The following is a 229603-nucleotide window of genomic DNA, read 5'->3' on the forward strand; positions in this document are numbered from 1 at the left end:
GGCCCTATCGGCACCATCGGTGGCGCTGCCGCCGGCGCGCTGGTCGGCAATGAACTGACCAAGGGTGGCCGCGGTCACCGCTACTAAGCCCTCTTTCAGAGGCTGAATAAAGAGCTGCTCATGGCAGCTCTTTTTGTTTTTGGGCGGCCAAAGACACTCACGCAAAAACTCACTCGCCAGCCGGCTTGCGCACACGCCTAGAATGATTGATGTGAACGCATCCAGCCCTGAACTCCCCCCCACCCCTTCCGAAACCATTGCACAGGCCACGGCCGCGGAGTCTCCGCGTCGGCCTATTCGCGACCTGCCCGATGAGTTGATCAGCCAGATCGCCGCCGGCGAGGTGGTGGAGCGCCCCGCATCCGTGGTGCGCGAGCTGGTCGATAACGCGCTGGACTCCGGTGCCAGCCAGATCACCCTGCGCCTTCTGGCCGGTGGTGTGCGCCTGATCGCGGTGGAAGACGATGGCTGCGGCATTCCGCGTGACGAACTGCCCGTGGCCCTGCGCCGCCATGCCACCAGCAAGATTACCGATCTGCACGACCTGGAAACCGTGGCCACCATGGGTTTCCGGGGTGAGGCGCTGGCCGCCATTGCCTCGGTATCTGAAACCTCTATCTTCTCGCGCCCGGCCGGGCAAGACACCGCCTATCTGCTGGACGCCCGCAGTGGCGAGTTGCGCCCTGCCGCCCGCAATCAGGGCACCACGGTCGAGGTCAAGGAGCTGTTCTTCTCGACCCCGGCCCGCCGTAAATTCCTCAAGACCGATGCGACCGAGCTCGCGCATTGCGTTGAGTCTGTGCGCCGCCACGCGCTGGCCCGCCCCGATGTGGGCTTTGCCATCTGGCATGAAGGCAAGCTGGTCGAGCAATGGCGCGCCGCGACCGGCACGCCCGAAGAAGCCATCGCCAGCCGGCTGGCCGACGTACTGAACGAAAAATTTGTCGCCAACTCCGTCATCGTCGATCACTGGTCCGGCCCCGTCCATGTCACCGGCCGCGCAGGCGTTCCCGATGCTTCGCGCTCCAAGCCCGACCATCAGTTCTGCTACGTCAATGGCCGCTTTGTGCGCGACAAGGTATTGACGCACGCTGCGCGCGCTGCTTACGAAGACATTCTTCACGGCAACAAACAGCCCATTTACGCGCTCTACATCGAAATCGACCCATCGCGCGTGGATGTCAACGTGCATCCCACCAAGATCGAAGTGCGCTTTCGCGAAAGCCGCGAAGTGCATCAGGCCGTGCGCCACGCTATTGAAAACGCACTGGCCGCGCCCCGCGCGGCTGCCGTGGTGGAAGCGGCTGCGCAAGAAGCCGCACGCCAACCCGGTCTGAGCGATGAATCTGCAGCCACGGCTACCAAGCCCGCAACTGCTGCCGCTCCCGCCTGGCCGCAAACACGCATGAGTTTTGGCGAGCCCGTGGTCGGCAACCCGGTCAGCGATCTCGCCAAGCTCTGGGAGCCCATGCGCGAGCAGACGCCAGTGGTTGAGACTGAAGCGCCTGCAGCACCAGCAGCCCCCGTCAAGCAAGCCGTGCCAGCAACAGAAGCCGAAGCGGTGACCGCGCCAGTCATGCCAACGCAAGCCCCTGTGTCGGAATCACCTGCTGCGCCGGTCGCTATACCTGTCACTTCGGCCAAGCCTTTTGCCGCGCCCGTGCCAGCCCCTATTCCTGTGCCTGCCCCCGTAGAGCAAGACAATGGCATCAAGCTGCGCCCATCGGGCCAGTCCAGCTACTTTCAGCAAAAAGCGGCTGTAGCGCAGGTGCAAGAAGCGCCAGCAGCTATTGAATCGATAGTTAAAGTGGCGGCACAACCCGCACCAGCGGCTGCACCTGTTGCCGCCACACCAGCCATCACCGCATCATCAGCCAGCTCAGACACCGCCCCCGTCTGGCCGCTGGGCCGTGCCGTGGCGCAGTTGCATGGCGTCTATATCCTGGCTGAAAACAGTCAGGGCATGATCATCGTAGACATGCATGCCGCCCACGAGCGCATCGTCTATGAGCAGCTCAAGAACGCGGTGAATACGGAAAATGGCGAAGAGAACATTCCCAGCCAGCCCCTGCTGATTCCGGCCACCTTCGCCGCCACGCGCGAAGAAGTTGCCACCGCCGAAGCCCATGCCGACACCTTGCTGGCGCTGGGCATGGAGGTCTCGCCCTTCTCGCCCAAGACCTTGGCCGTGCGCGCCGTACCAGCCACGCTGGCGCAGGGCGATGCGGTGGAGCTGGCCCGCAGCGTTCTGGCCGAACTGGCCCAGCATGACGCCACTACCGTGGTGCAGCGCGCGCGCAATGAAATTCTGGCCACCATGGCCTGCCATGGTGCCGTGCGCGCCAACCGCAAGCTGACGCTCGACGAGATGAATGCACTGCTGCGCCAGATGGAGGTCACCGAGCGCTCTGACCAGTGCAACCACGGCCGCCCCACCTGGCGCCAGCTGACCATGAAAGAGCTGGATGCGCTGTTTCTGCGTGGCCGCTAAAGCGGCGACAAGCAGAACAGCAAGCGCAGGGGGAAAACGCGAATCTTTCCCCCCCCTGCGCTATGAAATCCAAAGCTGCTTGCGCCTGATATTCATAGACTTCAGGTAATTTTTTGTCTTAACGCCATTCATTAAAGGCGCAGGCAGCTCTTGAATCAATAGCAACTGCTTGATTCATTGCTGCTGGCAATCTAGCAATCTGGCCAGCGCCATCAGCAGCGCCGCCAAACCGTCAAAGCCGCAACAGGGGCAGCGTCCCCCTGAACGCGCACGGACCTGCACCCACAAACATAGCCCAGCCGCAGCGCCTGCTGCATGGCTGCGGCATGCCGCGCCGATTCGTCCCGATGCGCCGCATGAAAGCAGAAATTGCACCAATTTGGTGCTACCACAAATGCGAAGCAGTGAAGATTTCACTCGCGCGATTTGCCCAATCAAAGCTGATGCCACGCGTTCTTCGCACTTTTTGCGACACGCTGATGAAAAATCCTTCACCTGAAACCCAAGCGCTAAATATCTGAAAAATAAGCATAAATGCTTTGTCCATGTTCTTTTTTGGGGCATCAATGCACCAGAATTGCGCCGACATGCACCGAAACTATGCATGGATGCATAACTTTTCGGCATAATCTTGTTTTCGCGAGTTTCAGCGTATATCCCGATCAGTCAGAAAGTTCTCTATGAAGTACGAGTCCGTAGGCCAATTCCTGGAAGAAGTTGCACAACGTAACCCCGGTCAACCCGAGTTCCTGCAAGCCGTCACCGAAGTGATGGAAAGCCTGTGGCCCTTCATCGAGAAGAACTCCAAGTACGCTGAACACGCTCTGCTGGAGCGTCTGGTCGAGCCCGAGCGCATCATCCAGTTCCGCGTGAGCTGGACTGACGACAAGGGTCAGGTGCAAGTGAACCGCGGCTTCCGTATTCAGCACAGCATGGCCATCGGTCCTTTCAAGGGCGGTCTGCGCTTCCACCCTTCCGTCAACCAGTCCGTGCTGAAGTTCCTGGCTTTCGAGCAGACCTTCAAGAACGCGCTGACCACACTGCCCATGGGCGGCGGCAAGGGCGGCTCGGACTTCGACCCCAAGGGCAAGAGCCCTGCCGAAGTCATGCGCTTCTGCCAGGCCTTCGTGACCGAGCTGTACCGCCACGTTGGTCCCGACACCGATGTGCCGGCTGGTGACATCGGCGTAGGTGGCCGCGAAGTGGGCTACATGGCCGGCATGTACAAAAAGCTGTCAAACACGGCATCTTCCGTGTTCACCGGCAAGGGCCTGGCCTTCGGCGGCTCGCTGATCCGTCCTGAAGCCACGGGCTACGGCACCGTGTACTTTGCCCGCGAAATGCTGGCCACTCGCGGTCTGTCGTTCGAAGGCAAGACGGTGTCCGTGTCCGGTTCGGGCAACGTGGCACAGTACGCCGTGGAAAAGGCCATGGAGCTGGGCGCCAAGGTTGTCACCGTGTCTGATTCCTCGGGCACCGTGTACGACGCAGCCGGTTTCACCACCGAAAAGCTGGCCATCCTGATGGATGTGAAGAACCACAAGTACGGCCGCGTCAGCGACTACGCCAAGCTGGTTTCCGGCGTTGAATTCATGGCTGGCAAGTGCCCATGGTCCATCAAGGTGGACGTGGCCCTGCCTTGCGCTACTCAGAACGAGCTGACCGAAGCCGATGCCAAGACCCTGATCGCCAACGGCGTGCTGTGCGTGGCTGAAGGTGCAAACATGCCTTCCACCAACGAAGCCGCCCGCGCCTTCGAAACGGCTGGCGTGCTGTACGCACCCGGCAAGGCATCCAACGCCGGTGGCGTGGCCACATCCGGTCTGGAAATGTCGCAAAACTCGGCTCGCCTGTCCTGGCCTGCTGAAGAAGTGGACGCCCGTCTGCTGCAAATCATGCAAAGCATCCACGCTGCCTGCGTGAAGCACGGCAAGCGCGAAGACGGCACCGTGAGCTACATCGACGGCGCCAACATCGCCGGCTTTGTGAAGGTGGCTGACGCCATGCTGGCACAAGGCGTGATCTAAGCTTTACCGCTTGATCTGCTCGCAAAAAGGCCCTTCGGGGCCTTTTTTCATGGTTACTACAGGTATCTATCTATGGCGTATGAAGTCTCGCAAAAACAGCTCACTCCGCGTCAGTATCCAGCCGCAGCTCTGCACACATAAAGGGCTTCCCCTAGGATTGCCCCTCTTCCTGCATTCGGCCTCGCGCCTTCTGCCCTCTGACAACGCCCGGTACAGCCGGGCGCTTTGCATTTGTTATTGCCCGTGACTGCTTTATCCTGCTGGCGTCTGGCTTGTGCCAGCACCGCCGCTTTGACCGCGCTGATTTCCGCAGCTTCCGCCCATGCCCAGCAAGCGCCCAATGGCACGCTGCAAATCTATGGCCGTATCAACTCTTCAATAGAAAGCTCGCGGACCGAAGGCCAGGCCGCCGTGCAGAGCCTGCGCAGCAACGAATCCTTCTGGGGTCTGCGCGGGCAGGAAGATCTGGGCGGCGGCATGCAGGCCGGGTTCATTCTGGAGCACGGCTTTGAGCTGGACACTGGCACGAACAGCGGTAGCAACTACTTCAATCGCAAGAACGAGGTGAATCTGAGCGGCAGCTTCGGCATGCTGCGCATGGGCCATATGTTCAGCGAGGCCTACTACGCCACAGCCGATGTGGTGAGCATGCACAACTTTGACACCGGCATCTCATCCGATGCGCTGTATGCGTGGGTCTCCAATGGCAGCAACCATGTGTCCTGGCGCCTGCCTGAATATCAGGGCCTGACCGTGGAACTGGGCACCAGCCTGCATGAAAAGCAGGCCGAGCCCAGCAAAAACGCATGGGACCTGGCTGCCAATTACGCGCTGGGCGACTTGTCGCTGGGCATGGGCTACAACCGCTGGGGCGTGGCCGAACAAGCCACCCTGCGCGCCACCTACACCATGGGCGCGTGGACGCTGGCCGGCTTGATCCAGAACAGCCATGGATGGGATCAGGCTCACTATAAGGTTGATAGCAGCCAGCGCACACGCAATATGGGTCGCGTGGCTATTCAGTATGAAGACGGCCCCAGCGAATATCACCTGAACGCAGGCTATGCCAGCAAGGTGGGCGGCGAGGCAGGTACGCAGGCCATGCAGTGGACGCTGGCATACAACTACAACTTCAATCCCCGCACCAAGCTCTACGCGCTCTACACCCGCATCAACAACCACGAGCGCGCCAGCTATCTGACGGGCGAGGCGGGTGTGGGCGCCCGTTCTGTGGCCATGGGCATACGGCACTACTTCTAAAAAATCGCTCCCATCAAAAAGCGCGGTGCATCAGCGGGCAAGCCCTCATGCACCGCTTGCGCGCAGCGGGTACAAAAGTTTCTTTGACTTTTCACCCCAAGGACTGCCATGCGCCACTTGCTCAAACCCGCTGCCCTGCTTTGCACCAGCGCCCTGTTTCTCATCAGCGGCAGTGCCATGGCGCAGGCCAGTGGCCTGTCGCGCACCATGGTGGGCAAGGCCGATGTCTCGGTACCGGGCCGCGAGGCGGTAGTGGCCAAGGTTGAGGTGGCACCGGGTGCACGCGCCGGTCGCCACACCCATCCCGGCGATGAAATCAGCTACATCAGCGAAGGCGAAGTGGACTTGCTCATCGACGGCCAGCCGCCCCGCACCCTCAAGGCCGGTGAATCGTTTGTGGTGCCCGCCGGCGTGGTGCATGACGCGCACAACGCCAGCAGCGGCACGGTAAAACTGATTGGCGTGTATGTGGTGGAAAAGGGCAAGCCACTGGCCACGCCTGCGCCTTGATCGTTTAAGAAAAACCGCTGCTTACCCACAAAAAGTGCCGTAAAAAACCGCAGTTCATCGCTGCGGTTTTTGTCTTTGTACGATCAACGCATCATGAAGAAGCACCTCATTACCGTCCTGCTGCTGTGCGCAGCCACCAGCGCCGCTCTGGCCGAAAAGCCCACACCTGCAGCCATGCAGGAGATTGAGCATTTGATCAGTCACCTTAAAAACTCAGGCTGTGAATTTCAGCGCAATGGCAGCTGGTATGACAGCGCCAAGGCGGCAGACCACCTGCGCGGCAAATACGACTACCTGCTCAAAAAGGGCTGGCTGGTCACGTCTGAAGACTTCATCACCCGCGCCGCCAGCGAAAGCAGCATGAGCCATAAGCCCTACCAGGTGCGCTGCGCAGGCAAGGAGGCAGAGCCCAGCGCGGCCTGGCTGAAGGCCGAGCTGATGCGCTATCGCACCAAATAAAAGCCGTTAGACAGCTCGACGGCGATCAGCTGCCGCGCTTCACCGCCGCATCGCACCAGCGCTGCGCCACCTTGGGCGATGTGCTGCACACCGCATCATGCGTGACGGTGGTCACGGCTCGCTCCAGCAGCTGAATATCGGCTTCATGCTGGCGGGCCACATGTGGATCTTCAAAAAAGATGGCGCGGTGGCAGCGCTTTTCCAGCACCAGGTCGGCAATCTGCGCATCGCCGCCCAGCGGGCCGCTGTTGTAGCGGTCCACCCAGGGCTTGTCGGCGGGCCAGCCCTTGCTCCAGGCCATCTCATTGAGCTTCTGGCCCGTGGTACCCGTGCCCACGCGGCGGCGATAGCGGCTTAGCAAGTCAAAGTTGCGCTCCGCAAAGTCCATCATCGTGGGCTTCATGGCGTCGTGGGCGATCAGCGCCAGCGTCTGGTTTTCATAGTCATAAAAACGGTCTGCATTGCGGTCACGCGCAAAACCGGCGTGAATGCGCTCCATCTCAATCCAGTCGCGCGTGGATGCCACGGTAGACAGAAACGGCTTGCCGTGAATCACGCACTGGCGCTTCATGGCCAGCGCTTCCGGGAAGATGGAAGAAGGGTCTACCGGGTCCATCAGGTAGATGGCGCCATCCAGCGTGCGCTCGTCACCCTCCATACCCACCACTTCGGCGACCAGCTTCATCAGCCCGCCTTCGCGGCCATAGGGGTAACGCACCAGACCTTTGTAGCCCTGCAGCATGCTGGCGGCCGTGATGGCATCGTAGGTACGACCCACGGTATGAAAGCCGAGCTTGAGCTCGCGAATCCCAGCCTCGCAGGCGCGCAGCAAGGAAAACAGCGCGGCATCCTCGGTCTGGTGATGAAGTTTGTTGGCCGCAAGGCCCAGGCAGATCGACATATTGAACTAATCCTCAAACAGGCTTCAAGCGCTCACAGATACTGCACAACCAGCTATCGATTTGTGCGTTGAAACACCCCTCAAGAATATCGCCAATTCATGTCCTGCAAATGAATCGGGCAGGTTGAGACAGCCATACTTGCGCAGCACTTGACAGCCGCCCTCTCTGCACCTCACTCGACCATGCCTTTGCTCTCACGCTTCTGGAATCTGCACCGCACCTTGATCGCGCTGGGGCTGATCGCGCTTGCTGGTCTTGCCACCTGGGGCTTGAACGAACTGGACACCCGGCAGCGCCTGTGGATTTTTCAGCCCAGTGACCGCAGCTGGTCCGGTGCCAGCACCGCAGGCATGCAGGAGCAGTGGATTGACTTTCACAGCCGCGACGGCAGCGCCGCAAAACTGCATGCCCTATGGATGCCATCCAGCAACGCCAAGGCCCCGCTGCTGCTGTTTCTGCACGGTGCGCGCTGGAATGTGACGGGTTCATCACCCCGCATCAGGCGGCTACATGACATGGGTTTTTCAGTACTGGCCGTGGACTACCGGGGCTTTGGCCAGAGCAGCAAGGCTCTGCCCTCTGAAGCATCAGCCGCCGAAGACGCCCGCGCTGCATGGCGCTGGCTGGGTCAGAAGGCGGCGGGCAAGCCGCGCTATATCTTTGGTCACTCTCTGGGTGGCGCTATAGCAATCGACCTGGCCAGCGCCGTGAATGATGAACAGGGTGTGATCGTCGAATCCACCTTCACCAGCATCCCCGATGTGTTTGACTCCATGCGCTGGGGCTGGCTGCCGGTGGACTGGCTGATTACGCAGCGCTTTGACTCCGTGGGCAAGGTGGCCCGCATTGGCTCGCCGCTGCTGGTTGTGCATGGCTCGGCAGACCCGCTGATTCCCGCCCAGCTGGGCCAGCAGCTGTTTGACGCGGCCCAGCAGCCCAAGCGCTTTTTGCTGGTGGATGGCGCCACGCACCACAACACCCAGAGCAAGGCGCTCAAGCAATACCGGGCAGCCCTGCAGGAGCTGTTCGGGATTGGAACGAGATAGGCGGAGGCCGTCCCAGCAAAGCCCAAACCCGGACCCATAAGATGTTTAAGCTATTTAAAAACCAATTTTTATTATTTTTCTTTTTATAGAGATTTTTTCAGAATGCATGGACTGGCGCACGCGCCGCACTTTTGTGATCTACAGCCATGCATTCCCGTCGTTCTTTTCTGCAGCAGTCGCTGCTTGCCGCCAGCGCCGCGAGCTTCTCTTTGAACTCCTTGGCCAAGGCTGCTGAAGCGGCTTCCGTACCCCAGGCCAGCCGCATTCTGGTGGGCTTTGGCGCAGGTGGCGGCATTGATTTGCTAGCGCGCGTGCTGGCCGAAAACATCGCCTCACAACTGGGCAAGAGCCACTATGTGGTGGTGGACAACAAGCCGGGTGCCAACGGGCAGATTGCAGCGCAGATTCTGCTCAATGCGCCCAGCGACGGCGGCACTTATCTAATCGCTCCGCTGATCACTCCGGTACTCTCACAGATCGTCTACAAAAAGCCCGGCTACGACCCGGCCCGCGACTTTTCCCCGGTCAGCCTGCTTGCGCATTTCCAGTTCGGTCTGGCCGTTCCGGCCAAGCACCCGGCGCGCAATATTCAGGAATATGTGGCCTGGCTCAAGGCCCATCCACAGCAAGCCAATTTCGGCAGCCCAGCCGTGGGCAGCCTGCCCCATTTCTTCGGCCTGCTGCTGGGCGAAGCCGCCGGGGTCAACATCGTGCATGTGCCCTACAAAGGCGGCCCGGCCATGATGACCGACCTGATCAGCGGCCAGCTGGCTTCAGCGATTCAAACCACCAGCGAACTTGGCCCCTTGCATAAGGAAGGCAAGGTGCGCATTCTGGGTACCTTCGGCAACCAGCGCAGCCGCGAATTGCCAGAAGTGCCGACCTTTGCCGAGGCCGGTTACCCCAAAGCCACGGGCAGCGGCTGGTACAGCCTGTGGGCGCGCAAGGGCACACCGGCAGAGGCGGTTCAAACCGTCAACCATGCCGTCAACCAGGCCCTGCTCGACCCCAAGCTGCAGCCCAAATGGGCCGAGCTTTCTCTGCAACCCGACCCGCGCACGCCGCAGGCGCTGGAGCAACTGCGTGTGGCCGAGATCGCCAAGTGGCGCCCCGTCATCACGGCCTCGGGTTTCTCCATCGAATAATCACTGCAACTGACTCATGACCGCTCCGAATATTGTTTTCATCCTGGCCGACGACCTGGGCTGGGCCGACCTTGGCGTCTATGGCGCAACCGACTTCAAGACGCCGCACCTGGACCGCCTTGCCGCGCAAGGCGTGCGCTTCAACCAAGCCTATGCCAACTCCGCTGTCTGCTCGGCCACCCGCATCGCACTGATTACCGGGCGCTACCAATACCGTCTGCGTGCTGGTCTTGAAGAACCGCTAGCGCGCTCAGGCGGCCAGCTGGGCCTGCCGCCTGAGCACCCCACGCTGCCCTCACTACTCAAAAATGCCGGCTACGACACCGCACTCATAGGCAAGTGGCATCTGGGCCAGCCCCCTGCTTATGGGCCGCAGCGCAGCGGTTACGACTATTTCTTTGGCAACCACCACGGCGCCATCGACTACTTCACACACAAGCCTGGTGTGGGCGAACAATTCGGCCGCGATCTCTGGCAGGGCAGCGAGCCTGTGGAGCGCTCGGGCTACTACACCTACATCCTCGGCGACGAAGCCACGCGCTATGTGCAAGAGCGCAAGAACAGCGACAAGCCTTTTTTCCTCTCGCTGCATTTCACGGCACCGCACTGGCCCTGGGAGGGGCCGGATGACGAGCATGTCGCACACAGCATCAAGAACCTGTTTCACTACGACGGCGGCAGCCTGAAGAAGTACGGCGAAATCGTCGAAGCGCTGGACAAGGCCGTGGGCCAGGTGCTGCAGGCGCTAGACGACAGCGGTCAGGCCGACAACACCATCGTCATCTTCACCAGCGACAACGGTGGCGAGCGCTTTTCCAAGACCTGGCCATTCACGGGCCAGAAGACCGAGCTTCTGGAAGGTGGCATCCGCGTGCCCACGCTGCTGCGCTGGAGCGCTCGCATTCAGCCCCAGGTGCAGGAACAGATCACCGCCACTTTTGACTGGCTGCCCACGCTGCTGGCTGCAGCCGGAGCCCGGCAAGACCCCGACTTTCCCAGCGATGGCCAGAACATCCTGCCTGTTTTGGAAGGCGATGCGCCGGGCGAAGAACGCACTCTGTTCTGGCGCTACAAATCCCAAGCCCAGCGCGCCGTGCGGCAGGGCCCCTGGAAATATCTCAAGATCAATGACAACGAGTTTTTGTTCAACGTCGAAGAGGATGCCCGCGAGCGCGCCAACCTCAAGGACCATCAGCCCGAAATCTTCACCTGCCTGCGCAGGCAGTGGGAAGAGTGGAATGAGCAGTTGCTGCCGATTACTGCCGAAAGCTACAGCCACGGCCTGTCGCCGGACATTCAGGCCGACCGTTATGTACCCGCCAGCCTGAAACAGGGCTAAGCCCTGCCACCATGAGGAAGCACCTAGGGTGCGTTATCCTTTGCAGCCTGCAAACGCAAATGGTCCGTGTCTCACGGGCCATTTGTTTTTGGCTCTCAGCCCTGTAATGATTTCTGCGCCATGACTGCTTCTCATCCCCTGCCCTGTATCGCCATCGCCGGCCCCACCGCCTCAGGCAAAACTGCTGCGGCACTGGCGCTGTCTGAACTGCTGGCGCAGCGCGGGCAGAAGACGGAAATCATCAGCGTGGACTCGGCCCTGGTCTACAAAAGCATGGACATTGGCACGGCCAAACCGACAGCCGCAGAACTGGCTGCCGTGCCGCATCACCTCATCGACATCATCGACCCGCTGCAGTCCTATAGCGCCGCAGAGTTTGTGCGCGACACGCAAAAGCTGGTTGATGAAATCCGCAGCCGCAACGCCATACCGCTGCTGGTGGGCGGCACCATGCTTTATTTCAAGGCGCTGATGGATGGGCTGGACGACATGCCCGCCGCAGACCCCGAAGTGCGCACCATGCTGGATGCGCAAGCCGCCGAGCTAGGCTGGCCTGCCATGCATGCCAAGCTGGCCGAAGCCGACCCCGTGACCGCTGCACGTCTTGCCCCCGGCGACAGCCAGCGCATTCAGCGTGCGCTGGAGGTATGGCATGTTTCTGGCAAACCGCTGTCGAGCTTTCACACTACCAAAAACAAAGCAGGCCCCGCAGAGCAGATGGGTCTTGCAGCCCTTTTCTCCTTGGAACCCGAAGACCGTAAATGGCTGCATCAACGCATTGCACAGCGCTTTGATCTGATGCTGCAGCAAGGCTTTCTGGATGAGGTGCGCCAACTGCGCGCACGCGGTGATCTGCATCTGGATCTGCCATCGATGCGCTGCGTGGGCTACCGTCAGGCCTGGGAAGAACTGGACTGGCAAGACCAGCACAATCTGCCCGAAATCAACCGCCATCTGCTGCGCGAAAAAGGCATTGCTGCCACCCGCCAGCTGGCCAAGCGCCAGATTACGTGGCTTCGCTCCATGCCCCAGCGCCGCGCCATTGCCTGCGATGCACCAGATGCCCAGCAGCAACTGCTAGATGCCGCCATGGCCGTTATTGACGAAGCGCAGCAAGCCGCTCGCTGAGCGCGGTCAACACCCAGCCTGCGCTGGTTAAGATGCCTTCATGGCAGCCAACGCATCAAACCCGACCTCATCCCAGCCACTGCTGCAAGTTCAAGACCTGGCCAAACGCTATGGTCAGGCGCAAGCCCAGAGCACTGTTTTTGAGCAGGTCAGCTGCGAGGTTAAGGCCGGTGAGTTTGTCGCCATCGTCGGTAACTCGGGCGTAGGCAAGTCCACCTTCCTCAACTGCCTTGCCGGTCTTGACAGCTGGCAGCAAGGCCAGGTGCTGCATCAGGGCACAGACCTTTCCACCCTGAACGAAACAGAGCGTGCCATCTGGCGCCGGGCACATCTGGGCTTTGTGTTTCAAGCCTTCCATGTGCTGCCGCATCTGGATGTGGCGCAGAACATCGCCCTGCCACTGATGCTGCTGGGCCGCATGAATACGCAAGGTGGGCAACGCGTGCAGCAGGTGCTCGAAGCCGTAGGGCTGGATGGACTGGGCCAGCGCCTGCCGCAGCAGCTCAGTGGCGGCCAGTTGCAGCGTGTGGCCATTGCCCGCGCACTCGTGCATTCGCCGCAGCTGCTGCTGGCCGATGAGCCCACGGGCAACCTGGACCCATCCACCGCACAGCAGGTCATGGACTTGCTGCTGCAGCAAACTCGCGACAACGGCACGGCACTCATCCTTGTCACCCATTCCGCCGATGCGGCAAAACGCGCAGATCGCGTGCTGCGGCTAACGGCCAGCGGCATGCAGGCAGAGCCCGCGCAGTGATGTCACGCTCCCCCATTTTTCTGCTGCTGACCAGCTTCTCCTGGCAGGAGCTGCGCCAGCACCCCTGGCGCACTGCCACGGCGCTGCTCGCCATCATGCTGGGCGTGGCGCTGGGCTTTGCCGTGCATGTCATCAACCAGTCGGCGCTTGATGAGTTCTCGCGTGCGGTGCGCAGCGTCAACGGCCAGCCTGATCTGCAATTGCACGCCATGCAAGGTGGCCTGCCGCTGGCGCTGTACCCGCAAGTCGCCAAGACCCAAGGCATTGCGAATGCCGTGCCCTGGCTGGAGACCACCGTGTTGCTGCCCGCGAACCATCCCGGCAGCGCCAGTCATGCCACCGGCGACACCAGTGCCAACAGCACAAAAAGCGCAATACAAGGTGCGACTCAAGGCACTGCGCTGCGCGTGCTGGGCAGCGATGCGCTCAAGCTGGCCCCCGTCGCCCCCGCGCTGATGCCGAAATTGTTTGAAGGCGGCAACCGGCTCGATCTGTTTGCGCCCGATGCGGTGTTTCTCAACGCCGCCGCCTTGCAGGCTTTGCATCTCAGCCCCGAACAAGCCATCAACGCCCCCTTGCAATGGCTGCTCAATGGCCAGCCCCAGCAACTGCGCATTGCAGGCACGGTGGCGGCCTCAGGCGCTCCGCTTGTCGTCATGGACATTGCCGCACTGCAGCAAAAACTGCAGCGCTTTGACAGCATTGACCGCATCGATCTTTTGCTGGCCGACAGCACCGATCGCAGCCAGATCACGGCCGCTTTACACGCCCTACCCGCATGGCAGAGCCAGGTGCTGATTCAGCAACCCAGCGACGACCAGCAGCGCGTGGGCGAGATGTCGCGCGCCTACCGAGTCAATCTGACGGTGCTGGCGCTGGTAGCCTTGTTCACCGGGGCATTTCTGGTGTTCTCAGTACTGGCGCTCAGCGTGGCGCAACGTGCACCGCAGTTTGCGCTGCTGGCCGTGCTGGGTGCCACACCCCGCCAGCGTATGGCTCTGGTGCTGCTTGAGGCCCTGGCGCTGGGCGTTCTGGGCAGTCTGGCCGGTATTGCACTGGGCAGTGCACTGGCTTGGCTGGCGCTGCAAGTACTGGGCGGCGACCTGGGAGGCGGCTTTTTTTCCGGCGTGCAGCCCGCACTGCACTGGAGCCCTGTCGCGGCTCTGGTATTTGGCCTGCTGGGCGTTGCCGCCACGCTGGCTGGCGCATGGTGGCCTGCACGCGCCGCCATGGATTTACCGCCCGCAGCCACGCTTAAAGGCTTGGGCAGCACGCATGAGAAAACGCCGCACCTGTGGCCTGCACTGCTACTTCTTTCAGCCAGCGTGGCGCTGGCCTTTATGCCGCCTGTGGCTGGCATTCCGCTGGCCGCCTATATCGCGGTGGGCTTGCTGCTGCTGGGCGGCATGGCGGCGCTACCGTGGCTGCTGGGTGCGGTGCTGGGACTGGTGCCCGCCAGACTGTCACGCCAGCCGCTGGCCATGCTGGCGCTTGAACGCGCGCGCCGCATGCGCCACGCAACCACGGTGGCCGTGGGCGGCGTGGTGGCCAGCCTGAGTCTGGCGGTAGCGCTGACAGTGATGGTCACCAGCTTTCGCGGCAGCATGATGGAGTGGCTGGATGCCGTGCTGCCCGCCCCTCTGTATGTACGCGCCGCCGGTGGCTCAAGCCGTGTCGATGCCGCCCTGCTGCCCGCCGACGCCGCACAGCGCATCAGCCAGTTGCCAGGGGTTGAGCGCGCTCAAGCCATGCGCAGCAGCCAGTTGGTGCTCAGCCCGGAGCGCCCCGCCATCAGCCTGTTGATTCGCCCGCTTAAAGGTGATCAGGCCATGCAACTGCCATGGGTAGACGGGCCGCTAACCTCAACGCGCAGTGGCATCCCCGTACATATCAGCGAAGCCGTGGCCCAGTTGTATGACTTGAAGCCCGGCGATGAATGGCCGCTGCTTTCAAAGGCTTTCAGCCTTCAAACGCTTGATCATCAAGCGCAAGCAGCTACGTTTTACATAGCATCCATTTGGCGCGACTATGTGCGCCAGTTTGGCGCTGTGGCACTGGACTGGCAGGACTATCTGGCTCTTGCTGGTGATGGCGGCAATGCAGCCCAGATCAGCGAAGTTGCCATCTGGCCCCGGCATGAAGGCGCGCTCACACCAGCCGGTTTGCAAGCTGATTTACAAGCCGCCATAGAGCAAGCCATCACCACGCCGGGCCAGCCTGCTCCGGCGCTGGAGTTTGTCAGCAGTACCTCCTTGCGCGAGCGGTCGCTGCGCATTTTTGATCGCAGCTTTGCCGTCACCTACTGGCTACAGGCCGTAGCCATTGGCATTGGCCTGTTCGGCATTGCCGCCAGCTTCAGCGCCCAGGTGCTGGCGCGGCGTAAAGAGTTCGGGCTGCTGGCCCACCTTGGCCTCACCCGCCGCAATGTGCTCAGCGTGGTCGCGGCAGAAGGTCTGGCCTGGACCACGCTGGGCGCCATTGCTGGCACGCTGCTGGGGCTGGGTGTGGCAGTGATTCTGGTGCACGTGGTCAACCCGCAAAGCTTTCACTGGACGATGGAGCTGCGCCTGCCCGCACTGCGCCTGCTGAGCCTTGCTGCGGCGGTGATACTCGCCGGTGTCATCACCGCCTGGCTGGCCGGGCGAAAGGCTGCCAGCGCAGATGCCGTTCTCGCCGTGAAAGAAGACTGGTAAGGACTAAACACCTGGTGGCTATACCTGCGATTGCAGCAGCGTTTTTCATACAACTGCAAACAATGGCAGCGCACAATAAATGCTCTGACTCAGCTCTGGGGAGTTCGTATGCAAGTCCAGTCCTATCTGTTTTTTGATGGCCGCTGCGAAGAGGCTCTGGAGTTCTATCAGGCCGCTCTCGGCGCAGAAGTTACGGCGCTGATGCGCTACAAAGACGCTCCGCCCCAGCCCGAACCAGCTGCCCAGCAAGGCTGTGGTCCAGGTCAGATGGACCCGGAAAAAATCATGCACGCCAATATGCAGATTGGCGAGACGCAGATCATGGCCTCGGACGGCATGAATGGCGGCAAGCCTGATTTCAAAGGCTTTGCCCTCTCTATCACCGCCCCGAACGAAAATGAGGCTCACCGCATCTTTGCAGCCATCGGCGAAGGAGGTCAGGTACAGATGCCGCTGGGCGAGACCTTTTTTGCCCGCAGCTTTGGCATGGTCACGGACCGCTTTGGTGTCAGCTGGATGGTGATTGTTCCGCTGCTTGATATTGGCTGACACAGAGCAAGTCGATAAGGACACCGCTGCGACCTGAGCGGTAACAATGGGGCATGCGCCAACTGCCCCTGATTCCACCTCATTTCTCACCAGCCGACGCAGTCATCTCACGCCGGATGTATCTGCATGCACTGGCTGCAGCAGGTCTGTGCTTGAGCAGTTGGACGCTTGCGCCTTCAGCCATGGCCCTGCCCATTAAATCGCTGCAATTTCCGCGTGATTTTGGCAGCCATCCAGACCTGCAAACTGAGTGGTGGTACATCACCGGACAGTTGCAGGCGGGCGGCAAGCCATGGGGCTTTCAGCTGACCTTTTTTCGCTCGCGCATTGCTGCGGCACAAGGCCTGCAATCACCGCTGGCGGCCAAACAACTGATCTTTGCCCACGCCGCACTATGCGATGTGCAGGGCCAGAAATTGCACCACGACCAGCGCATGGCGCGCGCGGGCCTGGGGCTGGCCGATGCCAGTGAAAGCGACACCCATGTCTACATCAACGACTGGTATCTGAAACGCCAGTCTGTACGCGGGCAAGATGCGGCGCAGGCCAGCCACTACAGCGCCAAGCTTGCCGCCAAAGACTTCACCCTTGATCTTGAATTTGATAGCACGCAGCGCTTGCTGTTACAGGGCTCTAACGGTCTTTCACGTAAAGGCCCACAAGAAGAACAGGCTAGCTACTACTACAGCCAGCCCCAGCTCAAAGTCGGCGGATCCATCACCGTGGGCGGACAACTGCTGCCAGTGGAAACCAGCTCCCACAACCGCGCATGGTTAGACCATGAATGCAGCGCCGCCATCATGGATAAAGAGGCGCAGGGTTGGGACTGGATTGGTATGAACCTGGATGACGGAAGCGCCCTGACGGCCTTTCATCTACGGCGCCCGGATGGCTCCGCACTCTGGGCTGGCGGCTCTTTTCGCCAAGCCGGGCAAAGTGCGCAAATCTTTAGTGCCAATCAAGTGCAGTTTGAGCCGCTGCGCTACTGGCTCAGCCCTCACAGCAAGGCGCGCTACCCGGTTGCATGGCGAGTGCAGACGCCCGCCGGGCGCTTTGAAGTGCATGCACTGGTAGATGACCAAGAACTGGACAGCCGCGCCAGCACTGGCGCGATTTACTGGGAAGGTTTGTGTGAGCTGCGCCGCATTGGCGCCGACGGCCGCAGCAGTGCAGTGGGGCGGGGATATCTGGAGATGACGGGGTATGTGGCGGCGATGAAGCTATAGCGTCAACACGCCAACCGTCACGCGCCAAGTCAGAGACAGAAAGCAAGGACCGCGCCGCAGCGAGGCTATCGCCCCTCTCCCGAAGAGAGAGAGGGGGGGGGAAAGCGGCCAAGCTGCTCCGTGGTGCCTCATCTCTTTTTTTCCAGAAAAGCAATCAGCTCGCCCATGATGCCCTTGCGGAACATCAGCACGCACAACACAAAGATCAGGCCGGTGACGATGGTAACAGACTCACCCAGTGTGCCGAACCATTCCACACCGGTGGTGTGAGCGAGAAAAGTGCCAAAGTCGCCAATCTTGTTTTCCAGCGCCACGACCACAGCAGAGCCCAGCAAAGGGCCGGAGAGCGTGCCCAAGCCGCCCATCAGCGTCATCAAAATCACGTGACCCGAGGTGGTCCAGTGAACATCGGACAAGGTGGCAAAGCCCAGGACCAGCGTCTTGAGTGAGCCTGCAAGACCTGTGAGCGCAGCAGAGATCACAAAGGCCAGCAGCTTGAAGCGGTTCACGTCATAGCCCAGCGAGATCGCGCGTGGCTCGTTTTCCTTGATGGCCTTGAGCACCTGACCAAAAGGCGAGTGAATAGTACGCACGATGAGCAGGAAAGCGAGCGTCACCACCACCAGTGCCACGTAGTACATCGTCAGATCGCTGCTCAAATCAATCATGCCGAACAGCTTGCCGCGTGGCACGCCTTGCAGGCCGTCTTCACCGCCGGTGAACTTGGCTTGCAGCGCGACAAAGAACAGCATCTGTGCCAGCGCCAGCGTAATCATCGAGAAGTAGATGCCCTGGCGACGAATGGCCAGCCAGCCAAAGATCAGGCCCAGCAGTCCACCGACCACGGTGCCCAGCAGCATACCAATTTCTGGCGTAAAGCCCCAGGCCTTGATGCTGTAGCCCGCCACATAGGCCGCGCCACCCAGAAAGGCCGCATGGCCAAAGGACAGCAGACCCGTATAGCCCAGCAGCAGGTTGAAGGCAGAAGCAAACAGTGCAAAGCACATGAGCTTCATCACAAATACAGGATAGGCACCCAGAAAAGGAGCAGCAATCAGGCCCAGCAACAGCAGGCCGTAGCCCACAGGGGCAATGCGTTGAACAAGCGTCTTGGATTTCATGTCGTGCCCCTCTTATTTTTCTTTACCGAACAGGCCAGCGGGGCGAATCAGCAAAACAATGACCATGATGAAAAACACGACGGTGGACGATGCTTCAGGCCAGAACACTTTGGTCAGCCCTTCGATGACACCCAGCCCCAGCCCCGTCAGGATGGAGCCCATGATGGAACCCATGCCGCCAATCACCACCACGGCAAACACGACGATGATGAGGTTCTGCCCCATCAGCGGTGTGACCTGATAGACCGGCGCAGCCAGCACACCAGCGAAGGCAGCCAGAGCGGCACCAAAGGCATAGGTCAGCGTGATCATGACGGGCACGTTGATGCCAAAGGCTTCAACCAGGCGCGGGTTCTCGGTACCAGCACGCAGATAGGCACCGATACGCGTCTTCTCGATCACAAACCAGGTGGCCACGCAGACCACAATGGAGGCCACAACCACCCATGCGCGATAGTTAGGCAAAATCATGAAGCCCAGATTGGTCGCGCCTTCCAGCAGCTCGGGTGTGTCATAACCCAGACCCGAGACACCGTAGATGGAGCGAAACACGCCCTCGATCAGCAGCGACAGCCCCAGCGTGAGCAGCAGGCCGTAGAGGTGATCGAGCTTGTAGATCCAGCGCAGTAAAAAGCGCTCTATCAGCACACCCAGAATACCCACCAACACGGGCGACAGAATCAGCATCACCCAGTAGTTGATGCCAAAGTAGCTCATGGCCATCCAGGTGCACATGGCACCCAGCATGAACAGTGCGCCATGCGCAAAGTTGATGACATTGAGCAGGCCGAAAATCACGGCCAGACCCAGACTCAGAATTGCGTAGAACGAACCGTTGACCAGCCCCAGAAGGAGCTGGCTCATCAGGCCGGGCAATGAAACGCCGAAGATTTCCATGAGAGATACGCTGGTGGGTATTAGGTGTGCATCAGTCCAAGGTCGCGATTACTTCCAGAGCGCGCACTTGGTCTCGGCCTTGGTGGTCCAGACCGTGTCAGCAGGCAGCTTGGTCAGGACCTTGAGGTAGTCCCAGGGCTTGGTGGATTCGCTGGGTTTCTTGGCTTCGACCAGGTACATGTCGTGCGCAAACGTGCCATCCGGACGGATCACGCCCTTGCCGTAGAAGTCGTTGATGGGCGTGCTCTTCAGGTAGGCCATCACCTTGTCGGCATTGGTGGTCTTGACGGCTTCGACGGCCTTCAGATAGTTCATGACAGCCGAGTAGTCAGCAGCCTGCACATCGGTGGGCATGCGCTTGGTCTTGGCAAAGAACTTGTTGGCGAATTTGCGCGATTCGTCATTCATGTCCCAGTACCAGCTGGTGGTATGCAGCAGGCCTTCTGTGTTCTTCAGACCCAGGCTGTGAATGTCGGTCAGAAAGACCAGCAGACCGGCGGTCTTCATGGTCTTGTTGATACCGAACTCTTTGGCCGCCTTGATGGCGTTGATGGTGTCGCCACCCGCATTGGCCAGACCCAGAATATGGGCCTTGGAGCTTTGCGCCTGCAGCAGGAAAGACGAGAAGTCAGATGCGTTAAGGGGGTGTCTGACCGAGCCCAGAACCTTGCCACCCTTGGCTTGAATGACCTTGGTCGTGTCGCTCTCCAGCGCCTGACCGAAGGCGTAATCAGCCGTCAAAAAGAACCAGTCCTTGCCACCGCGATCGACCACCGCGCCACCCGTGCCCTTGGCCAGCGCCACGGTGTCATAGGCGTAGTGCACGGTGTAGGGGTTGCACTGCTCGTTGGTCAGCGCGGAAGAACCCGCACCGCTGTTGAAGTGCACGCGCTTTTTCTCATTCGCCACTTGCGAGACAGCCAGCGCTGTGCCGGAGTTGGTGCCGCTGAAGACCAGCGAAATGTTCTGCGTATCAATCCACTCGCGCATCTTGGATGCAGCGATGTCGGCCTTGTTCTGGTGATCTGCGCTCATCAGCTCGATGGGCTGACCCAGCGCCTTGCCACCAAAGTCGTCAATCGCCATTTGCATGGCCAGCGCGCCGTTCTTGCCTTCCACGTCGGCGTACAGGCTGGACATATCGGTCACAAAACCGATCTTCACTTTTTCCTGCGCTTGAACCAGAGGGCTGGTCAAACCTGCAACAGCCAGCATGCACGAGAGAACGCTCAGTTTTGCTTTCATCTTGATCTCCAGGGTTAGGTCTTTGTTATGAAAAGAAAAGAGAAATGCAGTGCTTCACACGCCCAGCAGCTCATTGAGCACAGACATCTTTGCGTCCAGCTCATCAGCGCCAAAACGCAGGGCCACATGGCCGTGCTCGACCACATAGAAACGGTCAGCCAGCGGCGCGGCAAAACGGAAGTTCTGCTCCACCATCACCACGGTGTAGCCCTTCTCGCGCAGCGTTTTAATCATGCGAGCCAGGGTCTGAACGATGACGGGAGCCAGACCTTCAGAAATTTCATCCAGCAGCAGCAAACGTGCGCCCGTGCGCAGAATGCGCGCCACTGCCAGCATCTGCTGCTCACCACCCGACAGGCGCGTGCCCTGGCTGTTGCGACGCTCGTAGAGGTTGGGGAACATCTGGTAGATCTCGTCCACGCTCATGCCGGGCTGGCCGGTTTTGAGCGGCGGCGGCAGCATCAGGTTTTCTTCGCAGGACAGGCTGGAGAAAATACCGCGCTCTTCGGGGCAGTAGCCCACGCCCAGATGCGCAATCTTGTGCGTAGGCCACTGAATGGTCTCCACCCCATTGATCTTGATCGAGCCCTTGCGCGATCCTGTCAGGCCCATGATGGCCCGCAGCGTGGAAGTGCGGCCCGCACCATTGCGCCCCAGCAGTGTCACCACCTCGCCAGGGTTGACCACCAGGTCCATGCCATGCAGCACATGGGACTCGCCATACCAGGCGTTCAAACCCGAAATTTCCAGCGCCGGAGTACTTGTCTTATTCATTCGTATCACTCAAAACAGGCACAAAACCATCAACGAAGCAGCCACCGCTCTCAGGGGAAGCCGCAAAGCGGCACCAGGGGGAGCCATCAGTGCGCCCCCTGCAACTGCCCGTCCGTGGTCCCCATATAGGCTTCCATCACCTGCGGATTTTTCGAAACTTCTTCGTAGGGCCCTTCAGCCAGCACGGCGCCGCGTTGCAGCACGGTGATGCGATCGGCAATCGTCGCAATCACTTTCATGTTGTGTTCCACCATCAAGATGGTGCGACCAGCCGAGACTTTTTTGATGAGCTGCGTGACGCGGTCCACGTCTTCGTGGCCCATGCCCTGCGTGGGCTCGTCCAGCAGCATCAGCTCGGGGTCCATGGCCAGCGTGGTGGCGATCTCCAGCGCACGTTTGCGGCCATAGGGCAGGTTCACAGTCAGCTCATCGGCCAGGTCCTGCAGGCCGACTTCGGTCAACAGTTCCATGGCGCGGTCGTTGAGCTGGTTCAGCGTTTTCTCACTGGTCCAGAACTGGTAGGCCGTACCCAGTTTGCGCTGCAGGCCGATGCGCACGTTCTCCAGCAAAGTGCTGTGCGGGAATACGGCTGATATCTGGAAGGAGCGAATCACACCGCGCCGCGCAATCTGCGCCGGGGCTTCGCGGGTAATGTCAACGCCGTTGAATCGAATGCTTCCGGAAGTGGGCTCCAGAAACTTGGTGAGCAAGTTGAAGCAAGTGGTCTTGCCCGCACCGTTAGGCCCGATCAGCGCATGAATTGAGCCACGCTGCACGGCCAGATCCACCTTGCTGACGGCGGTAAAGCCTTTGAACTCTTTAGTGAGTTGCTTGGTTTCGAGAATTAGGTCGCTCATGCGCTGGCCGTCAGTCCTGAGTGCTACAAAACAAAAGACAGGCGCACTTTGCAATGCGCCCTCTGCTTGCTTGGCATCTTGGGCTGCCCGGCAGCGCTGCCGCAGCGGGAAACTCCTAGGAGAGTGGCTGACAGCTACTTATGCTTACCCTAGGTACACAGTAAACAAATAGCCACAAAAGGAGTAACTGCAAACTTCACTTCTAAAGATCAAGATTCAAAAGCACCTGGCAGAAAATTGCTTGCGCAGAGGCTGTGCGTCCACCTCAGTACTCGCCAACCGCAGGATGGCCATCGTTATCGCGCTATCAATATTCATTAAAGCGGCATGTCAATCAAATGCCGAAAGCTGCTTTGACTGCAGCAAAGCTGCCGTAAACCCTGAGCCCGTAAATTCCCGCTAAGGTAACTTGGTTACTAGCCCAAGCGCCGTAAATATGCTTGATGTTTGTCGCCCACGAAAACCCATGGCGACAAATGACGAGAAGAATCGCTATTCATTTCAAAGCTGCTTGCGCTTTTTAATCATGAGTTTCAGCTTGTTTTATTCATGAGACTATTACTTAACAAGCGGTAGGTGCTATCAAAAAAATCGAATCAACAACGCTTGCATGCATTGCTGAAAAAGCATGGAATAAAACTACCCGCTGGACTGTTTACCGCAGGTCAACCACAAGGAGAGTTTTCATGCTTCGCATCGCATCCCTGACGATTCTTTCTGCCGCCCTGCTGGCGGGCTGCGCCACTGGCACGGCCACCATGGCAAAGTCTCCGGCGACCACCATGAACGGCATGCTGGTCGGCCCGACGCAAATGACGCTTTATGTCTTTGACAAAGACGCTGCCGGCAAAAGCATGTGCAACGGCGGCTGCGCCAGCAACTGGCCGCCGCTGATGGCCCCCGCCAATGCCGCCCCCATTGGCGACTGGAGCGTGGTGATGCGCGACGACGGCAGCAAGCAATGGGCTTATAAAGGCCGCCCGCTCTACCACTGGGCCAAGGACACCAAACCCGGTGACATGACCGGTGACGGTCTCCTCAACAACAGCTGGCATGTTGCCAAGCCCTGAGTCATTTGAGCGTATTGAGTGAATATCGACTCAGCCCTCGTCCACATTCCCCGCCTACGCCGCTACGCCCGTGCGCTGGCGGGTGATGCCGCGCTGGCTGATGATCTGGTTCAAGACACGCTGGAGCGGGCCTGCCAGAAATGGGCGCTATGGCGCCCTCCCGCTGCAGCCACAGCTGAAGAAGCGCAAAAAGCTTTACTCAGCTGGCTGCTGACGGTGATGCACAACCTCTACGCCAATCAGTGGCAGCAGGCGGCGCGGCATCGCACCGTAGAACTCGATGACGCGCAAGACCCCAGCCACGACCCCATGCCCAAGCTGGCATTACAGCTCGATCTGGAGCGGGCACTGGGCCTGCTCTCCCCTCAGGCGCGCGAGGTGCTGCTGCTGATTGGCATGGAGCAATTCAGCTATGGCGAAGCGGCGCAAATGCTGGGCGTGCCAGTGGGTACTGTGATGTCACGGCTGTCACGCGCACGCGAGCAACTGCGCCGCCTGATGGACGGTGAACGGCCTGCAAGCACCGTGCTGAGGGCTGTGAAATGAAGGAAAGCGAGATGAGCACCCAGCGACCTGATGAAACCACGCTGCACGCCTGGGTCGATGGAGAGCTGCAGCCCGAAAGTGCCGCAGCCGTTGCGCAATGGCTGGCCGATCATCCCGATGAAGCTGCGCGCATGGCTGCCATTCAGGCCCAGACTGCAAGCCTGCAAGCTCTGCACGCGAAAGTGCTGGATGAGCCAGTTCCGCCTGAGCTCACCCGGACACTGCGTCAACCGCCAACACAATGGCGCTGGCCACATGCACTGGCTGCTGGTCTGATGCTGAGTCTGGGTATCAGCGCGGGATTTGGTCTTGGCTATGGCGCAAGTCAGCAAAAAATGGCAATCGCACAAACCGGCACAATGACGCAGTTGCCAGGCTTTGTGCGCGAGGCTGCTGCGGCCCATGCAGTCTATGTGCCAGAAAAGCGCCACCCGGTAGAGGTCGCAGCGCAGCAGCAGGCGCATCTGGTGCAGTGGCTGTCCAAACGGCTTGGCGTGTCCCTCAAGACACCTGTGCTGAAAGCACAAGGTTTTCAGCTCATGGGAGGAAGGTTGCTACCGGGCGAGACAGGTCAGGCACGAGCCCAGTTCATGTATGAAGATGCGGCCGGCGAGCGCCTCACGCTCTATGTCTCGGTATTGGATCAGCAAGCAACAAAAACATCGGCTCCTGCCGCTTTTCAGTGGTCGCGTGATGGCACAGCGCATGGCTTTTACTGGATTGATGGCCTGCAGGGCTACGCCCTCAGTGCCGACTTGCCGCGCGAGCGTTTGCAGGTTCTGGCCGATGCGATCTACCGCCAGCTTGAATGATATCTGCGCTGCGCGAATACGCCAGTAAGGTATCAGCAGCGCTTATTGCAAGCTACCGCTGCCGCCTTCGCCACCCGCGGCTTCAGGCAAGGCCAGTGGCAGAACACCAATACCCTCTTCCATCAATTCAATGGCTTCTTTAGGGCTGGTCTGGCCGCGAATGGCACGCTCTTCGGTTTCACCATAGTGAATGCGGCGCGCTTCTTCGGCGAACTTCTTACCTACGTCTTCGGTGCTTTCAGCCACCTTGCGCGACCACTGCATCCACGCGGCCTGCATGGACTGAAGATGTGCCCGGGCTTCAGCACTGATCTCTGGCGTGACGGCTGAAGCTGCGGGTGCTGCTACCGTCGTCGGCTTGGATATTTGAGGTGTCTTGGGTGGCTGGGCACCCAGATTCAGGCGAGGGGCGCTCAAGCGCTTGGTCACATCGCTGTCGCCGCACATGGGGCATTGCACCAGTTGGCGTTGCAGCTGATTCTGAAAATCATCTTCCGATGCGAACCAGCCTTCAAAGACATGGCCTGCAGGGCAGTGAAGATCAAGCACTTTCATGGCCGCATTCAACCCTTGCGATGGACAAGATAGCGATACACGAAGCCGGGAAATGCCAGCGTCAGAAACAGTGTCGCAGTCACTGCATAAAACTCCCAGCCTTGTGGTGATATCTGCCCGGCGCGGCGCTCAAGCAGCAGGCCGAGGCCACCGACCAGCAAATAGAGAATCACCATTTCAAGCAGGCGAATCCACAAGGACTTGCGACCTGCAACGACGGGGCCGACGATGCCCAGACGCTGGTTGATAAAAGGCAAATTGGCTGCCACAAGGGCAGCCAAGATGATGAGCCAGATAGAGGCGGTAATAGACACTAAGCCATTCCTAGAAAAAGCGATGAGGGCCTCAAGCCCTCATCACATTCGTCTTATCAGGAAGCCAGGGCACGCACAACGGCGTCAGCGCACAAGGCCATCAGACCACCAGGCAAGATGCCCAGCAGCAGAACCAGCGCACCGTTGATGGTCAACACAACGCGCACATCCAGAGGAGCGGACACGCTGGTAGCTGTGATTGGAGCATCAAAGTACATGACCTTGACGACGCGCAGGTAATAGAAGGCGCCGATCAGCGACATCACTACAGCGAACACGGCCAGACCGATGTACAGGCTGCTGCCCGAAGCAATCAGTGCTTGCAGCACGGACAGCTTGGCATAGAAGCCCACCAGCGGAGGAATACCGGCCATGGAGAACAGGCAGATCGCCATCACGCCAGCGTACAGTGGGCTGCGTTGGTTCAGGCCAGCCAGGTCCGCGATCTCTTCGCTTTCAAAGCCTTCGCGGGCCAGCAGCAAGATCACACCGAACGATGCCAGAGCCGTCAGCACATAGGTCACCACGTAGAACATGGCGGAGCTATAGGCGTTTTCGACGGTCGCAGGATCAACCTTGCCATCCACCACACCCGACATCAGGCCCAGCATGACAAAGCCCATCTGGGAAATCGTCGAGTAAGCCAGCATGCGCTTGAGGCTGGTCTGCTGCAGACCGGCCAGGTTACCCACCAGCAGCGAGCAGACAGCCAGAACCATCAGCATCTGTTGCCAGTCAACTGCCAGGGGCAGCAGGCCATCCACCAGGAGGCGGATAGTCATGGCAAACGCAGCCAGCTTGGGAGCGCCACCGATCAAAGCGGTGATAGCTGTAGGAGCACCCTGGTAAACGTCAGGCACCCACATGTGGAAGGGAACTACACCCAGCTTGAAGGCCAGACCGGCAACCACGAACACCAGACCGAAAACCAGCACTTGGTGCTTGATTTCACCGGAGTAGATGGCCTTGAAGACTTGGCCGATATCCAGCGAACCGGTAGCACCGTAGAGCATGGACATGCCGTACAGCAGGAAGCCCGAAGCCATGGCACCCAGCACGAAGTACTTCATGGCCGCTTCAACAGCAGCAGTATTGTCACGGCGCAGAGCCACCAGCGCGTAGCTGGACAGGGTCAGCAGTTCCAGGCCCAGATACAGGACCAGGAAGTTGTTACCGCTGATCATGATGAACATGCCCAGCAGCGACAGCATGGACAGGGTGAAGAACTCACCGCCGCGCAGCATGTCACGCTCGGCCGCGTAGGGGCGGCCGTAGACCATGGTGATCATCATGGCAATCGTGGCAAAGCACTTGAGCCAGTTGCCCATGGCGTCAGAGACAACCATATTGCCCCAGCCGTAGAAGGTATTGCCACTAGAGGCATACATGCCTTGCATCACCGCTACAACAAGCAGGGTGAGCATGGTCAGAACATAGGTGCCTGTGCGGCGGGCGCTTGTCACGCCCAAGTCCACCAAGGCAATGACGCAGGCCATGACCAGGAGAACAATCTCCGGGTAAATAGCCAGCCAGCTGATGTTGTCAATCATCTCGTGTCTCTCGTTTCAGTCTGGTCAGTTGAGCTTGCTCACAGCCACATGCTTGATGAGCTCTGCCACAGACACATCCATCACATCGGTGAAGGGCTTGGGATACAGGCCCATGACCATCACGGCTGCAGCCAGAATACCCAGAACCAGGAATTCACGGCAGTTGATGTCCTTGAGTTCCTTCACGTGGTCATTGGCCACAGGACCCAGGTACACGCGCTTGTACATCCACAGGGTGTAGGCAGCGCCAAAGATCAGGGCTGTTGCAGCGCCCATGCCAATCCAGAAGTTGTATTGCACAGCGCCCAGGATCACCATCCACTCGCCCACGAAGCCGGCCGTTGCAGGCAGACCGCAGTTGGCCATGGAAAACAGCAGTGCAAAGGCAGCAAACTTGGGCATGGTGTTGACCACGCCGCCGTAAGCAGCAATTTCACGCGAGTGAACGCGGTCGTACAGCACGCCAATGCACAGGAACATGGCGCCGGACACGAAACCGTGAGCAATCATCTGCACCAGACCACCGGAGATACCGAGGTTGTTGAACATGAAGAAGCCCAGAGTCACGAAGCCCATGTGTGCTACGGACGAATAAGCCACCAGCTTCTTCATGTCCTTTTGCACCAGAGCCACCACACCCACGTAGATCACGGCAATCAGCGACAGTGTGATCATCAGGCCCGACCACTCGTGTGCCGCATCAGGAGCGATGGGCAGCGAGAAGCGCAGGAAGCCGTAGGCACCCAGCTTCAGCATGATGGCAGCCAGCACGGCGGAGCCGCCTGTAGGCGCTTCCACGTGAACGTCTGGCAACCATGTGTGGAACGGAAACATGGGCACCTTCACCGCAAACGCGGCGAAGAAGGCAAAGAAAATCAGCGTCTGTGCGGTGCCGGACAGCGGCAGCTTGTGCCAGTCCAGGATCTCGAAGCTGCCACCCGACTGGGTGTACAGATAGATCAGCGCCACCAGCGTGAGCAGCGAGCCCATCAAGGTGTACAGGAAGAACTTGAAGGCGGCGTAGATACGGTTCGGACCGCCCCAGATACCGATGATCAGATACATCGGAATCAGGGTGGCTTCGAAGAACACGTAGAACAGCATGCCGTCCAGTGCCGAGAACACGCCGATCATCAGACCCGACAGGATCAGGAACGCGCCCATGTACTGGTTCACACGCTCTGTGATGTTTGCCCAGGAGGCAATCACCACAACGACGGAGATGAAGGCAGTCAGTGGCACGAACCACATGGAGATGCCATCCACGCCCAGGTGGTAGTGGATGTTGAAGCGCTCAATCCAGAGCGCGTTCTCCACAAACTGCATGTTGGCAGTAGTGGTGTCAAAACCGGTGACCAAAGGAATGGTCACCGCAAAGCCGATCAGCGCGCCGATCAGAGCCAGCCAGCGCACTGCATTGGCCTGCCCTTCCTTGCTGAAGGCCAGCAGAAGAGCACCGAATGCAATCGGTACCCAGATAGAAAGACTCAACAAACCCATTTTTGTTCTTCCCCTACTACTTGTTGAGCCACACGAAGTACGTCATGAGGGCAACGATACCCAGCAGCATGACCAACGCGTAGTGATAGACATAGCCTGTTTGCAGGCCACGCATCCACTGACCAAACTTGGCCATGAGCTTCCAGGAGCCGTTCACCATCGCGCCATCAATGATGGCCTGGTCGCCAACCTTCCAGAAGACGCTACCCAAGACACGGGCACCACGGGCAAAGATGTTTTCATACACCCAGTCCACGCCATACTTGCCTTCCAGAACCTGGTACAGACCAATCTTCTTGGAAGCAGCCATGATGGCGGTGGGGATCTCAGGCTTGACCATGTAGAACACATAGGACACCACCACACCAGCCAGAGCCAGCCAGAACGGTGCAGCCGTGAAGCCGTGCAGTGCCATGGGCACCCAGCCGTGAATCTTCTCGGCCAGTTCAGCCATGGCACCATGCTTGGAGCCATCAACGTAGATCACGCCCTTGAAGAAGTCGCCAAACAGCATGGGCATCAATGCAATCGCACCGATCACCACCGAAGGAATGGCCAGCAGCATCAGAGGACCGGTCACAACCAGAGGCGACTCATGCGGCTTGGCATCGTGGCCATGGCCGTGGTGGTCGTCATGTGCGTGGTGGTCATCATGGTGCGCATCGGGGTTCTGGTCGTAACGCTCTTTACCGTGGAACACGATGAAATACAGGCGGAACGAGTAGAAGGCCGTGATGAACACACCAGCCAGCACTGCAAAGTTGGCAAAGCCAGCAGCAGGCAGGGTGGAGGCGTGCACCGCTTCAATGATGGCGTCCTTGGAGTAGAAGCCCGAGAAGAACGGTGTACCGATCAGCGCAAGGTTACCCAGCAGGAAGGTGATCCAGGTGATAGGCATGTACTTGCGCACGCCACCCATCCAGCGGATGTCCTGGTTGTGGTGCATACCCATAATGACGGAACCCGCTCCGAGGAACAGCAAAGCCTTGAAGAAGGCGTGAGTCATCAGGTGGAACACGGACACAGAGTAAGCCGACACGCCCAAAGCGATGGTCATGTAACCCAGCTGAGACAGCGTGGAGTACGCAATCACGCGCTTGATGTCGTTCTGGATGATGCCCAGGATACCCATGAACAGCGCCGTAATCGAACCGATCACGAGGATGAAGTTCAGGGCCGTATCCGACAACTCAAACAGAGGAGACATGCGGGACACCATGAAGATACCCGCCGTCACCATGGTCGCCGCGTGAATCAGCGCGGAGATAGGTGTGGGGCCTTCCATGGAGTCTGGCAGCCATGCATGCAGAGGGAACTGGGCCGACTTGCCCATCGCTCCCACAAACAGGCAGATGGCAGTCACGGTCACCAGCATCCAGCCCGTACCAGGCAGCTGAGTGTTCTGAATCTCGGGCAGCTTGGCAAAGATTTCAGAGTAGTTCAGCGTACCGGTGTAGGCAGCGATCAGACCAATACCCAAGATGAAGCCGAAGTCACCCACACGGTTGACCAAGAAGGCCTTCATGTTGGCGAAGATGGCTGTGGACTTCTTGTAGTAGAAACCGATCAGCAGGTAAGACACCAGACCCACGGCTTCCCAGCCGAAGAACAGCTGCAGCAGGTTGTTGCTCATGACGAGCATCAACATGGAGAAGGTGAACAGGGAGATATAGGAGAAGAAGCGGTTGTAGCCTTCGTCTTCTTCCATGTAGCCCATGGTGTAGATGTGCACCATCAGCGACACAAAGGTCACCACGCACATCATCATGGCGGTGATGGAATCGATCAGGAAACCGATTTCCATCTTCAGGCCGCCGACAACCATCCACGTATAGATGGACTCGTTGAACGTGGCGCCGTCAAAAACGACTGCCTTGAACGTGAGTGCCGACAGAATGAAGGCGGCGAGCACGCCCAGAATCGTCAGGGAACTGCTGCCGGTGCGACCAATCTTGTTGCCGCCGAAAGCCGTGCCCCAGATACCCGAAAGTAGGGAGCCGACCAGCGGTGCCAGAGGCACCGCAAGCAGCAGGGATGCAGAAAGGGTTTGACTCATTTCTAGAGAACCTTGCAAGTAACGGCGAACTCAACCCTTGAGGGTGTTGAGGTCTTCCGCGTTGATGCTGCTCTTGTTACGGAACAACAGCACCAAGATCGCCAGACCGATTGCCGATTCAGCAGCGGCCACGGTCAGGATGAAAAACACGAACACCTGCCCGTGCATGTCGCCCAGATAACTGGAAAACGCGACAAAGTTCGTGTTCACGGCCAGGAGCATCAGCTCGATGGCCATGAGCAAGACGATCAGGTTCTTGCGGTTCAGGAAGATGCCAACCACCGCGATTGCAAACAGCATTGCACCCAGCGTCAGGAAGTGGCCCAAAGTCAGCGTCATGCTTTTGTCTCCACAGCAGTCGCCGCAGCTTCGGCGTCAGGTTTTTGTGCAGGCTTGGTTGTCTCCACCTTAACCAGCTTGATACGGTCAGAAGCGCGCACACGAATTTGATCCGCTGGGTTCATTGCCTTGCTGTCCTTGCGCTTGCGCAGGGTCAGAGCAATGGCGGCAATCATGGCCACCAACAAGATCACCGCTGCGATTTCCACGGGGTACAGATACTCCGTGTACAGCAGCTTGCCCAGCTCATGGGTGTTCGAGTAAGGAACGATCTGACCCGCAGCATTGACCATGGTCGCGCCTGCAGCCTTCACGTCCTCCACATCACCGAAACCACCCATCAGCACCATGCCCATTTCAACGGCAATCAGCACACCAAACGGGGCCGCATACCAGAAATGCTTCCAGAAACCGCGGCGTATGTCGTCGATACGGATATCGAGCATCATCACCACGAACAGGAACAGCACCATCACAGCGCCCAGATAGACCAGCACCAGAGCGATGCCGAGGAATTCAGCCTTCAGCAGCAGCCAGATAGCAGCTGCTTGCGAGAAAGCCAGAATCAGATTGAGCACGGCATGCACAGGGTTGCGAGCCGTGACGACCCGGAAGGCTGCAAAAAGCAGCACTGCCGAGAACAGATAGAAAAAACCAGTTTTGGCGTCCATGGATCGAATCTCTTCAAGTGATCAAGGAGCCGCTTCAGCGGTACTTGGCATCTGCTGCCTTGTTGGCAGCAATCTCGGCTTCATAACGGTCACCCACTGCCAGGAGCATGTCCTTGGTGAAGTAGAGGTCACCGCGTTTTTCGCCGTGGTATTCGAAGATGTGCGTCTCGACGATGGAATCCACCGGGCAGCTTTCTTCGCAGAAGCCGCAGAAGATGCACTTGGTCAAATCGATGTCGTAGCGCGTGGTGCGGCGTGATCCGTCGTCACGCACATCGGACTCGATAGTGATAGCCATGGCAGGGCACACGGCTTCGCAAAGCTTGCAGGCAATGCAGCGCTCTTCACCGTTGTCATAACGGCGCAGAGCGTGCAGACCACGAAAGCGTGGCGACTGAGGGGTTTTTTCCTCAGGGAACTGCACCGTAATCTTGCGACGGAAGGTGTAGCGGCCAGTAAGGGCCATGCCCTTGACCAGTTCCCAGAGCATGAAGCTCTTGAGGAAATCCTTAAAGGAGAAAGGAGTTGCAGCGACTGCAGCAGACATACGTACTCCGCTTATTTCCAGATGTTCCAGGGCGAGTACAGCCAAGCACCCACGACCACCAGCCACACCAGGGTGACGGGAATAAAGATCTTCCAGCCCAGACGCATGATCTGGTCATAACGGAAGCGAGGGAAGGTAGCGCGAATCCAGATGAAACACGACACCACGAGGAAGGTCTTGATAGCCAGCCAGATCCAACCAGGGATGAATCCCAGGAAGTCAACCGGAGGCAACCAGCCACCCAGGAACATGATGACGGCCAGAATGGAAACCAGCCACATGCTGGCGTATTCAGCCAGGAAGAAGACTGCGAAGCCCATGCCCGAGTACTCGACCATGTGACCGGCCACAATTTCCGCTTCACCTTCCACCACGTCAAACGGGTGACGGTTGGTTTCAGCAACCACCGAGATCAGGTAGACCACGAAGATTGGCAGCAGAGGCAACCAATTCCACGACAGAACGCTCACACCCATTGATGCGAACTGACCCTTGCCCTGGCTCATCACGATATCTGTCAGGTTCATGCTGCCGGTGACCATGATGACCACCAGGAAACAGAAGCCCAACGCGATTTCGTAGCTCACCATCTGAGCCGAAGCACGCAGCGCGCCAAGGAAGGCGTACTTGGAGTTCGAAGCCCAGCCCGCAATGATCACGCCATAAACTTCGATCGAAGTAATGGCCATCATCAGCAGCAGACCCGCATTCACGTTGGCCAGAGCCACTTCGGGAGCGAAAGGAATCACAACCCATGCAGCCAGAGCCGGCATGATGGCCATGACAGGGCCAACATAGAACAGACCCTTGGCAGCTGCCGTAGGCTGAATCAGTTCCTTGGTCAGCAGCTTCAAGCCGTCAGCCAGAGGCTGCAGCAGACCAAATGGACCCACGCGATTAGGGCCAAAACGAATCTGCATGAAACCCAGCAGCTTGCGTTCCCACAGTGTGAGGTAAGCCACAGCGCCCATCAGCGGAGCCACGATGGCTACGATGCCCAGCAGGATCCAGATGACAGGCCAGGCCATGTCGGTCCAGAAGGGGGCTGCGGACAATCCGAGGCCCCAAGCTTTCAATGCGTCGATCATGCGGCGCCTCCCTCACGAACTTGACGGGCATCTGCCGTCAATTGCAGCGACGTAGCGCGGCGCACAATGCTGTCGAGCTGGTAAATGCTTGCGACCACGGGAGCAGTCACATTGCCAGTAGACACTGCACTCACCGCCTTAGCGGCATTGCTCAGCACGCTGGCGGGCACTTGCGTGGCACCAGCAGTAGCAGCGGCCAGCACGTCTTGCGACGTTTCGTAGTCCACGCCCTTCACGCCCATCAAGTTGGACAGTACGCGCAGGACCTTCCATGCGGGACGGGTTTCAGCCAGAGGCTTGACCACAGCGTGGAAGCTTTGCAGACGGCCTTCGGCGTTCACAAAGCTGCCCGATGTTTCGGTGAACGGAGCAATGGGCAGCAATACATCGCTGAATTCCATGTTCGCCTTGAACGGGCTCAGTGTCACAACCATCTGGGCCTTGTTCAGACCCGCAACGGCAGCCTTGCCAGCAGCGCTGTCGAACTCGGGTTCGACGTTCAGCAAGATGGCAGCCTTGACATTGCCAGAAATCATCTGGGCAGCGTTCATGCCACCAGCAGCCGGCACAGCCTTGACCCATTGAGCGCCAACGGTGTTGGCCGCTTCAGTCAGGTAACCCGCAGTCGCACCAGTTTGCTCAGCAATCCAGTTAGCCAGAGCCAGCAGCGTGGAAGCTTGAGCGTGGTGAGCTGCGGCATTACCCAGCAGCACAGCCTTTTGCTCGCCCGCCAGCAGCGCAGCAGCAATTGCCTTGGCTTCGTCATGAGCCTGACCTGCAACAGGTGCAGTTACACCCTTAGCCTCAGCCACAGCGGCAGCCACATCAGCCAGCGCCTGAGCCCAGTCACCTGCAGCAACCACCGACGCGGCGACAGGCAGAGCCCAGTCGTACACGCGATCATTGATAGAGAAGACCTTGCAGCCCTTCTTGGCCGCCTGACGAATGCGCTGAGCAAATAGCGGGTGATCCTTGCGCAGGTTCGAACCTACGACCAGAGCCGACTGCAGATTGCTCAGAGTAGCAATAGGCATACCCAGCCACTGCACGCCTTGGGCGGCGGTGAACTCAGCATTGCGCAGGCGGTAGTCGATGTTCTCGCTGCCCACACCGCGCACCAGCTTGCCAGCCAGATACAGCTCTTCCACAGTACTGTGGGGACTGACCAGAGCACCAATGGCGCTGGCGCCATGGTCGTTCTTGATCTGCTGCAGGCCGTTGGCCACGTATTCCAGAGCGGTCTGCCAGTCAACTTCCTTCCACACGCCGCCCTGCTTGAGCATGGGCTTGGTGAGGCGTTCGTCGCTGTTCAATGCTTCATAGGAGAAACGGTCACGGTCGGCAATCCAGCATTCGTTGATCTCTTCGTTTTCGAAGGGCACAACGCGCATGACCTTGTGGTTCTTGACCTGAACAATCAGGTTGGAACCGGTGGAGTCGTGCGGAGCCACCGACTTGCGGCGCGACAGTTCCCAGGTTCGGGCGCTGTAACGGAAAGGCTTGCTGGTCAACGCGCCCACTGGGCAGATGTCGATCATGTTGCCCGACAGCTCGGAGTCCACTGTATCGCCCACGACGGTGGTGATTTCAGCGTGCTCACCGCGATTGACCATGCCCAGTTCCATGATGCCGGCCACTTCCTGGCCAAAGCGCACGCAACGGGTGCAGTGAATGCAGCGGCTCATTTCCTGCATGGAAATCAGCGGACCCACATCCTTCACGGGCACAACGCGCTTTTCTTCTTCGTAACGAGAAGAGCTGCTGCCATAGCCCACTGCCAAGTCCTGGAGCTGGCATTCACCGCCCTGGTCACAGATAGGGCAATCCAGTGGGTGATTGATGAGCAAGAACTCCATCACCGACTGTTGAGCCTTGATGGCCTTTTCGCTCTTGGTGCGCACGATCATGCCTTGCGTCACGGGCGTGGCGCAGGCAGGCATGGGCTTGGGAGCCTTTTCAACATCCACAAGGCACATGCGGCAGTTAGCCGCAATGGAGAGCTTCTTGTGGTAGCAGAAGTGAGGAATATAGGCACCAGCCTTTTCAGCTGCATGCATGACCATGCTGCCTTCCAGAACCTCTACCTTTTTTCCGTCCAGTTCAATTTCAACCATATGCTTGTCTCGCGATCAGTCCGCTTATGCGGCCTGCTTAGAAGCGTTCTGGATCTTCGCTTCAAACTCGTGGCGGAAGTGCTTGATCATGGCGCGCACCGGCATCGCTGCCGCATCGCCCAACGCACAGATTGTGCGTCCCATGATGTTTACGGATACCGAGTCCAACAGCTCGATATCTTCCGGACGGCCTTCGCCGTGCTGAATACGGTTCACCACGCGCCACAGCCAGCCTGTGCCTTCACGGCAAGGCGTGCATTGGCCGCAGGACTCGTGGGAATAGAAGTACGACAGGCGCAGCAGGCTTTCAACCATATCGCGCGAGTCATCCATCACGATCACAGCGCCCGAACCCAGCATGGAGCCGGCCTTGGAGATGGAGTCATAGTCCATCGTGCATTGCATCATGATGTCTGCAGGCAGCACAGGCGACGAAGATCCTCCAGGGATCACGGCCTTGAGCTTGCGGCCGGTGCGCACACCGCCAGCCAGCTCCAGCAACTTGCTGAAAGGCGTGCCCATGGGCACTTCGTAGTTGCCGGGCAGGTTCACATCACCGCTGACCGAATAGATCTTGGTGCCGCCGTTATTGGGCTTGCCGCATTCCAGGTACGCCTGGCCACCATTGCGAATAATCCATGGGACTGCCGCAAAGGTTTCGGTGTTGTTGATGGTTGTAGGCTTGCCGTACAGACCAAAGCTGGCGGGGAATGGTGGCTTGAAGCGGGGTTGGCCCTTCTTGCCTTCCAGCGACTCCAGCAACGCGGTTTCTTCGCCGCAGATGTAAGCGCCAAAACCATGGTGCGCGTGCAGCTCGAAGCTGAAGTTGCTGCCCATGATGTTGTCACCCAAGAAGCCAGCAGCGCGGGCTTCTTCCAGTGCGGCTTCGAAGCGCTCATAGACTTCGAAGATTTCACCGTGGATGTAGTTGTAACCAATGCTGATGCCCATTGCGTAGGCCGCAATGATCATGCCTTCGATCACGATATGAGGGTTGTGCATGAGGATCTCGCGATCCTTGCAGGTACCGGGCTCACCCTCGTCAGAGTTGCACACCAGGTGCTTCTGACCGGGGAACTGGCGGGGCATGAAGCTCCACTTCAAGCCCGTAGGGAAGCCAGCGCCGCCACGGCCGCGCAGACCGGATTCCTTGACGGTAGCAATGACCTGATCTTGCGTCAGACCTTCGCCGCCATCCTTACCCAGCAGCTTGCGCAGAGCCTGGTAACCGCCACGGCCTTCATAGTCCTTGATGGACCAGTTCTTGCCATTCAGATCAGCGCAGATTTGCGGGTTGATGTGACGGTTGTGAAAGCAGGTTTCTTCACCTGTCGCGGCGAACTTGGCCAAAACGTTTTGTGCTGCGGAGCTCATTACTTGCCCTCCGCGGCACGCAGGCCGTCAACCAGCTCGTCGAGCTTGTCATTGGTCATGAAGCTGCACATGTGGCGGTCGTTGACCAGCAACACGGGGGAGTCAGCGCAAGCGCCTTGGCACTCGGACTGCTGCAGTGTGAACATGCCGTCAGCGGTGGTCTCCCCCATCTTGATGCCCAGCTTGCCCTCCAGGTGGTGCAAGGCCTTGTAGCCGTCACGCAGCTGGCATGGCAGGTTGGTACACACGTTCAACTTGTACTTGCCAACGGGGTGCTGGTTGTACATGTTGTAGAACGTAGTGACTTCGTGCACAGCAATGGCGGGCATGCCGAGGTAATCGGCAATGACGGCTTCGCTTTCTGCACTGACCCAGCCCTGCTCTTGCTGCACGATGCTCAGACAGGCCATGACAGCCGACTGTTTTTGCTCAGCCGGGTACTTGGCCACCTCACGCGCAAAGCGTTCTTTGGTCGCTTCGGTAATCATCGGTCAACGTCTCCAAACACGATGTCCAGGGTACTGAGCACCATCACGGCGTCAGCCAGCATGTGGCCACGGCTCATTTCATCGAGAGCAGCCATGTGCGCAAATCCTGGTGGACGAATCTTCAGGCGATAGGGCTTGTTAGCGCCATCGCTGATCAGGTAAATGCCGAACTCACCCTTGGGGTGCTCGACAGAGGCATAGGCCTCGCCCTCGGGAACCTTGAAGCCTTCGGTAAAGAGCTTGAAATGGTGAATCAGCTCTTCCATGTTGGACTTCATGGCTTCGCGGCTTGCGGGTGCAACCTTGTGGTTGTCCGTAATCACGGGGCCAGGATTGACACGCAGCCAGTCCACGCATTGCTTGATGATCTTGTTCGATTCGCGCATTTCAGCCATGCGAACCAGATAACGGTCATAGCAATCGCCCGTTGCGCCCACGGGCACATCGAAGTCCATCTTGTCGTAGACCTCGTAGGGCTGCGTCTTGCGCATATCCCAAGGCAGGCCAGAGGCACGCAACATGGGGCCAGTCAGACCCAAATTAATAGCACGCTCCGCAGTCAACACGCCGATTCCGACGTTACGCTGCTTCCAGATACGGTTATCGGTCAGCAGGGTTTCGTATTCGTCGGCGCACTTGGGGAAGCGCTGGGTAAAGGCATCGATGAAGTCCAGCAACGAACCCTTGCGGTCTTCGTTCATGGCTTCCATGGAGCGCACATTGCGCACCTTGCTGGCCTTGTACTGAGGCATGCTGTCCGGCAGATCGCGGTACACGCCACCAGGACGGAAGTAAGCCGCGTGCATACGTGCACCCGAAACGGCTTCATACATGTCCATCAGCGCCTCGCGTTCGCGGAAGCTGTAGATCAGGATGGTGGAGCTGCCAGCATCGTTACCCGAGGAGCCCAGCCACATCAGGTGATTCATGATGCGGGTGATTTCCGAGAACATCACGCGGATGTACTGGGCACGGATAGGCACTTCAATGCCCATCAGCTTTTCAATGGCCAGGCAGTAGGCATGCTCGTTGCTCATCATCGAGCAGTAATCCAGGCGGTCCATATAGGGCAGCGACTGGATGTACGTCTTGCTTTCGGCCAGCTTTTCGGTCGCACGGTGGAGCAGACCGATATGAGGGTCGGCGCGCTGCACCACCTCACCGTCGAGCTCCAGCACCAGACGCAGCACACCGTGCGCTGCCGGGTGCTGCGGACCAAAGTTCAGGGAGTAGTTCTTGATTTCAGCCATGGTCTTCCGTCAAAAGGCGCTAGCGCGCCCTTTAGTGCAGGCCTCCGCCATAGTTTTCTTCACGAATGATGCGCGGAGTGATTTCGCGCGGCTCAATCGTGACGGGCTGGTACACCACACGTTTTTGCTCGGCGTCGTAGCGCATTTCCACATAGCCGGACACGGGGAAGTCCTTGCGAAATGGGTGACCGATGAAACCATAATCGGTCAGGATACGACGCAGGTCTTCGTGACCTTCGAACACGATACCGAACAAGTCAAACGCTTCGCGCTCGAACCAGTTGGCCGCATTCCAGATGTCGTTGATCGATGCGACAACAGGGAAGTCATCGTCAGCGCAGAACACGCGCACACGCAGGCGCTGGTTCAACGTCAGAGACATCAGGTGGGACACCACGGCAAAACGCGGACCGTCCTTGCCGACTTCCGCATACGTGGAATAGTCCACACCACACAAATCCATCAGCATCTCGAACTTGCAGTCAGGCGCATTGCGCAGAACTTGCATCACTTCCAGATACTTGTCAGCGGAAACTTCCACCGTCACTTCGCCATAAGCCAAAGTGACGGAGCGAACCTTGTCACCCAAAGCCGCAGTAACCACGTCCCGAAGCTTTTCGGGGTGAATTGCAATTGCAGTCATCTCAGCCCTTTAAACGCGAGCGATGGTATGAGTACGACGGATCTTCTGCTGCAGCTGGATGATGCCGTAGATCAGCGCTTCCGCTGTCGGGGGGCAACCAGGTACATAGACGTCCACCGGTACGATGCGATCGCAACCGCGCACCACGGAATAGCTGTAGTGATAGTAACCACCACCATTGGCACAGGAGCCCATGGAGATGACCCAGCGGGGCTCGGACATCTGGTCATACACCTTACGCATCGCCGGGGCCATCTTGTTGCACAGCGTACCGGCAACAATCATCAGGTCCGAGTGGCGGGGGCTGGCACGAAAGACTTCGGAGCCGAAGCGACCAATGTCATAGCGCGCAGCAGCTGCATGCATCATCTCCACCGCACAGCAGGCAAGGCCAAATGTCATGGGCCAGATCGACCCCGTCTTGGCCCAGTTCACCACCGTGTCATAACTGGTGGTGACGAAGCCTTCCTTCATCACGCCTTCGATCATCGTGTTTCCTCAGTGAAGCTACTCATTCCCAATCCAGGGCGCCTTTTTTCCACTCGTAAGCAAAGCCCACGACCAGAATGGCCAAGAAGATCAGAACAGCAACAAAACCCACGCCGCCAACATCTTTGAGTGCGACAGCCCAGGGCAGCAGAAATGCAATTTCCAGGTCGAACAAAATGAACAAGATGGCGACCAGGTAGTAGCGCACATCAAATTTCATCCGAGCGTCTTCAAACGCTTCGAAACCGCATTCGTAAGGGGAGTTTTTGGCATCGTCCGGACGATTTGGACCCAGCACGTAGCCGAGCACCAAGGGCACGACGCCCACGGCAATGCCAATGAGAATAAACAGGAGAACGGGAAGGTACTGATCGATATTCATCGAGTGGGCCTTGTTTTTTTAAAACATGCCTCACCGATCACTGCCTGATCAGCAGGGCAGGTTTTTAGTTATGTGTTGGTGCCGTCGGCGAGACTCGAACTCGCACAGCTTTCGCCACTACCCCCTCAAGATAGCGTGTCTACCAATTCCACCACGACGGCATCGTCTCAAAGTCTGGCAACTACATGAACCTTCGTTGCAAAGATTCTTACCCCCAGACAATCTCTAGATTCTAGCCTGAAAAACCCCGCATTCCGGAGTTCTTCAAGCTTTTATCTAATTTATTTCGTAGGAATCTGGGCTGCGCCTTCAGCACCTGCTGCAGGCGTTGCGGCTGGCACAGATGCATCAGCACCGGTTGCAGCTGCAGGAGCCGACGAAGCGGGGGCCGGAGCGATCACAGGAGCGCCTTCCAGCACGCTGCCAGTGCTAGCGGGACGGATGTTGCTCATATAGGCCAGAGCCAGAGTCGCCACGAAAAACACGGTGGCCAGAGCCGCAGTGGAACGCGACAGGAAGTTTGCACTGCCGGATGCACCGAACAAGCTGCCCGATGAGCCGCTACCAAAGGAAGCACCCATATCAGCACCCTTGCCGTGTTGCATAAGGATCAGGCCGATCATGCCCAGTGCGGCCAGCATCTGGACCGCGAGAATGACGCTGGAAAAGACGTTCATATCAAAACCTAGTTATCTAAATCATTGCACGCCACACCGGCGGTATGGCGCTAACGAAGAAACGAATTATTGCGCTGCCGCAATAATGGTGAGGAAATCAGGGGCCTTCAGCGCAGCTCCGCCGATCAAACCGCCATCGATATCGGCTTGCGCCAGCAATTGCTCAGCGTTTGCAGCATTCATGCTGCCACCGTAAAGCAAGGGAACGCGAGAGGCCTTGTCGCTGGCCGCAGCCAGCTGCGCACGCAGCACGGCATGCACTTGCTGGGCCTGCTCGGGCGATGCAGTCTTGCCGGTGCCAATCGCCCAGACGGGTTCATAGGCCACAACCAGCTCGCTCACGCAGGGACCCACTTGATGAATCACGGCTGCCAGCTGGCGCTTGACCACGGCTTCGGTCTGACCAGCTTCACGCTCAGCCAGAGTTTCACCCACGCAAACGATGGGAGTGATGCCCTTGGACAATGCAGCCTGTGCCTTTGCAGCCACGATGACATCGGTTTCGCCATGGTACTGGCGACGCTCGGAGTGACCGACCAGCGCATAGCGCACGCCGAACTCTTTGAGCATGGTGGCCGAAACCTCGCCGGTAAAGGCACCCTGCTCGTGCTGAGAGACATCCTGCGCTCCCACACCGATAGCAGAACCCGCAAGCTCCGCCTGAACTTGAGCAAGATATAGCGCTGGTGCTGCCACCGCAACACCGGCCTTGTTATCGGCGGGCAAGCCTTGCTTGATGGCCTGCAGCAAAGCAGCATTGGCAGCCAGGCTGCCGTTCATCTTCCAGTTGCCAACAATGAGTTTTTGCTTCATGTTTCCCAAGTCAAAACGATTTTTCCGGTGTGCTGGCTGGACTCCATCAGCGCATGAGCCTGCGCCGCGCCAGCAGCATCGAATTCACGATAAATGGCTGGGCGCACCTTGCCGGACTCCAGCAGAGGCCAGACATTGCGCTTGAGCGCCTCGGCAATTGCCGCCTTGAAGGCCACAGACCGAGCACGCAGCGTTGAGCCAGTAATAGTCAGTCGCTTTCGCAGCACCAGGCCTGCATCCAGCTCGGCCTTGACGCCACCTTGCACCGCAATGATGACCAGACGCCCATCAGGCGCCAGACATTGCACTTCACGCGCTACGTAGCTGCCGGCGACCATGTCCAGAATGACATTGACACCCTCACCTGCCGTGATGCGCTGCACTTCAGCCGCAAAATCCTGAGTCTTGTAGTTGATGGCGTGATCCGCCCCGAGCTTGATACAGTCATCACATTTGGCATCGCTGCCAGCTGTGACGATCACTTGCGCACCTCTGGCCTTGGCCAGCTGAATCGCCGTGACACCAATACCGCTGCTGCCGCCCTGCACCAGCAAGGTCTCACCGGGCTGCAAAGCCCCCCGGTCAAACACATTGCTCCAGACCGTAAAAAAAGTCTCGGGCAAGGCTGCCGCCTGTACATCACTGAGGCCAGCCGGCACTGGCAGGCATTGGGCCGCTGGTGCAACGCAAAACTGCGCATAACCACCACCCGCCACCAGCGCACAGACACGATCGCCGAGCTTGAAGCCCGCTTTCGCCATGGCCGACTCATCGCCCGCAACGATCACACCTGCGACCTCCAGCCCTGGAAGATCCGAAGCCCCCGGAGGCGGCGCGTAATGACCTTTGCGCTGCAGCACGTCTGGGCGATTGATACCGCTCGCGGCAACGCGAATCAGCACCTCACCCTCGCCCGCCACAGGCATGGGACGCACACCCATGCGCAGCACGTCAGGCGCGCCATAGCTGGTGATTTCCACCGCTCGCATTGTGTTCATTTCCATATTCAGGCTTTTCTTTATCAATGAAATCAGGCTTTAGCGCTTATTAGATAAGCGCTAGCAGCTATCAAATCGGGACTAATTCACCATCAACAAAACAGGAGCCCACCTCGCGATGGACTCCTGCTCAGCGATTACTGCTGCTGTTGCTGCTGCTGGTCGTCACCGAAAGCACGGTTTTCACGTGGCTCACGGTTGTCGCGGGAATCGCGGTTCTGACGAGGAGCACGGTCGCGGTACTCGCGCTGTTCGCGGGGTTCACGCTCGGGCATGCCAGCAGGACGCTCAATCAGAGCCTTCATGGACAGCTTGACGCGACCCTTGTCGTCGGTTTCCAGAACCTTAACCTTGACCACTTGGCCTTCTTGCAGGTAGTCGGTGACCTTTTCCACGCGCTCGTGGGCGATCTGGCTGATGTGCAGCAGACCGTCCTTGCCGGGCAGCAGGTTGATCAGAGCACCGAATTCCAGCAGCTTGACGATCGGGCCTTCGTAGATCTTGCCGATTTCGACTTCGGCAGTGATCTGCTCTATGCGCAGCTTGGCAGCTTCAGCCTTGGCGCCGTCAGTGGCAGCGATGGTGATGGTGCCGTCTTCCGAGATGTTGATCTGGGTGCCGGTTTCTTCGGTCAGCGCACGGATAGTGGCGCCGCCCTTGCCGATCACGTCACGGATCTTCTCGGGGTTGATCTTCATGGTGAACAGCTTGGGAGCGAAGTCAGAAACTTCGGTCTTGGCTTCACCCATGGCTTCCTGCATCTTGCCCAGGATGTGCATGCGCGCTTCCTTGGCCTGAGCCAGAGCAACCTGCATGATTTCCTTGGTAATACCCTGGATCTTGATGTCCATTTGCAGAGCAGTAATACCGTTGGTAGTACCGGCCACCTTGAAGTCCATGTCACCCAGGTGATCTTCGTCGCCCAGGATGTCGGTCAGCACGGCAAACTTGTTGTCTTCCTTGATCAGGCCCATGGCGATACCCGCCACGTGCGCCTTCATGGGAACGCCAGCGTCCATCATGGACAGGCAGCCGCCGCAGACCGAAGCCATGGACGAAGAACCATTGGATTCCGTGATTTCCGACACCACGCGAATGGTGTAGGGGAACTCTTCCTTGGAAGGCAGGCAAGCAGCCAGAGCGCGCTTGGCCAGACGGCCGTGACCGATTTCGCGGCGCTTGGTCGAACCCATGCGACCCACTTCGCCGGTGGCAAAGGGAGGCATGTTGTAGTGGAACAGGAAGGTGTCTTCGAATTCGCCAGCCAGCGCATCAATGCGCTGTGCATCACGCTCGGTACCCAGTGTGGAAATCACCAGAGCCTGGGTTTCACCACGGGTGAACAGAGCAGAACCGTGAGTGCGGGGCAGCACGGAGTTGCGAATTTCGATGGGGCGCACAGTGCGGGTGTCGCGGCCGTCGATGCGGGGCTCACCAGCCAGAATCTGCGAACGCACGATGCCGGCTTCGATGTCAAACAGCATGCTTTCGACCTTGACGCCGTCAAATGCCACGCCTTGCTCGGTCAGGCCAGCCTTGACGTCGGCATAAGCCAGACGGCAAGCGTGGGTACGCACTTGCTTGTTGCGCTCTTGGTAAGCAGCGCGCAGCTTGGCTTCACCCAGTTCAGTCACCTTGGCGATCAGAGCTTCGTCCTTGGCAGGAGCAGTCCAGTCCCAAGCGGGCTTGCCACCTTCACGCACTAGGTCGTGAATGGCGTTGATAGCGATCTGGCTTTGCTCGTGACCATAGACTACGGCACCCAGCATCACCTCTTCAGGCAGTTGCAGGGCTTCGGACTCGACCATCAGCACGGCAGATTCGGTACCGGCAACGACCAGATCCATCTGCGAATCCTTGCGCTGGGTCTGACCGGGGTTCAGCACGTATTCGCCGTTGATGTAACCCACGCGGGCAGCACCAATAGGGCCGTTGAAAGGCAGGCCCGACACCGACAGAGCAGCGGACACAGCGATCATCGCGGCGATGTCAGCATCGACTTCAGGGTTCAACGAGATAGTGTGGATGACCACATGCACGTCGTTGTAGAAGCCTTCAGGGAACAGAGGGCGAATTGGACGGTCGATCAGGCGCGAAGTCAGAGTCTCCAGCTCCGAAGGCTTGGCTTCGCGCTTGAAGAAGCTACCGGGGATCTTGCCGGCGGCGTATGTCTTCTCAATGTAGTCAACGGTCAGAGGGAAAAAATCCTGACCCGACTTGGCAATCTTGGAACCCACGACAGTGGCCAGAACCACGGTGTCGTCGATGTTCACCAGCACAGCGCCGGAAGCTTGACGGGCGATTTCGCCGGTTTCCATGGTGACCGTGTGCTGGCCCCACTGGAAAGTCTTGGTGACTTTATTGAACATGGTCATAGTGACTCCTTTATGTATAGCTGGATGCGCACATCCCGCTTAAATTTTGAGTGCAAACAGAACACGATGCCATTCCAGTACTGCGCTAGGCGCTATCAATAATGCAGCATCCAATGCAGTACTGGAATGACACAGCTTCGCTCTGTTTTGCGAACTCCGAAGTAAAAAACGCCTGAGCTAGGAATCTAACTCAGGCGTTTCGATCATTTACCGTGCTTACTTACGCAGGCCCAGCTTGGCGATCAGAGCTGTGTAACGCTCAGCGTCCTTGGACTTCAGGTAGTCCAGCAGCTTACGACGACGGCTCACCATGCGCAGCAGACCGCGACGACCGTGGTGGTCCTTGGCGTTTGCCTTGAAGTGAGGAGTCAGTTCGTTGATGCGAGCGGTCAGCAGAGCCACTTGCACTTCGGGGCTACCAGTGTCGTTTTCGGAACGAGCGTTAGCCTTGACAACTTCGGCCTTGATAGAGGCAGCGATCATTTTGTTTTCCTTAGGATTTGGCACTCAGCAAGGAGCACCTTGGTTACTTGCGCCAGGGCTGGAAAGGCCTCAGCGTGCGTTCTGCACCATGCAAAAACGGTCGATTATATCAACAGCCTTTTACCCATCTCAAGCGCCTACCCACACCGTTGTATTTGGAGCGGCGAGATCAAGTCAACCCCTGACAAATCGTACGGAGCACAAGTCGCACAATGCAAGCGCTTCAAACCCGAAAGGAAGATGCCATGCACCTGTCGCATTCAAAGCTCACCCTTGCCGCCACTGCTTTCTTGTTGACTGCTGGGCTTGCGCTGCAAGCCCCCTACTCGCACGCATCGAGCAAGTCCAAAACTGAAAAACGTCAAAGCAGCCGCGTCAAAATTGAGAACATCCGCAGCGGATCACAAGAAACAACCGCTGAACGCGATCGCAGGCTGTACCGCGAGTGCCAAGGCAGGCCCAATGCGGGAGCTTGTGCTGGATATACAAGACGTTAGTTATTTGAAACTATTGGATGACTGAGGAAATTCCAGCCAGACGGTACATTTCCCAGCGATCAACGGCACACCTTTGATCACGGAGTCTAGTTAGCATACTCATATGCTACTTACCAGACCTGAGCCTAGACGAGGCCATACGCGCCTAAAGCGCCGCCATGCCAAAGGATTCACCTTGATTGAGGTCTTGGTGGCCATTGTCGTTTTTTCGTTCGGACTTCTTGGAATGGTAGGAATGCAGGCATTCGCCTTGCAAGCCAATCGAGAGGCGCGTCTTCAAAGTCAAGCAACCTCGCTTGCAAGGGAGCTGGCCGAGATGATGCGCGGTAATATGCAGATAGCAGCCAAAACCACATCCGCAGAAAATCCTTATTTAGGCACCTTCAGTGCCGGCAGCCTGAACCTGAGTAGTCCTTCCTATTGCTTGAATGTGAGCAATGCCAGCACCGGCTGCACATCCACAACACAAATCGCATCTGCACAGATGTCTGACTGGCTAGCAAGAGTTGACACAACGCTTCCGGGTGCACGAGTTTCAGTCTGCCTAGATGGGTCGCCCTTCACCAGTGACGGGCTCGCACAATGGTCATGCTCAGCAACAGGCGCAGACGAGATCATTTACATCAAGATCGGTTGGACACAAGCGAGCACCAACAAAACACTCACGGGTGCCAATGCGTTTGAACAAACGACAGACAGCACTTCACACCCCGGATTAACGTTCCCGGTCACCAGCGGAAATAGCACTAGTGGAAACACTCCATGAAGAAAATGCTTTTCAAAAATTCTCTGCGCATTCGAAAGCAGCAATCTGGTTTGACCTTGGTCGAACTCATGGTTGCAATGGTTTTAGCTTTGTTGATCACCATGGCCGCAGCGGGTGCACTGGTTATCGCAAGGCAAGGATTTAGCAATGTGGATGCCGCCGCTCAACTGCGCGATAACGGCCGCTTTATTCAAGACATGTTGCAGCGCATTGGAGTCCAAACTGGCTACAAAAGCCTTCAATATGCGGCCACCAAAAGGACTGTTAGCACCGATGGAATTTCGGATACTCCTGCACCGAATGTATTCGGATTAAACAACGCATCCCGAACCACAACCAATACATGGGATGAAGGCACAGCACGCTCCTCAGGTGCAGTAGGTTATGGAAGCGATATTTTGATCCTACGTTATCAAGCCAGCGCATCAACGGTGAACTCTACAGCTTCCGATGGAACGATTATTGACTGCATGGGTATAAGCCCTACAGGAATACCTAGTGCGCGCGATGATCGCGTTGTCAGTATTCTTCATATCGGCACAGGTGCCAGCGGCGAGCCATCCTTAATGTGCTCCCGATCAAGCACAGGAATGGCACCTTATGACTCACAACCGATTATTCAAGGCGTCGAAAATCTTCAATTCCTCTATGGCGTTGACGGCATCGGCCCTGGAAATACAGTCGTTCCGATACCGACAAACACAGCTGACTCCGTACCCGAGCGCTATCTGCGCGCAGACCAGTTAACGGTGAGTGGAAATGTTGCAGCCACCAATGCCAATTGGCAAAGAGTTAGAAGCATACGCGTAGGATTAATTCTGCGAGGAGCTACTGGTAGCGCCATCGACAAAAGCAGCCAGACCTTCTACCCTCTGGGCTCCAGCAAAGCCTCATCGACTGGAGCTGAAGGCAGCGCATTTGCCAGCAGTGCCGATCCTGGCACCACATTCACCCCGGCAGCTGATAGCCGACTCCGTCAAGCTGTCACCTTTACGATCCACTTGCGCAATTATCAAGAGGACCTCTGAACATGTCTTCACAACCAAATCAGCTTCATCTAAAGAAAAATAATTACCAACGCGGTGTTTCCCTTATTGTTGTATTGCTAATATTAGTAATAGTTTCAATCTTGGGTGTTAGTGGAGTTCAAATATCGATGATGGCAGAGAAAAGCGCACGTAATGATCGAGATTATCAAATTGCTTGGCAAGCGAGTGAGGCTGCTCTGGTGGATGCGGAATTCGACATAGAGGGACTTCCCGCAAGCGCAACCAACAAAAGAAATTCGATATTTAAATTAGGCCAAACTGACATTTCTAAATTCATTACTGGTTGCGGAACAAGCTCTCCCTCGACGGGTTTATGTGCACTGAATGAAACCGGAAAACCCGCATGGCTCACTGTGGACTTCACCAACAGTGAAAACAATGTATCCACCATTGCATTTGGCACTTTTACGGGGCGGACCTTTCCTGCTGGCGGCGCAGGCATTCAACCATCAAAGCCACCTCGTTACGTTATCGAGGCTATCCCCGATCCAGACAATGCGCGAACCACCAAGCCCACAGATATCAAATACATCTATCGCGTGACAGCTATGGGTTTTGGCCCCAACCCAGAAACACAAACCGTGGTGCAAATGCTGTACCGCAATTGAGATTAACATGCAATTACGCAAAACCTCAAACGCTGGGCACCAGCAAACCATCGCAGAAAAAAGCTGGAAATCTTTGCTTCCCAGCTCTATTCGCTCCTGGCTCGCATGGGGGATACCACCCATCGCAGCTATTACGTCTTTAATTGCCTATGGAACAGGAACTCCACCTAATATTCCTGCCATTACTTTGGCAGCAGAGCCTTTGTACGCGGCGGTTACAGTGGATAAACCAACAATGGCGCTGGCGCTCTCTGTTGAATTTCCTACAGTGGGGGCGCAATATGTCCCCCGAGACTCCAGTGATGCAGTGAACACATACAGCAATGTAGATGAATATCTTGGATATTATGATGCAGAAAGCTGCTACACCTACAACGACGCACCCACAGAAACAGTCGTTTCACCAAAAACGCTAACTGATTACAAACGATTTGACAGATCGGGGCCTGCGACATCTCGACAATGCGCCAACGCCTTCAGTGGAAATTTTTTAAATTGGTCTAGCAGCTCTGCCATTGATATGCTTCGCTTGGCATTATCTGGCGGAGATAGATATATAGACACACCCAACCTGACCATTTTGCAGAGAGCAGTGCTCCCCAACGGAGACCCGGTCTGCATGTGGAATAGTGGCAATTTTCCGTCAAAGCAGCTTTCACGAAACGGCGGAGATTTCTTGGGAGCCGTCCCCACTGCCATGAGAACAGCCGCTGGCAACAACAATATTTTTGTTGCCAATACGCTTAATCGGATTTACTTCGGCACGGCATCAGGCGGCAGCTGCACAAACACCAGCTCCTACACACTGAGTTCTGCAGGCTCACAATTAGGGCCTAGAGAAAACTCTTTCACTGATCTACCCACTGATGCGGTTCTCTGTTCCGCAGAAGGCTCCACAAACCAATGCAGCTTTACGGGAGTAAAAGAAGTTTGGTTTGGCATTAAGGCAAACGGTAAAAATTACTGGAACAAAGGCCCAGCCTCGAATGGAGCCCCATGCTATTACACGAATTTGGGAGACCCATTATCAGGGGCATCTAAAAGCTGCTACGTACGCCCATACTCTGGATCTTGGAAACCAACTACCACCACCGCTCTAAACAGCGATGGATTTTTCTACTCGAGGGTGCAAGTCTGCAATTCGAGCAACGGCACACTGCAGGACTCCAGAGACTACAAACTGTGCCAACAATACCCAAATGGAAATTACAAACCAACCGGTGTAATTCAAAAATACAGCGATCAATTACGTCTATCTGCATTTGGTTACTTAATGGACCAAACTGCAAGCTATGACAATAATAACACCGGTCGTTACGGCGGCGTTTTGCGCGCCCCCATGAAGTATGTGGGCAACAAAACATATAACGAGAATGGGCAAGACAACACCCCTGCTGGCGGCAACAGCAAAGCTGAATGGAACTCTAATACCGGCGTATTTGTTGATAATCCAGAAAATCACGCCATGCAAACCAGCGGCGTGATCAATTACCTCAACAAATTTGGGCGCACAGGCCCCACCCCAGGAAGATACAAAAAATACGATCCTGTTGGTGAGCTTTATTATCAGAGCCTGAGATATCTCCAAGGTCTAGGCCCTACCGCTGATGCCGTTAATAATATTGATGACACCATGCGCGATGGTTTCCCTGTTTACACGACCTGGGATGAAGATCCGTATGGCGGCACTCGAAGTGACGCCTCTGATTACTCTTGCCTTAAAAGCAATATTGTCGTCATCGGCGATGTCAACACCCATGATGGAAATTGGCGAAATATCCCAACCACAGACAATAAAGCCAATAACGTCCCGAACTTTAGAACATGGCACAGCCTTGTTCAAAACTTCGAAAAAAATAGTGCGACCAACTATGTGGATGGCCAAGGGGCTACAAGGACTAGCGGAAATCCTAACGGTTCCAATAACAGTGTTCCGTCATCTTCTCAGACGAGTCAAATCATGGGCTATGCATACTGGGCGCATACCCATGATATCCGTGGCAACGATTGGACACAGAATGTAGGAAGTAAAAAACGGCCAGGATTGCGCGTTAAAACCTATGTGTTCGACGTTAATGAAAACGGGACGATGAACAATGAGTCCACTCGTCGGAATGCCAATCAGTTTTTCATGGCCGCCAAGTACGGCGGCTTTGAAAGCGACCCTTCCAATCAGGGATCACGTCCCTACAACACTTGGGGAAACCCATTCAAGAAGCAGGATTCAACTAATGACAACAATGTTTGGCAGAAAACGGCGACGCCTGGCGAAGCCTCCAGCTACTACCTGCAAAGTAATGCTCGCGCGGTATTGAATGCATTTGACGAAATTTTCAGCCGTGCCTCAACTTCTGCACGAAGCATTGCTGGGGTCGCAACACCTTCCAGCGTAGTCTCAAGTGCCAATGGAGCCATCACCTATTCCGCCAAATTCGACACCAGCAACTGGAGCGGAGATGTGGTTGCGGAGCCGGTAACCGTGAACAGCAGTAATCAAGTTTCTATTTCAACCCCTTTATGGAGTGCATCCAATCAACTGGGCATAATGACTTCACCTGCGGTCAATCGCAATATTGTGGTGGGAGCCGGAGGAGGTAACACCAACCCCACAGCGAACAACTTCACTTGGGGCGAAATCAGCGAGCAGTTGCGAACTGACTTAGGAAAACTCACTACGACCTCCACAGGGGATGGTCGTGGACAAGAGCGATTGAACTTCATCAGAGGAGATCGCTCACTTGAAGGAAAACCATTTCGAGTCAGAAGTACCTTGCTAGGCGATATTGTCAACTCCAATGTGGTGTATTCAGGAGTTCCTTCAGCCGCATACAGTGGAGTAGGTTATGCGGCCTTCCGCACTGCATATAGTTCGCGCACGCCGAGTGTTTTTGCGGGTGCCAATGACGGCATGCTTCATGCATTCAATGCCAATAATGGGAACGAGCTATTTGGATATATTCCAAGCTGGCTGGGGGCCAAACTAGCCGCTCTGACAAGCCCAAGCTACGTCAACAACCATCAGAACTACGTCGATGCACCTCTCGCTATCAGCGAGGCGCAAGTTGCCAACAATAATGTGGCGGCGGACTGGAAGACGGTACTCGTAGGCGGTACAGGCGGCGGAGGATCGGGCGTTTTTGCACTGGATGTCACATCCCCCAGCAGCTTTGCCGCATCCAATGTCATGTGGGAATTCACACGCGCCGACGATGCGGATCTCGGACAAGTGATTGGCCAACCTCAGATACTCAAATTTAAGACCAGCGGCACTGATTCACCTGCAACTTACCGCTGGTTTGCTGTAGTGGGTAGTGGCGTCAACAATTACAGCCCAGAGTCTGCCAACGGCCCATTCAGTACGACTGGAGATCCAGCTGTTTTTCTATTGGCGTTGGACAAACCTGCAGGTGCATCATGGGCTCTTGGAAGCAATTACTTCAAAATTTCACTAACTGCCGATTCCACACTAAAAGCAACATCACCCACCGGAGTCGCTAATTTCACACCTCTGTACGGATCCAACGGCGAAGTCACTGATATCTACGCCGGTGATCTTCATGGAAATTTATGGAAATTGCGTTTTTCCGATAAACCGACTAGCTCTTGGAATTTGACTGGCCTCTCTTACATTAAAAGAGGAAATGGCTCATCAGCCGTAGCGGCTCCTTTGTACATCGCTCGCGATGGCAGCACTACACCAAAAATTCAATCGATTACCGCAGCACCGACTCTCTTCACCGGCCCACTTGTCGGAGGAGTTGAGACTTTTTATGTAGCGTTTGGAACAGGTAAATATTTGGAGTCTGCGGACAACATAGCAACGACGACCAATAGTTTTTATGTTATTTACGACAATAACTCCACCGCACTCGACACATCCAACGCAGCTGACGGTGCCATTGCAGGCAGAGGCCGACTTGCAGCGGGCAGTGTCAATACCGAAACCAAAGTAATCACTGTTCCAGCATTCAAGTGGGGAAGAGCATCTTCGGCAAACGATACAACGAAGAGATCAGGCTGGTATTTCGATCTTCCATCCGGTGGAGAAAAATTGGTAAGCAGTATTGCCGACTTAGGAATACTCAACGCCTCCTTCAACACCGTCATCCCAGGCTCATCTGGAGCGACTGCAGGCAGCTGCACCAATAACCAAGGCAGTGGTAACTCTTACCTTTTAAATATCAGCAATGGTTTAACCCAGTACAAACAATCTACTGTAGGCATCCTTGGTCCTTCTGTATTCTTCACCAATGAAGATGAAACGACAGTGAGCAAGAGCGACAGCACAGGAAGAAGAATCAGAGTACTTACTAAGCGCGGCCTGAGCATCGGACAATCCGGCGCAAATGCCAGCGGCCAATCGACCACGATTACGCAAAATATCGGACGTTTGAGCTGGCGCCAGATTAATAGCTATCAAGATATGAAAAATAAATAATCATGAAAAAAAATAATCAAAGTGGTTTTACTCTGATCGAGTTGATGATTGTTGTAGCAGTCATCGGCATATTGTCTGCTATTGCTTATCCTTCCTATACAGAATCGGTATTAAAGGGAAAACGTGCGCAGGCGCGAGCGGCTATTGCCGAGCTGTTGCAGCAGCAAGAGCGCTACATGACACAGCGAAACTGCTATCTCGGCTTTTCGACCAATACCAGTACAGGTGCGGCGACGCCTACGGCTCCCTCTCCGTCTACCGCTTGCGGAGGCGTAACCGCAAGCAGTGCTCCTTTTAAAACATTTTCCGGAGAGAGTTTAGCGGGAGCCAGTTATTTCCTAACGGCTACCACATGTCCAGGGACTGGTTCAAGCACTCTGTCCATTGCTAGCTGTGTGAAAGTTGTTGCCACTCCCGTGAAATCGGACCCTAAAGTGGCGAATCTGGAAATGACTAGCAGTGGATTGAAAACCTGTACAGGCACAACGACCAACAAGAGCTTGTGCTGGCCATGATCATTCATCGAAAAATCAATCCACGCGGGTTCACACTGATTGAGCTCATGGTGGTTATTGCGATTGTGGGCGTACTGCTTACATTGGCAGCACCCAGCTTTGTCAGCTTTCAACGAAATTCTGAGCTGACTTCACTGGCAAACAAAATGCTGGGGTCCATCAATTCTGCACGCAGTGAAGCAATGAAATCCGGGAGAAATGCATTCGTTGTTCCGAATGATTCAAGCAATTGGTCTACAGGCTGGTTTGTCTATGTCGACATGAATGCAGATAATTCCTATGAAGAAGGAACGGATCTCTTCATTCAAACACAGCCTGCTCTTGTCAGTTACATCGCTATGACTGGCAACAATAATGCGGCAGCATCAAGTCCCTATATCAGCTTCGATAGCGCTGGCTACGCCCGCACTGTCGGCGGTAATGGCCTCACTAATTTGGCCTTGTCCATCAAGCGCAACGACGTCAGCACTGCTGATACACCAGAGCAAAGTCGTTTAGTTATCGTGGCACGCACAGGCCGAACACGGGCGTGCAAACCCTCAGCCGACTCCAGCTGCACCACTAGCGCCAGCAATTAAATACGATTCAATGCACCAATGGGTTGACGCTACCATCAGTAGAAATGAACAATTTTTCCACTTATATGAACAAAGCGCTTGAGCAGGCAGCTCAGGCGCTTTTTCTTTCCTCTCCCAATCCGCGCGTTGGCTGCGTGATCATTGATCGTGAAGGCCAGATCATCGGCCAAGGCTTTACCCAGCAGGCTGGCGGCCCGCATGCCGAAGTCATGGCACTGCGCGATGCCTCAGCCAAAGGCAATGATGTGCAAAGCGCCACGGCCTATGTGACGCTGGAGCCCTGCTCTCACCACGGCCGCACCGGCCCTTGCTGCGACGCGCTGCTGGCAGCTGGCATTGGCAAGGTGGTTGGTGCACTGACCGACCCCAACCCACAGGTTGCGGGACGAGGCTTTGATCGTCTGCGCACAGCAGGGGTGGAGGTTGAAGTCGGCCCCGGCGCAGCCGAGTCGCGTGAACTCAATATCGGTTTTTTCAGCCGCATGATTCGTGGCACGCCCTGGGTGCGTATGAAGGCTGCCAGCTCGCTAGATGGCGTGACGGCTTTGCACAACGGGAATAGTCAATGGATTACTTCGCCAGAGGCACGTGCGGACGGCCATGCCTGGCGCGCGCGCGCCTGCACGATCTTGACGGGCATTGGCACGTTGCTGGCAGATAACCCGCATCTGAATGTGCGCGATGTACCCACGCCGCGCCAGCCGCGTATTGCCGTGGTAGACAGCAAGCTCGACATTCCGCTGGATGCTCATGTTTTAAAAGCGCCTAGCGGATGCCTTATCTACACCTGCAGTACAAATCAATCCAAGGTTGAGCAACTGCAAGCGCTAGGCGCTATCGTTGTTGATATGCCCAATGCCTACGACAAAGTCGATCTGGCCGCCATGCTGCGCGATCTGGCACAGCGCGGCACCAATGAGCTGCATGTGGAGGCTGGCTTCAAGCTCAACGGCTCATTGATTCGCGAAGGGCTGGTGGATGAGTTTCTCTTCTATCAGGCACCCAAGTTGCTGGGCACAGGCGCCATGGGCATTGCCAGTTTCGGCCCCCTGAATGAACTGAGCGAGGGCCTGCAACTGGAGTTTCATGATGTGGCGCGACTGGGGCCAGACCTGCGCATCGTGGCCAGAGTTCAAGGCCGCGACAAGTTCTAGCGGAGCCGGCGTCTTACATGCGAAAAAAGCCATCATCGGTTACAAGATAACAATGCTGGCGATCGTCCCCCTCCACTCCATACCTTTGCTCTTTAAACGCTTGGTGCTGCCTGCATGCGCCGCAGCCGTACTACTTTTGACGGGCTGCGCCACCCAGCTCCCCAAAGATGTAGAGCGCCCCGTCAGCACGGCACTGAGCCAGCCTCAAAACACCGGTCTGGGCGCATTCATTAACCAGAATCGCCCAGCCACCGCCAAGGACGACGCTTCAGCCTTTGCCTTGATCTCCGGCCCGCAGCAAGCCTTCAGCAGTCGCATGGCACTGGTGGAGAACGCGCAGAAAACGCTTGACCTGCAGTACTACGCGATTCATGCCGATCAAAGCACAGGGAGCCTGCTGCGAGCCATCGTTCATGCGGCACAGCGCGGCGTGCGGGTTAGGGTGTTGCTCGACGACTTCCACAGCACAGGACCGGATGCTCAGGTGATGCGCCTGGCCTTTGTACCCAACGTGGATATGCGCATGTTCAACCCGCTGGCGGGCTCTCGAGCCTCCACCATCGGCCGCGCCTGGACGCTGCTGACCGACTTTCAGCGCGCGCAGCAGCGCATGCACAACAAGATGTTTGTGGCCGACAACGCCCTGGCGGTCATTGGTGGCCGCAATCTGGGAGATGCCTACTTCGACGCTTCCAACGACGGCAACTTTGTCGATCTGGATGTACTGACCGGCGGCCCCGTGGTCAAGGATCTGTCGCGCAGCTTTGACCGTTACTGGAATAATGTGCGCGCCTACCCGGTTCAATCACTGGTCAGCGAGGCTGAGTTGCTGCAACTCAAGGAACAGTTTGATCGCGAAGATGCCACAACCGAGGCCGAAGCCACCAAGCACATACGACCCTCCATCGACCTCGAGGCAGAATCTCTGAACCTGAGCAGTATTCCCTGGATCTGGGCCCGCGCCTTGGTGCTGGCTGATAGCCCGACCAAGATTCCAGTCGAAGGCAATGAGAGAGCCAGCGGAGCCGAAACCTTTGCCGAAGCATTGCTCAAGGCAGACGATTCCAGCACTCCCCCCATTTCCGCCACCCCCGCACTCCAAGCGGACTCGGTCGTCGATGGCCTGCTGGCTCTGATTCGCTCGGCCAAGCAGGATTTGCTGGTGGTCTCGCCTTACTTTGTCCCCGGGGACGAAATCATGAGCGCGTTTCGCACCGCGCGCCAGCAGGGGGTGCGCATTCGCATCCTGACGAATTCACTAGCCTCCAATGATGCGCCGCTGGCGCACGCCGGTTACGCCCGCCACCGCAAGGAATTGCTGGAGCTGGGAGTGATTCTTTACGAGATGCGCAGTGAAGCCGCCAATGTGCGCTCGGCACTGCGGGCTGGCGGCACAGGATCGGGGGGCAGCACAGGCACCTCTCGCGCCATGCTCCACACCAAGCTGCTGGTGATCGACGGGCACCTGGCTGCCGTGGGCTCGATGAATCTGGATATGCGCTCCCGACTCCAGAACACCGAGATTGCCGTGCTCATCGCCAGCCGCCGTTTCAGCCAATTGGCCAGCGACAGCATTGACGAAAGCCTGCCTGAGAACAGCTGGCGCGTAGAGATTGACCCCAGCGGCAAGCTGATCTGGCGTGCGCCGCAAGACAGCGGCCTGAGCGACGCGCATTCAGAGCCCGATGCCAGCCTCGGCCTGCGCCTTATGCTGCAGCTGATTGGGCCTCTGGCTCCAGACAGTCTGCTGTAGCCGCAGCCTGCGGCCAGCGCCATTCCTGCTGCAAGTCACGCTGGGGCAAGGCCTGCACCCAGTCGTTGATGGTGCTTTGATCGGTTTGCGTGCGTACTTCCTGAAAGGCGATTTCAGCCTCAGGAAAGCGTCTGCGCATCAGGTTAAGCCATTGCTTGAGTCGGCCAGCCCGCTGGCGCGGCTCCAAGTCTTCGCAGACCATCTGCCAAAAACGCTGCACTTGCGGCACCACTACCGGCCAGTCAATGCCCGCCTCTGTGGTGTTGGTACCCTGCGCCAATGCCTTGCGGATGGCCAGAGCCAGCCCCGGGTCAGCCACAATGCCGCGCCCCAGCATCAGATCGTCGCAACCCGAAACTTCGCGGCAACGCAGGGCTTCTTCCACCGTCCAGATCTCGCCATTGGCCACCACATTCACACCCACAGCTTCGCGGATGCGCGGAATTTCTTCCCAGAAGGCAGGCGGGCGATAACCATCAAGCTTGGTACGCGCGTGCACCACGATTTCGCAGGCACCGCCGCTTTCCATGGCCTGCGCGCATTCGGTCATCAGCGTCCGGTCGTTAAAGCCCAGCCGCATCTTGGCCGACACAGGCAGGTGCGCGGGAACAGCCTTGCGCACTGCCTCCACCACACGAGCGATCTGCGCCGGGTCTTGTAGCAGCGATGCACCACCACCATGGCGGTTGACAACCTTGGCCGGGCAGCCAAAGTTCAGATCAATCCCTTCAGGCCCCAGCCGCGCCAGATTCGCAGCGTTCTCGGCCATGCTGGATGGGTCAGAGCCCAGCAACTGGGCGCGCACCGGCACGCCGGCCAGCGTTTTGCTGCCGTTGCGCAGCTCGGGCATGATGCCCAGATACACCTTATCGGGCAGCAGCGTGCCAGTGATGCGAATGAACTCGGACACGCAGCGGTCAGCGCCGCCCACCCGGGTCAGCACATCACGCAGAACAAAATCCAGCAGCCCTTCCATGGGCGCAAGCAGCAGTCTCATTTCAGACTCAAATCAAATTGACCTGTAGCGCTTATCCAGAATGCGCTTACAGCTATTAATTCAGAAGCAATCTCTATGGGTTGCAGGCGTAATCCAAGTGATTCACTGCGCATTGAAGCAGATTCACACCAGTGTCATCGTCAGCACATGCAATAGCGCATCGCCATTTGTATTGCGCCAGACAGCACCCACCATGATTTTGCAAAAAACCGCCAAGGCCCAAGAGGAACTTCAGCCCGGGACGCGCCAGCTGCCACAGCGTGCACGCTCTCTGCTGTTGATGGCCGGCGGCAAAAGCATGGAGGAACTCCAAGCCTTGCTGGGCAGCGATCATGCCGCACTGGCCCGGCAGTTGGTGGCACAGGGCTATCTGGAGCTGATCGCCACTGGCGAGAGCAAGAGCAGCAGCCCCGCTTTAGCGCCAGCCATCAATATGGCAGGCACGCGTATGTATTTGTTTGACCTGTGCGAGCGATTGTTTGCCAACCGTCACGAAACCCTTGCTCAGGCATTACGCACGCAACTGCGTGAAGCACGGGACCTGAGCAGCTTGCGCAGCGCCAGCCTGAACTTTCTGGTGGCCGTGCAAGAGTATGCAGGGGAGGAGCGAGCCCAGTCGCTGCGCGAGCGACTGGCTGCTTTGCTGGCCTGCCACGATGCGAGTGGCGAGGCCGTCAACGAGACACAAAAAAGCTCAGCGACCGAGCCTTCTCTGGCTTAACGCAGCGCTTTATTACGCTTAGATTGCGACCAGACGCCAGAGCGAGGTGACTTCCGCAGCACGTGCAGCGTGCAGCGGGTCTTCGCTATCTTGCACCTTGCCGTGACTGGGGCGAATGTCTTCGCGGCCCAGCACCTTGAGGCCTGCAGCCTCAATCCAGCCCAGCAGCTCTTCGCGCTTGCGCAGCTTCAGGTGCTCAGCCAGATCAGACAGGATGAGCCAGCCTTCGCCACCGGGTTGCAGATGCGCAGCCAGACCTTGAACAAAGCCACGCAGCATGCGGCTGTCTTCGTCGTAGATGGCCTGATCGAGCAGCGATGCGGCCTTGCCAGGCAACCATGGTGGGTTGCAGACAATCAGGCCGGCACGGCCTTCGGGAAACAGGTCAGCACGTTGCAGCTTCACCTTGGCTGCATGACCAAGACGCTGCAGGTTCTCGGTGGCACAGCTCAAAGCACGCTCGCTCATGTCGGTCGCCACAATGGATTTGACGCCGCGCTTGATCAGCTGGGCTGAGAGCACGCCAGTGCCCACGCCAATATCCCAGGCCTGCTGCATGCCAGCGGCTGGAATAGGCGCACGTGCCACCAGCTCAAGGTACTCGCCGCGCACGGGCGAGAACACACCGTAATGGGCATGAATGCGCTCGCCATCCAGCGCAGCAAGCTCCACGCCTTTTTTCCGCCACTCATGAGCGCCAACGACGCCAAGCAAGTCACGCAGCGGCACCAGCACCGATTGCGCAGCGCCTTGCTTGGGGGCTGTGCCCCACGCTTCGGTACAGGCAACGCTCCAGTCAGGAGCGCGGCGCAGTGCGCAATGCCATTGCTCATCCAGCTCAATCAGAATGCTGGCCAGTACGCGTGCGCGCTGAGCCTGAGTCTGGCGATACAGATGAAAGGCGTGGGGAAATGTGATTTCAGCAGCGGCAGCAGCCTTGCGGCGTGTCACCTTTTTTTCAAGCCTGCGGCCCAGCGCCACCAAGAGCTGGCGGGCGTTCTGAAAGTCACCACGCCACAGCAGCGAGGCACCTTCGCTGATATGGCGAAACGCCGTATCAGCGGGCATGGTGTCATCGGCCAGCTCAATGCGCTTGGGCTGCGGCAGGCTGCTTTCAGTGCGCCACAGGGCAGAGCGGGGCTTGCCCTTCTCTTGCCACTCAAGCGGTTGATAGGCGGAGACTGAGGCCGCGACGTTGTTGTTATTGATGGTCTTCACGGCCTGTCTTTCAATGGGCTAATGGCTTGTTTAGCCGTTCAGAGGGCGCTTAACGCGCACTTCTTCAATCTTGATGCTGCCAACCACTGCCGTCTTGGCAGTGGACATCTCACGCTTGAAACCGGCCATTTCGTGGAAACGCAGGGCACGTTCATTGCGCAGAGGAATCCAGGCTGTCACGTTGGTACAGCCTTCTTCCAGCAAACCATCACGGGCAGCATCCCACAGAGCCACGCCAACGCCTTGGCTCCAGTGAGTGGGAGATGCATAGATGGCCCAAATCTCACCAGTAGTCTGGCGAGACTTTTCATCACGGGATCGGTCAAAGCCGACAAAGCCGACGATCTTGTCGCCTTCAATGGCGACCTGGACCTGCGGCTCACAGAATTCAATAGCTTCGCGCCAGTAAGCCTGGCGCTTTTCAACCGAGGACATGGCCTTCAGTTGATCATCGGGAACCAGACCTCGATAAGCCTCCAGTGCGGAAGCAGTATGGATCTGGGCAATCGCTTTTGCATCGCGAAGAGTAGCGGGACGGACCTGGATACTGGACATGGAAAAACCGGGGCAGAAACATGTAAGAATAGAAGGGCGCAATTGTCTACAAATTTAGAGTTTTGGCACGCGGCATGGTTGTTAGCCATTCGGTTGACTGCGGCTGTTCGCATTTCCTTGCCCTGTAGCAATCTATGTGCTATGCGCTCATCAAAGCAGAGCAGCAAGCCCGCATTCCTCAAGGGTTTGAGTCACATTTAATGACAAATAGTCAGGACTCAAATCACCCTTGACAGCAGTAAATCTGGCAATGCCTTCAAAACAGCATCAAAGCCAGCGCCGCATGAAGCGCATCATGCGATCAAACTTTTCACCAAACGGCGGGTAAAGCATTGACGTGGCAGCCCAGCGCGACTGCACGAAAACCGCCTTCTGGTGCACAAAACGCAGAAAGCCTTGCTCGGAGTGATAAGCACCCCAGCCACTCTCGCCGACCCCACCAAACGGCAGGTTGTCATGCGCCACATGCAACAAAGTGTCGTTCACACAGACACCTCCGCTGACCGTACGCAGCAGCACCGCATCGCGCTCTGCCTCATCGTTGCCAAACCAGTACAGCGCCAGCGGGCGCGGGCTGGCATTGATGGCGTTGATCACGTCTTCAATGCGCTCATACGAGATCACCGGCAGGATGGGGCCAAAAATCTCTTCCTGCATCAGCTGCATTTCGCCCGTGGCACCAAACACCAGTGCGGGAGCGAACTGGCGCTCAACCGCCTCACCCCACAAGGTGGCATCGCCATCTACCGCAGGCGCTGCAGCCTCATGCATCCAGTGCACCTGCGCGCCAAGGCTCTGGGCCTGGCGCAGCATCTGCTTGAGCCGTGCCAGATGGCGCTTGCTGATGATGGCCGTGTAATCGGGGTTGCCTGAAATCCGCGGATACAGCTGCTGCACAGCAGCCTTGTAGGCCTCCGCAAAAGCCTGCTCCTGCCCACGCGGCAGCAGCACATAGTCGGGGGCGATACAGGTCTGCCCGGCGTTGACCAGCTTGCCATAGGCCACCTTGAGCGCCACGGCCTGCAAATCGCAGTCCTGCGCAATGATGCAAGGGGACTTACCACCCAGCTCCAGCGTCGTCGGTGTCAGGTGCACAGCAGCCGCCTGTGCCACGCGCCGCCCCACGGCGGTCGAGCCCGTAAACAGCAGATGATCGAACTGCAGGCCCGAGAACTGCGTGGCCACACCCACATCGCCCTCAATCACGCTGAACTCATCAGGTGCAAAGAATTGAGCGACCAGCTCGGCCATCTTCGCTGAAGTATTCGGTGTCAGTTCACTGGGCTTGAGCATGACGCGGTTACCCGCCGCCAATGCGGTGATGACTGGTGCCAGAGACAGCTGCACCGGGTAGTTCCACGGCGAGATGATGCCCACCACACCCAGCGGCTGGCGTTCTATCCAGGCTTTGCCCGGCTGCAGCATCAGCGGTGTGCGCACGCGCTGGCGTTTGCTCCATTTCGGAAGGTACTTGAGCGTGTGCTTGAGCATATTGCGTACCAGCATCAAATCCAGCATTTCCGTCCAGCGCTCAGAGCGCACGCCAAAATCCTGCTCCACGGCCGCGCACAGCGCCGGTCCGTTTTCATCCAGCATCTTCTGCAGGCGCAGCAAACGCTCGCGCCGCACCAGCAAAGGTGCATCGACCTGCGCGCGGCTGGCTTGGTATTGCAAGTCAAAAATGCGATGCAAGTCCATTTAGTTCATGCCCGTCTGAATATCTCAAAATTACAGCCCCGACGATAACGCGGGTCTACGTAAACACAGCGTAAAAAAAGAGCCTGATGCAACATTGCACAGGCTCTTTTGTTTTGACCTCGGCATCAGCCCTCGGCCTTTGTCGCCTCACTCACAGCAAAGTATGAAGGCTGCAAGCAGGCTTGTCATTACGACTCATGTACCTCGCGCGGCTGCACATCGGTCACATCGCCCGCGCCAGGCAGAACGCCGCGGCGCGAGCGACCTTCACGCACATCATCTTTAGCCTGGGCATTGCCCGACGATTGCGCCATCCACTCGGCCCCCGAGCGGTACACCGTCTGCCAGCCAGCAAACGGACTCATGGCTCCCATGCTCATGGGCACGATGGGCTGACCCGTGAACCTGGCCCACAGGGCGCGCGCGCCCCATACCAGAGCAATCAGGCAGGCCACGGCCAGTAGGCACAGGAAGAACACCAGACCCACCAGCATCAGCACGATGCGGACGGCCCAGCGGGTTGCGGTAGTGGCGAAATCGTTCAAAGCAATACCTTTCTATGGGCTCGGCCCTCAGGACACGCCTGAGGACTCGAACCTGAATACCCCGGGCTCAATCACCGGGTCTACTGTCACTGCAATCGTACTCTTGGGCGGGAACTTTCCTTCGAGTAACAACTTGGACAGCGGGTTTTCAATACGCTGCTGAATCGCACGCTTGAGCGGACGGGCACCGAACACGGGATCGAAACCGACCTTGGCCAGCTCGGCCAGAGCCTGCTCGGACACCTGAATGCTCAGCTCCATCTTCTGCAGACGGCTTTCCAGCAACTTCAGCTGTATCTTGGCAATCGCCTCGATGTTCTTGGCATCCAGTGCATGGAAGACCACAGTTTCATCAATGCGGTTCAGGAATTCGGGTCGGAAATGGTTTTTAAGTTCCCCCCAGACCGCTTCCTTCACATCATCCGCATCCTCGCCCACCATGGCTTGGATCAAATGTGAACCAATGTTGCTGGTCATCACGATCACGGTGTTCTTGAAGTCCACCGTGCGACCCTGACCATCGGTCAGGCGACCATCGTCCAGCACCTGCAGCAGCACGTTGAAGACATCGGGGTGGGCTTTTTCCACCTCGTCCAGCAGCAGCACGCTATAGGGCTTGCGGCGCACGGCTTCGGTCAAATAACCACCCTCCTCATAGCCGACATAGCCTGGGGGCGCACCAATCAATCGTGCCACAGAGTGCTTTTCCATGAACTCACTCATGTCAACCCGCACCAGGTGATCTTCGCTGTCGAACAAGAAGCCTGCCAGCGCCTTGCACAGCTCGGTCTTACCCACGCCCGTAGGGCCCAGGAACAGGAAAGAGCCTGTAGGACGATTCGGATCGGACAGACCCGAGCGCGAGCGGCGAATGGCGTTGGAGACTGCGGCAATAGCCTCTTCTTGGCCCACGACGCGTTCGTGCAGCTTGGTTTCCATCTGCAGCAGTTTGTCTTTTTCGCCCTGCATCATCTTGGCAACGGGGATACCCGTGGCACGGCTGACCACCTCGGCAATTTCCTCAGCACCGACCTGGGTGCGCAGCAGCTTGTGGGCAGGCGCACCATCTCGGCCTTGTTCCTTGGCCTGGGCTTCGTGCAACTGCTTCTCGAGCGCAGGAAGCTTGCCGTATTGCAGCTCGGCCACCTTGTTGAAGTCACCCTTACGCTTGAACTCTTCAATCTGAATGCGCAGTTGGTCAATCTCCTTGCGGATTTGCTCCGAACCCTGTGCGCTGGCTTTCTCAGCCTTCCAGATTTCTTCCAGATCGGCGTATTCGCGCTCCAGGCTTTCGAGTTCTTCCTCGATCAGCGACAGACGCTTTTGCGAGGCTTCGTCCTTCTCGCGCTTCATGGCTTCGCGCTCGATCTTGAGCTGAATCATGCGGCGCTCAAGCTTGTCCATCACCTCGGGCTTGGAGTCCATCTCGATCTTGATCTTGGCCGCCGCCTCGTCGATCAAGTCAATGGCCTTGTCGGGCAGAAAGCGATCGGTAATATAGCGGTGGCTCAGCTCTGCTGCAGCAACGATAGCAGGGTCGGTAATATCGACGTTGTGGTGCGCCTCATACTTCACCTGCAAACCGCGCAAGATAGCGATGGTGTCTTCCACCGATGGCTCGCCCACAATCACCTTCTGGAAGCGACGCTCCAGCGCAGCATCTTTCTCGATGTACTTGCGGTATTCGTCAAGCGTAGTAGCGCCCACGCAGTGCAGCTCGCCACGCGCCAGCGCGGGCTTGAGCATATTGCCTGCGTCCATGGCACCATCGGCCTTGCCGGCACCGACCATGGTGTGAATTTCGTCAATGAACAGGATGACGCGGCCTTCTTCCTGAGCCAGCTCTTTGAGCACGGATTTCAGGCGCTCTTCAAAGTCACCGCGGTACTTGGCTCCGGCCAGCAGGCCCGCCATATCGAGCGACAGGACGCGCTTGTTCTGCAGGCTCTCTGGCACTTCACCAGCCACAATGCGCTGGGCCAGGCCTTCGACAATCGCGGTCTTACCCACGCCGGGCTCGCCAATCAGCACGGGGTTGTTCTTGCTGCGGCGCTGCAGCACCTGAATGGCGCGGCGAATTTCGTCGTCGCGACCAATCACGGGATCAAGCTTGCCGCTGCGGGCACGCTCGGTCAGGTCCATCGTGTACTTCTTCAGCGCTTCGCGCTGGCCTTCGGATTCTGCACTGTCCACGTTCTGCCCTCCTCGTACGGCGTTGATGGCGGCTTCCAGGCTGGATTTGCTCACACCGCTTTGTTTGAGCAAGGCCCCGGCACGTGTGGCCGAACCTTTGCTGTCAGCCAGCGCCAGCAAGAACAGCTCGCTGGCGATGAACTGGTCACCGCGATTGAGTGCTTCCTTCTCTGCGGCCTGCAGCAATCGGGCCAGCTCCGTGCCCACTTGCACATCGCCCTGCTGCTGCACACGCGGCAGGTCGGCCATGGCCTCCTCGGCCAGGTTTTTGAGTTGCTGCACATTGCCGCCGGCACGCTGCAAAAGAGCGCGCGGGCCGTCGTCCTGGCGCAGCATGGCGACCAGAAGGTGCAAGGGGTCGATGGTGGATTGGTCAGCACCGAGCGCCAGAGACTGCGCATCGGCCAAGGCTTCTTGGAATTTGGTCGTCAGTTTGTCAATTCGCATGGTGTGTCGCTCTCGCTCCATATCAATGTCATTGCAATTTATCTGATAGCCGTGCGGGTATTTTCAAGACCACGGCCAACAACAAAGCTGCCAAACGGCTTCAAGTGTGGCCTTGTTTGAGAAAGATCAAATCGGCGCATCCGCACGCAGGCCACGCCTGAGCATGGCGTGCCCAGCCGGACTACTGTGTAGGATAAAACCCACAATCCATTAAACACCTGCACACCCGATCAGGCAACCATCAACCAGGGGAATATCAACGCAAAACCATCAAAAAGCATAGCCACCAGAGATTCATAGATATACGTTTCAGGCAGTTTTTATTCCATGCCATCAATGAAAATACATGTCTCCAAGCAAGCGTCTGGAGGCGACCGCCTCGGAGCGATACCGCCTCTCGGAAGATCACTCGCTCAGTAGGCCCAGCGCTGCAGCGCCTGCTCATCGCTGACACGCGCATCCACCCAGCGGGCCCCCTGCTCGGTTTGCTCTTTTTTCCAGAAGGGGGCTTCGGACTTGAGGTAGTCCATGATGTATTCGCAGGCTTCGAACGATTTGCCACGGTGGGCACTGGTCACCGCCACCAGCACGATCTGCTCCATTGGCTGCAGCAGACCGATGCGGTGAATGACACACGCGCCAAAGATGCCGAAGCGCTCTACCGCCTTGTCGATGATCGCTTCTATGCTTTTTTCGGTCATGCCGGGGTAATGCTCCAGCTCCATGCTGGAGACAGAATCACCTTCATTGCGATCGCGCACCGTGCCGACGAAGCTGCAGACGGCCCCTACACGCGCATCACCCGCACGCAGGGCGGCAATTTCGGCGCTCAGGTCAAAGTCTTGGGTCTGGATGGATACACGTGCAGCAGTCATACCTGCATTGTCGCAGGCCAGCATGGTCATGCGCGGCGCATTAGCATTGAGGCATGCCCGCGCAAACCATCAATTTACCGGAGTACACGCTGTACCCGTCGCCTCGTAACGAGCACCGGATGATCTTTGAATTTCAGATCTTCGTGCCCTATGCCTATGAGCTGATTCACCTGCCCGACTACAACTTCAAGGGCAAGGCGACCTTGTTCGCCGCGCACCGCAAGGCGGACAAAAAATCGGGCCAGCTCATTACCTGCGAGCTGGCAGACGATCTGGCGCGCTTTGAGCGCCTGTTTGAGCCTAGCTAAAGAGGCAGACTCGCATGGACGACACCAGCCAGATTCAGCCGCCGCCCAGCTTTGCGGATCTGTTTCGCACCCGCAGCGGCAAGCTGTCCACCTCGATTGGCGAGGTGGTGCAACGCTATGAACTGTGCGAAGACCTGGCCTGCCACCTGACAGAGCAGGCGCAGACGCTCTACCACTCGGGCAATTCGTCTGAAGAGCAGGTGCTGCTGGGCATGCATGCCGGTCTGGCGGCTGATGGCTCTGTGGTCAGCTCCGCAGAGGCGAGCTGGATTGTGCAGCGTATGGCCGAGCTGCTGGAGTGGCGTGCGCCGCAGCTGCCAGCCCCCATTTCAGAATAAAAACAGGCTCCAGCCCAATAGATAAAAGCGCAAGCAGCTATCAAAAGAAAAGCCGTGCAAGCAATGCTGCACGGCTTTTTGCTTTGCAGGTTCGGGCGAACTTATTCAGCCTTGGCCCAGTCCGCATAGCGGTTCAGAATGCGCTGCACTTGGCCGTGCGTCCATTCGCCGCCTTTGGCGGCTGTAATGCCCAGGGCATTGAGTTCAGCAGCCATGGCGCGGTGGGTCAGGCCTTTTTCTTGCAGCTGCGCAAACAGCGCTTCGTGCTGCCTGGCAAAGGCATCGGCTGCCGATTTGCGCTTTTCTACTGTGGCCCGGATATTGGCCGCGCCCGCTGTGCCCAGCTTGACGCCGCGCTCGCGCGCATCGGCCAGCGCACGGCGGGTGCGCGAGCTGATGTCGGGGTTGATCTCGGTAGAAGGCAAATCGGCAGTGTCGGTCATGGCATTACAGGTGGGATATAGGTCAGAGTCTGACCCAGGAACCATAGCAGGAACAGCACCAGCGGGGTGTGAACCAGCAATTGCACAAAGTTAAAGCCAATCAGATCGCGCGCCCTCAGTCCCAGCACGCCCAGCAGCGGCAACATGTAGAAGGGGTTGATCAGGTTGGGCAGCGCTTCGGCAGCGTTATAGATCTGCACGGCCCAGCCCAGGTGATATTGCAGGTCGTTAGCCACTTGCATGACGTAAGGCGCTTCCACAATCCACTTGCCACCGCCCGAGGGCAGGAAGAAGCCCAGCACGGCGGAGTAGGTGCCCATCAGCAGCGCATAGGTGTCATGCGTGGCGAAGTTGGTGAAGAAGGTGGAGATGTAGTGCGCAATGCTGGCACCGTCTGCGCCCTTGACCTCCGTCATGATGGCAGCAATCGCACCATACAGCGGGAACTGGATCAGCACGCCGGTGGTCGTTGGCACAGCACGCGCCACGGCATCCAGAAAGCTGCGGGGGCGCCAGTGCAGCAGCGCACCCACCATCAAGAAGATCAGGTTGTAGGTGTTCAGACCCGAAATCGCCTGAATGAAGGGCTTGCTGGAGAACTCCTCCACCATCCAGCCCACCGTCAACAGCACCAGCATGATGATGAGGATGGGGCTGTGCTCAAGCCATTCACCGGGGCGCGTAGGCTTGGGCAGATCATGCGCAACGGCCTGACCCAGATCGACCTGGCAGTCAGCCGCATCACGCGCTGTGCCTTCACCGGGAGCTGTCATATAGGCCACCACGATGGACACAATCATCAGTGCCGCCAGCATCACGCCGGACTGCCACAGAAAGATGGTCTGGGTGAAAGGAATCACGCCGGTAATCGCCAGAATGCCGGGCGGCAGGCTGGCCGGGTTGGCCTGCAACTGCGCCGCCGAAGACGAAATGCCCAGCGCCCACACAGCACCCAGACCCAGATAAACGGCTGCGCCCGCAGCGCGGTAGTCCATCTTGATGTCTGTACGGCGTGCCAGCGCCTTGACCAGCAGGCCGCCGAACACCAGGCTCAGGCCCCAGTTCAAAAGCGATGCGGTCAGCGCCACAAAGGCCACCCAGGCCACGGCACCGCGGCCGGTCTTGGGCACGCGGGCCAGCGCCTCTATCAGCTTGGAAGCAGGCTTGGAGCTGGCCACCACATAGCCTCCAATCACCACAAAGGCCATTTGCATGGTGAAGGGGATCAGGCTCCAGAAGCCTTTACCAAAGGCCTTGCTGGTTTCCTGCACAGGCGCGCCGATGGCAAATGCCGCCAGCACCACGATAAAAATGCCGACTACGGCAAAGACCCAGGAATCCGGAAACCACTTCTCCGCCCAGCTGGCGCAGCGCATAGCAAAGCGCGCAGAGCGGGTCTCCTCCATATTGACGTGAGTTGTCATGAGTGTGTGCTTTCTACTTTTTGCAAGAAAGCGCGGATTCTGCAAAATGAATCTCACCAGACTCACAAAAACACCCCAAGGAAAACCCTAGTACGCAATCACACCCCCTCGCGTAAACACCTAGAAGTCATCCCATGCAAAAAAGCCTGTGCAAAGTGCTTGCACAGGCCTTTTCAGCAGATTTTGGATGCGATCAGTGCCACATCAGCCCCAGATCAACCGCCGGTCACTGGCGGAAAGAACGCCACTTCATCGCCGTTTTGAATGGCAGCATCCAGCGCGCACATGTCCTGATTCAGGGCCATGCGCACAGCCTTCCCTGTGGCCAGCGCGCTGGCGGCGGCATCGCTGCGGCTCATCAGCTCTTCACGCAGGGCGCCCACGGTTTCGGCTGCGGTCTGCAGGCTTTCGCTGCCAATACCCAGCGCTTCGCGGATGGAGGCGAAATAACGAATGGTGATGGTCTTCATAAAAGGCTCCTTCAAGCCATCAGCTCTGCAAACGGGATAAAGCGCACGGTGTCGCCTTCGGCAATCGTGGTGCTGGCGGGGTTGTCCACCACGCCATCGCCCCAGGCCGTCGATGTCAGCACGCCCGAGCTTTGATTCTTGAACAGCTCCAGCCCGCCGCGCTCGTTGTAGCGCACCCGCAAAAACTCGCGGCGCTTGTCGCCCTTGGGCCAGACAAAGTCGGCACGCGCATCAATCGCACGCGGCAGCACGTGCTGCACGCCTTGCAGGCGCAGCAGGAAGGGACGTACCAGCACCTGAAAGGTCACAAAGCTGGATACAGGGTTGCCTGGCAAGCCGATGAAATGTGCAAAGCCGGCCTCCTGACGATTCACGCGCCCATAGGCAAAAGGCTTGCCGGGCTTGATGCTGATCTGCCAGAGATCGAGCTGACCCAGCTGCTGCACGGCAGGCTTGATATGGTCTTCCTCGCCCACGGACACGCCGCCGCTGGTGACGATCACATCGTGATCCACGGCGGCCTTGGCCAGCGCAGCCACCGTCGCCTCGCGGTCATCGGGGACGATGCCCAGATCCGTCACCTCGCAGCCCATGCGCAGCAGCAAAGCGCGCAAGAAAAAGCGGTTGCTGTTGTAGATGCTGCCGGGCTTCATATCCTGCGGCGCCACCGTGCCGGGCATGACCAGCTCATCACCCGTGGAAAACATCGCTACGCGCGGCTTGCGGGCCACGGGCAAACTGGCAAAACCCATGCTGGCCGCCAGACCCAGATGCGCAGGCGTGAGGCGCACACCGGCCTCAATCACCGTAGCGCCCTGGCGAATGTCCTCGCCCGAGCGGCGAATCCACTGCCCGGCCTTGGGCAGAGTCTTGATGCGCACGCGGCCGTCCTCCAGCACTTCGCAGTCTTCCTGCATGACGATGGCATCTGCCCCAGCAGGCACGGGCGCGCCCGTAAAGATCCGGGCGACTGAGCCCACCACCAGCGCATCGGGCGCAACACCCGCGGGAATGCGCTGCGACACGGGAAGCTCCGCACCACCACTGACACACTCCGCCGAGCGCACGGCATAACCATCCATGGCGGAGTTGTCTTGCGGCGGCACCTGCAGCGGCGAAACAGCAGCCTGCAGCAGCACGCGGCCATCGGCCTCAAACGTGTCAACTGACTCTGCGCCTGCCAGCCGCTGGGCATGGGTCAGCAGCTCTTGCAGGGCGTCGTCCAGAGGCTTGAGTGGTGTACGTGGGGCTTGCATTGCGGTGTCTTTCTTAGTTCTTGTATTCGAGAGTGTCGGCATGGGTCAGCAGCCATTGCAAAACGGCTTGCGGCTGGCTCAGGTCCAGCACGGGCTGGGCTGGATAGCCGGGCAATTGGCCAGGGGCATCTGTGGCAACGGCCAGCACCATGGCGTCATGCGGGAACAAGGGCTCGATGGTCTTGCCCTTGTCAAGCCGGTCTTGCTGCTGTCGCCAGACTTCTATTTTGGGCACATCGCCATGCTTGAAGCCTTCGATCAGCACCCAGTCCACCGATGGGTCCAGCTGCGCCAGCATGTCGTGCACGCTGACCTCCGTGGGCTGAGCATATTCGCGCATCAGCGCCATGCGCTGGTCAGATGCCAGCAGCACCTCATAGGCACCGGCCTTGCGGTGGCGCCAGCTGTCTTTGCCTTCTTGGTCCACATCAAAGTGGTGGTGGGCATGTTTGATGACCGAGACCTTGAGCCCGCGCGCCTTCATCAGCGCCACCAGCGCCTCGACCAGCGTGGTTTTGCCTGCGCCCGAATATCCGGCAAAGCCTATGACCTTCATCTTTATTTCAATATGTTTTTGATAGCTGCCAGCGCTTTCTAGATAAGCGCTAGAGGCCAATTTCATCCAAAGAAAAAAGCACCTGTCGCCAAGCTCTAGGTGCTTTTGAACTTTAACGCCGCAAGGCTTTACTTGCAGTTTTCAGTGATAAAGGCCTTGACCTGGTTCACATCAGAGGCCATCACCACCACGCGCTTTGGCAGGTCTTCAATGCCGTTGAACTTGGCGGGGCGGTCGGGCAGACGACCCAGCGCTTCTTCAATAGTCGCCGCGAACTTGATGGGCAGAGCCGTTTCCAGCACCAGCATGGGCTCTGTGCCCAGATGCTCGCGCGCCACCTTCACACCGTCAGCAGTGTGGGTGTCGATCATCTGACCAAAGCGGTTGAACGTGTCCTTGATGGTGGCCAGACGGTCAGCGTGCGTGCTCTTGCCGCTCACAAAACCGTACTTGCCTGCGGCGTCCTTGAAGGCGGGGTCTGCGCTCAGGTCAAACTGGCCGTCCTTGGCCACACCTTGGTCAAACAGCTGCTTGGTACGCTCGCCATCGCGGCCAACCAGGTCGAACACAAAGCGCTCGAAGTTGCTGGCCTTGCTGATGTCCATAGAGGGGCTGGATGTCTCGTAGGTGTTGGCCGCGCCGCGCACCACGTACACGCCGGTACGGAAGAATTCGTCCAGCACATCGTTTTCGTTGGTCGCAACCACCAGCTTGGCAACTGGCAGACCCATCTGGCGTGCCACATGGCCAGCGCAGATATTGCCGAAGTTCCCCGACGGCACGGTGAAGCTGACCTTCTGGTCGTTGGACTGGGTGGCTTGCAGATAACCCGCAAAGTAGTACACCACCTGGGCCAGCAGACGCGCCCAGTTGATCGAATTGACGGTGCCAATCTTGTACTGCGCCTTGAAGGCATGATCGTTGGAGACGGCCTTGACGATGTCCTGGCAGTCATCAAACACGCCTTCAATGGCGATGTTGTGGATGTTTTCGTCCTGCAGACTGAACATTTGCGCCTGCTGGAAGGGGCTCATGCGGCCGTGAGGGCTGGTCATGAAAACGCGCACACCCTTTTTGCCGCGCATGGCGTATTCAGCCGCGCTGCCGGTGTCGCCGCTGGTCGCGCCCAGAATATTCAGCTCTTCGCCGCGGCGGGTCAGTTCGTACTCGAACAGATTGCCCAGCAGCTGCATGGCCATGTCCTTGAAGGCCAGCGTGGGGCCGTTGGACAGGGCTTCGATGTGCAGCACGCCATCAAGCTGGCGCACTGGAACGATCGCATCGGTGCCAAAGACTTCCTTGGTGTACGTCTTGGCGCACAGCGCGCGCAGGTCGTCGGCAGGAATGTCATCGATGTACAGCGACAGAATCTCGAACGCCAGACCCGCATAACCCTTGGTGGCCAGCGTTTCGCGCAGCTGGGTCAGCTTGGCATCGGTGATCTGGGGGTACTCCACTGGCAGGTACAGGCCACCATCGGGTGCCAGACCTGCTAGCAAAATATCGCAAAAACGCTTGCGGTCAGCATGGCCGCGGGTGGACAGATACAGCATCTCAAACTCGCCAAAAACTAAAATTCAAAACGGGCAGCCAAATGGGCAGAACTTACGCCGCCAAGCTCATCATTATCGGTCAGCAGGCTGGCATTCACTAGGCGTAAATACAGAGACCGGGCAACGCGGTTTCACCTGAGCGGCTAACTCAACCCAGAGCTTAGCCAATCAGGGCTGGAAATAGCGCTCGGCATCAGGCTTGAGATAGGGCTTCAGTTTCTTGAACGAAATATCCACCCCGCTACCCAGACACGCGCCCATCGCATGGCCAATGCCCGAGATCACAAAACTCATCTTGTCCGGCTTGTTCAGCATCAGCGCCATGTATTCAGACAAAAAATCGTCGCATTCCCTGTCGTCATGTGGCTCTGCCTGGCTCATCAGGCTTTTTTGAATGAAGCCAGACATCTGCGGACTGAACTCCAGCCTGTACTCCCCATATTTCGCGCCCTTGAACAGGCGTGTGAAGTCCATATAACCGCCGCGCAGCAAGTCCAGCACATAGGGGTCGTAATGGTTGTTGGGGTGAGCGCCGCCACAGCCGTTGGAGCCCGACTCCACCACGCTCATCAAGGCGCTCGATAGATAAGTGACCTTGATTTCTTCATTGTTGTAATTACCCAGAGAGCCAGCTTCCGGGCCGCTGCTCAGGTAGATCGAGCCGACGCAGCCCAGCGCCTCCAGGTTCATGCCCCAGTGGCGCTGCTCCAGCAAGACATTGGTCTGGCTCAGAATTTTGGCATCGGGGTGGCGGGTAAGGCGTGGATACCAGAGCTTGGTGCGCGCATCTCGCACCGGGCGCCAGGCCAGCGATGGTTTGATCACCACCTCCCTGCCCTGCTCCAGCTTTTGCTCGGCCATTTTCAGATAGTCATAGGGCGTGCTTTGAGCAGAGAGCGCCACGCCTTGCGAAACGCTGCTGCCGTAGCCCTGAACAATCGCATTGGTCACAGCCCCTACGCCCTGAGGCGCTATCTTTTCAGGATCGTACTTCGCAATACGTTTAAGGCTTAGCGGCAGTTTTTTACCTTGAAAACCATCGACCCACTCCCCCACCAAAGCATCGCCCTGAGGCTTCAGTCGCCATTGCATGCTGCGCTGTTGGGCATCGGCAAACACAGGCCAATCACTTTGAGCGCGACGCCATTCGTCGTTGACAGGCAGCGCTTCTGCCAGAGCGCCCAGCGTACCTTTGAGCGGGATATCAACGCCATTGCGCACATAGAAGTAACGCCCTTCGCGCTCACCGCCTGCCTTGGGCTGACCCAGCTCCATCACCACATCAGCCCCACCCAGCCTGCCGCGATAGATATCCACAGGGGCGGCCTGCGCGCCAGCCGCTGCAAAAACAAAAAAGGCCAGCGCCACAGGGCGCCAGCCTTTGAGAAGACCTGCAGTGCGCTCATCGCACTGAACAGGGAGCAATCCGGGTTGGGTGCAATCAGACATGCCAATCTCCGAAACCATCATGTTGAAAACGGCCATTGCCCCAGGTCACTGACACCAGGCAAGGGCCGCCCCGCAACGATGATGCCGTCCCCCATCAAGCGCAGCGAGAGAGGGAAGCGGCAAAACCGCTCAGGGGAGAGCTTAGTTCAGCTCTTCCTTGCGGATGCGGGTGATAGGCGCCAGCACCGTGTGCAGACCCTGGATTTCATCCAGCGCCTTGTTCATGTCGCCTTCACGGGTGTCGTGCGTCAGGATGATCAGATCAGTCTGGGTCGAGCCTTCGCCCCCCACTTCATCGGCTTCGCGCTGCAGCACAGCATCGATGCTGATGCCGGCATTGGCCAGGATGCCAGTGATCTTGGCCAGCACGCCAGCTTCATCAGACACACGGATGCGCAGGTAATAGCTAGTCACCACTTCACTCATGGGCAGCACAGGCAGTTCCTTGCCCGCTGCGGCGAGTGTGTGTGACTGGAATGCCAGCGCAGGCACGCTGTGGGCGGCGTCAGCGCCTTGCAGGCGGGCGATGTCCACCAGGTCGGCAACCACGGCCGAAGCGGTAGGCTCGGAGCCAGCGCCCTTGCCGTAGTAAAGCGTGGTGCCGACGGCATCGCCGTTCACCACCACGGCGTTCATGGCACCTTCCACATTGGCGATCAGGCGCTTGGCAGGCACCAGCGAGGGGTGCACGCGCAGCTCGATACCCTTGTCGGTGCGCTTGGTGATGCCCAGCAGCTTGATGCGATAGCCCAGTTGCTCGGCGTACTTGATATCGGCACCAGCCAGCTTGGTGATGCCTTCCACATAGGCCTTGTCAAACTGCACGGGAATGCCGAAGGCAATCGCGCTCATCAGCGTGGCCTTGTGGGCGGCGTCCACGCCTTCGATGTCGAAGGTAGGATCGGCTTCAGCGTAGCCCAGACGCTGGGCTTCCTTCAGCACCACGTCAAAGTCCAGACCCTTGTCGCGCATTTCGGACAGAATAAAGTTGGTCGTGCCGTTGATGATGCCAGCCACCCACTGGATGGAGTTGGCCGTCAGGCCTTCGCGCAGCGCCTTGATGATGGGAATACCGCCGGCCACAGCCGCTTCATAGGCCACGATCACGCCCTTGTCGGCCGCAGCCTTGAAGATTTCTGTGCCGTGCACGGCCAGCAGCGCCTTGTTGGCGGTGACCACATGCTTGCCAGCGGCAATCGCTTCCAGCACCAGTGCCTTGGCAATGCCGTAGCCGCCAATAAGCTCGACGACGACGTCGATGTCGGGGTTGGCGATGACTTCACGGGCATCGGCTACAACCTTGACCTTGTCACCCACCACGCTCTTGGCGCGTTCGGTATCCAAGTCGGCCACCATCGTAATTTCAATGCCACGACCCGCGCGACGGCGAATCTCGTCTTGGTTGCGTTCCAGCACATTGAAAGTACCGCTACCGACGGTGCCAATGCCCAACAGGCCTACTTGGATGGGTTTCATAAGTTTTAAGGTCAAAAAAGCGCCGAAGCGCTTGAATAGCAAGCGCCGCCAGCTATCAAAAAAGAAAGGGTTATGCGGCTTTGTCAGCCTTGACGGACTTCACAGCCTTATCAGCGGCCACAGCCTTGGGCTTGTCTGTGCCATGGCGCTTGCGGTACTTATCCAGGAAGAGCGCCAGACGGTTGATGGCTTCGCGCAAGTCCGCCTCATGCGGCAGAAAGACGATGCGGAAGTGGTCAGGGTTGGGCCAGTTAAAGCCCGTGCCCTGCACCAGCATGACCTTGGTTTCCTGCAGTACTTCCAGAAAGAACTCCTGGTCGTCCTTGATAGGGTACACCGCCGGGTCAAGGCGCGGGAACATATACAGAGCGCCTTGCGGCTTGACGCAGGACACACCGGGAATGGCGTTAATCAGCTCCCAGGCCAAGTCGCGCTGCACACGCAGACGTCCACCTTCCTGCACCAGCGAGTCAATGCTCTGATGGCCACCCAGCGCCGTCTGCACGGCCCATTGGCCGGGCACGTTGGCGCACAGGCGCATGTTGGAGAGCATGTTGAGGCCCTCGATGTAATCCTTGGCGGGCTTTTTGTCGCCCGAAATCACCATCCAGCCCGCACGGTAGCCGCAGGAGCGGTAAGCCTTGGACAGGGAGTTGAAGGTCAGCGTCAACACATCGATGGACAGGCTGGCCAGAGGCGTGTGCTTGACATCGTCATACAACACCTTGTCATAGACCTCGTCGGCAAAGATGACCAGACCATGCTCACGTGCCAGCTCCACGATTTCGAGCAGCAGTTCCTTGGAATACAGCGCGCCCGTGGGGTTGTTGGGGTTGATGACGACAATGCCCTTGGTGCGCGGTGTGACCTTGGCGCGGATGTCGGCCATATTGGGCATCCAGCCGTTTTCCTCGTCGCACATATAGTGCACGGGCGTACCGCCCGACAGGCTGGTCGCAGCCGTCCACAGTGGGTAATCAGGCGCAGGCAGCAGCATTTCGTCGCCAGTGTCCAGCAAGGCATTGGTAGCCAAGCTGATAAGCTCGGATGCGCCATTGCCCAGGTAGATGTCGTCCAGCGTCACGCCCTTGATGCCCTGGTGCTGCGTCTCATGCATCACGGCCTTGCGGGCAGCAAAAATACCTTTGCTGTCAGAGTAGCCAGCCGAGTTGGGCAGATTGCGGATCATGTCCTGCTGCACTTCCTCAGGGGCGTCAAAGCCAAACACGGCCAGATTTCCGATGTTGAGCTTGATGATCTTCTGGCCGTCGTCCTCCATCTTCTTCGCCGCGTCCATGATCGGCCCGCGGATGTCGTAACAGACGTTTGCTAATTTGGCGGATTTTTGAACGGTTTTCATGCGAATCAATGCAAAAGGATTTCAGGCACTCCATGGTGTCATAAACCCCATGGTGAAACCTATAATTTAAACACAGTTCAGCACTGCAGCAATGTCCCACCCGCGCTGTATGGAGACCGCAGCCATCGCCCCCATCACTCGCTCTGATTGCGCACACTATCGACCATGAAATTCCAGGCAGACAAATCCGATGCACAAACCATCACCGGCTACGGCCCGGGCTGGATCGCTGTTGACAGGCAAAACCACGAAACCAGCCTGCTGGTCGGCGCACGCGGTCTGCTCACCAGCTGGAGCTGCTTGCGCTTTGAAGACCTGACGGCAGCGCATTTCGAAGAACTGGCTCAGCTGGATGCGGAAGTGATTCTTTTTGGCAGCGGCAGCAAGAACCGCTTTCCGCCCGTGGCCTGGCTCAAACCCTTGATGATCAAGCGCATAGGGCTGGAAACCATGGACACCGCATCAGCCTGCCGCACCTATAACGTTTTGGCCAGCGAGGGACGCAATGTGGTCGCGGCCCTGCTACTGGCATAGCCTTCTAATCCAGCATTGAGAAAAATACGTATTTCAGGGTAAAATCGCAGGTTGCGGCTGGGGGTAATTCGCAACAAAAATAACAATATCGACGAACACCCTCGGCATTTCAACGAACACACCCGAGAGATATAAGCGCATGGCGATCGTTGTCAACAAACCCCTTCCAGAATTCGAAGCCAACGCCACCGGCGGCATCAAGGTGTCCAACACCTCGCACAATGGCCAGGTTCTGATTCTGTATTTCTACCCTAAAGACAACACGCCCGGTTGTACCACGGAAGCAATGCAGTTCCGCGACAAGTACAAGGATTTTGTCAAGGCGGGAGCGACTGTGTTTGGCGTTTCGCGCGACAACATGAATTCGCACAACGACTTCAAGGAAAAGCTGGAACTGCCGTTCGAGCTGATCGCTGATACCGAAGAAAAGATGTGCCACATGTTCGGCGTGGTCAAAAACAAGATCATGTACGGCAAGAAGGTCAAGGGCATTGAGCGCTCGACCTTCCTGATTGGTGCCGATGGCCTGCTGGCTCAAGAATGGCGCGGCCTCAAGGTTCCTGGTCACGTGGACGAAGTGCTCAAGGCCGTCAAGAGCCTAAAGGCTCAAGACAAGAAAGTGGCCTGAGCCACCTCTTCCCTACTAAGACACCGCCTTCGCCAGAGACCTGAAACCCTGCCCGCGTCAACACGCAAAGCATTTCAAAGTCTTTAAACAAGGCAAAACAGGAAATACTGCTTCCAGCCCCGCATAGCCTATGCATAATGGGCCAATGCCTCAGCGCTACACAGTATTACCTGTTCACCCCAACAAAGCCGCCTCGGTTTCCAGGCGGCTTTGTGCTTTTTGAATCTTGTTGAGAAACGGTTCGTCCACTATGCCCCTGCCCCCCGCCCCCGGCCACCGCGCCGCAAAGCTCCCCGCAGAAGCCTTTTTGTCCAACCGCAAAACTGCCAAGCAGACTGCAGCACTTGACGAAGATCTGAATCCCTCCAGCGCGGCGACCAACGTCGCCAGCGCTGCGCCTTCGGCCAGCAAGCCCCGACGCAACACCAGCAAGGTCACAGCCGCAGCCACTCCTGCTGCAGTTCAGGTCAAAGCAACACCTGCACCCACAGCAACTACAACACCCGCCAAGCCAGCACCCAAGTCCGTGCGCCGTGCCCGCAATAAGCGCACCGGCCCGACCACGCTGTTTGTGCTGGACACCAATGTTCTGCTGCACGACCCAAGCAGCCTGTTCCGCTTCGAAGAACACGATATCTTCCTGCCCATGGTGGTACTGGAAGAACTGGACAACCACAAAAAGGGCATGACCGAAGTAGCGCGCAATGGCCGTCAGGTCAGCCGCACTTTGGACTCTCTGGTTGCCTCCCAGCCCGACGATGGCCTGGAAAAAGGCCTGCCGTTGAACGCTACAGGCCAGCGCACTGCCACTGGCACGCTCTACTTCCAGACCAACCCTCTGGATACCACCCTGCCTGACAGCCTACCCCAGAGCAAGGCTGACAACCAGATTCTGGGCGTGGTCGCCGCTCTGCGTGAGCAGCACAAGGACCGCGAAGTAGTGCTGGTGTCCAAGGACATCAATATGCGCGTCAAGGCGCGCGCACTGGGTCTGGCTGCCGAGGATTACCAGAACGACAAGGTACTGGAGGACGGCGACCTGCTGTACTCCGGCGCTCTGGCCCTGCCCCACGACTTCTGGACCAAGGCTGGCAAGAACGTGGAGAGCTGGCAGGAAGGCGCCATCACCTATTACCGCGTCAGCGGTGCCATCGTGGACTCGCTGATGATCAATCAGTTCGTCTATTACGAGGCACCTGGCGAGCCAAGCCTGTACATGCGCGTGACCGAAATCCGCGACAAAACAGCCGTCATGAAGACGCTGCGCGACTTTGGCAACCCCAAGAATGCTGTATGGGGCGTATCCACGCGCAACCGCGAGCAGAATTTCGCCATGAACCTGCTGGTCAACCCCGAGGTGGACTTTGTCACCCTCACGGGCACCGCAGGCACCGGCAAGACCTTGCTGGCACTGGCCGCCGGTCTGGCTCAAGTGTTGGACGAGCGCCGCTATACAGAAATCATCATGACCCGCGCCACCGTGAGTGTGGGCGAGGATATCGGCTTCCTGCCCGGCACCGAAGAAGAGAAGATGGGTCCGTGGATGGGCGCTCTGGACGACAACCTGGAGTTTCTGGCCAAGGGCGATGGAGGCAATGCTGGCGAATGGGGCCGCGCTGCGACGAATGAGCTGATCCGCAGCCGCATCAAAATCAAGAGCATGAACTTCATGCGTGGCCGCACCTTCCTGAACAAGTACGTCATCATCGATGAGGCCCAGAACCTGACCCCCAAGCAGATGAAAACCTTGATCACGCGTGCCGGCCCCGGCACCAAGATCATCTGCATGGGCAATCTGGCCCAAATCGACACGCCGTACCTGACAGAAGGCAGCTCTGGCCTGACCTATGTGGTGGACCGCTTCAAGGGCTGGCCACACAGCGGTCACATCACACTGGCACGAGGCGAGCGCTCGCGCCTGGCCGACTTCGCCAGCGAGGTTCTGTAAGTGGTGAGCTGGATTTCTGCGCTCAAGCTCGTGCCCTGGGGAGAGGTCATCAAGGCCACGCCTCAGGTCGTGAAGGCGGCGCAATCCCTACTCAAGAAAAAAGAGGCGCAAGCCGAAGCCTATGAGCACAGTGCCAGCGCGCAGCAAGAGGCGCAGCATCTGTCGCCACCCACCTCAGCGGGCGAGCAAGCCCTGCTGCTGATTCAGCAGCAGGAGTTGCGCATTGCCCAGCTGGAGCAATCCCAGCGCCAATCGCTGGAGATCATCGAAAAGCTGGCCCAGCAAAATGCACAGGTCGTCACCACCGTAGGTGCCCTGCGCACGGGCGCTCAGCGTCTGGCATGGGCCTGTGGCGTGCTGGGTCTGTGCGTGCTTGGACTGGGAATTTACCTGTTCAGCCACTGAGATATCGCAGCCAAAAATAAAGCCCGCAGGCATCACGCTTGCGGGCTTTTCTATTGGGTGCTTTCAATTCAATAGCTTCTAGCGCTTGATATTCATAGAATTCAGATCAATTAAAGCCTGAAACCCTTATTTATCAGGCGCTAGCAGCTATTCTTTTAATACTCATCACCGCCGCCATAACCCATGGCCAGATTCTCAAAGCGGGTCTGGTTCTTCTGGAAGAAGACCTTCACCGTTCCCGTAGGTCCATTACGCTGCTTGCCAATGATGATCTCGGCCACGTTCGGCTCTTTGCTTTCCTTGTTGTAGTAATCGTCGCGATAAATGAACATGATGATGTCGGCATCCTGCTCAATAGCGCCGGATTCACGCAAGTCAGACATCATCGGGCGCTTGTCGGTGCGCTGCTCCACCGATCGATTGAGCTGAGACAGCGCAATCACCGGACATTGCAACTCCTTGGCCAGCATCTTCAAGCCGCGCGAGATTTCACCCAGCTCGGTCGCACGGTTATCCCCGCCGCTGCCGCCAGAGCCCGTCATCAGCTGCAAGTAGTCGACCACAATCAAACCCAGCTTGCCGCATTGGCGCGCCAGACGGCGGGCGTTGGCACGCAACTCAGAAGGCGTCAGACCCGGTGTTTCATCAATGTGCAGGGACACAGTGCGCAGCTTCTCGATCGCTTCCGTCAGGCGTGGCCATTCATCGTCGCTGAGCTTGCCGGTACGCAGGTTGCCCTGATTGACCCGGGCAATGGAGCCAACGATACGAACCGCCAGCTGGGCGGCCCCCATTTCCATGGAAAAGATGGCAACCGGCAGACCTTCATTGAGCGCCACATGCTCGGCAATATTCACGGCAAACGAGGTCTTTCCCATGGAAGGACGCGCCGCCAACACCACCATGTCACCAGCCTGCAGACCACTAGTCATGCGATCCAGATCGACAAAACCGGTAGGCACGCCGGTCACGTCCATGGGGTTGTCAGCCATCTCCTGAACACGGTCCAGCAGATCAACCACCAGCGTATCGAGCGACTGAAAGCCCTGCTTGTTGCGAGCGCCCTCTTCGCCGATGGCCATGATCTTCTGCTCGGCCTCGTCGAGCACGCGCTCCACTGTCTTACCCAGCGGGTTGAAAGCGTTGGTCGCAATCTCATCGCTGGCCGTGACCAGTTTGCGCAGAATGGCCCGATCGCGCACGATTTCCGCATAGCGACGGATATTGCTGGCACTGGGTACATATTGCGCCAGCTGGTTCAGATACATCAGGCCGCCAATTTCCTCGGCCTTGCCTATGCTCTGCAGTTGTTCATAAACCGTAATCACGTCAGCCGGCTTGCTGGCATTGACCAGCTTGCCAATCGCATCATAAATCAGCTTGTGCTCGTGTCGATAGAAGTCGCTCTCACTGAGCAAGTCCCCCACGCGCTCCCAGGCATTGTTATCCAGTAGCAAACCGCCAAGCACCGACGATTCCGACTCCATGGAGTGCGGCGGCACGCGCAGCTGCGCCACTTGCTGATCAGCAGGCGGGACAGGCGCGAATGCATCATCGTGCAGATCAAGCGGGGGCATTACAGACGACATGAGACTCCTTGGGTCAAGCCCTCCATCGTAGCCGGAGGCAGCAAAAGCGTCAGCGCGGATGGCTATAAAAACACTGTTCCATCCAGGATCACCAAAAAACAAAAAACCGCCCGAAGGCGGTTTCTTGCCAATTCAGACCGGAGTCTGGATTAGGAGTGGTCGCCGTACACGGAGACAGACACTTCTGCAGACACGTCGGTGTGCAGAGCCACCACAACAGTGGCGTCGCCAACTGTCTTGATGGGGCCATTAGGCATGCGCACTTGCGACTTGTTCACTGCGAAACCGGCCTTGGTCAGTTCTTCAGCGATGTCGGCGTTAGTGATAGAGCCGAACAGACGACCGTCAACGCCGGCCTTCTGAGTGATCTTCACGGAAGAGCCGTTCAGCTTCTCGCTCAGTTCTTGAGCAGCAGCCAGCTTTGCAGCAGCAGCCTTTTCCAGCTCAGCGCGCTTGGCTTCGAATTCGGCCTTGGCAGCAGCTGTCGCACGACGAGCAGCGCCCGTAGGGATCAGGAAGTTGCGAGCGTAGCCATCCTTAACCTTGACGATATCGCCCAGGTTGCCCAGATTAACAATCTTTTCGAGCAGAATAATTTGCATTGTCGTACTCCTTAGATCTTGTGCTGGTCAGAGTAAGGCAACATAGCCAGGAAGCGAGCACGCTTGATGGCTGTGTTCAGCTGACGCTGGTAAATTGCGCGCGTGCCGGTCAGGCGTGCGGGAACAATCTTGCCGTTTTCAGCGATGAAGTCACGCAGGGTGTCCACATCCTTGTAATCGATTTCTTCGACGTTGGCGACGGTGAAGCGGCAGAAGCGCTTGCGCTTGAACAGCAGCGACTGGGTGTTGCGCTTAGGACGCTTGTCCTTGTTGAATTTCTTGAACGTGGCCATTTCTGGACCTCTTGAAAATTAGTTTTGTTGGATATCCTGAATGTGCAAAACCAGCATCTTGCTGTTGCGCGGCGTTGCCAGAAAACCTTGAAAGGTCCATTGACTACCGGGAGCTTGGCGGGCCAGCTTTTCAGCCAGGGCACCAAAGGCAACAGCTTTGACAGATGCAGTGACGTTGCGTGCGTTACCTAGCTCTTGCTGCTGCGAACTGTGTTCAATTCGCAAGTCCAGTGCAGGTAATCCGGCGGGCGTGTAGCGCAAAGCAGCTTGCTCTGCGAGGGCACCCGTCAACACAACGCGGTTTTCCACTCCTTCAGTGTCTGATGCTATTAAGCGTGCTCAGCCTGGTTGGCCTTGCGAGCTTCTTCGCGCTCAACGCTCTTCATCATGGCGGAAGCGGCTGTGTCAGCCTTCTTCTTTTGCACAGTCAGGTGGCGCAGCACAGCATCATTGAACTTGAAGGCGTGCTCCAGTTCAGCCATCACGGCTTGATCAGCTTCGATGTTCAAGCACAGGTAGTGGGCCTTAGCGAGCTTGTTGATCATGTAAGCCAGTTGACGACGGCCCCAGTCTTCTTCGCGGTGCACCTTACCGCCACCAGCGGTAATCATGCCCTTGTAGCGCTCCAGCATTGCAGGAACTTGTTCGCTTTGATCCGGGTGGATCAACAAAATGATTTCGTAGTGACGCATAACCACTCCTTTTGGGTAAACGCCGCCCACTGCGTCTGTAGTGGTGCGGCAAGGCAAAACGTTAGATTCTAGCCTAGTGCCTGAGTATCTGTACACTCTGGGGCGCATAAACCTTCAGATGGCTTGGGGCTATGCAGACAAAAGCCTTGCCAACACAATCACTTAGTCCCTGAAGCCCCGCCCGACATTGCTGACGCGCTGCAGCCATGGCGCTTGCTGACCAACTTTGGCAGAGCAGGTCTTGAAATAGATCGGCACGCGCGCATCTAGCCTGCAGATTGTCTTAAGTTTTGAGAAACCTTCACACCTATGACCGAGAACAACAACCCTAATCCATTCAATGACGCCAGCCCCGAAGAGCTGGAAGCAGCCATGGCCGCCAATGCATCGGACGAGCTGGGTCGCCTGAAGGCTGAACTGGAAGAACTCAAAGCCAAGAGCAGTGATCTGGCAGACCAGTATCTGCGCGCCAAGGCGGAAGCCGAGAATGTGCGCCGCCGCGCCGAAGACGAAGTCTCCAAGGCCCGCAAGTTCGGCATCGAAAGCTTTGCCGAGAGCATGTTGCCCGTGATCGACAGCCTGGATGCCGCTCTGGCCATCCAGAACGCCACACCCGAGCAACTGCGCGAAGGCTCTGACGCCACGCTGCGCCAGCTGACTTCAGCCCTTGAGCGCAACAAGGTTCTGGCCATCAACCCCGCTGCTGGTGAGAAGTTTGACCCTCATTACCACCAGGCTATCAGCATGGTTCCTGCAGATCAGCCATCGAACACGGTGGTCAGCGTGCTGCAAAAAGGCTATGTGATTGCAGACCGCGTGCTGCGTCCTGCCTTGGTGACTGTGGCCCAAGGCTGATTCGGCACCCAAGACTGTCACGGCGAAATTTTGTGGTGCAGGACTCTTGAAGCCTGCCGCAGCGCCCACAAGTGATAAATCAAGCAAACATTAACAAATTACGGAGAAAAACATGGGAAAAATCATCGGTATTGACTTGGGCACCACCAACAGCTGCGTCGCGATCCTCGACGGGAACAACACCCGCGTGATCGAAAACAGCGAAGGTGCGCGCACAACGCCTTCCATCGTTGCTTACCAAGAAGACGGCGAAATTCTGGTGGGTGCCTCCGCCAAGCGCCAGGCCGTCACCAACCCCAAGAACACCATCTACGCTGCCAAGCGCCTGATCGGTCGCAAGTTTGACGAAGCCGAAGTCCAAAAGGACATCGGCCTGATGCCCTTCCAGATCATCAAAGCTGACAACGGCGACGCATGGGTCCAAGTGCGCGACCAGAAGCTGGCTCCTCCTCAAATCAGCGCCGAAGTGCTGCGCAAAATGAAGAAGACCGCCGAGGACTTCCTGGGCGAGCCCGTGACCGAGGCCGTGATTACCGTGCCTGCGTACTTCAATGACGCACAGCGCCAGGCCACCAAGGATGCTGGCCGCATCGCCGGTCTGGAAGTCAAGCGCATCATCAACGAACCGACTGCTGCTGCTCTGGCCTTCGGCCTGGACAAGCACGACAAGGCTGACCGCAAGGTTGCCGTGTATGACTTGGGTGGCGGTACATTCGACGTGTCCATCATCGAAATCGCTGATGTGGACGGCGAAAAGCAGTTCGAAGTGCTGTCGACCAACGGCGACACCTTCCTGGGCGGCGAAGACTTTGACCAGCGCATCATTGGCTACATCATCGACGAGTTCAAAAAGGACCAGGCCGTTGATCTGTCCAAGGACGTTCTGGCTCTGCAACGCCTGAAGGAAGCTGCTGAAAAGGCCAAGATCGAGCTGTCGAACTCCGCACAGACCGACATCAACCTGCCCTACATCACGGCTGATGCCACAGGCCCCAAGCATCTGAACATCAAGCTGACCCGCGCCAAGCTGGAATCGCTGGTGGAGGACCTGATCGAGCGCACCATCGCTCCTTGCCGCACGGCCATCAAGGATGCAGGCATCTCCGTGTCCGACATCGACGACATCATCCTGGTCGGCGGTATGAGCCGCATGCCCAAGGTGCAGGAAAAGGTCAAGGAATTCTTCGGCAAGGAACCCCGCAAGGACGTGAACCCTGACGAAGCCGTGGCCGTGGGCGCTGCTGTGCAAGGTCAGGTGCTGGGTGGCGAGCGTTCCGACGTGCTGCTGCTGGACGTAACTCCTCTGTCTCTGGGTATCGAAACCCTGGGCGGTGTCATGACCAAGATGATCACCAAGAACACGACCATCCCGACGAAGTTCGCACAGACCTTCTCGACGGCCGAGGATAACCAGCCTGCCGTGACCATCAAGGTGTTCCAGGGCGAGCGTGAGATTGCCAGCGCCAACAAGATGCTGGGCGAATTCAACCTGGAAGGCATTCCACCAGCATCGCGTGGCACGCCCCAGATTGAAGTGACCTTCGACATCGACGCCAACGGGATCCTGAACGTGTCGGCCAAGGACAAGGCTTCCGGCAAGGAAAACAAGATCACCATCAAGGCGAACTCGGGCCTGTCGGAAGAAGAAATCCAGAACATGGTCAAGGATGCGGAACTGAACGCAGCCGACGACAAGAAGAAGCTGGAACTGGTGACCGCCAAGAACCAGGGCGAAGCCGCTGTTCACAGCGTCAAGAAGAGCCTGACCGAGCATGGCGACAAGCTCGACGACGCTGAAAAGTCTGCCATTGAGGCCGCTTCCAAGGATCTGGAAGAAGCGCTGAAGGGCGAAGACAAGGACGCTATCGAAGCCAAGACCACGGCACTCATGGCTGCCGCTCAGAAGCTGGGCGAGAAGATGTACGCTGAAGCTCAGGCCGCTGCCGGCACTGAAACAGCGGGTGCATCGGCCAGCGCCAGCGCCTCGGCAGCAGCCGCTGACGACAATGTCGTCGACGCCGAAGTCAAGGAAGTCAAGAAGGACTAAGCGCAAGCAGGTCCTGGCCTCAGACCATTGACCGCTTGCCGCCGCGCTGGCTCTGAAAAGAGCTAGCGCGGCGTTCTTGTTCTATCCGACCGGAACCCCCACATGTCCAAACGTGACTACTACGAAGTTCTGTGCGTTGTCAAAAGCGCCACGGACGACGAAATCAAAAAATCCTATCGCAAGCTGGCGATGAAGTTCCACCCTGACCGCAATCAGGGTGAAAAGGCCAAGGAAGCTGAAGAAAAGTTCAAGGAGGTCAAAGAGGCCTACGAAATGCTTTCCGACAGCCAAAAGCGCGCCGCCTATGACCAGTACGGTCACGCTGGCGTGGACCCCAACCGCGGCATGGGCAGCGGTGAAGGCTTTGGCGGCGGCTTTGCCGAAGCCTTTGGCGACATCTTTGGTGACATGTTCAACGGCGGCGGCGGTGGCCGTGGTGGTCGCGGTGGCCGTCAGGTCTATCGCGGCAACGACCTCAGCTATTCCATGGAAGTCACCCTGGAAGAAGCGGCCAAGGGCAAGGATGCCCAGATCCGCATCCCCAGCTGGGACAGCTGCGATACCTGCCACGGCAACGGCGCCAAGCCCGGCACCAGCACCAAGACCTGCACCACCTGTAACGGCATGGGCACGGTTCAGATGCGCCAGGGCTTCTTCAGCGTGCAGCAATCCTGCCCGCACTGCCGCGGCACGGGCAAGATCATCCCCGAGCCCTGCACATCCTGCGGCGGCCAAGGCAAGGTCAAGCGCCAGAAGACGCTGGAAGTCAAGATCCCTGCGGGTATCGACGACGGCATGCGCATTCGCTCGGCAGGCAACGGCGAGCCCGGCACGAATGGCGGCCCGGCAGGTGACCTGTATATCGAGATTCGCGTCAAAGACCACGACATCTTCGAGCGCGACGGTGACGACCTGCACTGCAATGTGCCCGTGAGCTTCATCACCGCTGCCCTGGGCGGCGAGATTGAAGTGCCGACACTGCAAGGCAAGGCGGCCATCGACATTCCTGAAGGCACTCAGGCCGGCAAGCAGTTCCGTCTGCGCGGCAAGGGTATCAAGGGCATTCGCTCCAGCTACCCCGGCGACCTGTACTGCCACATCGTGGTAGAAACACCCGTCAAGCTCACAGAGCACCAGCGCAAGTTGCTCAAGGAGCTGGACGAGTCCTTGAAAAAGGGCGGCTCCAAGCACTCGCCCAGCGGCGAAAGCTGGACAGATCGCCTGAAAAGCTTCTTCAGCTAAGCACTGAAGCCACAAAAAAGCCCACCGGCCTTCGTCGGTGGGCTTTTTTCATGGCGCTTGAGAGCTGCGCCGCCTGAAAGCGCCTTAGCTCTGCGGCTTCCAGTTACGCACCTCACGCTGCACACGCACCTTGTCTGCCGGAGTCAGCTCCTGCTCCAGCGTTTCCACACGGCTTTGCACAGAAGCATCTTTGGCCTGCGCCAGCAGCAGCCAGTAATAAGCCTTGCTCACATCTTTGCGGACGCCTTGCCCACTGATGTACATGGCAGCCAGATTAGTCTGCGCCAGCGTATAGCCTTGCTTGGCTGCCTGCTCGAACCAGCGCGCGGCCGTCGATGCATCCTTGCTCACGCCCTGCCCGTTGGCATACAAAAACCCAAGTGACGACTGCGCTGCGGCATTACCTTGCGCGGCTGACTTTTCCAGCCACTGCGCGGCGCGCGGCAGGTCTTGCGGCACCAGAGCGCCCACGGCATAAATCATGCCGGCGTTGTACTGCGCGTCCGCATGGCCTTTGCCTGCAGCCTGCTCAAACCAGCGCAGCGCAGCCACGCCATCTTCCTTGGTGCCCCGACCGCTGGCCAGCATCACACCCAGACTGTATTGACCGGCAGCGTCACCACTTTGCGCCGAGCGCTCAAACCATCGCACGGCCTGCGCCTCATCCTTGGTCACGCCACGGCCTTCGGCGTACATCAGGCCCAGATTGTTCTGGGCAATGCCATCGCCCAGATCAGAAGCCTTGCGATACCAGTACACGGCCTGCGCTTCGTCCTGCGTCACACCCCGGCCATTGGCATACAGCACACCCAGATCGGACTGGGCAGGGGCGTAGCCCTGATCGGCCGACTTGCGATACCACTGCACGGCCAGCGGCAGATCCTGCTTCACGCCCTTGGCAAAACGATAGCGCGAACCCAGTTCGTACTGGGCCTTGGCATCGCCTGACTCGGCTTCGGCACGCAAAGTAGTCAGTTCTCTGGCGTTTTCACCCCGATTGCTAGAACCAGGGGTCGGCACCCAGTGCTCAAGCCCCATGGGGGCAGCCGCTGCAGCGCCGGCAGCAACAGCACCCACTGCGGCAGCCCGGCCAGCCTTGCCTGATTTTTTGCCGCCTGCCTTGCCGCTTGAATGGGCTGCAGACTTGCTAGCCACGTTTTTACCCGGCTTGGCTGCTGCTGCACTCTTGCCACCCTTGGCAGGCGCTGGGGCACTGGATTTGCTGCTTGCCTTGCTTGGCGTCTTACCCTTGGCCATGGCCGGTACAGCAGCGACACCCGCAAAAGCCAGAGCGACGGCCACCAGGCAGGCCTGACTCCAGCCAGCGGCTTTGCGGGACACAGAAGTACGTAACGACGAGCTTAAAGCAGCGGCAGGAAATTCGGGATGCTCGCCCTCGGGCATCGGATTGCGTGGAACTCTCATGACTCTCATTTTTGCAGCAAATAGCCAGGCATTGAACCGGTTTGCTGACTATTCGCCGCAGTGCTCCGGCAAACATAGTGCAGCTTGACAGTTATCACTGAATTTATACAAAAAATAGCCTCTATCCCTTATTCATAAAGCGTTAGCAGCTATCAAAACCAAAGTCATTTCATGCAACCGATGACGCCCGCCGCATCCACCACCATCCAGCCATCGCAAACCAGCAATTGAGGCATCGCCATAATTTACCCATCGCGAAACAAGACATCTCGGCTAAAGATGGATAAAGCGGAATTTATCGGTAAAAATGCTGAAAACTTCTCGAAACGAGAAGACTAAAGTTAGCCCACATGAAGAATTCAGAGCGCAGTTTTGCGCGCCGCATCGATCTCACCTCGCTTCAACTGTTCGTCGCCGTGTGCGAACTGGGAAGCATTGGCCGCGCTGCCGAGCGCGAATTCATTGCCGCCTCCGCCGTCAGCAAGCGCCTGTCCGACCTGGAAGCCACGGTAGACACCGCTCTGCTCTACCGCCACAGCCGCGGCGTGACGCTGACCCCTGCCGGTGAAAGCCTGTTGCACCATGCCCGCAACGTACTGTACGGGCTGGAGCGCATGCAGGGCGAGCTGAGCGAGTACGCCGACGGCGTGCGCGGCCATGTGCGCATGCACGCCAATATGTCGGCCATCGTGCAGTTTCTGCCCGAGGACCTGGGCGCTTTTTCCCGCGAGCACAGCCAGATCAAGATCGACCTGCAGGAGCACCTGAGCCCCGATGTGCTGAGCGCCGTGGCCGAGGGCACGGCCGACATTGGCATTTGCACGCTGGGCACTGGCAAGAGCAGCGAAAGCAACCGCGCCACCATTCAGATCACGCAGGGCAATGTGCCGCTGCAATACCGCACCTATAAAGAAGACCGCCTGGTCGTCGTCGTACCAGAGCGCCATGCGCTGGCGGACCGCGAGAGCGTGGCCTTCACCGAAGTGCTGGAATGGGACATTGTCAGCCTGCACGCAGGCTCTTCCATCAGCCTGGCCATGCGCGCTGCGGCGGCGCAGGCCGGTCACCCGCTGCACCAGCGCATTCAGGTCACAAGCCTGGACGCCATGTGCCGCATGATCGACAACGGCCTGGGCATTGGCCTGCTGCCTGACCGCGCCTTTGAACTGATGCACGGCGTGGGCCACCTGCGCGCCGTACAGCTGACCGACGAATGGGCGCACCGCGAGCTGTGCGTCGTCGCCCGCGACTTTGAAGCGCTGCCTGTGACAACCCGCCTGCTGGTCGATCACCTCTGTCCTGCCAGTGCCAAGGCTTGAAGTCCGCTTCCGGCCTGACCAGAATAAACCACCCAACAAACTCAACTCACGAGAGCAAAGCACCATGGGACGCACCCTCTACGACAAGATTTTTGACGAGCACGTCATTCACACCGAAGAAGACGGCACCTCCATCCTCTATATCGACCGTCATCTGGTGCACGAAGTCACCAGCCCGCAGGCTTTTGAAGGCCTGCGCGAAGCCGGTCGCAAGCTGTGGCGCGTCAGCTCCGTGGTGGCCACTGCCGACCACAACACTCCCACCGACGGCTGGGAGCATGGCTATGACGGCATTGCCGACCCCATCAGCAAAGAGCAAATCGTCACCCTGAACAGCAATATTGCCGAGTTCGGCTCCGCAGCCTTCTTCCCCTTCATGGACAAGGGTCAGGGCATTGTTCACGTGATGGGCCCAGAGCAAGGCGCCACCCTGCCAGGCATGACCGTGGTCTGCGGCGATAGCCACACCTCCACCCACGGCGCTTTCGGCGCACTGGCTCACGGCATCGGCACATCCGAAGTCGAGCACGTGATGGCCACCCAAACGCTGCTGGCCAAGAAGGCCAAGAACATGCTGGTGCAGGTCAACGGCAAGGTGGCACCCGGCGTCACCGCCAAAGACATCGTGCTGGCCATCATCGGCAAGATCGGCACCGCCGGTGGCACGGGCTACACCATTGAATTTGCGGGTGAAGCCATTCGCGACCTGTCCATCGAAGGCCGCATGACCGTGTGCAACATGGCCATCGAAGGCGGCGCACGCGCAGGCCTGGTCGCTGTGGACGACAAGACCATCGCCTACGTCAAGGGCCGCCCTCTGGCCCCCGTGGGCGCCGAATGGGATGCCGCAGTGACTTACTGGAAGACGCTGCACTCCGACGCCGATGCCAAGTTCGACAGCGTGGTCGATCTGAACGCTGCCGACATCGTGCCGCAAGTGACCTGGGGCACCAGCCCTGAAATGGTGCTGGGCGTGGATGCATCCGTGCCCGATCCTGACAAGGAAAAAGACGCCAACAAGCGTGGCGCCATCGAGCGCGCGCTGACCTATATGGCGCTGGAGCCCGGCAAGCCACTGAACGACATTTTCGTGGACAAGGTGTTCATTGGCTCCTGCACCAACAGCCGCATCGAAGACATGCGCGAAGCCGCTGCCATAGTGAAGAAGCTGGGCCAGAAGGTCGCCAAAAACATCAAGCAGGCACTGGTCGTACCCGGCTCTGGCCTGGTCAAAGAACAGGCTGAGCGCGAAGGTCTGGATGTGATCTTCAAGGCCGCAGGCTTTGAATGGCGCGAACCCGGCTGTTCCATGTGCCTTGCCATGAATGCTGACCGCCTGGAGCCCGGCGAGCGCTGCGCATCGACCAGCAACCGCAACTTTGAAGGCCGTCAAGGCGCCGGTGGCCGCACCCACCTGGTCAGCCCCGCCATGGCTGCAGCTGCTGCTATTCACGGCCACTTCGTGGACATCCGCAAGTTCGCTTAAGTCGCCAAGCTTCAAGATTCTGGAATCACGCCATGCAAAAATTCACCGTGCACAAGGGCCTCGTTGCCCCCATGGACCGCGAGAACGTTGACACCGACGCCATCATTCCCAAGCAGTTTCTGAAGTCGATCAAGAAGACCGGCTTCGGCCCCAATCTGTTTGACGAGTGGCGCTATCTGGACCAGCCCGGCCAACCCGGCCAGCCCGAGTCCTCGCGCAAGCCCAACCCCGACTTTGTGCTGAACCAGCCGCGCTACAAAGGTGCCAGCGTGCTGATCGCCCGCCAGAACTTCGGCTGCGGCTCCAGCCGTGAGCACGCACCATGGGCACTGGACCAGTACGGCTTCCGCGCCATTCTGGCCCCCAGCTTTGCCGACATCTTCTTCAACAACAGCTTCAAAAACGGCCTGCTGCCCATCGTGCTGCCCGAGTCCGTGATCGAGCAACTGTTCAATGAAGTGGCGGCCTTCCCCGGCTACGAGCTGACCATTGATCTGGAGCGCCAGGTCATCGTTCGCCCACAAGGCGAAGAAATTCCCTTCGACGTCATCGCCTTCCGCAAATACTGCTTGTTGAGCGGGTTTGACGACATCGGCCTGACCATGCGCCATGCCGACAAGATCAAGACTTTTGAAGCCGAGCGCCTGGCGCAAAAGCCCTGGCTGGCTCACACCCTGATCCAGAAGTAAGCCCCTGAGCCGCTTTGCGGTTTCCCCAAGGGGACGACGGCCTCTGCCGCGAGGCGGCTCATGCTTGTCGTCCCTCACTTGGGTGTGCTTTGGTTCAGGCAATGTCCACACTGGCTTGACCGGCCTCACTCAGTTGAGGGATGTTGAAGAGTTCAGCTTGGCGTACAACTATCAATAAATGAGCTGCTAGCGCCTTTTATCCATGGATTTCAAAGCAAATTCAATATGAAAGCCTTGAATATCAAACACAAGCAGCTATCAAAATTAATCAAAGGAACATCATGAAGATTGCAGTTTTGCCCGGTGATGGCATTGGCCCAGAAATCATTGCCGAAGCCGTCAAGGTGCTCGAGGTCCTGAATCTGGGTCTGGAGATGGAAACCGCTCCTGTAGGCGGCGCTGGCTACGAAGCCGCTGGCCATCCCCTGCCACCCGCCACGCTGAAGCTGGCGCAAGAGGCCGATGCCATTTTGTTCGGTGCCGTTGGCGACTGGAAGTACGACACGCTGGACCGCCCTCTGCGCCCCGAGCAAGCCATTCTGGGCCTGCGCAAGGCACTGGGCCTGTTCGCCAACTTCCGCCCCGCCATCTGCTACAAGGAACTGACCCACGCCTCCAGCCTCAAGCCCGAGCTGGTTGCAGGTCTGGACATCCTCATCATCCGCGAACTGACCGGCGACATCTACTTCGGCGCACCTCGCGGCCGCCGTGTATCGCCCGATGGTCACTTCCCCGGCTCCGAAGAAGCCTTCGACACCATGCGCTACTCGCGCCCCGAGATCGAACGCATTGCCCACGTGGCCTTCCAGGCCGCCCAGAAGCGCGACAAGCGTGTAACCAGCGTGGACAAGTCCAATGTGCTGGAAACATTCCAGCTGTGGAAGGACGTTGTTACTGAAGTCGCCAAGCAGTACCCCGATGTGGCGCTGGACCACATGTACGTGGACAACGCCGCCATGCAACTGGTCAAGGAACCCAAGCGCTTTGACGTGGTGGTCACCGGCAATATGTTCGGCGACATCCTTTCCGACGAGGCATCCATGCTGACCGGCTCCATCGGCATGCTGCCTTCGGCCAGCCTGAACGACAAAAAGCAAGGCCTGTACGAACCCAGCCACGGCTCGGCTCCAGACATTGCTGGCAAGGGCATCGCCAACCCTCTGGCCACCATCCTGAGCGCCGCCATGATGCTGCGCTTTAGCCTGGGCATGGAAGAGGCCGCCCAGAAGATCGAAACTGCTGTGCAAAAGGTACTGGCCGACGGCCTGCGCACCGCCGACATCTACAGCGAAGGCACAACCAAGGTATCGACCAGCCAGATGGGCGATGCGGTGGTCAAGGCGCTGCAAGCCTGATGCGTCAAGGCCTGAGCCCAGTTGGCTCAGGCACCAGCATTCAAGCCGGATGGAAGTGCATCCATCCGGCTGCTTCATAGTAAGTCGCTCAGACCCGCATCCATGCCGGCCAGGTAATACTCGGACTTTCCTGCAAGAGCTGCACCGAGCAGAACGCAGGCCTAGCGCGATATTCAGCGCATAACGCCTTGAAAAATCATTCAACAACCAACAAAACGTCAAAAATTTATTCATTTTTTTGACGAAATGACCAAATAATTCATTGATTCTGACACTCTGAGGTTTCCACTCATTGGCTAGAATCACGACTGTCATGTTTGCCACACGCCCTTTCATCACTGAAACCACAACATCTGCTGCTCAAGCCGGTGTGGACGCGTGCGCAATCACCATTAAGACGATTACAGGCTGACCCAGCCCGGTTCGTCGTGCGCCCCTTCCGGCCAGACGAGCCGGACGAAGCAGTCAAAAGCTACTGTTTTCAATACTGAAAGGGCGTTTCAAATGAGCAAGCAACTAGTGGGTTTGGTGGGCTGGCGCGGCATGGTCGGCTCCGTGCTGATGGATCGTATGCAGGCCGAAGGCGACTTCGCGCTGATCGAGCCCGTGTTCTTCTCCACCTCCAATGCCGGCGGCAAGGCTCCGGCGATGGCTACGGTCCACACCCAGCTCAAGGATGCCAACGACATCGCCGAGCTGTCCAAGTGCGACATCATCATCACCTGCCAGGGCGGCGACTACACCAAGGAAGTATTCCCCCAGATCCGCGCCGCCGGCTGGAACGGCCACTGGATTGACGCGGCGTCTTCGCTGCGCATGGAAGACAACGCCGTCATCGTGCTGGACCCCGTCAACGACGAGCTGATCAAGGCCAAGCTGGCTGCGGGCGGCAAGAACTGGATTGGCGGCAACTGCACCAACTCCATCTTGCTGATGGGTCTGGGCGGTCTGTTCAAGGCGGGTCTGGTGGAATGGGTTTCCTCCATGACCTACCAGGCCGCATCGGGTGGCGGTGCCAACCACATGCGCGAACTGCTCAAGGGCATGGGCGTGGTCCACGCTGCCGTGGCCACAGAGCTGGCAACGCCCGCTTCCGCCATTCTGGAAATCGACCGCAAGGTGGCCATCACCATCCGTGAAGAGGTATCCACCGAATTCTTCGGTGCACCTCTGGCTGGCGGCCTGATCCCCTGGATCGATGTGCAACTGCCTAACGGCCAGTCCAAGGAAGAGTGGAAGGGCCAGGCCGAGGTCAACAAGATTCTGGGCACCGAAGCCACCATCCCCGTGGATGGCCTGTGCGTACGCATTGGTGCCATGCGCTGCCACTCGCTGGCTTTGACATTGAAGCTCAAGAAAGATCTGCCTCTTGAAGAGATCGAAGCGCTGATCAAGGGCGGCAACCCCTGGGTCAAGTTCGTGGCCAACGATCGCGCAGAGACCGTCAAGGAATTGACGCCTGCCGCTACTACCGGTGGTCTGGAAGTCGCAGTGGGCCGCGTGCGCAAGCTGAACATGGGTCCCGAGTACCTGTCGGCTTTCGTAATTGGCGACCAGTTGCTGTGGGGCGCTGCCGAGCCTCTGCGCCGCATGCTGCGCATCTTGCTGGCTGATTAATCTCAGCCTCGATCAAGCCGCAGCGCGGCTTGATCCCGTGAAAAGCGCCATGTCATCCTGATGATGTCTGGCGCTTTTTTTTGTCCAAGCCTTGGGTTAGCTCAGGCTTTTCGGCTTATTCCGCCGAGCAAGGACTGTGAATGAACCTATATTAATTTGCATCTCGTTGCCAATCGACAACAATTGCGCGCCTTGCCATGCATGCTTTTGCTCACAATGCAATAGCGTCGTTGACAATGGAAGCAGTGTCCCCATGTCAATGAGCCGCTCATTGACTGCTGGATTTTTCAATTTACATGTGCACCGCAGCCACAAACCCGGCTAAGAACAAAAAGGGCTGTTGGCTGCACAAATCAAGTTTGATGCCATATGCAACGCTGGAAACTCTCTGCGCTCGCCGCAGCCACCCTCGCTCTGTCTAGCCTTTCGGCCACCGATGCATGGGCATTGGCACTGGGTCGTATCACGGTCCAGTCGGCTCTGGGAGAGCCTTTGCGTGCGGAGGTCGAGATTCCTCAGCTCAGCGCAGCGGAAGCCGACAGCCTGCAAGCTGCGGTGGCATCGCCTGCTGCTTTCCGCGCGCAGGGCATGGAGTACTCGGGTACTGCCAACACTGTTCGCGTCAAGGTGCAAAAACGCTCCAATGGCTCAACTGTGCTGCAACTGAGCAGCTTCCAGCCGGTCAACGATCCCTTTGTGGACCTGGTGATTGATGCCAACTGGGCCTCTGGCAAGCTGCAGCGCAATTACACCTTGCTGCTGGACCCCCCCACGTCGCGCCGCCCCGCACCTGCACCGACAACGGTGGCCCAGGCAGCTCCTGCTGAGATGCCAGCCCGCCCTGCGGTGGTAGCTCGCCGCACATCAGCCCCTGTGGCAGCAGCAGGCCGAGATCTGCGCAATGACCGCGATCTGGACAGCACATCGGCCAAGCCTCAACGCAAGACCGGTACCGCTGCCGCAACGCCTTCCAGCACCAAGGGTGAGGTTCGCGTAAAGGCCGGCGACACCGCTGGCCGCATTGCTGCCGCATACAAGCCTGCCGGCGTTTCTCTGGATCAGATGCTGGTCGCCATGCTGCGCAGCAACCCACAAGCATTCATCAACGGCAACATCAACCGCATGCGCAGTGGTGCCGTGGTTCAGTTGCCCGACGAAGCAACGACTCAGTCCACTTCCGTCAAGGAAGCGCGCCAGATCATGGCGGCCCAGTCGCAGGACTTCAACCAATTTCGCCGCCAACTGGCTGGCGTAGCCCCTGTGGCCACGGTCGAGGCCGCATCGCGCAGCGCATCCGGTCAGGTTCAGGCGCATGTCGAGGATGCCAAGCCCAGCACTGCTGCTCCAGACAAGCTGACCCTGTCCAAGGGCACAGTCAAGGGCACTGCCGCAGACGAACAACTGGCACAGCAAAAGCAGACTGCAGATCAGACAGCTCGCGCTGATGAGCTCAAACGCAATATGGCCGAACTGAGCCAGATTGCTGCCGCCACCAAGCCCGCTGGCAGCCCTGCAGCCACAGCGGGTGCAGCAGCGCCACAAGCCCCGGGCCTGAGCGTGCCCTCCGCAACTACAGCAACCACCAATACGGCAGCAACTGCAGCGCCCCCTGCTGCAGCTACGGCCCCAGCAGAGGCCGCAGCGCCTGAAGCAACCAAGCCCGCCGATGCCGCCAACGCGCCAGCAGAAGGTGGAGAGAAAACCCCAGAAGCTGTGCCCGCAGAAGCAGCGACACAGCCAGCTCCGGTTGTGCCACCCAAACCAGCTCCGGCACCTGTTGCTGCGCCTGAAGAACCCAGCTTTATCGATGGTTTGATGGAAGACCCCACCATTCCTCTGGCCGGTGCAGCCCTGCTCGCATTGCTGCTGGGCTACGGTGGCTATCGAGTCATGCAACGCCGCAAGGCAGCAGCCGCTGGCGCAGACAGCACTTTGGGTGACAGCCAGCTTTCCGCAGACTCCTTTTTTGGAGCCAGCGGTGGCCAGCGCGTGGACACCACGACCAACAGCAGCCAGCTGTCGGCTCAGTCCATGCAGTACTCACCAAGCCAGCTGGACGCCGGTGACGTGGACCCATTGGCCGAGGCTGATGTGTACCTGGCCTATGGCCGCGACCTGCAGGCCGAAGAAATTCTCAAGGAGGCGCTGCGCACTGACCCCAACCGACTGGTTCTGCACCAGAAGCTGGCCGAGATCTATGCCAAACGCCATGACCGCATGGCCTATGCATCGGTCGCCAACAATCTGTACGGACTGACTCAGGGCAAGGGCCCAGAATGGCAACGCTTGGCGGATCAGGGCCGAATCCTCGACTCTGACAACGCGCTGTACCAACCCGGTGGCTCGCCTCAGCCCCACCACTCTGATGCAGCTGCAAGCATGAGCAATGCATTCAGCCCCACCGACCCCGCCTCAGCCCTGACAGCTGGCGCTGCTGCGGTTGCCTTTGGCTCGGCACTGGCTGCTGCCAAGGAAGCCGACCGCGAAGGTCCTCCTACTCAGCCAGCCGGCCTGGACTTCGACATGGACCTGGATCTGCCAGGCGGCCTGTCGCCTGCCGCAGCACCCGTTGCCGCAACGCCAGCAGCACAGCAGCCAAGCGAGCAGGACTTCGCCTCGCTTGCGCAATGGGAAGCGCCTGCTGCAGCCTCAGCCAGCCCTGCACATGCCGCAGACAATGGCCTGAGCCTTGATCTGGATGACCTAGCCTCGTTCAGCCTACCCGCCACTGCATCGCAAGCCCCAGCGCCCGCAGCAGCACCTGTAGCTATGCCTATCGAGCAAGGCTCGCTGAATGCGCTGGAGTTTGACCTCGACAGTTTCACTCTGCCGCTTCAGTCCGTTACTGAAAGCACGGAAGAAAAAGACATTTCCCCCTCTGAACTGGCACCTCACAAAGCTGCGTCAGAGGAAGAAAGTCGCAGTACCGAAGCCATGACCTTGCAGCTGCCGATTGATGCTGGCAGCAGCCCCGCCATCAGTGCCCAAAAAGTCGAACCCACTTTCGACCTGGGTGGCCTGTCGCTGGACCTGGGCATGCCCAACCATGCAGTGAACCTTGACGCCGTCGCATCGCCTGCTGAACCCGAAGACCCGCTGGCAACCAAGCTAGCTTTGGCCGAAGAGTTCAACGCCATCGGCGATAGTGACGGAGCGCGTACACTCATAGAGGAAGTGATCGCCGAAGCTCATGGCGATCTCAAAGCCAAGGCACAAAGCCTGCTCTCTCAGATTGGTTAATTGATTTGATGCGTTTACCCCCAGCGCCGGGAGCCATGCAATGCGCATAGCTCTTGGCGTAAGCTACAACGGTCAGGCCTACCAGGGCTGGCAAAGCCAGTCCTCCGGCAACACCGTACAAGACAAACTCGAAGCGGCCCTGGGCCGCTTTGCTGCTGAAAAAGTGTCCACAATTTGCGCAGGCCGCACCGATGCCGGTGTTCACGGCCTGATGCAAGTCGTGCACTTCGATACTGAACTGGACCGTGCGCCCTACTCCTGGGTGCGCGGCACCAATACCTTTTTGCCTGCCGACATTGCCGTGCAATGGGCGCAGCCCGTGTCTGAAGAATTTCACTCACGCTATTGCGCCACGGGCCGCCGCTATGCCTATGTGCTGATGCAGTCGCCTGTGCGCCCCAGCGTAGAAGCGGGCCGCGTGGGCTGGATGTTCTACCCTCTCGATGGCGAGGCCATGCAAAAGGCCGCACAGTATTTGGTGGGCGAGCATGACTTCTCGTCTTTCCGAGCCTCAGGCTGTCAGGCCAAGACGCCGGTCAAGACTCTGTATGACATACGCGTCACCCGTCGCATGACCAGCGGCGGCTCTCGTGAAGCGGCAGCCAGCTCCATGCGCCCCGGTGATACCGAGCCTATGGAATGCTGCTACTGGCGCTTCGAGTTTGATGGCAGCGCTTTTTTGCACCACATGGTGCGCAACATCATGGGCTGCCTGATTGCCATTGGTCAGGGCCAATATCCACCTGAATGGATGAAAACCGTGCTTGCAGCCCGCTCGCGTGATGCTGCTGCCCCCACTTTTTCGCCAGATGGTCTCTACTTCCTCGGCCCCATTTACGATGGAAAATGGGGCCTACCCACCCGTACGGTGGGCTTTGACTGGTTGCCATGAACCGAACCCGGATCAAGATCTGCGGCCTGACCCGCGAGCAAGATGTAGTCGCGGCAGTCGCGGCTGGTGCTGACGCGATCGGCTTTGTACTCTACGCCAAAAGCCCCCGCGCAGTCACGCTGCAACGCGCGGCAGAGCTGGCCAGGCGCCTGCCGCCGTTTGTCACACCTGTTTTGCTTTTTGTGAATGAATTTGCTAGCAATGTCATAGCTGCTTGCGCAGAAATACCAAACGCTTGCGTGCAATTTCACGGTGATGAATCCCCCGAAGACTGCGAAGCCGCAACCCGGGGCGTGCAACCCTGGCTGCGGGCAGCCCGCATACCCCTAGGGGATGATGCGGCGCATTTTGACCTCGTAGAATACGCACAACGTTATTCAAAAGCCCAGGCCATATTGCTCGACGCCCATGTCGACGGTTATGGCGGCGGCGGAAAAGCATTCAATTGGTCACTTCTGCCAACAAGCGTCGACTCTCACCTCGTTTTGTCTGGTGGACTCACGCCTGCAAACGTGACCGATGGCATCTTGCAAGTACGCCCTCGCGGGCTGTCGCTTGCCATTGATGTGAGCTCGGGCGTCGAGGCCGACGGCCCTGATGGCAAGCCCCTCAAAGGCATCAAGGATGCCCACAAGATTCACCGCTTCATTGCTGCCGTACGCGCAGCTGATGCACAAATTTTGCAGACTGACACATGTTTGAATACCAGTACCCTGACGTCCACGGCCACTTCGGTCGCTACGGAGGCAGCTTCGCCAGCGAAACCCTGACGCACGCTCTTGTCGAGCTGCGTGATGCCTACGCCAAATACCAGAACGACCCTGAGTTCATCGCTGAATTCCAGTCCGAGCTGGCTCACTATGTGGGTCGCCCTTCGCCCGTTTATCACGCAGACCGCATGTCGCGCGAAATGGGTGGCGCTCAGATCTATCTGAAACGTGAAGACCTGAACCACACCGGCGCGCACAAGATCAACAACGTGATTGGCCAGGCCATGCTCGCCAAGCGCATGGGCAAGCCGCGCATCATTGCCGAGACCGGTGCCGGCCAGCATGGCGTGGCAACCGCCACCATCTGCGCGCGCTACGGCCTGGAATGCATCGTTTACATGGGCGCCGAAGACGTGAAGCGCCAAAGCCCCAATGTCTACCGCATGAAGCTGCTGGGCGCCACCGTGGTGCCCGTGGAATCCGGCAGCAAGACCTTGAAGGATGCCCTCAACGAGGCCATGCGCGACTGGGTGGCCAATGTGGACAACACTTTCTACATCATCGGAACGGTGGCGGGTCCGCACCCCTACCCCATGATGGTGCGCGACTTCCAGAAGGTGATTGGCGAAGAGTGCCTGACGCAGATGCCCGAGTTTCTGGGCCCTGACCACCAGCCCGACGCGGTGGTGGCCTGTGTGGGCGGCGGCAGCAATGCCATGGGTATCTTCTACCCCTACATTCCCTTTGAAAACACCCAGCTGATCGGCGTAGAAGCGGCTGGCGAAGGCCTGGAAACCGGCAAGCACTCGGCATCGCTGCAAAAAGGCAGCTCGGGCGTGCTGCACGGCAACCGCACCTTCATCATGCAAGACGACAACGGCCAGATTCTGGAGACCCACTCCATCAGCGCCGGTCTGGACTACCCCGGCGTGGGCCCTGAGCACGCCTGGCTGCAGGAAATCGGTCGCGCCCAGTACGTGGGCATTACCGACACCGAAGCGCTGGACGCCTTCCACTACCTGTGCCGTGCCGAAGGCATCATCCCCGCGCTGGAATCCAGCCATGCCGTGGCCTACGCCATGAAACTGGCCAAGACCATGCGCACCGACCAGTCCATTCTGGTCAGCCTCTCTGGCCGCGGCGATAAGGACATTGGCACCGTTGCCGACTTGTCGGGTGCCGAATATTTTGACCGCCCATCCATGCGCGGCCTCACCGTCAAGGGTGCACCCGGCCACGATGCGGCCAAGCCAGCCGCAGGTGGGAGCAACAAGTTATGAGCCGAATTTCCGACACATTCAGCAAACTCAAGGAAGAAGGCCGCAAGGCGCTGATTCCTTATGTGACAGCTGGTTTCCCCTTTGCAGCCATCACCCCTTCCCTCATGCACGGCATGGTGGAAGCCGGTGCCGACGTGATCGAGCTGGGCGTGCCCTTCTCCGACCCCATGGCCGACGGCCCCACCATCCAGCGTGCGGGTGACAAGGCTATCGCCAACGGCGTGGGCATGGCCCAGGTGCTGGCCTATGTGGCCGAGTTCCGTAAAAAGGACCAGGCCACGCCCGTGGTGCTCATGGGTTATGCCAACCCGGTCGAGCGCTACGACCAGGTTCACGGTGAAGACGCCTTCGTCAATCACGCCTGCGAGTCTGGCGTGGACGGTATCCTCATCGTGGACTACCCACCTGAAGAGTGCGAAGAGTTTGCCGCCAAGCTCAAAGCCCGCGACATGGACCTCATCTTCCTGCTGGCCCCCACCAGCACAGACGAGCGCATGCAGCAAGTGGCTCGCGTGGCCACCGGCTATGTCTACTATGTCTCGCTCAAGGGCGTGACCGGTTCCGGCGCACTCGACACTGCTGCGGTGGAAGCCATGCTGCCCCGCATTCGCAAGCATGTGAACATCCCCGTGGGCGTGGGCTTTGGCATTCGCGATGCCCAGACTGCCCAGACCGTAGGCCAGGTGGCCGATGCCGTCATCATTGGCAGCCGCATCATTGATCTGCTCGACAACCAGCCGCATGAAAAAATCGTGCCTCTGGCAATAGACTTTCTGCGCGGCGTGCGTAAGGCACTCGACGCATAATGCTCCCCTGAAATCAGCCACCCTCTGAGCGGCTTTGCCGCTTCCCCCTAGAAGGGGGACGACAGCCTCGCAGCGGGGCGGCCCTTGCTCGCTGTCCCTGACCGGGATTGCGCCAGTGCCTGCGCCGCGCCGCTCTCATGGGTTGCGGGTGGCGCGCAGTGCAGTGGAAACTGAAAAGGAAACAACCATGTCCTGGCTTGAAAAACTTCTGCCTGCAAAAATCCAGCAGACTAACCCGACGGAACGCCACCAGCAGATTCCCGAAGGTCTGTGGATCAAATGCCCCAGCTGCGAATCCGTTCTGTACAAGACCGATCTGGAAAAGAACCAGAACGTCTGCCCCACCTGCGGTCATCACCACCGCATCGGTGCGCGTGCGCGTCTGAACCATTTCCTCGACGCTGAAGGCCGCTACGAAATCGGCCAGGAAGTCATTCCTGTTGACCCCTTGAAGTTCAAGGACAGCCGCAAGTACCCCGAGCGCCTGAAAGAAGCGCTAGAGAACACCGGCGAGACAGATGCCCTGATCGTCATGGGCGGCTCCGTCAAGAGCATCAACATGGTCGTGGCCTGCTTTGAGTTCGACTTCATGGGCGGCTCCATGGGCTCCGTGGTCGGCGAGCGCTTTGTGCGCGGCGTCGAAACCGCTATTGAGCAAAAAGTGCCCTTCGTCTGCTTCACGGCCACCGGTGGTGCCCGTATGCAGGAAGGCCTGCTCTCGCTAATGCAAATGGCCAAGACCAATGCGGCGCTGACCCGCCTGGCCAAGAAGGGCCTGCCCTATATCTCCGTGCTGACCGACCCCACCATGGGCGGCGTGTCTGCCGGCTTCGCCTTTGTGGGCGATATTGTGATTGCAGAACCCAAGGCCCTGATCGGCTTTGCCGGCCCCCGCGTGATCGAGACCACGGTACGCGTGAAGCTGCCTGAAGGCTTCCAGCGTGCCGAGTTCCTGCAGGAAAAGGGCGCTGTGGACATGATTGTCGACCGCCGCGAACTGCGCGACCGCATCTCCAGTTCGCTGGCTATGCTGCAACGCTTGCCTGCTGACGCAGTGGAATAAGCCACTTCGCTATCAAAAGAAAAGCGGCTAGCGCAGATTCTGTCTGCGTTAGCCGCTTTTTTCATATATTTTTAAGGGCAGGAGCTCGCCCCATGCGTCGACGGCTTCAGTGGCTCACAGTCCTGCAATCGTCACCAGCCCACCCGCCTGCACGTAGTTGAGCACCATCAGCAGCACCTGCAGAATAATCAAGGCGATCAGCGACGAAAAGTCCACATTGCCGATCAGGGGCACCACCTTGCGAATGGGAGCGACCAACGGGTCTGACAGGCGCTGCAGCACCCCATAAATGGGCGAGTAAGGCTGCACCCAGGAAAGAATCACGAAGACCAGCAAAATGCCCACCATCCCCGACAGGATGACTTTGAGCAGCCCGCAGAAGGCCAGCCAGGGCAGGGCCAGCGCCGTGCTTTTGGCTCCCAGCAGAAGCCAGATCAGCAGCACCTGTGCAAATTGCAGCAGAAAGGCGGCCAGCAGGCTTGATTTGTCCCAGCGGCCTTTGGCGGGAACGATCTTGCGCAGCGGCATCACAATCCAGTCGCTCAAGGCAAACACCAACTGCCCCACGGGGTTACCGAAGGGCACACGCTGTGCCTGCATATACATGCGCAACAGGCAAGCGCCGCTGATCAATCCGACAACAACGTCCAGCAGGAACAAAACAATTTCAAACAGCATGTGACTCAATTCAGGAAGCAGCGAACGCGTCGCCTATTCGTGGGATGATAGCCGCGCACCATGACTGATACACAAAGTCTGCACTCCCTGCCCCTGTTCCCTTTGAACACGGTGCTGTTTCCTGAAGGCCTGCTGAGCCTGCAGGTCTTTGAAGTGCGCTATCTGGACATGGTCCGCAAATGCCAACACGCAGGCGCACCTTTCGGGGTGGTGGCGCTGCAACTGGGCCATGAAGTGCGCAAGGCGAGCTCAAAGGGAGAGCAGCTCCACGCCGAAGGGGTGCTGGCCCACATCACCCGGCTCGATTCACCCCTGTCCGGCCTGCTGCATCTGCAATGCCAGGGCACGCAGCGCTTTCATATTCAGCACTGCTGGCAACTGCCGCACGGCCTGTGGGTGGCCGATGTGAACATGCTGCCAGCCGACCCCAAAGTCGCCGTACCACCGCATTTACGCAGCACTGCATACGCCCTGGCACAGGCTCTGCTCAATCTGCATGGCCACGACCCTGACCATGCCCAGCTTCCCACACCCGAGCAGATGCATGACTGCGCTTGGGTGGCCAATCGCTGGGCAGAGATGCTGCCGCTGCCAGTACGCGTCAAGCAGCAGCTCATGACACTGGACGCCCCGCTGCTGCGACTGGAGCTGATTGCAGACGTGCTCGACCAAAGCGGCATTGCCGGCATGCCATCTGCGCCAGATTCATAAAAATCAGGCTGTACCCCAATAAATAAAAGCGCCAACAGCTCTTATTTTGATAGTAATCGCCATAATTTCTTGATGACTCAACGCTGCCAATAAACCGCATACCGCAGTTCCAGTCAGCGCTTTGCCCGGCTGTTCGCCGCTGCCTCGGCAAAAAACTTAAAATCTCCGCTTTCGGGCTGCGCAATCCTTGCCGCCTCCCATCATTCCCTTGTGGACTCAAACCGGCGCTTGTCGCTGGCGCTCTCTTTTCATGACTGAACAAAACACCTCTTCTGCGGCAGAAAACACCGCCCCTCAGGACGAAAACAAACTCATCGCTGAGCGCCGCGAAAAACTCAAAGCCTTGCGCGAGCACGCCAAGGCCCAGGGCATCGCCGCCTTCCCCAATGACTTCAAGCCTGAGCACCGCGCCGAAGCGCTGATTGCCGAGCATGGCGATAAGGAAGCTGAAGCACTGGACGCAGCTGCCGTCACCGTCAGCGTGGCAGGCCGCATGATGCTCAAGCGCGTCATGGGCAAGGCCAGCTTTGCCACCGTGCAAGACGCCACCGGTCGCATCCAGGCCTATGTCACCCGCGACGCCGTGGGTGAAGAGGTGTATGCCGATTTCAAGAAGTGGGACCTGGGCGACATCATCGCCGTCGAAGGCCAGTTGATGAAGACCAAGACCGGCGAGCTGTCGATCAAGGCCACCAAGATTCGCATGCTCACCAAGAGTCTGCGCCCCATGCCCGACAAGTTCCACGGCATGGCCGACCAGGAACAAAAGTACCGCCAGCGCTATGTCGACCTGATGATGGACGAGGACGCCCGCAAGCGCTTTGTGGCCCGCAGCAAGGCCGTGTCCGGCCTGCGCGACTTCATGGTGCAAAACGGCTTCCTCGAAGTCGAAACCCCCATGCTCCACCCCATCCCCGGTGGAGCCAATGCCAAGCCGTTTGTGACACATCACAACGCGCTGGATCAGGAGATGTATCTGCGCATTGCGCCCGAGCTATACCTCAAGCGTCTGGTGGTCGGTGGTTTCGAGCGCGTGTTCGAGATCAACCGCAACTTCCGCAACGAAGGTATCTCGGTGCGCCACAACCCCGAGTTCACCATGATGGAGTTCTACGCGGCCTACTGGAACTACCAGGACCTGATGGACTACACCGAAGCGCTGATCCGCGACGCCGCGATGAAGGCCGTGGGCACGCTGCAGCTGACTTACGGCGGCAAGCCCGTGGATCTGGAAGCTCCGTTTGAGCGCCTGACCATCGTGGAAGCCATCGTCAAGTACACCGAAGCTGGCGAAAACGTCACCAACCGCGAGTGGCTGACCAACGCCCTGCAGAAGCTGGGCATGAAGGAAGAGAAGAACAAACTCTCGACCCGCACACTGGCCAGCCTGCAGGTGCTGTACTTCGAAGAAGTGGTGGAAGAGAAGCTGTGGAACCCCACCTTCATAATGGAACACCCTACAGAAATCTCGCCTCTGGCCCGCGCCAATGACGATCGCCCTGAAGTGACCGAGCGCTTTGAGCTCTACATCACCGGCCGCGAATTCGGCAACGGCTTCTCTGAGCTCAACGATGCGGAAGACCAGGCTGCGCGTTTCAACGCCCAGGTCGATGCCAAGGACAGCGGCGATGACGAAGCCATGTACTTTGACCAGGACTTTGTGCGCGCGCTGGAATACGGCATGCCCCCCACAGGTGGTTGTGGCATCGGCATTGACCGCTTCATGATGCTGCTGACCGACAGCGCAAGCATCCGCGATGTGATTCTGTTCCCTGCTTTGCGCCGCGAAAGCTGATCCAGCATTCGCGCCACCATGCCCAGCGCCCGCGCACTCTGGGCATGGCGATGGGCATGACAGTAGGCAGGCATATCTGCCCGAGGGTCGTCACCCTTATTGAATTCATCGACTGAGGGGTAGCCGCCTGCCCCACAGCTCACACTAGGTGATCAACGCCCATAGCATCCGCCCGTCACTAGCGCGCTAGTGCGTTGTGTTTTAAGCGCTATGCTGATTGCATTTCTGGTACTGAAGGCCCTGATACTGTTTCACCATCAAGTCCCGTGTTTTATGAGTACATGCGATCCAACCATGATCGCAAGATCCCTCAGACTCCCCCTTTTCTGACTACAGATCTAAAAGCAGCATGTCTCATATTCAGCAGTGATTTTTGTCGATAACAGCAGCCACGACCTGTACTTTTTTGGTCTGGGGCTCGAAGCCGATGAAGCCACGCGCGCACAGGCACTGCAATTGAGTAATGCCTTGACTGTGCACTATCACCAAGTCAATGTGATGGGCGTCTACTGACGCAGCCATTACTCTCAGCACCTGAATAAAAGAGACAAGCACGCCTACGCCCCGCGCCCCAGCAGCCCTCTGATTTCAGAGAGGGCTCTGGCTATACTGGCTGACATGCAGATTCCTCAGTACTGGGCGCAAGTACGACTGCGCCATCAAACAGGTATTCGCCATGGGGTCACCGTCCAGCGCTGGGGCTGGTCTGACCGCAGCGAGCACGATGCGCACACCCATGCACAACAGCGCGCGCAGCAAGCGCTGGATGCGGCGCTTAACGCACCCGTAGAAAGCAACCAGCCCTCAGACTTCGAGCGCATGGAATGGATGGGTGAATATGGACTGAACGGCAGCACGCCGATTCGCGAGGAAGTGCTGGAGCGGCGTGGTCTCACCGTGATGACACGCAACAGCTATGGCGCAAAGTGCCTCAATACAGAGCATGTGGCCATTGCGGACCTGGACTTTCCGCCCCAAAAAAAGCCTCCCCATTTCCCCTTCATCTCCACTATCTTGCTGGCCATGGCCTTGCCTTGGCTGTGGGTCACACCGATGGTCTGGAATCTGGGTCTGGCAGTGTTGATGCTGATCATTGCCAGCATCGGCCTGATCTTCTGGTCAGGCATACGCAAGTGGTTTCATGCCCGCCAGCAACTGCGCACAGTTGCAAACCAACCGTCACCCACCCAGGCCGCTCTGGAAAAGGTACAGGCCTTCTCAGCAGCACACCCTGACTGGGGGCTGCGTGTGTATGAGACGCCCAAGGGGCTGCGGGTCATAGTGACCCACACTGCACTCACTCCCAGCGCACCCGAAACGCAAACCCTTTTCAACCAGCTAGAAGTGGACCCGTTGTATGCCTTGCTCTGCGCCAAGCAGCAATGCTTTCGCGCTCGCGTCAGCGGCAAGCCCTGGCGTATGAACTTGAATGGTTTGTCCACTCAGGAGCGCCGCTGGCCCTTGCCTGCAGCCTATCAAGCCGCACGCCAGCAGTGGGTTGATATTTATGAGGCACAGTCTGCACAATTCGCCGCTTGCCGTTATCTCGCTCAACTGGGCGCTGCAACTCAGTGCGCTGAAGCACAGGCTTTTGTGACCTGGCATGACGAGGCCTGCAAGGCCCATTCCTCGCTCACCTTGGCCTGAGGTAGCTCAGCGGCTCTACGGGAGATTCTTTTTTGAAACTAGCGTATAAAGTAACAAAATATTTCTCTTGCTTGCTGACTGATTGACAGATTTGGCCTGACCTCGTTTTATCTTCTGCCACATGACAGCTTTGCCATCCTTCGTTTCACCTGCCATCGAATCCAGTGGTGCGCGCTTTTCCTCTCCGGAATCTGGCGCGCCGTTTTCCGTCCTTGTAGTGGAAGATCAGGCTGTCATGCGTGCTGCGCTAGTCACCGAACTGCATCAGGCAGGTGTCACCCAGGTTCTGGAAGCCGAGAATGGCCGCTCGGCCCTGGCACTGTTCCGCAGCGAACGGCCCGATCTGGTGCTGCTGGACATTCGCCTGCCAGGTGAAGACGGCTACTGGGTCGCCCGCCAGCTGCGCGAAGCCGAGCCCGGCGAATGGACGCCCATTATTTTCTTATCCGGTCTGGACAACGATCTGGACGTCTGGCGCGGCATTGAAGCGGGTGGCGATGACTACTTGGTCAAACCCGTCAAACCCATTGTGCTGGTCGCCAAGCTGCGTGCCATGCGCCGCCTGCTGGACATGCGCCGCCGTCTGGTCACCGTATCCGCAGAGCTTCACCTGGCCAATCAGAAGCTCAATGAAATGGTCGAGCTGGATGCTCTGACCGGCCTCGTCAATCGACGCGGGCTGGACCGCATGCTGCATGCCGAAATCTCAGCGGCCCGCCGCGAAGGCAAGCCGCTGACGCTGATGCTCTGCGACCTGGATCACTTCAAGCTCTTTAACGACACCTACGGCCACATTCAAGGCGATGAGTGCCTGCGGCAAGTGGGCCGCCTGCTGCGCGAGGTCTGCGTGCGCCCTCGCGATATTGCGGCGCGTTATGGCGGCGAAGAGTTTGCCCTCGTCCTGCCCAATACACCTCGCTCGGGCTCCATGACATTTGCCCGCGCGCTGGGGCAAATGCTCAAGCTCCTCAAGATTCGCCCGGCAGGCTCGGACGAAGAAATTCTGCTGACTCTATCTGGCGGCATCACCACCTGCATCCCCGATGAAAACACCAGCGCTGAATCGATGCTGATGCGGGCTGACGAAGCGCTGTACGCCGCCAAATCTCAAGGGCGCAACCGCTTCTTCAGCTTTGAGATGCAGATGGATACCATCGAGCAAAGGCAGATTTAGCTCCCTTAGCCGCGTTCCAGCGTCCCCTTGAGGGGAGCCGACACCTTTGCTACGGGACGGCCTTTGCAGGCGCCGGGCGTGCTGGATTGACGTTCCCCCGCTCTGCTTTGAAGAAACGCTAGGATCGACGCATTCCTTCGTCAGTCCTACTGGACTGCCCTCTCCCGTTTTTTGAGTGACTGGTTATGCGTCGTTTTCAAATGCACCTGCCCGAATGGATGCAGGACTGGCTTGAAATCCTGATCCCCGGGGTTCAGATTTTTCTCATCATCTTCGTGGCCTGGCTGATCAACTGGCTGATCAAGCGCATCATCTTGCGCGCTGGCAAGGCCTACGATTTGCCGCACGAGCTGCTGATGCCGCTGCGCGGAGTGTTCCGCTGGATCATTATTGCTGCGGCCATTCTGGCGATTCTGGAGCGCCTTGGCATGTCAGCCACCGTGTTGTGGACTGCCTTTACCAGTTTTGCCACCGTGGGGGCCGTCGCCTTTTTTGCCGCCTGGAGCGTACTCTCCAACCTTTTTTGCGCACTACTCATTGTCACCGTCAGCCCGTTCAGGCTAGGTGACTACATCGAGGTACTGGACAGCGCTGAAAAGCCCGGCGCCAAGGGGCGCGTGATTGATCTCAACATGCTCTACATCACACTGCAGGATGACAGTGCGCCCGAAGGCCTGCCCAATCTGCTGCAGATTCCCAACTCGCTGATCTTCCAGCGCGTCATTCGCCGCTGGAAAGGCGGCATGCCTGTCGTCACCGAGAGCACACCAGCGACTAAAGATGAAGAAGCCTGTGCGATGGAGATTGCAACGCCCAGCAAACCGGCCTGAACGCTTGCTTCATTCATAAAAGGGCTTCTGATGAAGCCCTTTTTGCTGCCCAGGCGATTTAAGGCAGTCGCGGCTTGACCTTGCTGGCGGACAGCTTGGCGTTCACACGTGCCTGCTCCACATCGGCAGCGCGCGCCAGCGCCACGCCCATGCGGCGCTTCACAAAGCTCTCGGGTTTGCCAAACAGGCGAATGTCCGTACCGGGCATGGCCAGCGCTTCATCCACACCATCAAACACCAGACCTTCGGCATCTTGACCGCCATAGATCACAGCGCTGGCACCGGGGTTGCGCAGGCTGGCATCCACCGGCAGACCCAGAATGGCGCGGGCGTGCAGCTCAAACTCGCTTTGCCATTGGGTGGCCAGCGTGACCAGACCCGTATCGTGCGGACGGGGCGAGACTTCGCTGAACCATACCTGCTCGCCCTTCACAAACAGCTCGACGCCGAACAGGCCCAGACCACCCAAGTTATCGGTAACAGCCTTGGAGATCTGGCGTGACTTTTCCAGCGCAGCGGGATGCATGGGATGGGGCTGCCAGCTTTCCACATAGTCACCGGCCTGCTGTATGTGACCCACGGGATCGCAGAAATGGGTTTCGACCTGACCGTCAGCACCCTTGGCACGCACAGTCAGCTGGGTGATTTCGTAGTCAAAGTCGATAAAGCCTTCAACGATGACCCGGCCCTTGGCCACACGGCCACCAGCCATGGCGTAGTCCCATGCGGCAGACACATCGGCTGCACCGTCGATCTTGCTCTGCCCCTTGCCAGAGCTGCTCATCACGGGCTTGACTACACAGGGGTAGCCAATTGCAGGCTGGCCATCGCTGCCGTCAATGGCGGCTTGCAGCTCTTGAAGCGAGTCGCAAAAACGGTAGGGACTGGTGGGCAGGCCCAGTGTTTCCGCAGCCAAACGGCGAATACCTTCACGATCCATGGTCAGTCGCGTGGCACGGGCAGTGGGGATGCAGGTGATGACGCCTGCGGCCTCCAGCTCTTCGAGCATGGGCGTGGCAATGGCTTCAATTTCGGGCACGACCAGATCGGGCTTGACTTCCTCAATCAGTGCTTTGAGCTGGGCCGGGTCGCTCATGGTGATAGTGCGCGCATGGTGGGCCACCTGCTGGCCGGGAGCGTTCTCGTAACGATCCACCGCAATGGTTTCCACGCCCAGACGCTGCAGCGCAATCAGCACTTCCTTGCCCAGTTCGCCGCTGCCCAGCAGCATGACTTTGGTGGCATTGGGGGAGAGAGGCGTTCCTAAGGTGGTCATCAGGTGTTCCAGCGGGCAAAAAGCCTTGAATGGCGGTCAAAAACACGCAGGGAGCAGAGCCCCAGCGTGCGGCAAGCCCGCCATCATAAAGGTGCAGGGCTTCAATCCTTCTCGGGCATGGCCGAGGAATGATGGCTGGTGATCAACCACTGCTGACCATCCCAGCCATAGGTAAAGCTGTAGCGTCCGCTGACCTTGGCGCCTGTCTTGGCAAAGCTAAAGGTGTAGAGACCGGCATCCAGCGCGGTGTTGCAGCCAATGTCGACAAAGCGCATGTCGATGCTTCCCTCGGGCTGGTTTTCCAGAAAGTGAACGAAATAGTCTTGCTTCTCGGCAGCGCTCAAGCGCGCCTTGTTGGAGACCGTCGGCAGCAAAATGGAGCGGGCTGCATAGTTCTTCACCACTTCTGTTGCGCTGAGGCTCTTGAGCGACTGGTTCCAGCGCTCGAACAGGGCGGCGACCTCCGGCTCTGTGATCGCCTTGCACGCGGCTTGCACCTGCGGCGAGGAGCTGGCCAGTGGCTGAGAGCCGGTGCTGGCACAGCCCGTCAATACGGCGCAAGCCAGCGCCAACGTGGTCAAAGCAATTTTTGGCATGGAATGTCTCCTGATTTCTGTCATCAAAAAAGCGCCCGGTGGGCGCTTGCGAGGCTCATGGCCCGTCCCCCTGAGGGGTCTGATGACTATAGATTTTGGCACTCCCAAAAACTTGATCTACCTCAAGGCCACTAACACTAGATGGTCACAACACTTTTCTGCCAGCATCGCGATTCATTGCTACTCAACTCATAGCATTAACCCATTGATAAACAAGCGCCAAGGCTAGATAAAAGCCTAATTCAACACCGGCGAATAATGCTCAATGCGGCAGGGACCCCGATCCTTGCACTCGCCATCCAGATAGCGGTAGCGCACCTTCACCGTGGTGCCAGGCTTGGGCCATTGGCGGCGCGGCAGCTCGCTTTGATAGTCGGTGGTTTCGGGCCTGAAGCTCAGTACAGTCCCCGCCTGCGGACATTCGGCCTGACCCTTGGCCCGGCTTTCGATCACGCGGGTCTGCAACTGGCTGCGGCCGGTTTGCTTATCGCGCACCTCGACCTTGAGATCGCAGATCTCCCAGTTGCTCGCCATGGCCGGCGCACCAGTGGCACACAGCAATATGGCGGCCAGCCAGGTTTTTCGTTTATTCATAGACATGGTCAAAAAACTGGCGCTCCAGCTTTACGGCTCGCTGAAAGTAATGGGTAGCTTCGGCCTTTTGAGTTTCATCCAGCGTGGGGCCGATACGGTCTAGCTCGCTGCGCAGCCAGCCCACAAAGCCGCGAAAGAAGTCATTGGCATGCAGCACGATCCATTCCGAATGCTCAAAGCGCTCGGGCATGGGCAGGTGCTTTTTTGCAGGCTGATCGGCCCAGTCCAGATAAATGCCTTCGGCCACGGCCAGCACAGCCATGCAGTTGGCGTAGTTCAGGCTTTGCGCGGCTTCATGCATGAGCTGCTGAAAAGCCTTGGTGGGCGCAGTCAGCTCAGGCGTCAGGCGCTGGTCTTCCGGCACACCCAGCATGTCAAAGCTGCGCAGAAAATACGTGTTTTCGTCGCTGGTCACCATGCCCGCAAATTGCGACAACACCACGCGCGGCGCAAACACATCGGCGCTGGCAATGGCTGCACCCAGCAGGGCCACAAAGCGGTTGATGAACTGATAGTCCTGCACCAGATAGTGGCGCAGCAAGGCGTCATCCAGCGAGCCATCAAAAATCTCATGGACGAAGCGGTGCTGCACGCAGGCATTCCAGTCCTCAATGCAGGACTGACGCAGTTGCTCGGCAAAGCCTTGGGATGGGTTCAAATCACTCACAGCCGTCTCCAGTTTCTATGAAATCAATAGCTGAATGCGCTTCATGCAAGCGCGCCACAGGCCATTTTCATTAAAAAGAAGGCGATCAACATCAATGCGTGAGAGCGGCTGTTTTAACGCCGCGTTGCGGAATGCCGCCGCTGTCGAACGCCATGTCTGAAGTCCAGACCACATCGTCCCAACCCCAGGGGCTGCTGGCTTGCTCCAGACTCAGCACATGCACGCCGCTCATGTCCTTGACACGCTCTTTAAGCCAGTCCACCTGATCGCTGCGCACAAACACCAGGCAGGCAATTTCCCAGTCAGGCTGCGTGATGTTCAGGCCGTGCAGCTGCGTCAGCAGTGGCGCATACCATTTCTCAATGCGTTCATTGAGGCGGTTGACCAGCGCCAGCGGGTAGCCCGAGGCCGAGACTTCCACCACATAGACCTGACGGCGCGCAGGCCGCAGCGCCACAAAGGCCGGGCATTGCCAGCCTTCGGTCAGCTCGTATTTGGGGGCCACAAAGGTTTCGCCGTTGGCCGTGAGCAACTGCATCACGGCTTCTTCATGTCGGTCCATGCTGTATCTCTCCGGCGCGCGGAAAGTGCGCGCAGGCTCACACCTTAGCGCAGCCTAAGCCTCGCCAAAGCAAATACCGATATCACGCGCCATGCTCAGCAGCGGGCTGTCCAGCGGCACCGTGCGCTGGGTGTTGGCCACATCGGCAATCGCCACGCTGCCAATACGCCCGTTTTGCAGCGTGACCATATGGCCCATCTGGCCGCCCAGCACCAGTTGCGCTGCGTGGTGGCCGAATTGCGTGGCCAGTACGCGGTCAAAAGGCGTTGGGTCACCACCGCGCTGCACATGGCCCAGCACCGTGGCGCGCACCTCGCTCTTGAGATGAGGCTGCAGGCGCTCGCGCAGCACATGGCCTACCCCGCCAAGGCGCACCGGGTCGGGGCTGTGCGCAATGCGCTCGCGCACCGTCAGGCTCTGACCACTTTCCTTGGCACCCTCGCCAATGCAGATGATGGTGTAGCGCTGACGCTCTTCGCGCGCTTGGCAGACCTTGATGATGGCCTGCAGGTCATAGTCAATTTCGGGCAGCAAAATGATGTCGGCGGCCCCTGCAATGCCAGCCTCCAGCGCCAGCCAGCCCGCATGGCGGCCCATGGTCTCCACAATCATCACGCGGTGGTGACTCATAGCCGTGCTCTCGATGCGGCGCAGGCTTTCCGTCACCGTGGCAACGGCCGTATCAAAGCCAAAGCTGCGCTCGCAGCTGGCAATGTCGTTATCAATGGTTTTTGGCACGCCCACACATTGCAGACCCACCTGCTCCAGCCCATGGGCCAGGCTCATGGTGCCGTCGCCGCCAATGGCAACCACCACATCCAGCGCCAGCGCCTTGATATTGAGACCGACCTGAGCCAGCGTCTGCGCATCGCGCAGCGGGTTGGCACTGTTGCTGGTGCCCAGAATCGTGCCACCCATGTGAAGAATTCCAGAGACCTCATCCCAGCCCAGAGGGCGCACGCGTGGCTGCTCGCCCATCAGGCCTTCAAAGCCATCAGCAATGCCCAGCACCTCGCACTGGCCATGGTTGATCAGGGACTTTGTGACCGAGCGGATCACTGCATTCAGGCCGGGGCAATCGCCGCCACCGGTCAGCACACCAACACGCATGAGAATCTCCTAGTTCTGCCAAACCTGGCCTTTAGCTCTGTTAAAGCCCAGCCAAAACAGAATCATCCCACGCCCCATGCGACGGTTTACCTAGCGTCCATAAAAAACAGGCCGGACTTGCATCCGGCCTGTTTTTTAGTGCTGATTTTTTACGTGCTCAGTGGCAACGCGTTTTTTGCGCAGGTATCTCAATCAACGCAGCGCCTTTCGCCGCCTGATCGACTCACACTGCGCTTAATTTGCGCGCTCAGGGGCCGCAGCCGCTTGTACATGCTTGCGCACCTTACTCACCTGACTTTCGCTAACGTCAGAAGCCTGGTTGCCCCAACCCTTACGCAGGAAGGTTGCCAGTGCAGCAACTTCGCTGTCGGTCAAGCGGTCGGCGTAACCTTGCATCACCAGATTCAAGGGACGACGATCCGTCATCAGCGAAGCCGTGCCATTCAGAATCACCGCCACCAGTGGACTGGCATCTTTGCCTTGCACCATGGAGTTGGCTTGCAGCTCGGGGAAGATCTCGGGCGAGCCCTTGCCGCTCGTAAAGTGGCAAGCTGCGCAGTTATCGAGATAGAGGCGAGCACCCAGAGGCATGTCAGGCGATGCCGACTTCAGCAGCGCAGCAGTTGCTTGACCGGCTTCATCAGCAGGCAGTGGAGCCATGCTGCGGGGGCCAGGTGTCGCAATCTTGGCAGGAAGCGCTTCTACAGCCTGGCCGTCCATGGTCTTGAGGAAGACCGCCATGGCCTTCAGGTCCGCATCGCTCATGTGCTGCAGCGAATGCTCAACAACCGAGGCCATTTCACCATTGGCCACGGCATGTGCATTACGGCCAGTAGCCATATAGGCCGCCACTTCTTCCGTACTCCACTTCTGAATGCGTGCATCCTTGCCGCGCAATGCAGGGGCAGTCCAGTCGTCCACCATGCCGCCGCTCAGGAAGCTCTTGTCGGAAAGACGCGTGCCGTCCTGCGCCATATAGCTGGTACGGGGGCTGTGGCAGGCCGCGCAGTGACCGGCACCTTCGGTCAGATACTGACCACGGATTTGCTGCTCATCACCGGCCATGGGCTTGAACTGGGACTCACCCGACAGGGCCAGCCAGTTCCAGGCACGGATGCCGAAGCGCATATTGAACGGGAAGCTTAGGCTGGTTGCTGCGACTTCGTTCTTGACGGGCTTCACTTCGGTCTGCAGATAGTCGAACAGAGCGCGCAGATCGCTTTCCGTCATGTAACGGTAGTTCTCGTAAGGCATGGCGGGGTACAGCTGCTGGCCGTGGCCACCAATGCCGTCCACCATGGCGGCGCGGAACTGGTCCATGGTCCAGTTACCAATACCGGTTTCCTTGTCAGGAGTGATGTTGGACGCCCAGATGGTGCCCATGGGGCTTTCAATGCCACGGCTACCGGCCATGGGCTCGCCACCCTTGGCGGTGTGGCAGGCCATGCAGTCACCAGCGCGCATGACTGCTTCGCCGCGGCCGGGCTCGGCCTTCCAGTCCGCGGGCAAGGCCTCGTTTGCGGGGGTGGACTTGAAAGGCACATAGATCAGCGCCAGTGCCGCGAGGATGCCGAGAACGATCAGTGCAATCAGGATGCTGAGGTATTTTTTCATCGTGTGCTCCTGCTCAGACCAGCGGGCGTGGGTTTTTCAGGTACATCGTGCGGATGGCGTGCAGCGTCCAGTACGCCAGACCGCCCACCATGCCGGTGGGGTTGTACTGGGTGTTCTGCACAAAGTTACCGGCGCCGAAGACGAACACGTTGTGCTTGTCCCATGCCTGGCAGTAGCGGTTGACCGCACCTTCAGTGGGCTTTTCTGACATGACGTGACCACCGGTGTTGTGCGTGGTCTGGTAGGGGCGTACGTCGAACTTGGCACCAATGTTTTTGAAACCAGACTGCAGCAGATCCGGCTTCAAAGCGTTGCCCACTTCCTCGGCCTTGATCTTCTGGTACTGGGTCATCTTGATGTCGTTGTCCTGCCAGTTGAAGGTCATGCGCATCAACGGACGGCCATGGGGATCCTTGTAGGTAGGGTCCAGATCCAGGTGGTTGTTGCGGTAGGACATATGCGAGCCGTGGGTACCGATCGACATCGAATGGCCGTACCACTCGCCAATGCCCTTCTTCCAGCCAGCGCCCCAGCCCGGCGTGCCCTTGGGCAGTGGCATGGAGCGGATAGGCTGTCCGTTCATGGTGCCTACGCGCCAGTAAGCGCCGCCGATAAAGCCCAGCTTGCCGAAGTCGTTCTGATTGATGCCGAAGTCATCGATACACATGCCGTTGGAGCCGTGACCGATGAAGGGGTTGAAGTTCTCTTCCTTGAAGAACAGCGTTACACCACCGTTCATCTGATAGGCGTAGTTCTTGCCCGTCACACCAGTGTTGGTCTTGGGGTCATAAGGCTTGCCAATGCCGGACACCAGCATCAGGTGCACGTTGTTGAGCTGGTAGGACGACAGAATCACCAGGTCTGCAGGCTGGAAGACTTCTTCTTGCTTGATGGCATCAAAGTAGGTCACGCCCGTGGCGGTCTTGCCGTCCGCTGAGGTTTCCACGCGCAGCACTTCAGAGTGGGTGCGGTAGCTGAAGTTGGTCTTGCGCTTGAGGGCATCCAGCACCGCCGTCTGGGGCGACGATTTGGAGTACTGGTAGCAACCAAAACGCTCGCAGAAGCCGCAGAAGTTGCAAGGCGCCATCTGCATACCATAGGGGTTCACATAGGACGTGGACGCAATACCGGCAGGTGCGGGGAATGGGTGCAGGCCCATGTTCTTGGCCGTTGCTTGAAACTTTGCAGCGTCATAAGTCGTGCCCAGCGCAGGCATGGGGTACTCTTTGGAGCGCCAGCCTTCGAAGGGGTTACCACCGGCCTGAATCTGGCCCTTGAGATTGCCAGCCTTGCCGGAAACACCGGCCACTTCGTCAAACTGGGTGAAGTAGGGCTCCAGCTCGTCATAGCTGACGGGGTAATCCATCAGGTTCATACCTTCCGGAATGATGGACTCGCCCCATTTTTCCTTCACATAGCTGCGCAGCTTGATTTCTTCGGGCTGTGGGCGCCACAGCAAACCATTCCAGTGCGTACCAGCACCGCCCACACCATTGGCGGGCAGGAAGGAGCCCATGGAACGGTAAGGCAATGCGGTTTCGCTGTCATCGCGGCGCACCGTCACCGTGGCCTGGCGAGGGTGCTGCATGTTCTTCAAACGCACGCCATAGGTGAGTTCGTCGATCTGATTGGGGTACTTGAACTCAGGCACCGTGTTCTGGTCACCGCCACGCTCCAGGGCCACGATTTCCAAGCCTTCAGCGGCCAATTCCATACCTGCGATAGAGCCAGTCCAGCCCAGGCCGACGATCACGACGTCTTTTTTCTTTTCAATGCGTGCCATGGTTATGCTCTCTCGCCTTTGATGGATACAGGGCCCAGGGGGTACTTCACGTTGTGCTGATCCACCCATTCGGCGTAGCTGGCACGTGCGCCGGGGAAGCCGATGTACTTCCAGGACTTCATGCCATGGTTGCCGCCGTGCACAGGGTCGGCAAAGTAGCCTTCCTTGGTGTTGGCCAGCAGCGTTGTGAAGAAAAAGCTCAGCTCAGGGTCCAGCTTGATCTCGCCCTTTTGCAGTGCGGTCAGGGCTTCGTCTTGCTGTTTGGGGTCCAGAGCCTTGAACTCCTTGCCAAAGCGCTCTTTGCACACAGCATTGAAAGCAGGAATCGCCTTGCGGTAAAGCTGCGCAGGGTTCAGCGGCGACTGCCAGCCGCGATCGGGCGTGGCGGCTGGGTCGTGCGGGCCTTCCATGTACCAGATCTCGGCATTGCCGTAGTAGCCCTGCAACTGACGGTCGATGAACACGGGCACATGGGCTTCGATAGCACCAGGGCCATCACCTTCCGAAGGGATCAGGCGGGCCGTGGCTGCCATCACAAACGTCCATTCCTCGGGGTTGAGGTACTCAGGCTTGTACTTGTCCAGCTGAACAGGCACTTCCTTGGAGTTGGCATGAAACGTCACGGCAACACCGGTCAGCGCCACGCCGGCGCCAGCACCGGAGGCCATCAGAAACGATCTGCGACTGGGTGGGGAAGAGTTAGACATTGTTGATTCCTACATCGTGTAAACAGCGAGATCGACATGCCAGCCATTCACTGGGATGCGCTCGTTCAGGACTGGTGGCCCTGTGAAATGCGATGAGGCGTGCATGCAAAAAAGGGGCATAGCCCCCGTTAAAAGTGTGCATGCACACCCAGAAAAAGCCTCCGCGATGAAGCTTCTCCATACTTCAATAATAGTTACCCAAGCAATTAGCTGCTTCTTACTGCTAGCACAACTGCCTGCCGGTCGTGGTCTTTTATCTCAGCAAAAACATAGGGTTTACTATTAGATATAAGACATAAGACTCAGCCACACATCGCATGTGCGGACATAAAAAAATCCGCTGCAAACCTAAGCTTGCAGCGGATGTCGGGGCGGGCCTGTTGATCGTGAATCAGGGCAGCTGATTCAACGCATCCAGATAAGCAGGCTGACGCATCAAGTCGTCCCATGTCTGAGGTTCGGTATCGGGTAACAGCGATAGGCGGCGCGATTCGCTGTCTTCGTCGGGCAGCCAGCGGCCATCACGCAGCGCGCCATCCATGCCGTCCAGCAATTCATCCACATGCTCGCCAAAGCCAAGGCTCTGGTTGCACAGCAGCACCATATCGCAACCTGCATTCAGCGCGGCCAGCGCGGCATCGGTAAAGCTAATCAGCTCACCATTGATACGGCGCGCACCCTCCATGCTCAGGTCATCGCTGAAGATGGCACCGTCATAGCGCAGGCGGCTGCGCAGAATGTCTTTGAGCCATTTCTCGCTAAAGCCTGCGGGGCGCTTGTCCACCTTGGGGTAGATGACATGAGCAGGCATCACCGCAGTCAGCACGCTGCTCAGCCACGGGTATGGGGCCGCATCTTCATCGAGAATGGCGCTCAGGCCGCGTTTGTCGACAGGGATATCGACATGCGAATCGGCTTTCACAAAACCGTGGCCGGGGAAATGCTTGCCACAATTGCCCATGCCCGCCTGCAGCAGGCCGTGCATCAAGCTCTTGGCCAGGGCTGCCACCACGCGCGGGTCGCGGTGAAAGCTGCGGTCGCCGATGACCGAAGATTCGCCATAGTCCAGGTCCAGCACGGGCGTGAAGCTGAAGTCCACGCCGCAGGCGCGCAACTCCGTACCCAGCACATAACCCGCAGCCGTGGCGGCATTCATGGCGCGCATGGCGCCGCTGCCTTCGCGGTGTTTTTTGCCCTTGCCGTCATCCATCCACATCTCGCCAAAGGCGCGCATGGGCGGAATGTGGGTAAAGCCATCGGTACGAAAGCGCTGCACGCGACCGCCTTCGTGGTCCACGCTGATCAACAAGTCAGGCTTGACGGCCTTGATGTCAGCGCACAGCTGGACCAGCGCGCTGCGGTCTTCCCAGTTGCGCTTGAAGAGGATGATGCCGCCCACCAGCGGGTGGGCCAGACGGGCGCGGTCTACATCGGTGAGGGAGGTACCTGCAATATCGATGATGAGAGGGGCGTGCATGCTCATGAATACTTCTAACAAAGTGAACTTAAAGACTTCCCTGGTCAGAACCAGAGGCCACCAGCAAGGGCCGCCCCGCAGCAAAGGTGGCTGTCCCCTTGAGAGGACAGCCGCAAAGCGGCTCAGGGGGGAGACATTTTTTCGACCACGCAGAAACTGGCTGCGTAGTCACTTTCATCCGTGACCGACAGGTGCACGGTCAGATTGTTTTTTTCAAACCACTCTTTGAGTGCGCCATGCAGGCGAATGGCAGGCTGGCCGCTGGGCAGTTTGATGACCTCGCAATGCCGCCAGGTCATGGGCATGACCATGCCCATACCAATCGCCTTGCTAAACGCTTCTTTGGCCGAAAAGCGTGTGGCCATATAGCGAATGCCGCGCTCGGGCCAGCGCTCACTGCGGGCCTTCCAGGTCGCCAGCTCACCATCAGCCAGAATCTTTTTGGCAAAGCGCTCGCCATGCTTTTCCAGACTCTCGCGAATGCGGCGCACGTCGCAGATGTCCGTACCTATGCCGTAGATCATGCTTTACTCCTTATGAGCCAAAAATGGCTCAAGCGCTTATTCATCAAGCGCTGGCAGCTATGGTTTCAGGATTACTTGGCCGCCATACCCACGTCAATGCAGGCCTGATAGGCCTTTACGGTTTCGGCATAACCCAGCTCCAGCGCATCGGCAATCAGGGCGTGACCAATCGACACTTCAGCCAGGCCCGGCACGCGCGCCACAAATGCGGCCAGGTTGTCGCGATTCAGATCGTGACCGGCGTTGATGCCCAGCCCCGCATCCAGCGCGGCCTGAGCGGCCGTGGCGTAGGTTTGCAGTTGCAGCTCTTGGTCAGCCTGGCCCCAGTTAGCGGCAAAAGGCTCGGTATACAGCTCCACGCGGTCGGCACCCACGGCCTTGGCAGCCGCCATTTGTTCGGGGACAGGGTCCATGAACAGGCTAACGCGCACGCCCAGTGCCTTGCATTCGGCGATCAGGGGCTTCAAACGCTCGGCATCCTGCGGAAAGGTCCAGCCATGGTCGCTGGTGAACTGCTCTTCGCTGTCAGGCACAAAAGTGGCCTGATGCGGACGCGTCTGACGGATGAAATCCATCAGGTTCTGCGTGGGGTTGCCCTCAATGTTGAACTCGGCCTGGGGCCAGTTCTTGAGCAGCTCCTGCAGATCAAACACATCTTGCGCGCGGATATGGCGTTCGTCAGGACGGGGATGGATGGTAATGCCCTGCGCCCCGGCTTCCAGACAGATTTGCGCCGCGCGAGTGACCGACGGAATACCCAGATGGCGGGTATTGCGCAGCAGCGCCACCTTGTTGACATTGACCGAAAGCGCGGTGCGCGGAGAGGCAGAGTGGTTCATAGCGATTGCAAATCCATCATCAGCTGGCGGGTGCGCAGCATTGTCGAGCCGCAATGGTATTGCAGAAGATTGCGCAATTGCGGTTTCAGGGCCTGAGCCACTTCGGGCTCAGCCAGCGCCTTGAGGGTGCTGGGAAAGGGCTGATCGGTCTGCAGCGCCAGCTCTATGCTCTGCCACTGTATGCCGGTAAGCGCCGCGCGCTCGAATTCAGAGGCCTGGCGCAGCCCGCCATCAGCCACCAGCGTGTAGCGCAAAGCAGTCTTGACTTGGCTGAGCGTGGCGCTTTCCTGCGTCAGATCAGGCAGATGGCCCAGCTCGCGCAGCAGCACCAATTCAAAGGCACGCAGCACCGGCTCTATGGCATCGGTGGTGCCGCCATGCTGACCGGCCAGCACGCGCACCACGCCAGCGTAAATATCAAACAGCGCCGCATATGGGTCGTCGCGCGCCAGCAGGCGCAGCAGCAGCTCGTTGAGATACATGCCAGACCACAGCGCATCGCCTTGCGGCATGACATGACCGCCCACCCATTCCGCGCCTTTGAGCGAGTGAATTTCGGCATTGCCCTCCGCACCCAGCGTGTAGTTCAGCTTCAGCGGCTGCAGCGGCAGCAGCACGGGGCGAAAGTTGGAGGTGTGGCGCTTGACGCCCTTGGCCGCCAGCGCCACGCGCCCGCGATGGCGCGTGAACACCTCCAGAATCAGGCTGGATTCGCTCCAGTCGTACTGGTGCAGTATGTATGCGGGTTCGTCGCTGACGCGTTTGGCTGCCACGGAGTGCTTCAGAAAAAAGAAAAGGCCTCAGCAGAGGCCTTGGTTCGGAAATGATAGCTTGCAGCGCAATATTCACCGAGCCGCAAGGCAATCACTCATAGCCGAAGGATTTGACACGGGCCTCATCATCCGCCCAGCCAGACTTGACCTTGACCCAGACTTCCAGGAATACCTTCGCGTCCAGAATCTTTTCCAGATCTTGGCGGGTTTCGGTAGAGATACGCTTGAGGCGCTCGCCACCCTGACCAATCACCATGGCCTTGTGGCCGTCACGCTCAACCACAATGGTGGCGGCGATGCGCATAAAGCGGCCAAACTTGGGACTGGGCTCTTCCTCGAACTTGTCGATGACGACCGTAGAGGTGTAAGGCAGCTCGTCGCCGGTAAAGCGGAACAGTTTTTCGCGCAGGGTTTCAGAAGCCAGGAACTTCTCGCTGCGGTCGGTCAGCTCGTCTTCGCCGTAGAACCATTCCTGCTGTGGCAGGTACTTGGAGCAGATACCGAACATACGTTCGACATCTTTTTTGTTCTTAGCCGACATGGGCACGAACTCAGCAAAAGGATGGCGCTCCTGCATGTCCTTGAGCCAAGGCGCAACTTCATGGCGACGGCCCACGGTGTCCAGCTTGTTGGCAATCAGCAGCGTGGGAATGCCGGGCTTGAACAGGCTCAGCACCTTGGCATCCGCCGGGGTAAAGCTACCAGCTTCGACCACGAACAAGATCAGGTCCACATCACCAATCGCGCCCAACACCGTCTTGTTCAGCGACTTGTTGAGGGCGGTGGAGTGCTTGGTCTGAAAACCGGGCGTATCCACAAAAACGAACTGCGTATCGTCCTTGGTGCGGATACCGGTAATGCGGTGGCGCGTAGTCTGCGCCTTGCGCGAGGTAATCGAGACCTTCTGGCCGACCAGCGCGTTCATCAGAGTGGATTTGCCCACGTTGGGCTTGCCCACAATAGCGATCAGGCCGCAGCGCTGCTCTTCAGGCGCGTAAACGCGAGCAGGCTCAGCCGACTCTTCCTCGCGCATCACAGTAGGAGCGCTGCCGGGCTTGGCTGCCGCCAGCATTTCGCTGATGTAGTCCAGGCTAGGGTCGCTGATATCGGTAGAAACAGCCTTAGGCCCTTTCAAAGGCTTAGCGTTCGATGCACCTACGGTGCCTGCTATCTTTTTCTTAGCAGCATCGGTCATGGATTTTTGGCTTTCAATTGGTCCAGCACGGCAGCAGCTGCTGCCTGCTCGCCCATACGGCGGGATATTCCCGTCCCCTGGGCTTTGATATTCCATTCGGCAATGGTGCACTCGACCTTAAAGGTCTGCTTGTGCGCCGCGCCACTGATTTCCACCACATCGTATTGCGGCAGCTTCATGCGCTTGCCTTGCAACAACTCTTGCAGTGCGGTCTTAGGGTCTTTTTCAGCCGCACGCATGTGGGGGTTGATGTCCACACCCTCAAAAAGGTGGTGGACGACTTTCTCGCCAGCGGAAAATCCAGCATCCAGATAGACAGCGCCAATCAGCGCTTCCACGGCATCCGCCAGGATGGAGGGGCGCTGCTTACCACCCGACTTGGATTCGCCCTCACCCAAGCGCAACAGCCCGGGCAATTGCAGCTGCAGCGCAATTTTGTGCAGCGTGCCTTCTTTGACGAGATTGGCCCGAACGCGCGAGAGATCGCCTTCGGGCATGGATGCCAGCTTGGCATACAGCAAGCTGGAGATGGCGAGACTGAGCACCGAGTCGCCCAGAAACTCCAGACGTTCGTTGTTGTCAGCCGAAAAGCTGCGGTGCGTTACCGCACGCTGCAGCAGGGCCAGATTGGAAAATTGGTGTTGCAGCCTTTGCTGCAGTGCGACTAGAGCAGGTTCCACCTGAAAAGACTATTTCTTGAAACGGTAAACAAGGAAGGCGGGGCCTGCCAGAGGAATTTCACGGGAATATTCAAAGCCCACCACGATCTTGTCGTTGACCTTGGTCACATTCAAGTCGTTGCCCGTGACGGACTTGAAATCATCAATGGCTGCTGAGCGATCAAATGCGGCTTTGACTTCCGCCACGGTATTGCCTTCAGCGGCGGCCTTGTTAGCTGCCTTGGTGATGGCCTGATACTCGAGGAAGACGGGCACCGATTGTGCGCCAATTGCCACCACCGAGACGATGATGGCCACGAGAAACACCAGACCGATAAAGGACAGGCCACGCTGACGCGAACGCAATGCCAGATTCTTCATTCTTTTCTCCTCTTTAGGCGGGAATGTATCGACCCGCTCATCCCAGAAAATTGTCGAAACAGAGCTGGAGCTTAGTGAAAGCGGCCAATACGGCCCAAATCGCCAAAGTTCATCCAGACAAAGAACGCCTTGCCCACGATGTTCTTGTCCGGCACAAAGCCCCAGTAACGAGAATCCAGCGAGTTATCGCGGTTGTCGCCCATCATGAAGTAATGGCCTTCAGGTACTTTGCAGGTCACACCCTCCACGCTGTAGCGGCAGTTTTCCTTAAAGACGAAATCGCTTGTACCTTGAATGAAACCGGGCACATCGTTGTTGACGATGATGTTGTGCGGCTTCTCACCCAGGGTCTCTTCAAACTGCTTGAAGTAACGCATCACATCACGATCCAGAAAATCTGGCAGCTCGCGGGTGGGCAGTTCCTGGCCATTGATGGTCAGGCGCTTGTTGATATAAGCCACCTCATCACCGGGCACGCCCACCACACGCTTGATGTAATCGAGCGTAGGCTGGGGTGGGTAGCGGAACACCATCACATCGCCGCGCTGAGGCTTGTTGCCTTCGGTGATTTTCTTGTTGATAACAGGCAGACGTACACCGTAGGTGAACTTATTCACCAGGATCAAGTCACCCACCATCAACGTCGGGATCATGGAGCCCGAAGGGATCTTGAAGGGCTCGAACAAGAACGAGCGCAGTACGAACACGATGGCAATCACCGGGAACAGGCCTGCCGTCCAGTCCAGCCACCAGGGTTGCATCAAGATGCGGCCCTTGGCCTCTTCCGAGACTTCAATATCCGTCTTGGCGATGCCCATGCGATCGAGCTCGGCACGGCGCTCAATCACAGCCTGCTCCAGCGCAACAGCAGCAGCGCGGCGCTTGGGCCAGAAGTAAAAACGCTCGGCCAGCCAGTACACGCCAGTCACCACCGTTGCCAGAAACAGCAGTAGTGCGAAGTTGCCTTCGATGGAACCCGTGTACCAGGCAGCGATGTAGCCTACAAACGCCGCCAGGATGGCAGCCGTGATCCACTGAATGACTTGCATCAATCCTCCACTTGCAAAATGGCCAAGAAGGCTTCTTGCGGCACTTCGACCGAACCAATTTGCTTCATGCGTTTCTTACCGGCCTTCTGCTTTTCCAGCAGTTTGCGCTTACGCGAGACGTCGCCGCCGTAGCACTTGGCCAGCACGTTCTTGCGCATGGCCTTGACGGTTTCACGCGCAATGATGTTGGCGCCAATGGCAGCCTGAATGGCCACGTCAAACATCTGGCGGCTGATAATTTCACGCATCTTGGCCACCACGGCACGACCACGGAAAGTGGCCTGCGAGCGGTGAACGATGATGGACAGCGCATCTACCTTTTCGCTGTTGAGCAAAATGTCGACCTTGACCACATCAGAGGCACGGTACTCCAGGAACTCATAGTCCATGGAGGCATAACCACGCGAGACCGATTTGAGCTTGTCAAAGAAGTCCAGCACGATTTCACCCAGAGGCATTTCATAGGTCAGCATGACCTGACGGCCGTGATAGGCCATATTCTTCTGGATACCGCGCTTCTGGTTAGCCAGCGTCATTACCGGGCCCACATAATCTTGCGGCATGTACAGATGCACGGTCACGATGGGCTCGCGGATTTCCTCCATACGGCCTTGGTCGGGCATCTTGGATGGGTTCTCCACCTGAATGACTTCACCATCGGCCTTGACCACTTCATACACCACACTGGGGGCGGTGGTGATCAGGTCCTGATCGAACTCGCGCTCTAGACGTTCCTGCACGATTTCCATGTGCAGCAGACCCAGGAAGCCGCAACGGAAGCCAAAGCCCAGCGCCTGCGAGACTTCGGGCTCGTATTGCAGCGCAGCATCATTGAGCTGCAGCTTTTCCAGTGCATCGCGCAACTGGTCGTATTCAGAGGCTTCGGTGGGGTACAGACCCGCGAACACCTGAGGCTTGACTTCCTTGAAGCCAGGCAAGGCCTTCTCGGCTGGACCCAGGTTGTTCGGCAGCTTTTTTTCCAGAGTGACGGTATCGCCCACTTTAGCGGCCTTCAGCTCCTTGATGCCTGCAATGATGTAGCCCACTTCACCAGCCCTGAGCGCATCGCGCGGCTGGGTAGCAGGGGTGAACACACCGATGTTGTTGGCTTCATAGGCTGCGCCTGTAGCCATCATCTTGAAGCGCTCGCCCTTCTTGAGCTGACCATCAACCACGCGCACCAGCATCACAACGCCCACATAGGGGTCAAACCAGCTGTCCACAATCATGGCGCGCAGCGGAGCATCAGGGTTACCCTTGGGGGCAGGCACCTTGGCCACAATGGCTTCCAGAATTTCGTCGATGCCCATGCCGGTCTTTGCCGAGCAAGGAATGGCATCCGTCGCATCAATGCCGATCACGTCTTCGATCTCGGCCTTGGCGTTGTCTGGATCAGCATTGGGCAGATCCATCTTGTTCAACACGGCAAACACTTCCACACCCAGATCAAGTGCGGTGTAGCAGTTGGCCACGGTCTGGGCTTCCACGCCTTGCGAGGCATCGACCACCAGCAGACCGCCTTCGCAGGCGGACAGCGAGCGCGAGACTTCATACGAGAAGTCCACGTGACCGGGGGTGTCGATCAGGTTCAGGTTGTAGACGTTACCGTCCTTGGCCTTGTACTGCAGGGCTGCGGTCTGCGCCTTGATGGTGATGCCGCGCTCTTTCTCGATGTCCATCGAGTCCAGCACCTGGGCTTCCATATCGCGGTCTGCGAGACCGCCGCAGCGCTGGATCAGGCGGTCCGCCAGCGTGGACTTGCCATGGTCAATGTGCGCAATGATGGAGAAATTACGGATGTGATTCATCAACGAGAAAGACAGCTTGAATTGAAAAAAGGTGGTTGGCAGACGCAAGAAAAAAGGGCGCGTCCCTCAGCGGCGCGCCCTTAACCAACAATCTCTGGCAACTGCGATAGTTGGGACTTCATTGTAGGCAAAACTGGCCCCAAACCAAGACCCAGCAAGGCTTGACAATTTCCGGTTCGTGATTTTCGACTTCATTGATCAACTACTTATTCACAAACCCGAAAACGCCGATCACCTTTTAGCAGCCGGAGATTGCAAGGGCTTTTGCACCGCTTGAAAACCGCTTATCAGCGTAGTTTTTTGCGTCCAACCACCATGCATTTGGGATGGATTCTACCCAATGGCATAGGGGCACTTGCAGGTGCAGGTCTTGCGGTCATTCCAGATCATGAAATGGCAGCCAGACCTGCTGCTTTTGGGTGACCTTATTTAGAGGGGCGAATCAGCACGTACTGCGCCCAGTCACCTCGGCGCACCAGCACATTCACGGGCTTGGACTTGTCCGCCTTGGCCCAGGCCGCCTCAAAGCTCTTGAGGTCAGACACTTCGGCATTGGCCAGTTGCAGGATTACATCGCCTTCGCGCAGGCCTGCACGGGCAGCAGCATCGACCGCAGCCGTCACGCGCACACCTCCCTTGACGGAGAGTTCCTTCTTCTGCGCGGCCGTCAGCTCACTCAAGGTCAGGCCCAGAGATTTATTCTCCAGCACGCTTTGGGGAGTCTTGCTGCTGCCGCCGCTGCCAGCCTTGGTCTTGACCGCTTCGTCAGAGGGCACTTCGGCAATCACCATGCTCAACTCCTTGAGCTTGCCACGGCGCAGCACGGTAATCGTGCTCTTGGTGCCGGGCTTGGTATTACCCACCATGCGCGGCAGGTCGGACACCTTTTCGATGGCCTTACCGTCGAACTTGGTAATCACGTCACCGGGCTCGACGCCTGCCTTGGCAGATGGGGAGTCAGGCTCAACCGCCGACACCAGTGCGCCTTCGGGCTTGCCAAGGCCAATGGACTCAGCCACCTCCTTGGTCACAGGGCCAATCTGCACGCCAATACGACCACGTGTCACTTTGCCGGTGGTTCGCAACTGCTCGCTGACACGAATGGCCTCATCCACGGGAATCGCAAAGCTGATGCCCATGAAACCGCCGGAGCGTGAGTAAATCTGGCTATTGATGCCCACCACCTCGCCACGCATATTGATAAGCGGGCCGCCCGAGTTACCGGGATTAATCGCTACGTCAGTCTGGATAAAGGGCAGATAGTCACCCGTATCACGCTGCTTGGCCGAGACAATGCCAGCCGTGACCGAGTTCTCCAGCCCAAAGGGTGAGCCGATGGCCATGACCCATTCACCCACGCGCAGCTTGCTCACGTCGCCAATCTTCACGGCGGGCAGGTTTTTGGCGTCGATCTTGACCACAGCCACATCGGTGCGCTTGTCTGAGCCCACGATTTTTGCCTTGAACTCGCGCTTATCGGTCAGCGTGACGATAACGTCGTCAGCGCCTTCAACCACATGGGCGTTGGTCATCACATAGCCATCGGCCGTGAGCACAAAGCCCGAGCCTACGCCTCGAGGCTGCTCTTCTTCAGACTGTCCGCCCTTGGGAGTGCGCCCACCAGGCACTTTGGGCACAGGCAGGCCAAAGCGGCGGAAAAACTCCAACATGTCTTCATCCATGCCCAGCGCTTCGCCTGCGTTGTTGGAGACTTTCTCAAGGGTACGAATGTTGACGACCGAAGGGCCGACCTGATCGACCAGATCCGTGAAGTCCGGCAGGCCTCGCACCGCTGCAGCGCTTTGCGCATGCACTGCAGTGACGGGCAAAAAGGCCGCGCCTGCAGCAGCGGCCACTGTCAGGGCGCTGGCCAGTGCGGTGGCAGAAACACGGGATTTGAGCGTCATCCATGCTGGTGTGCGCATCGTTGTTATCCTTGTTCAAGTCGTCTGACAAACCGGGCCTGAAACCAAAGACTCAGACCCATGAAAAAAGCCAAAGAGTGCCATTCAAACACTCTTTGTAGCAAAAGCCATCAGCCGCAACAAACGCCTAGCTGCATGAAGGTCGCTATGGAATATTCCATCGTTACAGGCAAGCCGCACAAAATCAATAGCCGCTTACGCATATCCTGCTTGAGCTTGAAGCCAAAAAGGCTTTAAATCAAGCTCACTTATTCCATATCAATGGCGTGTTGCCGTCGCAAAGCTGGCGTTGCGCAAAAAACTGGCCGGCATCTGCAGATTGGGGGCACTACTGTACTGGGGGTGGGCGGCCAGCAGCTCATCCAGCCGCGAATCGCGCAGCATTACGGTCTGGCCATTGGGGCCAGCAACCGCGACTGCTGTTGAGGACTGCGCTTCAGCATCCAGAGCAGTGGCCACGCCCGGCTCTGCCGAAGTGACCGACATCAAGCCATTTGAAGCGACGGGGGCTGTGGAGGCGAGCACCACATTCGGGCTAGCTGCCGCTAGTTGCGCATCGCCTTGACGGCCGCTCAAGCCACCAGAGGCTGCCAGCATCACGCCCCAGCCCACAGCAGCAACCGCAGCGACGGAGGCAAAGCCCGCCGCCATCTTCCAGCGAAATACCGAGGCATTGGCCGCCTGGCGCGCAGGCAGGCTGACCACCTTGGTCTGCGCCTTGCCTTGCTGCTCGGCAGTGGTGACTTGCTCCCGGCCATCAGCGGTCACGCCTGACAGTTGAATGCCCTGAACCACTCTCATCGGCTCGCTCGCCATATGGGCGCGCACGCTGCTCAGAATGTCATGCTGACTGTGGTGGGCCAACTCAGGGGAACGCAGCACATCGCCAATCAGGTGGTACATGCCCCAGGATTGCTGGCCTTCGTCGCTTTCCGCAAAAGAAAGCACAACCTGCATATGGGACGAAGAGGCTTCGCCATCCACCAGGGCCGAGAGCTGCTCGCGCTTGATCAGATCGTCATTCATGAAGTTCACCTGCTCATCTTGCATGTACTACCAACGCTTTCCACCTTGGCGCTCCAGCAGGGGCTTGACCCTTGCCGAAATCGCCTCACGAGCCCGAAAGATGCGCGAGCGCACCGTACCAATGGGGCAGTCCATCGCCTGGGCGATTTCCTCGTAGCTTAGCCCTTCAATCTCGCGCAGCGTAACTGCCTGGCGTAAATCCTCGGGCAAAGCATCCATGGCGGCATTGACGGCTTGTGCAATTTCTTGCGCCGCCAGCACGGTTTCCGGGGTTTCCTGAGTGATTAGTTCCTGTCTGTGAACAGAAGTTTCATCATCGTCACTACCAGTGTGTAACGCGCTCTCGGAGATCACTGGCGAACGGCGCATTTCCATCAAGGACTTCTTGGCGGTATTGACGGCAATGCGGTACAGCCAGGTGTAGAACTGTGCCTCGCCCCGAAACTGGTGCAAGGCCTTGTAGGCACGGATAAAGGTTTCCTGCGCAATATCAGGCACCAGGTCCACATCCCGGACCATACGCCCCACCAGTCGCTCGATGCGGCGCTGATATTTGATGACCAGCAGTTCAAATGCCCTCGTGTCGCCAGCATTGGCTCGTTCAACGAGAGCCAGATCGCTGTCTGCAGAAGGTGTGGGGAAATCGGGAGGTGTCATTAAGTGCCAAGCGGCGTGCTGCCATAACCGGCAAGGGCCTAACCCTGCTCTGCCAGCGGCACGACCGATGAATATACCGCACGCCGCAAGTCTCCCCATTGCACAGGGCTGTGCTGCTGGCTTATAAAAATCCATAGCACCTTGCGCTTGCTGCTCATAGGCTTGAACACCAAAACATCTGAAACGCACATCCACAGCCAGCTGCCGCCATCCAGCCCTATGCGAAGCTGCACGGGCTGTGACTCAGCCACTGGCAGCGTCTCGGACTCGATGGACCACTGCTCGCCATTCCACAGCAGCTTTCCTTGCGGCCAGCGTTGCCACTGGCTGCGCAGCAAGCCTGCGGCCAGCAGCAGTGCAAGCAAAGCCATCAATGCGGTCAACTCCCTACCCCACCCAGCCTGCGGCTGAAAACACCAGACCAGCATGGCCGCCAGCAATGCCAGCCAGACCAGCAGCAACGCCCACCCTGCCCAAGCCGGGCGGGCAAAGTCATAGGCAACGGCAGGGGCGTGGTAACGGGCACTCATACCCAGCAGTGTGCAAAGCCTCTGCAGCTGCCCGGCCTAGGGAAAGCACGACCAAAGCCCCGGGCAGAAACAACAAAGCCCGCAAGGCATGAGCTGTGCGGGCTTGTGCAGTCGAGCAGTCGTCAGAACGACGCCACGATATTGAATCGCTTAGATGCGCTTGAAGACCAGCGTACCGTTGGTGCCACCAAAGCCGAAGTTGTTCTTCACAGCCACTTCCAGCTTGGCATCCCGCGCTGTATTGGCGCAGTAATCCAGGTCGCAATCAGGGTCCTGATTGTCCAGGTTGATGGTCGGCGGGATCTTCTGATCGTACAGAGCCATCACGGTGAACACGCTCTCAATACCACCAGCGCCACCCAGCAGGTGACCTGTCATGGACTTGGTCGAGCTGACCACCAGACCCTTCTTGGCGTACTCGCCCATGGCCGCCTTGATGGCGTTGGACTCATTTGTATCGCCCAGGGGGGTCGATGTGCCGTGCGCATTCAAGTAGTTGACCTGATCCTGGTTCACACCAGCATTGCGCAAAGCGTTGAGCATGGCGCGACGGGGGCCGTCCATGCTGGGAGCTGTCATGTGACCTGCATCGGCACTCATGCCAAAGCCAGACAGCTCCGCGTAAATCTTGGCACCACGGGCCTTGGCATGTTCGTACTCTTCGAGCACCAGCACACCAGCACCTTCGCCGAGAACAAAGCCATCGCGGTCCTTGTCCCAGGGGCGCGAGGCAGCCTTGGGGTCGTCGTTGCGCGTAGAAAGCGCACGCATGGCTGCAAAGCCACCGACGCCCAGAGGCGACACAGTCGCTTCCGTGCCACCAGCCACGACGATGTCAGCATCGCCGTATTCGATCATGCGTCCGCCTTCGCCGATGCAGTGCAGACCTGTTGTGCAGGCTGTCACGATCGACAGATTCGGCCCCTTGAAGCCAAATCGCATGGACACATGCCCTGCCACCATATTAATAATGGAAGCAGGCACGAAGAACGGCGTAACGCGGCGAGGGCCACGCGCAGCCAGTTCTGCGTGAGTGTTCTCGATCAGCGGCAGACCTCCGATACCCGAGCCGATCACGCAAGCAATGCGTGTGGCCAGGTCTTCGGACAGGGCATCGCCCGTAGGCAGGCCCGCGTCTAAAACGGCTTGCTCCGCAGCCGCGATACCGTAATGAATGAAGCTGTCCATGGTGCGCGCATCTTTCGCGCTCATGTACTTCTCCACATCAAATCCCTTGACCTCACCCGCAATCTTGCAGGAGAAGTTCGACGTATCGAACTTGGAAATGAGACCAATACCGGACTGGCCGGCCAACAGATTGGCCCAGGCGTCTCCCACCGTGTTACCCACGGGGGAAATGCAACCCAGACCGGTCACGACAACGCGACGACGGCTCATGCGTTCAAACCTTTAACTGATCGCTGAAAAAAGACCCTTAGGCCTTTTGGTGGGTGTTTGCGTAGTCGATGGCGTTTTGCACCGTCGTGATCTTCTCTGCGTCTTCGTCAGGGATCTCGATGCCGAATTCATCTTCCAGGGCCATCACCAGTTCCACGGTGTCCAGGGAGTCAGCGCCCAGGTCAGCCACGAAGGCCTTTTCGTTGGTTACTTGAGACTCTTCAACGCCGAGTTGTTCAGCAATGATTTTTTTGACACGTGCTTCGATATCGCTCATGGTTTCCCTCAGGGGGTTGTGAATGAACCCGCGATTCTAGCCGTTTCGGGAGAAGCCCCTTGGCGGCAGGCCGTCGCGAGGACACGGCCACTGAACTTGCAAAAGTGTTCAGCTTCTGGCAGCAGGTGTGACAAATGCCACGACTGCTGCCGAAATTTCTTACATGTACATGCCGCCGTTGACGTGCAATTCCTGCCCCGTCACATAGCCTGCACCAGCCGAAGCCAGATAGGCTACGGCATGTGCAATATCGCTAGGCTGACCCAGATCGCCCATGGCAATCTGCGCCTTCAGCGCAGCCTTCTGCGCCTCTGGCAAGTCTGCCGTCATGTCGGTAGCAATAAAGCCTGGAGCCACGCAGTTTGCGGTGATGCCGCGGCTGCCCAGTTCTTTGGCCAGAGCACGCGTCATGCCAGCCACGCCAGCCTTGGCTGCAGCGTAGTTGACCTGACCGGCATTGCCCGATGCACCAACCACACTGGTGATGCTGATAATGCGGCCAAAACGCTGCTTCATCATGGGGCGAATAGCCGCACGGCTGACTCGGAAAACGGCCTTCAGATTGGTGTCAATCACGGCATCCCAGTCGTCATCCTTCATGCGCATGGCCAAGGTGTCGCGGGTAATACCGGCGTTATTGACCAACACATGCAAGCCGCCATCGTTTTTCACGATGGAGTCAATCAGTGCGTCCACAGCAGCGCCGTCGGTCACATTCAGCGTCACGCCACGGCCACCAAAGGCGGACAGAGCTTGCGAAATTTTTTCAGCACCGGCGTCAGAAGTCGCCGTGCCGATCACTTGATAGCCCTTGGAGGCCAGCTCCTGTGCGATGGCTGCGCCGATGCCACGGGTGGCACCGGTCACCAGGGCAACCTGGGGCTTGGTCTGGTTATCGGTCATGCGAGCAATTCTTTCACGTCAGCCAAAGTGGCTGGGTCATACAGTGCGGCACCCGTCAGGTCCGCGTCAATCCGCTTGGTCAGGCCCATCAGCACCTTGCCGGGACCGCATTCGATCAAATGACTCACGCCACGGGCCTTGATGGCCTGCACGCACTCCACCCAGCGCACGGGACCAAAAGCCTGACGATACAGCGCATCGCGAATCGCGTCAGCGTCCGTTTGGACGGTCACATCAATATTGTTGATAACAGGAATCTGGGGGGCAGCAAAGCTCAGATCGGCCAGCGCGGCCTTGAGCTTTTCGGCAGCAGGCTTCATCAGGCTGGAGTGGAAAGGCGCCGACACCGGCAGCGGCAGAGCACGCTTGGCACCAGCCGCCTTCACCGCCTCACAGGCCTTTTCAACGGCCAGCTTGCTGCCAGCAATCACGGTTTGCGATGGGTCGTTGAAATTCACGGCTTCCACCACTTCAGCGCCGCCCAGCTGGGCAGTCACTTCAGCGCAGATCGCTTGCACCTTGACCGCATCCATACCCAGCACAGCAGCCATACCACCCGTGCCGACGGGCACGGCATCTTGCATGGCAGCAGCACGCAGACGCACCAGAGGCGTCGCCTGAGCCAGCGTCAGCACACCAGAAGCGACCAGCGCCGAGTATTCACCTAAAGAGTGACCTGCCACCGCATCAGGCAGCGCACCGCCTTCAGCCTGCCATACACGCCAAGCAGCCACACCAGCCACCAGCATCACAGGCTGGGTATTGGTAGTCAGAGCCAGCGCTTCCTTAGGGCCTTCCTTGATCAGTTGGCCGACATTCTCACCCAGTGCCTCAGAGGCTTCAGCCACGGCTTGTGCGACCACGGGATGATCCGCCCAGCCGTCCAACATGCCAACGGACTGCGAACCCTGACCGGGAAATACAAATGCGAATTTCTTCATATTTCTTAGTATTAAATTTAGCTTAAACGCCTACCTAGCATCCGCCGATGCGCTACATCTTTACGAGCACTGCACCCCAGGTAAAACCACCGCCAACGCCTTCGAGCAAAACGGTCTGGCCTTTTTTGACCTGACCGTTGCGAACGCCATGATCCAGCGCCAGCGGAATGGAGGCAGCCGAGGTGTTGCCATGCTGATCGACAGTGACAACCACCTTATCCATGGAAAGCTTGAGCTTGCGCGCCGTGCTTTGCATGATGCGGATATTGGCCTGATGAGGAATCAGCCAATCTATATCAGCGTCCGTCAGACCCGCCTTCTCCAGCGCAGAGCGAGCAGCCTTATCCAGCACACTCACCGCCAGCTTGAAGACCGCCTGGCCATCCATTTTCAAGACAGGGTCACCCAGCACATTGCCGCCAGACACATGTCCGGGCACGCAAAGAATGCCTACATGACTGCCATCGGCGTGCAGCTCGGCTGCCAGAATGCCGGGCTCATCAGAAGCCTCCAGCACCACGGCACCGGCACCATCACCGAACAGCACACAGGTCGTGCGATCGTTGAAATCCAGAATACGACTGAAGACTTCAGAACCCACCACCAGCACGCGCTTGGCTGCACCCGACTGAATCATGGAATCAGCCACCGTCAGCGCATAGACAAAGCCGCTGCAGACCGCCTGCACATCAAAGGCTGGGCAGCCATTGGTTATGCCCAGCTTGTTTTGCAAGATGGCTGCGGTCGAGGGGAACACCATGTCCGGCGTGGACGTGGCAACAATGATCAGATCAATATCCTGCGCCGTAATGCCTGCCGCTTCGATCGCCTTGCGACTGGCTTCCAGAGCCAAGTCACTGCTGGCCACATCAGGCGCAGCAAAGTGGCGCGCACGGATACCGGTGCGCTCAACGATCCACTCATCCGAGGTTTCAAGACCACGCTGAGCCAGTTCGGCCGCGAGGTCGTTATTAGTCAGGCGACGGGGAGGCAGGTAGCTGCCAGTGCCAGTGATGCGTGCGTAGCGTCTCATGTCTTCTATCAGGGCGTCGAAATTCCAGGTTCCGTATGAGCGGCCAGCAGCAAAGGCGCTGCCGCAGCAATACGGCTACGGACACGGTCAAGCAGGTTGTTTCGTGCTGCATCATACGCGCGCTTCAGAGCGAACTCGAAAGCCATCACATCAGCCGATCCGTGGCTTTTGAAGACCAGACCACGCAAACCCAGCAAGGCAGCACCGTTGTAGCGACGATGATCCACGCGCTTCATCAGTGCAGATAGCACCGGATAAGAGATGACGGCCGCAAATTTCGTAAAAATGTTGCGTTTGAATTCCGCTTTCAAAAGGCCCGAGATCATGGAGGCCACGCCCTCGGTCGTCTTGAGAGAAACGTTACCAACAAAACCGTCGCAGACCACAATATCCACCACACCCTTGAAGGTGTCGTTGCCTTCCACGTTGCCGTAGAAGTTCAAGTTACCAGCCTCGCCCGCTGCCCGCAGCAGCTCGCCGGCGCGCTTGATGACTTCGCTACCCTTGATCAGTTCTTCACCGATATTGAGCAGACCCACGCTAGGCGCTTCCGTATTTTTGAGAGCCGAAACCAGCGCCGAGCCCATGACGGCAAACTGCAGCAAATGCTCTGCCGAGCAATCCACATTGGCGCCCAAGTCCAGCATTGTGGTTTCGCCACCGGTGGAATTAGGCAAGCCAGAGGCAATCGCAGGACGATCAATGCCATCAAGGGTTTTGAGGACATAGCGGGAGATAGCCATCAATGCGCCAGTATTGCCCGCAGAAACAGCCGCCTGAGCCGCGCCTTCCTTGACCTGCTGAACGGTCACGCGCATGGACGAATCTTTTTTCCTGCGCAGAGCCACTTCTACAGGATCATCCATTCGCACTACTTCAGTAGCAGGAACGATGGTGACACGTTCATGCTTGAAATTTTTCAGCTCATCCACCTTACCGACCAACAACAGGTGAGCATCAGGGTGAGTATTCAAAAACTGACGGCACGCAGCCAGCGTGACGCGGGGGCCATGATCGCCCCCCATGCAGTCAACAGCCAAAGTAATCATGGGCGACTGATAAGCCCATCAGGGCTTGGGGTAAGAGGTTGTAGAGTCCAGGACCCGAGCAGGAGTTATTTACAAAAACAGCTTGATCATTGTGCGAGACGGTGCAACAAGGCTGATTTTGTAAATATCTCCTCGAAAAACAAAAGCCCGTTGCTACAAATAATGTAGCAACGGGCTTTGCGAATGCAGTCGTCGCTTAGGCTTCAGACTTGTTCTTCAGCACTTGGCGTCCACGGTACACGCCGGTAGGGCTGATGTGGTGACGCAGGTGAGTTTCACCAGTAGTCGCTTCAACAGCGATTCCAGGCACATTCAGTGCGTTGTGCGAACGGTGCATGCCGCGCTTGGAGGGAGACTTCTTGTTTTGCTGAACAGCCATGATGGCTCCTGTGTATCTTGAAAGGGTTGGTAACACGACCCACACATAAAGACCAAGCAAAAATTTTTGCCCTTTGACACACCAGTTAAGTGCGTACTTTCTTGTCTGTGCAAGTCCTAAAAAAACGCGATCAGCCCATTAAAGACACGAGGGGGTTTCGCGCGAAGCTCACGATTATAGCGCAAACGCATTTCGTGACTCACGCAAAATCAAATCCCATCGCGTTCTTATCTGGATCAGTCGGCAGATTTGCCTACATTGAGGGATTGCAGCACGGCAAAAGGATTTTTTTTCTCCTCGCTTGCCTGCTCGAAGTCGGGATCAACGACCTCCAGCTTGACCGGCACCGGGCAGACCTCATGGCGTGGCACCACGGGGACTTCCATCAGCAGCTCGTCTTCAATCAGCTCCAGCAGATTGAATTCGCCGCTCATTGCCAGCACATCCTCATCGCTGTCGTCATCTTCCAATTCTGCCGTTGCTTCGTCTGTAACGAAGCGAAATGACCGATCCACATAAAGGGGAATATGGGCCTCAGTCAGGCAGCGCTGGCAGGTCATTGGCAGCTCTACCTCAGCGGACAGGTGCAGCCAGACATGGCCTGCGCCGCCGGTTTCTTCAACCAGCTCGCCTTCAGCCTCCCAGTGCACCAATGGTGGCTCGCCCGTAATAGCCAGCGCATCCGCTGCCAGACGCTTGAAGTCCGACAATGGGGCTTGACCATGCAAATGACCATCGGCTTGCGCGAAGTTACGCACTTCAAGCCGGGTCGCAGAAAAATCCTTGCTCATGTAGCGAGTGTAAGAGAATCCCGCAATGCCTGACTTATTGATTACCGGACGCCTTGAGCGCCCATTGGTTCTCGGCTCCACCTCCCGCTATCGGCGTGAGCTGCTCAGCCGCCTGCAACTGCCGTTTGAAACAGTGTCGCCCGAGGTGGATGAAACCCCGTTGAGCGACGAGACCCCTTATGACCTGAGTCTGCGCCTGGCACAGGCCAAGGCCCAAGCCGTGGCTAAGCTGCATCCCGGCTCCATCGTGATCGGCTCCGACCAGGTGCCAGAGCTGGATGGACAACCGCTATCCAAGCCCGGTACACACGAGCGCGCCACCGAGCAGTTGCGCCAAATGAGCGGCCGCCAGATGAATTTCCACACCGGCGTCTGCGTGACTTGCGCAGAAACGGGCTTCATGGAATCCAGCGTGGTGACGGTGCAGGTGCGCTTTCGCGAGCTGAATGACGCCGAAATTGAGCGCTATCTGCGCGCCGAGCAGCCCTATGACTGCGCTGGCTCCGCCAAAAGCGAAGGCCTGGGTATTGCTTTGCTCGACGCCATCATTAGCGACGATCCCACGGCCTTGATCGGCCTGCCGCTGATTCGCACTTGCCAGTTGCTGCGCGCTGCGGGAGTGGTTCTGCCATGAGCAACACTCCTAAAAACAAAGCAGGCACCCTTTATCTGGTACCCGCCCCACTCGATTTTGGCTGTGATAGCCAGACCGCACTGACCGAAGTTCTGCCCGAAGGCACGCTGCGCCGCGCCGCATCGCTGACGAACTGGATCAGCGAAAACGCTAAGACGGCCCGTGCTTACCTCAAGCGTATTGATGCACTGTTTCCACTGGCAGCTCCGCTGCAAGCCCAGAACATTGTCGAGCTACCACGCGAAGCCCATAAAAAGGGCGACCACGGCAACAAGGGCGCTGCCGTGTTTGACCCCAAGCCCCTGCTGGCAGCAGCCCTTGCAGGCGAGGACATAGGCCTGATCAGCGAAGCCGGCATGCCCGCCGTGGCCGACCCCGGCAGCTCCATCGTGCGCGCCGCGCATGATCTGGGTATTCGCGTCGTGCCGCTGATCGGCCCGGTTTCGCTGTTGCTGGGTCTGGCTGCCAGCGGCCTGAACGGCCAGAATTTCGCCTTTGTGGGCTATGTACCTCAGGATGGCGCCGAGCGCACCGCACGCCTCAAGGAACTGGAAAGCCTGGCTCTGCGCCATGGCCAGACCCAGCAATTCATCGAAACGCCCTACCGCAACGCAGCACTGTGGCAAGCGCTGCTGCAGACCTTGCAGCCCAATACCCGTCTGGCACTGGCCAGCGGCTTGACACTGGAGACTGCGCGCATTGAAAGCCATCTGGTGCGCGAATGGAAGCAGCGCAACGCGCCGCCCGACAACCGCACGCCGGTGGTGTTCTCCATCGGTCGATAAAACACCCAAAGCCTCAGCAACAAAAAAGCCCGCTGTATTTACAGCGGGCTTTTTCAGTATTGATAGCTGCTTGCGCTTTATACACAAGCGCTAGGAGCACTTTTCTTCACCAATCAGCGTATCGCAGGCACCAGGCCGCGCATGGCCTGCACCGAACCGGATCCAATGGCTGCACCAAACTTCTTTGCCAGACGTTCGGCCACGTTGTCCCGGCGGGTGTAATCAATGACCTCTTCGGCCTTGACCACTTCACGCGCCACGTAGTCGAGGCTGCCCAGCTTGTCGGCCAGACCCAGCTCTATGGCCTGCTGACCGGTCCAGAACAGGCCGCTGAACATTTCAGGCGTTTCTTTGAGCTTGTCACCACGCCCTGCCTTCACCACACCAATGAACTGCAGATGAATTTGCTCCAGCATCTCTTTGGCAAATTCTTTTTGCTGAGCCGACATGGGGCTGAACGGATCAAGGAATCCCTTGTTCTCGCCTGCGGTCAGCAAACGGCGTTCTACACCCAGCTTGTCCATTACGCCAGTAAAGCCAAAACCATCCATCAGCACGCCAATGCTGCCGACGATGCTGGCTTTGTCTACAAAAATTTCGTCCGCTCCGGCAGCAATGTAATAAGCGGCAGAGGCGCAAGACTCTTCCACAACGGCATACAAAGGCTTGTTGTACTTGGCCTTGAGACGCACCATCTCGTCGTTGATGATGCCCGCCTGCACAGGGCTGCCACCGGGAGAGTTGATCAGCAGCACCACAGCGCGTGAGCCTGAGTCTTCAAAAGCGCTGCGCATGGCGGCAACCACAAACTCGGCGCTGGCATCAGCCCCCGAGGCGATTTCACCCTTGATTTCAACCACGGCCGTATGGGGTGTCGTGCTGGTCTTGGTGGCCGTGTCTTTGAAGAACACTACCCACAGTACCAGCAGCACGACCACCGACCACAGCAGGCGGCTGAAAAAGCGCCAGCGACGCGAGGCACGCTGCTCCTTGATGGATGCGAAGACCAGCTTTTCCAGCACATCGCGCTCCCAGCCAGCGCCCCCTGAGGCCTTGGCTGCAGAAGGCGCCTCGGCGGACGCAGCTGGCGCAGCGGACGCGTTGGACCAAAGGTCCGCGCCCGGCGTTACATGCGGCTGGGAGTCATTGTTATCAGGGGTGTTTGGGGAGCTCATCTCAAAACTTTAAAGGTTTTAGTTGTGGGGCAGTATGCCAGCGCACCACGCCGCCGCTTTCACTCAAGGCAATTTTCACCAATCCGCCCCGGCAAGGCCCGCTTGAACAGGCTCCGCTGTCAGGTTCATAGGCCGCACCGTGGGTAGAACACAACAGCCAGCGCCCCGAGTCATCGAAAAGCTGACCGTCCTGGTAGTCCATTTCCATGGGGATATGGCTGCAGCGATTCAGGTACGCATGAACTTGCCCCTGATAGCGAATGGCAAAGGCGCGGCTGCTCTGACCCGCGTACAGCACATCAAAGCCAAAGGCCCGCCCACTATCGACCAGATTGGCGCTGGGGCACAGTTCCACGCTATCTGTCATGTCCATGGGCGTCATATCCATCCCTGTCATGCTCATCCTCCCGCCTGTTCAGGCGTTGGCCAGCAGCCATTCACGCAACTGCGCCGCCGAATCCGCCACAAACAGCGGATTGAACTGGGCAAAGCTGTCTGGTGCATGGGCACCGTAGGAGACACCCACGCAGGGGCAACCGGCATTCACAGCCATCTGCAAGTCATGGGTGGTATCGCCAATCATCAGGGTGCGCTCGGGCTCCACACCAAACTCGGCCATCAGCTCATTGAGCATCAGCGGACTGGGCTTGCCGGCGGTTTCATCGGCCGTGCGCGAGCCATCAAACAAGCCTTTGAACTGCGAGTCTTGCAGCGCATGATTCAAGCCCATGCGGCTTTTGCCTGTGGCCACGGTCAGCCAGTGGCCGCGTACACGCAAATCAGCCAGCAGCGACAAGATGCCGTCAAACACACAGATATCGTCCTGGCGCTTGAAGAAGTGAAAACGATAGCGATTGGCCAGTTCCTGATATTTTTCAGGCGGCACATCGGGGGCGGCTCTGGCCAGAGCTGGCATCAGCGCCATGCCGATCACATAGGCGGCCTGCTCATCGCTGGGCACTGTGCCCCCAACATCGCGCACCGCATCTTGAATGCTACGGCTGATGATGGCCGTGGAGTCAGCCACGGTGCCATCCCAGTCAAATGCAATCAAATCGAAGCGGCGAGGGCGCTGCTTGCTATAGTTTTCGCTATGGTTTTCAGTGGTCATGCAGGCTTTTTAGTTCACAAAATCCGCCAGCTCCGGCGGCAATTCGGCGCGCAGCTCCACTCGCTCGCCGCTGGCAGGATGGTTGAACTGTAGCCGCCAGGCGTGCAGAAACATGCGTTTGAGGCCCTGCTTTTGCACACGACGGTTGAGATCAAAATCGCCATATTTGTCGTCACCCACAATCGGATGACCTTGCGACGACAGGTGCACGCGAATCTGGTGAGTTCGCCCGGTCTTGATAGTTACTTCCAGCAAGCTCATGGCGGGTAGACCCTGCATGGGCCTGGCTTCCATCACCTTACGCACCTTGACCAGCGTGATAGAACGCATGCCCTCGGGGTCATCCACCGTCGTCACGCGCACGCGGCGCTCGCCGTCCGCCTGCAAATACTTGTGCAGCGGCTGGTCAATCACCTTTTTGTTGGCAGGCCATGCGCCCCGCACCAGAGCCAGATAGGTCTTGCCCGTCTCACGCTCACGGAACTGGTCTTGCAGATGGATGAGCGCAGAGCGCTTCTTGGCCACCAGCAAAATGCCCGAGGTTTCGCGGTCGAGCCGGTGTACCAGCTCCAGAAACTTGGATTCTGGCCGCGCCTGACGCATCTGCTCGATGACGCCAAAGCTCACGCCAGAGCCACCGTGCACGGCCACGCCCGCTGGCTTGGACAGTGCGACCATGTGTTCGTCTTCCAACAGGGCGGGAAAGTCCTTAGCAGGCGCCGGGCGCTCTGCTTTTTCCGCCACTTTTTCGGATATCCGGACCGGCGGAAGTCGCACCACATCGCCCGTCTGAACACGGGTCTCAGCGCTCACGCGCCCTTTGTTGATGCGGACTTCGCCACTGCGGATGATGCGGTAGACATGGGTCTTGGGCACCCCCTTGAGGTGGCGCATGAGAAAGTTATCAAGACGCTGTCCTGCGGAGTCTTCATCGACCTCCAGGAGGCGTACTGAAGTGGCGGTCGTATTCTGGGACCGGTCCTGCGCCGGTTTGCCCTCTATAATGTGTTTCACCTGTGCCGAGCTTACTTGTAAGTGGTTGATTCTCATGGAGTTTAGTCCATACAACCATTCCCTACCGCACAGGCAGGTCGATGCCCGCCAGTTTTGCACACGCAAATTGCAGCCAAGAAGCGCTGCAGCAGTCTGTGAAAGCCTGGCAAAGGCTGACGAATTGAAACACTGATACGGAATCTCACCCCGGCAGTTGACCCAGGCAAAAGCAGCCTGCAACTACCGGTGATCACAACGAGCATGTGGATCTTCTGGACATTGCTGATCAACTTCTGGGGCAAGGCACAGCCGGCCCTTGAGGGATGCTGTGCCCTGAAGAAACCACCCACCTCCCTAGCACGCGCCTCGGCTTCTTTTACTCCTCGATTGCATGCGCGTCCGCTCCCGCTCGTCCCCCGGCCTGTACCTCCGCTGCTGACTTGAGATCAAGCCAGTAGCGCAGTCCTGTACCGCCCCAGATTCCTCATTCGTTTCAACGCGTTCGTCTGGCATTACGGCTCCTGTAGAGCCTGTCTTTGATTACCAGTCAAGGTACGTTGGTCCGTGGCAAAAGCCCATCACCAACGTGCCCAGAAAACGAATAAAGGAAACGCATCATGAAACGGATGCTGATTAACGCAACGCAGTCTGAAGAACGCCGTTTGGCCATTGTTGATGGTCAAAAACTGCTGGACTACGAAATCGAAATCGAAGGCCGCGAACAGCGCAAGGGCAACATCTACAAAGCGGTCGTTACCCGCGTAGAGCCCTCCCTTGAAGCCTGCTTTGTGGATTACGGCGAAGACCGCCACGGCTTCCTGCCCTTCAAGGAAATCTCCAAGCAATACTTTGCCGAAGGCGTCTCTCCCAGCCAGGCTCGCATCAACGATGTGATCCGCGAAGGCCAGGAGCTGATCGTTCAGGTCGAAAAAGAAGAACGTGGCAACAAGGGTGCAGCCCTGACCACCTTCATCTCGCTGGCCGGCCGCTATGTGGTGCTGATGCCCAACAACCCCCGTGGTGGTGGTGTGTCGCGTCGTATCGAAGGCGAAGACCGCGCCGAGCTCAAAGAAGCCATGGATCAGCTGGAATACCCCAAGGGTATGTCCATCATTGCGCGCACCGCAGGTATCGGCCGCACCGCACCTGAGCTGCAGTGGGACTTGAACTACCTGCTCAAGCTGTGGAACGCCATTGACGGCGCCGCCAAGGGTGCCAAGGGCGCCTTCCTGATTTATCAAGAATCCAGCTTGGTGATTCGCGCTATTCGCGATTACTTCAGCGATGCCATCGGCGACATCCTGATCGACACTGACGACATTTACGAACAGGCCCAGCAGTTCATGGCACATGTGATGCCTGAACACGCAGCACGCGTGAAGCGCTACCGCGACGACGCCCCCCTGTTCTCGCGCTTCCAGATCGAGCACCAGATCGAATCCGCCTACTCGCGCACTGTGACCCTGCCATCGGGCGGCGCCATCGTGATCGACCACACCGAAGCACTGGTATCGGTGGACGTGAACTCGGCCCGCGCCATCAAGGGCGGCGACATCGAGGAAACCGCCACCCGCACCAACTTGGAAGCCGCTGACGAAGTGGCGCGCCAGATGCGCCTGCGCGATCTGGGCGGCCTGATCGTGATCGACTTTATCGACATGGAAGAGGCCAAGAATCGCCGCGAAGTGGAAAACCGCCTGCGCGATGCTTTGCGCCAGGACCGTGCCCGCGTGCAGTTCGGCACCATCAGCAAGTTTGGCCTGATGGAAATGAGCCGCCAGCGCCTCAAGCCCGCCCTGTCTGAAGGCGCGCACATCAACTGCCCACGTTGCAGCGGCTCCGGCCATATCCGCGACACCGAATCGTCGGCGCTGCAGATCCTGCGCATCATTCAAGAAGAGTCCATGAAGGACAACACGGCCGCCGTGCACTGCCAAGTGCCAGTGGAAGTGGCTTCCTTCCTGCTCAACGAAAAGCGTGCAGAACTTACCAAAATTGAACTCAAGCAGCGCGTCAACGTGCTCATGGTGCCTAACAAGTCCATGGAAACGCCGCACTACAAGCTCGAACGCCTGAAGCACGACGACGCACGCCTAGAGACCATGGAAGTCAGCTACAAGCTGGCCGATGAGCCTGAAGATGTGGCAACCGTCACACGCCGCTCGCAGGAACCCACCAACAAGCAGACCCCCGTCATCAAGGGTGTTTTGCCTGATGCGCCAGCGCCGATTGCCGAGCCCCGTGCTCCACGTCAGCCACGCACTGGTACAGCGGGCGCTCCCGCTGCAGCGCCTGCTCCGGCAGCAGTTGCTCGTCCACCCGTGCGTGAGCAAGGCTTCTTTGCCTGGCTCAAGAACCTGTTTGGCTTTGGCGCCCCCGCCGCCGTGGTAGCTCCCGCCCCTGTGGCCGAGGCGCCCGCACCTCTGGCCCGCGAAGGCAGCCGTGATGGCCGCCGAGGTGAAGGCCGTGGCGGTGACCGCAACCGCCGCAGCGGTGGTGATCGCAATGAACGTGGCAACGAGCGTAATGAGCGCGGCGGTGACCGTAGCGAACGCAACGACCGTAATGCTGGCGAGCGCACAGAGCGCGGTGATCGTAACAACGCCCGTCGTAATGCCCCCGGCCGCGATGGTGAGCAACAGCAGCAGCGCAACGAGCGCCCTGAGCAACAGCGCCAGGATCGCCCCGAGCGCGGCAACCGCCGCAATGGTGAACGCAACGAACGTCGTGACGAGCGCCAGCCACAAGTGGCAGATGCCGCTCTGAGCGTCAACGAAGAGTTCAACACCCAGGCTGCCCCCAAGCCCGAGCGTAACCGCCAGGAACGTGGTGACCGCGCTGAGCGTCCAGAGCGCGGCGATCGTGCTGAACGAGGTGAACGTGGCGAAGGCCGCCGTGAGCGCCAGAACCGCAACCCCGAAGTGCAGCCCGCAATGCAGCCTGTGGCCGATGAAGCAGCAATGACTTCTGCACAAGTGGAAGGCTCTGAAGCCCAAGGACAAGACGGACAAGGCGAATCCACACGTGAGCCACGTCAGCGCCGCTCGCGTGATCGCTACGGCCGTGACCGTCGCGACCGTGCGCCTCGTGAAAACCAGGTCGAAGGTCAGACTGAAGAAATGTTGGTGCCTTCCGAAATGCAAGCTCCGGTGATAGCCCCTGCAGCACCTGCGGTTGCAGACTCTGGCGAGCAGCCTGCACGCCGCAGCTACTTTGACACTGCTGCGGCTCAAGCCCAGGCAGATCAAGCGCCTGCTGCTATACAAGTGCAAGCACCGGTGGCTGCAGCGCCAGCCATTGCACCGGCGGTGATTCCTGCCGCTGCAATCGCCGAAGCCGCTGTTGCAGCTCCGGTGGCCACACCAGTTGCAGCTCCAGCACCTTTGGCTCAGGCTGTGGTTGCTGAAACAGTGGAGGCACCAGTAGTGCAAGCCCAAGCACCCGTAGTAGCAGTAGCAGCACCCGTGCCTGCACCTGCTGTGGTGGCTGCTCCGGCTCCTGCCCCCGCAGCAGTCAAGGCCGATGCTTATGACCTGCCCATTCCCGCACTGCAAGCTCTGGCTGCAGCATCGGGCCTGCAGTGGGTCAACTCTGACGCTGAAAAAATCGCTGCTGTGCAAGCCGCGATTGCTGCAGAGCCCAAGCCGGTGCACATCCCCCGCGAGCGCCCAGCGCCCGTGGTGCACGATGAAGGCCCGCTGGTTCTGGTTGAGACTCGCAAGGATCTGAGCCTGATGCAGCTGCCATTTGAAAAGGAAGAACAGGCTGCCGGCAACAACGCCTAAGCAGACTGCCTTCCGGCATCACAGGGCCAAGGGCGCTGTTCACTTCGGTGGATGGGCCCTGGCCCTTTTTCATTGATCGTCTTCTGATTTTTAGTGTCAAGCCATGCTGTTTCTGATTTCTCCGGCCAAATCACTGGACTACGAAAGCCCTGTCCCCGCCGATCTGCAGCACACGCTGCCGGTCTTCAAAAAGCAGCCGCTTGAGCTGATTGAAGTGCTTCGCGAGAAGTCGCCCCAGCAACTCTCTCAGCTGATGAGCATCAGCGACAAGCTGGCCGTACTCAACGTGGGGCGCTACGAAGCCTTCAGTCCAAAGTTCACCGCCAAGAACTCGCGCCAGGCCATACTCGCCTTCAATGGTGATGTGTATGAGGGGCTGGATGCCGCCAGCCTCAAGCCCAAGGAGCTGGACTGGGCCCAAGAACATGTGGTGATTCTCAGCGGCCTTTACGGCGCTCTTCGCCCGCTTGATCTGCTCCAGCCCTATCGCTTGGAAATGGGCACAAGACTTGAAAATGCCAAGGGCAGCAACCTCTATCAGTTCTGGGGAACGCAGATTGCGGACTACCTGAATGATCGCAGTGGCGAGCAGCCCGAGACCGAGCGCATCCTGGTCAACCTTGCGTCGCAGGAATACTTCAAATCCGTCGACCTCAAAGCACTCAAAGCTCCTGTGGTGGAATGCGCGTTCGAGGACTTCAAGGGCGGCAAATACAAAATCATCAGCTTCCACGCCAAACGTGCGCGGGGCCTGATGGTGCGTTGGGCCGTGCAGCACAAGGCCAAAAAGGTCTCAGACCTGCGCAAATTTGATCTGGAAGGCTATTCACTGGCCGAACAGGTCAGTACACCCAGTAAGCTGGTGTTTCGACGAAAGCGTGAAGACTAAAGCGCATTGAAATTGAGCGCAGTGCGCACTAGCATAGCCACCATGAGCACATCCACCCCAGACCAGTTCGCCACCCCGCCCGGCTTGACTCCTGAGCTGATGCAATGGATACGTACGCAAAGCGCAGCCGGTGTTCCGTTGCCATCGCTGCTGCACTCCATGCGCACGGCCGGCTGGGCTGAGCATCTGGCACGCCGTGCCCTGGTCTTGCCAGAGGTGGGCGACCTGCCCCACCCTTTTGATGCACTCAATCCGCAAAGCGAGGCGCAGCAGAGCGCGCATGACGGCCACCTGCCCGGGCCCGATCTGCAAACAGCCCCCTGCTGCATGGATGCAGGCGACCGTGAGGTTCATGTGCTCATGAACATGCGCCACCCGCGCGTGGTGGTGTTTGGCAATCTGCTGTCGGATGAAGAGTGTGACGCCATCATTGCCGCCGCCAGCCCACGCATGCAGCGATCGCTGACGGTTGACAACCAGAGCGGCGGCGAAGCCCTCAATGACGACCGCACCAGCAACGGCATGTTCTTCCAGCGCGGTGAGCTGGCGCTCATCAGCCGCATAGAAGCGCGCATTGCCCGCCTGCTGAACTGGCCTATTGAAAACGGCGAAGGCCTGCAAGTGCTGCACTACCGCCCGGGGGCTGAATACAAGCCCCATTACGACTACTTTGCGCCCAACGAACCCGGCACACCTACCATCCTCAAACGTGGTGGTCAGCGCGTGGGCACACTGGTCATGTATCTGAACGAGCCAACACGCGGCGGTGGCACCACCTTCCCCGATGTGGGCTTAGAGATCGTTCCCCGCCGTGGCAATGCCGTATTCTTCAGCTACGACCGGCCCGATCCGGCCACCAAAACCCTGCACGGCGGCGCGCCCGTACTGGAGGGAGAGAAGTGGATTGCCACCAAGTGGCTGCGAGAACGCGAGTTCAAGTAAAAAACGGCTCAACCCCTTACTAATAAAGCGCTGGCAGCTATTGTTTTTGCTGCTGGCGAATCTGTTTTTCGATCATGCAAACACCTGAACAATCGCAGCTGGGCAAAAGCTCGGCCTATGTGGACCAGTACGACGCGTCCCTGCTCTTCCCCCTGCCTCGCCTGACCAAGCGCGAAGAAATCGGCGCGGGCAGCAACCCGCCTTTCTTTGGTGCCGACCTCTGGACGGCCTTCGAGCTTTCCTGGCTCAACCTGCGCGGCAAGCCCCAGGTTGCGCTGATGCACTTCACCATCCCCTGCGAGACGCCGAACCTGATCGAGAGCAAGTCTTTCAAGCTCTATCTCAACAGCTTCAACAACACCCGCTTTGCCGACGCCAGCGAAGTGCTGGCCCTGCTGCGCACCGACCTGGCCGAAGCGGCCTGGCGCGGCAGCGAAAGCAAGGGTAGCGTTGGCGTGCGCCTGCTGGAGGCAGAGCAATTCGACGCCCAGAAAGTGCATGAGCTGGACGGCCTCCTGCTGGACCGCCTCGATGTGGAATGCACACAGTACACGCCCGCCCCCGAGCTGCTGACCGCCAAACAAGACGAGCCGCCCGTGACCGAGTCCCTGGTCAGCCACCTGCTCAAGAGCAACTGCCTGGTGACCGGCCAGCCCGACTGGGGTAGCGTGCAGATCCAGTACAGCGGAGGACAAATCGACCAGGAAGGCCTGCTGCAATATCTGGTGAGCTTTCGCAACCACAACGAATTCCATGAGCAATGCGTGGAGCGCATCTTCATGGACATCTGGGCACGCTGCAAACCCATCAAACTCTCGGTCTATGCCCGCTACACCCGCCGTGGTGGCTTGGATATCAACCCCTTCCGCACCAGCCACCCCGGCGCCCTGCCCGCCAACGTGCGGACTGCACGTCAGTAAACAGACCGCAAGTCAAGCACACCCCAGCCAAGAGACAGCAAGCAAGGGCCACCCCGTAGCGATGCTGTCGTCCCCTTGGGGGAAGAGGCAAAGCCTCTCAGGGGGTTATCCAGCCCAAGGGCAATCATACTGCCCAAGCAAAGTCTCCGCATAGCGCAGATCCTGCTTGCGCAGCCAAAGCCCGCCCGGGCCTTGGCGCAACGGTTCGACCTCGGCCCGGTTCCACATCGATAGCGTCACCAGTTGCGGCGCAATCACTTCTCGCTTTTCTGCATCGCCCTCTTCAGGCGCCAGATCAGTCCAGTGCAGGCCCTGTGTGTCCCAGCCCTTGAGCTGGGGCATATTGACCGCCAGCTCCAGCGTGCGCACTTCTTTTTCAACGGGGTTGAGCCAGTGCAGCTTCCACTGGTCGGGCTTGCCATAGCGGCGCTCCACATACTCCAAGACTGCCCAGCCTTCCCCTGCAGGATGCGGGCAAGCACCAGGCCCAGTACCGCATAGAGCAAGACCGCTGCGCGTCATGCTCACGCCTTCGATGCGGCATTCGTCCTCGCTCCAGTAGCTGTTGAGCCGTTCGTTCTGCCCGCCCCACCACCACAGGGCATCGCCACGCACGGCATCTCGCCAGACATAATCGCCGTCAGCGCAGGGGTGCTGAATTTGCTTGGCCTCGCGCCAGCGCGGCAGCAAGCGCCAGTGGCCTTGGGCATCGGGGGCAATTTCACGGCACTGGTAAAGCGCGCGCCAGTCCGGGCGCGAGAGATGGCTGGACGAAACCGAATGCATATTCCAGCGCCAGCTGCCCGTGCTGGGATTCCAGTCCTTTTCATCCAGGCAGGCTGTCAGCGCAATCAGCTCCACGCGCATTGCCATGCTGCCATCCAGCGCAGGCAACGGGCACAGGCGCATTACCGGCCAAGGTAAATCCACCGTCTGCAGGCGTTCACCGTCCCAGATTTGAATCTGCCCTGCACCGCCACGCTCTGGCGCACGCCCAAAAGGCATGAGCACGGCCCAGCGCCCTTTGACGATCACATGCTCCAGAGTCCAGCTACCGCTCAGGTGCTTGTCGCCCCATTGCAGATTCCAGGCCGATGTCTCGCCCTGCTCATCCTTGGCTTCTTTGCTCAGCGTCCAGATCAGCGGTTTGCCCATTACCGGATCGCTTTGCGCACGCCAGACATGGGGCTGGGCCGGGTCACGCAGCCAGCAAAAGGTGGTGACGGGTTGAGCCCTGAGCTGCACTTGCCCATCTGCCGCATGCCCGGCACAGGTTTCGGTGCGACTGGTCACGCAGCTAAGGCTGGTGCCGTCATGCAGCCGCTCAAGATCAGCGGTATCGACCTGCACGCGCTGCAGCAACACGGAACCACTCCATTGCAGCGGTGCACGCGGGTCTACTTCATCGGGCCAGAAAGGCTCTACCGCCCAAGACTTGCGATCGGCAGGCAGGGGCTGGGGCCATTGCTGCCAGTTCTGCTCTGCCATCCAGACCACCAGTCGGCGCAGATAACTGTCCTCACCTTGATCGGGGGTGGCATACAGAGCCAGCCCCTGTCCATCGTCACGCCAGACCATGGCGGGGTCCTGATCCAGCAGCCATCCGGTGGGCTTGCCATTCATGCTAAGCGCCCAGCTGGCCTGGCGCAGAGGCTGCAGCGGGTCAGACAAGCTGCGCAGCGATGCGGGCCAGTGGCGCTCCACCGTCAGCTCGGGCGCAGCCACATTGGGTGCCTGCGTTTTCCCATCTTCTCGCAGTACTGGCGGTGCCACAGGCAGGTGTGGCTGCTGGTCACCCGCTTCTGCAGGTACGCACTCCAGCGGCACCCAGATATCGCGCAGAGCCACCAGCGGCTGGGCCGTGGCGTCCACATGCGCGGCCAGCCAGGCTTCAAAACTGGCATCGGACATGACCACATGCGCATCGTCTGCAATGCCGCTTTCGTTCAGAGTCTCGCCATTCCAGCGCGGCACGCGCCAGTGCACAGCGTCCAGCACCTCAGCGTCGCCCTTTGAAATCAGCCAGCTACGGCGTGATTTGCGGTCCACAAGATGCGCAGTTTCGCTGTCGTAAAAGCCCGTGCGCAACCAGCGCCCGTCGTACGAGGTATGCAGATCACTCTCCCAGACATGGGGCAGGTAGACACCGTCAGCACACATCACATCGCCAAAGATCGGCCCCCCCATGCCGCGCTCGCCTTGCATGCGAAAGCTCACATCCTTATTGGCCTCTGGCGCTTTATCTGCATGTGCTGGTAGCTCTTTATTTGATAGTGATGCCTGCGACTGCGCCTGCGCGCTGACCGCACCCGCCGGTTTGTCAGCCGCTGACGCAGGCGTTGAAAACGACGAAGGTCTGGAGTCATCGCGCAAACGCGAGAGCAACCAGACCAGTAAACACAAGGCCAGCGCCGCAACGGCAATCAGGATCAGCACAACACTCATGTCGCAATCCTACCGAAAGCAGACACAAAAAAAGCAGCTTTGGCAGCTGCCTTTTTTGTTTTAAAGGGGAGGGAAACTACGCGTTCAAAGATGGAAGACATCCACCGAGCGCTCCAGCGTCTTGGCGCTCTGGCGCAGCGACTGGGCAGAGCTGGTGGACTGCTCCACCAGCGCGGCGTTCTGCTGCGTCACAGAGTCAAGCTGGGCAACGGCCTCATTGACCTGCGAAATGCCAATCGACTGCTCGCGCGTGGCAATGCTGATCTGGTGCACCAGAGAGCCCACCTTGTCCACGGCCTGCACCATGCCGTCAATCGTCTGACCTGCAGAGCGCATGCGGGCATTGCCGTCGTTGATGCCATCCACCGTGCGGTTGATGAGCACGCTGATTTCCTTGGCCGCCTCGGCACTGCGCTGGGCCAGTGCCCGCACCTCGCCCGCCACCACGGCAAAGCCACGGCCTTGCTCGCCCGCACGCGCGGCTTCCACAGCTGCATTCAGCGCCAGCAGATTGGTCTGAAAGGCAATGCTTTCAATCACGCCAATGATCTCGCTCATGCGGGTCGATGAACCACGAATACGCTCCATGGCCTGCCCCACCTCACTGATGGCCGCGCCGCTGCGGCTGGCAACTTTGCTGCTTTCATCGCTGGCACCCGCCATGTACTGTGCGGTGTCTGCCGTCTGCGAAACCGTGCCTGAAATCTCTTCCATCGATGCCGCCGTCTGCTGCAGGTTGCTGGCCTGCGACTCGGTGCGGCCCGCCAGATCAAGACTGCTCTGGGCAATTTCATGGGCAGTCTGAGCAAAGCCCTGCACCTCGGTTCGCACATCACCCACCACGGCGCGCAAGTTGATCTGAATTTGCTGCAGCCTCAGCATCAGCGCGCCCATGGCACCGTTGTAGCTCTGATTGGACTCGGTGCTCAGATTGCAAGCCGCCACATCGGCCGCAAAGCGGCTGGCTTCGTCAAGCCCGGCCACGCAGCGGCGATGAAAACGCCACAGCACAAACACACCGCCTGCCGCCAGACTGGCTGCGCGCCAGCCCCAGGCGGCTGTGCCCTGCCAGCCCATCATGTCAGGTAGCAAAACCAGCACCGCCAGTACCGCCAGCAACCACGCCATGCGTGCGACCAGGCCCACATCCTGGCGGCTGTCCCACAGGCCCATCAGGCCAAGGCGGCGCACCTCGCCTGCACGCAGGCGAAAGCTGGACTGACCTGACTTTTCTTCCGTGCGCATGCGTGCGTAAAGGGCTTCTGCCTCGGCCACTTCCTTGACTGACGGCTTGGTGCGCACCGACAGATAACCGCGCGGCTTTCCTCCTTCCATGATGGGCGTGACGTTGGCACGTACCCAGTAATGGTCGCCATTCTTGCGGCGATTCTTGACCAGCGCGGTCCACGGGTAGCCGTGGGCAATGGTGCGCCACATGTCCTTGAAGGCTGCGGCGGGCATGTCGGGGTGGCGAATCAGGTTATGCGGCTGACCAATCAGCTCCTCATAGGTGAAGCCGCTGACCCGCACGAACGCCGGGTTGCAATGTGTGATCTCGCCCTTGGTATTGGTGCTGGAAACCAGCAGCTCATCGCCGGGGAAGTTGTAGTTTTGTTGGGATACCGGCAGGTTCATGCGCATGGCTTGCACTCCTCGAAAGAGCCTGTTTTTTAATGAGAGAGTGAGCGATCAGGCATTCCGGCGATGCTGGCTAACCAGATACACAAATTCACACTTCGGATCATCGCACAGCAAAGATGCTGGATTAGCGACTCTCAGAACAGAGATGCTGTGTAGGGGTCCAGGTTCTTGATGGAAGTCAAGACTTGCGGCCTCAGCAACGACTCCCGCGCCGCAGGGTCGTCCGCACTGGCCTGCCAGGCCTGCTCTGAAATCAGACCCGAAACCTTGACCCCCAGCAGCCGCATGCGCTTGCCCAGCGGTACTCGCTTCAGGCATTGTCCCGCGGCTTGGCGAATGGCCGCAGCATCTTGCACCGGCAGGGCCAGAGTCTGATCGCGCGTCGCGATCTTGAAGTCGTCATAGCGCAGCTTGATACCCACAGTGCGGCCCACATAGCCTTTGCGCTGCAAGTCCTCCGCCACGCGCTCGCACAGGTCTGTGAAGATGGCCCCCAGTTCAGCCCTGTCGTGCACGGCATGCAAGTCGCGCTCAAACGTGGTTTCGCGGCTCATGGATACCGGCTCGCTCTCGGTCACCACCGCCCGCTCATCGCGGCCCCATGCGGATTCGTGCAGCCAGTGTCCATAGGACTTGCCAAACCATTGCAGCAACTGCGGCAAGCTTTTCGCGGCCAGATCGCCAATGGTTTCTATGCCCAGATTTTTGAGCTTTTCATCGGCCTTGGGCCCTATGCCGTTGACCTTGCGGCAAGCCAGAGGCCATATCTTGGTCTGCAAATCGTCAGCCTGAACAACCGAGATGCCGTTGGGCTTGTTGAACTCGCTGGCCATCTTGGCCAGTAGCTTGTTGGGTGCTACGCCCACCGAGCAGGTCAGGCCCGTAGCTTCAAAAATGGTTTTCTGAATCAAGCGCGCCAGCACACGCCCGCCTTCACGCTGGCCACCGGGTACATGGGTGAAGTCGATATAGACCTCATCCACGCCCCGGTTCTCCATGACCGGAGCAATGGAGAGAATGATTTCTTTGAATTCGCGCGAAAACCGCCGGTACTGGGCAAAGTCCACCGGCAGCAAAATAGCCTGCGGGCAGAGCTTGGCGGCCTTCATCATGCCCATGGCCGAGCCCACGCCGAACTGCCGAGCCGGATAGGTCGCCGTCGTGATGACGCCGCGCCCCGTGTAGTCGCGCAGCAGAGGGAAATCAGCCACCGGAATTTCTGACAGCGGCAGCCCCGCGTGCTTTACCAGCAAGGCGTTATCGGGCGCTCTGCGCCCGCCGCCAATCACCACCGGCAAACCCTTGAGCTGCGGATAGCGCAGCAGCTCCACAGACGCGTAGAACGCATCCATATCCAGATGCGCAATGCGTCTGGGAAGCTCTGAAGCATCTGAAAAGGGGGCTAAAGAATCACTCACACTGCCGATTTTGCCTGCGCTGGCAAGAATCAGCAGCAATGCCTGAAACAGGCATACACCCACCAGGAAACAGCAAGCAAGGGCTGCCCCCGCAGCGATGCTGTTGTCCCCCTCCCGCTAAGCTAGAGAGGGGAAGGCGCAAAGCGCCTCAGGAGGAGATTTTTTCTCGCTTGATGTCTTCCAGCTCATCAAACCGCATATCGGCATAGCTGACCCAGGTATTGCGCTTGACCAGCCAATAACCCAGCCAGAACACCAGAAACAGCGGAATACCCAGATAGGTCGAAACCACGCCACCCCAGTCAATACGGTCTTCCAGGAAGGCCTGATAGTTCTGGCCCAACGTCACCACCAGACACAGCACAAACGCGAAGATGGGGCCAAACGGGAAAGCACCCGCCTTGTAAGGCAGGTCACCCACGTCATGCCCGTGCATCACATAGCCACGGCGAAAGCGATAGTGGCTGACGGCAATGCCCAGCCAGACGATGAACTCCGTCATGCCTGCCAGATTCAGCAGCCAGATATAGACGGCCTGCGGGCTGTACAGTGACGAGAACAGGCACAGGCTGGCAATCAGCGTGCTGCCGATCAGCGCATACAGCGGCACGCCGTTCTTGGTCAATTGAGAGAACATGCGCGGAGCATTGCCCTCGGTCGCCATATTGAAAAGCATGCGCGTTGCCGCATACATGCCGGAGTTACCGGCAGACAGCACCGAGGTCAGAATCACTGCATTCATCACCGTAGCAGCCGACAGCAGACCCGCGTGCTGGAACACCAGCGTGAACGGGCTCACCGCAATATCGGCCACATCCGTGCGCAGCAGTTGCGGGTCGGTATAGGGAATCAGAAAACCGATGACGATGATGGCCAGCACATAGAACAGCAGAATGCGCCAGAACACCTGACGAATGGCACGCGGCACGTTCTCGCGCGGATTCTCGGATTCGCCAGCGGCCACGCCGACCAGCTCCGTGCCCTGGAAGGAATAGGCCACGATCATGGCTACGCCCACAAAGGTGGCGAAATTGCCCACAAACGGCGCATCGCCCGTAGTCCAGTTCTCAAAACCTGGCACATGACCGTTGCTGATAATGCCGAACAGAATCAGCACGCCGGTGATCAGAAAAGCCACGACGGCCACCACCTTGATCAGCGCAAACCAGTACTCGGCTTCGGCAAAACCTCGGGCTGAAAAAGCATTCAGGCCCACCATCAGCAGCAGAAATATTCCGCTCCAGATAATGCCCGGCACATCGGGCAACCAATAGGCCATCACCAGTTGTGACGCCACCAGATCGACCGCCACCACCACGGCCCAGCTGAACCAGAAGTTCCAGCCCAGCGCAAAACCAAAGCCGCGATCCACATAGCGCGATGCGTAGGTCGAGAAAGAACCTGCCACCGGCATGAACGCGGCCAGCTCGCCCAGGCTGGTCATGATGTAGTACACCATGATGCCGATGAGCAAATAAGTCAGCACCGCGCCGCCAGGGCCGACCTGCGAAATAGCCGAGCCAGAGGCCACGAACAGACCTGTGCCGATGGCTCCGCCAATGGCAATCATGCTCAGGTGGCGCTGCTTGAGCACCCGGTGCAACTGGGGTTTCGCGTTGTCACTGCTGCCAGTCGCCAGCGCGGTATGCGCGGGTTGCTGGCTTGAGTTGGGTTGGGACATAAATGTCTTGTTGTATTGGTTTGCGCCCATCTGCACAAAACACCCAACCATCCCGCAGGCGTTGCGGCAAGCAACGCAAAAAAGCGACCAATGCGATCGCAGACAACAAGGACACAGGAACGAAGCCATGAAGCAGAACGCCGAGGCCGGTAAGGCCCGTTGCATCCTGTATCGGCAGCTACCCCAGTCGGGCGCTTCAGTGGCAAAGCGGTGATATCGCTAGGCCAGTTGACAGGCAAAGATGTCATTTTGCCCAAAACCTTCAACGGCCATACCCGGCTGCGCCAATGCAGGGGCTGACTCTGGGGCTGCTCAAACCCACTTGACAGCTTTTTACGCTATGAAATTGGAAGCTTCTTGCGCTTACCTTTAGGCCACTTACGCATTATTCGGCTTCAAGACTCCTCAATAACAGGCGCAAGCCGCTATCTATTTTTCAGAAACTTGAACGCCAGCAAAGCCAGTAACTCTAGAAAACCCGTATACCCAACCACCCGACTTTTACCTACATTCGCCATCAGGCTCTCAGCCTAGTGGTGCCGAGAGAGACTGCAGCGAAAACTTTCGTATGCAGCGCCGAAGGAGCAACCGCCCCGGAAACTCTCAGGCAAAAGGATCGGCATCACTGCTTTAACACTCTGAAGAATGTCCAGACGTCATCGTCCGCCGGGCATACCGAAGGAGCAAGCGAATATCGCCCCTGGCGCTGCTTCGTGAATCTCTCAGGTCCAGAACAGAGGGGGCGTCCGCTGCGTATGTTGCGCACGGGCTCCACCCTTGACGTTTCTGGAACCTGAATCATGAAGACAATCGCCGTTATCGGTGGTGGTATCACGGGCGTGACCACCGCCTACGCCCTGGCGCGCCGCGGTTTTTCCGTCACCCTTTTCGAAAAGCAGCGCTACGCCGCCATGGAAACCTCGTTCGCCAATGGCGGACAACTATCGGCCTCCAATGCCGAGGTCTGGAACCACTGGTCCACCATTCTCAAGGGCCTCAAGTGGATGCTCAAAAGCGATGCGCCGCTGCTACTCAACCCCAAGCCCAGCTGGCACAAAATTTCGTGGTTCTGCGAATTTCTGGCTGCCATTCCCCACTACGAGAAAAACACCGCAGAGACCGCCCGCCTCGCCATTGCGGCGCGCGAGCATCTGTTTGACTGGGCCGTGCGTGAAGGCATTGATTTCGACCTGAAGAAAGAAGGCATTCTTCACATCTACCGCAATCAGGCGGGCTTTGAGCATGCGGGCCGGGTGTCCAAACTGCTGGCCCAAGGCGGGCTGGAGCGCCGCGCCGTGACGCCGCAGGAGATGCGTGCCATCGAGCCCACCTTGTCCGGCAGCTACTACGGCGGCTATTACACCGAGAGCGATTCCACCGGCGATATTCACAAGTTCACCAGCGGTCTGGCCGCTGCCTGCTCACGCCTGGGCGTGCGCTGCCTGTACGAGCAGGAAATTCTGTCCGTCAACGCCCATGGCAAGCAAGCCAGCGTAACGGCCCGCCAAGGGCAGGAAACCAGCACAGCAAACTTTGACGGCATCGTCGTCTGCGCAGGCACGGCCAGTCGCACGCTGGCATCGCAGCTGGGTGACCGGGTCAACATCTACCCCGTCAAAGGCTACTCCATCACCATCAATCTGCTCGATGAAGTCAGCCGCTCGGCAGCGCCCATCGTCAGCCTGCTCGACGATGAAACCAAGCTGGTCACCAGCCGCTTGGGCGACGACCGCTTCCGCGTGGCGGGCACGGCAGAGTTCAATGGCTATAACAAGGACATCCGCGCCGACCGGATCAGACCGCTGATTGAATGGGTGCAGCAATGCTTCCCTGGCGTCAGCACCCGCAGCGTCGTGCCATGGGCGGGACTGCGCCCCATGATGCCGGACATGCTGCCCCGCGTGGGTCGCGGCAGCAAGCCCTGCGTTTTCTACAACACCGGCCACGGCCACCTGGGCTGGACGCTGTCCGCCATCACGGCCGACATGGTTGGCGATATCGTTCAGCAGTCTCTGGGCAGCACAGCAACGACACCAAGGCCCGCTTCCATGACGCCAGCAAGAGCCTGATTCACACCACTCATTGTTGACAACCCATAAAGCCATACCAGACCTTTGCCTGCAAGGTCTGGTGCTCCGCTGATCCGCTATTGATTAAAGAGCTGCCTGCGCTTACTCACTGACTACTTTATTCACTATTCAATACAGAAGTGGCAAAAAACATGCGCGGGCAGCTCTCAAATTCAGAGCTGCAAACAGATCAAAACCAGTCCCAGCATCATCAGCGCCATGCCCAGTTTTTCCGTCAGCGACAGCTGCTCGCTAAACACGCGGCGCGAGACGAGGTAGCTGAACACCACCTCCACCATGCCCAGCGTGCGCACCGCCGCTGCGCCTTGCATAGCATAGGCGGTAAACCACGCCAGCGATGCCGCCGCGCCCATGCTGCCTGCCAGCAGCGATATACGCCAGGCCTTGAAGATGGGGCGCAGGCCCTGTTCATGGGTCTTCGCAATCCAGACGCCCAAGACCAATGACTGCATGCTCTGTGCTATCAGCACACCCCATGCACCAGACAGCCAGGGCGAGTCCACACCTAGGCGCGCAATCTCTACCGCGCCGCCACGAAAGCCAATCGTGGCCAGGGCAAAACAGGCTCCGCAAATCAGTCCATACATCGATGACTTGCTTGCCCATGCCGATAGCGTAAAAATCTGCCCGCGCGGCGGCAAGGACAGCATGAGCACACCGATAGTGGCCAGCACCATGGCCAGCAGCGCCCAGCGTGTTGGTAGCTCATGCAAGAACATGGCGGCAAACAAGGCCACCTGCAGCACCTCGGTTTTGGACAGCGTGACCGCCACGGCAAAGTTGCGCTCCTTCATGGCCATCAGCAAAGCCGCCGTGGCCGCAACCTGAAACGCCGCTCCCATCGCAATCCAGCCCAGATACACAGCGCTGAACTGCGGCAGCGCCCGTGGCTGATCGCCAAAGCCATACAGCGCCAGCAGATAGACAGCGGCAAACGGCAAGCCGTAGAGAAAGCGCACCAGCGTGGCAGGCATGGTGCCGACCTGCGCCGTCAGCGAGCGCTGGGCCGTGTTGCGCACCGTCTGCGCAGCAGCCGCAAACAGCACCACGATCACCCACACATATTCCGTTCCGATGCCCGACATGACTCGCCTTCTCTATTGTTGCCGCACCAGCATAGCGCCGCCCATTCGCGACTGCTGACGCAATTCATGCAGCCCGCCTGCTTGAGCCAAGGTGACGTGAAATGCGAATGCATACAGGACTGATGGCGACAGCCGCATCAAATACAAATATCCTCAAATCGAAGCCAATCAAACAGCTTTAGCTACAATTCACAGCGGGTGCCCGCCACATACGGTGGTGATGGCAGGTGAATCTTCATGCGCAGGTCGGGCCGCCAGCGCGCCAGTTGTTTGCAGCGTTTGATGCAGCAATGAGGCATTGCCTCATGCCTTTATGCATCTCGGGCAAAGGACTTCAGACACCTGAATCGATAGATGGACCCACAGACCATTGTGCAGGCCCCTGCGCCTTCTGCACCCCAAAACTCTCCTCGCATCCCCGCCCTGCAAACTGCTACCGAGCACATGCAGGCAAAAATTGCACATCTGCTGCATATCGAATCCTTTGCCGGTATGGTGCTCATGCTGGCTGCGGCTGCGGCGCTGATCTGGGCCAACTCCAGCAATGCTGAAAGCTATTTCGCACTGTGGCACGCCCCCGTCGCAATGACGCTGGGGCCCTGGAGCTTCAGCACTGACCTGCATTTCATCGTCAACGATGTGCTGATGACCGCCTTCTTTCTGGTCGTGGGCATGGAGATCCGGCGCGAGCTGCACAACGGCGCGCTGGCAAGCCTGCGCCAGGCCAGTCTGCCGCTGATGGCCGCCATAGGCGGCGTGGCCATGCCCGCTCTCATCTATGTAGCGCTGGTGGGCGGCGACAAGACTTTGCTCAACGGCTGGGCCATTCCCACTGCCACAGACATTGCGTTTGCCGTGGGCGTGCTGGCCCTGCTGGGTCGCAACATCCCATCCTCGCTGCGCATCTTTTTGCTGGCGCTGGCCATCATTGATGACATCGTGGCCGTGCTCATCATTGCCTTCTTTTACTCCGGCGGCCTGCAGGCCATAGGCTTTGTGATTGCCGGTGTGGGCGTGCTACTGGTGCTGCTGTTCAACCGCATGGGCATTGCCGCGGCACCGCTGTATCTGCTGCCCGGCGCAGTGCTGTGGTTTGGCCTGCTCAAGACCGGCGCCCATCCCACGCTGGCCGGTGTAGTACTGGGCCTGATGACGCCCGTGTTTGTGCGCCCTGCCAAGCAGCCACCGCTTATCACTGCACAAGCCGCCATGCGCAAGGCCAGCGAGCAAGTGCATGCTGGCAAGCCCGATCCGCAGCACCTGCTGCAAGACTTGCGCACAGCACAATCTGCCCAGCGTGATCTGCTGCCGCCTGCGCTGCGTCTGCCCATGATTCTTCACCCCTGGGTGGCTTTTGGCGTCATGCCCATCTTTGCATTGGCCAATGCGGGCGTGCAGTTTTCCGGCATCGACCTGAGCGCTGCAGCGCCGCAAACTACGGCCACAGCCGTGCTGGTGGCGCTGGTGCTGGGCAAGCCTCTAGGCGTCTTTCTCTGCACCTGGCTAGCCGTGAAAAGCGGCCTTTGCAGCCTGCCCCAAGGCCTGAACTGGCACGGTGTGTTGCTGGTGGGTCTGCTGGCCGGCATCGGCTTCACCATGTCAATCTTTGTCGGTGGTCTGGCCTTTGAAGATGCCGCTCTACTAGGTGCCTCAAAGCTGGGCATTCTAGCGGGATCGGCGTTTGCAGCAGTGCTGGGCCTTAGCTATGGCTTTGCCGCGCGCAAGCGCTTGCAGCGCAATTAAGCGCCTCTTGGTCACGATGCTCAGGCAGGTCAATAAGTCCCGAGCAATGAGGTCTTGCCGCCAGTCGATAGACCCGACTTGGCGGCAACCAAGCACGCGACGTGACTAGAATGCCTGCTCGCTGCGGCTCGCCGTCTATGTATCAGGAGCCCATCAAACTAGTCGCTATGGCTGGCATTTCATAGGCCCTCAATCCATCAAAAAGCGAGAGCAAGCAAGGGCCAGATGATCTGGCGACAAATTGCTTCACGCGGCCTCGGCTCTATCTTTCAGGAAAAATTCCTTGGACCCGCCTGAAGTCATGCCGAGTTTTGTCGCGGCAGGCTAAGCGCAGCGTATCTACCTCAGGAACATCAGGAAAAAAATGAAGAAACACATGCTCCCTCTTTACTCCGCTGCCGCATTGCTGCTTGCCAGCACCTTGGCAGTGGCGCAGCCCGCAGACCTGGTGCGCAAAGCACAGGCAGGTGATGCTCAGGCCCAGCTTGACCTTGGCCAGATGTATGTAGAGGGCCGCGGTGTGGCACAAAACGATGAGAAAGCCGCGCAATGGTTTGGCCTGGCGGCGGCACAAGGCAATGCCTTGAGCCAGAGCAATCTCGGATTGATGTACGACCAGGGCCGTGGCGTGGCGAAGAACGATGTGGAAGCCGTCAAGTGGTATCGCCTCTCGGCGGCGCAGGGAGAGGCCAACGGTCAGTTCAATCTGGGTGTGATGTACGAAGACGGCCGCGGTGTGGAGCAAAGCGATCAGGAGGCCATCAAGTGGTATCGACTCGCGGCAGCGCAGAACCTTCTCGACGCCCAGTACAACCTGGGGCTGATGTATGTCAGCGGCCGCGGTGTGGAACAGAGCGATAAGGAAGCTGCCAAATGGTTTGGCATTACGGCGGCCAAGGGCCACGACTCGGGCCAGGTCAACCTTGCCGTGATGTATGCCACCGGTCGCGGCGTGCCGCTCAATGAAAAGGAAGCCGCCAGGTTGCTGGGCCTGGCCGCAGAGCAAGGCAATGCAACGGCGCAGGTGAACCTTGGCACGATGTTTGAAGAAGGACGCGGCGTCAAACGCAGCCTGTCTCAGGCCTATTTCTGGTATGCCTTGGCGGCCGCTCAGGACCTGGAAGACACGGAGTCGCTGCGCGATGAAGCCGCCCAGAAGCTCAAACCTGCCGAGCGCGCTGCACTGGACAAGAAGATCAGTGCGTGGAAACCCAAGACAACGAACCGCTGAGTTTGCACGCTCGAAACCGCCACTCTTTATCGACAAATACGCCATGAAAAAGCAATTCAGCCATCTCCTCTGTGCAGCCGCCCTGCTGCTCTCCAGCCCGCTGGTCATCGCGCAATCCGCAGACCTGTTGCAAAAAGCCCAGGCGGGCGATGCACAGGCACAGTTCAAGCTCGCCGCCGTCTACCTCACGGGCCGGGGCGGGCCAAAAAATGATGATGAAGCCGCCAAGTGGTTCATGCTTGCAGCAAAGCAGGGCCATGCGGAAAGCCAGGCCAATATTGGCCTGATGTACGGACGCGGGCGCGGTGTGCCGCAAAGCGATGAAGAGGCGGTCAAATGGTATCGCCTGTCCGCAGAACAAGGTGATATCGATGGCATCTTCAACCTCGCCGTGATGTATGACGATGGCCGTGGCGTGGCAGAAAATCAGGAAGAAGCCGTCAGGCTGTACCGCCTTGGGGTGGCGCAAAACCATGCCTCAAGTCAAAGCAATCTCGGCTACATGTACGACCATGGCCGCGGCGTGGCGCAAGACAGCAAGGAGGCTTTCAAGTGGTACATGATTGCCGCAGAACAAGGCGATGCCAACAGCCAGTTCAACGTGGGCTCCATGTACGCCTTGGGCCGAGGTGTTAAGCAAAGCTGGCCCCAGGCTTATTTCTGGGCGCTGCTGGCAGCCAGGGATGGTGAAAAGGATTCGGCCAAGCAGCAGGAAATCATTGCCAAAAAATTGAAGCCTGCGCAACGCACAAAAATCCAGCAGCAAGTGCTGGAATGGAAGCCCAAAGCTGGCAATTCCTGAACGCCAGTCTGAGATCACGGCGGCTTGCAGCGCAGCAAGCCGCCAGCAAAGCAGATCAGATCAGATCAGATCAAACGGCCTAGGGTAGGTGCCGGGCAACAGGATTTCGCTGCCTACCTTGTTGATATTGGTGTGGCCGCAAAAAGCCATGGTGGTGTCCAGCTCCTTGTGGATGATCTGCAGCGCCTTGGTCACACCCTCCTGACCGTAAGCACCCAGACCATAGAGGAAGCTGCGGCCGATCATCGTGCCTTGCGCACCAAGCGCGCGGGCCTTGAGCACGTCCTGCCCGCTGCGAATGCCGCCATCCATCCACACTTCGATGTCCTTGCCAGCGGCCTCGACAATCGAGGGCAGTGCCGCAATCGACGAAGGCGCACCATCGAGCTGGCGGCCACCATGGTTGCTGACGATCAGCGCGTCCGCTCCACTTTGCGCGGCCAATCGGGCGTCTTCGGCATCCATCACGCCCTTCAAGATGATCTTTCCACCCCAGAGTTTCTTGATCCATTCCACGTCGCTCCAGTTAAGCGAGGGGTCGAACTGATCGGCTGTCCAGGACGACAGCGAGGACACATCGCCCACGCCATCCACATGGCCGACGATGTTGCCAAAAGTGCGGCGACGGGTGCCCAGCATGCCCATGCACCAGTGCGGCTTGGTGGCCAGATTGATCAGGTTGGCAATCGTGGGTTTGGGCGGCGTAGACAGGCCATTTTTAATGTCCTTGTGGCGCTGACCCAGAATCTGCAAGTCCAACGTGACCACCAGCGCCGAGCAGTTGGCAGCTTTGGCGCGGTGGATCAGCCGCTCCATGAAGGCCTTGTCGCGCATCACATAGAGCTGGAACCAAAAAGGGTGGCGATCTGTGTGTTCAGCAATGTCTTCTAGCGAGCAAATGCTCATGGTCGATAGCGTGAACGGCACGCCGAACGCCTTGGCCGCCTTGGCACCCAGAATCTCTCCATCGGCATGCTGCATGCCGGTCAGGCCTGTGGGCGCAATGGCCACTGGCATGGCCACATCCTCACCAATCATGGTCGTGCGAGTGCTGCGCCCTTCCATGTTCACAGCTACGCGCTGGCGCAACTTGATCTTCTGGAAGTCGTCTTCGTTGGAGCGATAAGTGCCCTGGGTGTAGGAGCCCGAATCCGCATAGTCATAAAACATGCGCGGCACGCGGCGCTTGGCCACCACACGCAGGTCTTCAATACAGGTGATTTTGGAGAGATCGCTCACGATTTCTAGCCTTGTTATTGGAACTGGACCCGATGGTAGCTTTCATCACTGCCACGCGAACAGCTTCTTGGGTTGAAGTGATTTATGCCGGTATTGAAATTTTCTACAGCGGCGTTCAATCGAGGGCTAATGCTAGGTCTATAAGCCCAGTCACACCGCCACCATCCTCGTCATCCATACAAAAAGGAGACAAAGGCAATGGTTTGGCAACAGGTCTATGACCCTCTCTCGAATATGTGGCTATCCACATTGCTAGCGGCAATTCCTGTCGTGGTGATGCTGGTCGGCCTGGGCTTTTTGCACATGAAGGCCCACCTGGCAGCCGGCGCGGGCCTCGTTGCCGCGTTGATTATTGCTGTCTTCGTCTACAACATGCCGGCCGAGATGGCCGGCCGCGCCGCCTTGTTCGGCGGCTTCACTGGTCTGCTGCCCATTGGCTGGATCGTGCTGACCATCATCTTTTTGCATCAGCTCACCGAGCAAAACGGCAGCTTCAAGGTGCTGCAGGATTCGCTGTCGGGCATCACCCCCGACCGCCGCATCCAGCTCTTGCTGATTGCCTTTGCCTTCGGTGCATTTTTCGAAGGTGCAGCGGGCTTTGGCACACCGGTAGCGGTGACGGCCGCCATCCTGATCGGTCTGGGCTTCTCGCCGCTGGCCGCTTCGGGTCTTTCGCTGATCGCCAATACCGCTCCCGTGGCCTTTGGCGCGCTGGGCACGCCGGTGATCACCCTGGCCAAGGTGCACGGCTACGACCTGATGGAAGTGACGGCCATGATTGGCCGCCAGCTGCCCTTCTTCTCGGTGCTCGTGCCTTTCTGGCTGATCTGGGCCTTTGCCGGACGCAAGGGCATGATGGAAATCTGGCCCGCCATTTTGGTCACCGGCCTGTCTTTTGCGATTCCCCAGTATCTGGTCTCCAACTTCATCGGCCCCGAGCTGGTGGACATCATTGCCGCCATCGTCTCCATGGTCAGCCTGGTGCTGTTCCTGCGCGTCTGGCAGCCCAAGAGAATCTGGACCTCGGCCTCGCTGCGCGGCAAGGATGTCAGCGCTGCTGAAGCCAAGCCACCCCAGCCCGTGGTCAAGCACAGCCGCTCGGCCCTGATTGCTGCCTGGATGCCCTGGTTGATTCTGTCGGTCTTCGTGTTCATCTGGGGCCTGCCTCCGTTCAAGGCATGGCTCAACAGCATCTTTGCCCCGGCCTTCCCCATGACGGGCCTGCACAATCTGATCGAGAAAATGCCGCCCGTGGTGCCCAAGCCCACCAAGGAAGGCGCGGTCTACACGCTCAACCTGCTGTCGGCCACCGGCACCGGCATTTTACTGTCGGCCATCGTCAGCGCCCTGATCATGAAGTACAGCCCGGTAGCCATTGTGCGCACCTTCTTCAAGACCATCTGGCTGGTTCGCTACTCGCTGCTGACCATTGTGCTGATGCTGGCCCTGGGCACGCTGACCCGCTACTCCGGCACCGACACCACACTGGGTCTGGCCTTTGCCAACACCGGCATGTTCTACCCCTTCTTCGGCACCTTGATGGGCTGGTTGGGCGTAGCGCTGACGGGCTCGGACACGGCATCCAACGTACTGTTTGGCGGCATGCAGAAGGTGGCAGCCGAGCAACTGGGCCTGTCTCCCAATTTGATGGGTGCAGCCAATAGCTCGGGCGGCGTGATGGGCAAGATGATCGATGCGCAGTCCATCGTTGTGGCCTCCACCGCCACCCGCTGGTTCAACCATGAAGGCGACATCCTGCGCTATGTGTTCTTCCACTCGATTGCGCTGGCCTGTCTGATGGGTCTGTATGTCACATTGCAGGCCTATGTCTGGCCCTTCCATCTGATGGTCAATTAATCGCTCACTGACCGATAGCAACAGCCGCAAGTCCCGTCAGGGCTTGCGGCTTTTTTGCACTCAATTTCTGGCCTGCTTCGCCCATCACCCACCGCTTCATTGCATGCAGAAATATTTCGGACAGCCTTTAGCCCCTCAATTGGTACTACCAATAAATCACAACAATCAAGGGAAAACCACTAATTTATCCATTGAAATCGATTTCTATAATGCGATCCACTCGAGTTTTACTTTAATTGGTCATACCAATTTACACCAAAGCACAAGCCAGCCACCCGGTGTCGGGAATGGCACAGCCCGCTTGCTGCACGGTGCTATTAAAAATTGACGGGAAGACTTCTGGAGCGCCAGGAGGCTTGCCCTTCCCGCGCATATCCAGGAGATCAAGGCAATGCAAGAAATCTGGTCGCAGAACTACGACCCCGCAGGCAATGTGTGGGTGTCGGCGCTGGTGGCGCTCATACCCATCCTGTTTTTCTTCCTCGCGCTAACCAAGCTGCGACTCAAGGGCTATGTGGCGGGCACCATCACGGTGGTGCTGTCGCTGGCCGTGGCGCTGCTCTTCTATCGCATGCCAGTCGCCAACGCCCTGGCTGCGGGCGTCTATGGTTTCTTCTACGGTCTGTGGCCCATAGCCTGGATCATTGTTGCGGCGGTGTTTCTCTACAAGGTTTCGGTCAAGACCGGACAGTTCGACATCATCCGCTCCTCGATTCTGTCGGTCACGGAAGATCAGCGTCTGCAGCTAATTCTGGTGGGCTTTTGCTTTGGTGCCTTCCTTGAAGGAGCAGCCGGCTTTGGTGCGCCTGTGGCCATCACGGCGGCGTTGCTGGTGGGCCTGGGCTTCAAGCCCCTGTATGCAGCCGGTCTGTGCCTGATCGGCAATACCGCACCAGTGGCTTTTGGCGCCATGGGCATTCCCGTCATCGTGGCCGGTCAGGTTTCGGGCATCGATCCCATGGCTATCAGCCAGATGGCGGGTCGCCAGTTGCCGTTCATGACCATCATCGTGCTGTTCTGGCTCATGGCCATCATGGACGGCTGGCGCGGCGTCAAGGAAACCTGGCCTGCCGTGCTGGTCGGTGGCGGAAGCTTTGCGCTGACCCAGTTCCTGACCGCCAACTACATCGGCCCCGAACTACCCGACATCACCTCGGCCATCGTCGCCCTGGTGACGCTGACGACCTTCCTCAAGTTCTGGCAACCCAAGCGCATCTTCCGCTTCGAGCCAGAGCCCGGCAGCGTCAGCATCAATACGGCAAGCCCTATCAAGCTGACGGCGGGCGTGGTGTTCAAGGCCTGGTCGCCCTTCATCATCCTGACAGCGATGGTGACGATCTGGAGCCTCAAGCCCTTCAAGGCGCTGTTCGCTGCGGGCGGTGCGCTGTCCAGCACGGTGTTCAACATTCCCGTGCCCATGCTGCACAACCTCGTGCAGAAGATGGCTCCCGTGGTGGCCGCGCCCACGCCCTATGGCGCGGTGTACTCCTTCAACTGGCTGTCGGCCACCGGCACGGCCATTGTGATTGCCGCCGCTCTATCCATCATCTTTCTGCGCCTCAAGCCTGCGGTTGCGATCAAGACTCTGGGCGAGACCTTCAAGGAACTGGCCCTGCCCATCTACTCCATCGGCATGGTGCTGGCCTTTGCCTTTATCGCCAACTACTCAGGCCTGTCCACCACGCTGGCCATGGCGCTGGCCCATACGGGCAAGGCTTTTGCGTTCTTCTCACCCTTCCTGGGCTGGATCGGCGTGTTCCTCACGGGTTCGGACACCTCGGCCAATGCCTTGTTCGGTGCCCTGCAGGCCACAACCGCCGCACAACTGGGCTTGCCCGAGGTGCTGGCCGTAACCGCCAACACCACGGGCGGCGTGACTGGCAAGATGATTTCGCCCCAGTCCATAGCCATTGCCTGCGCGGCTGTGGGCCTGGCGGGCAAGGAGTCGGACTTGTTCCGCTTTACCGTCAAGCACAGCCTGGCCTTCCTGGTGCTGATAGGCATCATCTGCACGCTGCAGGCCTATGTGTTTCCGTGGATGATTCCAACCACGTAAAACTCTCGGTAGATTCCATGCCCGCCCCACGCCTGTCCGACCGCGTTGCCCAGCAATTGCAGGAGCTGATCCAGAGCACCCAACTCCAGAGCGGCGACAAGCTGCCAACCGAGCGGGCGCTGGCCGAACAGCTGGGCGTGTCGCGCACGGCTTTGCGTGAGGCCATTCAGAAGCTGTCCAGCCGGGGGCTGCTCGAAAGTCGTGTGGGTTCCGGCACCTTTGTCTGCTCGCGCGTGCCGCTATGGCACCAGCAAGCCGTCGCGCCGCTGGAGCCGCTGCTGCTTGACGACCCCCAGTACCGCTACGACGTACTCGAAGCACGCCAGGCACTGGAACTTAGCACCGCCTGGTATGCGGCCCAGCGCGCCACGGCCAAGGACAGGGATCGCATCCGTCACTGCTTTGACGACATGCTGCTCCACCAGCAGGCGCGCGATGCAGCAAGCGCGGCCCGCTCGGACGCCCAGTTCCATCTGGCCATCGCCGAAGCCTCGCACAACGCCGTGCTGGTGCAGCTGATGGGCAGCCTCTTCGAGCTGGTGCTGGGCACCGTGGCCCAGAACCGGCGCCTGATGTTCGTCCACGACGATCCATCGACACTAGAACACCTGACGCACCAGCACCAGAATCTCATGCAGGCCATTCTCGACGGCGAGCCCGAGCAGGCCAGAAGCGCCATCGGCCAACATCTGAGCTATGTGCATGACAAGCTTTCCGAGTCCGATGCGGACGCCGCCCGGCTCAAGCGGTTGGACCGTCTCTCATCCAGCACAGCCTTTTTCTCATGATCATCTCCTCCACCACCGACTACCGTGCGGCCGCGCAAAAGCGTCTGCCGCCCTTTTTGTTCCACTACATCGACGGCGGTGCCTACGCCGAAAAAACGCTGGCCCGCAACGTCGATGATCTGGCCGACGTAGCCCTGCGCCAGCGCGTGCTCAAGGACATGAGCCAGCTCGACACCAGCATCGAGTTGTTCGGCGAAAAGCTCTCGATTCCCGTGGCGCTCTCGCCCGTGGGCTTGACCGGCATGTACGCACGCCGCGGCGAAGTGCAGGCGGCCATGGCGGCGGACCAAAAAGGCATTCCCTTCACCCTGTCCACCGTCTCGGTCTGCCCCATCGAGGAAGTCGCGCCCAAGCTCAGCCGCCCGATGTGGTTTCAGCTCTATGTGCTCAAGGACCGGGGCTTCATGAAAAACGCGCTGGAGCGTGCCCAGGCCGCCGGTGTCTCCACCCTGGTGTTCACCGTGGACATGCCCGTGCCCGGTGCACGCTACCGTGATGCGCATTCGGGCATGAGCGGCCCCAACTCCGCCATGCGCCGCTATCTGCAGGCCGCGACCCACCCGCACTGGGCCATGGACGTAGGCCTGATGGGCCGTCCGCATACGCTGGGCAACATCTCCACCTACCTGGGCAAGAACGTCAGCCTGGAAGACTATATGGGCTATCTGGGAGCCAACTTCGACCCCTCGATTTCCTGGTCGGATCTGGAGTGGATCAGAGACTTCTGGGAGGGACCCATGGTCATCAAGGGCATCCTCGACCCCGAGGACGCCAAGGATGCCGTGCGCTTTGGTGCCGACGGCATCATCGTCTCCAACCACGGTGGTCGCCAGCTCGACGGCGCCCTGTCGTCGGCGCGTGCGCTGCCGGCCATTGCCGATGCCGTCAAGGGACAGATCAAGATTCTGGCCGACTCGGGCATCAGAAACGGCCTGGACATCGTGCGCATGCTGGCCCTGGGTGCCGACTGCACCATGATAGGCCGCGCCTTCATCTACGCACTGGCGGCCGAAGGCGGTGCGGGAGTGAGCAATTTGCTGGGCTTGCTTGAGAAGGAAATGCGCGTGGCCATGACGCTGACCAGCGTCAAGAATGTGTCGGAGATCTCCGGCGATCTGCTGGTGCGCGAGAACTAAGCCCCCTGAGCGGCTGCGCCGCTTCCCCCGTAGGGGAACGACGGCCTCGCTGCGGGGCGGCCCTTGCTTGTCGTCCCGCGCTTCAGGTCATGACTGTTTTAGCGCAGCGCCCTGTTTAAGAACCGCTGGCCTTGGCCAGCGGTTTTTTCATGCCTATCTTTTTTTCTTGATGTCTTCAGGCCCTGCGACCAGCGCGCCAGCGCCGCGCACCTCGATATAGACGCTGTCCAGCAGCTTGCCCGATGCATCCTGCAGCTCCAGTTGATGCCGCCCTGGCCATGGCAACCAGCCAAGCTGGCTGCCGCGCCCAAGTTCTCGGCGCACTTCGCGCATCACGGGTTTGGTGTTGGGGGGCGACCCAGCAGGAGGTGCAGAGTATTGCCGCGTCACCAGCTGCCAGCGCAGACTGTTGTCATGCCAGGCCTGCTCTGAAGCCATGCCGGCCTGCCGCGCTACCAGTTGCACGCGCTGGCTGTCGGGCGGAATGTCTGGGTCCAGCGCCAGAATGGTTCCACTCGCCGGGCGCAGGATGCTGGCAGATTCTTTTGTCTGCTCCGGGTTCGCTGCAGATTTTGAGTCTTTTCGCCCTCTAGCCTTTGAATGATCAGCGCTAGCAGCTATGGAGTCCATAGCAAAAAGCGGCTGCTGCGTGCCAGTCACAAACCATTCGCTGCGGGTACTTTCAATCGGCATGCTGCCATTGCTCGCAAGGCCAAACTTCACTTGCTGATTCAGCACTCCGGCCGGTGCCTTGGGTGGCCTGCTGGGGGTCTTGCGGTGCAAAAACCCCATCACCTCAGCCCAGATGGGCGCTGCACCGCTGGTGCCACTGACGGAGTGCATGGCCTCGCCTCCCGCATTGCCCACCCACACGCCCACGGTGTAACGCTCAGACCAGCCCACGGCCCAGTTGTCGCGCATGTCCTTGCTGGTGCCGGTTTTCACCGCTGACCAAAAGCGCGTGGCCAGCACACTGTCGGTACCAAACGTGGGCGCGCGCGCCATGTTGTCGGAGAGTATGTCGCCCACGATAAAAGCGGCCTGGGCATCCAGCGCCTGCACGGGCTTGTCGTCGGCCACCGAATCACTGGGTTTGCTACCGGCCTTACGGCTGCCTGCAACCACCGCCCAGTTCACCGGCTGATAAACACCGCCATTGCCCAGCGCGCGGTAAGCGTTGGTCAGCTGCAGCAAAGGCACCTCGCTGCTGCCCAGCGCCAGACTGAAGCCGTAGTAGCCGCCGCTTTCGCGCAGCGGCAGGCCCAGATTTTTGAGCTGGGTAAAGAAAGCATCGGGCGTGACCATGACCAGCGTGCGCACCGCAGGCACGTTAAGCGATGAGGCCAATGCCGTACGGGCCGACACCCAGCCCTTGAAGCGGCGGTCGTAATTCTGTGGAATGTAGAGGCCGTTTTGCGTGTTGATCTGGGCCGAAGAATCTTCAATCAGCGATGCCGCCGTGATGCGCTTTTCAGCAATCGCCTGCGCATACAAAAACGGTTTGAGCGTTGAGCCAGGCTGGCGCATGGCTGTTACGCCATCGACTTCAGAGGCCTGGCTCATCGCGCCCGATGAGCCCACCCACGCCAGTATTTCTCCCGTGCGGTTATCCAGCACCACCAGCGCACCATCTTCCACATTGCGGCCTTGCAGCTCACGCAGATGCTGCTGCAGGCTACTCACCGCAAAACGCTGCAAGGGAGCGCTCAAAGTGGATCGCACCTGCGCCAGCCCTTTGTTTTGCGGCAGTGCCAGCCAGCGGCGTGCAAAGTGCGGCGCTACGCCTTCGCTGGCCAGCCACTGGCGGCGCTGCAGCACGCTGGCGGTGTAAAGCTGCAGGGCAGAGCCTGACTCAGCGCAATTGCGCGCCGCCACATCATCAGGAATCATGATCTGCAACACGCCACAGGCACGCTGGGCCACGCGCTCCACCGAGGCATTGGGCGCACGCACCAGAGCCGCAGCAATCGCGGACTCACGCGCATCCAGCCCATGCGCAGCCTTGCCGTACAGGCTTTGCGACAGGGCATCGATGCCAACGATCTCGCCCCGGAAGGGCACCGTATTCAGATAGGCCTCCAGAATCTGATCCTTGCGCCAACGCCTGTCCAGCACCTGGGCGGCCACCGCCTGCCCCACCTTCTGCACCACGCTGCGCCCGCCTGGTCCCTGTCGCCAGTCGCCATCCAGCAAGCCGGCCAACTGCATGGTGATCGTGCTGGCACCCCGGGTGCGCGTGTTCCAGAGATTGCCCCAGGCAGCAGATGTGACAGCCGCCCAGTCCACACCGCTGTGCTCATAAAAGCGTTTGTCTTCGCTCAGCACCAACGCGGTGCGCAAAGCAGGCGACACATCGGCCAGCGGCACCCATGGGCCTCTGCGCACCGTGCTGTCGGTGCGCTGGCGCTGCAGCAGCTCCCCTTCCCGCGAAAGCAGCAGTGTCTCCGAGGAGCGATGATCGCGGCGCACCTCTTCAAAACTGGGGACCGCATGGCTGGCCGCCGCGAGACCAAGCAAGCCCGTCATCACAGCCAAAGAACGCCAGTTCTTTCCCGGCTTCAGGGTCTTGAAATACCGCCACATGCCTTGTTCCATGTCTGTTGTACACCGTTTGAATTCATCAAGCATTGTCCCAAAGATGCACCAGCAGCTACGGGATAAAAAAAGCGGCTCCGGGGAGCCGCTGATGGGAAGCGTATTTCGCTTTTAGATAGCGGTGACTTTTTTGATCTTGAAGGCCAGGATCACCATCAACACGCCAAAGATGACCGCATAGGTTGCCAGAACCCACAGCATGGCCATCAGGCCCGCGCCGGGCTGGGCCAGCACGAAGATGCCGAACAACACCGATAGCAGACCGCCGAGCACCAGTATCCATTCGCCATCGATTTCCTTGCGCAGACGCAATGCCGCCACGATTTGCAGCACGCCGGTTATCAAGGCCCAGACGCCAATATAAATGGTCAGCACCAGCGCGGTGACTGCCGGATTGATGGCAGTGAGCACGCCGACGATCACGCCCGTCAGACCCCAGAGCAGCACCAGCCACCAGTGGCGTGACTGCTTGCGACTCTTGATGGCGGTATAGATGCCCAGCAGCCCATCGACAAACACATAGGCCCCGAACACCAGCACCAATGCCGCTGCGGAAGCCACGGGCTGCATCCAGGTCAGTACACCAAAAATAATGGCAGCAGCACCACGCAACAAGAGCACCCACCAGCTGCGGTGCAACATGATGGACATGGATGGAATTTCTACAGGCATGAAAGCTCCTCTCTTAAAGGGTTCAACAACATTGCAGCTTGCGCTGCAGCTCGTCTATTTCAAGCTCGACCATAACGGCTAGTTCAAGCCAGCGTCAACATCACAGGCTGATGGTCGGACGACTGCGTAGAGCTATCCACCCGCCAAGCTTGCACATATTCACTTAGGCTCTCGCTGACCCAAATCAAGTCACAAGCACCTGGCTCAGCGCCCCAGGTTCTGTCCACTAGCCTGAAGGTTGGCGGCTGCGGCTGCCCGGGGTTCAACACCTCCCAACTATTGAGCCACTGACCGGGCAGCAGACTGCCCTGCTCGCCGGCTGTCCAAGGTGCAGACAAGGCCGCATATTCAGGCTCATGCGGCTCAAAGTTGAAATCCCCGCACAGCACGGCATGGCGGGTGTGTGGCTTGGTCTGATAAGGCGATCCATCGCTGGCAGGCTGCGGCGGCGCATCGGCCAGCGCGCAAGCCTGTATCTGCAAATCACGCAAAGCGACGGCCTGCGCCATACGCTGGCGTTTCGAGAAATATTCAAGGTGAGTCGTCATGATGCGCACCGGCCCCAGCACCGTATCCCTCACGGTCACCACCGAGCACATGCGCTGCATGCAACGTAGGTTTGCATCAGCAGGCATGGGCAGCGGGTAGTGCTGAACCTGGAGCACCGGCAAGCGCGTAGCAATCACATTGCCAAAGCGCTGATGGCCCTGCGCGGTGAACTCATCAATGGATGCGCCCAGAAAGATCTGCCAGCCCGGCAGCAGCGCCTTTAGCTCATCCAATTGGTCGCCGGGCCTGCCTTGAAGAGCTGGATAGTTGACGGCAATCTCCTGCAGGCACAGTACATCTAGAGCGCCAGCATCGCCTTGCTCACCCATCTGCAACGCGTGCTGCACGACACGCTCCACACTGACCTTTCCATCCATACCGCAGCACCATTGCGTGTTCCAGGTCAGGACCTTCATCTCTTGGCTTTCTTATGCATTGAAAATGGCTGAATTGCTTATCTTTAAAGCGCTAGAAGCTATTATTTTTACAAAGCAAGGCTACTGATCTGCGAGCAGATTCTCGCGCAACTGGAACACATTGCCTTCGCAATCCATGGCGTTGCAGACCGCAAAGCCGGGGCCTTGCCAGCGCTCATCAAACACCTGCCCGCCAAGCTTCTCTGCCGCTATTGCGGCCTCGGCAATCGCAGGCACGGTGACGAAGAACTTGAGCGCCACATCGGAACGACGCTGCGGCGGTGTGTCGATGTGGACCTGCGTTGCAATCTCGGCAGGTATGGCATGAATTACCAACTGCAGCGCGGCGGACTCCAGCACGATGATGTGCTCATCTGCATGCAAGCGCTGCATGCGCAGCACCTGCTCATAGAAGCGGGCCAGACAATGGAAATCCTTGGCATAAATCAGCACACCAGCAGCAGCGGGTCCGGCCATCTTCAACTCCTTGAACAAAGCACTGAATATAGACCCGTACTTTGACGCACGCGTGAATGAGGCGCTGCACAGAAGCGGCAAACACCTCTCTTTCTCACGCGCTGGCCTGTTCAACTATGCCCGGGCGCGCGATTGAGCAGCTGCGTGCGCTGATCTGCACTGAGCGACAGATAGCGTTCGTAATGACGCAATATGTCGGCAATGATTTCTTCGGATCGCAGGTACTGAATGTCGTAACCCTGGCGACCATCCTCGAAGAAGGTCATGGGTTCGTAGACATGGCGACGTGTGCTTTCGCTGGCCGCATCTCGCATCATGAAGGTAGGCACGGCACGACGCGTGCTGCGCACGCCATAGACGAAATCACGCAGCGCCGGATTGGGAATCGTCAGGCGCAATTCCCCATCGGCAACAGACTCCTCGCTGACAACGGCCTGCACGCCACGCTTTTGCATTTCGACCGCAACCTCTCGCATGGCAGGAAGCACCACACCCGCAAGAAATTTGCGAACATCCGCACTCGAGGGCTGATGCACGATCTGCTCCAGACGTTTGCGCCAGTGCAAACCACTCCAGAAACTGGTGGCCGGTGCCAAGTCCTGCGTGAAATGCGCACGGTCAGCCAGCAGCCCCTTCCATAATCCGTAGCACAGCGCCAACATGATCAGGGTCACTGGCACGGCCGCTACCAAGGTCATCGCTTGCAGGGCCTTGAGACCGCCCGCCAGCAGCAGCACCAAAGCCGTCAAACCGAGCATCACAGCCCAGAACAGGCGCTGCCAGACCGGCGAGTGCGGGTGACCGCGTGAGGCGATGGTGTCCACCACAAAGGCGCCCGAGTCCGCCGAGGTGACGAAGAACACGGCGATCAGCAAGATGGCGAGCCAGGCCACCACTTTGAACCAGGGCAGATACTCAAAGAAACGAAACAGCAAGGCATCGACATTGCCCACTGTCTGACTGAGCGCCCCCTGTGCCACATGCGTATCAATCCAGATGGCGCTATTGCCGAAGGCTGTCATCCACACCAGATTAAAGGCCGTCGGCACCAGCAGCACACCGATGACGAACTGGCGAATGGTGCGCCCGCGCGAGATACGCGCGATGAACATGCCCACAAAGGGTGACCAGGAAATCCACCAGGCCCAGTAAAGAATGGTCCAGCCGCCAAACCAGGCCGGGTCGTTTGCCGGTTCATAGGCAAAGGTGCGTAGCGACAGCCGCACCAGATCAGAGAAGTAGTTGCCAATATTCTCACTGAGGGCCTGGAACAGAAACACCGTGGGTCCGGCGACGACCACAAACCCCAGCAACAGAAAGGACAGCGACAAATTGAATTCACTCAGACGCCTCACGCCCTTGTCCAGCCCCGATACGGCCGAGATACCCGCCAGCACCACCACGACGACGATGACCCCGGCGCGAAACCCCGTCGTTGATGTGTCCCAGCCCGTCAATGTGTGCAAGCCCGCAGCCAGTTGCAGCGCGCCATAGCCCAAGGTTGTGGCAATCCCCGCGATCGTCCCTACCAGGGCAAAGGCATCGACGCCATGACCTACAGGGCCATTAATACGCTCCTTGAGCAGTGGATACAGGCCTGAGCGCATTGTCAGTGGCAGGTTGTAGCGAAAACCAAAATAGGCCAGCACCAGCCCCATGGTTCCGTAGACAGCCCAGGCATGAAAGCCCCAATGAAAGAACGTTGACTGCAAGGCCTCACGCGCTGCCGCAGGCGTGGCTCCCGCAGCGGTGGGCGGTTTCAAATAATGCTGCAGCGGCTCACCAACGCCGAAATACATGAGACCGATACCCATGCCCGCAGCGAACAACATGGAGGTCCAGGAGAGAAAGCTGAACTCCGGCTCGGCATCGTCAGGACCCAGCCGGATATCGCCAAAACGGCTGGCTGCCAAGAGCACGAGAAACACCAGAAACAGCGTGACAGAGACCATGTAGAACCAGTCCAGATGTCCTACCACCCAGGCCTGGGCACCCGAGAACAAGGCATCGGCACGCTGGGGCATGAGTCCGCAATACAGCAGCAGAGCACCCAGCGCCAATAGCGCAGGCACGACCACCGGCGCAGCGAAGGTAGTGCGCGGAACAGAGTCCTCACCCGCGCCCGTAGAAGAAGGTGGAGAAGCAGCAGACGGCGTGGAGGTTTCCGTTGCTTTATCACTGGCTTCAGGCATGGATTTCTCCCCTGGCAGTTGCTCCATGATCCAGGTGTCAGACGCCCACTGGCATCGCGGACAAAAGGTCTTGGCGCATTGGGTTGCAGAAGGTCACATTGTGTATGTGCACACCATAACGAAATGCGTGGGACAGCGGCGAGAAATATCTGACAGCAACCTTTTTGTGCAGCCGTCTGACTTCCAAGTTGAGGCAATGCGTGCAGGCTGTTCTGGATAGCCCCCTTTCTCGCATGCACCGCTGAAGCCGGGTCTGCCCCACAAGCAGGGGCATAAATTAAATAGCACCCAGGGCTTGTTTCAAAAGCGCTGGGTGCTATTTTCACTCCACTCAAGTCTGCTTAAAGACGAGGCATCAGCCCCGACTCATCAGCGCTTGTCGATAACCTTCACGCGTGCGTTGGGCACCTCACCAAACATCTCAGGTGCATACAGCGCTTCGGCGCGTGTGGGCGGCAGGGCGAAGTCACCGGCGTTGTTAAGGCGCACGGTGTATTCGACCTTGGTCGTGCCTGCAGGCAGGTATTGGTAGTAGGCGCGGTAGGCCTCGAAGCTGCGCTCTTCATAGGCCAGCCAGCCTGCGCCCTCCTTCTGCTCGCCCTTGGTCGCAATTTCCGAGTCACGGCCCAGGCCGCCACCCAGAATGGTCGCCCCCGTGGGCACAGGGTCGGTAATTGCCACCCAGGTCATATCGGTCTTGGCCTGTACTTCCAGCGTCACGCGCAGCACATCGCCGCGTGAGTACTGACCACCACCAAACATGCTCTTGTCCGCCTGATCCACCGGCGTAATGGTCTTTTTGATGGTGTAGCCCGCGCTGAACGGGGCCTTGAGAGCCACGGCCGCCACGGACTGCACGGTCAGCCAGGGCTTGCCCGTGCCTTGCTGGGTCACGCTGAGCTGACCCTTACCGGCCTTGGCCCAGGGCATGAACATGCTGTTGTTCAGCAAGCCACCAGCACGCACAGGCTCGCCAAACATGCTCGTCGCATGGGCTGCGCCCTGCACATCTTCAGATGTAGCGCGCTTCACGTCGGCCCAGTTCACCTTGGCTTCGTTGCCATTCATGGTGGCGACTGTCGTACCAGCCACAGCCTCGGACTCAAACTTCTGCGAGAAGCGGCGCAGTGCCAGCGCCCCCCAGAGGTTGGCCGTAGTCGTGCTCCAGGCACCGCCCTGCTGACGCGCAATAAAGCCGCTGACCAGACGAGGCATGTCCTCTGCCCAGGCGGGATCATTGATGGTCACCAGCATCAGGCGCGCCAGGTTCACGTCGGGGCCCTGCATCAGCCACCACCAGCTATCGTCCTGATCGGTCGAGAAGCCGGCACGCGTGCCGTTGAAGGTCAGGCGGGCACGCAGAATCTGCATAGCCTGGGCCAGACGTTCATCGCGCTGCGGTGCATCGTTCATGCGCTGCAGCAGCATCACCCAGTCGATGACCGCATGCGTGGGCCACTGGTTGGGCGTGGCGTTGATGCTGTCAAGCATGCGTGGCGTGGCCTTGCCGGACTGCGCCAGCGCGGCAATGGCGGCCAGCTTGCGCATGTCCAGATCCTTGCGCGGGCTCCAGAAGTTACGCTGAATACGGCCTTCCACAAAGGCGATCAGGCCGTCCTCCATGTGCGCTCGCTCGGCCGCTGGCAGCACAAAGCGCTTGTCCACGCCCTGCGCCAGGGCCGACAGATTGATCAGGTGCGCCGTCAGCGTATCGCTGCCGCGATTCACGCCACCATCCGTCGATGGGAAGTAGTTGGCCAGGCCGTCGCTGTCCAGATAGTTGGGCAGCTGCGCCATGGTGCTAGCCCACAGCTCGGCGTTGTTCATACCAACGGCCTTGCTGGTCGTCTGCTCCAGGCAGGAGTAGGGATAGCGGGCCCACCAGTCGCGCACGCCGGGCAGACCTTCGGTCAGCTTCGGCACCAGCGACATCTGCAGGCCACCACGGCCGGGCAGCGCATCAGCGGGCGGGTTCACGGGCACGGTATATGTGCCGTTCACCTGCACCAGCGTAGCCTGCTGCACCGTCAATGGCACGGCGGGCACGATGCGCTGGCTGACTTTCAGGGCATCCTGCGCAGCGTCGGCACCACCGCTGGTGTCACGCGCGGCGATCTCCCAGATCAATGCTTCAGCACGCGTGCCTGATAGCTGGGCCGGAGCCTTGACGTCCCATGCCACTTCGCGCGCTTCTCCTGCCGGAATCTCTACGGTCTGTGGCTTGAGTTCCAGCATGGTGGCGCGCGGCGTCACTTCCACCTTCATGGCCTTGGCCGAGGTATTGCGCAGCGTCACCTGAGCACGGAACTGGTCATCCTCGCGAACCAGCGGCGGCAAGCCGCTGATGATCTGCAGATCCTGCGTGGTGCGAATCGCCGTCTGGCCTGTACCAAACAGGCTCACGCCCGCATCGGCTACGGCGACCACCTGGAAGGTGGTCAACGCATCGTTGAGCGGCACGTCGATCAGCGCCATGCCGTTCGCATCGAGCACCACATTGGGTGCCCACACCAGCAGGGTATTGAGCAGCTCGCGCGTTGGGCTGTGGCCACCGCCACCGCCCGCGGGCACGGCCTTCTTGCCATAGTGTCGTCGGCCAATCACTTCCATCTGCGCGGTGGATGTCTGCACACCCCACTCGCGGCGCGTCAGCATGGCGTCCAGCAGGTTCCAGCTGGTGTTGGGCATCAGCTCCAGCAAGGCCTGATCCACGGCGGCCAGCGCCACATGGGCACCTGCAGCAGGCTTGCCGTCAGGCAGCATAGCCTTGATAGTGACCTTGGCCGTGCCGCGCACCTTGTAGCTGCTCTTGTCCGAAGTCACCTTCACATCAAGCGTGTGGTTCTTCAAACCCACGCGAATTTCAGACATGCCGAAACGGAAAGCGGGCTTGGAGAGATCGACCATCGATGTGGGCGCAATGAACTCCTTGCCATCACTCCAGAAAGCACGCCACCACTCCACCGGCGACTTGAAGCCCCAGGTGAAGAAGCTGTACCAAGGCACTTCCATCAGACGGCCCCGCAGCGCCAGCACGCTGACGTAAACATTGGGCCCCCAGTTCTCTTCAATCTTGACGTCTACCGTCGGGTTGTCACCCGTCAGCTCAACGACTTGCGTGCTCACAACACCTTCGCGCTCCACTGACACCAACGCGGTTGCGCGGCGGAAAGGCATGCGCACCTGAAAGCGTGCGGTCTCGCCGGGCTCATAGCTCTTGCGCTCGGACAGCACATCCATGCGGTCATGGTCTTCGCCGCCGAACCAGATCTCGCCCTTACCCGTCACCCAGACCGATGCAGCGGCCTGGCTGCTGCGGCCATCTTTGTCAGAGGCCTTGACGATCAGCTCCACCTCACCAGGCTGAGACAGCTGCGCCTCGCACTGCAGCAGACCGTGGCTGTCGCTGGTGCCAGAGCAAATAGTGCCTAAAGGCTTGAGCGTGGTCTGGTTGTCATAGCTGTAAAAACCACCTACCAGTCGCTTGCGGCTGGAAGTGGTAATGCGTGCAACAGCCTCGACCTTCACAGGAACACTGGATTGCGGCTTACCGGCCGTATCCAGCGTCAGCGCCTGAAAGCTGAGCTTGCGATCCACCGAAATCCAGTTTTCGGAACGCACGCCAGCCACCACAGCCGCAGGCCAGATGGTGCGTGTGCCGCGTAGAGTCTGCACCTCGCCATTGGGGTCGGCATAAGTCGCTTCCATCAGCAGCTCGCGCGGCTCAGTGGACTTGGGCAGTTTGTCGATGGTGACCTTGCCCAGACCATTCTTGTCCAGCGTCACGGGCAGCTTGTCTGCCACCACCTTGGTGTCGTCGCTGGCAGAGCTCTCCTCATCATCACTGTTGCCCACATCCTGCGCGCTGCGCGGCGGGTTGAAGCTGAAGCCATCCCAGCCAGAAAAGTCTGGCGACTTGGAACGCAGCAGCGCCGACACCTTGACGGGCAGATTAGAAGCCGCACCACCGGAGACATAGTTGATCTGCACTTCAGCAGGCACGCTACTCGCGCCATACAGCGCATCTTTGCTGGCCGGGCCTACGCGGCCCTCCATCACAGGCAGGCGAAACTCTTCAACGCGGAAAATACCGGTGCTGAAGCTGGAGCGGCGACCGCTGTTGTTGCCATTCTCATAGCCAAGTTCTACCGAATACTCACCCAGCTTCGCCGCTTTGGAGATAGAAAATTCGCTGATCGCGCTGCCATTGGCAGACCAGCTCAAAGCCTGCGTAAAGCGCTGGCCGCTACCCAGATGGGTAATGGTCAGGCGGTCGGGCTTTTCTGGAGTCTGATCAAAGCCTTTGGAGTTCTTGCCTGCACCGGTCAGTGCACGCAGGTAATGCTTCATGGACACGGTTTCGCCCGCGCGGAACAGCATGCGGTCAAACACCGTGTGCGCCACTTCGTCACGCTTGCTGCTGGAGCTGGTTGGCACATTGAAGCGCCAGGACTCAATGCCCTTGTTCCAGTTGCTCCAGACAAACGCCAGCTCCTCGCCTGCATCGGTCTTGGCACGAGCACTCACAAAATAGGAGGCACTGCGGTAGTCGCCGTCATTGCGGCAGTCGGGCGGGCTGGGGTTGAGACCGTTGAAGGTCACCACGCCCTGCTCGTTGCTCACAGCCGAGGCAATTGCCTGACCACTGCAGTCCGAAACCTGAACCGTGGCACCAGACACGGCCTTGCCCTTGTCCAGCGTCGTCACCCAGGCCACGGAATTTTCGCGGCCCAGCTTGAAGTGCACGGCCAGATTGGTCACCAGCACCGAGGTACGCACATACATGGTGCGACCCGCGCCATAGCCCTCGTCGAGCAGCGACTGACCCAGCATGGGCGAGGCGATCTCGACAACCTGGAAGCCGGGATTCAGCGGAATACCGACCACTTCAAACGGACGCGGGTCATTCTTGGCTGCCTTGGGCAGCTCCAGCGTCTGTGTCTGGCTCTGTCCGTCCAGCAGAGACAGCATGCGTGTCTGCACCCAGTTCTTGTCGTCATTGATGACTGGAGGCAAAACCTTCACATCGCGGGCAGCACGCTTGCGTTCCACGCTATAGCTGTCATAGCGCTCGACTTTCTTGATCCAGGCGATGATGTCCGCGTCGGAGCCGCCCTTTTTGGTGCGCACCACGCTGGCATCCAGAGACTTGCCGGTAAGCTGCGGCTCCACATTGCGCAGCGTCACGGGCAGCAGCGCCGGGCCCTTGGGGCCTTCGGCAAAGCGCTCGACAATGCCGAATGGAGAAGCAGCAAACTTCACCAGTGGCGGCATATTGCCAGTGGCCGTGGCCAGCGGGAACATGTTGGCGTTGCTCAGCGTGCGGCCCGCAGCATCCTTGAACTGCGGCGGCAGCTCCACCACATACTTGGTGCTGGCCGTCATGGTGGCCGGGAAGGTCACGCTATCCACCAGTGAGTCTTCGGCCAGCTTGTCGCCGTTTTGCTCAATGATGGGAGCGACCGCCGAGGCACCGCTCTTCAGGCGAATCGCCTCAATCAGTTTGCGCGGCACAGGCGCACTGAAAGACAGTCGCATGGGGCGAATGGGCAAACAGGCGGCGTTGGCGTTTTCACGCTCGCAGCTGAAATCAGCCGTGAACGGCTGGCGCACCTGATACTGATAACGCTGCTCATCCTTGCTGGCCAGGCCATTGGCCATGACCACACCCTTGCCATAGACCAGGGTCATCTTGCTGCCCGAAGTCAGGCGGCGATTACAGGCCAGCACGGCATAGTTCTGCGGGTGCTTGACGGCATCCTTGTCCCAGTGCCGCTGCTTGAGCACGGCATCGCGATCCTTGCCCTCAATCAGTTGCACAGGAATGCGCTCACCCACGCCTTCAGACGTACACCAGACGCGCTGCTTGAGGCTGTCTGCCGTGGCCGCGCCCGTCAGGCGCAACGCAAAGTACTGCTGCTCATCAACCTCTTCATAGGTGTCCGGTGCGATATCAGCAACCTGCGGGCCACCCGTCTGAAATTGATAGCTGGCAGCGCCCGTCAGTACTTTGCCATCGACAGCTTTGAACTGAGGATTTAGCGAAGCCGTGCAGCGCACGCCAGCGGGCAGATTCTGGGTGAAGTCAAACACCCATTCCTTTTCGCTGTTCCAGCGGCCTTGTCCCTTGGCAGCCTGAGCATCACTGCACTGCAGGTTAATGGGAGCGGCGGCCTTGGGATCGCCAAAGCGCACGGCCGCTGCATCAAACTGCACGACCACCTGCCCCACCTTGCTCACATCACCCTGCGGGCTGAACTGGCGCACACCGGCTGCATGTGCAGCCACGGCGCTCAGGCCCCACAGCAAACTCGCATTCAGCAGCATGCGCCAGCGCGGTGCATGCCCCTCCGTTCTGCCCGTCTTTGCGTACGGCTTGGTCATACAGTCATCCTTTTTAAAAGCAGGCACTAGGCCTGCTCTGGCTGTTTGAATCTGGAGTCTGGAATCCACCACGACAGCGCGGCAAGTGCATCAACAAAAAAGCCCTGTCTCACAAGTGAGCAGGGCTTTGAGCATGTACTGCAAGCGCAAATTACTGCGGCTGGAACCCACTGCGCTGAATGATACCGGTCCAAACGCGGGTATAGGCTGTCTCTCTGGCCGCCAGTTGCGCAGGATTCATATAACCCACAGTAAGACCCAAGGCCGTCAGTTGCGCGTAAACGTCACGCTGTTTAAGCACATTGCCGACGGCGGCCGAGAAACGATCCACAAACGCCTGTGGCACACCCTTGGGCGCAAAGATGCCGTAGTAAGGCAGCTCTTCAAAACCCTTGATGCCCTGCTCCAGCAGCGTGGGCACATCGGGCATCGATGCCTGACGCTTGGCACCCAGCACGCTGATCACGCGCATCTTGCCGGCCTTGTGGTTCTCCATGAAATCGGGCACCGATGCGATGCCTGCCGGAATCTGATTACCCAGCATGTCCCCCAGCAGCGGAGCGCTGCCGCGGTACGGAGCAGCCACCAGATCGAGCTTGTAGTGATCAGCCAGAATTTTGACCAGGAACTCTGGCGTAGAAGCCGGTGCCGGAATACCGATTGTGCCGCGCTTGGGGTTGGCCTTGATCCATGCCACGTACTCGGCCAGATTCTTGGCTGGCGTGTTGCTGGAAACCGCCAGCGCATTCACAAACGTGGCAATGCCTGCCACGGGGATGAAGTCTTGCTGCGAATCAAAGCCGGGCTTCTTCACAACCTGGGGCAGGATGGAAATGGTGTGGTCATGCGAGAGAAACAGCGTATGACCATCGGCAGGTGCTGCCTTGAGCAACTGCGCCGCAATCTGGCCGCCAGCGCCGGGGCGGTTGTCTACTACCACCGTCACGCCGCCCAGCTCATCTTTGAGCTTTTCAGCCAGCAGGCGCGCAATCGCATCCGAGCCGCCACCAGGCGGAAAGCCCACCAAAATGCGAATGGGCTGTCCCGACGAAGCCCAGGCCACCGAACCCAGAGCCGATGCTGCTGCAGCCCCCACACCGGCCTTGAGCAATTGACGACGAGATTGGGTCATGTGTTTTCTCCTTGTGATTTTTGAGCCTAACCAAAACAAAAGCGCCCGGCAAAGGGCGCTTTTAAGGCGTGATCGTTACGCCACAGTGCGACTAGTCATCAAGCCAAACGAGCCTGATGCTTGGCCAGCTGGATACGCACCTGAGCCGGAGCCGTGCCGCCCAGCGTATTGCGGGCATTCAACGAGCCTTCAAGGCTCAGCGCCTCGAACACATCGGCTTCGATGTTGGGGTTGAAGGCCTGCAGCTCTGCCAGTGGCAGCTCGGTCAGGTCCACGCCCTTCATGGTGGCCAGCTTCACGGCATGGGCCACGGTTTCGTGGGCATCCCGGAATGGCAAGCCCTTCTTGACCAGGTAGTCAGCCAGATCGGTAGCGGTGGCGTAACCCTTCAAGGCTGCAGCGCGCATGTTCTCCGCATTGACGGTGATGCCGCCTTCCTTGGTGCCGGTCGCAGGGTTGAGCTGGCCGCCAATCATCTCGGCGAAGATGCGCAGCGTGTCCTTGAGCGTATCGACGGTGTCGAACAGCGGTTCCTTGTCTTCCTGGTTGTCCTTGTTGTAGGCCAGGGGCTGGCCCTTCATCAGGGTGATCAGGCCCATCAGGTGACCGACCACACGGCCGGTCTTGCCGCGTGCCAGCTCGGGCACATCGGGATTCTTCTTCTGGGGCATGATGGACGAGCCGGTGGTGAAGCGGTCGGCAATCTTGATGAAGCCAAAGTTCTGGCTCATCCAAATGATCAGCTCTTCGGACAGACGGCTCACGTGCACCATGCACAGCGATGCAGCAGCGGTGAACTCGATGGCGAAGTCACGGTCAGACACGCCATCCAGCGAGTTTTGCGACACACTTTCCATGCCCAATGTCTTGGCCACGCGTTCGCGGTCCAGCGGGTAGGTAGTGCCAGCCAGCGCGGCAGAGCCCAGGGGCAGCACGTTCACGCGCTTGCGCACGTCCAGCATGCGCTCGGCGTCACGCTTGAACATCTCGACATAAGCCAGCATATGGTGACCAAAGCTCACAGGCTGAGCCACTTGCAGGTGGGTGAAACCGGGCAGGATCACGTCCACATTCTTGGCAGCCACTTCAACCAGCGACAGTTGCAGCTCTTTGAGCAGACCTTCAATCAGGTCGATCTCGCCACGCAGCCACAGGCGCACGTCGGTTGCAACCTGGTCGTTACGGCTGCGGCCGGTATGCAGGCGCTTGCCGGCATCGCCCACCAGCGCGGTCAGGCGCGCTTCGATGTTCAGGTGCACATCTTCCAGATCCAGCTTCCACTCAAAGCTGCCAGCTTCGATTTCCGAAGTGATCTGCGCCATGCCCTTCTGAATAGAGGCAAAGTCATCAGTGCCAATGATCTTCTGGGCCGAGAGCATTTCGGCGTGGGCCAGAGAACCCTGAATGTCGGCCTGCCACATGCGCTTGTCAAAGAACACGCTGGAGGTGTAGCGCTTGACCAGGTCGCTCATGGGTTCAGAGAACAGGGCAGACCAGGCCTCGGCCTTGGTGTCGAGCTGGTTGTGCGAAGGAGCAGATGTAGACATGTAAGGACAGCAATCCCGTAAAACCACAGGCCGCCAATTCAGAAGATGAGTGCGGCGGCTGTGCAAAGCAGAAACAGGGATTTTATCGGCCTGACTCGTCCGCAGCGCCAGACAAGCCCAGAGCCATTGCCTTCAACTGCGACAAAGCAGTTTTCATTCAACAGTTACTCACATTTCAATAGCTGCAAGCGATTGATGTATAAGCGCTACAAGGCAATTTAGCTTAAACCCTGTGAATCTGGCTGCTGTGCTCTGGTTTTTGCCTTGCGCAGAAAATCGCGCCGTCTTCGCTTTCTTTCTCACTGGCCGCAGCCTTCAAGGCTTGTGCGCCGCCCCGGCATGCACTCCCGTTCTTCCCTGATTTCTGGCTTGGGCTTTGCTCTGGCCGCCTGCGCGCTCTGGGGCGCTATTTTTCTGGTGCCGGCCATGCTGCCGGAGTTCTCCCCGCTGCAAATCACCTTTGGCCGCTTTGTGCTGTATGGCGTGGTGGCCCTGTGTATTTTTTTGCCCCAGGCGGCACAACTGCTGCCCAAGCTGCAAAAAGCCGATATCTGGCACCTGATCTGGCTAGCGCTGACGGGTAATGTGGTGTATTTCGCACTCGTCGCCACCTCGGTGCAGTGGATTGGCATGGCCGTCACATCGCTGATCGTGGGCCTGGTTCCCGTCACCGTGCCGCTGCTGGGCCGCAACACCAGCGGCGCGATTCCGCTGCGCCGCATGCTGTCGCCCATGGCGTTGATTCTGGCCGGCATTGTGCTCATCAACGCCCACGCGCTGACTGCCGCGCCTGAGGGCAGCCAGAGCCGCTATTTGCTGGGCGTGCTGCTGGCTGTTCTGGCGGTGATCTGCTGGAGCCGTTATGCACTGGACAACACCCGCTATCTGGCGCAAAGCCAGTTCAACGGCACGCAATGGTCCACGCTCTGGGGTTTGGTGGTGGGGCTGATCAGCGCCCTGCTCTGGGCCTTGCTGTGGCTGGTGTCACCCGAGACCGATGCACCCGCCATCGCACCCGAGCGCTGGCAGATGTTCTGGTTGCTGAACCTGGCTGTTGCCATCTTCTCGTCATGGCTGGGCAACTGGATGTGGAATGCCGCCAGCGAGCGCCTGCCCATCACTTTTGTGGGGCAGTTGCTGGTGTTTGAGACGCTGTTTGCACTGGCCTACCACTATCTCTATGAGCAACGCCTGCCGCAGGCCAGCGAGCTGGCACCTATCGTGCTGATTCTGGCCGGCGTGGTCTGGTCGCTCAAACGGTTCAAGGCCGTGAAAAACGTTTAAGCAAGCACTGCGGCAGCGCAAGTGCTGATGCAACAAACCGACATATATCGGGCTGATAACGGACTGATTGCGCCTGCGCACAAGGCTATCGGCCAATAATCCAAGGCATCGTCCTGCTTCAAACAGCCTGTGCCCATTTCCCCTGTCACCGCTCACTCCATCTCACCACGCAGCGCGCTGGTGTTTGATGCCTGCAATGCCGGTGTGGTGCTGCGTGCCGTGCTGTTTGTGCAAGTCGTGGTGGGCACCGTCGCCATTTACGGTGCGGATTCGATCTGGGAATGGTTTTCCTCCACCGCCCTGCTCACCGGTGCCTGCCTGCCCGGCACCCTGGTCTGGCTGATTACGGCCTGCAGCCTCAAGCACCAGTTGCAGCGACTGGGCACACGCGGCCAGTATCTGGCAGGGGTGCTGCTGGGCGCGCTTGCCGGGCTTTATGCCTGCGCAATGCTGCAGTTTGTCAGCGTTGGAAAAGCCCCTTGGCTGGCCAGCGCAGTCACCGGCGGCCTGCTGGCCGCCTTGCTGGTGACCGCACTGGTGCTGCGGGCTCGCGGCAATACGCCCGCGCAGACACAGGCCCGCCTGACCGAGCTGCAATCGCGCATACGCCCGCACTTTCTGTTCAACACCCTCAACAGCGCCATCGCGCTGGTGCGCGCCGAACCGGCCAAGGCCGAGGCACTACTGGAAGATTTGAGCGACCTGTTTCGCTACGCACTGGCCGAGCCCAATCTCACAACCACACTGGCGCAAGAGATTGAGCTGGCCCAGCGCTACCTGTCCATAGAGCAGGTGCGCTTTGGCGAGCGCCTGCAAATTCAGTGGCAGCTGGATGAAAGCGTGCACAGCGCACTGCTGCCGCCACTGCTGCTGCAGCCCCTGGTTGAAAACGCCATTCGCCACGGCGTGGAGCCCAACCCGCGTGGCGGCAAGCTGCAGGTGCGTACGGAAAAGCGAGGCAACGAGGCCTTGATTCAAATCATCAACACCATACCGGCCACGCCTTCAACCACCCCCACCTCAGGCAGCGGCATTGCACTGGAAAACGTCAGGGCCAGACTGTCACTGCTGCACGATCTGCAAGGTAGCTTCAGCGCCCGCGCGCGCGACGGGCTGTATGTGGTGCGCCTGAGCGTGCCTTTGCCGCAGACCTCTTAAACCCGGGAGAATCTCGCCATGCACATTCTGATCGTTGACGACGAAGCTCTGGCCCGGGGAAGGCTACGTACTCTGCTGGGCGACTGCGCCCATGGCCCGCACCTGCTGCAAGAAGCCGCAGATGCACAGCAAGCCCTGCGCATTTTGCAAACGGCACAGCCCACGCCCGTGCAGCTAGTGCTGCTGGATATTCACATGCCCGGCCAGGACGGTCTGCAGTTTGCGCAGACGCTGAACAGCATGCCCAACCCGCCAGCCACTGTGTTTGTGACGGCCCACGCCAACCACGCCGTGCAAGCCTTTGAGCTGGATGCCTTGGACTACCTGACCAAGCCTGTGCGGCTGGAGCGCCTGCAGCAATCCCTGCAAAAAGCAGAGCGCGCACTAAGTACCCTCAGCGTGGTGGAAAGCGGCCCCGTGCTGCTGATTCAAGAGCGTGGCGGCACGCTGCGGCTGCCGCTGTCTGAGGTACGCTTTCTCAAGGCCGAGCAAAAATACATCACCGTGCGTACCGTGCAGCGCAACTACATTCTGGATGGCGCACTGGCCGATCTCGAAACCCGCCACTGCGAGCAGCTGCTGCGCATTCACCGCAATGCACTGGTGCTGCGCGCCGCCCTGCGGGGGCTGGAAAAATATGACGACCCGGAGGAAGGCGAAGGCTGGGGCCTGCGCCTGCAAGGCATACCAGAGCTGTTACCCGTATCGCGCCGCCAGCTGGCACTCGTCAAGACCGAACTCAAAGACGGAGCTTGACTCGCTTCTCCCAACAAAAAACCGGCCTGATTGAGCCGGTTTTTTGTTGGGATGGCACGCGCTATCAATGCGTGTGCTTTTTCTCTGCATCGTGTGAATGCACGGCCTCTGCCGCGCCTTCATGTGCATGCTCGTGTTCGTGGTCGTGCGCATGATTGTGGGCCGCTCCACTCATCACCGTCACCACCACAATTCCCACCAGCAGCCAGAAGACTTGCGCAGCCGTCTCTTTGGCACTCAGCCGTTTTTGCAGCTGCGGAATCAAGTCAGCCAGCGCCACATAGATAAAGCTGCTCGACGCAATCGTCAAAAAGTACGGCAGAAAATCATGCAGCTGGCCAATAAGGAAGTAGCCCGCCACACCGCCCAGCGTGGTCACGGCACCGGCCATGGATACCTTGATCAAGGCCACGCGGCGGTTGCTGCTGGACTGGCGCAGCACCACGATATCGCCCATGTGGTGCGGCACCTCGTGGGCCAGCACCGACAACGCGGCAATCAAACCCAGACGAATATCCGCCATGAAGGCCGAGGCAATCAGCACCCCATCGCCAAAGCAATGCACGCTGTCGCCCGTCAGAATGGCCCAGCCGCCCTTGGTATGGGCATGACCATGAGACTCGTGGTGATCATGCGAATGATCGCCCTGCTCATGCGCATGCACATCTCCGTGGTCATGGCCATGCGAATGCTCATGGCCGTGGTGCCACAGCTCGGCCTTGGACAGCAGAAAGAAAAACACCAACCCGACCAGCAGCACCACAAATAAATCGTGTGCCTTGCCGTGGCTTTCAAACGCTTCGGGCAGCAAATGCATGAAGGCCGTAGCCAGCAATGCGCCCGCAGCGAGACTGAGCAGGCGCTGAGGCATGACCCCGGGCGTTCGACCTCCTCCGAGGCTCATTAACAACGCGGCCACCCAGACACTGCCGATACCAGCAGCCAGGGTGGCCAGAATAATTGCTACCAATGTCATAGCTTTATGTGGCTTAACCGCAACCTTTTCAGGCGAAACACGGGGATTTTCGCAGAATGTGACAGCCTGAGCGGCTCCATCTGACTATCCCCATACCGTCAGCCCCGGATGCGCATCATGCATGGATCACGCACCGGGACTTCTTTCACCTTAGCAAAGCTGTCAACCCCCCCCGATCACAAAATCAGGCCACGCCTTGTTTCTTGAACCAGCTCAGCATATGCGCCCAGCCATCTTTCGCCGCTTGCTCACGGTAGCTGGGACGGTAGTCCGCATGAAAAGCATGGGGGGCATCGGGGTAGATCACAAACTCCGATATCTTGGCCGCCGCTGAGCCGCTCTTGAGTGCGGCCTTCATCGCGTCTACCGACTCTTGCGGAATGCCCGTGTCCTTGCCGCCATAAAGGCCCAGCACCGGGGCCTTGAGCTTGGCAACCAGATCAATCGGGAACGTTGGCTGCAGCTCATTCTTGTTGCCCTGCAGACGCCCATACCAGGCCACGCCCGCCTTGACCGGGCCATGCGCAGCGTACAGCCAGGTCATGCGCCCGCCCCAGCAAAAGCCCGTAATGGCCAGCTTGCTCGCATCGCCACCGTTGGCACCTGCCCATTGCACGGCCGCATCCAGATCACCCATCGCCTGCGCATCGGGCACCTTGGCAATCACCTCGCTCATCAGCTTGGCCATCTCGCCATAGGCCATGGGGTCGCCCTGGCGTACAAATAAATCGGGCGCAATCGCCATATAGCCCTCGAGGGCCAGTCGGCGGCAGGTGTCGGCAATGTATTCATGCACGCCAAAGATTTCAGAAATAACCAGCACCACTGGCAGATTCTTTTTGCCCGCAGGCGCGGCGCGATAGGCTGGCAGCTTGAAGCCGTGGACATCAATACTCACCTCGCCCGCCGTCAGGCCATCGGCAGAGGTCTTGATCGCCGTCTGCGCCATCACCGGCCCGGCCACGCTGGCATAACCCACGCCAAGTCCCGCGCCCAGAGCGGCCCGCAACGCAGCGCGGCGACTGGGTGGAGCGTCGGCATTGGCGCCAAGCAGGCCCTTCATATCCTGAGCGATGTCTTCGTACTTCATGAATCCTCCTCTGGTTGATGGAATCTCAAGCCACGGCAGTGCAATCAGCCAGCCGCCTGCGCCATGCAGTCTAAAGCCTGCCCATTCAAGCAAGCCAGCGCAGCAGCGCCGAAGCGGCAGCCCCCAGCACCACCACCAGCAGGAACGGGGCACGCAGCCACAGTGCAATCGCAGCCACCAGCAAAGCGCCCAAACGGGCATCCAGCGTCAGCTGCGTGCCGCTGGCCACGGTATTCATCACCGTCAACGCAGCCAGCAGCGCCACCGTCAGGCTGGCCGCCACCTGGGCCATGCGCGGGCTGCGCATCCAGCGCTCGGGCAAGCTATAGCCCAGCAGCTTGGTCACAAAAGCCAGCGCACAGGCCAGCAAAATCCATTGCCATAAAGACAGCGTCATTGCTTTGCCTCCGATGGCCTGACCCAGCCCCAGAACGCGCCCACTGCAGCGGCCAGCAAAATGGGCACGCCTGCCGGAACCACAGGAATGGCAATCGCCGTCACCAACCCGCAAGCCAGCGCCAGAGCCACCGGCTCGCGCGCATTCAGGCGCGGCCAGAGCAAGCCCAGAAAGGCGGCTACAGCCGCACCATCCAAGCCAAAGCGACGCGTATCGCCCAGTGCGTTGCCCATCAGCGCACCCAGCAAGGTAAACAGGTTCCACAGCAAAAACACACCTGCGCCAGCCACCCAGAAGCCACGGCGCTGCTCACCCAGCTCTTCCTGCCCGGATGCGGTTGCCGCAGACTCATCAATCGTCCAGTGCGCAGCCAGCCAGCGCGGCAGCCCTTTGACGCCCAGCAAGCGGCTCATCTGCATGCCGTAAATCGCATTGCGCACACCCAGCAACGTGGCAGCCCCCACGGCCGCCAGACCACTGCCACCACCGGCAATCACACCGATGAACGCAAACTGCGAGCCGCCCGTGAACATCAATGCGCTCAAGGCCATGGTCTGCCAGATATTGAGCCCCGCCGCCACGGACAAGGCACCAAAAGAAATGCCGTACAAGCCGGTGGCCACCGAAATGGAGAGCCCCATGCGTACGGCAGGTGTCATTGCAAAGTCTTTGAACAAAGAATCCTCAAATCATTTCAATAGCAGCTGGCGCATGTAAATAAGGCACTTCAGACATGAAATCATCTGAAATGCCCTGTTTGCTTACGCTAGAAGCTCACTTTTTAAAAGCGCTTGGCGCGAAAGGCTCAGTGAGCCTACGGTGAAAAGCGCATCAGTGCGCTTTTTCCCAGTTCTCGCCAAAACCGATCTCGGCCAGCAGCGGCACGGCCAGATCAGCCACACCGGCCATGATGGCGGGAATCTCGGCCTTCACCCATTCCCTGGCCGACTCGGGCAGCTCGAACACCAGTTCGTCATGCACCTGCATGATGACCAGCACCTCGGGCTTTTCCGCATCCAGCCTGGCCTGCACGGCGACCATGGCCTTTTTGATCAAGTCCGCCGCTGTGCCCTGCATGGGGGCGTTGATGGCGGCGCGCTCTGCGGCTTTTTTGCGCGGGCCGTTGCCGCCGTTGATTTCGGGCAGTACCAGGCGGCGGCCAAACACGGTCTCGACATAGCCTTGGGCGTGGGCCAGCTCCACGGTCTGATCCATATAGCGCTTCACGCCGGGATAGCGCTGAAAGTATTTGTCGATGTATGCCGCGGCGGCTTTGGTTTCAATGCCCAGATTTTTGGCCAGACCAAAGCTGCTCATGCCGTAAATCAGCCCAAAGTTGATGACCTTGGCGTAGCGGCGCTGCTCGCTGCTCACCTCGTCCACCGTCACGCCAAACACTTCGGCGGCGGTGGCGCGGTGCACGTCCAGACCGTTTTTGAAGGCATTGAGCAAGGCCTCGTCGCCCGAAAGGTGGGCCATGATGCGCAACTCGATCTGCGAGTAGTCGGCGCTGGCGATCAGCTTGCCCTCAGGCGCAACAAAGGCTTCGCGCACGCGGCGGCCTTCGGGGGTGCGCACGGGAATGTTCTGCAAGTTCGGGTCGTTGCTGGACAAACGCCCGGTCACGGCCACGGCCTGGGCGTAGTGGGTGTGCACGCGGCCATCGGTGGGCAAGGCCATCTGCGCCAGCTTGTCGGTGTAAGTGCCTTTGAGCTTGGACAGGCTGCGGTGCTCCAGCAGCTTGGCAGGCAACGGATAGTCCTCGGCCAGCTTTTCCAGCACTTCTTCGTCGGTGCTGCGCGCGCCGGTGGCGGTTTTCTTCACCACGGGCATGCCCAGCTTGTCGAAGAAGATTTCGCCCAGTTGCTTGGGGCTGGCCAGATTAAATGGCTGGCCCGCAATTTCGTACGCCTCTTCCTCCAACTTCAAAATGCGCGCACCCAGATCATTGCTCTGGCGTGCCAGCTCGCCCGCATCAATGCGCACGCCGTTGCGCTCGATGCGAAACAGCGCTTCGCTGGTCTGCATTTCCAGCTCATAAATATGCAGCAGACCGGCGTTGGCCTGAATCTGCGGCCACAGCACTTGATGCACGTTCAGCGTCTGGTCCGAGTCTTCGCAGCTATAGGCAGCCGCCTTGTCGACCGGCACCTGCGCAAACGGAATCTGGCCCTTGCCCTTGCCGCACAGGTCTTCGTAGCTGATGCCAGTGCGGCCGGTGTGGCGCAGCGCAAGGCTGGTCAGGTTGTGGGGGCGGTCGGCTTCCAGCACATAGCTTTGCAGCATGGTGTCGTGCGCATAGCCGCGCACGGTAATGCCATGGTTGGCAAACACATGCTGGTCGTATTTGACGTGCTGGCCCAGCTTCTTTTTGCTGCCGTCTTCCAGCCAAGGCTTGAGCTTGGCCAGCACGCTGTTCATATCCAGCTGCTCGGGCACGTCCATGCCTTCGTGGCGCAGCGGAATATAGGCGGCTTCGCCAATGGCCACGCTAAAGCTGATGCCGACGATCTGCGCGCGCATTTCGTCCAGCGAATCGGTTTCGGTGTCGATGGCGGTCAGCTCGGCGGCGTGGATCTTGGCCAGCCATTCGTCCAGTTGCGCTTGCGTCAAGATGGTGGTGTAGACCACGTCGCGCTGCTGGGCGGCCACGGCCACTTCAGTGGCTTGTGCGTCATCCACATCAAAAAGACCACCTTGGGCGGTGTCAACCTTGCTGGCCTTGGCAGGCTTGGCGGCTTTTGCGGGAAGCGCTTCAGAAACCGTAGAACCCAGCGCGCGCGCCAGGCCCTTGAAGCCGTATTTTTCATAAAACGGCACCAGCGCCGCGTTGTCTGGCTCGGCTAGGACCACGTCGTCCAGCTGGGGGAGGCCGCTGATGTAGTTCGCCAGATCGCAGTCGGTCTTCATGGTCACCAGCTGACGGCTCAGCGCCAGCTGGCCGCTGGCTATCGCATCACGCAGGTTTTGGCCTGCAACGCCCTTGATACCTGCGGCATTAGCTATCAAGTTTTCTAGCGTGCCGTGCTCTTCCAGCCACTTGGCAGCGGTCTTGGGGCCGACCTTGGTGACGCCGGGCACGTTGTCCACGGTGTCGCCCACCAGCGCCTGAAAGTCGACCATCAACGACGGGGGCACGCCGAACTCTGCGGTCACCCCGGCCACGTCGCGCTTTTTGCCATTCATGGTGTCGATGATGGTGACATGTTCGTTCACCAGCTGGCTCAAGTCCTTGTCGCCGCTGGAGACGATGACGTTAATGCCCTGGGCCGCCGCCATCTGCGCCAGCGTGGCGATCACATCGTCGGCTTCCACGCCGGGCACAGCCACCACTTTCCAGCCCAGCAGCTTCACCACTTCGTGGATGGGCTCAATCTGGCTGCGCAGATCGTCTGGCATGGGCGAGCGCGTGGCCTTGTACTGGTCGTACATGGCATCGCGGAAGGTGGGGCCTGAGGTATCAAACACGCACACCGCATAGTCGCCCTGCACATCCTTCCTCAGCGCCTGCATCATGTTCACCATGCCGCGAATGGCGCCCGTGGCGGGGCTGGCCGGGTCGCCGGGAATGGCCCGCAGATCGGGCATGGCATGGTAGGCGCGGTAGAGGTAGCTGGAACCGTCCACCAGCACCAGGGTCTTGGAATTGCTCATAGCCGCCAATTGTGCACGCGAGCCGACGCTGTAGGTCCCAGCCTCAAAGACAGGTAGCACCCAGTGTGACAATTCGAAGACGCCCTACAATCGGTACATCATGCGCGCTGCACCACTTTTCATCATTCTGAGCCTGGCTGCCGGATCCGTTCTGGCCCAGTCCCCCACTCCTGCCCCGGCAGAAACCGTGGTCGCTCCTGCGCCCCAGGGGCAAGAGGACAACTCGGCGCCCACCGGCAAGCACAACCAGCGGATTGAACATATCCGCGTGGAAGACGGCGGCAGCCGTGTCGATGAAACCCGTGTCGGCGGCCAGACCCAGAGCATTACCGTGCAACCCAAGGTGGGCTCCATGCCAGAGTACGAGGTGCAGTCAAACGACGGCGCCCGTGCAGCGCGTAACCGCAATAACAACAGCGGCGACACCACGGGCACCCGAGTCTGGAACTTCATCAAGTTCTGAAGCGCCGCGCGCTTTTCCCATTTATGACAGGGCAGTGCAGCACAGCACTGCCCTGTTGCGTATAGAACCCATCACCTGTTAGCTCGGCCGACTGTTACAGGCCGGCGCATTCACCATGGCTGTTTTCACCGAAGTTTCCGATAAAGATGCGCGCGACCTGCTGCGCCGCCTGTCCCTTGGCTCGTTCAAAGAATTGCGCGGCATTCAAGGCGGCATTGAAAACACCAATTACTTTCTGACGACGGATCAGGGTGAGTATGTGCTGACTCTGTTCGAGCGCCTTAGCTTTGAGCAGTTGCCGTTTTACCTGTACCTGATGAAGCATCTGGCACAGGCCGGCATCCCCGTGCCAGACCCGCAAGGCGAAACACGCAGCGGCGACATTCTGCTCAAGGTCTGCGGCAAGCCTGCGGCCATCGTCAATCGACTGGCTGGCAAGAGCCAGCTGACTCCCCAGCCCGTGCATTGCGCCGCTGTGGGCGACATGCTGGCGCGCATGCATCTGGCAGGCCAGAACTACGAACGCAACCAGCCCAATCTACGCGGCCTGCTCTGGTGGAACGAGACCGTGCCCGTGGTCCTGCCGCACCTGGACGAGCAAAAAGCTGGCCTGCTGCGTGCAGAGCTGGCATACCAGAACCACATTGCCGCATCGGCGGCCTATGCGGCCCTGCCGCGTGGCCCCATCCACGCCGATTTGTTCCGCGACAACGTGATGTTTGAAGGCGACAAGCTGACCGGCTTTTTCGACTTCTACTTCGCGGGCGTGGACACCTGGCTCTTCGATCTGGCCGTCTGCCTGAACGACTGGTGTATCGATCACGCAACAGGTGCGCACGATGCCGCGCGCGCCAAAGCCATGCTCGCGGCCTACCAGGCCGTGCGCCCGCTGAAGGCTGCCGAACGTGAACTGCTCAACGCCCAGCTGCGTGCTGGCGCGCTGCGCTTCTGGATCTCTCGCCTCTGGGACTTCTACCTGCCGCGTGAAGCGGCCCTGCTCCAGCCCCATGACCCCACGCACTTCGAGCGCGTGCTGAGCCAGCGCATTGCCCACCCGCTGACGCTGGACTAAGCGCCCGGCCTTACTCCCAAGTTGCAAAGTGCTACGGGGCTATTAATGGCCCCGTAAAGCCGTCTCGGGTACAGTGCAAGAAGCGACTTTTGCACGCTCTCGCAAAAGTATTTCAGCCTCTTCCATGAAACTTCAAATCGTTCCCGCCCGCACTGGTCTTCAGTGGGTGCTACAAGGTCTGCGCACGTTCAAAAGCCAGCCTCTGGCTTTGGCCGCCCTGTTCTTTCTGGGCATGGCCAGCATGTCGCTGATCTCGGCCCTGCCGCTCATCGGCCCCGTTCTCGCTCTGGCACTGCTGCCCTGCATCTCGCTGACCATGATGGTGGCGGCCTCCGAAGCCGCCCACGGCCGCAAGCCCACGCCCGCATTGCTGCTGGTGTCGTTTCGCTCCGGCAGCCAGCACCTGCATTCCATGTTGATGCTGGGCTGCATGTACGCCGCAGGCTTTCTGCTCATCATCGGTGCCTCCACCATTGTGGATGGCGGCAACTTCGCCAGCGTCTATCTGGGCCAGACCCCCATGACACGCGAGCTGGCCGAAGAGCCCGAGTTCCAGTCCGCCATGTGGCTGAGCATGTGCCTGTACCTGCCTCTGTCGCTGGCCTTCTGGCATGCCCCTGCCCTCATTCACTGGCATGGCATCAGCCCCGTCAAATCGCTGTTCTTCAGCTTTGTGGGCTGCATCCGCAATATCGGCGCGTACTTTGTCTTTGGCGTGTGCTGGGTCGGCGTCTTCATCGCCACCGGCATGGTTCTAGCCATCGTCACCGGCATTCTGGCTGCACTCATCGGCAGCATTGCAGGCGGGCTGATGGTGGCTACGGCGCTAGCCCTGGCTGCGGTGTTTTTCACCTCCATCGTGTTCTCCTTCCGCGATAGCTTCAGCCCACCCGATGCTGACCCGTCTCTGGTCGACTCCGCATCCGACGCCGCGCCGCCTTCTGATCTTTAAAAATCTGGCGCATTAGCCATCAACAGCCTCTGCCAAAAGCCGGGGCTTTTTTAATGGCCTCGCCACCCGCTTCGCCTCGCCACAGGGCGTTCATCAAGGTGTCATCAAGCAGCCATGCGGGTGTCATATTTGTTTCCTAGGATTCGCAGGACTGACCAAAGCGCGCATCTCAATGCCTTGGCGTTCATCCAATTAAGCGCGGCCCACAAGTCTGCGCTCCACCCCCACACTGCGAAACTCTCATGGCACAAAATCTGCTCAGCCGTCGTAAGGCCCTGCAACTGTTTACCGGCGCTCCTCTGCTCCCCCTGGGCTCGGCCATTTCGGCTTCCAGCCTGCTGGCCGCTTGTGGTGGTGGCGATGATGACAGCACACCGCCAGTCACTCCGCCAGTCACCAAGAACTATGTCTCGGCAACCTTTACCAGCATGGCTGCCCCCACGCTGACCACGCCGGCCAATATGGCCACCATGTATGTGGCATCGCAGCTCAAGGTCACTTTTGACGACAAGAGCGAGCAAGCCTACGACCTGGGTTACCAGCCCTTCTTCGTGACTGGCGACGATGTCTCGGACGGCAAGGGCGGCAAGATTCTCTCCGGTGGCTATTTCGACATCTTCAACAACAAGATCATCGACAGAACCGTCTCCGGCAAGGAGCGCCAGTTCTTCTCCGATTCGCCCGACGGCACATCGCTGCTGACAGTGCCCAACGCCAAGGTGGACGGCGTCAAGGGTCAGCCCGTGTTTGCCGTGGTGCAGTTCGAATACACCACTCTGGCCCAGGACAGCAAGACCGATATGTACGGCAAGCTGCCCTCGCCCATCGCCGTGCTGACGCTGGACCAGGACCAGACTACCGGCAAGCTGAGCCTGGTGAAATACCACAACGTGGACACCTCCAAGGTCCATGGTCTGTGGATCACCTGCGGTGCCAGCCTCTCACCCTGGGGCACGCACCTGTCCTCGGAAGAGTACGAGCCTGATGCCTTCAGCATCGCCAGCAACACCATGTTCCAGGCCTACAGCCAGAACCTCTATGGCGATGCAAACAAGGCCAACCCCTACCACTACGGCCACATGCCTGAAGTGATCGTCAACGTCGACGGTACTGCCACGATCAAAAAGCATTTCTGCATGGGCCGCATCTCGCACGAACTCGTGCAGGTCATGCCCGACCAGCGCACCGCACTCATGGGCGATGACGCCACCAACAGCGCCTACTTCGTGTTTGTGGCCGACAAGGAAAAAGACCTGTCCTCGGGTTCGCTGTATGTCGCCAAGGTCGGAGCCGGTTTCTCCATCGACCCCGCCGCCAAGAGCACGGCAGCACTGACCTGGATCAAGCTGGGATCGGCCACCAGCGCCGAAATCGAGAACCTGGCCAACACGCTCAAGCCTGCGGACATCATGACCGTGGCCAAGACCGACCCCAGCGACGCCAGCTACACCAAGATCGTGGCCAACGGCAAGACCGAGTGGATCAAGATCAACCCCGGCATGGACAAGGCCGCCGCCTTCCTCGAAACCCACCGCTATGCCGCCTTCAAGGGTGCCAGCCTGGGCTTTACCAAGATGGAAGGCACGACCGTCAACGCCAAGGACAAGATTGCCTACTCTGCGCTGCAGAATGTGCAGTCCTCCATGGTGGCCGGCAACGCCGCCAACGTGCCCGGCAACGGCGTCTCCGTGCCCAAGCAACTGGTGGCTGGCGTGGTGATGGCGCTGAACCTCAAGGGTGCCCAGAAGGACACCGACGGCGCAGCCATCAACAGCGAATGGATGCCCGTGGACACCGCCCCCTTGCTGGCCGGCGAAGATCTGCTGGACAGCGATGGCAAAACCCTCAAGGGCGATGCTCTGGGCAACACCGCCAACCCGAACAAGATTGCCAACCCCGACAACCTCAAGTTCTCGGAAAAAATGCGCACCCTGTTCATCGGCGAGGACAGCAGCCAGCACGTCAACAATTTCATGTGGGCCTACAACGTGGACACCAAGCAGCTGTCACGCGTGCTGTCCGTGCCCGCAGGCGGTGAATCCACCGGTCTGCACGCCGTGGACGAGATCAACGGCTGGACCTACATCATGAGCAACTTCCAGCACGCTGGCGACTGGGGCAGCATCCATGCCACCGTCAAGACCCAGCTCGATCCGCTGCTCAAGAGCAACTACAAGGACAAGTTCGGTGCCGCCGTGGGTTACATCACGGCCTCGCCATCACAGATGAAGCTCAGCGCCAAATAAGCGCCCAAGCCTCAAACAAAAAGCCGCAGCCTTGCAAAAAGGCGGCGGCTTTTTTCATGCCTGAAGACTTCAGAAGCTCAATCCACAATCGTCAGCTTGGCAATCGACAGCGCCAGCCACTTGGTGCCGTGACGGCCAAAGCTGACCTGGGCACGCGCATCGTCGCCCTGGCCCTCGACGGCCAGCACCTTGCCCTCGCCGAACTTGTTGTGGAACACCGCAATGCCCGCCTTGATGCCATGCGATGGCTCGACCTTTTGCTTGGGTACGGGCGGGCTGGCGAAAACTTCCGTCTGCTTGCTGCCCCAGTTGGAGCCAAACGGGCCTCCAGCCTTTGATCCATAAGCGCCACCAGCACCCGAATTAGGAGCAAAACTGCCAAAGCCGCCTTGCTTGGGCGTGATCCACTTCAGCGCCTCTTCAGGCAATTCGTCAAAGAAACGGCTCTTGGTGTTGTAGCGCGTCTGCCCGTGGAGCATGCGCGTCTGCGAATGGCTCAGGTAAAGGCGCTTGCGGGCGCGGGTGATGGCCACATAAGCCAGGCGGCGCTCTTCTTCGATACCGCCGCGGTCCATCATGGCATTCTCGTGGGGGAACAGGCCTTCCTCCACACCGCCGATAAACACGGCATCAAACTCCAGCCCCTTGGATGCGTGCACGGTCATCAGCTGCACCGCGTCTTGCCCGGCCTGCGCCTGGTTGTCACCCGCTTCCAATGCTGCGTGGACGAGAAAGGCCTGCAGCGGCGACAGAGTTTCGCCCGTGTCGGCATTGACCATGGACGCCGCCGTGCCAGCAGGTGCCTTCAAGGCTTCATCCAGCAGCGGTGCATTCGGGTCAAGCCCTTGACTGGCAGGTGACTGCGACAAAGCTTGAGCGGCATTGCCATGCTCATCCACCGGCAACGCCACCGCGTCGCGGCCAAAGCCTTCTTGCGTCACAAAGCTCTCGGCAGCGGTCACCAGTTCCTGCAAGTTTTCGATGCGGTCGGCACCTTCTTTTTCATTGCGGTAATGCTCGATCAGGCCACTTTGCTCTTGCACCGTTTCGATGATTTCGCGCAGCGTCTTGCCCTGCATCTGCTCGCGCAGCACATCAAGCTTGGCCACAAAGCCCTGCAGCTTGGTACCGGCTGAGCCCCCTACCGCCGTCACAGCATCATTCAAAGAGCAACCGCTGCTGCGTGCCGTGTCCTGCAGCACCTCAATCGTGCGCGCACCAATGCCGCGTGCGGGAAAATTCACCACGCGCAAGAAGCTGGTTTCGTCGTGCGGGTTCTCCAGCAGGCGCAGATAAGCCAGCGCATGCTTGATTTCCGCGCGCTCAAAAAAGCGCAGGCCGCCGTACACACGATAGGGAATGGAGGCGTTGAACAGCGCCGATTCAATCACCCGGCTTTGCGCATTGCTGCGGTAGAGCACGGCAATTTCCTGGCGCTTGAAGCCGTCGTTTTTGACCAGCTGCTTGATCTCGTCGACCATCCACGCGGCCTCGGCCAGATCGCTGGGGGATTCGTAAATGCGCACCGGCTCGCCCGGCCCTTGCGTGGTGCGCAGGTTCTTGCCCAAACGGTTGCTGTTGTTGCTGATAAGGGCATTGGCGCAGTCCAGAATATTGCTGTAGCTGCGGTAGTTCTGCTCCAGCTTGATCTGGTTTTTGACATCAAACTCGCGAATGAAGTCAGCCATATTGCCCACGCGCGCACCGCGAAAGGCGTAGATGCTCTGGTCGTCATCGCCCACGGCAATCACGCTGGATTGCGAGACATAGCGCTCGCCATCGGCCTCGCCCGCCAGTTGCTTGAGCCACTGGTATTGCAGCTTGTTGGTGTCCTGAAATTCGTCGACCAGCATGTGCTGAAAGCGGCGCTGGTAATGCTGGCGCAGATGCACATCGTCACGCAGCAGCTCAAAGCTGCGCAGCATCAGCTCGCCAAAATCCACCACGCCTTCGCGCTGGCATTGCTCTTCGTAGAGCTGGTACAGCTCTACCTTTTTGCGCGTATCGGGGTCGGTGGCCACCACATCGGCGGGGCGCATGCCTTCTTCCTTGCAACCCGCGATGAAGTACATCAGCTGCTTGGGCGGAAAGCGCTCGTCGTCCACATTGAACTGCTTGCACAGCCGCTTGATGGCCGAGAGCTGGTCTTGCGTATCCAGAATCTGAAACGCCTGCGGCAGCTTGGCGGCCTGATAGTGGGCGCGCAGCATGCGGTTGCACAGGCCGTGGAAGGTGCCAATCCACATGCCGCGCACGTTGTAGGGCAGCATGACGGACAGACGCGCCAGCATCTCTTTGGCGGCCTTGTTGGTAAAGGTCACGGCCAGAATGGAGCCTGGCGTGGCCTGCCCGGTCTGCAGCAGCCAGGCGATACGCGTGGTGAGCACGCGGGTCTTGCCCGAGCCAGCGCCCGCCAAGATCAGCGCATGGCCCGCAGGCAGCGTTACAGCCGCCAGTTGCTCATCGTTGAGGCCCGCCAGCAGGGGCGAGTTGGATGCGGGGTTTGCGCCTTCGGGCGCGAAGTCAAGCAGGTCGATCGGGAACATAGCTTGCCATTGTAGAAATGCTGGCGACTCCCTGCGATTTGCTGCTCCATTACGCTATGAAAAGAAAAGCTGCTTGCGGATGAATTGCATGGATTTCAAGCCTTTTCAAACCTGAAACCTATGCCAATCAAGCGCAAGCAGCTATTAATTCAAGAAGCTCTTAAACGCATTTAGTGACCACCGGCTCCCGGCTCGACGACGCGTGTCGGCTTGGGTGCCAGCCAGATCGCGCAGGCCGCCAGAATAAAACCGCCAGCAATGATGAACATGATCTGGTTGGTGGCCAGCATCACGCTCTGGCTGGTGATGAGGTGGTCGAAGGCCGAGAGCGATGCATCCGGGCTCATTCCCGATTGCTGCAGACCTTGCAGTACCTCGCCGCTGCTGTCGCTCAAACCCACCAGCTCGGCGTGATTGCGCGTGGTGCCGTTCTCCCATGCGGTGTTGACCACAGACACTGCCGCAGCCCCCGACAAGGTGCGCAGAAAGTTCATCAGCCCGGCTGCGTTGTCCATCTCATGCGGCTCCACGCTGGCCAGCGCCAGCCCGGTGGTCGGGATGAAGAAGAACGGCAGGCCAAAGCCCATGAACATCAGCGGCAGGGCAATGTCCCAGTAGCCCATATCGGTGGTCGCAAACGCGCGCCAGCAGGTGATGACACCCATCCAGAACACACCGCCAAAGATCAGTTTGCGCGGGTCCATTTTGGCGGAAAGCCCTGCGGCAGCCGGTGCAACAAACAGCGCAAACAGACCCGTCCAGGCCGTCACCATGCCCGCCAGCGTGGCGGTGTAGCCCATAAAGCTTTGCAGCCACAGCGGCGTGAGCACGTTGACGGCAAAGAAGGCCGCAAACGCCAGACTGATGGTGAGCACCGCCATGGAAAAGCCTCTGTGCCTGAACACCCGCAAATCCACAATCGGGTGCTCGGCATGCAGCTCCCAGATCATGAAGGCAGCAAAGCCCACCACAGCAACCACGGCCAGCGCCACGATCATGGGCGAGGCAAACCAGTCCAGGTTCTTGCCCTCATCCAGCATGAGCTGCAGCGAACCCACCCAGACGATGAGCAAAATCAGGCCCACGGTGTCAATCGGGTTCTTGAGCAGTGGCTGCTCATAACGCCGCACCAGATGCCATACACCGAAGGCACAGACCAGCGCCACCGGGATGTTGATCAGAAAGATCCAGTGCCAGGTGTATTCATCGCAAATCCAGCCGCCCACGATGGGGCCGAGCACGGGCGCAATCAGCGTGGTCATGGACCACAGACCAATGGCCCCCGGAGCCATGCGCGGCGGGAAGATGCGCAGCAGCAACGACTGAGACAGCGGCATCAGCGGACCACCGGCCAGACCTTGCAAAATGCGCGCAAACACCAGCATGCCCAGCGAATTGGCCATGCCGCACAGCAGCGATGCCAGACCAAACAGCGCCATGGAAGTGGCAAACACGCGCACCGCGCCAAAGCGCGAGGCCAGCCAGCCGGTCAATGGCACGGTGATGGCCTCGGCCACCGCGTAGCTGGTGATGACCCAGGTGCCCTGGCTGGTGGTCGCGCCCAGATTGCCCGCAATGCTGGGCACGGAAACATTGGCCACCGTCATGTCCAGCACGGCCATGAAGTTGGCCGCCGCCAGTACCAGCGCGGCCAGCCAGAGCGTTCCGCCTGTCAGCGGCACCATACCGGGTGCCATGGGTACGGCAGGTGCATCAGCCCCTGCTGCTGGCAAAGGGCTGGGGTGCACAGAACTTGCGTTGTGATCGCTCATAACAACAAGCTCACTGTGCGGCCGCCACGCCAGCGGCATCTGCAGGACCGGTGCGTGTATCCACCGTCACATGCATGGACAGGCCTACGCGCAGCGGGTTCTTTTCCAGCTCAGCCGGCTCCAGCTGAATACGCACCGGCAGGCGCTGCACCACCTTGATCCAGTTGCCTGTGGCGTTCTGCGCGGGAATGGCCGCAAATGCCGCGCCAGAGCCGCCGCTGAAGCCAACAATCGTGCCCTTGTACTTCACATCGCTGCTGTACAAATCCGCCTGCAGCTCTACCTGCTGGCCCACGCGCACCTTGCCCAGCTGGCCTTCCTTAAAGTTGGCATCTACATAAATTTGCTGCACAGGCACCACAGCCATCAGCGCGGCACCGGCCTGCACGCGTTGGCCAATCTGCACACTGCGTTTGGCAACCACGCCATCGACGGGAGCAAGCACCGTGGTGCGATCCAGATCAACCTGAGCCTGATCACGACGGGCCAGCGCCAGCAGCACTTCGGGATTGCTCTCGCCATCAGCGCCTTCAATCAGCGTGGCGTTGACCTGCTTGGCGCCAATGGCGGCTTCGCGGTTGGCCCTGGCCTGCGCCTGCGCTGCCACCGCCGATGCCTGCTGTGCCTTGGCGGCGGCAAAAGCGTTCTGCGCCTGCGTCAACTCCTCACCAGAGACCGAGCCACTCTTGGCCAGCGCTTCACGGCGCTTCAAGTCAATGGTGGCGCGCTCCATATCCGCCTGCGCGGCCAGCAACTGGGCCGCGGCGCGCTTTTCATCCGCCTCGCGTGCCGTGACCTGCGCTTTCAGCCCGCCATCATTGGCCACATAGCCCTTGACGCGGCGCGTGGCGCGGGCCAGCTCGGCCTCGGCCTGGGCCAGTGCCAGCCTGGCGTCCGTGGGATCGATGCGCACCAGCACATCGCCTTTTTTCACCGCTTGCGTATCTTTGACAAGCACCTCAAGCACCGTGCCGCCCACCGATGGAGTGACCAACGCCACCTCAGCCGCCGCGTAGGCGTTGTCGGTAGAGACAAAGTGGGAGGAGTGCAGCCACCAGTAGGCACCTGCAGCAATACCCGCCACGATGACCACACCGGCCAGTCCACCCAGCAGCTTGTTACGGCGCTGCATGCGGGCAGCAGGATTGGCGCTCACGGAAGTAGCGTTTTCAGTCATACGAAACCTTGGAATTATTCAGTTCTAGAAATCGATCAGGCCTGGGGCTGCTCAGCCGTCTTTTGCACGCTGGCGTCTTCGCTCCAGCCCCCGCCCAGTGCGCGGTGCAGGCCAATGTCCAGCGCCAATGCGCGCGACTGCACATCGACCAGCTGGCGTACGCTGGCTAGCAACTGGTCTTCGGCAGACAGAACATCGAGGTAGCGCGCCAGCCCACCTTCATAGCGGTTTCGGGCCACGCGGTGCGCTTCAGTCGCTGCCTCTACGGCCTGTTGCATGGCCGTCAACTGCTGCTGCAATGCGCGTTGGCTGGTGGCGTTGTCTGCCACTTCCTGCAAGGCGCGGTTGAGCGTGCTGCGGTACTGCGCTGTGGCTTCGTCATAACGGGCACGGGCCGCGCCCAGCTCAGAGCGCAGACGACCGCCGTTGAAGATGGGCAGGCTGATGGCAGGGCCAATGCTGGCAATGCTGGAGCCGCTCTTGGCCAGCATGTCCAGCCCCAGCGACTGCACGCCGATAAAGGCGCTCAAGTTCACATCGGGGTAAAACTCGGCCTGCTGCGCAGCTACGCGCGATTCCAGCGCCTGCGCCTGCAGCCTTGCTGCCACCACATCGGGCCTGCGACCCAGCAGGTTGGCGGACAGTTGCTCTGGCAAGGCCCAGTGCTGCCGCCATAGTGATTGCAGGCGTTTAGCGTCAATCTGAATATGTGCGCCGCGGTCAGGCGCAGCGCCCATCAACGCAGCAATGCTGTTGCGCTGCAAAGCCACCTGCTCCTGCATTTGCGACAGTTCAGCGCGGGCGGCTGCCAGCCTTGCATTCGCACTGTGTACGCTGCCCTTGTTTTCCAGGCCATTGGCATAGCGTTCGGCAAACAGGTTTGCCGTGGCCTGACGCACTTTGACAGACTGCTCCAGCGTCTGCTCATTCGCAGCCAGGCGCAGCAACTGCGCATAGGCACTGGCCACGTTGCTGGACAACAGCAGGCGCGCCTGCGCGGCATCGGCCTCGCGGGCGGCCAGCTCACCAGCAGCGGCGGCAACTGCTGCACGTTGCTTGCCCCACAAATCCAGCGACCAGCTCAAATCCAGCGTGGCGCGGCCATAGTCATTCATGCCGCGAGGAGTAAAAGCATCTGGACTCAGGTGGTTGTAGCTGAGCTTGTCTTCACTGGCCGATGCGCGGGCCGATAGCTGCGGCGCGCTGGCCGATTCGCGCACGCCCAGCACGGCCTTGGCCTGTTGCACGCGGGCTGCTGCAGCGGCCATGTCTGGTGCAGTTTGCAGGGCTTCGCCAATCAGCTGGTCAAGCTGTGCATCGGCATAGCGCTGCCACCATTGCTGTGTGGGCCAGTCCATGCGCGGGGCATTGCGCGTGGCCTGCAGAGCGTCTGGCACAGGCTGATTCAGCGCTGCCTTTCCATTCCATTCAGGAACCTGAGCGCAGGCGGCCAGCAAGATGGGCAAGCCAAGGATCAGCCAGCCATGGCGCGTGCGCGGGCTGCCCTCCAACGCAGATGCGATGCGTGTTGTCATTGAAATACTTTAATAATGAACTGTACGGTACAGTATATGTTTTAGAGTATTTCAATCGCAAGAGATACACTGAAAGACATCACATCAACCCAAGGACATTTCTCCTCATGCGCACCAAAACGGAGGAAAAGCGACAGGCCATCATTGATGTCGCAGCAGCCACCTTTGGCGAGCTGGGCTTTGAGCGCACTTCCATGTCCGAGATCTGCACGCGGCTGGGCGGCTCCAAGGCCACGCTGTACAACTATTTCCCATCGAAAGAAGCGCTGTTTCTGGAGGTGATGTTTCAGGCCTCCGAAGCCGACTTTCAGAACACCATGCTGGCGCTGCAAACGCCAGGCGACGATGCGGCGCAGACGCTGCGGGACTTTGGTCAGCGTTTTCTGGGCCTGCTGTATTCGCCCAATGTGATGGCTGTGCGCCGCCTGCTGGTATCAGAAGGCGGGCGCTCCAATATCGGCCAGCGCTGCTGGGAAATGGGGCCAGCCAGGGGTAATGCCGCCATCAAGGATTTTTTGCAGCTGGGCATTGAGCGCCAGCTGCTGCGCGCGGCCGATACCGAAATCATGATGCACCAGCTGCTGGCCTTGCTCGAAGCCGAGTTGCTGCCGCGCTTTGTGTTTCAGCATCTGCCGGCCCCAACGCCCGAAGAGATCATCCAGATCAGCGAACGGGCGGTTGAAACCTTCATGCGCGCCTATGGCTCAAAACCTTAAGAGCATCTAAATAATGTCTATATGAAATTCCATATAACCATCATAAGATCGTGTGGACATACGCTTTTGGCCAGCTCCATATAAAATCAATCACCGGGCCCAAGATTCTTGTGGTCCGGTTTTTTTTGCCCGCGTTTCGCATGCCGGGGGAAAACCGGTCTCCAAGCCAAGCGCCTATCCTTGAAATTTAAGCAAGCCATGGGCCTGCTGCAAACTCTCTGGAGCTTGGAAACAAAATGGAAATCTTCGACTACGACAACATTCTTCTGCTGCCTCGCATGTGCCGCGTTGAAAGTCGTTCGGAATGTGACACCAGCGTGGTGCTGGGCAACCGCAGCTTCAAGCTGCCCGTGGTGCCCGCCAACATGAAGACGGTGGTGGACGAGAAGATCTGCGCCTACCTTGCGCAAAACGGCTTCTTCTATGTGATGCACCGTTTTGACATTGACAACGTGGCCTTCACCAAGGACATGCAGTCCAAGGGTCTGTTCGCCTCGATCTCTCTGGGCGTCAAACAACCCGACTACGACACGGTCGACAGCTTTGTCGCAGACGGCATCTGCCCCGAATACATCACCATCGACATTGCCCACGGCCATGCCGAGAGCGTGAAGAACATGATCCAGTACATCAAGGCCAAGATCCCCGCGGCCTTTGTGATTGCTGGCAACGTGGCCACACCCGAAGCCGTGATCGACCTGGAAAACTGGGGTGCCGATGCCACCAAGGTGGGCGTGGGCCCCGGCAAGGTGTGCATCACCAAGCTCAAGACCGGCTTTGGCACGGGCGGCTGGCAGCTGTCGGCGCTCAAGTGGTGCGCCCGCGTGGCGACCAAGCCCATCATTGCCGACGGCGGCATTCGCAGCCATGGCGACATTGCCAAGAGCATCCGCTTTGGTGCCACCATGATCATGATTGGCTCGCTGTTTGCAGGCCATGAAGAATCGCCAGGCAAAACCGTGGAAGTGGACGGCAAGCTGTTCAAGGAATACTACGGCTCGGCGTCTGACTTCAACAAGGGCGAGTACAAGCACGTTGAAGGCAAGCGCATTCTTGAACCCATCAAGGGTCCTCTGATGAATACGCTGATCGAAATGCAGCAGGACACTCAGTCCTCCATCAGCTACTCGGGCGGCACCAAGCTCATGGACATCCGCAAGGTCAACTACGTCATTCTCGGCGGCGACAACGCTGGCGAGCATCTGCTGATGTAAGCGCGTAAGCGCAATTCACCAGCGCGAAGGTGAACCTCCAAAAAAAGCATCAAGGGCAGCTTAGGCTGCCCTTGTTGTTTCTGCGCCCAGGGCGCACAACTGATCTGTGTTCGCTCCAGTCATTGCCAGCGCCCTCAGGGCTTAGCATGTTGGCATTCATAAAAAAACTCCAAGGAAACAACGCAATGAGCACTTTGAAGATCGCCGTTCTGGGCACAGGAATGATGGGCCTGCCCATGGCGCGCCGCCTCGCTCAGGCCGGCCATGAAGTCCACGCCTGGAACCGCACCCGCGCCAAGGCCGAAGCACTGACCGCTGATGGCGTGACCATTCACGACAACGCCGCAGACGCCGTACGCGGCGTGGACTTTGCCGTGAGCCTGCTGGAGAGCGGCGCCATCGTCGGCGAAGTGCTGTTCAATCTGGGCGTGGCAGATGCCATGCCCAAAGGCTCGCTCTTCATCGACATGGCCTCCATCCAGCCACGTGAAGCCCGTGAGCACGCCAGCAAGCTCAACGCCTTGGGCGTGCAACAAATTGACGCCCCCGTTTCCGGCGGAACGCTAGGCGCAGAAGCCGGCACACTGGCCATCATGGCTGGTGGTGATGCTACAGATTTTGAACGTGCCCTGCCCGTCTTTGCTGCGCTAGGCCGTGCAACCCATGTGGGCCCGCATGGAACAGGCCAGCTGGCAAAATTAGCCAACCAGATGATTGTGGGCATCACCATCGGTGCCGTGGCCGAAGCCTTGCTGCTGGCCGAACGCGGCGGTGCCGACCCCGCCAAGGTTCGTGAAGCGATCTCGGGCGGTTTTGCCGACAGCCGCATCCTTCAGGTACATGGCGAACGCATGGTCAACCATGACTTTGCGCCGCGCGGCCGCATGACGGTGCAGCTGAAAGACATGCGCAACGCCACGGCCACCGCCGATGAAATCGGCTTTGACGCCCCTATTACTGGCTTGCTTGAACAACTCTATGCCGAAGGCGTGAAGAACGGTCTGGGTGATCTGGATCAAGCCGGCCTGTTCGTAGAATTGCAAAGACGCAACGCACTGGATTGAAAAAAACCACGGGTTTTCCTGCAACCCCTCCAGAAATAGCGCATAATTGCGGTCTTGCTTGCAGCGCAGGCGAGACGTGGGGCTCTTAGCTCAGCTGGTAGAGCAGCGGACTCTTAATCCGTTGGTCGAGTGTTCGAATCACTCAGGGCCCACCAAATATTCTTCAATCTGGTTTCGCATCAGATTGATCCTCCGGATTTACTCCGGCGGGCTCTTAGCTCAGTTGGTAGAGCAGCGGACTCTTAATCCGTTGGTCGAGTGTTCGAATCACTCAGGGCCCACCAAAATTTATTAGATCTGCTTCTGGCAGGTCGAAACCTCCGGTTAATTCCGGCGGGCTCTTAGCTCAGTTGGTAGAGCAGCGGACTCTTAATCCGTTGGTCGAGTGTTCGAATCACTCAGGGCCCACCAAAATTTGTTAGATCTGCTTCTGGCAGGTCAAAACCTCCGGTTAATTCCGGCGGGCTCTTAGCTCAGTTGGTAGAGCAGCGGACTCTTAATCCGTTGGTCGAGTGTTCGAATCACTCAGGGCCCACCAAATATTCAAAAGCCAAAGTTCTCACGAACTTTGGCTTTTTTGTTTGGCGCTTTCGCTTCCTCACTTCTTATCTCCCTGCCCACATCAAAGCGTGAGTTCTGTCACGGCTGCAGCGGGTATCTCAGGCATCATGCAGGCATATTGGCACCCAAGCCCGCGCACAACCGTGCAAGCCATCAAGATTCACTATGCAAAATAATCTCTCCACCTTCTGGCGTGGACCGCGCTGGACTCTGGCCATGCTGCTTGCCATCCTCGGCATGCTCGGCCCGTTTTCGGTTGACACCTATATTCCGGCGTTCTCGGGCATTGCCAAAGCCTTGGGCGCAACCCCTATCGAGATGCAGCAGACACTGTCTGCCTATCTTTTTGGCTTCGCCTTCATGAATCTGTTTCATGGCGCACTGGCCGATAGCTTCGGTCGCCGCCCCGTCATCCTCTGGGGACTGGTGATGTTCACACTGGCATCCGCCGGCTGCGCCTTGTCCCAGAACATTACCCAGCTGGTGATCTTTCGCACTCTGCAGGGCCTGTCCACGGGCGCTGGCATTGTGGTGTCACGCGCCATTGTTCGAGATATTTTTCCACCCGCTCAGGCCCAAGGTCTGATGGCACAAATCACCATCTTCTTCGGCATTGCTCCAGCGCTGGCACCCGTGATGGGTGGCTGGCTGTTTGTGCATCTGGGCTGGCAATCCGTGTTCTGGTTTCTGACACTGATTGGCATTCTGCTCTGGTCCATCAACGTGAAGTTTTTACCCGAATCGCTGCCAGCAAAAAAGCGCCAGCCCTTTGAGTTCAAGCCACTGATGCAGGGCTACAAAATTCTGCTGACGGACCCGCGCTTTCTGCTGCTGGCACTGGCCAGCGGCATACCGTTCAACGGCATGTTTCTGTACCTGCTGTCCGCACCGGCCTTTCTTGGCGATATCCTGCAACTGGAGCCGACTCAGTTTTTCTGGTTTTTCGTCTCCACCATTGGCGGCATCATGGCCGGCAGCTGGACCAGCGGAAGGCTTGCCGGGCGCATTGCGCCCAAGCGGCAGATTCGCCACGGCTTTCTGATCATGTTCGCGACCTCCATCATCAATCTGGCGGCCAATCTGATCTGGCCCGCGCATGTGAGCTGGGCGCTGATTCCCATCTGCCTGTTCGCCTACGGCTGGGCACTGATGGTGCCCGTGGTCACATTGCTGGTGCTGGATGTTCACCCCGAGCGACGCGGCCTTGCATCTTCCCTGCAGGCGGTTGTGGGCTCTGTCGCCAACGGCGTTGTGGCAGGGGTGATTGCGCCACTGGTCATGCACTCAGCCGTGCTGCTGGCCATAGGATCGATTTGCATGATGCTGGTTGGCCTGATTGCCTGGATGTATCTGCACCGCCACTGGCCTGAGATTGGCCGCACAGCTTCAGAGCTTTGAAATAACAAGAGCTGCCAGCGCCTGACACATAAGGAGTTCAGGCTCATTCATAGCTGAAATTCCTATTAATCAAACGCAAGCAGCTCCTCTTTTTGATAAAGCGCACAACAAAAAGCCGGCTACAAGAGCCGGCTTTTTTATGGTTCAAGCGAAAGCCTGAATCAGCGATTAACGCTCGTCACGACGGGGAGCGCGGGGCTTGCGGTCAAAGCCGCGATCGCCACCACGGTCACCGTGAGGCTGGTAAGGCTTACCTGCACCTTGGCCAAAGGCTGGACGACGATCGCCGCCACCACCAAAGCCACGCGATTCGCCACCGCGGAAGCCACCTTCACGAGCGCCACCGGCATGGGCGCCATCACGAGGACCACCAAAGCTCTTACGGGCTTCGCCGCCTTCGCTGCGACCAGCAAAACCGCCACGGTCACCACCGCGATCGCCGCCGAAGCCACCACGGCTAGGAGCACGATCACCGCCGCCGAAACCGCGCTGGTCGTCACGAGGACGGTCACCGCCAAAGCTAGGACGGCCGCCGCCGAAGCCACGATCGCCACCACGGTCACCGCCGCGATCAGCAAAACGGTCACCGCGAGGTGCGCCAAAGCCTGGACGATCGCCACCACGGTCATTACCGCGATCGCCACCGAAGCCACCACGATCACCGCCGCGGTCGTTACCACGAGCGCCGCCGCCGAAGCTGCCAAAGCCGGGCTTGCGGCCATAGCCGTCGCCATCACGACGAGCACCACCACCGAAACCACGGCCACCACCACCACGACGGCCATCACGGTCGCCGCCTGCGGGGGCGCGCTGTACGGGCTCCAGACCAGGAATCACTTCAGCCTTGAATTGCTGACGTGTGTAGGCTTCGATATCGAACACGCGGCGACGGTCACGGAATTCCGCAAACGTCACAGCAGTACCTTCGCGACCAGCGCGACCGGTACGACCGATACGGTGGGTGTAGTCTTCAGCCTTCATGGGAAGGCCGTAGTTGAAGACGTGGGTGATGGTGGGCACGTCGATACCGCGTGCGGCCACATCCGTTGCCACCAGAATTTGCACTTGACCGTTGCGCAGAGCCATCAGGCGGCGGTTACGCAGACCTTGGCTCAGAGCACCGTGCAGAGCCACGGCGGAGAAGCCGTCTTGCTGCAGGTCGGTAGCCAGGCCGTCACATTCAACTTGTGTGGATGCAAACACGATGGCCTGGTTGATGCTGCTGTCACGCAGCCAGTGGTCCAGCATCTTGCGCTTGTGCTGAGCGTTGTCAGCCCAGAACAGCACTTGCTTGATGCTGGCGTGCTTTTCCTGAGGCGAATCAATCGTCAGCTTCTTCACGCCGGAACCGTTGTCGTGCATCACACGCATGGCCAGCTGTTGCACGCGAGGTGCAAACGTAGCGCTGAACATCATGGTTTGCTTGCGCTGGGCAGTCATCACATTGACTTCAGCCAGATCGTCGGAGAAGCCCAGATCCAGCATGCGGTCAGCTTCGTCAACCACCAGGAACTGAACCTTGTCCAGCTTGATCTGCATAGAGCGCTGCAGATCCAGCAGACGGCCAGGAGTGGCCACCACCAGGTCAGCGTTTTGCAGCTTGGCGATTTGCAGCTGGTAAGGAATACCACCCACCACGTTGGCAACACGAATGCCGCGGCAGTGCTTGACCAGCTCGATGGCGTCATGCGCAACTTGCTGAGCCAGCTCACGTGTGGGGCACAGAATGAGGGCGCCAGGAGTAGCAGCCTTGAAATTGCGGTTGTTGGTAGGGTCCTTGCGCTTGGCACGCTTAGGAGCAGGTTCACCATTGGCTGCAGCTTCAGCGCACAGACGCTCGAACTCAGCCTTGGATTCAACTTCAGCTTGAGCGCGTTGTTGAATCAGGGTGTGCAGCACGGGCAGCAGGAAGGCAGCAGTCTTGCCGGAGCCAGTCTGGCTGGAGACCATCAGGTCGATGAAACCGTTGGCATCAGCGCCTTCACCCATGGCCAGAGGAATGGCCTTGACCTGCACTTGTGTGGGCTGGGTGTAACCCAGATCAGCCACGGCCTGAACCAGCTCAGGAGCCAGACCCAGTTCTACGAAGCCGTTAGGAACTTCTTCAGCCACTTCTTCAGCGGCAACCTCTTCAGAGGAAATTTCTTCAGCAGCAGCGTCTTCTGCGTCCATGTCGGCCAGCATGGCGTCCAGACGGGAATCGATTTCAGGCGAAGACAAAGCAATATCGGCAGCGGCCACTTGGCCCTGCTCTAGGGAGTTTTCTGTCATTAATAGCTCACGAAAAAAGCGACGCAGTCAGCGTGCTGCTCGCTTCTTTTGACGGTTGGTTATCAACATCCACCGTCAAACTTTGACTGGCCCGTTCGCAAAACGGGGCAGATGGGTGTTATGTCTTGGCGTATCGGCTGTATGCAGGCCGTTGTACGCAAGTAAGAACCCGTGTGTGATGGAGATGCGCAAAAATTACCCATTGATCGGGTAAGCAGCGTATTGTCGCACACACCGGGTTTTCCCGCAAGTGGCAAAATTCTATCTACCCTGCTGCGAACATGCCCATCCGCAGCCAACTGCACTCAGGCACTGAGCAGCTCCTTACGGTAGTGCTGCAGCTCGTCGATGGATTCATGCACATCAGCCATGGCGGTGTGACGCTGCGCCTTCTTGAAAGAGGTATAGGCCGTGGGCTTCCAGCGCTTGGCCAATTCTTTCAATGTGCTCACATCGATGTTGCGATAGTGAAAGAAGTTGTTGAGCTTGGGCATATAGCGTTCCATGAAGCGCCTGTCCTGACCGATGCTGTTGCCACACAGCGGTGTCTTGCCCTTGGGCACGTATTTGCTCAAAAAAGCAATCAGCGCAGCTTCGGCTTCGGCTTCGGTAATGGCAGAGGCCTTTACCTTGTCGATCAAGCCGCTCTTGCCGTGCGTACCCTTGTTCCATGCGTCCATGCCGTTCAGCAGTTCATCAGACTGGTGAATCGCAAAAACAGGGCCTTCAACACGCGTTTGCAAGTCGGAGCTGCTGACCACCACCGCAATTTCGATGATGCGATCGTGGTCGGGGTTCAGCCCCGTCATTTCGCAGTCCAGCCACACCATATTGAGGTCGGATTTGGGCAGAACAACAGGGGTCGCCGCCGCGGGCGCGGCGCTGGAGGAATTCGTACAGGAAGCTTCAGACATGGCGCAAATTGTCGCCTACACTGCCAATACATGGCTTCCAACCTAGATTTTTCTCTGCCGCTTTCGCTGCTATTTGCAGCCGCAGTGGCCCTTCAATGGCTGCTGCGTGTATGGCTCATCTCCCGCCAGGTACGCCATGTGGCCCAGCACCGCCCGGCAGTGCCCGCCGCCTTTGCGCACCGCATCAGTCTGGCTGCGCACCAGAAAGCCGCCGACTACACCTTGGCCAAGGCCAAGGTCTCGCTGATCGACATCACCCTGTCTGCTGCTGTTCTGCTGTGCTGGACGTTGCTGGGCGGGCTGGACTGGCTCAACCGCTCGCTGCTTGAATTCATCAACCCCAGTCTGTGGCAGCAACTGGCCCTGCTGGCCTGCTTTGCACTGATTTCTGCCGCCATAGAGCTGCCCCTGTCGATCTATCAGACCTTCAAGCTGGAGCAGCGCTTTGGCTTCAATCAGATGACACCGGGCCTGTGGCTGGGCGACCTGCTCAAGTCCACGCTGGTCGGCGCAATCATTGGCCTACCGCTGGCAGCGCTGATCCTGTGGCTCATGGGCTCTACCGGCCCGCTGTGGTGGCTGTGGGCATGGGCCGCATGGACTGCCTTCAATCTGCTGCTAATGTGGATCTTCCCCAGTTTTATCGCGCCGCTGTTCAACAAGTTCGAGCCTCTGGCCGATGAAAGCCTCAAAGCCCGTGTCACTCAGTTGATGGAGCGCTGCGGCTTTGCCGCCAAGGGCTTGTTTGTGATGGATGGCAGCCGCCGCTCGGCCCATGCCAACGCCTATTTCACCGGCTTTGGCAACTCCAAGCGCGTGGTGTTTTTTGACACCCTTCTCAAGCAGTTGAGCCCCGGCGAGGTGGAGGCCGTGCTGGCCCACGAACTGGGCCACTTCAAACACAAGCACATCACCAAGCGCATGGTAATGATGTTTGGCGTGTCGCTGCTGGGCTTTGCGCTGCTGGGGTGGATCAGCCAGCAGCCTTGGTTTTACTCAGGGCTGGGCGTGTCGGTTCTGGAGAGCAAGCGCCTCGGCGTACCTGCGGAAAACAATGCCATTGCCCTGCTGCTGTTCATGCTGGCCGTGCCTGTGTTCAGCTTCTTCATCACGCCTCTGATGTCCGCCATGTCGCGCCGCGACGAGTTTGAAGCCGATGCCTATGCCATGCAGCAAACCGATGGCGCTCAACTGGCTTCAGCACTGCTCAAGCTTTACGAGGACAATGCCTCAACCCTCACGCCAGACCCTTGGTATGTGAGCTTTTACTATTCACACCCTCCCGCAGTGGATCGACTGGCGCGCATGCCGGCTCCCAGCGGCAGTTTGTAACTCCACACGAGTTTTCTCATGAGCACCTCAACCCTGCAACAAAAAGACTGGTCCCTGCTCAAGCGCAGCGCCCTCAGCGCCGAGCAGGTGCGCGCACAGCTGGCCCCCCTTACAGGCTGGCAACTGGTGGGCAGCGATGCCAGCCCCGCCATCAGCAAGACCTACCGCTTTGTCAATTTTTACGAAACCATGGCCTTTGTGAATGCTCTGGCCCTGATTGCCCATCAGCAAGACCACCACCCCGATCTGGAAGTGGGCTACAACCGCTGCAAGGTGAGCCTGAACACGCACGACGTGGGCGGCATCTCTGAAACCGATATCGACTGCGCTAGCCGCATCGAAGCACTGCTGAAGCTGGCCTGATTTCTATGGCAAAACAAGGACAGCGCCCCCGCGCCCAAGCAAACTCTGACACTCAGACAGGCTTGGTGGTTGCCAGCTATGGCCGCCACTGCGTGGTCGAAACACCGGACGGCGAGCGACGCATCTGCCACCCGCGTGGCAAAAAAAGCCAGGCAGTGGTGGGAGATCATGTGCTGTGGCTGGCTCCCCCTCCCGGTCAGGGTGATGAAGGCACGATCGAAAAAGTACTCGAGCGCCGCAATGTCTTCTACCGCCAGGATGACATTCGCACCAAGACTTTTGCCGCCAATCTCGACCAGCTTCTGATTCTGATAGCGGCCGAACCTGTGTTCAGTGAAGTGCAACTCGCCCGTGCCTTGATTGCCGCCGAAGCCGCTCACATCACGCCCATCATTGCGCTGAACAAGATGGACCTGGAAGAACCTTTTCTGCGCGCCTGGGAGCGACTGGCCCCCTACCGCAGCATGCGTGATTCCGTGGAAGACCCGCCCCATTACATGGTGCTACCCCTGTCGCTGGAAGATGCCGACGATGAAGACCGCGACGCCATCATTGGCCTGCTGCAAGGCAAGACGACCCTGGTCCTCGGCCCTTCGGGCGTTGGCAAAAGCACTTTAATCAACCTGCTGCTACCAGACGCCAAGGTTGCTACCAAAGAAATTTCGCAGGCTCTGAACACCGGCAAGCACACAACCACCAGCACCACCTTGTACTGGGTGGATGAGGCGCGTACCACGGCCATCATGGACTCACCGGGATTTCAGGAGTTTGGCCTCTATCACATCGCCCCCACACAGCTGCCCGCGTGTATGCCCGACATTGGTGCCCATGCCAAGAACTGCAAGTTCTACAACTGCACCCATTTGCATGAGCCGGGCTGCGGAGTGATTGATGTGGTCAAAAATGGCTCTGACGATTTACCCATCAGTGATAACCGCTATCGTATTTACAGCGAACTGTTCGATGAGCTGAGCCAAGTGGGATATTGAATCTGCGCTGCGATAGCGGTCATCTCAGACATTCAATAAATCCATAGCAGCTAACGCTTAATCAATAAGCGATAGCTGCTTTTTTAATGAGTTATCCAAGCAGGCGAGCAAAGGTCAGCAAAGCCAGCAGCAGCAGCCAAACCACCACAGAGCGCCAAACCAGCCCCACCACGCTGCGCAAATGGGACATTTCAGGCTCGCGCCCCGGGGTGGAGTCACTGCCACTCTCCCACTGCGCATCAGCACCCTCTTCGCCATAACCCGCATCGCGGCGGCGCAGGGCTTCACCTCCCAAACGTACATTGATAGCACCGGCAGTGGCGGCCAAAATTACGCCATCGTTGTCATTCTGAAAGCGCTGGGCATAGACACGCCAGTTGTCGATAGCCTCTTCAAAGCTACCCACCATGGCAAAGGAAAGAGCGGTCAGCCGCGCAGGCAGCCAGTCAATCACATACCAAGCCTTGGCTGCAGCAGACTGCAGACGCTCACTGGTCGGAGCCTGCAAGCCTTCAGCACCTTTGCGTGACCAGGCACGCGACAGATATTCCGCCATACGGTACAGAATGGCACCCAGCGGGCCAAGTCCCAGCGCCGAAAAAACCGAGAACCAGAACAGCACGCCAAACACATGGCGGTGCGCGGCCAGCACTGAATATTCGATGACATGGCGCACCACTTCGCTGCGCGGGACTTCGCTGGCATCCACCTGCTGCCAGTCGGCCAGTGCCTGACGGGCGGCAAATTCATCCCCTGCATCCAGCGCATCACGAATATGCGTGAAGTGGTGGCTGAACTGGCGAAAGCCCAGCGTGACGTAGAGCACGGCCACGTTCCAGAGCATGGCGGCGGGCCAGCCAATCAGCTGCAGAAAGACCCAGAAGAGTCCGAGCACGATGGCGCAGGGCAGCAAGACCGCCATGATCCAGGCCAGCCAGCCGTGGTGGGCTTTGCCCGCATCAAAGTTGCGACGAACGGTCACCGTCCAGGCGCGATAGCCCCCTTGCACCAGGTTAGACCGGGCCAGCGGGCGCGCCTGCTCCAGCAGCAAGGCGATCAAGATGGCGAAAAAACTCATTGCTTCATCATAGCGGGGCTGTTTGTCAGCTTGTTACAACTGAGATCTCAAGCCACCAAAAAACGGTAAAGATTGCGCAGCATACCTGCCGTCGCCCCCCAGATGTAGCGCTGCTGCTCTCCATCCTGATAGGGCATGGCGAACCACTCTCGATCTACGCCCTGCCACTGCATAGCATGGCGCTGGTGGTGAGCTGGGTTGAGCAAGAAGGACAAAGGGACTTCAAACAAATCCGCTACCTCGCCCGGATTGGGAAAGTAACTGGGCTGTGGGTGCACCAGCGCCACCACAGGCGTGATATTGAATGCCGTCCCCGTCACATAGACAGGCAGACGTCCCAGCACCTCAACATTCTTGAGGGCAAGTCCCACCTCTTCATGCGCCTCGCGCAGCGCTGTGGCCTCGGCTGATACATCCTGCGGGTCGCGTTTGCCACCCGGAAAAGCCACCTGCCCGGAATGCGTGGACAGCTTTGCCGAGCGCACGGTCAGCAGCACCGTCGGCTGCTCACGCAGCACGATAGGCACAAGCACAGCGGCATCAGAAGGCACACGAGTGGTAAAGCGCTTTTCTGGCATGTGCTCGGGCAACCACTGAGGCGGCTGTGCGAAGCGCTTGCGCAGGGCCTGAGGCGTCTGCGCACCCAAGGGAACCGAGGGCAACTGACGGTCAATGCCCAGCAATCGCGCCAGACTGGGATCTACGGTGCCGATGGGAGGAGTAGAGGATTGATCAGAAGCAGGCATGTATTCAGCCCAAACAAGAACAAAAGCAGGAACAAAAGCAGGAACAACAAAACCATGGCAGCCATAAAAAAAGCCGCTACAGCGAACTGTAGCGGCTTTTAGGGAATCACTTCCGACGCGCGTATTACTGAGCAGCAGCTGCAGTCTTAACGCGGCGCTGAGGCAGCTTTTCCTTGATACGAGCAGACTTGCCGCTACGTTCACGCAGGTAGTACAGCTTGGCACGGCGCACATCACCGCGACGCTTGACTTCAATGCCAGCGATCAGAGGGGAGTAAGTCTGGAACGTACGTTCCACGCCTTCGCCGCTGGAGATCTTGCGCACTGTGAAGCCGCTGTTCAGGCCACGATTACGCTTAGCAATCACAACGCCTTCGTAAGCTTGAACGCGCTTACGAGCACCTTCAACCACGTTCACGCTCACGATGACGGTGTCACCAGGAGCGAATTCGGGGATAGTCTTGTTCAGGCGAGCAATTTCTTCTTGCTCGAGGGTCTGGATCAGATTCATGATGTAAATCCACTTGGATCTTGTCCGCGCCAGAATTGGCAAGCACCGGGATTGGTGCCATTGCTGCATTACAGGAACTGCCCGAAAGCAGATCCGTTATTCCTTGCAGCGGCCGGATAGAGGATCAAAGAGCCTCAGATTATAGCTTGGGAGCTGTTTTTGCCAAAAACCCTTCGTCCTTGGCATTGAGAAGGCCCTGTTTTCGGGCTTGCTCAATCAACTCAGGGCGGTGCTGCGCCGTAATACGCAGGCGCTGATCACGGCGCCAACGTTCAATATTGGCGTGGTGGCCAGACAACAGCTCAGGCGGCACATCCTGCCCATTCCAGACTTCAGGGCGGGTGTAGTGCGGGCAGTCAAGCAAACCATCCAGCGCGGGGTTGAAGCTGTCTTGCTGAAAGCTGCCTTCGTCGTTAAGCACACCTGGCTGCAATCGCGCCAGGGAGTCCAGCAGCACCATGGCCGCCAGCTCGCCACCGGAGAGCACAAAGTCACCCAGACTCAGCTGGTGCGTGACATAGGTATCGATAAATCGCTGGTCAATACCTTCATAGCGCCCGCAAAGCAGCACTGCACCACGGCTTTCAGCCCACTCAGCCACCACCGCATGCTTGAGCGTGGTGCCAATGGGCGAAAACAAAACCACGGGTACGGGCTCGGCCTGCTCTTGCGCATCAGCCTCGATACGGGCTTCGCGAATCGCATTCAGGCACAGCTGTAAGGGCTCGGCCATCATCACCATGCCGGGGCCGCCGCCAAAGGGGCGATCATCAACGCGGCGGTAATTACCTTCGGCCCAATCGCGAGGGTTCCACAAATGCACTGCGACCTGACCAGAGCTATAAGCGCGGCGAGTCACCCCGCTCTCCAGAAATGGGGCAAACAACTCAGGGAACAGGGTAATGATGTCGAAACGCATTATTTACAAAATGCAAGCAGCTATCTAATTGATAGTGCTTGCGCATTCAAATTCAATAATCAGACTGCCAGTCGGCGACGATGAGCTTCGTGGCCAGATCGACCGAGTCCACATAGGCGTCAACAAAAGGAATCAGGCGCTCCTGCTCCTTGCCTTCAACTTCATAGCCCAGCACCAGCACAGTCTGCGGGCCAGTCGACATCAGATCCGTGACAACGCCCAGAGCCACACCTTCGCGGTTGACTACGGACAGGCCCAGCAAGTCGACCCAGTAAAACTCGCCGTCATCGGTCTTGGGGAAATGCTCACGCGCTACAAAGATGCGAGCACCGCGCAAGGCTTCAGCCGCGTTACGGTCTGCCACTTCAGGCGAGGTCGCCACCACAGTATCGGAGTGAAAACGCGCCTGCTTGACTGGCAAGACCACAGTCCCCGTGAACTGCTTGGCGCCCTTTTCCGAGGGCAGCAAGAACCAGTTCTTGGCGGCAAACAGTGCATCAGGAGCGCTGCTGAACGCGTGGACTTTGAACCAGCCCTTGATTCCCCAGGCATCGGCAATGCGACCGACTTCAACGGCATCAGCAGGCAAGCTCGTAGCTTGAAGAAGAGGCATGTGGCTCATGGGAATCAGCGGAAGAGAGATTTCAGAAATTCAATAGAAAACGGGTCCCGTCAGGCAAGCCAACGGAACCCGCTTTGATAAGGCGCTTAAAAAAGCAGCCACCTAAAAATTAGGCAGCAACCTTCTTGGTAGCTTCCTTGATCAGGCGTTCAGCCGTTTCAGAAGCTTGAGCACCAACGCTCTTCCAGTAAGCAACGCGGTCCAGAGCCAGACGCAGGCCTTCTTCGGCGCCACGAGCGCTAGGGTTGTAGAAACCCAGACGTTCGATGAAGGCACCGTCGCGGCGAACGCGCTTGTCAGCAACAACTACGTTGTAGAAAGGACGAGCTTTAGAGCCGCCGCGGGAGAGACGAATAACAACCATGATGTTTCCTTCGGGTGGTTACAGCCAGTGCCATCAAAAATTTGACCAGCTGCGCAGGTTTTCTTACAGCGTTTGAGACACGCGACATGACCACCCGGCCAGCGACACGCCGTAAAACCGGAAATTATATCGATTTCTATCCACGATGCCTACAGCCCGACAAATGAACAGCTGCATTGCAAAGGTCTATCGCCAATTAGACCGCACTTGCCCTGTGCCCAAAGAGCGGCATGGCGGGAATAATGGACTGGTCCTCTCGCTTTCAGCTTCTGCTCCCAGCCATGAACCCTATTGCGTCCACTACGGCCTCCACCTCTCGCGCCAAGAACAAGACTGTCGCCGCTTGGCTGGCATTTCTGGGCGGCCCACTGGGCTTGCACCGCTTCTACCTCCACGGCCTGGGGGATTGGCTGGGCTGGCTTTTGCCCATCCCTACCGCACTGGGTATTTACGGCATTGAGCGGGTCCAGCAGCTTGGCCAGGACGACCAGCTGAGCTGGATTCTCATCCCCATGCTGGGCTTCACCATCGCCGGGTGCGCACTACGCGCCATTCTGTATGGGCTGATGGACAAACAGGCCTGGAATGCCCATTTCAACCCCGGCGCAGCCTCTGATGCACCTGCGGGGAGAACCCAATGGACCACGATTTTCGCCATTGCACTGTCGTTGATGTTTGGCGCCACCGTGCTGATGGCCAGCATTGCCTACAGCTTTCAGCATTATTTTGAATATCAGGTACAAGAGGCGCGAAAAATATCGCAATGAGGCTGATTCAGCGTCTTCAAACCAAAGGTTGAACTTATCAAACCTTATTTTCAAAATGCATTTTTTGTAAGCAAAAGTCTAATTTCAGGTTTAAGAGACTTAAAACGCTTCGCTAACAATCGACAGAACCCACAATGCAAATCTGAAGAACATCTTGCAACGACTTCGCCTCTCACAGACTCTGGATCCTTAGGCGTTCTCGCTGCACTTGCCTGATGAGGTTTTATGTCTGTACCTGCCGACAAGTCTGTCAAATCCGAAGTACATGGGCAAAGCCCCTTCCCGGCCGCCACCAGTCTGGTGGGCGTGTACGGAGAGCAGCTTTTCCGCATTCTTGAACAGACTAGTAGCGGTTATGTGCTGCTGGATGCGCAAAACCGGGCTCAGCGGTGGAATGATGGTTACCTGCGCCTCTTTCCCTGGCTTGCACCGGCTCTCAAGGTCGGCGCAACGCTGCAGACGGTACTGCAATCTGCTGCGGCATCTGCATCAAACACATCTGCGCCAGCTCTGAACAGCATTGCCGAAAGCCAGCTGTCGTTGATCACGCGCCAACAAACCAGTGCCCAGATTCAACTACCCAATAGGCGCAAGGTCAGCCTGTCGGCTCACGCTCTTTCGGCCAATTACACCGTGCTGGCCTGCAAGGAACTGGTTGCCGATGAAGGCGACGGGGAAAGCCTCGCATTCTTTGATGTTCTGACCAACCTGCCCAACCGCCGCCTGCTGCTGGATCGTCTGTCGCAATCCATGATCCAGTCTGAGCGCACAGGCTGGCGTGGCGCCCTGCTAACCATCGACATGGAGCCCGCCAAGGGCTTTACCCGCCTGAATGTCAATGAGGCCCATGCACACCTGGCGTCAGACATTGCACAGCGCCTGCTCAGCTGCGTGCGCTCCTGCGATACCGTGGCTCGCATGGATGCCAAGCACTTTGTCGTCATGGTGTCTGATCTGTCCCCAGATATTGAACTGGCCAACCTGCTGGTCGAGCGGCTTGGAGAGCGCCTTCAGGAAAGCCTGAACACCAGCTACAAGCTCAACAACCAGACCGTGACGCTGGAGGCGAATATTGGAGCCACCTTGTTCGGGCCTCACTCGCGCTCGGCCACCGAGCTGCTGCAGCAAGCTGAAACTGCTATGTACCGCCTGCGCGACGAGGAAGCCCCAGGGCTGCATTTCTTCAGCCCCGAGCAGAAAATTCAGCCCGTAGATCGATCCCGCATGGAACAAGGTCTGCGTGAGGCACTGCGTCTGGGTCAGTTTGAGCTTCACTACCAGCCCCAGTACTCCACCCGTGGCGACGTTAGTGGACTCGAAGCATTGCTGCGCTGGCGCCACCCTAGCCGTGGTCTGGTGCCGCCCAGCATCTTTTTGTCAATTGCAGAAGAAACCGACATCATTGTTCCACTGGGCCGCTGGAGCATTCAAGCCGCTTGCGAGCAACTGGCCCAATGGAAGAACGACCCACAACTGAGTAATCAAACCGTCTGCGTCAACATCAGCGCCAAGCAACTGCAACATGCGGATCTGGCTGAGCAAGTCGAGAGCATCATTGCGCACACGGGTGCCAACCCCGCCCTGCTCATGCTGGAGCTTTCAACCAAAACCCTGAACCCCGTCAATGCAGACATCATTCAAGCCTTGAGCCGCCTCAGCGCCATTGGCCTTCGTCTGTCGCTGGATGACTTTGGCAGCGGCTCAAGCACACCCGAGGTGCTGCGCCAATTGCCTTTGTGCCAGCTCAAGCTCGCACATTCACTGGTTCAGCGCCTCGGCCCCAACAATGCCAGCGAAGCCGCGGTTCAAGCAGCAATTGCACTGGCTGGCCGCCAAAAAATCGCTGTGGTAGGTGCGGGTATTGAAACCCTTGAGCAACGCGCCCTGCTGGCGCAGCATGGTTGCGAGCACTTCATGGGCTATCTGTTCAGCGCCCCGGTGCCGGTTGTTCAAATCAAGTCACTGCTGCAAAACCCTGCATTGTTTGGGCTACAGAAACATGTCGCCTGATCCCTAATTCAGGCATAAAAAAGGCTTCGCAATGCGAAGCCTTTTTTTCATCTAACCTTTGATTCATATGCACTAGCAGCTATGAATCAAGTAGCAAATTAATACAGCTGCAGGCTGACCCAATAAGCAATAGAAGCCACAAAGGCACTAGCTGGAATCGTCAGAACCCAGGCCCAGACGATATTGCCAGCAACGCCCCAGCGCACTGCGCTGGCTCGCTGGGTAGAACCCACGCCCACAATCGCACCAGTGATGGTGTGTGTGGTCGAGACAGGTACGCCCAGGAAGGTTGCGAAGAACAGCGTCAAAGCGCCACCGGATTCAGCACAGAAGCCGCCAACAGGCTTGAGCTTGGTGATCTTCTGACCCATGGTCTTCACGATGCGCCAGCCACCAAACATGGTGCCCATACCAATCGCCAAGTAGCAACTCACAATAGTCCACGTCGGTGGCGATGCGTCAGCGGCATTGGTGTAACCCGTTGCAATCAGCAGCAGCCAGATGATACCGATGGTCTTTTGAGCATCGTTACCACCATGACCCAAGCTGTAAGCGCCGGCAGAAACCAATTGCAAACGGCGGAACCACTTATCCACGCGATTGGGGCTTGCGCGGCGAAAAATCCAGGCCACCAGCACCATCATCAGCGAACCCAGCAGGAAGCCCAGCACGGGAGACACAAAGATGAAGGCCACGGTCTTCCAGATACCGCTGGCAATCAGTGCACCGGCACCAGCCTTGGCCATAACAGCACCCACAATGCCGCCAATCAGGGCGTGCGAAGAGCTACTGGGAATACCGTAGATCCAGGTGATGACGTTCCAGGAAATGGCACCAACCAGGGCACCGAACACGACGTGCGTATCCACAATACCCGGCTGAACAATGCCTTTGCCCACAGTGGCTGCCACGCTCAGATGGAAGACAAAAACCGCCACCACGTTGAAGAAAGCAGCGAAAATCACCGCCTGAGCGGGCTTGAGCACCCCCGTAGAGACTACGGTGGCGATGGAATTGGCAGCGTCGTGAAAGCCGTTCATAAAGTCGAACAGCAACGCAAGCACCACCAGCAAAATCACAACCCAGAGGGCTGCCTGTACCGGTTCCATGATCGGGCTCCAGCGAGAATCAGGAATTCTCGAGGACGATGCCCTCGATCAGATTGGCCACGTCTTCGCAGCGATCTGTAACGGTTTCCAGCAGCTCGTAAATAGCCTTGAGCTTGATCACTTCACGAACATCGGGCTCTTCACGGAAGAGCTTGCTCATGGCGGCTCGCATCACGCGGTCAGCGTCGCTTTCCAGACGATCAATCTCGTCGCAGGTCTTGCTCGTGGCATCCACGATGGAGGGGTCCGAGAGGCGATCCAGCAACTTGACGGCATCACGCACCCGCTCACAGCAACGCACACACAGGTCGGTCAGACGTGTGATTTCTTCCGTCATGTGACGCACGTCGTACAGAGCCATGGTCTCGGCCGAGTCCTGAATCAGGTCAGCCACGTCATCCATGGTGTTGATCAGCGAGTGAATGTGCTCGCGATCCAGCGGGGTGATGAACGTCTTGTGCAGCAACTTGGTCACATCATGAGTGATGCGGTCAGCGGCGCGCTCGGCGTTATCGACGTCTGCGTTGTATTTTTCGCGCAGATGGGGGTCGTTGTAATTTGCAACGAGTTGCGAGAAAGCATGAGCTGCTTCAACAATGCGGTCTGCATGCTGATTGAACATCTCGAAAAAATTGCCTTCTCGCGGCAATAGCTTGCCAAATAGCATGAATGCTCCTTACCGGGGAAAAGAAACCAGGCGACTCACAGCAAAAGAGCATGGTTCCCGGCTTAAACGGGGCGAAGTTTACTCTTGAGTCCTTGTGCGTTTCAGCGCGCAAACAAGACAGCCCTTCAAGGGCCACGAAAAATAAAACACACTGTGTTTTTCTCACAAAATACTGATAAAGCGCAGCAGTTCATGCTGAGAAAGAGATTTATCTCAATCAAAAGTGCGTAAAGCGCTCGATATGAAATGGCAGCAAAAAAATCACGCGAATAAGTTCTAAAAATTTCTTTTTGTAATAAGCAAATTTCTTAAAGGCATAGAAAAGAATTTAAAAGAACCAAAAGGAAATAAAAAAAACATTCAAAAAACCCAAAAAAACGTCATTTATTTGTCATCTTGTTCAGATTACGGGGATTTGCGCAGGAAATTGAGACTCCAGAGCATGCTCGAAACGAGCTGCCCTAAAGCCATTCTCAACCTCTCGAATACCCTAATGAGGATCTACTCGCCCAGATAGGCGGCGCGCACACGCGGATCCTTGAGCAAAGTCTGCCCTGGGCCCGTCATGGTGATGATTCCAGACTCCATCACATAACCCCGGTCAGCCAGCGCCAGCGCACGGCTGGCATTTTGCTCCACCAGCATCATGGTGACGCCCAGAGCATAAACATCGCTGACCACCTCAAAAATCTTGTCCACCATGATGGGAGACAGGCCCATGGATGGCTCATCCAGCAGCAGCACCTTGGGCTGACTCATCAAGGCACGCGCCATGGCCAGCATTTGCTGCTCACCACCAGACATCGTTCCCGCCAGCTGATCTTTGCGCTCTCTAAGACGCGGGAAGATGCCAAACATGCGCTCAATATCGGCCTGAATACCGGCCTTGTCATTGCGCGTGTAGGCACCCATAAGCAGGTTTTCCGTGATCGTCATGCGTGCAAACACGCCGCGCCCTTCGGGCACCATGACCAGGCCTTCAGCCACCAGGTCCCAGGCACCTTTGCCCTTGATGCTTTTGCCCAGATACAGAATTTCTCCATCTGCAATAGGCAGGCCACGTGTAACGGCTTTCATGGTGGTGGTCTTGCCCGCACCATTGGAGCCAATCAGTGACACCAGTTCGCCCTGATGCACGACAAAATCCACCCCTTTGACGGCCTGAATACCGCCGTAGCCCACCTTGAGCCCGCGCACCTCCAGCAGCGCCGGCGCTGCGGATTTGACCACCTGAGCTTGTTCCAGCACTTGTTCCTGCATATTCAATGGCCTCCGGTGCCCAGATAGGCTTCAATCACTTTTTCGTTCTTTTGCACTTCGGCGGGCGTGCCTTCGGCAATGGGTTTGCCGTAGTCCAGCACTGTCACGCGATCGCACAGGCCCATGACCAGCTTGACATCGTGCTCAATCAGCAAAATAGTGCGCTGGTCATTGCGGATGCGGTCAATCAGCTCGCGCAGTTGCACCTTCTCCGTGGCATTCATGCCAGCGGCTGGTTCATCTAGCGCGATCAACTGCGGATCGGTGGCCAGCGCTCGGGCAATTTCCAGCCGGCGCTGATCGCCATACGACAGCGTACGGGCCTTGAAGTCAGCATATTTTCCAATGCCCACATAGTCGAGCAG

At 58.7% G+C, this 229603-nt stretch carries 202 protein-coding genes, 5 tRNA genes, 1 pseudogene and 1 riboswitch (2 of these 209 only partly in view); of the genes and pseudogenes, 88 read left to right on the top strand and 120 right to left on the bottom strand.

Translation table 11 applies throughout. The features are described 5' to 3' along the window. From CLU84_RS15095 to CLU84_RS15125, 7 genes are all read left to right on the top strand, one after another. Nucleotides 1-87, top strand: partial view of a hypothetical protein gene (locus tag CLU84_RS15095; RefSeq protein ID WP_099738125.1) — the end only. It extends 162 nt beyond the left edge of the window; only the last 87 of its 249 coding nucleotides appear in the window; the start codon falls outside the window, past its left edge; it ends in the stop codon at nucleotides 85-87. A 115-nt stretch (nucleotides 88-202) separates the two neighbouring features. Beyond that, nucleotides 203-2491, top strand: a complete 2289-nt coding sequence (mutL, locus tag CLU84_RS15100; protein WP_099738126.1) for a DNA mismatch repair endonuclease MutL — start codon at nucleotides 203-205, stop codon at nucleotides 2489-2491. 356 nt (nucleotides 2492-2847) lie between these two features. Further along, complete coding sequence (locus CLU84_RS22075; protein WP_158235230.1) at nucleotides 2848-3012, top strand: hypothetical protein; 165 nt, start codon at nucleotides 2848-2850, stop codon at nucleotides 3010-3012. A gap of 159 nt (nucleotides 3013-3171) precedes the next feature. Continuing rightward, entirely contained in the window at nucleotides 3172-4518 is a 1347-nt protein-coding gene (gene gdhA, locus CLU84_RS15110; RefSeq protein ID WP_099738128.1) for an NADP-specific glutamate dehydrogenase, read from the top strand. A gap of 243 nt (nucleotides 4519-4761) precedes the next feature. Beyond that, a complete protein-coding gene (locus CLU84_RS15115) occupies nucleotides 4762-5778 on the top strand; it encodes a porin (RefSeq protein ID WP_158235232.1) in 1017 nt (338 codons plus the stop codon). A 108-nt stretch (nucleotides 5779-5886) separates the two neighbouring features. Then, nucleotides 5887-6288, top strand: a complete 402-nt coding sequence (locus CLU84_RS15120) for a cupin domain-containing protein (RefSeq protein WP_099738130.1) — start codon at nucleotides 5887-5889, stop codon at nucleotides 6286-6288. A 93-nt stretch (nucleotides 6289-6381) separates the two neighbouring features. Next, complete coding sequence (locus CLU84_RS15125; RefSeq protein ID WP_099738131.1) at nucleotides 6382-6747, top strand: DUF5329 domain-containing protein; 366 nt, start codon at nucleotides 6382-6384, stop codon at nucleotides 6745-6747. Between the two features lie 25 nt (nucleotides 6748-6772). On the opposite strand, the gene CLU84_RS15130 is transcribed toward CLU84_RS15125, so the two are convergent. Then, nucleotides 6773-7648, bottom strand: a complete 876-nt coding sequence (locus CLU84_RS15130; protein ID WP_099738132.1) for a methylglyoxal synthase — start codon at nucleotides 7646-7648, stop codon at nucleotides 6773-6775. Between the two features lie 183 nt (nucleotides 7649-7831). Here CLU84_RS15130 and CLU84_RS15135 point away from each other — a divergent pair, with 183 nt between their 5' ends. The 8 genes from CLU84_RS15135 (at nucleotide 7832) to CLU84_RS15170 (ending at nucleotide 17532) form a co-directional block, all read left to right on the top strand. Further along, nucleotides 7832-8695 (top strand): alpha/beta hydrolase, encoded by an 864-nt coding sequence (locus CLU84_RS15135; RefSeq protein WP_099739040.1) that lies wholly within the window; start codon nucleotides 7832-7834, stop codon nucleotides 8693-8695. Nucleotides 8696-8841: 146 nt separating this feature from the next. Next, entirely contained in the window at nucleotides 8842-9840 is a 999-nt protein-coding gene (locus tag CLU84_RS15140) for a Bug family tripartite tricarboxylate transporter substrate binding protein (protein WP_099738133.1), read from the top strand. 16 nt (nucleotides 9841-9856) lie between these two features. Beyond that, nucleotides 9857-11179 (top strand): sulfatase, encoded by a 1323-nt coding sequence (locus tag CLU84_RS15145; RefSeq protein ID WP_099738134.1) that lies wholly within the window; start codon nucleotides 9857-9859, stop codon nucleotides 11177-11179. A gap of 120 nt (nucleotides 11180-11299) precedes the next feature. Beyond that, nucleotides 11300-12307, top strand: coding sequence for a tRNA (adenosine(37)-N6)-dimethylallyltransferase MiaA (gene miaA / locus CLU84_RS15150; RefSeq protein WP_099738135.1), 1008 nt, complete (start codon nucleotides 11300-11302; stop codon nucleotides 12305-12307). Between the two features lie 40 nt (nucleotides 12308-12347). Beyond that, nucleotides 12348-13064: an ABC transporter ATP-binding protein gene (locus CLU84_RS15155; protein WP_099738136.1), complete on the top strand. Its 717-nt coding sequence runs from the start codon at nucleotides 12348-12350 to the stop codon at nucleotides 13062-13064. Beyond that, entirely contained in the window at nucleotides 13064-15757 is a 2694-nt protein-coding gene (locus CLU84_RS15160; protein ID WP_099738137.1) for an FtsX-like permease family protein, read from the top strand. The genes CLU84_RS15155 and CLU84_RS15160 overlap by 1 nt, the downstream gene beginning before the upstream one ends. 108 nt (nucleotides 15758-15865) lie before the next feature. Beyond that, nucleotides 15866-16306 carry a VOC family protein gene (locus CLU84_RS15165; RefSeq protein WP_099738138.1) on the top strand — a complete coding sequence of 147 codons (441 nt, stop codon included), beginning with the start codon at nucleotides 15866-15868 and terminating at the stop codon, nucleotides 16304-16306. Between the two features lie 53 nt (nucleotides 16307-16359). Beyond that, nucleotides 16360-17532 carry a lipocalin-like domain-containing protein gene (locus tag CLU84_RS15170; RefSeq protein WP_099738139.1) on the top strand — a complete coding sequence of 391 codons (1173 nt, stop codon included), beginning with the start codon at nucleotides 16360-16362 and terminating at the stop codon, nucleotides 17530-17532. A gap of 128 nt (nucleotides 17533-17660) precedes the next feature. Here CLU84_RS15170 and CLU84_RS15175 read toward each other — a convergent pair whose 3' ends face one another. The 5 genes from CLU84_RS15175 to CLU84_RS15195 form a co-directional block, all read right to left on the bottom strand. Next, on the bottom strand, nucleotides 17661-18653 hold the full coding sequence (locus CLU84_RS15175) for a branched-chain amino acid ABC transporter permease (RefSeq protein ID WP_099738140.1): 993 nt from the start codon (nucleotides 18651-18653) through the stop codon (nucleotides 17661-17663). A 12-nt stretch (nucleotides 18654-18665) separates the two neighbouring features. Next, entirely contained in the window at nucleotides 18666-19550 is an 885-nt protein-coding gene (locus CLU84_RS15180) for a branched-chain amino acid ABC transporter permease (RefSeq protein ID WP_099738141.1), read from the bottom strand. A gap of 48 nt (nucleotides 19551-19598) precedes the next feature. Beyond that, complete coding sequence (locus tag CLU84_RS15185) at nucleotides 19599-20795, bottom strand: ABC transporter substrate-binding protein (RefSeq protein WP_099738142.1); 1197 nt, start codon at nucleotides 20793-20795, stop codon at nucleotides 19599-19601. Nucleotides 20796-20849: 54 nt separating this feature from the next. Beyond that, on the bottom strand, nucleotides 20850-21569 hold the full coding sequence (locus CLU84_RS15190) for an ABC transporter ATP-binding protein (protein ID WP_099738143.1): 720 nt from the start codon (nucleotides 21567-21569) through the stop codon (nucleotides 20850-20852). Nucleotides 21570-21655: 86 nt separating this feature from the next. Further along, nucleotides 21656-22426 (bottom strand): ABC transporter ATP-binding protein, encoded by a 771-nt coding sequence (locus CLU84_RS15195; RefSeq protein ID WP_099738144.1) that lies wholly within the window; start codon nucleotides 22424-22426, stop codon nucleotides 21656-21658. 686 nt (nucleotides 22427-23112) lie between these two features. On the opposite strand from CLU84_RS15195, the gene CLU84_RS15200 reads away from it, so the two are divergent. The 3 genes from CLU84_RS15200 to CLU84_RS15210 are packed head-to-tail and all read left to right on the top strand — an operon-like array spanning nucleotide 23113 to nucleotide 24854. Further along, nucleotides 23113-23496: a hypothetical protein gene (locus CLU84_RS15200; protein WP_099738145.1), complete on the top strand. Its 384-nt coding sequence runs from the start codon at nucleotides 23113-23115 to the stop codon at nucleotides 23494-23496. Nucleotides 23497-23514: 18 nt separating this feature from the next. Next, entirely contained in the window at nucleotides 23515-24042 is a 528-nt protein-coding gene (locus CLU84_RS15205) for an RNA polymerase sigma factor (RefSeq protein WP_099738146.1), read from the top strand. Between the two features lie 11 nt (nucleotides 24043-24053). After that, the gene (locus tag CLU84_RS15210) at nucleotides 24054-24854 is read left to right on the top strand and encodes an anti-sigma factor (protein WP_099739042.1); all 801 of its coding nucleotides are present in this window, start codon (nucleotides 24054-24056) and stop codon (nucleotides 24852-24854) included. A gap of 42 nt (nucleotides 24855-24896) precedes the next feature. Here CLU84_RS15210 and CLU84_RS15215 read toward each other — a convergent pair whose 3' ends face one another. The 22 genes from CLU84_RS15215 to rpsO all read right to left on the bottom strand — a co-directional run bounded on the left by CLU84_RS15215 (nucleotide 24897) and on the right by rpsO (nucleotide 45560). Next, complete coding sequence (locus CLU84_RS15215; protein WP_099738147.1) at nucleotides 24897-25409, bottom strand: DUF1178 family protein; 513 nt, start codon at nucleotides 25407-25409, stop codon at nucleotides 24897-24899. Nucleotides 25410-25417: 8 nt separating this feature from the next. Next, nucleotides 25418-25723, bottom strand: coding sequence for a DUF2818 family protein (locus CLU84_RS15220; protein ID WP_099738148.1), 306 nt, complete (start codon nucleotides 25721-25723; stop codon nucleotides 25418-25420). A 56-nt stretch (nucleotides 25724-25779) separates the two neighbouring features. Then, the gene (gene nuoN, locus CLU84_RS15225) at nucleotides 25780-27273 is read right to left on the bottom strand and encodes an NADH-quinone oxidoreductase subunit NuoN (RefSeq protein WP_099738149.1); all 1494 of its coding nucleotides are present in this window, start codon (nucleotides 27271-27273) and stop codon (nucleotides 25780-25782) included. 24 nt (nucleotides 27274-27297) lie between these two features. After that, nucleotides 27298-28773, bottom strand: a complete 1476-nt coding sequence (locus CLU84_RS15230) for an NADH-quinone oxidoreductase subunit M (protein ID WP_099738150.1) — start codon at nucleotides 28771-28773, stop codon at nucleotides 27298-27300. A gap of 16 nt (nucleotides 28774-28789) precedes the next feature. Further along, nucleotides 28790-30829: an NADH-quinone oxidoreductase subunit L gene (gene nuoL, locus CLU84_RS15235; RefSeq protein WP_199173786.1), complete on the bottom strand. Its 2040-nt coding sequence runs from the start codon at nucleotides 30827-30829 to the stop codon at nucleotides 28790-28792. A gap of 30 nt (nucleotides 30830-30859) precedes the next feature. Continuing rightward, complete coding sequence (gene nuoK, locus CLU84_RS15240; RefSeq protein WP_099738151.1) at nucleotides 30860-31168, bottom strand: NADH-quinone oxidoreductase subunit NuoK; 309 nt, start codon at nucleotides 31166-31168, stop codon at nucleotides 30860-30862. Beyond that, on the bottom strand, nucleotides 31165-31839 hold the full coding sequence (locus CLU84_RS15245; RefSeq protein WP_099738152.1) for an NADH-quinone oxidoreductase subunit J: 675 nt from the start codon (nucleotides 31837-31839) through the stop codon (nucleotides 31165-31167). Before CLU84_RS15245 ends, nuoK begins: the two co-directional genes overlap by 4 nt. 34 nt (nucleotides 31840-31873) lie before the next feature. Continuing rightward, nucleotides 31874-32386 (bottom strand): NADH-quinone oxidoreductase subunit NuoI, encoded by a 513-nt coding sequence (nuoI, locus tag CLU84_RS15250; RefSeq protein ID WP_099738153.1) that lies wholly within the window; start codon nucleotides 32384-32386, stop codon nucleotides 31874-31876. Between the two features lie 11 nt (nucleotides 32387-32397). After that, nucleotides 32398-33474: an NADH-quinone oxidoreductase subunit NuoH gene (gene nuoH / locus CLU84_RS15255; protein WP_099738154.1), complete on the bottom strand. Its 1077-nt coding sequence runs from the start codon at nucleotides 33472-33474 to the stop codon at nucleotides 32398-32400. After that, on the bottom strand, nucleotides 33471-35588 hold the full coding sequence (gene nuoG, locus CLU84_RS15260) for an NADH-quinone oxidoreductase subunit NuoG (RefSeq protein WP_099738155.1): 2118 nt from the start codon (nucleotides 35586-35588) through the stop codon (nucleotides 33471-33473). Before nuoG ends, nuoH begins: the two co-directional genes overlap by 4 nt. A 24-nt stretch (nucleotides 35589-35612) precedes the next feature. Next, entirely contained in the window at nucleotides 35613-36962 is a 1350-nt protein-coding gene (gene nuoF / locus CLU84_RS15265) for an NADH-quinone oxidoreductase subunit NuoF (RefSeq protein WP_099738156.1), read from the bottom strand. Then, nucleotides 36962-37450, bottom strand: a complete 489-nt coding sequence (gene nuoE / locus CLU84_RS15270; protein ID WP_099738157.1) for an NADH-quinone oxidoreductase subunit NuoE — start codon at nucleotides 37448-37450, stop codon at nucleotides 36962-36964. The genes nuoF and nuoE overlap by 1 nt, the downstream gene beginning before the upstream one ends. Then, nucleotides 37447-38700, bottom strand: a complete 1254-nt coding sequence (locus tag CLU84_RS15275; RefSeq protein ID WP_099738158.1) for an NADH-quinone oxidoreductase subunit D — start codon at nucleotides 38698-38700, stop codon at nucleotides 37447-37449. Before CLU84_RS15275 ends, nuoE begins: the two co-directional genes overlap by 4 nt. A 31-nt stretch (nucleotides 38701-38731) precedes the next feature. After that, nucleotides 38732-39343, bottom strand: a complete 612-nt coding sequence (locus CLU84_RS15280) for an NADH-quinone oxidoreductase subunit C (protein ID WP_099738159.1) — start codon at nucleotides 39341-39343, stop codon at nucleotides 38732-38734. Nucleotides 39344-39352: 9 nt separating this feature from the next. Beyond that, nucleotides 39353-39832, bottom strand: a complete 480-nt coding sequence (locus CLU84_RS15285) for an NADH-quinone oxidoreductase subunit B family protein (protein ID WP_003057832.1) — start codon at nucleotides 39830-39832, stop codon at nucleotides 39353-39355. A gap of 22 nt (nucleotides 39833-39854) precedes the next feature. Next, the gene (locus tag CLU84_RS15290; RefSeq protein WP_099738160.1) at nucleotides 39855-40214 is read right to left on the bottom strand and encodes an NADH-quinone oxidoreductase subunit A; all 360 of its coding nucleotides are present in this window, start codon (nucleotides 40212-40214) and stop codon (nucleotides 39855-39857) included. A 76-nt stretch (nucleotides 40215-40290) separates the two neighbouring features. Continuing rightward, a tRNA-Leu gene (locus CLU84_RS15295) sits at nucleotides 40291-40375 on the bottom strand. 120 nt (nucleotides 40376-40495) lie between these two features. Then, entirely contained in the window at nucleotides 40496-40891 is a 396-nt protein-coding gene (secG, locus tag CLU84_RS15300; protein ID WP_099738161.1) for a preprotein translocase subunit SecG, read from the bottom strand. 66 nt (nucleotides 40892-40957) lie between these two features. Then, a complete protein-coding gene (tpiA, locus tag CLU84_RS15305) occupies nucleotides 40958-41704 on the bottom strand; it encodes a triose-phosphate isomerase (protein WP_099738162.1) in 747 nt (248 codons plus the stop codon). Beyond that, nucleotides 41701-42693, bottom strand: coding sequence for an NAD(P)H-quinone oxidoreductase (locus CLU84_RS15310; RefSeq protein WP_099738163.1), 993 nt, complete (start codon nucleotides 42691-42693; stop codon nucleotides 41701-41703). The genes tpiA and CLU84_RS15310 overlap by 4 nt, the downstream gene beginning before the upstream one ends. 146 nt (nucleotides 42694-42839) lie before the next feature. Next, the gene (gene pnp / locus CLU84_RS15315; RefSeq protein ID WP_099738164.1) at nucleotides 42840-45077 is read right to left on the bottom strand and encodes a polyribonucleotide nucleotidyltransferase; all 2238 of its coding nucleotides are present in this window, start codon (nucleotides 45075-45077) and stop codon (nucleotides 42840-42842) included. A gap of 216 nt (nucleotides 45078-45293) precedes the next feature. Further along, nucleotides 45294-45560, bottom strand: coding sequence for a 30S ribosomal protein S15 (gene rpsO, locus CLU84_RS15320; protein WP_099738165.1), 267 nt, complete (start codon nucleotides 45558-45560; stop codon nucleotides 45294-45296). A 245-nt stretch (nucleotides 45561-45805) separates the two neighbouring features. Between rpsO and CLU84_RS15325 the strand changes: the two genes are divergently transcribed. The 9 genes from CLU84_RS15325 to CLU84_RS15365 all read left to right on the top strand — a co-directional run bounded on the left by CLU84_RS15325 (nucleotide 45806) and on the right by CLU84_RS15365 (nucleotide 56918). Beyond that, a complete protein-coding gene (locus tag CLU84_RS15325; RefSeq protein WP_144445470.1) occupies nucleotides 45806-46057 on the top strand; it encodes a hypothetical protein in 252 nt (83 codons plus the stop codon). Nucleotides 46058-46160: 103 nt separating this feature from the next. Next, entirely contained in the window at nucleotides 46161-46823 is a 663-nt protein-coding gene (pilV, locus tag CLU84_RS15330; RefSeq protein ID WP_099738167.1) for a type IV pilus modification protein PilV, read from the top strand. Next, nucleotides 46820-47851, top strand: coding sequence for a PilW family protein (locus CLU84_RS15335; protein ID WP_099738168.1), 1032 nt, complete (start codon nucleotides 46820-46822; stop codon nucleotides 47849-47851). Before pilV ends, CLU84_RS15335 begins: the two co-directional genes overlap by 4 nt. A 2-nt stretch (nucleotides 47852-47853) precedes the next feature. Beyond that, entirely contained in the window at nucleotides 47854-48480 is a 627-nt protein-coding gene (locus tag CLU84_RS15340; RefSeq protein WP_099738169.1) for a PilX N-terminal domain-containing pilus assembly protein, read from the top strand. A gap of 7 nt (nucleotides 48481-48487) precedes the next feature. Next, nucleotides 48488-52918, top strand: coding sequence for a pilus assembly protein (locus CLU84_RS15345; RefSeq protein ID WP_099738170.1), 4431 nt, complete (start codon nucleotides 48488-48490; stop codon nucleotides 52916-52918). Nucleotides 52919-52920: 2 nt separating this feature from the next. Beyond that, on the top strand, nucleotides 52921-53433 hold the full coding sequence (locus CLU84_RS15350; RefSeq protein ID WP_099738171.1) for a type IV pilin protein: 513 nt from the start codon (nucleotides 52921-52923) through the stop codon (nucleotides 53431-53433). Beyond that, the gene (locus CLU84_RS15355) at nucleotides 53430-54011 is read left to right on the top strand and encodes a GspH/FimT family pseudopilin (protein ID WP_099739046.1); all 582 of its coding nucleotides are present in this window, start codon (nucleotides 53430-53432) and stop codon (nucleotides 54009-54011) included. Before CLU84_RS15350 ends, CLU84_RS15355 begins: the two co-directional genes overlap by 4 nt. 44 nt (nucleotides 54012-54055) lie before the next feature. Next, nucleotides 54056-55165 (top strand): bifunctional diaminohydroxyphosphoribosylaminopyrimidine deaminase/5-amino-6-(5-phosphoribosylamino)uracil reductase RibD, encoded by a 1110-nt coding sequence (gene ribD / locus CLU84_RS15360; RefSeq protein ID WP_099738172.1) that lies wholly within the window; start codon nucleotides 54056-54058, stop codon nucleotides 55163-55165. Between the two features lie 52 nt (nucleotides 55166-55217). Further along, nucleotides 55218-56918, top strand: a complete 1701-nt coding sequence (locus tag CLU84_RS15365) for a phosphatidylserine/phosphatidylglycerophosphate/cardiolipin synthase family protein (RefSeq protein WP_099738173.1) — start codon at nucleotides 55218-55220, stop codon at nucleotides 56916-56918. On the opposite strand, the gene CLU84_RS15370 is transcribed toward CLU84_RS15365, so the two are convergent. Continuing rightward, nucleotides 56872-57915 (bottom strand): tRNA-dihydrouridine synthase, encoded by a 1044-nt coding sequence (locus CLU84_RS15370; protein WP_099738174.1) that lies wholly within the window; start codon nucleotides 57913-57915, stop codon nucleotides 56872-56874. The two genes, CLU84_RS15365 and CLU84_RS15370, sit on opposite strands and share 47 nt — an antisense overlap. Before the next feature lie 193 nt (nucleotides 57916-58108). Between CLU84_RS15370 and CLU84_RS15375 the strand changes: the two genes are divergently transcribed. Then, a complete protein-coding gene (locus CLU84_RS15375; protein WP_099739048.1) occupies nucleotides 58109-58636 on the top strand; it encodes a hypothetical protein in 528 nt (175 codons plus the stop codon). An 18-nt stretch (nucleotides 58637-58654) separates the two neighbouring features. Here CLU84_RS15375 and CLU84_RS15380 read toward each other — a convergent pair whose 3' ends face one another. The 6 genes from CLU84_RS15380 to moaE form a co-directional block, all read right to left on the bottom strand. Continuing rightward, nucleotides 58655-59854, bottom strand: a complete 1200-nt coding sequence (locus CLU84_RS15380; RefSeq protein WP_369826869.1) for a methyltransferase — start codon at nucleotides 59852-59854, stop codon at nucleotides 58655-58657. Nucleotides 59855-59884: 30 nt separating this feature from the next. Then, nucleotides 59885-60409 (bottom strand): GNAT family N-acetyltransferase, encoded by a 525-nt coding sequence (locus CLU84_RS15385; RefSeq protein WP_099738175.1) that lies wholly within the window; start codon nucleotides 60407-60409, stop codon nucleotides 59885-59887. A gap of 267 nt (nucleotides 60410-60676) precedes the next feature. After that, a complete protein-coding gene (locus CLU84_RS15390) occupies nucleotides 60677-62107 on the bottom strand; it encodes a coniferyl aldehyde dehydrogenase (RefSeq protein ID WP_099738176.1) in 1431 nt (476 codons plus the stop codon). 188 nt (nucleotides 62108-62295) lie between these two features. Then, nucleotides 62296-62652, bottom strand: coding sequence for a hypothetical protein (locus CLU84_RS15395; RefSeq protein ID WP_099738177.1), 357 nt, complete (start codon nucleotides 62650-62652; stop codon nucleotides 62296-62298). A 27-nt stretch (nucleotides 62653-62679) separates the two neighbouring features. Then, nucleotides 62680-65292, bottom strand: a complete 2613-nt coding sequence (gene clpB / locus CLU84_RS15400; protein ID WP_099738178.1) for an ATP-dependent chaperone ClpB — start codon at nucleotides 65290-65292, stop codon at nucleotides 62680-62682. Nucleotides 65293-65705: 413 nt separating this feature from the next. Next, nucleotides 65706-66167, bottom strand: coding sequence for a molybdopterin synthase catalytic subunit MoaE (gene moaE / locus CLU84_RS15405; protein ID WP_099739052.1), 462 nt, complete (start codon nucleotides 66165-66167; stop codon nucleotides 65706-65708). A 53-nt stretch (nucleotides 66168-66220) separates the two neighbouring features. Between moaE and CLU84_RS15410 the strand changes: the two genes are divergently transcribed. Both CLU84_RS15410 and CLU84_RS15415 read left to right on the top strand, forming a co-directional pair. Further along, nucleotides 66221-66475: a hypothetical protein gene (locus tag CLU84_RS15410; protein WP_099738179.1), complete on the top strand. Its 255-nt coding sequence runs from the start codon at nucleotides 66221-66223 to the stop codon at nucleotides 66473-66475. A 14-nt stretch (nucleotides 66476-66489) separates the two neighbouring features. Beyond that, entirely contained in the window at nucleotides 66490-66813 is a 324-nt protein-coding gene (locus CLU84_RS15415) for a hypothetical protein (protein WP_099738180.1), read from the top strand. Nucleotides 66814-66914: 101 nt separating this feature from the next. On the opposite strand, the gene CLU84_RS15420 is transcribed toward CLU84_RS15415, so the two are convergent. The 9 genes from CLU84_RS15420 to CLU84_RS15460 form a co-directional block, all read right to left on the bottom strand. Then, a complete protein-coding gene (locus tag CLU84_RS15420) occupies nucleotides 66915-67256 on the bottom strand; it encodes a recombinase family protein (protein ID WP_099738181.1) in 342 nt (113 codons plus the stop codon). Next, entirely contained in the window at nucleotides 67253-68680 is a 1428-nt protein-coding gene (locus CLU84_RS15425) for a short-chain fatty acid transporter (RefSeq protein ID WP_099738182.1), read from the bottom strand. Before CLU84_RS15425 ends, CLU84_RS15420 begins: the two co-directional genes overlap by 4 nt. Before the next feature lie 215 nt (nucleotides 68681-68895). Further along, entirely contained in the window at nucleotides 68896-69150 is a 255-nt protein-coding gene (gene moaD, locus CLU84_RS15430; RefSeq protein ID WP_099738183.1) for a molybdopterin converting factor subunit 1, read from the bottom strand. 11 nt (nucleotides 69151-69161) lie between these two features. Beyond that, nucleotides 69162-70406 (bottom strand): gephyrin-like molybdotransferase Glp, encoded by a 1245-nt coding sequence (gene glp / locus CLU84_RS15435; RefSeq protein WP_099738184.1) that lies wholly within the window; start codon nucleotides 70404-70406, stop codon nucleotides 69162-69164. Nucleotides 70407-70419: 13 nt separating this feature from the next. Further along, a complete protein-coding gene (gene mobB / locus CLU84_RS15440; RefSeq protein ID WP_099738185.1) occupies nucleotides 70420-70962 on the bottom strand; it encodes a molybdopterin-guanine dinucleotide biosynthesis protein B in 543 nt (180 codons plus the stop codon). Between the two features lie 128 nt (nucleotides 70963-71090). After that, nucleotides 71091-72515: a threonine synthase gene (gene thrC / locus CLU84_RS15445; RefSeq protein WP_099738186.1), complete on the bottom strand. Its 1425-nt coding sequence runs from the start codon at nucleotides 72513-72515 to the stop codon at nucleotides 71091-71093. A 168-nt stretch (nucleotides 72516-72683) separates the two neighbouring features. After that, nucleotides 72684-73964 (bottom strand): hypothetical protein, encoded by a 1281-nt coding sequence (locus CLU84_RS15450; protein ID WP_233210219.1) that lies wholly within the window; start codon nucleotides 73962-73964, stop codon nucleotides 72684-72686. A gap of 141 nt (nucleotides 73965-74105) precedes the next feature. Next, nucleotides 74106-75440: a homoserine dehydrogenase gene (locus CLU84_RS15455; protein ID WP_099738187.1), complete on the bottom strand. Its 1335-nt coding sequence runs from the start codon at nucleotides 75438-75440 to the stop codon at nucleotides 74106-74108. Nucleotides 75441-75510: 70 nt separating this feature from the next. Further along, nucleotides 75511-76800, bottom strand: a complete 1290-nt coding sequence (locus tag CLU84_RS15460) for a pyridoxal phosphate-dependent aminotransferase (RefSeq protein WP_099738188.1) — start codon at nucleotides 76798-76800, stop codon at nucleotides 75511-75513. A gap of 165 nt (nucleotides 76801-76965) precedes the next feature. Here CLU84_RS15460 and CLU84_RS15465 point away from each other — a divergent pair, with 165 nt between their 5' ends. From CLU84_RS15465 to CLU84_RS15480, 4 genes are all read left to right on the top strand, one after another. Next, nucleotides 76966-77334 (top strand): Mth938-like domain-containing protein, encoded by a 369-nt coding sequence (locus tag CLU84_RS15465; protein WP_099738189.1) that lies wholly within the window; start codon nucleotides 76966-76968, stop codon nucleotides 77332-77334. A 139-nt stretch (nucleotides 77335-77473) separates the two neighbouring features. Then, nucleotides 77474-77962 (top strand): peroxiredoxin, encoded by a 489-nt coding sequence (locus CLU84_RS15470; protein WP_099738190.1) that lies wholly within the window; start codon nucleotides 77474-77476, stop codon nucleotides 77960-77962. Nucleotides 77963-78212: 250 nt separating this feature from the next. Further along, nucleotides 78213-79910 (top strand): PhoH family protein, encoded by a 1698-nt coding sequence (locus CLU84_RS15475; RefSeq protein WP_099738191.1) that lies wholly within the window; start codon nucleotides 78213-78215, stop codon nucleotides 79908-79910. Beyond that, a complete protein-coding gene (locus tag CLU84_RS15480) occupies nucleotides 79911-80315 on the top strand; it encodes a hypothetical protein (RefSeq protein WP_099738192.1) in 405 nt (134 codons plus the stop codon). Nucleotides 80316-80470: 155 nt separating this feature from the next. Here the strand turns inward: CLU84_RS15480 and dnaB are convergent, their stop codons facing one another. The 5 genes from dnaB to rpsF form a co-directional block, all read right to left on the bottom strand. Further along, entirely contained in the window at nucleotides 80471-81904 is a 1434-nt protein-coding gene (gene dnaB, locus CLU84_RS15485) for a replicative DNA helicase (RefSeq protein ID WP_099738193.1), read from the bottom strand. A gap of 149 nt (nucleotides 81905-82053) precedes the next feature. Further along, a complete protein-coding gene (gene rplI / locus CLU84_RS15490) occupies nucleotides 82054-82506 on the bottom strand; it encodes a 50S ribosomal protein L9 (protein WP_099738194.1) in 453 nt (150 codons plus the stop codon). An 11-nt stretch (nucleotides 82507-82517) separates the two neighbouring features. After that, nucleotides 82518-82799 (bottom strand): 30S ribosomal protein S18, encoded by a 282-nt coding sequence (rpsR, locus tag CLU84_RS15495; RefSeq protein WP_099738195.1) that lies wholly within the window; start codon nucleotides 82797-82799, stop codon nucleotides 82518-82520. Nucleotides 82800-82817: 18 nt separating this feature from the next. Further along, nucleotides 82818-83108 (bottom strand): primosomal replication protein N, encoded by a 291-nt coding sequence (gene priB, locus CLU84_RS15500; protein WP_099738196.1) that lies wholly within the window; start codon nucleotides 83106-83108, stop codon nucleotides 82818-82820. Nucleotides 83109-83128: 20 nt separating this feature from the next. After that, on the bottom strand, nucleotides 83129-83491 hold the full coding sequence (gene rpsF / locus CLU84_RS15505; protein ID WP_099738197.1) for a 30S ribosomal protein S6: 363 nt from the start codon (nucleotides 83489-83491) through the stop codon (nucleotides 83129-83131). 309 nt (nucleotides 83492-83800) lie between these two features. On the opposite strand from rpsF, the gene grpE reads away from it, so the two are divergent. The 3 genes from grpE to dnaJ all read left to right on the top strand — a co-directional run bounded on the left by grpE (nucleotide 83801) and on the right by dnaJ (nucleotide 87635). Continuing rightward, nucleotides 83801-84346, top strand: a complete 546-nt coding sequence (gene grpE, locus CLU84_RS15510) for a nucleotide exchange factor GrpE (protein WP_099738198.1) — start codon at nucleotides 83801-83803, stop codon at nucleotides 84344-84346. A 112-nt stretch (nucleotides 84347-84458) separates the two neighbouring features. Further along, nucleotides 84459-86393, top strand: a complete 1935-nt coding sequence (dnaK, locus tag CLU84_RS15515; RefSeq protein ID WP_099738199.1) for a molecular chaperone DnaK — start codon at nucleotides 84459-84461, stop codon at nucleotides 86391-86393. A 102-nt stretch (nucleotides 86394-86495) separates the two neighbouring features. Next, entirely contained in the window at nucleotides 86496-87635 is a 1140-nt protein-coding gene (dnaJ, locus tag CLU84_RS15520; RefSeq protein ID WP_099738200.1) for a molecular chaperone DnaJ, read from the top strand. Between the two features lie 84 nt (nucleotides 87636-87719). Here the strand turns inward: dnaJ and CLU84_RS15525 are convergent, their stop codons facing one another. Next, the gene (locus CLU84_RS15525; protein ID WP_099738201.1) at nucleotides 87720-89060 is read right to left on the bottom strand and encodes an SEL1-like repeat protein; all 1341 of its coding nucleotides are present in this window, start codon (nucleotides 89058-89060) and stop codon (nucleotides 87720-87722) included. A gap of 350 nt (nucleotides 89061-89410) precedes the next feature. Here CLU84_RS15525 and CLU84_RS15530 point away from each other — a divergent pair, with 350 nt between their 5' ends. The 11 genes from CLU84_RS15530 to accD all read left to right on the top strand — a co-directional run bounded on the left by CLU84_RS15530 (nucleotide 89411) and on the right by accD (nucleotide 103517). Beyond that, nucleotides 89411-90379, top strand: coding sequence for a LysR family transcriptional regulator (locus CLU84_RS15530; RefSeq protein WP_099738202.1), 969 nt, complete (start codon nucleotides 89411-89413; stop codon nucleotides 90377-90379). 64 nt (nucleotides 90380-90443) lie between these two features. Beyond that, nucleotides 90444-91865 (top strand): 3-isopropylmalate dehydratase large subunit, encoded by a 1422-nt coding sequence (leuC, locus tag CLU84_RS15535; RefSeq protein ID WP_099738203.1) that lies wholly within the window; start codon nucleotides 90444-90446, stop codon nucleotides 91863-91865. Between the two features lie 32 nt (nucleotides 91866-91897). Next, a complete protein-coding gene (gene leuD / locus CLU84_RS15540) occupies nucleotides 91898-92554 on the top strand; it encodes a 3-isopropylmalate dehydratase small subunit (RefSeq protein ID WP_099738204.1) in 657 nt (218 codons plus the stop codon). 281 nt (nucleotides 92555-92835) lie between these two features. Beyond that, nucleotides 92836-93909 (top strand): 3-isopropylmalate dehydrogenase, encoded by a 1074-nt coding sequence (leuB, locus tag CLU84_RS15545; RefSeq protein ID WP_099738205.1) that lies wholly within the window; start codon nucleotides 92836-92838, stop codon nucleotides 93907-93909. 504 nt (nucleotides 93910-94413) lie between these two features. Continuing rightward, nucleotides 94414-95526 (top strand): aspartate-semialdehyde dehydrogenase, encoded by a 1113-nt coding sequence (gene asd / locus CLU84_RS15550; RefSeq protein ID WP_099738206.1) that lies wholly within the window; start codon nucleotides 94414-94416, stop codon nucleotides 95524-95526. A 369-nt stretch (nucleotides 95527-95895) separates the two neighbouring features. Beyond that, entirely contained in the window at nucleotides 95896-98766 is a 2871-nt protein-coding gene (locus CLU84_RS15555; protein ID WP_099738207.1) for a FimV/HubP family polar landmark protein, read from the top strand. Between the two features lie 40 nt (nucleotides 98767-98806). Beyond that, the gene (gene truA / locus CLU84_RS15560; RefSeq protein ID WP_099738208.1) at nucleotides 98807-99658 is read left to right on the top strand and encodes a tRNA pseudouridine(38-40) synthase TruA; all 852 of its coding nucleotides are present in this window, start codon (nucleotides 98807-98809) and stop codon (nucleotides 99656-99658) included. Then, the gene (locus CLU84_RS15565; protein ID WP_199173787.1) at nucleotides 99655-100428 is read left to right on the top strand and encodes a phosphoribosylanthranilate isomerase; all 774 of its coding nucleotides are present in this window, start codon (nucleotides 99655-99657) and stop codon (nucleotides 100426-100428) included. Before truA ends, CLU84_RS15565 begins: the two co-directional genes overlap by 4 nt. Continuing rightward, nucleotides 100353-101648 carry a tryptophan synthase subunit beta gene (trpB, locus tag CLU84_RS15570; protein WP_099738209.1) on the top strand — a complete coding sequence of 432 codons (1296 nt, stop codon included), beginning with the start codon at nucleotides 100353-100355 and terminating at the stop codon, nucleotides 101646-101648. The genes CLU84_RS15565 and trpB overlap by 76 nt, the downstream gene beginning before the upstream one ends. After that, complete coding sequence (gene trpA / locus CLU84_RS15575) at nucleotides 101645-102454, top strand: tryptophan synthase subunit alpha (RefSeq protein WP_099738210.1); 810 nt, start codon at nucleotides 101645-101647, stop codon at nucleotides 102452-102454. Before trpB ends, trpA begins: the two co-directional genes overlap by 4 nt. A 187-nt stretch (nucleotides 102455-102641) precedes the next feature. Beyond that, entirely contained in the window at nucleotides 102642-103517 is an 876-nt protein-coding gene (gene accD / locus CLU84_RS15580) for an acetyl-CoA carboxylase, carboxyltransferase subunit beta (protein WP_099738211.1), read from the top strand. A gap of 114 nt (nucleotides 103518-103631) precedes the next feature. On the opposite strand, the gene CLU84_RS15585 is transcribed toward accD, so the two are convergent. After that, the gene (locus CLU84_RS15585) at nucleotides 103632-104195 is read right to left on the bottom strand and encodes a YggT family protein (RefSeq protein WP_099738212.1); all 564 of its coding nucleotides are present in this window, start codon (nucleotides 104193-104195) and stop codon (nucleotides 103632-103634) included. A gap of 60 nt (nucleotides 104196-104255) precedes the next feature. On the opposite strand from CLU84_RS15585, the gene CLU84_RS15590 reads away from it, so the two are divergent. The 6 genes from CLU84_RS15590 (at nucleotide 104256) to CLU84_RS15610 (ending at nucleotide 110352) form a co-directional block, all read left to right on the top strand. Then, nucleotides 104256-104906: an LON peptidase substrate-binding domain-containing protein gene (locus CLU84_RS15590; RefSeq protein ID WP_099738213.1), complete on the top strand. Its 651-nt coding sequence runs from the start codon at nucleotides 104256-104258 to the stop codon at nucleotides 104904-104906. 250 nt (nucleotides 104907-105156) lie between these two features. Next, the gene (lysS, locus tag CLU84_RS15595) at nucleotides 105157-106701 is read left to right on the top strand and encodes a lysine--tRNA ligase (RefSeq protein ID WP_099738214.1); all 1545 of its coding nucleotides are present in this window, start codon (nucleotides 105157-105159) and stop codon (nucleotides 106699-106701) included. 366 nt (nucleotides 106702-107067) lie between these two features. Continuing rightward, a complete protein-coding gene (locus CLU84_RS22080) occupies nucleotides 107068-107214 on the top strand; it encodes a hypothetical protein (protein ID WP_158235233.1) in 147 nt (48 codons plus the stop codon). A gap of 105 nt (nucleotides 107215-107319) precedes the next feature. Next, nucleotides 107320-108348 (top strand): hypothetical protein, encoded by a 1029-nt coding sequence (locus tag CLU84_RS15600; RefSeq protein ID WP_099738215.1) that lies wholly within the window; start codon nucleotides 107320-107322, stop codon nucleotides 108346-108348. Nucleotides 108349-108469: 121 nt separating this feature from the next. Beyond that, on the top strand, nucleotides 108470-109522 hold the full coding sequence (locus CLU84_RS15605) for a diguanylate cyclase domain-containing protein (protein WP_099738216.1): 1053 nt from the start codon (nucleotides 108470-108472) through the stop codon (nucleotides 109520-109522). Nucleotides 109523-109707: 185 nt separating this feature from the next. Next, nucleotides 109708-110352: a mechanosensitive ion channel family protein gene (locus tag CLU84_RS15610; RefSeq protein ID WP_099738217.1), complete on the top strand. Its 645-nt coding sequence runs from the start codon at nucleotides 109708-109710 to the stop codon at nucleotides 110350-110352. Nucleotides 110353-110410: 58 nt separating this feature from the next. Here the strand turns inward: CLU84_RS15610 and purT are convergent, their stop codons facing one another. From purT to CLU84_RS15760, 30 genes are all read right to left on the bottom strand, one after another. Further along, a complete protein-coding gene (gene purT / locus CLU84_RS15615) occupies nucleotides 110411-111628 on the bottom strand; it encodes a formate-dependent phosphoribosylglycinamide formyltransferase (protein ID WP_099738218.1) in 1218 nt (405 codons plus the stop codon). A 101-nt stretch (nucleotides 111629-111729) separates the two neighbouring features. Further along, a complete protein-coding gene (locus CLU84_RS15620) occupies nucleotides 111730-112224 on the bottom strand; it encodes a DUF4440 domain-containing protein (protein ID WP_099738219.1) in 495 nt (164 codons plus the stop codon). A gap of 237 nt (nucleotides 112225-112461) precedes the next feature. Continuing rightward, nucleotides 112462-112818, bottom strand: coding sequence for a hypothetical protein (locus CLU84_RS15625; RefSeq protein WP_233210221.1), 357 nt, complete (start codon nucleotides 112816-112818; stop codon nucleotides 112462-112464). Further along, nucleotides 112811-113485 carry a TenA family protein gene (locus CLU84_RS15630; RefSeq protein WP_233210223.1) on the bottom strand — a complete coding sequence of 225 codons (675 nt, stop codon included), beginning with the start codon at nucleotides 113483-113485 and terminating at the stop codon, nucleotides 112811-112813. Before CLU84_RS15630 ends, CLU84_RS15625 begins: the two co-directional genes overlap by 8 nt. Before the next feature lie 91 nt (nucleotides 113486-113576). Further along, nucleotides 113577-114047 (bottom strand): hypothetical protein, encoded by a 471-nt coding sequence (locus tag CLU84_RS15635; RefSeq protein WP_099738222.1) that lies wholly within the window; start codon nucleotides 114045-114047, stop codon nucleotides 113577-113579. A gap of 54 nt (nucleotides 114048-114101) precedes the next feature. Beyond that, nucleotides 114102-115157, bottom strand: coding sequence for a 6-phosphofructokinase (locus CLU84_RS15640; protein ID WP_099738223.1), 1056 nt, complete (start codon nucleotides 115155-115157; stop codon nucleotides 114102-114104). A 234-nt stretch (nucleotides 115158-115391) separates the two neighbouring features. Then, nucleotides 115392-116771 carry a cytochrome c gene (locus tag CLU84_RS15645; protein WP_099738224.1) on the bottom strand — a complete coding sequence of 460 codons (1380 nt, stop codon included), beginning with the start codon at nucleotides 116769-116771 and terminating at the stop codon, nucleotides 115392-115394. Between the two features lie 13 nt (nucleotides 116772-116784). Further along, the gene (locus tag CLU84_RS15650) at nucleotides 116785-118554 is read right to left on the bottom strand and encodes a GMC family oxidoreductase (protein ID WP_099738225.1); all 1770 of its coding nucleotides are present in this window, start codon (nucleotides 118552-118554) and stop codon (nucleotides 116785-116787) included. Nucleotides 118555-118556: 2 nt separating this feature from the next. Further along, the gene (locus CLU84_RS15655; protein ID WP_099738226.1) at nucleotides 118557-119261 is read right to left on the bottom strand and encodes a gluconate 2-dehydrogenase subunit 3 family protein; all 705 of its coding nucleotides are present in this window, start codon (nucleotides 119259-119261) and stop codon (nucleotides 118557-118559) included. 391 nt (nucleotides 119262-119652) lie between these two features. Continuing rightward, nucleotides 119653-120744: a beta-N-acetylhexosaminidase gene (gene nagZ / locus CLU84_RS15660; RefSeq protein ID WP_099738227.1), complete on the bottom strand. Its 1092-nt coding sequence runs from the start codon at nucleotides 120742-120744 to the stop codon at nucleotides 119653-119655. A 116-nt stretch (nucleotides 120745-120860) separates the two neighbouring features. Then, nucleotides 120861-121262, bottom strand: coding sequence for a holo-ACP synthase (gene acpS, locus CLU84_RS15665; RefSeq protein WP_099738228.1), 402 nt, complete (start codon nucleotides 121260-121262; stop codon nucleotides 120861-120863). A 71-nt stretch (nucleotides 121263-121333) separates the two neighbouring features. After that, nucleotides 121334-122101 (bottom strand): pyridoxine 5'-phosphate synthase, encoded by a 768-nt coding sequence (locus CLU84_RS15670; RefSeq protein ID WP_099738229.1) that lies wholly within the window; start codon nucleotides 122099-122101, stop codon nucleotides 121334-121336. After that, nucleotides 122098-122874, bottom strand: a complete 777-nt coding sequence (recO, locus tag CLU84_RS15675) for a DNA repair protein RecO (protein ID WP_099738230.1) — start codon at nucleotides 122872-122874, stop codon at nucleotides 122098-122100. Before recO ends, CLU84_RS15670 begins: the two co-directional genes overlap by 4 nt. A gap of 91 nt (nucleotides 122875-122965) precedes the next feature. Next, nucleotides 122966-123907 carry a GTPase Era gene (gene era, locus CLU84_RS15680; RefSeq protein ID WP_233210282.1) on the bottom strand — a complete coding sequence of 314 codons (942 nt, stop codon included), beginning with the start codon at nucleotides 123905-123907 and terminating at the stop codon, nucleotides 122966-122968. A 158-nt stretch (nucleotides 123908-124065) separates the two neighbouring features. After that, nucleotides 124066-124749, bottom strand: a complete 684-nt coding sequence (rnc, locus tag CLU84_RS15685; RefSeq protein ID WP_099738232.1) for a ribonuclease III — start codon at nucleotides 124747-124749, stop codon at nucleotides 124066-124068. 9 nt (nucleotides 124750-124758) lie between these two features. Continuing rightward, nucleotides 124759-125109, bottom strand: a complete 351-nt coding sequence (locus CLU84_RS15690; protein ID WP_099738233.1) for a DUF4845 domain-containing protein — start codon at nucleotides 125107-125109, stop codon at nucleotides 124759-124761. Nucleotides 125110-125180: 71 nt separating this feature from the next. Next, the gene (gene lepB, locus CLU84_RS15695; protein ID WP_099738234.1) at nucleotides 125181-126158 is read right to left on the bottom strand and encodes a signal peptidase I; all 978 of its coding nucleotides are present in this window, start codon (nucleotides 126156-126158) and stop codon (nucleotides 125181-125183) included. Next, nucleotides 126158-127966 (bottom strand): translation elongation factor 4, encoded by a 1809-nt coding sequence (gene lepA / locus CLU84_RS15700; protein WP_099739056.1) that lies wholly within the window; start codon nucleotides 127964-127966, stop codon nucleotides 126158-126160. The genes lepB and lepA overlap by 1 nt, the downstream gene beginning before the upstream one ends. 425 nt (nucleotides 127967-128391) lie before the next feature. Further along, nucleotides 128392-129891: a DegQ family serine endoprotease gene (locus tag CLU84_RS15705; protein ID WP_099738235.1), complete on the bottom strand. Its 1500-nt coding sequence runs from the start codon at nucleotides 129889-129891 to the stop codon at nucleotides 128392-128394. A gap of 258 nt (nucleotides 129892-130149) precedes the next feature. Further along, on the bottom strand, nucleotides 130150-130917 hold the full coding sequence (locus CLU84_RS15710) for a sigma-E factor negative regulatory protein (protein WP_099739058.1): 768 nt from the start codon (nucleotides 130915-130917) through the stop codon (nucleotides 130150-130152). Nucleotides 130918-130944: 27 nt separating this feature from the next. Continuing rightward, complete coding sequence (rpoE, locus tag CLU84_RS15715) at nucleotides 130945-131574, bottom strand: RNA polymerase sigma factor RpoE (protein WP_099738236.1); 630 nt, start codon at nucleotides 131572-131574, stop codon at nucleotides 130945-130947. 38 nt (nucleotides 131575-131612) lie between these two features. Then, a complete protein-coding gene (locus tag CLU84_RS15720) occupies nucleotides 131613-132104 on the bottom strand; it encodes a hypothetical protein (protein WP_099738237.1) in 492 nt (163 codons plus the stop codon). A gap of 150 nt (nucleotides 132105-132254) precedes the next feature. Then, nucleotides 132255-133502: a beta-ketoacyl-ACP synthase II gene (gene fabF, locus CLU84_RS15725; RefSeq protein WP_099738238.1), complete on the bottom strand. Its 1248-nt coding sequence runs from the start codon at nucleotides 133500-133502 to the stop codon at nucleotides 132255-132257. A gap of 37 nt (nucleotides 133503-133539) precedes the next feature. Next, on the bottom strand, nucleotides 133540-133779 hold the full coding sequence (gene acpP, locus CLU84_RS15730) for an acyl carrier protein (RefSeq protein WP_003058049.1): 240 nt from the start codon (nucleotides 133777-133779) through the stop codon (nucleotides 133540-133542). Nucleotides 133780-133938: 159 nt separating this feature from the next. Further along, the gene (fabG, locus tag CLU84_RS15735) at nucleotides 133939-134682 is read right to left on the bottom strand and encodes a 3-oxoacyl-ACP reductase FabG (protein WP_099738239.1); all 744 of its coding nucleotides are present in this window, start codon (nucleotides 134680-134682) and stop codon (nucleotides 133939-133941) included. Next, nucleotides 134679-135623 carry an ACP S-malonyltransferase gene (fabD, locus tag CLU84_RS15740; protein ID WP_099738240.1) on the bottom strand — a complete coding sequence of 315 codons (945 nt, stop codon included), beginning with the start codon at nucleotides 135621-135623 and terminating at the stop codon, nucleotides 134679-134681. Before fabD ends, fabG begins: the two co-directional genes overlap by 4 nt. Before the next feature lie 52 nt (nucleotides 135624-135675). Beyond that, the gene (locus tag CLU84_RS15745; RefSeq protein WP_099738241.1) at nucleotides 135676-136656 is read right to left on the bottom strand and encodes a beta-ketoacyl-ACP synthase III; all 981 of its coding nucleotides are present in this window, start codon (nucleotides 136654-136656) and stop codon (nucleotides 135676-135678) included. Nucleotides 136657-136664: 8 nt separating this feature from the next. Beyond that, nucleotides 136665-137705 carry a phosphate acyltransferase PlsX gene (gene plsX / locus CLU84_RS15750; protein WP_099738242.1) on the bottom strand — a complete coding sequence of 347 codons (1041 nt, stop codon included), beginning with the start codon at nucleotides 137703-137705 and terminating at the stop codon, nucleotides 136665-136667. 196 nt (nucleotides 137706-137901) lie between these two features. After that, complete coding sequence (rpmF, locus tag CLU84_RS15755; protein WP_099738243.1) at nucleotides 137902-138084, bottom strand: 50S ribosomal protein L32; 183 nt, start codon at nucleotides 138082-138084, stop codon at nucleotides 137902-137904. Between the two features lie 236 nt (nucleotides 138085-138320). Continuing rightward, complete coding sequence (locus CLU84_RS15760) at nucleotides 138321-138875, bottom strand: DUF177 domain-containing protein (protein WP_099738244.1); 555 nt, start codon at nucleotides 138873-138875, stop codon at nucleotides 138321-138323. A 25-nt stretch (nucleotides 138876-138900) separates the two neighbouring features. On the opposite strand from CLU84_RS15760, the gene CLU84_RS15765 reads away from it, so the two are divergent. Together CLU84_RS15765 and CLU84_RS15770 are read left to right on the top strand one after the other, a co-directional pair. After that, entirely contained in the window at nucleotides 138901-139509 is a 609-nt protein-coding gene (locus CLU84_RS15765; RefSeq protein WP_099738245.1) for a Maf family nucleotide pyrophosphatase, read from the top strand. After that, a complete protein-coding gene (locus CLU84_RS15770; protein WP_099738246.1) occupies nucleotides 139506-140294 on the top strand; it encodes an SAM-dependent methyltransferase in 789 nt (262 codons plus the stop codon). The genes CLU84_RS15765 and CLU84_RS15770 overlap by 4 nt, the downstream gene beginning before the upstream one ends. 113 nt (nucleotides 140295-140407) lie before the next feature. On the opposite strand, the gene CLU84_RS15775 is transcribed toward CLU84_RS15770, so the two are convergent. From CLU84_RS15775 to CLU84_RS15790, 4 genes are read right to left on the bottom strand one after another with little or no spacing between them, the layout of a single operon-like run. Continuing rightward, the gene (locus tag CLU84_RS15775; RefSeq protein ID WP_099738247.1) at nucleotides 140408-141469 is read right to left on the bottom strand and encodes a S49 family peptidase; all 1062 of its coding nucleotides are present in this window, start codon (nucleotides 141467-141469) and stop codon (nucleotides 140408-140410) included. A gap of 1 nt (nucleotide 141470) precedes the next feature. Next, a complete protein-coding gene (locus tag CLU84_RS15780) occupies nucleotides 141471-141836 on the bottom strand; it encodes a Rieske 2Fe-2S domain-containing protein (protein WP_099739060.1) in 366 nt (121 codons plus the stop codon). Nucleotides 141837-141884: 48 nt separating this feature from the next. Further along, nucleotides 141885-142580 carry an HAD family hydrolase gene (locus tag CLU84_RS15785; RefSeq protein ID WP_099738248.1) on the bottom strand — a complete coding sequence of 232 codons (696 nt, stop codon included), beginning with the start codon at nucleotides 142578-142580 and terminating at the stop codon, nucleotides 141885-141887. 9 nt (nucleotides 142581-142589) lie between these two features. Continuing rightward, the gene (locus CLU84_RS15790; RefSeq protein ID WP_369826870.1) at nucleotides 142590-143594 is read right to left on the bottom strand and encodes an RluA family pseudouridine synthase; all 1005 of its coding nucleotides are present in this window, start codon (nucleotides 143592-143594) and stop codon (nucleotides 142590-142592) included. A gap of 596 nt (nucleotides 143595-144190) precedes the next feature. Here CLU84_RS15790 and CLU84_RS15795 point away from each other — a divergent pair. The 4 genes from CLU84_RS15795 to queF all read left to right on the top strand — a co-directional run bounded on the left by CLU84_RS15795 (nucleotide 144191) and on the right by queF (nucleotide 150109). Continuing rightward, on the top strand, nucleotides 144191-147358 hold the full coding sequence (locus CLU84_RS15795; RefSeq protein ID WP_099738250.1) for an Rne/Rng family ribonuclease: 3168 nt from the start codon (nucleotides 144191-144193) through the stop codon (nucleotides 147356-147358). Nucleotides 147359-147461: 103 nt separating this feature from the next. Next, the gene (yaaA, locus tag CLU84_RS15800; protein WP_099738251.1) at nucleotides 147462-148247 is read left to right on the top strand and encodes a peroxide stress protein YaaA; all 786 of its coding nucleotides are present in this window, start codon (nucleotides 147462-147464) and stop codon (nucleotides 148245-148247) included. A gap of 42 nt (nucleotides 148248-148289) precedes the next feature. Next, nucleotides 148290-149189 (top strand): 2OG-Fe(II) oxygenase, encoded by a 900-nt coding sequence (locus CLU84_RS15805; RefSeq protein WP_099738252.1) that lies wholly within the window; start codon nucleotides 148290-148292, stop codon nucleotides 149187-149189. 74 nt (nucleotides 149190-149263) lie between these two features. Further along, nucleotides 149264-150109 (top strand): NADPH-dependent 7-cyano-7-deazaguanine reductase QueF, encoded by an 846-nt coding sequence (gene queF, locus CLU84_RS15810; RefSeq protein ID WP_099738253.1) that lies wholly within the window; start codon nucleotides 149264-149266, stop codon nucleotides 150107-150109. Between the two features lie 105 nt (nucleotides 150110-150214). On the opposite strand, the gene CLU84_RS15815 is transcribed toward queF, so the two are convergent. The 4 genes from CLU84_RS15815 to CLU84_RS15830 form a co-directional block, all read right to left on the bottom strand. After that, the gene (locus tag CLU84_RS15815; protein WP_099738254.1) at nucleotides 150215-152554 is read right to left on the bottom strand and encodes a hypothetical protein; all 2340 of its coding nucleotides are present in this window, start codon (nucleotides 152552-152554) and stop codon (nucleotides 150215-150217) included. 84 nt (nucleotides 152555-152638) lie between these two features. Next, nucleotides 152639-154195 carry a PAS domain-containing methyl-accepting chemotaxis protein gene (locus CLU84_RS15820; RefSeq protein ID WP_099738256.1) on the bottom strand — a complete coding sequence of 519 codons (1557 nt, stop codon included), beginning with the start codon at nucleotides 154193-154195 and terminating at the stop codon, nucleotides 152639-152641. A gap of 134 nt (nucleotides 154196-154329) precedes the next feature. Beyond that, the gene (gene dinB, locus CLU84_RS15825) at nucleotides 154330-155547 is read right to left on the bottom strand and encodes a DNA polymerase IV (protein WP_099739062.1); all 1218 of its coding nucleotides are present in this window, start codon (nucleotides 155545-155547) and stop codon (nucleotides 154330-154332) included. A gap of 214 nt (nucleotides 155548-155761) precedes the next feature. Beyond that, nucleotides 155762-157294: an amino acid permease gene (locus CLU84_RS15830; protein WP_099738257.1), complete on the bottom strand. Its 1533-nt coding sequence runs from the start codon at nucleotides 157292-157294 to the stop codon at nucleotides 155762-155764. Nucleotides 157295-157824: 530 nt separating this feature from the next. Beyond that, nucleotides 157825-157923, top strand: a riboswitch (glycine riboswitch). Nucleotides 157924-158094: 171 nt separating this feature from the next. Here CLU84_RS15830 and CLU84_RS15835 point away from each other — a divergent pair. Then, nucleotides 158095-159363 (top strand): D-amino acid dehydrogenase, encoded by a 1269-nt coding sequence (locus CLU84_RS15835; protein ID WP_099738259.1) that lies wholly within the window; start codon nucleotides 158095-158097, stop codon nucleotides 159361-159363. Nucleotides 159364-159536: 173 nt separating this feature from the next. Here the strand turns inward: CLU84_RS15835 and CLU84_RS15840 are convergent, their stop codons facing one another. Next, entirely contained in the window at nucleotides 159537-160469 is a 933-nt protein-coding gene (locus CLU84_RS15840; RefSeq protein ID WP_099738261.1) for a DMT family transporter, read from the bottom strand. A 354-nt stretch (nucleotides 160470-160823) separates the two neighbouring features. Between CLU84_RS15840 and nhaA the strand changes: the two genes are divergently transcribed. The 3 genes from nhaA (at nucleotide 160824) to CLU84_RS15855 (ending at nucleotide 164245) form a co-directional block, all read left to right on the top strand. Next, nucleotides 160824-162212 (top strand): Na+/H+ antiporter NhaA, encoded by a 1389-nt coding sequence (gene nhaA / locus CLU84_RS15845; protein ID WP_099738263.1) that lies wholly within the window; start codon nucleotides 160824-160826, stop codon nucleotides 162210-162212. Between the two features lie 376 nt (nucleotides 162213-162588). After that, nucleotides 162589-163443: a tetratricopeptide repeat protein gene (locus CLU84_RS22580; RefSeq protein WP_304441938.1), complete on the top strand. Its 855-nt coding sequence runs from the start codon at nucleotides 162589-162591 to the stop codon at nucleotides 163441-163443. 43 nt (nucleotides 163444-163486) lie between these two features. Continuing rightward, nucleotides 163487-164245 (top strand): tetratricopeptide repeat protein, encoded by a 759-nt coding sequence (locus CLU84_RS15855; RefSeq protein WP_099738265.1) that lies wholly within the window; start codon nucleotides 163487-163489, stop codon nucleotides 164243-164245. 60 nt (nucleotides 164246-164305) lie between these two features. On the opposite strand, the gene CLU84_RS15860 is transcribed toward CLU84_RS15855, so the two are convergent. Next, the gene (locus CLU84_RS15860; protein WP_199173788.1) at nucleotides 164306-165484 is read right to left on the bottom strand and encodes an alpha-hydroxy acid oxidase; all 1179 of its coding nucleotides are present in this window, start codon (nucleotides 165482-165484) and stop codon (nucleotides 164306-164308) included. Nucleotides 165485-165682: 198 nt separating this feature from the next. On the opposite strand from CLU84_RS15860, the gene CLU84_RS15865 reads away from it, so the two are divergent. The 4 genes from CLU84_RS15865 to lldD all read left to right on the top strand — a co-directional run bounded on the left by CLU84_RS15865 (nucleotide 165683) and on the right by lldD (nucleotide 171321). Next, a complete protein-coding gene (locus CLU84_RS15865) occupies nucleotides 165683-167341 on the top strand; it encodes an L-lactate permease (RefSeq protein WP_099738269.1) in 1659 nt (552 codons plus the stop codon). 391 nt (nucleotides 167342-167732) lie between these two features. Beyond that, complete coding sequence (gene lldP, locus CLU84_RS15870) at nucleotides 167733-169397, top strand: L-lactate permease (protein WP_099738271.1); 1665 nt, start codon at nucleotides 167733-167735, stop codon at nucleotides 169395-169397. 17 nt (nucleotides 169398-169414) lie between these two features. Beyond that, nucleotides 169415-170185, top strand: coding sequence for a transcriptional regulator LldR (gene lldR / locus CLU84_RS15875; protein WP_099738272.1), 771 nt, complete (start codon nucleotides 169415-169417; stop codon nucleotides 170183-170185). Then, nucleotides 170182-171321, top strand: a complete 1140-nt coding sequence (gene lldD, locus CLU84_RS15880; RefSeq protein WP_099738274.1) for an FMN-dependent L-lactate dehydrogenase LldD — start codon at nucleotides 170182-170184, stop codon at nucleotides 171319-171321. The genes lldR and lldD overlap by 4 nt, the downstream gene beginning before the upstream one ends. Before the next feature lie 153 nt (nucleotides 171322-171474). Here the strand turns inward: lldD and pbpC are convergent, their stop codons facing one another. From pbpC to argH, 8 genes are all read right to left on the bottom strand, one after another. Next, nucleotides 171475-173847 carry a penicillin-binding protein 1C gene (pbpC, locus tag CLU84_RS15885; protein ID WP_369826879.1) on the bottom strand — a complete coding sequence of 791 codons (2373 nt, stop codon included), beginning with the start codon at nucleotides 173845-173847 and terminating at the stop codon, nucleotides 171475-171477. Between the two features lie 180 nt (nucleotides 173848-174027). After that, entirely contained in the window at nucleotides 174028-174588 is a 561-nt protein-coding gene (locus CLU84_RS15890) for an HdeD family acid-resistance protein (RefSeq protein WP_099738276.1), read from the bottom strand. 83 nt (nucleotides 174589-174671) lie between these two features. Beyond that, nucleotides 174672-175553 carry an endonuclease/exonuclease/phosphatase family protein gene (locus CLU84_RS15895; protein ID WP_099738278.1) on the bottom strand — a complete coding sequence of 294 codons (882 nt, stop codon included), beginning with the start codon at nucleotides 175551-175553 and terminating at the stop codon, nucleotides 174672-174674. An 81-nt stretch (nucleotides 175554-175634) separates the two neighbouring features. Next, nucleotides 175635-176030, bottom strand: a complete 396-nt coding sequence (locus tag CLU84_RS15900; protein ID WP_099739068.1) for a VOC family protein — start codon at nucleotides 176028-176030, stop codon at nucleotides 175635-175637. Nucleotides 176031-176140: 110 nt separating this feature from the next. Continuing rightward, nucleotides 176141-178222 (bottom strand): BCCT family transporter, encoded by a 2082-nt coding sequence (locus tag CLU84_RS15905; protein WP_099738280.1) that lies wholly within the window; start codon nucleotides 178220-178222, stop codon nucleotides 176141-176143. 369 nt (nucleotides 178223-178591) lie between these two features. After that, nucleotides 178592-184606, bottom strand: a complete 6015-nt coding sequence (locus tag CLU84_RS15910; RefSeq protein ID WP_099738281.1) for an alpha-2-macroglobulin — start codon at nucleotides 184604-184606, stop codon at nucleotides 178592-178594. Between the two features lie 151 nt (nucleotides 184607-184757). Continuing rightward, nucleotides 184758-185738: a Bug family tripartite tricarboxylate transporter substrate binding protein gene (locus tag CLU84_RS15915; protein WP_099738283.1), complete on the bottom strand. Its 981-nt coding sequence runs from the start codon at nucleotides 185736-185738 to the stop codon at nucleotides 184758-184760. Nucleotides 185739-185836: 98 nt separating this feature from the next. Further along, entirely contained in the window at nucleotides 185837-187285 is a 1449-nt protein-coding gene (argH, locus tag CLU84_RS15920) for an argininosuccinate lyase (protein ID WP_099738285.1), read from the bottom strand. Between the two features lie 339 nt (nucleotides 187286-187624). On the opposite strand from argH, the gene CLU84_RS15925 reads away from it, so the two are divergent. From CLU84_RS15925 to CLU84_RS15935, 3 genes and pseudogenes are all read left to right on the top strand, one after another. Then, nucleotides 187625-188569 carry a DMT family transporter gene (locus tag CLU84_RS15925; protein WP_099738287.1) on the top strand — a complete coding sequence of 315 codons (945 nt, stop codon included), beginning with the start codon at nucleotides 187625-187627 and terminating at the stop codon, nucleotides 188567-188569. 129 nt (nucleotides 188570-188698) lie between these two features. Then, nucleotides 188699-189765, top strand: a pseudogene (locus tag CLU84_RS15930) (sensor histidine kinase). Then, complete coding sequence (locus tag CLU84_RS15935) at nucleotides 189746-190483, top strand: LytTR family DNA-binding domain-containing protein (RefSeq protein ID WP_099738290.1); 738 nt, start codon at nucleotides 189746-189748, stop codon at nucleotides 190481-190483. Before CLU84_RS15930 ends, CLU84_RS15935 begins: the two are co-directional and overlap by 20 nt. Before the next feature lie 64 nt (nucleotides 190484-190547). Here the strand turns inward: CLU84_RS15935 and CLU84_RS15940 are convergent, their stop codons facing one another. From CLU84_RS15940 to polA, 5 genes are all read right to left on the bottom strand, one after another. Further along, complete coding sequence (locus CLU84_RS15940) at nucleotides 190548-191459, bottom strand: ZIP family metal transporter (RefSeq protein WP_099738292.1); 912 nt, start codon at nucleotides 191457-191459, stop codon at nucleotides 190548-190550. A gap of 184 nt (nucleotides 191460-191643) precedes the next feature. Continuing rightward, nucleotides 191644-192549 carry a dienelactone hydrolase family protein gene (locus CLU84_RS15945; protein WP_099738294.1) on the bottom strand — a complete coding sequence of 302 codons (906 nt, stop codon included), beginning with the start codon at nucleotides 192547-192549 and terminating at the stop codon, nucleotides 191644-191646. An 85-nt stretch (nucleotides 192550-192634) separates the two neighbouring features. Next, nucleotides 192635-192946: an AzlD domain-containing protein gene (locus tag CLU84_RS15950; RefSeq protein ID WP_099738295.1), complete on the bottom strand. Its 312-nt coding sequence runs from the start codon at nucleotides 192944-192946 to the stop codon at nucleotides 192635-192637. Then, nucleotides 192943-193605 (bottom strand): AzlC family ABC transporter permease, encoded by a 663-nt coding sequence (locus CLU84_RS15955; protein ID WP_099739070.1) that lies wholly within the window; start codon nucleotides 193603-193605, stop codon nucleotides 192943-192945. The genes CLU84_RS15950 and CLU84_RS15955 overlap by 4 nt, the downstream gene beginning before the upstream one ends. A gap of 172 nt (nucleotides 193606-193777) precedes the next feature. Then, nucleotides 193778-196600: a DNA polymerase I gene (gene polA / locus CLU84_RS15960; protein WP_099738297.1), complete on the bottom strand. Its 2823-nt coding sequence runs from the start codon at nucleotides 196598-196600 to the stop codon at nucleotides 193778-193780. Nucleotides 196601-196700: 100 nt separating this feature from the next. On the opposite strand from polA, the gene CLU84_RS15965 reads away from it, so the two are divergent. The 4 genes from CLU84_RS15965 to CLU84_RS15980 all read left to right on the top strand — a co-directional run bounded on the left by CLU84_RS15965 (nucleotide 196701) and on the right by CLU84_RS15980 (nucleotide 201333). Next, nucleotides 196701-197063 carry a hypothetical protein gene (locus CLU84_RS15965; protein ID WP_099738299.1) on the top strand — a complete coding sequence of 121 codons (363 nt, stop codon included), beginning with the start codon at nucleotides 196701-196703 and terminating at the stop codon, nucleotides 197061-197063. Between the two features lie 115 nt (nucleotides 197064-197178). Beyond that, the gene (locus CLU84_RS15970) at nucleotides 197179-198135 is read left to right on the top strand and encodes a homoserine kinase (protein ID WP_099738300.1); all 957 of its coding nucleotides are present in this window, start codon (nucleotides 197179-197181) and stop codon (nucleotides 198133-198135) included. Nucleotides 198136-198259: 124 nt separating this feature from the next. Beyond that, on the top strand, nucleotides 198260-199087 hold the full coding sequence (locus CLU84_RS15975; protein ID WP_099738302.1) for a BPSS1780 family membrane protein: 828 nt from the start codon (nucleotides 198260-198262) through the stop codon (nucleotides 199085-199087). A gap of 242 nt (nucleotides 199088-199329) precedes the next feature. Further along, entirely contained in the window at nucleotides 199330-201333 is a 2004-nt protein-coding gene (locus tag CLU84_RS15980; protein WP_099738304.1) for a PhoX family phosphatase, read from the top strand. A gap of 77 nt (nucleotides 201334-201410) precedes the next feature. Here CLU84_RS15980 and CLU84_RS15985 read toward each other — a convergent pair whose 3' ends face one another. From CLU84_RS15985 to CLU84_RS16000, 4 genes are all read right to left on the bottom strand, one after another. After that, nucleotides 201411-203879: a UvrD-helicase domain-containing protein gene (locus tag CLU84_RS15985; RefSeq protein ID WP_099738305.1), complete on the bottom strand. Its 2469-nt coding sequence runs from the start codon at nucleotides 203877-203879 to the stop codon at nucleotides 201411-201413. Nucleotides 203880-204049: 170 nt separating this feature from the next. Beyond that, nucleotides 204050-205651, bottom strand: coding sequence for a DHA2 family efflux MFS transporter permease subunit (locus tag CLU84_RS15990; protein ID WP_099739072.1), 1602 nt, complete (start codon nucleotides 205649-205651; stop codon nucleotides 204050-204052). Between the two features lie 10 nt (nucleotides 205652-205661). Continuing rightward, the gene (locus tag CLU84_RS15995) at nucleotides 205662-206828 is read right to left on the bottom strand and encodes an HlyD family secretion protein (protein ID WP_099738307.1); all 1167 of its coding nucleotides are present in this window, start codon (nucleotides 206826-206828) and stop codon (nucleotides 205662-205664) included. A 35-nt stretch (nucleotides 206829-206863) separates the two neighbouring features. After that, nucleotides 206864-208363 carry an efflux transporter outer membrane subunit gene (locus tag CLU84_RS16000; RefSeq protein ID WP_099738309.1) on the bottom strand — a complete coding sequence of 500 codons (1500 nt, stop codon included), beginning with the start codon at nucleotides 208361-208363 and terminating at the stop codon, nucleotides 206864-206866. 107 nt (nucleotides 208364-208470) lie between these two features. Between CLU84_RS16000 and CLU84_RS16005 the strand changes: the two genes are divergently transcribed. The 8 genes from CLU84_RS16005 (at nucleotide 208471) to CLU84_RS16040 (ending at nucleotide 213316) form a co-directional block, all read left to right on the top strand. Beyond that, entirely contained in the window at nucleotides 208471-209079 is a 609-nt protein-coding gene (locus tag CLU84_RS16005; protein ID WP_099738311.1) for a TetR/AcrR family transcriptional regulator, read from the top strand. A gap of 236 nt (nucleotides 209080-209315) precedes the next feature. Beyond that, nucleotides 209316-210293 (top strand): GMP reductase, encoded by a 978-nt coding sequence (locus CLU84_RS16010; protein ID WP_099738312.1) that lies wholly within the window; start codon nucleotides 209316-209318, stop codon nucleotides 210291-210293. A 185-nt stretch (nucleotides 210294-210478) separates the two neighbouring features. Further along, the gene (locus CLU84_RS16015) at nucleotides 210479-211357 is read left to right on the top strand and encodes an NAD(P)-dependent oxidoreductase (RefSeq protein WP_099738314.1); all 879 of its coding nucleotides are present in this window, start codon (nucleotides 210479-210481) and stop codon (nucleotides 211355-211357) included. Between the two features lie 79 nt (nucleotides 211358-211436). Further along, nucleotides 211437-211512, top strand: a tRNA-Lys gene (locus CLU84_RS16020). A gap of 53 nt (nucleotides 211513-211565) precedes the next feature. Beyond that, a tRNA-Lys gene (locus CLU84_RS16025) sits at nucleotides 211566-211641 on the top strand. 51 nt (nucleotides 211642-211692) lie between these two features. Beyond that, nucleotides 211693-211768, top strand: a tRNA-Lys gene (locus CLU84_RS16030). A gap of 51 nt (nucleotides 211769-211819) precedes the next feature. Next, nucleotides 211820-211895: transfer RNA gene (locus tag CLU84_RS16035), tRNA-Lys, on the top strand. Nucleotides 211896-212083: 188 nt separating this feature from the next. After that, the gene (locus tag CLU84_RS16040; protein ID WP_099738316.1) at nucleotides 212084-213316 is read left to right on the top strand and encodes a multidrug effflux MFS transporter; all 1233 of its coding nucleotides are present in this window, start codon (nucleotides 212084-212086) and stop codon (nucleotides 213314-213316) included. A 168-nt stretch (nucleotides 213317-213484) separates the two neighbouring features. Here the strand turns inward: CLU84_RS16040 and CLU84_RS16045 are convergent, their stop codons facing one another. Next, nucleotides 213485-215587 (bottom strand): DEAD/DEAH box helicase, encoded by a 2103-nt coding sequence (locus CLU84_RS16045; RefSeq protein WP_099738317.1) that lies wholly within the window; start codon nucleotides 215585-215587, stop codon nucleotides 213485-213487. 305 nt (nucleotides 215588-215892) lie between these two features. After that, a complete protein-coding gene (gene orn / locus CLU84_RS16050) occupies nucleotides 215893-216501 on the bottom strand; it encodes an oligoribonuclease (RefSeq protein ID WP_099738319.1) in 609 nt (202 codons plus the stop codon). 30 nt (nucleotides 216502-216531) lie between these two features. Between orn and CLU84_RS16055 the strand changes: the two genes are divergently transcribed. The 3 genes from CLU84_RS16055 to rsgA are packed head-to-tail and all read left to right on the top strand — an operon-like array spanning nucleotide 216532 to nucleotide 219185. After that, nucleotides 216532-217833, top strand: a complete 1302-nt coding sequence (locus CLU84_RS16055; RefSeq protein ID WP_099738321.1) for a M48 family metallopeptidase — start codon at nucleotides 216532-216534, stop codon at nucleotides 217831-217833. 18 nt (nucleotides 217834-217851) lie between these two features. Next, nucleotides 217852-218196, top strand: a complete 345-nt coding sequence (locus CLU84_RS16060; protein WP_099738323.1) for a 4a-hydroxytetrahydrobiopterin dehydratase — start codon at nucleotides 217852-217854, stop codon at nucleotides 218194-218196. A gap of 5 nt (nucleotides 218197-218201) precedes the next feature. Continuing rightward, nucleotides 218202-219185 (top strand): ribosome small subunit-dependent GTPase A, encoded by a 984-nt coding sequence (rsgA, locus tag CLU84_RS16065; protein ID WP_099738325.1) that lies wholly within the window; start codon nucleotides 218202-218204, stop codon nucleotides 219183-219185. 91 nt (nucleotides 219186-219276) lie between these two features. Here rsgA and CLU84_RS16070 read toward each other — a convergent pair whose 3' ends face one another. The 6 genes from CLU84_RS16070 to rpsP all read right to left on the bottom strand — a co-directional run bounded on the left by CLU84_RS16070 (nucleotide 219277) and on the right by rpsP (nucleotide 223425). After that, nucleotides 219277-220263: a CobD/CbiB family protein gene (locus CLU84_RS16070; protein WP_099738327.1), complete on the bottom strand. Its 987-nt coding sequence runs from the start codon at nucleotides 220261-220263 to the stop codon at nucleotides 219277-219279. 47 nt (nucleotides 220264-220310) lie between these two features. Continuing rightward, nucleotides 220311-221009 (bottom strand): CoA pyrophosphatase, encoded by a 699-nt coding sequence (locus CLU84_RS16075; RefSeq protein ID WP_099738329.1) that lies wholly within the window; start codon nucleotides 221007-221009, stop codon nucleotides 220311-220313. 124 nt (nucleotides 221010-221133) lie between these two features. Continuing rightward, a complete protein-coding gene (gene rplS / locus CLU84_RS16080) occupies nucleotides 221134-221520 on the bottom strand; it encodes a 50S ribosomal protein L19 (RefSeq protein WP_099738331.1) in 387 nt (128 codons plus the stop codon). Between the two features lie 139 nt (nucleotides 221521-221659). After that, nucleotides 221660-222439 carry a tRNA (guanosine(37)-N1)-methyltransferase TrmD gene (gene trmD / locus CLU84_RS16085; RefSeq protein WP_099738333.1) on the bottom strand — a complete coding sequence of 260 codons (780 nt, stop codon included), beginning with the start codon at nucleotides 222437-222439 and terminating at the stop codon, nucleotides 221660-221662. 52 nt (nucleotides 222440-222491) lie between these two features. Beyond that, nucleotides 222492-223061 (bottom strand): ribosome maturation factor RimM, encoded by a 570-nt coding sequence (gene rimM / locus CLU84_RS16090; RefSeq protein ID WP_099738335.1) that lies wholly within the window; start codon nucleotides 223059-223061, stop codon nucleotides 222492-222494. A gap of 109 nt (nucleotides 223062-223170) precedes the next feature. Then, nucleotides 223171-223425, bottom strand: coding sequence for a 30S ribosomal protein S16 (gene rpsP / locus CLU84_RS16095; RefSeq protein WP_099738336.1), 255 nt, complete (start codon nucleotides 223423-223425; stop codon nucleotides 223171-223173). Between the two features lie 281 nt (nucleotides 223426-223706). Between rpsP and CLU84_RS16100 the strand changes: the two genes are divergently transcribed. Continuing rightward, nucleotides 223707-224192 (top strand): NINE protein, encoded by a 486-nt coding sequence (locus CLU84_RS16100; RefSeq protein ID WP_099738338.1) that lies wholly within the window; start codon nucleotides 223707-223709, stop codon nucleotides 224190-224192. Nucleotides 224193-224417: 225 nt separating this feature from the next. Continuing rightward, the gene (locus tag CLU84_RS16105; protein WP_099738340.1) at nucleotides 224418-226202 is read left to right on the top strand and encodes a bifunctional diguanylate cyclase/phosphodiesterase; all 1785 of its coding nucleotides are present in this window, start codon (nucleotides 224418-224420) and stop codon (nucleotides 226200-226202) included. Between the two features lie 98 nt (nucleotides 226203-226300). Here the strand turns inward: CLU84_RS16105 and CLU84_RS16110 are convergent, their stop codons facing one another. The 4 genes from CLU84_RS16110 to CLU84_RS16125 all read right to left on the bottom strand — a co-directional run. Then, a complete protein-coding gene (locus CLU84_RS16110) occupies nucleotides 226301-227311 on the bottom strand; it encodes an inorganic phosphate transporter (RefSeq protein WP_099738342.1) in 1011 nt (336 codons plus the stop codon). Nucleotides 227312-227330: 19 nt separating this feature from the next. Further along, nucleotides 227331-227978, bottom strand: coding sequence for a DUF47 domain-containing protein (locus tag CLU84_RS16115; protein WP_099738344.1), 648 nt, complete (start codon nucleotides 227976-227978; stop codon nucleotides 227331-227333). 501 nt (nucleotides 227979-228479) lie between these two features. Next, a complete protein-coding gene (locus CLU84_RS16120; protein WP_099738346.1) occupies nucleotides 228480-229238 on the bottom strand; it encodes an ABC transporter ATP-binding protein in 759 nt (252 codons plus the stop codon). 2 nt (nucleotides 229239-229240) lie between these two features. Beyond that, nucleotides 229241-229603, bottom strand: the end of a protein-coding gene (locus CLU84_RS16125) for an ABC transporter ATP-binding protein (RefSeq protein ID WP_099738347.1). It continues 420 nt past the right edge of the window; the window shows 363 of its 783 coding nt (coding positions 421-783); its start codon lies beyond the right edge, outside the window — the gene reads right to left on this strand; its stop codon occupies nucleotides 229241-229243.

Origin of the sequence: Comamonas sp. 26 (genome assembly GCF_002754475.1) — a bacterium.
In the GTDB taxonomy this organism is placed as follows: Bacteria; Pseudomonadota; Gammaproteobacteria; order Burkholderiales; family Burkholderiaceae_C; genus Comamonas.

What these genes read in the sequence shown, in the direction of transcription:
- mutL (WP_099738126.1), top strand. Translation starts at nt 203, where the DNA reads ATGATTGATGTGAACGCATCCAGCCCTGAACTCCCCCCCACCCCTTCC.
- CLU84_RS22075 (WP_158235230.1), top strand. Translation starts at nt 2,848, where the DNA reads ATGAAAGCAGAAATTGCACCAATTTGGTGCTACCACAAATGCGAAGCA.
- gdhA (WP_099738128.1), top strand. Translation starts at nt 3,172, where the DNA reads ATGAAGTACGAGTCCGTAGGCCAATTCCTGGAAGAAGTTGCACAACGT.
- CLU84_RS15120 (WP_099738130.1), top strand. Translation starts at nt 5,887, where the DNA reads ATGCGCCACTTGCTCAAACCCGCTGCCCTGCTTTGCACCAGCGCCCTG.
- CLU84_RS15125 (WP_099738131.1), top strand. Translation starts at nt 6,382, where the DNA reads ATGAAGAAGCACCTCATTACCGTCCTGCTGCTGTGCGCAGCCACCAGC.
- CLU84_RS15130 (WP_099738132.1), bottom strand. Translation starts at nt 7,648, where the DNA reads ATGTCGATCTGCCTGGGCCTTGCGGCCAACAAACTTCATCACCAGACC.
- CLU84_RS15135 (WP_099739040.1), top strand. Translation starts at nt 7,832, where the DNA reads ATGCCTTTGCTCTCACGCTTCTGGAATCTGCACCGCACCTTGATCGCG.
- CLU84_RS15140 (WP_099738133.1), top strand. Translation starts at nt 8,842, where the DNA reads ATGCATTCCCGTCGTTCTTTTCTGCAGCAGTCGCTGCTTGCCGCCAGC.
- CLU84_RS15145 (WP_099738134.1), top strand. Translation starts at nt 9,857, where the DNA reads ATGACCGCTCCGAATATTGTTTTCATCCTGGCCGACGACCTGGGCTGG.
- miaA (WP_099738135.1), top strand. Translation starts at nt 11,300, where the DNA reads ATGACTGCTTCTCATCCCCTGCCCTGTATCGCCATCGCCGGCCCCACC.
- CLU84_RS15155 (WP_099738136.1), top strand. Translation starts at nt 12,348, where the DNA reads ATGGCAGCCAACGCATCAAACCCGACCTCATCCCAGCCACTGCTGCAA.
- CLU84_RS15160 (WP_099738137.1), top strand. Translation starts at nt 13,064, where the DNA reads ATGTCACGCTCCCCCATTTTTCTGCTGCTGACCAGCTTCTCCTGGCAG.
- CLU84_RS15165 (WP_099738138.1), top strand. Translation starts at nt 15,866, where the DNA reads ATGCAAGTCCAGTCCTATCTGTTTTTTGATGGCCGCTGCGAAGAGGCT.
- CLU84_RS15170 (WP_099738139.1), top strand. Translation starts at nt 16,360, where the DNA reads ATGCGCCAACTGCCCCTGATTCCACCTCATTTCTCACCAGCCGACGCA.
- CLU84_RS15175 (WP_099738140.1), bottom strand. Translation starts at nt 18,653, where the DNA reads ATGAAATCCAAGACGCTTGTTCAACGCATTGCCCCTGTGGGCTACGGC.
- CLU84_RS15180 (WP_099738141.1), bottom strand. Translation starts at nt 19,550, where the DNA reads ATGGAAATCTTCGGCGTTTCATTGCCCGGCCTGATGAGCCAGCTCCTT.
- CLU84_RS15185 (WP_099738142.1), bottom strand. Translation starts at nt 20,795, where the DNA reads ATGAAAGCAAAACTGAGCGTTCTCTCGTGCATGCTGGCTGTTGCAGGT.
- CLU84_RS15190 (WP_099738143.1), bottom strand. Translation starts at nt 21,569, where the DNA reads ATGAATAAGACAAGTACTCCGGCGCTGGAAATTTCGGGTTTGAACGCC.
- CLU84_RS15195 (WP_099738144.1), bottom strand. Translation starts at nt 22,426, where the DNA reads ATGAGCGACCTAATTCTCGAAACCAAGCAACTCACTAAAGAGTTCAAA.
- CLU84_RS15200 (WP_099738145.1), top strand. Translation starts at nt 23,113, where the DNA reads ATGCTTCGCATCGCATCCCTGACGATTCTTTCTGCCGCCCTGCTGGCG.
- CLU84_RS15210 (WP_099739042.1), top strand. Translation starts at nt 24,054, where the DNA reads ATGAGCACCCAGCGACCTGATGAAACCACGCTGCACGCCTGGGTCGAT.
- CLU84_RS15215 (WP_099738147.1), bottom strand. Translation starts at nt 25,409, where the DNA reads ATGAAAGTGCTTGATCTTCACTGCCCTGCAGGCCATGTCTTTGAAGGC.
- nuoN (WP_099738149.1), bottom strand. Translation starts at nt 27,273, where the DNA reads ATGATTGACAACATCAGCTGGCTGGCTATTTACCCGGAGATTGTTCTC.
- CLU84_RS15230 (WP_099738150.1), bottom strand. Translation starts at nt 28,773, where the DNA reads ATGGGTTTGTTGAGTCTTTCTATCTGGGTACCGATTGCATTCGGTGCT.
- nuoL (WP_199173786.1), bottom strand. Translation starts at nt 30,829, where the DNA reads ATGAGTCAAACCCTTTCTGCATCCCTGCTGCTTGCGGTGCCTCTGGCA.
- nuoK (WP_099738151.1), bottom strand. Translation starts at nt 31,168, where the DNA reads ATGACGCTGACTTTGGGCCACTTCCTGACGCTGGGTGCAATGCTGTTT.
- CLU84_RS15245 (WP_099738152.1), bottom strand. Translation starts at nt 31,839, where the DNA reads ATGGACGCCAAAACTGGTTTTTTCTATCTGTTCTCGGCAGTGCTGCTT.
- nuoI (WP_099738153.1), bottom strand. Translation starts at nt 32,386, where the DNA reads ATGTCTGCTGCAGTCGCTGCAACTCCTTTCTCCTTTAAGGATTTCCTC.
- nuoH (WP_099738154.1), bottom strand. Translation starts at nt 33,474, where the DNA reads ATGATCGACGCATTGAAAGCTTGGGGCCTCGGATTGTCCGCAGCCCCC.
- nuoG (WP_099738155.1), bottom strand. Translation starts at nt 35,588, where the DNA reads ATGGTTGAAATTGAACTGGACGGAAAAAAGGTAGAGGTTCTGGAAGGC.
- nuoF (WP_099738156.1), bottom strand. Translation starts at nt 36,962, where the DNA reads ATGAGCTCCGCAGCACAAAACGTTTTGGCCAAGTTCGCCGCGACAGGT.
- nuoE (WP_099738157.1), bottom strand. Translation starts at nt 37,450, where the DNA reads ATGATTACCGAAGCGACCAAAGAACGCTTTGCGCGTGAGGTGGCCAAG.
- CLU84_RS15275 (WP_099738158.1), bottom strand. Translation starts at nt 38,700, where the DNA reads ATGGCTGAAATCAAGAACTACTCCCTGAACTTTGGTCCGCAGCACCCG.
- CLU84_RS15280 (WP_099738159.1), bottom strand. Translation starts at nt 39,343, where the DNA reads ATGACTGCAATTGCAATTCACCCCGAAAAGCTTCGGGACGTGGTTACT.
- CLU84_RS15285 (WP_003057832.1), bottom strand. Translation starts at nt 39,832, where the DNA reads ATGATCGAAGGCGTGATGAAGGAAGGCTTCGTCACCACCAGTTATGAC.
- CLU84_RS15290 (WP_099738160.1), bottom strand. Translation starts at nt 40,214, where the DNA reads ATGAATATCGATCAGTACCTTCCCGTTCTCCTGTTTATTCTCATTGGC.
- secG (WP_099738161.1), bottom strand. Translation starts at nt 40,891, where the DNA reads ATGAACGTCTTTTCCAGCGTCATTCTCGCGGTCCAGATGCTGGCCGCA.
- tpiA (WP_099738162.1), bottom strand. Translation starts at nt 41,704, where the DNA reads ATGAAGCAAAAACTCATTGTTGGCAACTGGAAGATGAACGGCAGCCTG.
- CLU84_RS15310 (WP_099738163.1), bottom strand. Translation starts at nt 42,693, where the DNA reads ATGCGAGCGGTGGAAATCACCAGCTATGGCGCGCCTGACGTGCTGCGC.
- pnp (WP_099738164.1), bottom strand. Translation starts at nt 45,077, where the DNA reads ATGACCATGTTCAATAAAGTCACCAAGACTTTCCAGTGGGGCCAGCAC.
- rpsO (WP_099738165.1), bottom strand. Translation starts at nt 45,560, where the DNA reads ATGATCGCTGCCTCTATCAAGGCCGAAGTTGTCAAGGCTAACGCTCGT.
- CLU84_RS15325 (WP_144445470.1), top strand. Translation starts at nt 45,806, where the DNA reads ATGCACCTGTCGCATTCAAAGCTCACCCTTGCCGCCACTGCTTTCTTG.
- pilV (WP_099738167.1), top strand. Translation starts at nt 46,161, where the DNA reads ATGCTACTTACCAGACCTGAGCCTAGACGAGGCCATACGCGCCTAAAG.
- CLU84_RS15335 (WP_099738168.1), top strand. Translation starts at nt 46,820, where the DNA reads ATGAAGAAAATGCTTTTCAAAAATTCTCTGCGCATTCGAAAGCAGCAA.
- CLU84_RS15340 (WP_099738169.1), top strand. Translation starts at nt 47,854, where the DNA reads ATGTCTTCACAACCAAATCAGCTTCATCTAAAGAAAAATAATTACCAA.
- CLU84_RS15345 (WP_099738170.1), top strand. Translation starts at nt 48,488, where the DNA reads ATGCAATTACGCAAAACCTCAAACGCTGGGCACCAGCAAACCATCGCA.
- CLU84_RS15350 (WP_099738171.1), top strand. Translation starts at nt 52,921, where the DNA reads ATGAAAAAAAATAATCAAAGTGGTTTTACTCTGATCGAGTTGATGATT.
- CLU84_RS15355 (WP_099739046.1), top strand. Translation starts at nt 53,430, where the DNA reads ATGATCATTCATCGAAAAATCAATCCACGCGGGTTCACACTGATTGAG.
- ribD (WP_099738172.1), top strand. Translation starts at nt 54,056, where the DNA reads ATGAACAATTTTTCCACTTATATGAACAAAGCGCTTGAGCAGGCAGCT.
- CLU84_RS15365 (WP_099738173.1), top strand. Translation starts at nt 55,218, where the DNA reads ATGCTGGCGATCGTCCCCCTCCACTCCATACCTTTGCTCTTTAAACGC.
- CLU84_RS15370 (WP_099738174.1), bottom strand. Translation starts at nt 57,915, where the DNA reads ATGAGACTGCTGCTTGCGCCCATGGAAGGGCTGCTGGATTTTGTTCTG.
- CLU84_RS15375 (WP_099739048.1), top strand. Translation starts at nt 58,109, where the DNA reads ATGATTTTGCAAAAAACCGCCAAGGCCCAAGAGGAACTTCAGCCCGGG.
- CLU84_RS15385 (WP_099738175.1), bottom strand. Translation starts at nt 60,409, where the DNA reads ATGTCCAGTATCCAGGTCCGTCCCGCTACTCTTCGCGATGCAAAAGCG.
- CLU84_RS15390 (WP_099738176.1), bottom strand. Translation starts at nt 62,107, where the DNA reads ATGGACTTGCATCGCATTTTTGACTTGCAATACCAAGCCAGCCGCGCG.
- clpB (WP_099738178.1), bottom strand. Translation starts at nt 65,292, where the DNA reads ATGCGAATTGACAAACTGACGACCAAATTCCAAGAAGCCTTGGCCGAT.
- moaE (WP_099739052.1), bottom strand. Translation starts at nt 66,167, where the DNA reads ATGACTGCTGCACGTGTATCCATCCAGACCCAAGACTTTGACCTGAGC.
- CLU84_RS15410 (WP_099738179.1), top strand. Translation starts at nt 66,221, where the DNA reads ATGCCCGCGCAAACCATCAATTTACCGGAGTACACGCTGTACCCGTCG.
- CLU84_RS15415 (WP_099738180.1), top strand. Translation starts at nt 66,490, where the DNA reads ATGGACGACACCAGCCAGATTCAGCCGCCGCCCAGCTTTGCGGATCTG.
- CLU84_RS15420 (WP_099738181.1), bottom strand. Translation starts at nt 67,256, where the DNA reads ATGACCGACACTGCCGATTTGCCTTCTACCGAGATCAACCCCGACATC.
- CLU84_RS15425 (WP_099738182.1), bottom strand. Translation starts at nt 68,680, where the DNA reads ATGACAACTCACGTCAATATGGAGGAGACCCGCTCTGCGCGCTTTGCT.
- moaD (WP_099738183.1), bottom strand. Translation starts at nt 69,150, where the DNA reads ATGAAGACCATCACCATTCGTTATTTCGCCTCCATCCGCGAAGCGCTG.
- glp (WP_099738184.1), bottom strand. Translation starts at nt 70,406, where the DNA reads ATGCAAGCCCCACGTACACCACTCAAGCCTCTGGACGACGCCCTGCAA.
- mobB (WP_099738185.1), bottom strand. Translation starts at nt 70,962, where the DNA reads ATGAAGGTCATAGGCTTTGCCGGATATTCGGGCGCAGGCAAAACCACG.
- thrC (WP_099738186.1), bottom strand. Translation starts at nt 72,515, where the DNA reads ATGCTGTATCTGTCCACCCGCGGCCATGCTGACCGCAAGCGTTTTTGC.
- CLU84_RS15450 (WP_233210219.1), bottom strand. Translation starts at nt 73,964, where the DNA reads ATGTCTGATTGCACCCAACCCGGATTGCTCCCTGTTCAGTGCGATGAG.
- CLU84_RS15455 (WP_099738187.1), bottom strand. Translation starts at nt 75,440, where the DNA reads ATGAAACCCATCCAAGTAGGCCTGTTGGGCATTGGCACCGTCGGTAGC.
- CLU84_RS15460 (WP_099738188.1), bottom strand. Translation starts at nt 76,800, where the DNA reads ATGAAAACCGTTCAAAAATCCGCCAAATTAGCAAACGTCTGTTACGAC.
- CLU84_RS15465 (WP_099738189.1), top strand. Translation starts at nt 76,966, where the DNA reads ATGAAATTCCAGGCAGACAAATCCGATGCACAAACCATCACCGGCTAC.
- CLU84_RS15470 (WP_099738190.1), top strand. Translation starts at nt 77,474, where the DNA reads ATGGCGATCGTTGTCAACAAACCCCTTCCAGAATTCGAAGCCAACGCC.
- CLU84_RS15475 (WP_099738191.1), top strand. Translation starts at nt 78,213, where the DNA reads ATGCCCCTGCCCCCCGCCCCCGGCCACCGCGCCGCAAAGCTCCCCGCA.
- dnaB (WP_099738193.1), bottom strand. Translation starts at nt 81,904, where the DNA reads ATGTCGTCTGTAATGCCCCCGCTTGATCTGCACGATGATGCATTCGCG.
- rplI (WP_099738194.1), bottom strand. Translation starts at nt 82,506, where the DNA reads ATGCAAATTATTCTGCTCGAAAAGATTGTTAATCTGGGCAACCTGGGC.
- rpsR (WP_099738195.1), bottom strand. Translation starts at nt 82,799, where the DNA reads ATGGCCACGTTCAAGAAATTCAACAAGGACAAGCGTCCTAAGCGCAAC.
- rpsF (WP_099738197.1), bottom strand. Translation starts at nt 83,491, where the DNA reads ATGCGTCACTACGAAATCATTTTGTTGATCCACCCGGATCAAAGCGAA.
- grpE (WP_099738198.1), top strand. Translation starts at nt 83,801, where the DNA reads ATGACCGAGAACAACAACCCTAATCCATTCAATGACGCCAGCCCCGAA.
- dnaK (WP_099738199.1), top strand. Translation starts at nt 84,459, where the DNA reads ATGGGAAAAATCATCGGTATTGACTTGGGCACCACCAACAGCTGCGTC.
- dnaJ (WP_099738200.1), top strand. Translation starts at nt 86,496, where the DNA reads ATGTCCAAACGTGACTACTACGAAGTTCTGTGCGTTGTCAAAAGCGCC.
- CLU84_RS15525 (WP_099738201.1), bottom strand. Translation starts at nt 89,060, where the DNA reads ATGAGAGTTCCACGCAATCCGATGCCCGAGGGCGAGCATCCCGAATTT.
- CLU84_RS15530 (WP_099738202.1), top strand. Translation starts at nt 89,411, where the DNA reads ATGAAGAATTCAGAGCGCAGTTTTGCGCGCCGCATCGATCTCACCTCG.
- leuC (WP_099738203.1), top strand. Translation starts at nt 90,444, where the DNA reads ATGGGACGCACCCTCTACGACAAGATTTTTGACGAGCACGTCATTCAC.
- leuD (WP_099738204.1), top strand. Translation starts at nt 91,898, where the DNA reads ATGCAAAAATTCACCGTGCACAAGGGCCTCGTTGCCCCCATGGACCGC.
- leuB (WP_099738205.1), top strand. Translation starts at nt 92,836, where the DNA reads ATGAAGATTGCAGTTTTGCCCGGTGATGGCATTGGCCCAGAAATCATT.
- asd (WP_099738206.1), top strand. Translation starts at nt 94,414, where the DNA reads ATGAGCAAGCAACTAGTGGGTTTGGTGGGCTGGCGCGGCATGGTCGGC.
- CLU84_RS15555 (WP_099738207.1), top strand. Translation starts at nt 95,896, where the DNA reads ATGCAACGCTGGAAACTCTCTGCGCTCGCCGCAGCCACCCTCGCTCTG.
- truA (WP_099738208.1), top strand. Translation starts at nt 98,807, where the DNA reads ATGCGCATAGCTCTTGGCGTAAGCTACAACGGTCAGGCCTACCAGGGC.
- CLU84_RS15565 (WP_199173787.1), top strand. Translation starts at nt 99,655, where the DNA reads ATGAACCGAACCCGGATCAAGATCTGCGGCCTGACCCGCGAGCAAGAT.
- trpB (WP_099738209.1), top strand. Translation starts at nt 100,353, where the DNA reads ATGTTTGAATACCAGTACCCTGACGTCCACGGCCACTTCGGTCGCTAC.
- trpA (WP_099738210.1), top strand. Translation starts at nt 101,645, where the DNA reads ATGAGCCGAATTTCCGACACATTCAGCAAACTCAAGGAAGAAGGCCGC.
- accD (WP_099738211.1), top strand. Translation starts at nt 102,642, where the DNA reads ATGTCCTGGCTTGAAAAACTTCTGCCTGCAAAAATCCAGCAGACTAAC.
- CLU84_RS15585 (WP_099738212.1), bottom strand. Translation starts at nt 104,195, where the DNA reads ATGCTGTTTGAAATTGTTTTGTTCCTGCTGGACGTTGTTGTCGGATTG.
- CLU84_RS15590 (WP_099738213.1), top strand. Translation starts at nt 104,256, where the DNA reads ATGACTGATACACAAAGTCTGCACTCCCTGCCCCTGTTCCCTTTGAAC.
- lysS (WP_099738214.1), top strand. Translation starts at nt 105,157, where the DNA reads ATGACTGAACAAAACACCTCTTCTGCGGCAGAAAACACCGCCCCTCAG.
- CLU84_RS15600 (WP_099738215.1), top strand. Translation starts at nt 107,320, where the DNA reads ATGCAGATTCCTCAGTACTGGGCGCAAGTACGACTGCGCCATCAAACA.
- CLU84_RS15605 (WP_099738216.1), top strand. Translation starts at nt 108,470, where the DNA reads ATGACAGCTTTGCCATCCTTCGTTTCACCTGCCATCGAATCCAGTGGT.
- CLU84_RS15610 (WP_099738217.1), top strand. Translation starts at nt 109,708, where the DNA reads ATGCGTCGTTTTCAAATGCACCTGCCCGAATGGATGCAGGACTGGCTT.
- purT (WP_099738218.1), bottom strand. Translation starts at nt 111,628, where the DNA reads ATGACCACCTTAGGAACGCCTCTCTCCCCCAATGCCACCAAAGTCATG.
- CLU84_RS15620 (WP_099738219.1), bottom strand. Translation starts at nt 112,224, where the DNA reads ATGCCAAAAATTGCTTTGACCACGTTGGCGCTGGCTTGCGCCGTATTG.
- CLU84_RS15625 (WP_233210221.1), bottom strand. Translation starts at nt 112,818, where the DNA reads ATGAATAAACGAAAAACCTGGCTGGCCGCCATATTGCTGTGTGCCACT.
- CLU84_RS15635 (WP_099738222.1), bottom strand. Translation starts at nt 114,047, where the DNA reads ATGGACCGACATGAAGAAGCCGTGATGCAGTTGCTCACGGCCAACGGC.
- CLU84_RS15640 (WP_099738223.1), bottom strand. Translation starts at nt 115,157, where the DNA reads ATGCGTGTTGGTGTGCTGACCGGTGGCGGCGATTGCCCCGGCCTGAAT.
- CLU84_RS15645 (WP_099738224.1), bottom strand. Translation starts at nt 116,771, where the DNA reads ATGAAAAAATACCTCAGCATCCTGATTGCACTGATCGTTCTCGGCATC.
- CLU84_RS15650 (WP_099738225.1), bottom strand. Translation starts at nt 118,554, where the DNA reads ATGGCACGCATTGAAAAGAAAAAAGACGTCGTGATCGTCGGCCTGGGC.
- CLU84_RS15655 (WP_099738226.1), bottom strand. Translation starts at nt 119,261, where the DNA reads ATGTCTAACTCTTCCCCACCCAGTCGCAGATCGTTTCTGATGGCCTCC.
- nagZ (WP_099738227.1), bottom strand. Translation starts at nt 120,744, where the DNA reads ATGAGCATGCACGCCCCTCTCATCATCGATATTGCAGGTACCTCCCTC.
- acpS (WP_099738228.1), bottom strand. Translation starts at nt 121,262, where the DNA reads ATGATCTACGGCATAGGTACGGACATCTGCGACGTGCGCCGCATTCGC.
- CLU84_RS15670 (WP_099738229.1), bottom strand. Translation starts at nt 122,101, where the DNA reads ATGAACCACTCTGCCTCTCCGCGCACCGCGCTTTCGGTCAATGTCAAC.
- era (WP_233210282.1), bottom strand. Translation starts at nt 123,907, where the DNA reads ATGCGCGAGGAAGAGTCGGCTGAGCCTGCTCGCGTTTACGCGCCTGAA.
- CLU84_RS15690 (WP_099738233.1), bottom strand. Translation starts at nt 125,109, where the DNA reads ATGAAGAATCTGGCATTGCGTTCGCGTCAGCGTGGCCTGTCCTTTATC.
- lepB (WP_099738234.1), bottom strand. Translation starts at nt 126,158, where the DNA reads ATGCAAGTCATTCAGTGGATCACGGCTGCCATCCTGGCGGCGTTTGTA.
- lepA (WP_099739056.1), bottom strand. Translation starts at nt 127,966, where the DNA reads ATGAATCACATCCGTAATTTCTCCATCATTGCGCACATTGACCATGGC.
- CLU84_RS15705 (WP_099738235.1), bottom strand. Translation starts at nt 129,891, where the DNA reads ATGCGCACACCAGCATGGATGACGCTCAAATCCCGTGTTTCTGCCACC.
- CLU84_RS15710 (WP_099739058.1), bottom strand. Translation starts at nt 130,917, where the DNA reads ATGAATGACGATCTGATCAAGCGCGAGCAGCTCTCGGCCCTGGTGGAT.
- rpoE (WP_099738236.1), bottom strand. Translation starts at nt 131,574, where the DNA reads ATGACACCTCCCGATTTCCCCACACCTTCTGCAGACAGCGATCTGGCT.
- CLU84_RS15720 (WP_099738237.1), bottom strand. Translation starts at nt 132,104, where the DNA reads ATGAGTGCCCGTTACCACGCCCCTGCCGTTGCCTATGACTTTGCCCGC.
- fabF (WP_099738238.1), bottom strand. Translation starts at nt 133,502, where the DNA reads ATGAGCCGTCGTCGCGTTGTCGTGACCGGTCTGGGTTGCATTTCCCCC.
- acpP (WP_003058049.1), bottom strand. Translation starts at nt 133,779, where the DNA reads ATGAGCGATATCGAAGCACGTGTCAAAAAAATCATTGCTGAACAACTC.
- fabG (WP_099738239.1), bottom strand. Translation starts at nt 134,682, where the DNA reads ATGACCGATAACCAGACCAAGCCCCAGGTTGCCCTGGTGACCGGTGCC.
- fabD (WP_099738240.1), bottom strand. Translation starts at nt 135,623, where the DNA reads ATGAAGAAATTCGCATTTGTATTTCCCGGTCAGGGTTCGCAGTCCGTT.
- CLU84_RS15745 (WP_099738241.1), bottom strand. Translation starts at nt 136,656, where the DNA reads ATGAGACGCTACGCACGCATCACTGGCACTGGCAGCTACCTGCCTCCC.
- plsX (WP_099738242.1), bottom strand. Translation starts at nt 137,705, where the DNA reads ATGATTACTTTGGCTGTTGACTGCATGGGGGGCGATCATGGCCCCCGC.
- rpmF (WP_099738243.1), bottom strand. Translation starts at nt 138,084, where the DNA reads ATGGCTGTTCAGCAAAACAAGAAGTCTCCCTCCAAGCGCGGCATGCAC.
- CLU84_RS15760 (WP_099738244.1), bottom strand. Translation starts at nt 138,875, where the DNA reads ATGAGCAAGGATTTTTCTGCGACCCGGCTTGAAGTGCGTAACTTCGCG.
- CLU84_RS15765 (WP_099738245.1), top strand. Translation starts at nt 138,901, where the DNA reads ATGCCTGACTTATTGATTACCGGACGCCTTGAGCGCCCATTGGTTCTC.
- CLU84_RS15770 (WP_099738246.1), top strand. Translation starts at nt 139,506, where the DNA reads ATGAGCAACACTCCTAAAAACAAAGCAGGCACCCTTTATCTGGTACCC.
- CLU84_RS15775 (WP_099738247.1), bottom strand. Translation starts at nt 141,469, where the DNA reads ATGAGCTCCCCAAACACCCCTGATAACAATGACTCCCAGCCGCATGTA.
- CLU84_RS15780 (WP_099739060.1), bottom strand. Translation starts at nt 141,836, where the DNA reads ATGACAGATAGCGTGGAACTGTGCCCCAGCGCCAATCTGGTCGATAGT.
- CLU84_RS15785 (WP_099738248.1), bottom strand. Translation starts at nt 142,580, where the DNA reads ATGACCACTGAAAACCATAGCGAAAACTATAGCAAGCAGCGCCCTCGC.
- CLU84_RS15795 (WP_099738250.1), top strand. Translation starts at nt 144,191, where the DNA reads ATGAAACGGATGCTGATTAACGCAACGCAGTCTGAAGAACGCCGTTTG.
- yaaA (WP_099738251.1), top strand. Translation starts at nt 147,462, where the DNA reads ATGCTGTTTCTGATTTCTCCGGCCAAATCACTGGACTACGAAAGCCCT.
- CLU84_RS15805 (WP_099738252.1), top strand. Translation starts at nt 148,290, where the DNA reads ATGAGCACATCCACCCCAGACCAGTTCGCCACCCCGCCCGGCTTGACT.
- queF (WP_099738253.1), top strand. Translation starts at nt 149,264, where the DNA reads ATGCAAACACCTGAACAATCGCAGCTGGGCAAAAGCTCGGCCTATGTG.
- CLU84_RS15815 (WP_099738254.1), bottom strand. Translation starts at nt 152,554, where the DNA reads ATGAGTGTTGTGCTGATCCTGATTGCCGTTGCGGCGCTGGCCTTGTGT.
- CLU84_RS15820 (WP_099738256.1), bottom strand. Translation starts at nt 154,195, where the DNA reads ATGCGCATGAACCTGCCGGTATCCCAACAAAACTACAACTTCCCCGGC.
- dinB (WP_099739062.1), bottom strand. Translation starts at nt 155,547, where the DNA reads ATGGATGCGTTCTACGCGTCTGTGGAGCTGCTGCGCTATCCGCAGCTC.
- CLU84_RS15830 (WP_099738257.1), bottom strand. Translation starts at nt 157,294, where the DNA reads ATGTCCCAACCCAACTCAAGCCAGCAACCCGCGCATACCGCGCTGGCG.
- CLU84_RS15835 (WP_099738259.1), top strand. Translation starts at nt 158,095, where the DNA reads ATGAAGACAATCGCCGTTATCGGTGGTGGTATCACGGGCGTGACCACC.
- CLU84_RS15840 (WP_099738261.1), bottom strand. Translation starts at nt 160,469, where the DNA reads ATGTCGGGCATCGGAACGGAATATGTGTGGGTGATCGTGGTGCTGTTT.
- nhaA (WP_099738263.1), top strand. Translation starts at nt 160,824, where the DNA reads ATGGACCCACAGACCATTGTGCAGGCCCCTGCGCCTTCTGCACCCCAA.
- CLU84_RS22580 (WP_304441938.1), top strand. Translation starts at nt 162,589, where the DNA reads ATGCTCCCTCTTTACTCCGCTGCCGCATTGCTGCTTGCCAGCACCTTG.
- CLU84_RS15855 (WP_099738265.1), top strand. Translation starts at nt 163,487, where the DNA reads ATGAAAAAGCAATTCAGCCATCTCCTCTGTGCAGCCGCCCTGCTGCTC.
- CLU84_RS15865 (WP_099738269.1), top strand. Translation starts at nt 165,683, where the DNA reads ATGGTTTGGCAACAGGTCTATGACCCTCTCTCGAATATGTGGCTATCC.
- lldP (WP_099738271.1), top strand. Translation starts at nt 167,733, where the DNA reads ATGCAAGAAATCTGGTCGCAGAACTACGACCCCGCAGGCAATGTGTGG.
- lldR (WP_099738272.1), top strand. Translation starts at nt 169,415, where the DNA reads ATGCCCGCCCCACGCCTGTCCGACCGCGTTGCCCAGCAATTGCAGGAG.
- lldD (WP_099738274.1), top strand. Translation starts at nt 170,182, where the DNA reads ATGATCATCTCCTCCACCACCGACTACCGTGCGGCCGCGCAAAAGCGT.
- pbpC (WP_369826879.1), bottom strand. Translation starts at nt 173,847, where the DNA reads ATGACGGGCTTGCTTGGTCTCGCGGCGGCCAGCCATGCGGTCCCCAGT.
- CLU84_RS15890 (WP_099738276.1), bottom strand. Translation starts at nt 174,588, where the DNA reads ATGCCTGTAGAAATTCCATCCATGTCCATCATGTTGCACCGCAGCTGG.
- CLU84_RS15895 (WP_099738278.1), bottom strand. Translation starts at nt 175,553, where the DNA reads ATGAAGGTCCTGACCTGGAACACGCAATGGTGCTGCGGTATGGATGGA.
- CLU84_RS15900 (WP_099739068.1), bottom strand. Translation starts at nt 176,030, where the DNA reads ATGGCCGGACCCGCTGCTGCTGGTGTGCTGATTTATGCCAAGGATTTC.
- CLU84_RS15905 (WP_099738280.1), bottom strand. Translation starts at nt 178,222, where the DNA reads ATGCCTGAAGCCAGTGATAAAGCAACGGAAACCTCCACGCCGTCTGCT.
- CLU84_RS15910 (WP_099738281.1), bottom strand. Translation starts at nt 184,606, where the DNA reads ATGACCAAGCCGTACGCAAAGACGGGCAGAACGGAGGGGCATGCACCG.
- CLU84_RS15915 (WP_099738283.1), bottom strand. Translation starts at nt 185,738, where the DNA reads ATGACCCAATCTCGTCGTCAATTGCTCAAGGCCGGTGTGGGGGCTGCA.
- argH (WP_099738285.1), bottom strand. Translation starts at nt 187,285, where the DNA reads ATGTCTACATCTGCTCCTTCGCACAACCAGCTCGACACCAAGGCCGAG.
- CLU84_RS15925 (WP_099738287.1), top strand. Translation starts at nt 187,625, where the DNA reads ATGCACTCCCGTTCTTCCCTGATTTCTGGCTTGGGCTTTGCTCTGGCC.
- CLU84_RS15935 (WP_099738290.1), top strand. Translation starts at nt 189,746, where the DNA reads ATGCACATTCTGATCGTTGACGACGAAGCTCTGGCCCGGGGAAGGCTA.
- CLU84_RS15940 (WP_099738292.1), bottom strand. Translation starts at nt 191,459, where the DNA reads ATGACATTGGTAGCAATTATTCTGGCCACCCTGGCTGCTGGTATCGGC.
- CLU84_RS15945 (WP_099738294.1), bottom strand. Translation starts at nt 192,549, where the DNA reads ATGAAGTACGAAGACATCGCTCAGGATATGAAGGGCCTGCTTGGCGCC.
- CLU84_RS15950 (WP_099738295.1), bottom strand. Translation starts at nt 192,946, where the DNA reads ATGACGCTGTCTTTATGGCAATGGATTTTGCTGGCCTGTGCGCTGGCT.
- CLU84_RS15955 (WP_099739070.1), bottom strand. Translation starts at nt 193,605, where the DNA reads ATGACACCTGCCGTACGCATGGGGCTCTCCATTTCGGTGGCCACCGGC.
- polA (WP_099738297.1), bottom strand. Translation starts at nt 196,600, where the DNA reads ATGAGCAATTCCAAGACCCTGGTGCTGGTGGACGGTTCCAGCTACCTC.
- CLU84_RS15965 (WP_099738299.1), top strand. Translation starts at nt 196,701, where the DNA reads ATGCGCGCTGCACCACTTTTCATCATTCTGAGCCTGGCTGCCGGATCC.
- CLU84_RS15970 (WP_099738300.1), top strand. Translation starts at nt 197,179, where the DNA reads ATGGCTGTTTTCACCGAAGTTTCCGATAAAGATGCGCGCGACCTGCTG.
- CLU84_RS15975 (WP_099738302.1), top strand. Translation starts at nt 198,260, where the DNA reads ATGAAACTTCAAATCGTTCCCGCCCGCACTGGTCTTCAGTGGGTGCTA.
- CLU84_RS15980 (WP_099738304.1), top strand. Translation starts at nt 199,330, where the DNA reads ATGGCACAAAATCTGCTCAGCCGTCGTAAGGCCCTGCAACTGTTTACC.
- CLU84_RS15985 (WP_099738305.1), bottom strand. Translation starts at nt 203,879, where the DNA reads ATGTTCCCGATCGACCTGCTTGACTTCGCGCCCGAAGGCGCAAACCCC.
- CLU84_RS15990 (WP_099739072.1), bottom strand. Translation starts at nt 205,651, where the DNA reads ATGAGCGATCACAACGCAAGTTCTGTGCACCCCAGCCCTTTGCCAGCA.
- CLU84_RS15995 (WP_099738307.1), bottom strand. Translation starts at nt 206,828, where the DNA reads ATGACTGAAAACGCTACTTCCGTGAGCGCCAATCCTGCTGCCCGCATG.
- CLU84_RS16000 (WP_099738309.1), bottom strand. Translation starts at nt 208,363, where the DNA reads ATGACAACACGCATCGCATCTGCGTTGGAGGGCAGCCCGCGCACGCGC.
- CLU84_RS16005 (WP_099738311.1), top strand. Translation starts at nt 208,471, where the DNA reads ATGCGCACCAAAACGGAGGAAAAGCGACAGGCCATCATTGATGTCGCA.
- CLU84_RS16010 (WP_099738312.1), top strand. Translation starts at nt 209,316, where the DNA reads ATGGAAATCTTCGACTACGACAACATTCTTCTGCTGCCTCGCATGTGC.
- CLU84_RS16015 (WP_099738314.1), top strand. Translation starts at nt 210,479, where the DNA reads ATGAGCACTTTGAAGATCGCCGTTCTGGGCACAGGAATGATGGGCCTG.
- CLU84_RS16040 (WP_099738316.1), top strand. Translation starts at nt 212,084, where the DNA reads ATGCAAAATAATCTCTCCACCTTCTGGCGTGGACCGCGCTGGACTCTG.
- CLU84_RS16045 (WP_099738317.1), bottom strand. Translation starts at nt 215,587, where the DNA reads ATGACAGAAAACTCCCTAGAGCAGGGCCAAGTGGCCGCTGCCGATATT.
- orn (WP_099738319.1), bottom strand. Translation starts at nt 216,501, where the DNA reads ATGTCTGAAGCTTCCTGTACGAATTCCTCCAGCGCCGCGCCCGCGGCG.
- CLU84_RS16055 (WP_099738321.1), top strand. Translation starts at nt 216,532, where the DNA reads ATGGCTTCCAACCTAGATTTTTCTCTGCCGCTTTCGCTGCTATTTGCA.
- CLU84_RS16060 (WP_099738323.1), top strand. Translation starts at nt 217,852, where the DNA reads ATGAGCACCTCAACCCTGCAACAAAAAGACTGGTCCCTGCTCAAGCGC.
- rsgA (WP_099738325.1), top strand. Translation starts at nt 218,202, where the DNA reads ATGGCAAAACAAGGACAGCGCCCCCGCGCCCAAGCAAACTCTGACACT.
- CLU84_RS16070 (WP_099738327.1), bottom strand. Translation starts at nt 220,263, where the DNA reads ATGAGTTTTTTCGCCATCTTGATCGCCTTGCTGCTGGAGCAGGCGCGC.
- CLU84_RS16075 (WP_099738329.1), bottom strand. Translation starts at nt 221,009, where the DNA reads ATGCCTGCTTCTGATCAATCCTCTACTCCTCCCATCGGCACCGTAGAT.
- rplS (WP_099738331.1), bottom strand. Translation starts at nt 221,520, where the DNA reads ATGAATCTGATCCAGACCCTCGAGCAAGAAGAAATTGCTCGCCTGAAC.
- trmD (WP_099738333.1), bottom strand. Translation starts at nt 222,439, where the DNA reads ATGCGTTTCGACATCATTACCCTGTTCCCTGAGTTGTTTGCCCCATTT.
- rimM (WP_099738335.1), bottom strand. Translation starts at nt 223,061, where the DNA reads ATGAGCCACATGCCTCTTCTTCAAGCTACGAGCTTGCCTGCTGATGCC.
- rpsP (WP_099738336.1), bottom strand. Translation starts at nt 223,425, where the DNA reads ATGGTTGTTATTCGTCTCTCCCGCGGCGGCTCTAAAGCTCGTCCTTTC.
- CLU84_RS16100 (WP_099738338.1), top strand. Translation starts at nt 223,707, where the DNA reads ATGAACCCTATTGCGTCCACTACGGCCTCCACCTCTCGCGCCAAGAAC.
- CLU84_RS16105 (WP_099738340.1), top strand. Translation starts at nt 224,418, where the DNA reads ATGTCTGTACCTGCCGACAAGTCTGTCAAATCCGAAGTACATGGGCAA.
- CLU84_RS16110 (WP_099738342.1), bottom strand. Translation starts at nt 227,311, where the DNA reads ATGGAACCGGTACAGGCAGCCCTCTGGGTTGTGATTTTGCTGGTGGTG.
- CLU84_RS16115 (WP_099738344.1), bottom strand. Translation starts at nt 227,978, where the DNA reads ATGCTATTTGGCAAGCTATTGCCGCGAGAAGGCAATTTTTTCGAGATG.
- CLU84_RS16120 (WP_099738346.1), bottom strand. Translation starts at nt 229,238, where the DNA reads ATGCAGGAACAAGTGCTGGAACAAGCTCAGGTGGTCAAATCCGCAGCG.